Source organism: Streptomyces sp. NPDC053367 (genome assembly GCF_044545925.1).
In the GTDB taxonomy this organism is placed as follows: domain Bacteria; phylum Actinomycetota; class Actinomycetes; order Streptomycetales; family Streptomycetaceae; genus Streptomyces.
Window position 1 is genome coordinate 54,632 of the sequence record NZ_JBITYN010000004.1, and the last position, 223,221, is coordinate 277,852.

Below are 223,221 nucleotides of genomic sequence, written 5' to 3' on the forward strand. Positions count from 1 at the left end.
CCAGGGGCAGGGTGCGGGCGGCGGCCACCAGGCCCACGTCACCGCTGTCGCCGCCGCTCTCCAGCACGGCGAACGCGGCGGCGATCAGAGCGCCGTGGGTGCCGAGGTTGGTGACGAAGGCGGCCGCGGTCAGCAGGCTGTAGTTGCGCCCGGCCCATTCGGGTCTGCGCGGGCGGCGGGCGGGGCGGGGCGAGTCGGCGGCGGTGTTCACCGGCCGACTATCCCCGGCCCGGCACGCGTTTGCCAAACGGATTGCCGCGCAGGTGAGCGGCCGGGCCCCCGGAGCCCGGCCCGCGCGTCGCGGCTCCGGGAGCTCGGCCCGCGCGGCGCGGCTCCGGGAGCTCGGCGCGCCGGGAGCTCGGCGCTCCGGGAGCTCGGCGCTCCCGGCGCGGCTCCCGCGGGTCAGCTCCCCGTCGGGTCGCCGTGCAGCCGGACGGTGCTGAGGATCTTCAGGATGGTCTCCCTGGGCACCTCGCCCTTCACACCCTTGGCGCCGTAGAAGTTCCAGGCGACGAAGGCGCCGTCGGAGTTCTTGAAGCCGAAGGTCACCGCCTTGCCGTCGCTGGCGCACTTGCCCTTCTGCGGGGTGTTCGTCGACTGGGCCCAGGCGACGCTGCCCGTGATGCCGGACGTGGTGGTGTAGGGCTTGGCCTTCTTGTCGAAGGTGATGCTCTTCTTGTCGGGCTGCGTGTAGCCGCCGTAGACCCACCAGGGCACCTGGTTGACCGCGACCTCGTCGGTGCTCTTCGCGCCGTCCGCGCCCTTGGTGCCGACCGCGGCCAGGTGGGCGTCCTCGGTGCGGCCGTCCTTGTTCTCGTCCGACGAGCACCACTTCGACTTGTAGTAGGCGGGCGCCGACATCATGATCAGCGGCTTGCCGTCCTCGGACTTGTCGTCCTCGAAGCCGATCGACAGCGTGGGGGACTGCACCTCCCAGTCCGCCGGCACGTCGAAGGCGATGCCCCACTTGGGGTTCACGACGACCTTCCAGCCGTCGATGGTGGGCTTGATGGTCTCGCCGCCGCGCGGGTTGTCGTCCGAGCCGCTCTCCGAGGGGCTGGGGCCGGCGGACTCGGTCGGCGACTGGCTGACCTTGTCCTTCTTGCCGTCACCGCCCGCCGTGTCCTCCTTGTCGCCGCCCAGCACCAGGAAACCGGTCACCGCGGCGGTCAGCACCACGGCCGACGCCGCGACGATCGCCACCAGCTTGGTACGGTCCCCGCCTCCGCCGCCCCCGCCGCCGGGCTGCGTCTGCGGCATGCCCCCGGGCGGCGTCACCGGCTGGGGCGCGCCCGGCTGCTGGGGAGCCCCCCACTGCGGCTGCTGCCCGTACGGGTTCGGCTGCTGCTGGTAGCCGGGCTGCTGATACGGATTCGGCTGCTGCTGGTACCCCGGCTGCTGGTAGGGGTTGTTCGACTGCGGGTTCTGCTCGCCCCCGGGCGGCTGCTGTCCTGGCCACATGTGCCGTAACCCTAGTGCCGCCACGGACACGATTCGGTCACCGGCCCTTGTCAGGGACGTACCAACCTCCCCGAGTCCGTTGCCCGACGACTCTGGCCACGAGTCGCTACCCGTGGGTAACATCCTCGCCATGAGCGCAGATCAGATGTCCATCGGCGAGCTGCTCGCCGCCACGGTGCCGATGGTTCGCACCCTGAACCTCGAGTACCTGGAGACCACTCCGGAGAAGGCCGTCCTGGCCCTGCCGGACCAGAGCGAGTACCGCAACCACGTCGGTGGGCCGCACGCGGGCGCGATGTTCACCCTGGGCGAGTCGGCGAGCGGCGCGATCGTGCTCGCGGCCTTCGGCGACCAGCTCTCGCGGGCCGTGCCGCTTCCGGTGCACGCCGAGATCGCGTTCAAGAAGATCGCGCTCGGCCCCGTGAAGGCCACCGCCACGCTCGGCCGTCCCATCGCCGAGGTCGTCGCGGAGCTCGACGAGGGCAAGCGCCCCGAGTTCCCGGTCGCCGTGTCCATCCAGCGCGAGGACGGGGCCGTCACCACCGAGATGACCGTCGTGTGGACCCTGCGCCCCAACGGCTGAGCGCCGTCCGGGACGCGGGTGGCCGTCACACGGCCGAACAGCTCCCCGGACTCCGCGGCCGTCACGCGCCGGAACAGCCCTCGGGGTCCGGGGCCGGCACGGGCCGGTGGCTCGTCGGGCTTCGCGAGCGTCGGACCCGGCAGGGTTCGTCCAGCCGTGCGCGGGTGAGGGTCGCCCGGTTCCCCGCGTGCCTCGGAGGCCGGGGCAACCTCTCGGGCTCCGTGGCCGTCACACTCACCGGGTAGGCTTCCCCGGCGCGCGCCCGTCGCAGGGTGTGTGCCGGGAACGCAGGGCTTTGCGCGGACTTGTCGGCGCGGATCTGGGAGGAAGCGGCGTTGCACGTCCAGGAATGGCTCGAAACGGTGCCCCCGCTCGCCATCTATCTGCTGGTCGGCGTGGTCATCGGGCTGGAGAGCCTGGGCATTCCGCTGCCCGGCGAGATCATCCTGGTCTCCTCGGCGCTGCTCGCCTCCCAGCACGGCGACATCGACCCGGTGATCCTCGGCACCTGCGCCAGTGCCGGTGCGATCATCGGCGACTCCATCGGCTACGCGATCGGCCGCAAGGGGGGACGGCCCCTGCTGGCCTGGCTCGGCGCGAAGTTCCCCAGGCACTTCAGCGAGGGGCATATCGCCACCGCCGAGCGCTCCTTCCAGAAGTGGGGCATGTGGGCCGTCTTCTTCGGCCGCTTCGTCGCCCTGCTGCGCATCTTCGCCGGCCCGCTCGCGGGCGTGCTGCGCATGCCGTACTGGAAGTTCCTCATCGCCAACGTCCTCGGCGGCATCGTCTGGGCGGGCGGTACGACGGCCGTCATCTACTACGTGGGCATCGTCGCCGAGTCCTGGCTGAAGCGCTTCTCCTGGCTGGGCCTGGTGCTCGCGGTGCTGATCGGCCTGACGTCGATGCTGGTCCTGAAGCGCAAGGCGAAGAAGGCGGCGGCCGAACCGGTCGGCGTGCCCGAGTAGGACACCTTCAGGGGCGCGGGGCCGCGTTCGATCCGCGGCCACCGCTGCGCCGGGCGCGACGGGCCGCCACGACAGGCAGCCCGCGGACGGCGGTCACCCCTCGTGCACGTCCCGGTGGGCCTGTGCGAGCTCGGCATACATGACGCCGTTCAGCGTGAGGCCCTGCCGCTCCTCCTCGCTGAGGGCCCGCCTCACCTTGGCGGGCACCCCGGCGACCAGAGAACCCGGCGGCACCACCGTCCCCTGCGGCACCAACGCCTGTGCGGCGACGAGGGACCCGGCTCCGATCACGGCCCCGTTGAGCACGGTCGCGCCCATCCCGATCAGACAGTCGTCCTCCACGGTCGCCCCGTGCACCACGGCGTTGTGCCCGATGGACACCCGCTCCCCGACGGAGACGGGAAAGCCGGGGTCGGCGTGCAGGGTGCAGTTGTCCTGCACGTTGCTGGCGGCCCCGACGGAGATCCGCTCCACGTCACCCCGCAGAACGGCTCCGTACCAGACGCTCGCCCCCGCGGCCAGGGACACGTCCCCGATCACCGAAGCCGTGGGCGCCACGAACGCGCCCTCGTCCACCTTCGGCTCCCGCCCGCCGATGCCCTTGATCATCATCGCCTCCTGGTCATGTGATACCGGGCACGGTACGTCACCCGCTGGGGCGAAGATCACAGGCCCTCGACCTCACCGTCGGGCCGAACCCTCAGTACGGTGAGCCCGTGCCGAAAAGCAAGAACACGTTCTCATCCTGGCGGCGCCGCCTCGCCCAGCGTGCCGTGCACGGCGCCTGGGCCTGGGCCCAGCGGGCGGGCTCGGTGACGGCGGAGCACCCGGGGCGCTTCCGTTTCGGCGCGCTCGGCGAGGCCACCCGGCTCGCCTTCCCGCTCGGCACGGTCTTCGGCGAGCCCTGGATCCGGCTGGGCTCCCACTGCATCGTCGGCGAGCAGGTCACCCTCACCGCCGGCCTGATGCCCGACCTCGACCTCGGCCCTGACCCGATCCTGCGCATCGGCGACGGCGTGGTCCTCGGCCGCGGCAGCCATGTCATCGCCGACACCACGGTCACGATCGGCAGCGACTGCTACTTCGGCCCCTACGTCTACGTCACGTCCACGAACCACTCCTACGACGACCCGCACGAGCCCATCGGCAAGCAGTGGCCGCGCATGGAACCGGTCGAGATCGGCCCCGGCTGCTGGATCGGCACGGGCGCCGTCATCCTGCCCGGCGCGCGCATCGGCCGGAACGTCGTGGTCGCCGCGGGCGCGGTCGTACGCGGCACCGTGCCGGACCACGCGGTGGTCGCCGGGGCGCCCGCCAAGGTCGTACGGCGCTGGACGCCCGACGAGGGCTGGCAGCCGCCGCTGCGCACACCGGCACCGGTGCCGATACCGCACGGCGTCACCCCGGAGCAGCTGCGCGCACTGTCGGACCTGGACGAGGAGGCGGTGGCGCGCCTCGCCGAGCTGGACGAGGAGCCGGTGACGGGCCTCGCCGAAGTGGAGCGGGGGGCCTGAGCGCCGGGCGCGCCTCAGCCCGCCGCCAGCAACAGCGTCCCCATCAGCGCGAGCCCCGCGCCCGCGGCCTGCACTCCGCGCAGCCGTTCCCCGAGCAGACCGCGCGCGGCCAGGGCCGTCACCACCGGGTACAGCGAGGCCAGTACGGCGGCCACGGTCACCGGCCCGTGCTGCGCGGCGAGCGAGTACGTGCCGTTCGCGGCGACATCTGCCAGGCCCACGAAGGCGAGCAGCGGCAGGCTGCCCCAGACGAAGCCGCCCTCCGGCAGGGCGGGGGAGCCGCGCCGCACGCGGACGTACAGGGCGGTGCCGCCCACGACGACATTGGTCAGGCGCTGCACGAACAGGGCCAGGAACAGGCCGGTGAGCGTGGTGGACGCCTCGGCGATCAGGGCGACGCACGCGCCGAAGCCGAGCGCCCCGACGAGCGTGAGCAGCAGCGTCCGGCGCTGCACCGAGCCGCCTGCGCGCCGGGGCCCGCCCGCGAGGACCACGCCCGTCACGGCCACCGCGATGCCCGCGGCCTGCAGGAAGCCGGGACGCTCGCCCAGCATCAGTCCGACGGAGACCGGGACGGCCACGCTGACCGCGGTGAGCGGGGAGACCACGCCCATGGGGCCGCGGGCGAGGGCCTCGTAGAAGCAGAGGATGGCGACCGGGCCGACCAGGCCCGCGGCCACCGCGAACCACAGGCGCGGACCGGCCTCGGTCCAGGCCCCGGTGGCCAGCACGACCGCGCCGAGGACGCCCGCCGCGATGGTCTGCGACACCACGACGACCGTCAGTGCGGGGGTGCGCCGCGTCAGCAGTCCGCCGCCGAAGTCGGCGAGGCCCCAGAGCAGGCTGGTGGCCAGGGCGAAGAGTGCTGTCACGGGACGCCTCGCAGTACAGTTCGGTGAACGATCGGGTACACCTCACCGTAGTGCAGTCAATTGAACCCTGTCATTCAGAATATTGGACGGAATGTGGCGGACCTCGACCTGCTGACCCAGTCCCTGGCGCGCAACGTCAAGCGCTGGCGCACCGAACGCGGCTTCACCCTGGACGCGCTCGCCGGCCGCGCCGGAGTCAGCCGGGGCATGCTCATCCAGATCGAGCAGGCCCGCACCAACCCGAGCCTCGGCACCGTCGTGAAGATCGGTGACGCGCTCGGCGTCAGCATCACCACCCTGCTCGACTACGAACAGGGCCCCAAGGTCCGGGTCGTCCCCCCGGAACAGACCGTGCGGCTCTGGCACACCGACGCCGGCAGCTACAGCCGGCTGCTCGCCGGCACCGAGTCGCCCGGCCCCCTGGAACTGTGGGACTGGCGGCTCATGCCCGGCGAGTCCAGCTCCTCCGACCCGCACCCCGTCGGCACGGTCGAACTCATCCATGTCACCGCCGGCGAGCTGACCCTCACCGTGGACGGCGTCGAGTACCGCGTCCCGGCCGGCTCCAGCGCCTCCTTCGAGGCCGCCGCGCCGCACACCTACGGCAACACCGGCACCGAACCGGCGGAACTGGTCCTCGCGGTCTCCGTGCCGCCCGTGCACTGAGACGGCCGAGTCACGGGCGCGGCACGGCTGTTAGCGTGCCGGCATGCGTGCACCCATCGGAGACTTCGACAACGCCGTCCCCGCCCCCGACCGCCTCGACGAGCTCACCCGCCCGGTCGCCGACGCCGTACGCACCTGGCGCGGCAGCGTGCCCGCCGACCAGATCCTCTACGTCGACACCGACCCGCAGTGGGCCGACACCGCCGTCTTCGTGGAGCACTACGGCCGCGATCTGCTGGAGCGGTCCGCGAACTGCGTGGTCGTCGCCGCCAAGCGCGGCGGCGAGACCACACTCGCCGCCTGCGTCGTCCTGTCCACCACGCGGGCCGACGTCAACGGTGCCGTACGCCGTCGTCTCGGCGCCCGCAAGGTCTCCTTCGCGCCGATGGACACCGCGACCGGCGAGACCGGCATGGAGTACGGCGGCATCACGCCCGTCGGGCTCCCCGGGAGCTGGCCGGTGCTCGTCGACGCCGCCGTCGTCGACCTGCCGTACGTCCTCGTCGGCAGCGGCCGCCGCCGCGGCAAGCTGCTGGTGCCGGGCAAGGCCTTCGCCGAACTGCCCGGCGCCGTCGTGCTGGAGGGACTCGGACTCGGCTGAGCCGGTCAGGCCGTGGCGTGGTGGGCCAGCGGCAGATGCGGGTCCGCCTCGCCCGGAACCGGGGCCGGGTCGGCGTGCACCAGCGCCGCGGTCAGCCGGGGCACGGCGTGCAGCAGGGCGTGTTCGGCCTCCACGGCCACGACGTGCGCCGCGCGCACGGTCGCCTCGCCGTCCACGACGACCGCCACCTCCGCGCGCAGCCGGTGCCCGATCCAGCGCAGCCGCAGCTCACCGACCCCGCGCACGCCCGGCACCTCCCGCAGCGCCCGCTCGGCCCGGTCCACCAGCGCCGGGTCCACGGCGTCCATCACCCGCCGGAACACCTCCCGGGCGGCGTCCCGCAGCACCAGCGCGATCGCCGCGGTGATCGCCAGGCCGACCAGCGGGTCCGCGAGCCGCCAGCCGAGCGCGGAGCCGCCCGCGCCCAGCAGCACCGCGAGGGACGTGAAGCCGTCGGTGCGGGCGTGCAGGCCGTCGGCGACCAGCGCCGCCGAGCCGATCTCACGGCCGACCCGGATGCGGTAGCGGGCCACCCACTCGTTGCCCGCGAACCCGACGAGGGCGGCGACCGCCACGGCCGGGACGTGCGCCACCGGCCGCGGGTCCAGCAGCCGCCCGGCCGCCGTCCAGCCCGCGAAGGCCGCCGACGCCGCGATCGTCAGCACGATCGCGATCCCCGCCAGGTCCTCGGCCCGCCCGTAGCCGTAGGTGAAGCGGCGGCTGGCCGCCCGCCGGCCCAGCACGAACGCGATCCCGAGCGGTACGGCCGTCAGCGCGTCCGCCGCGTTGTGCACGGTGTCCCCGAGCAGCGCGACCGACCCCGACACCGCGACCACCACCGCCTGCGCCAGAGCCGTCGCCCCCAGCACCGCCAGCGACACCCACAGCGCCCGCATGCCCCGCGCCGACGACTCCAGCGCGGAGTCGACCTTGTCGGCGGTGTCGTGGGAGTGGGGGGTGAGGAGGTGCCCCAGGCGGTGTCCCAGCCGGTGGCGGAGGCCCGGACGGTGAGGGGTGCGGTGGCCGGGGCCGGAGTGCTCGTGACCGTGCGGCGGGTGCGGGTGGCCGTCATGGCCGTGGTCGTGGCTGTGGTGGTGGTCGTGGAGGTCGTGCCGTGACGCCTGTCCCTGCGTCCCGGGCTCGCCGAGCCCCTCGTCCGGCCGCTCGCTCACGTCGTTCCCCTTCCCGTGCGCCTTGATGGACGTACGCGGTCCCTCGGGGCCATTATGTGCGTATGAACGCACGCATGCACCTGTCACCTGCACATGATGCGCACCCGCGCATTCCGGGCGAGGAGCAGTTCGCGCTGGCGGCGGAACTGCTGGCGCTGCTCGGCGACCGGACGCGCCTGGCGTTGCTGCATGCGCTGAGCGGTGGCGAGGCGGACGTCACGACGCTGACCGAGGTGTGCGGTGCGGCCCGGCCGGCGGTGAGCCAGCACCTCGCGCGGCTTCGGCTGGCCGGGCTGGTCAGCACCCGCAAGGAGGGGCGCCGGGTGGTCTACGCGCTGCGGGACGGGCATCTGCGCCGGCTGGTGGGCGAGGCGCTCAGCGTGGCCGACCACCGTATCGCCGGGCGGCCGGCGCACGAGGACTGAACGGCGTCAGGCCTCCGTCTGCGGGGCCCCGCTGAAGCTGGGCTGGTTTGCCCGGCCGGTGCGCGCGCGGCCGGTGAAGAGGTACGCGATCCACTCCAGCACCCAGAACAGCGCGAGCCAGACGGTCAGCACCAGCGCCGGCACCGCGAGGAACGCCACCGCCGGCACGGTCACCAGGAGCCACCGCAGCCACTGGCCCGGGCCCGCCCCCGACAGCCGGCCCCCCCACCCGCACCGCGGCCCACATGATCCAGCGCCGCAGCGCGGACACCCCCAGCTCACGCAGGGCGCGGCGGAAGACGCCGTCGGCGTCGGCGCGGCTCACCGGCGCCACCCGGCACAGGAAGTCGTGCCGGATCGCCGCCTTGGTGCAGACGCCGTAGCGGGGGATGAGCGGTGTGCCGCTGGGCGCGGGCCAGCAGGTTGTCCGCGAGGCCGCGCCGCTCCAGCGCGCGCACGGCCCACTCCTCCAGGACCCCGGCCCGCGGCCGACGTTCGATGGACTCCCGGCTCCCGGCCTCCAGCACCGGGCAGTCGACGGACACCGCGCGCAGGATGTTCGCCACCGCCGGACCGGCGGGCCCGGCTCCTGACGACCACCAGCGAAGGTCCTTGGCGGGAAAGCGAGTTGGAGTCCACGCCTGGATCATGAGCGAGCATGAGGTCCGTGCCGCGGCCGGCGCGGGATGCGAGTACGGTGGGCTGCCTGGGCGGAAGCGTGACGCGGCCGGACGGGGGGTGGGCGATGGACGGCGTGGACGGCGGCGTGTGGCGTCCCGCGGACTTCTACCGGCCCGTCGACGATGGCCTCCAGTGCACCCTGTGCCCCTTCCGCTGCCGGCTGCGCGACGGCGACACCGGCGCCTGCAAGGTCCGCCGCAGGGAGGGCGACCGGGTTCTGACGGCGACCCGGGCCACCACCGTCGAGCACCTCTCGCCCGTCGAACGCAAGCCGTTCTACCACTACCGGCCCGGACTGCCCCTGCTCACCCTCGCCCCGCCCGGCTGCTCCTTCCGCTGCGACTACTGCGTCAACTTCCGGCTCTCCCAGTACGGCCGCGACCCGCAGGCCCCCGCGGCGGAGTACCGGGCCACCGACCCGGCCGCGCTGGCCCGTTCGGCGGCGGAGCGCGGGGCCGGACTGGCCCTGTCCTACTCCGAGCCCTCCCTCGCCGCCGAACTCACCCTCGAACTCGCCGCAGAGGCGACCCCCTTGGGGGTGCCGCTGGTGTGGAAGAGCAACGGCTTCCTCACCCCCGAGGCCGTCGCCCGCCTCGCCCCCGCGCTGGCCGCCGTCAACATCGACGTCAAGGCCGCCGACGAGCAGGCGCACCGCGCCCTGACCGGCGCCCCCCTCGCCCCCGTCCTGGACACGCTGCGCCGGCTGAAGGACGCCGGGGTGTGGGTCGAGGTGAGCACCCCGCTCGTGCCGGGCAGCAGCGACACCGACCGACAGCTCGGCAGCATCGCGGAGTTCGTGGCGGGGCTCGGCCGCGACACCCCCTGGCACCTGCTGCGCTTCACCCCCACCTACCGCATGGACCGGCACCGGCCCACTCCGCCCGAGCGGCTGCGGCGGGCCGTCGGCCTCGGCCGCGCGGCCGGACTGCGGTACGTCTACGTCGAACGCGCCCTCGGCGCCGAGGGCCGCGCCACCCGCTGCCCCCGCTGCGGCGGCGAGGCCGTCGCCCGGGAGCTGTGGGGGCGGGTCGACAACCGGTTGCGCGACGGGGCGTGCCGGGCGTGCGGGGAGCGGCTGGCCGGGGTGTGGGGATGACCGGCGAGCGGGAGCCGTGACCGGCGGACAGGACCCGTGACCGGCGAACAGGACCCCAGACCGGTGAGCAGGTGCCGTGACCGATCGAGCAAGACCCGTGACCGGCGAGCAGGACCCGTGACCGGCGAGCAAGACCCGTGACCGGTGAGCAGGACCCGTAATGAAAGGCCCCGTCGACGGCGAGCCCGGCGAGGGCGAGCCCCGCGAGGGCGAGGTCCGCAATGTCGCGGACCGTCGTAGGAACGAATCGAAGGGAAACGAGCATGAGCGCCGAATACCGCTTCGTACCGGACCTGCCCGACCTCATCGACCCCTCGGAGTACGACCGCCACCCCGACGGCCATCTCGTCCGCGTCCGGATCACCTGGGACGAGCAGGGCGTCGAGGTGCTCGGCGACGCCTTCCGGCCGGACGCGCTGGAGGACCTGCTGGAGCGGATGGCCCCGGATGTGGTGGAGCAGATGCTCTGCGGCTGAGGACCGCAGCGGGGCCGGGCCCTCGCTACAGCCGGCCCAGGACGGCAGTGAGCACCCGGTGCAGTTCCGCACCGCCCGGTTCCGGCGCCAGCACCCAGGTGTCGGGGCCGTCGGCCGGCACGGGATGCCGGGGGTAGTGCACGCGCAGGGTGAGGGAGCCCGGCAGCGGCAGGGGCGGCTCGTGCGGGTGGGTCAGCAGCAGGGTGCGGGGCTCGGCGGCGTCCGCGGCGGCCAGGCCCCGGGCCGCGCGGCGGGCCAGCGCGGCCGCCCGGACCGGGTCGCCGGGCTCCGGCCGTACGGGGGTCCACAGCCGGCGCAGATCCGCCGGGGCCGCCAGCCGTACGGGGGCGTCCCGGGCGTCGAGCCGTACCAGGGCGACCGAGCGCCCGGCCGTCATCAGGGCCGTGGCCAGCAGGTGCGCGCACAGCCGCAGGCAGCTGCCGACCTGGCCGTGCGCGGCGGCCGAGGTGTCGAGGACCAGCACGGCGTCCCGCTCGGTGAAGGGCAGCCGGCCCCGCCGCGTGCGGTACAGCAGCGCGTCCTGCGCCCACAGGGCGTTCGACAGCGGCGCGGGCAGCGCCATCTGGGCCGGCACCAGCCGGTCCGGGGGGCCGTGCCGCGCCCACTCGGCGGGGGCGCCCGCCGTGGCGGGGCCCGGCACGTCGTCGCCGTGCGCCACGGGCAGCCGGGGCGGCAGTCCCGTACGCCGCCCGGCCTCGGCCGCCGCGCGCGCCCAGGGCACCTCGGCGAGCCGCAGCGGCAGCGCGGGATCTTGCGCCACCGCGTCCGGGCCCAACAGGGCGAGCAGCGGCAGCAGTTCACGGTGCGTGCTCTCCAGCGCGGCGGCCAGGTCGTCGCCCGTGACCGGCGTGCGCTCCGCGGGTTCGCCGCCGCCGCGCAGGCCCCACTCCAGCGTCGCCCGCAACTCCTGCACGGGCACCCCGGGCGGCGGGGCGTACCGAGGGTCGGGGCGCAGCCGGGAGGCCACGACCGCGCCGAGCGCCGGGTGCGCGTGCCGGGGCCAGCCGAGGCCGCGCAGGGCACGGGCGGCCGGGCCCCGGTGCAGCGGTGCCCGGTGCGGCGGGGGCGCCGGGCCGAGCAGTGCCGACAGCTCCGCGAGCGCGGACAGCGGTACGGCCGCGTCCACGGCGGCCGCCATCGCCCCCGCCTCGGCGAGGTACTCAGGAGACTCCGGCAGCCGGGGCCCCGGCCGCGGGGGGCCGTCCGAGCCCAGGACGGGCCACAGCAGGGTGCGGCCGCCGGTGTACGTCGTGGCGAGCCGGCGGCCGTCCGGCGACCAGCGCACCGACCACAGCGGACCGGGCGGCGCGTCGGGCTCCAGGGTCATCGCCAGGGTGCCCCGCGCCACGTCCCACACCTGCACCACCGCCGTGCCCTCGCCCGGCCCCGGCGCCGCCAGCAGCGAGCCGTCCGGCGACCAGGCCAGCGCCGGCGCCCAGCCCCGGCCGCCGGGCGTGCCCAGCTCCCGCTGCACCCGCCAGGTGAGCGTCGACCACACCACCAGCGAGCCCTGCCCGGCGGCCGGGGCCGCGGCGAGGCGGCTGCCGTCGGGGGAGAAGGCGACCCGGGCGGCGAACCCGCCGGAGGGCAGGTCCAGACGGCGGGCCCGGCTCGGCTCCGGCATGTGCCACAGCACGACGGCGCCCAGGGTGCCGGCCCCGAGCAGCCTGCCGTCCGGCGACCAGCCGGGGCGGCCCGCGCCCTGCGGGAGGTGCAGGCTGTGCGGGGAGCCGGTGGCGCGGCCGGCCGCGTCCACCGTGTGCACGTACAGATGGGTCGGGGCCGGTCCCGGCTCCGGGACGGCCAGCAGCGCGCCGCCCCCGTGCGGCTCCGGGCACCAGGCGGGCGCCTGGCCCCCCGCCAGTACGGCGCGCAGCCGGCCGGAGTCCGCGTCCAGCAGGGTCAGCCCCGCCCGGCCGTCGCGGCTGGAGCAGGCCAGCAACGCCCAGGGCCGCGGGGCGAGTTCGAGGTCGTGGGCGCCACCCGGGCCGGTCGCCGCCGGCGCCGACCACTCGGCGCCCGCGCGGTCCGGCCGCAGCGCGCCGAGCGTGCCCGGCGCGGTCTCCAGCACGCACCGGCCGCCGTCGGCCGCCCAGGCGAACGCCGGTGCCCTGAGCGCCGTACCGCCGTCGTGCAGTCTCGACGGGGTGCCGGCGCGGGGGGCGTGGTCGCGCAGCGACGGCAGGGACCGGCCCACCGACCGGCACATCGCCGCCGCCCAGCCGCGCAGCAGCACGCCCACCCGCCGCTCCGCCGGGTACGCCGCCGCGTCCGGCAGCTCCCACAGCTCGGCGCCGCCCGGCCCGGCGAACAGCACCCGGCCCGTCGGCGACACGGCGAGGTCCCGCGGCGAGGCGAGCCGTGCGGGCAACCGGGCCACCTCCTCCAGCGCCCGGTCGAGCACCAGCACCCCTTCCCGGTCGGTGCCCACGACCAGGAAACGCCCGGTCCGGCTGAAGCCCATCCCCAACACCACTCCCGCGAAGGGAAGTTCGGCGAGCAGACGGCCCTCGGTGCGGTCGACCAGATGCACGCCGAGGGCGTCGGCGAAGGCCAGTGCGTCCCGTTCGGGCGACCAGGCGAGCGCCGTGACAGCGGTACGGCCGGTGCAGGGCGCGAAGTCCATACGGACCGGCGCGACGCTCCACAGCTGCAGCGCGGTCGCCGTCGCCAGGCACAGCTGACGGCCCTGCGGGTCCCAGGCGGGCGCCACCACCGGGTCGACTGCGGGCACGGCCACCGACCCGTGCGTGGCCCGGTGGTGCACCACGACCCCGCCGCCCGCGCACACCACCCGCAGCCCGTCCGGGGACACCGCGAGCGTGTGCGCATCCGGCGGCGCCGCGAAGCCCTCCCCGACCGGGGTGCCGGTATCGCCGTCGCGGACCACGACCCGGCCCGACCCCAGCGTGAACACCTCCCCGCCGTCCGGCCCCCAGGCCGCCGCGGCGGGCGCCGCCTCCACGGGCGCCGACCACAGCACCCGGCCGGTGTCGTCCCGGCAGCTCAGCGCCTCCTCGCCGAGCTGCACGAACGCGGTCCCGTCGTGCGAGAGACCGGTGCAGGGGCCGTCCCCGGCCAGGGCGAGCAGCCGCCGCAACCCGGGCAGCGCCCCCGTCACTCCTCCTCCGGCAGGTCCAGCGCGGCCTCCTCGAACAGCCGGGCCGCCTCCAGCAGGTCGCCCGCCACGCGGAACGCCTCCGCCGCGCCCTCCTTGTCGCCCAGTGCCCGCAGCCGCGTGGCGCGCTCCAGCGCCTCGCCCGGATCGGCGGAGGGGCTGGACCCGGCCGCCGAGGCGGGCACCGGGCCGACCAACTCGTCCAGCGCGTCCAGCAGTTCACGGCCCGCCGCCGACAGTCCGGCGGACACCTCTACGGGCCCCGGGGGAGCCCACAGCGTCCACGCGGGCACCATCGGTGCCAGCGCGAACCGGTGCCGTCCGCCCCGCGAGCACACGACCGCCGAGGAGTCGTCCACCGCGAACAGCCGTGTCCGCGCCGACGGCGGCAGCGGCGGCGCCAGCCCGTAGCCGCACTCCAGGAACAGGGCACCCGGCCCGACCCGGCGCAGCGGCACCCCGAACGGCAGATCCCGCGCGAGCCCCGCCGGCTCGAGCAGCAGATGCCACCCCGGGCCCGGCAGCAGGAACGCCGTCTCCCCGAGCGGTCTGCCCGGCAGGTAGCGGCGCAGCAACGGCAGTTCGTCGTCGTGCAGCAGCACCGCGTCGACCTCGTCGCGCGCCTCAGGGTCCGGCACCACCCGCACGGGCGTGGCCGGTGCGGCGCGGACCGCGTCAGGCAGCCGGTACGGCACCGAGGGGGGCAGAGGCTCCTCCTCCACCCCGACGAGCACGGCCGGCGCGGGCGCCGGGGCGCCCAGCGGCTCAAGGCGCAGCGGCGGCCACTCGGTGAGGTCGCCGACGAGCCACAACTCGCCCTCCGGAACCGGGGAGTACAGCACCTCGTCGTCGACCGGCGGACGCAGCCGTACGTCGATCAGCAGCCGCTCGCAGCCCGCGACCGGCCGGCACACCGAGGTGCGCGGCAGCGCGGCCAGGGCCGTGACCAGCGCGTGCGGCACGGTGTGCGGGGCGGACAGCTCCAGCAGCAGCGTCTCCCGCGCCTCCGCGTCCCCTGCGTCCAGCGGGCGGGCCCGCACCGCCCGCACGGCCACCTCCACCCCGAACGCCGCCGCCTGCCGCAGCACCGAGCCCAGCAACTGCCGTACGGTCAGCACCCGCACGCACGGCCGGCCGGCCGGCTCCGGCACGGTGAGCGGCAGTCGGGCGACCAGGCCGACCGGGTCCAGGCGCGGCCACGCGGTCACCTCGGCGAGCCGGGCGGGCCCTTCGCCGTACGGCGCGGCGAGCACCCCGTGGGGCAGCAGCGGGACGGGCTCGCCCCCGTGCAGCACGGTCAACTCGGCGGCGAGCACCGGCCCCGCCGTGCCGAGCAGCCACACGGCCGTGCCGCCCGGCTCCGCGTGGCAGGCCCACTCCCCGCCGCCCGCCCGGTGCAGCGCGCCGACCGCCGCCAGCGCCCGGTGCGTGCCGGGGAACCGGCCCGCGCTGCGCCACCGTACGGCGGGCCGGGCGTCGTACGACGGAACCGGCGGCGGTGGCTCCTCCTCCTCGGCCGGGTGGGCCGGGCGGACGCTGAAGCGGACGCCCGACTCCGGTGCGGCCGTGCGGTGCTCGGCCGGCGGGGGCGCGCTGGGCACGGAGGCCGACTGCTGCGGGGTGCGGCGGCTGGGCGGGGGCGCTCCGGAGGGCGCGGGCCGGGCCACGAACGGGGGCGGCGGGGCGGTGGCCGGCCGGGTGGCGGGGGTCTCGCCGGTCGTCTGGTCGTGCTCGGCCGTGATGCGGTTCAGCAGCCGCCGCAGCGGCCCCTCGGACGACGCCATGGGGTCACGGCCCTTCCGTCTGCGGGCCGCCGGCCGCCGGTGCCGCCGGGTCTCCTGGCAGCCACGCGGACGAGCCCAGGCGGTCCGCCGCCCAGTCGCGCCAGCGGGGGAGGACCTCGGCCGCGTCCTGGCCGTCGTAGGCGGCACGGAACAGCCGGGCGCCCCAGTCGAAGCGTTCGATCCGGTCGGCGGCCTCGACGCCCCACTCCAGCAGCAGACGGCGTTCGGTGCGGGCGGCCGGTGAGGGGAGCCGGTGCTCCACCCGGGGCAGCAGGGCGAGCAGCGGGTCGGCGGAGCCGCCGCCGAGACGGTCGGCCAGGGCGCGCGCGAGTTCCAGGCGCAGCTGCTGGGGGCCGTTGCCCACGGCGGCCCCCGGGTCGCGGGCGGCGGCGGCCAGCAGCCGCCGGGCGGCGCCGGTCTCCCCGGTGAGCAGCAGCTCCCAGGCGGCCTCCAGGCGCCGGCCCCGCTCCTGCCAGCAGCGAGCCGCGAGATCCGGCCGGCCCAGCAGCCGGTAGCAGCGGGCGGCCTGCTCCGGATGCCCGGCCAGCCGGTAGGTGTGCGCCGCGTGCTCCAGGTCTCCGGCCCGCTGATAGGCGTCCGCGGCCGACCAGCGCCAGCCCAGCAGGTCGTAGCAGCGGGCCGCCTCGGCGTGCGCCCGGACCTCGGAGTAGCAGCGCGCGGCCCGCAGCAGCAGCCGGGTGCGCCGGCTCACGAGGTCTCCCGCTCGCCCTGCCCGGGATCCTCCGTCTCCTCCGTCCGCAGGGGTGCGAGCGGTGCCCGACCGTGCCGCCACAGGGGCCGCTCGTCCACCGACGGGACCTCCTCGACGTCCGGCCGGCGCGCCAGCAGCCCGCCCAGCTCCGCGCTGATCCGGTCGTGCTCGGCGTCGTGCGCGGGGCCGGAGCCCTCACCGACGTCGTCCACCTGGAACAGCTCGACCTCTCCGGACTCGGTGTTGAACCGGAAACGCACCCGCACCCGCATCCGTCACAGCTCCAGCTCGAACTCGATGTCGATGCCGCCCTCGGACTCCTCCTCGCGGATGCCGGTGGCACCGCGCTGCCGGGCGAAGTCGAGCAGCGCCCGCCGGTAGGCGGTGGCCAGCACGCCGTTGACCGCGCGCAGCCCCTCCTGCCCGAGCCGGCCGATCCGCTCGCGGTTGCGGGCGTCCAGCTCGGCCCGCACCCGCTCGCGCTCCTCGGCGAGGCGGGCCCGCGCGTCGGCATCCGCCTGCCGCTGGAGCCGGTCCTCGGCGTCCCGCGCGGCCGCCGCCGACGCCCGGTCGGCCTGCGCCCGCAGCCGCCCGGTCAGTTCGCGGGCCCGGCGCAGCGCGTCGGCCTCCGCCTGGGCCTGGGCCTCGCCCTCGGCGACGTCGCGGGTGCGGCCGCCGAAACCGTCGGCGTAGTAGCGGCCCTCGCCCTGGCCGGTCACCTGGTCGCTGACCTGGCCCCGCAGCCGCTGCGAGGCGATGCCCTCCGCGGTGGCGACGTCCGCCAGGCGGGCGATGACGACCAGTTCACCCGTGCCGGGAAGGTAGCGGACCAGGCCGTCGTCCAAGTCATGGACGTGACCGTTTTCTTCGGCCCGCCAGCCGTCGGCCGTGGCGAGCGCCCGCTCGAAGACCTCCCGGGTGCGCGCCCCCAGCGTGCCGCCGAAGGGGTGGGTCATCTCCAGTTCGCTGACCACCGAGTCGCTCGCACCGGCGCGGCGCTCCAGTTCCAGCTCCCACGCCTCGACGACCTCCCGGGTGGCCTCGACGCGGACCCTGCGTGGATTGCACATGCAGCTGCCGTCCCCCCATGCGCGTCAGGCCCGCTCCAGCAGGGCCAGAGTGCTGTCGATGATACTCGCGACCTCCTGCTCGGCCGCCCGTTCACCGGAAGCCGATGTCCTCAACTCCCGTCGCAAGGAGTTGAGTTGACGCAAGACCCGGTCGACGGCGGCAGGAGGTGAGCCCGCCGTCACCTGACGGCCGAGCAGCCGCGCCTCGACCAGCAGCCGGTGCACCGGACGGGCGGGCTCCTCGGGGCCCTCGCCGGTGGTGCCGGCGCGCCTGCGCACGGCCTCCCGCACCACCGGCGCATGCGCCGGGTCCGACCAGAAGTGCGCCAGCGGCCACAGGTCGCCCGGCTCGGCCCGCACCCGCTCCGCGCGCAGCGCGGCCGCCGCCACCAGCCTCAGGCCCCGGATGATCCGCCGGTCCGACAACGTCACGCCCTGTCCCAGCAGTTCGCGGACCAGCTCGGTGTACTCCGGGGTCACCGCGCCCAGATCGGCGTGCGCCAGCTGGCGGCCCAGCCGGTCCAGCTCGACCGGCCCGATCCACTCGTGCTGGTCCCCTCCCGCACCCCGGGCGAGCGCCGTGCCCTTGGCCAGCAGCTCCTCCAGCCGGCCCTCGGCGACCGGCGGCACCGCGAGCCGCAGCAGGAACCGGTCCGCGAACGCCAGCAGCGACGGGTCCTGCGGCAGGTCGTTGGCCGCGCCGACCAGCGTGATCAGAGGTACCGGCGCGGCCTCACGGCCGTTGTGGAACACCCGCTCGTTCATCACCGTCAGCAGCGTGTTCAGGATCGGGCTGCCGCTCTGGAAGACCTCGTCCAGGAACGCCACGTGCGCGGCCGGCAGCATGCCCTCCGTGCGCACGCGGTACACGCCCTCGCTCTGGAACGCGGGCACGTCCACCGGCCCGAACAGCTCGGCCGGCTCGGTGAAGCGGGTCAGCAGCCGCACGAACGGCCTGCTGCCCAGCCCCGCCGCGAACCGGGTCACGAGGTCCGTCTTGCCGGTGCCGGGCGGACCCAGCAGCAGCACGTGCTCGTGCGCGAGCACCGCCACCTCCAGCAGGTCCAGCGCCGGGCGCCGGCCCACGAAGTGCTGCTCCACGCTGCGGCCGAGTGCCTTCAGCCGGCGCACGGCGTTGATGTCGGGCTCGCTCCACTGGGCGGGCGCGCTCGTCATACGCCCTCTCCCGGCCTCGTCCTCATCGCCCCTCCGAGATCATTTCCAGGCGTCCCTGCTGGAGCCGCCCCACCAGCCAGCCCAGCCGGCGGGCGTCCGGCTCGATGCCGTGCAGGTGCCTGCCGACGAAGGCGTCCCGCATCAGCGCCCGCAGCTCGTCGCCGTTGCGCCGCGCGGTCGCGTCGGCGATCAGCTCCAGCACCTCGTCCTCCAGCTCGATGTGGTACCTGCGCGCGTGATGGCGCAGGATCGCCCGCCGCGCCGCCACGTCCGGCAGGGAGATCGCGATGGAGCGGAACCGGCTCGGTCGCAGCAGCGCCTTGTCGATGATGTCGATGCGGTTGGTGGTGCCGATCACCAGCATCGGCACCTCGGGCCGGAAGCCGTCCATCTCCGTCAGGATCTGTGCGACCACGCTGTTGCCCGCCCGGCTGCCGCCGTCCGGCCGGTTGGTGCGCTCCATCGTGATCGCGTCGATCTCGTCGAACACGATCACCGCGGGCGCGCTGCGCCGGGCCGAGGCGAAGATTTCCCGCACCTTGCGCTCGCTCTCACCGACGTACATGTCGGTGACCTCGGGACCCGACACCACCTGGATGGTGGCGTTCATGCCGTTCGCGATCGCCTTCGCGAACAGCGTCTTACCCGTGCCGGGAGGGCCGTAGAAGATGATTCCGCGCGGGACGAGCTCGGAGCGGACCTCCTCCATGTCGTCCGGCAGGCTCTGCGCGCCGCTGATGATGGCGAGGGTCTGCCGGATCTCGTCCTTGACCTCGTCGTAGCCGCCGATGTCGTCGAGCGTGACGTCGGGCACCTCGAAGTGGGAGGACTGCTGCGCCTTGAAGGTCAGCAGGGTCTCGCGCAGATCCTGCAGCGTCGCCCGCCCGGGCCGGTCGCGGTGCTTCTCGTGGGCGTACCGCATGGCCTGCCGCAGCCGTACGGGGTTCATGCCGGCCACGTGCTTGTAGAACTCGCGCGGCTGAAACCCCTCGAAGGTGTCGGCCTCCTCCTGGGTCACCAACGCCCGCCCCAGCGGGGTCGGTTCGATGTCCGGTGTCCTGACCTCGGGCGGCAGGCCGCTGAGGGTGACACGGGCACTGAACCGCTCGGCCAGCACGTCCGGCAGCGGCAGGGTGGGGTCGGCGAAGGCCAGCACCAGCTGGTCGGGGAAGGCGTACAGCAGCTCCACCAGCTCCCGGGCCTCGGGGTGCCGGCCCAGGTCGTTGCTGCCCGCGAGCAGGTCGAGGTGGGTGAGGACGATGACGTCGCCCTCCTTCAGCTCCTCCAACTGGGCCCGCAGCCGCGCCAGTCGGCGCTGGCGCAGGTTCGTCGACGCCTCGGGCACACCGGCCGTCGGGTCGCGCGGGTCGCCGCCGGGGTCGTCCGCCGAGTCGTCGTCGAGGCGGATGCCGCGGCACCCGGCGAGCGTGACCATCTCCTCCCACAGATGGGTCACCACCAGCTTCTCGCTGATCACCAGCACGGGCAGCCGGCTGCGCAGCAGCGAGGCGACCCGCTCGATGTGCGGGTAGTAGGCGCGGCGCACCGCCTCCGCGTCGGTGATCCGCTCGGGATGACCCGCGCCCGCCGGCGCCGCCTCCACGGCCGGTTCCGCCTCCACCGCCGGCGGGGACTTCTCCAGCGTGGGCCGCTCCACCGAGCCCGCGCCGGGTGGCGCGAACAGCGCAGCACCCGGCGGGAGTTCGGACCGCAGCACACAGTGCGCCGCGAAGGCCGACCAGGGCAGGTCGAGCAGCTCCGGCTCCAGCGGGTCCAGGAGCCACACCTCGCAGGAGGCCAGCACCTCCCGCAGCGGGCGGTCGTCGGGCGCGGAGTACAGCGTGATCCGGCCGGCGTGGTCGGTGGTGGCCAGGCGCAGGGGTCGGGTCATCGGCCGAGCACCTCGTGCAGGTCCTCCCACGCGCGGATGCGGCCGTACACGCGCTGCAGCGTCACACCCGCCCGGTAGCCCTGGAGCATCCTGCGGCGGCGCAGCTCCTCCGGGTGCCGCCGGGCCAGCACGGCCAGCGGCTCCCACCACTCCAGCGTGGCCCGCGCCCAGCGGCCGCCCGTGTCGTCGTCCAGCAGCCGGGCCGGGCTGTCGCGCAGCAGCTCCCGCACCCGGTCGGTGTGCCGGTGGTAACTGTCGGCGTGCCGCAGCAGGGCCGTCTCGTAGACGTCGTACACGACTGCTCTCTCCCCCGGGGTGAAGCGGAACCTGCGCAGCAGCGACGCGCGCCAGCGGGCGGTGTCCGGCGACCCGGGCGGTGCCGCGAGGGCGTCGACGGCGACGCGCCGGCCCTCAGGGTGGGCCAGCAGCCGGTCCAGGAGCTGGGCGCAGCGCTCCTCGCCGCCGGGCGGCGGACGGTCGAACAGCGCGGTGAGCGGTGAGGTCCGCAGCAGCTCGGTACGCAGCGGGTCGTCGGGCGGTGCCGACGCCAGCGCGTGCCCCACCAGGCCGTGACGGGCCATCACCTCCCGTACGGAGGACGGCTCCCGGGCCCCGTCGAGCGCGGTGCGGGCGGCGTCCGGGTCCTCGCGCAGGACCACCGCGGCGGCGATCAGCAGCGGCTCCGGACCGGCCGGGCCCGGATCGCCGAGCGGCGGGTCGGACAGCCGCAGCCGGGCCGCGGTGACCCGGGCGAGGCGCTCGAGCAGCAGCACCGGGTCACCGGGGGCCGGCGGCACCGGGGCCGGGCCCTCGGCGGCCGGGTCAGTGATGGCCCAGTGAAGGGTGCGCACTACGGCGGCTGTCAGTGTCGTCATCGAGGCTCCGGATCGGACACGACGCCATCCAGTCGGCTGAGGCGGCGTAGCAGCTGAGGATCCGCCTGGTGGAGGTGAGGTTGATGAGCGCGGCCACCTGCCAGGGGCGGCGGAAGGTGTCGCGGTGCAGGTCGATGTCGGTGCGGGACAGGCCGATGGTCCGCTCGGTCTGGAACAGGTGCGTGTGGTACCAGCCGACGAGCTGCCGCTCCGGAGGGTGCTCGCCGAGGGTGCGGCTCATCGCGCGGAAGGAGTCGCCGGTGAAGGTGAAGTGCATCAGGGACGCGCCCGAGTGCTCGGCGGGCAGCACCTCGTCCACGATCACCGCGTACCGCTCGGGGTCGTCGGCCCGCCGGAAGGGCCGCCCCACCAGGAAGCCGCCCTCCTCCACCTCCTTCGACAGCTCCATGTCCATCAACCGCCGCTGCACGCCGGGGCCCAGCAGCACCGTCACCGGCTCGTCACCCTCCTCGGGCACCACCCCGTACCCGGTCAGGTCCAGCAGCGGCACCTGCGGTTCGGCCGCCGGGCGGATGCCGAACGACAGCCGCGCGGACCGGGACACGTCGATGTCGTCCGCGCCGTCCACCACCGGCGGCAGGCGCTGCGCGTCCTCCGCGGCGGGCAGCCCGGCGATCCGGAACGCCCAGTGCCGCTCCTCGGGCGCGATCTTCCGCGCCACCTGGGCGAGGACCGGGCCCACCAGGCCGTTCACCGAGTAGGGCTTCTGGTGCACCACGCGTCCCTCCACCTGGATCGCGACATGGATGTACCCGAAGTCGGGCCGCAGGTTGGTGAGTCCGGGGTCTCCCTCGTAGCCGGCGGGTCCGGGGTCGTTGCGCAGTTTGAGCACGAAGCGGGGCCGGCCCGGGTGCCCGGCCAGCTCCTCGGCGAAGGCCGGGCGCAGCAGCTCGATCAGCGGCTGGGTGCGCACCAGCCGGCGCGACTCGCCCTGGTACAGCTCGACGTCAAGTGCCATCGCCCGCCCCGTCCGTAGGCGTGATCCGCAGGGCGGTGACGCGCAGCGCGTCCCGCTCGGGGGGCGGATCGTCCACCGGGGGCTTGCCTCCGATGTCCTCGATCATGGCCCTCCCCTCGTCGGTCAGGGCCCAGGCCGCCGCGATCGGGTTGAAAGGGTCCCTGATCTCGTACGTACGATACCCAGCCATGTCCACCAGCAGCTGGCACAGTTGGCCGAAGTCGAGCGTGGGCCGGTAGGACTCGGCCAGCACGCCCAGGCACACCGCGCCCTCGGCCTGCGGGTAGGCCGGGTCCGGGCCCTTGATGTTGGGGTGGAAGACAGGGCTCAGCCAGGCCACCAGCGGCGCCACCAGCGGGAAGTGCGGGCCCAGCAGGATCAGTACGTTGTGCCGGTCCTGCCGCTCCGGGCGGGGGAAGGCGTCCGCCGGCGCGTGCTCGGGCAGCCGCAGCCCCCTGCCGGTGAAGCGGACCTCGTAGTCGGTGGGGAACTCCGGGTCGTCCATGTCGACGATCTCGAAGCCCTCATGCCCGTGCGCGTAGCGGTGCATCTCCTCGCGCACCCGGAGGATGGCCTGCATCCGCAGCTCGGCGTGGCCCGCGGTGGCCTCCGGGTACACGCTCAGGGTGTCGCCGTCGCGCACCCCGGCCGCGTGCAGCGACTGGGCCGGGTCCAGGCGGTGGAAGCTGCCGTCGGGCTGCTGGTGGTCCACGACCGTGCGCGGCCGCCGGCCCATCCGGCCCTCGTAGTGCGCGAGCACCGCTGCGGCGATGTCCCGCACGGGGGTGATCGAGGGCACGCCCGCCAGATCGTACGGCCGCTGGTCGGGGCCGTGCACCCGCAGCTCCTCCAGCAGGTAGGGACGGTGGTCGTACACCTCCTGCAGGACCTCCAGGTCCGGCTGGGCGCCCGCGGCCACCAGCCGGCGGCGCACCTCGTCGATCTGGGCCTGCGACAGCTCGAACGTCAGCGACAGCGCGATCTGGCCGACCTGGGCGCCCTCGCCCTGGCTGACGAAGAACAGCTCCGCGCGCGGGTCGAGACGGCGCACCTCCTCGATGAACGCGGCGTGATGCGTGCTGCACACGAACACCAGCGTCGGATACGAGCCGGACTCCGCGGCCTGCGGCTGAGCGGCGGGGCCCGGGGACGGGGCGGCGGCCGCGGCGGGCTCCGCGCGCGGGGGCTGCGGGGGAGCGGTCACCGGCTCCAGCGCCTCGACGGCCGCCTGGAACACCGGATTGCCCGGGTACTCGGTGTGCACCGCCCGCGCCAGCTGCGCCTCGCCGTTCACCATGACGCCGGCCTCGATGAGCCGGCGGATCTCCGTCCAGTAGTAGCGGGCGGACAGCTCCACGTTCGGCAGGTGCCCCTCGGGGAAGCCGATGGAGCGCAGGATGATCTCGCCCTCGTGCGGGTTGATGCGCCCACGCTGGAGCTCTTGGTACAGCTCTTCCCTCACCGGACACCCTCCGTCGTCGCACACCGTCCCGTGCCGCCCTCACCCGCCGGGAGGCCCCCGGCCGGCGCCAACTCCACGTAACGCAACCCCGATCCGTCCCGCCGGGCGACCGGCAGGATCTCGCGCGGGGCCACGCCCAGGTCGGCGAGACGGGCCCCGGCGGGGGCCGCCCGCAGCCGGGTGGTCACGGAACGCAGCGCCGCCCGCCCCGGCACCGGGCGGGCGAAACCGGCCCAGGTCAGCGGCTCCTCCTCGGCACCGAGACGGCCGAGCAGCTCACCGACCGTGGCCCGGACGTCCAGCGGCAGCACCGGGACCTTCGCGGGGAGCCGCTCGTGCAGCGGGCAGCCCGGATCGGGCCCGGGCGTCCACACGCCGCCGAGCGGCAGCGCCGACCCGGCCGCGTCGATCCGCAGCGGCCCCTCGGGCACCGACAGCCGCAGCAGCAGCCGTACGGCGAAATTCGCCAGCCATGCGCCGACCAGCGCGGACACGGGCGCCGAGGCACCGGCCGGGGCGAGCGGGCCGGGCGCGGCGCACGACCAGGGGTCGTCCTGCACGGCCCGCTCCGCCGGGGTCAGCCCGCAGGCCCGGCAGCGCCCGCCGGGCGGGAACCAGCAGGTCTCGCCGCCCCACGGATGCGTGCCGCCGTCCAGCAGGCCCGTCCCGGCCAGCGTGCAGCGGCCGGCCAGCGCGATCCGGGCCGCCCGGCTGTCCAGCGCGCCCACCACCAGATCGGCCTCCCGCAGTTCGGCCAGGCCCGCACCGGACACGTGCGGAGCCTCGCGCGCGTCGACGACCGTGTCCGGGGCGAGACCGGCGAGCGCCTCGGCGAGCACCCGCGCCTTGGGCCGGCCCACGTCCGCCGCGCGGAACAGCGGGGTGCGGCTGAGGTTGCCCACCTCGACCGTGTCCGGGTCGGCGACGACCAGTCGGCCCACGCCGGCCAGCGCCAGCGACTGCGCGACCGCGTTGCCCAGCGCCCCGGCACCGGCGAGCACCACCGTCGCCCCCGACAGACGGCGCTGCTCCCAGCCGGGGACGAGCGCGTGGCGGCTGTAGCGGCCCCCGGCCGTGACACCGTCTCCGGACCGTCGGGCGGTGTGCTCCCCGGCCGCTGTCATCGCGGGTCCCGCAGCGCGTTCAGCATCAGGCAGGGCACCGCGGGATGCTGGGCCTTCCAGTCGTCGTAGCAGACCAGACCGTGGTCCGGGTCGCGGTGCACCGCGCAGGCGCAGTTCGGCGAACTCGGGCTGCACGTGCAGTGGATGACCATCTCGTCGGGCCGGAAGGTGTGCCCGCACACCCAGCAGCGGTGCCGGGTGGGCGGCCCGCCGGCCGTGCCGGGGATCAGCCGGAGCAGCTGGTGGTCGCGGTGCAGCCGTACGGTGCGCAGCTGCGGGGGCGGCGGATTGGCCTCGTCGAGGCCGCGGTGGAACAGCTCGGCCGCGGCCGTGGCGCCCTGGGACGCCTCGGGATTGAGGCAGTCCAGGCGTCGGCTGTGGTGCTTGAGGACCACACCGGTTCCGGAGTCCGCGCGGTGGATCGAGATCGGCTCGCCCAGCCGGAAGGAGTGGTGGCACACCGGGCAGGTAGTCCCGGCCCGTCCCAGCTTCCGCAGCAGCTGCGAGGTGACGACGGTGACCTCCGCAGCGGGCTCGCCGTCCCCCGCCCGCTCGCCCGGCCGGGGCAGGTCGGCCTGGTCGCGGCGGCCGCCCGCCTGGCCGACCAGGAACTCGTACGCCGTCCCGCTCGGACCCTGCGCCGACGCCTCGCGCGCCTCGGCCTCCGCCCGCTCCCGCTCCCGGCTGCGGCGGCGCCGCTCGGCGACGTCCACGCCCTGCGGCACCCGGACGCCGCCCTCGCGGGGCTGCTGCGCGGTCATCCGGTGCTCACCACCCGCCGCAGACCGGGCGTGCCGCCGGGGCCGAGACCCACCGTGGCGACGCCGGAGTCGAACGCCCGCTGCCAGGACTCGCCCAGCGCGAGCGCGGAGTAGTAGCCCTGGCTGAAGGCGAGCGCGTCCCGGTCCGGCAGGCGCTCCGGCGATCCGATCACCTCGCGCGCGTACGGACTGACGACGTCCAGGTAGCGGCCCAGATGACAGGCGTTGAGCACGGCCACCGACACTCCGCCCGCCGACTTCAGCACCCCGGCGAGCCCCTCCGCGCTGACCGGCGCGACCCGGCCATCGTCCTCCTCCAGGAGCAGATAGCCGTTCGGGGAGCCATGACCCGCGAAGTGCACGATGTCCGGCCGGTGCTCGCTCAGCGCGGGCAGGACGTCGTGCCTGCGGGTCGCGGCCGACAGTTCCACCCGCAGCGTCCGCCGCCGGCCGCGCCGCGCGGCCTCCTCGATGGTGCGGTACTCCCGGCGCAGCTGTAAGTGCGAGGCCTCCCTCGGCCCGGCCAGCAGACAGAGCACGGTCAGCTCGTCCGGCGGCGCGCCGTCCGGCCGGCTCACCAGCCCGCTCAGCACCGCGTTGCCCGGGAAGTCCCGGTGCGCCGCCGCGACCAGATCCTCCAGGGTGAACGCGAACGCCCCGTTCTCGATGGTCAGACACGCCTGGAACCAGCTGGTCAGCGGCACCTGCGCACCCGCGAAGTGCGGCAGCCGCGACAGATCCGCGCCCAGGCTCTGCAACAGCGCCTGCGCGCCGACGGGGTCCGGGTACAGCGCGGCGAGCACCCGCAGCGCGCCGTCGCGGTGCAGCCCTGCCGCGGTGAGAGCCCCCATCCCCGCCTCCTGCCGTCACAAGCCGGTGGATTCCGACTGTAGCGGGACCCCGAGGACCCCGAACCTCCTTTGCGGAACAGGAGTTGATCAGACGTCGGACGACTCGTGCGACCAAGAGCACACGATCCGGCACAGTGCTCCAACTGGGCGCCCCGCGGGGCGTGTTCTGTGATAGTTGGTGTGCGGACGGGACCGGCCGGACGGGCCAGCGGTCCCCGACGGGGAGGTGGCGCGGGGGTGGCTGACACGGGGGCGGCTGACACGGGTGCGGACGAGATCCGGGAACGGCCCGGCGGGGCGGAGTGGGCCCGTGAGCGGCCGTCCGGGGCGGAGGGTTTCCGGGAGCGGGCGTCCGGGGTGGAGCAGTTTTGGGGACGACGGCCGGGGGCGGACGGCCGCGGGCCGGGGTCCTCGGGGGAGGGGGCTTCGGGTCAGGTGCCCTCGGGGCCGGGGTCTTCCGGGCCGGGGTCTTCCGGGCAGGGGTCGTCTGGGCCGGGCGCTATTGGGCCGGCGGCCTTTGGGCAGGAGCCTCTGGGGCAGGGCACCTCGGGGCAGGCATCAGGGCAGGAGCCTTCCGGGGCGGGGCGCTTAGGGAGTGCGGCCGCCGGGCCGGGGCCTTCGGCGCGGGGGTCCGCGGGCGATATGCCGTTCGGCCAGGCTGCCTGGGGGCAGAGGTCCTCGGGACAGGAGACCTCGGGGGCCGGGTTCTCCCCGCAAGGGCCCTCCCCGCAAGGGCCCTCCCCGCAAGGGCCGTCCGAGCAGCGGGCCCCTGAGCAGCGGGCCTCGGAGCAACGGGCCCCTGAGCAACGGGCCTCCGAGCAAGGGGCCTCCGAGCAGCGGGCCCCCGGCCAGGACTCCTTCGAGCTGGTCTCCTTCGGGCTCGTGGCCGAGAGTGGGGAAGGGGCCGTCTTCGACGAACCCCCTTACCGCACGCGGCGGTTGCGCCGGACGCCCGGACGGCATCCCGTCATGGTGCAGGAGGCCGTGGGGCGCGAGGCGCAGGAGCGAATGCGGCGGCACTTCGAACTGTCCGGGGTCCTGGCCGGCTTCCACGGTGCGCGGCTGCCCCGTCAGCTGGTGCAGGTCCTCGCCTACGACGACAGCTCCCCGCCGCACCGGCTGCTCATCGACCGCCGCGGCACCCGCCTCGCCGACCTCGGCTCCCCGGACCCGCTGCACGGACCCGGGCTGCGCCGGGTGGTGCAGGACCTGTTCGAGGCGGTGGCCGCCGTGCACGGGCCGCGCCTGGTGCACGGCCGGATCGGCCCCGAGCACCTGTGGTGGGACGCGGCCGACGGACTGCAGCTGTCCGGCCTGGACGGCGCCGTGCGCGCGGGTGAGCCGCTGCCCGACCGGCCCCTCACGCCCTGGGACCCGCCCGGGTTCCGGCCCGGACTGCCCGCGGGCGCCGAGCAGGACGTGCAGAGCGCGGCCCTGGTCGCCTTCTGGATCGCCACCGGCGAGACCGTCCCGCGCGGCGCCTCCCGCGAGCATCTGCACGCCCTGCTGGACCAGGGGCACGAGGACTGGCTGCGTGAGCTGGTGCGGGGCGCGTTCCCGCTCGGCCACGGGAGGTACGCGCCCGCCCGTGAACTGGCCCGGCGCCTGGCCGCGGACGGTGGGCCCGCCGGGCTGTTCGAGCGGCCGTTCGCCGAGCAGGCGCGCCGCCGGGAGGAGGCCGCCCGCGCCGAGTTCCGCGCCCTGCGCGCCCGCCGGCTGCGGGCCGGAGGGGGCCGGGCCGCCACCGCCGTACGTAGTGCTGGGGGCGCCGAGGCCCCGCCGGACTGGTGGCGGCGGCTGCGGCTGCGGCGGCACCGGGAGCCCGACCCCGGTGCCGTCCGCGGACTCGTCGTCGAGTGCCCGATGTGCCTGCGGGACCTTGCGTGGGACACCGCCGAGCGGGTCGTCCTCGACGAGGCCCGCGGCATGGTGCCCGAGCGGGAGCGCACCCCGGCGGGTGACGAGGCCCGCAACGCCCAGCTCGCCCGCACCTACGTCGTCTGCCCCGGCAACGACGACGTGCCGCAGCACGAGATCCCGTACCGCTACCCGTCGTTCGGCACCGAACCGGTCCGCGTCGGCCTCGTCGGCGCCTCCACGACCGGCAAGTCCCATCTCCTCGCCGCGATGATCGACCAGGCCCGCAAGCCCACCGTCATGGCCAGGTTCGGCCTGCGGGCCGAGGCACTGGACCCGCTGCACTACCACCGCTACCTCACCGAGACCGTCACCCCGTTCATCGACGGCCGCCAGGAACTGCGCGCCACCGTGGACCGGCCCGATCCGCGCTACTCCACCGGCATGGTCGTCACCGACGAGCACACCGGCCGCTCGCACAGCGTGATCTTCTTCGACGTGGCCGGCGGCCGGCTGGAGCGCACCGGCCGTGACATGGACTTCCTCAACCGGCTCAACGCCCTGCTGTGCGTGGTCGACCCGACCCGCGTGCCCGGTCTCACCGGACAGCGCTCCGCCGCCGGCCGCGACCCCGCCTTCGAGCACGTACGCCAGCGGCTGCGCCAGCAACTCGCCGACCCCGCAGTGCCGTTCCTGCCCGTGCCGTGCGCGCTCGTCGTCACCAAGTCCGACCTGCTGCGCTTCCGCGGCTACCGGGAGATCGACGGCTGGCTGCACGAGCAGCCGGACGCCGAGGGGGATCTGACCACCGTCGAGCGGGAGAGCGAGGACGTGCACGCCTTCCTCCAGGCGCGCGGCGGCGCCGACTGGCTCCAACTGCCCGGCGAGTGCCGCTGGTCCACCCTCCACCTGGCCTCCGCCACCGGCACGCCGCCGCGCGAACAGCCCAGCGGGCCGCGGCTGTTCGACGAGAAGGCGTTCCGCCAGCAGCGCGTCCTGCGGCCGCTGCTCGCCCTGTTCGCGATGCGCGGCGTCATGACCGGTCCGGCCGCCGACGCCGTCCTCGGCACGGGGGAGCACACCGCATGATCCGTGCCGCGCGCGCCGACCTCACCGTCTACCGCTGGTCCGAGCGCTCCCTCATCGGCCGCGGTGACGTCGGCCCCGTCACCACCTCCCTGGAGCGGGAGGCGCTGCTGCGCTGGAACAACCGCATCGAGCACCTGGTGTGGGCGGCCCAGGACGACACCGCCGACCCGGCCGACGCCTCGGCCCCCGGCTTCGTCTACCTGCGCTACGGCCACGAGGCCGCCCTGCTGCGCAAGGTGCCCGCCCGCGACCCGCACGGCCGCTCGGGGTCCACCCTCACACACGTCCTCACCGGCCCCGCCGACAGCATGGACCTGCACCTCGCGCTCGCCGCCTGCCGCAGCGACTGGGACGACTGGCTCCCGCCCCGGGCCCGCCAGGGCGCCCTCCTCGACGACCGCGGCCCGCGCGGCCCCGAGGACGAACTGCTGCCCCGTGTCCCGCTGGACCGGGTGCGCGCCCTGCTGCTGCACCGCGAGAACCTCCTCCAGGACCTCGACACCGCCGCCCTCGCCGTGCCCGAGGGACTGCTGACCCGGCTCGCCGAGGCCCTCATGGAACGCCCCGGCGCCCCGCTCACCGTGGTCGGCTCACCCGTACCGGGCGAGGTCGTGGTGCACGCCCTGGCCGAACTGCTCGGCCAGGTCGTCGCCGGGGACTGGACGTTCGCCACCCGGGAGGAGTCCGACGCGGCCCGTGAACTCCCGCAGCTCGTGTTCGTACGACCGGACGCGACGGCCGGACTGCAGGGGAGCCGGCGCCGGATCGACGCCACCGCCCCCGACGGCACCGACGGGCCCGCCGGTCCGATGCGGGCCCAGGCGGCCCTCCTCGTGCGGCTGCACCGCCGCCGCGGCCGGGACGCCCTGGGCCGGCTGCGGCCCTCGCTGCCGCTGACCTCCACCGAGCAGGTCCAGCACTGGCTCGAACAGCACAGCGTCGCCCCCGGCCTGCTCAGCGACCTCACCAGCCTGCTCGAGGCCGCCCCGCACGGCGACCTGTCGCCGACCGAGGCCGCCTATCTGCACAGCCGTGCCGCACTGCCCCGCGTACGGCTGGAACTGTCCCGCCTGCGCGACGGCCACCTGGCCGCCCTGCTGCACTCCTGGGCCGCGCGCACGCCCGCACTCGCGCCCTATCCGCAGGTGCGCGAGGAGATACTGCTCGCCGCCGTGCAGCGCTGCTTCGACGCGGCCGCCGCGCACGGGACCGGCAGCGAACTGGAGGACGTCCTGCGCGCCGCCCCGCCCGACGCGGGCCTGGTGCGCGGAGTGCTCGACGAACGGATGGAGCTGGCCGCCCGCCGGGCCGAGGCCTTCGACGTGGTGCCCCTGCTGTCCTGCGCCGCCCGCATCGGCCTGTCCTCGGCAGGTCTCGACGACTTGACGGAGGTTCTCGTGGGCCGGTTCACCACCAGCGAGCTGATCCGCGAGATCGACCGCATCAGCCGCGCCGAACCGGAACGGGCCCGCGCCCTGCTGGAACGCTGCGCCGAACACGGCCCCGCCCGCGGCCGCCGCGACGCGTACGACATGCTGCGCCGCACCGAGTTCCTCGCGGACGCCGTGGACCGCATGGCCCCGCGGAACCCCGCGCGGGCCGTCCAGCTGTACCGCCTGCTGCTGCGCTGGACCATCGGCTCCCGCCTGCTCGGCCCGCGCGCGGTGACGGCCGTCCTGGAGGCGGCGGGCCCGCGCCCGTCGCCCGCGCTGCTGTGGACGCTGCTGGACACCTGCCGGCGCGGCCGAGCCCGCCGGGCCGTCCTCGCCGCCGTCGTCGACCAGTACTTCCGCCTCCAGCTGCCCCACCCCGCCGCCCGGCGCGGGCCCCATCCGCTCGACGCCCGTGACTGAGGGAGAACCAGTGGCAGGCAAGACCAACGGCAAGCCCGCCTCACCACCGGCGCCCGAGACCTCCCACGCCCTGGCCGCCGCCGCCGACGCGCTGGCCGCCGACGCCCGGAGGCTGCCCGCCGAAAGCCCCGGCCGCTCGGTGCTGACCTGGATGGCCGCCGACGCCAGGTCCGGCGGACGCGCGCTGACCGGGGTCGACCTGCTGCGTGCCTATCCGCCCGAGGTGCTCGTGCCGGACGCGCAGCCGCGCGACGGCCGGCTCACCGCCTGGCTGTCCGCCGGGCGTGACGTCGCCGTGTTCCTGCCGATCGCGGTGACCTGGTTCTCGCTGTGGACCGCGTTCGACGACTTCGAGGACGCCCCGGCCGGCACCACGTTCCTCGAACTGTGGGCCTCCGGCTTCGGCGGCACGGCCGTGCTGATCGTGGTGCTGCTCATCACCGCCGTCATCGGCGCGACCCTGTGGCTGCAGCGCCTCGAATGGGCCGCCGGGCAGGAGGCGTCCCGCGAGGGCCTGCGGCAGCAGGTCGCCGGCCATCTCGCCGTCCTCACCATGGAGTTGTCCAAGCAGGCGGTTCTGGAGGTGGCGAACGTGCCCGCCCGGCAACTCGTCGGCGTGGCCCGCGACATCACCACCAGTACCGCCAGGCTCTCCCGCACCATGCAGAGCAGCACGGACCGCATGGCGAAGATCTTCGAGCCGGGCCCCGAAGGGAGGTTCGTCACCGCGCTGGACGCGTGGTCCCACTCGGCCCGGGAGTTGAGCGAGATGGGCCGTTCCCTCACGGTCCCGCACCAGCTCCTGCGCGACTTCGCCGCGATGCGCGAGGAACTGCGCGCCGACGAGCACGCCACCCGCGAGACACTGACCCGCCTGCTCGCCGAACTGCGCTCCGCCGCGGGCAGTTCCCAGGAGGCCAACCGGGTCCACGCGACCGTGGCCGACGAGGTCTCGGAGACCACGCGGCGGGTCGGGGAGGCGATGCTGCTGTTCGTCGACACCAGTCAGCGGCTGTACTCGTACATGGACGCGCTGGAGCGGGTGCTGGCGGTGCTGGAGACGGGTCGGGGACCCACGGCGCCCTACTCGGCGGCGATGACGAACTCGGACGGCGAGGCCGGGTACGGGGGGTCCGCCGGAGCGGAGTGGTCCGGCGGGGCCGGGTGGTCCGGTGGGGCCACCGGATCCGGGCCTGGTGGCTCCGGCGGGCCCGGTGACTCCGGCGGGCCCGGTGGCCCGGCCAACGGCCAGGGCCGGCCAGGGGGGTTCGGGGAGCCCCGGACCCCGGGTGCGCCCGGCCCGGGCGTCCCGCCCGCGGGCGGCAACGGCGCGGCCCCGCCCGCGCCGCGGCGGCCCGGTGACGAGTGGTACGGGGAGGAGCGCACGTGAGCCCGCCCCGCCAGGGCACCGTCCCCGGTGTCCCGCCCCGGCATCTCGCGGGCTGGCTCTTCGCCGACCTGTTCCTCGTGCTGTTCCTGGTGGTCGTGGGCATGGCCGCCGCGGACGGCCCGGACGCCGGCACCACCGCGGGCGCGTCGCCGTCGCCGTCCGGCTCGGCCTCCGCCTCGGAGTCCCCGCCCCGGTCCCCGGCTCCCGCGCCCTCGCGGACCCGGAAGGGCCCGGTGGGCCTGGACCCCCGCAGGCACACCTTCGCCGTGACGCTGAGCGACGGAGCCACGCGCCGCTCCGCCGGCGGCGGCACGCTGAACGCCGCGGACCGCGGGAGGATCGTGGCCGCGCTCGACAGGGAGATGCGGCACAGCGCCGACGGCCGCCGCATCGGCATGGTCATCACCTTCGGACTGGCCCCGCAGGACATGCTCGGCGCCGCGACGGACCTCGCCGAGGACGTGAACCGCGCCCTGAGGTCCGGCCGCCCGCGGGCCTTCTGCGGCGGGCAGGTGGGCACGCGCGCGTTCTGGTTCGGGGGTTCGGCGGACCGGGTGGAGGTAGAGCTGTACTACATCAACTCCTGTGCGAGCAGAGGAGGAGCGGGATGAGCGCGGACGACGAGGGTGCGCCGGAATTCGGCGCCGTGCGCATCAACGACCGGGGCGAGGCGGAGTTCTACGACGGCGCCGCCTGGAAGAGGTACGCCGATGTCGCCGTCCCCGACTGGGACGAGCTGCCCGTGGTCCGGGAGTCACCGGTGATCCGTCCCCACGCGGAGGACGGCCCCGCCGGACAGGACCCCGCCGACGGCCGGGAGCGAGGGTGACCACCCCATCGGACCCCCGGCCGCAGCTCCCCGCCGACGCCTCCCCCCTGGTGTCCGCCGCCCAGCTCGCGGTCACCGACATGCGGACGACCGCCCGCTGGACCATCGCCTCCTTCGCCGCGGTCGGCGGAGTGATGCTCGGCGGCCTGCCCCTCGCGGGCATCGGCAAGGTACGGGGCGGCGGCGACCTGGCGCTGGCGACGGCGGGTCTGGCCCTGGCCGTGCTCGGGGTGGCGTGGGCGATCTGGCACACCGGCGAGGCCCTCACCCCCCGTCTGACGACCCTGCGCGTCCTCACGGACCCGACCCCGCGCGAGCAGCGGGAGCTGCGCGACCTGCACGACGAACTGGCCGCATGCCCGCGGGCGTTCTACGGCCCCTTCGGTACGACGCCGGCCGAGCTGGACGCCGCCTGCCGGCTGCACGGCAGGGTCGCCGCCAACCTGGAGTCGCTCCTCGTCCACGAGACAGACCCCCGCCGCCGCGCCGAGGCGTCCCACGGCCTCACGCTGGCCCGCGCCAGCACCGACCAGGCCCTGCGCCGCCGCCGCGACCTCCTCGAACTCGCGCACGCCTGGCAGGTCCGCGCCGCGCTGCGCCGAGCCCGCCTGCACACCGTGCTGGGCGCGTTCGGGGTGGTCGCGGGCGCGGTGGTGTTCCTGCTGGCGGCAGGGCGCTGAGAACGGATCGGGACAGGGCGGAATCCTTTGGGGCCGGCCGTGCCTCTCATAGGTGTGCGGACGAACGCGTCCGCCTCGCACCCACCGGGAGGACCCCATGACCACAGTCGTCATCGTCGTGGCGGCAGCCGCGCTGCTGCTCTGCGTGTGCACGGTCACGCTGCGCCGCAGGAGGCGGCAGCGTGGCTGACCGCACCTGGCCCGGCGGCACCCTGGTCACCGCGGCGCAACGCGGCGACGTGGAGGCGCTCAGCGCGCTGGTGTACGGCTCCTATCCGCACGTGCACCGGTTCGCGCACTCGCTGTGCGCCACCCCCCAGGACGCCGAGGACGCCGCGCAGGAAGCGCTGATCATCCTCTACCGCAAGATCGGCATGCTGCGGGCCTCCGGGGCGCTGGCCTCGTGGATGTTCCGCATCGTCCGCAACGAGTGCCTGCGCCGCACCCGCTCCCTGGTCCACCGCGGCCCGGCCGCCGAGCCGGCCCGGCCCGGCGCCACGCGTTCCGCCGAGGAGGACGTACTGCTGCGGCTGGAGGCCGAACGTGTCGCGGCCGCCGTCGCCGCGCTGCCCGAGGACCAGCGCCAGGTGCTGGTCATGCGGGACATCCAGGGCCTGCCCGGCCGCACCGTGGCCGACCGGCTCGGGCTGAGCACCGCCGCGATGAAGTCCCGCCTGCACCGGGCCCGTTCGGCGGTCCGTGCGGCCCTGGACGACGTACCGGCCGGAACGAAGGGAACCGATGATGACGCCTGACCCGAGCACGGCGGCACCCGCCGCCGAGGCCGGCCGTGGCTTCGCCAGCGCCAGCGTCCCGCGCCATCTGGCCCGCGGAGCGGTCGGTTTCGGCGCGCTCGTGGCCTCGCTGGCCCTGCTGCCGGTCGTGGGCCCGGCGAGCCTGCTGCTCGCCCCGGTCGGCCTGGTCGCGCTGCGCGGCTGCCCGATGTGCTGGGCGATCGGCCTCATGGAGACCGTCTCGGCCGGGAGGCTGCGCCGGTCCTGCGCGAACGGGAGGTGCGAGCTGACCCGCGCCGGGCCCTCCTGACGGCAGGGCCCCGGCCCTCTAGGGCCTGTCCGACAGGCCCTGGCGCAGCCGGGGGATCTCGATCGCCGGGCAGCGGTCCATCACCATGTCGAGGCCGGCCGCGCGGGTGCGCTCGTACGCGGCCTCGTCGATGACGTCGAGCTGGAACCAGACGGCCTTCGCACCCTTGGCCACGGCCTGGTCGGCGATGTCCCCGGCGAGGTCGCTGTTGACGAACACGTCGACGACGTCCACGTCGAAGGGGATGTCCTCGAGCGAGGCGTACCCCTGCTCCCCGTGCACGGTCTCCGCCTTCGGGTGGACCGGCACGATCCGCTTGCCGAACCGCTGCAGGACCGCGGCGACGCCGTACGCGGCCCGGCCCCGGTTGGAGGACAGGCCGACCAGGGCCCAGGTGTCACCGTCCTCGGTGAGGATCTTGCGGACCGTCTCTGCGTCGCCGTACACCATGGCCTCCCTGGGCCTCGTCGTCGTACCGGGGGCGCTGCCGCCCACGGTGGCGGCAACAGAGGCGGGGCCCCCGAGATTCCCCGCCCGTGCCGCGGTCGGTGCCCCCGTGTCCCCGCCGCCGGCTCTCCGTGCGGGGGAGGGCGACCGGGCGGCGCCGTGACCGGAATGCGTACGACATGTCTGCGCCGCCCCGTCCCTCCGCCTACGCTCGCCTCGTGCTGCGCATCATCGACGCCCGTACCGGCGAGCCCGTGGAGGCCGCCCCCGTCCGCCGGGGCCTGACACGGGTCGAGGCCCGTGCGTCCGGGCCCGGCCTCACGGCACTGCGTGTGCTGCTGGTCGCCGACCTGCTGGTGCGCGCGCTGGAGCTGGGCGGCACACCGGTGTGGGCGGTGCTGAGCGGCGTACCGGAGGCGGTGGAGCTGCGGGCGGCGGCCGCGGCTCTGGGCGTACGGCCCTTCGAGGACGGCCGGGACGTGGGCACGGGCCTCGGCGAGGCGCAGGTCCTCCACGTGGTGGCGGACGGGGCCGGCGGCCCGGCTCCGCAGGGGGTGCTCATCGGTGTGGCCGCCGCCGACGGCACGTCGCCCGGCCTGGCACTTTCGGATCCCGACCGCACCGACGCCCCCGACCCCGCCGTCCTGCGCCTCGCTCTTCTCGCCCGGCCCCGCAGCGAGCCCCTGCGGCTGGACTCCGCCCTGCTGGACCGGGCGGAGGACACCCTGGGGCGCTGGCGGAGGTCCGTCGCCGCCTGGGCGCGCGAGCCCTCGCGGCCGATTCCCGCCGATGTGCGGGCGGGGCTGCGGGAGGCGTGGGAGGACGACCTGGACGTGCCCGGGGTGCTGCGGGTGCTGGAGCGGGTGGAGGCGGCCGGGCCCGAGGTGCCGGAAGGGGCGCGCTTCGAGACGTACGCGTACGCGGACCGGCTGCTCGGGCTGGAGCTCACCCGCGACCTGGGCAGAGAGGCATGAACCCCCGCGCGGGCGCGGGCCCGCTGCGCCGGCTGGTCGTCCTGCGGCACGCGAAGTCCGCGTGGCCGGAGGGGGTGGCCGACCACGGGCGTCCGCTCGGGCCGCGCGGCCGCCGGGACGCGCCCGTCGCGGGCCGGGTGCTCGCGGAGCGGGACTGGCTGCCGGACCTCGCCGTGTGCTCCACCGCCGCACGCGCGCGTGCGACGTGGGAACTGGCCTCGGCCGAGTGGGGCACGCCGCCGCGGGTGCGTTTCGACCGCCGGGTGTACGCGGCCGACGCGGCGGACCTGCTGGCCGTGGCGCGCGAGACCCCGCCCGAGGTCGGCACGCTGCTGCTGATCGGCCACAACCCCGGCCTGGAGGAGCTGGTCCTCACCCTGGCCGGCAGTGACATGGACGGCGCCCTGGACGCGGTCCACGAGAAGTTCCCGACCTCGGCGATCGCCGTCCTGACCTGGTACGGCCACACCTGGCAGGCACTGGCGCCGGGCTGCGCCCTGCTGACGGCCATGGTCGTCCCGCGCGGGAGGAAACCCTAGGGGCGGCCGGGGCGGGGCAGCGCATAGGGTGGCCGGATGCAGGACGAGTACCGCACAGTCGCCCACGCGGGCGTGCACGAGATCGAGATCAACCGCTCCCGGTTCCTGTGCGCGCTCGCCCCCGCCGCCACCGAGCGGGAGGCGCAGGACTTCGTCGCGGCCGTCCGCAAGGAGCACGCCGACGCCACCCACAACTGCTGGGCGTACGTCATCGGCGCCGACGCCTCCGTGCAGAAGGCCAGCGACGACGGGGAACCGGGCGGCACCGCGGGTGTCCCCATGCTGCAGATGCTGCTGCGCCGCGACATGCGGTACGTGGTCGCCGTCGTCACCCGCTACTACGGCGGGGTCAAGCTGGGTGCGGGCGGCCTGATCCGCGCGTACGGCGGGGCCGTCGGCGAGGCCATCGACACCCTCGGCACGATCACCCGCCGTCGCTTCCGCCTCGCCACGGTCACCGTCGACCACCAGCGCGCCGGCAAGATCCAGAACGATCTGCGCGCCACCGGCCGCGAGGTCCGCGACGTGCGCTGGGCCGAGCAGGTCACGATCGACATCGGCCTCCCCGACGCCGATGTCGACGCCTTCCGCGCCTGGCTCGCCGACGCGACGGCCGGCACCGCGGGGTTCGAGCTGGGCGGCGAGGCGTACGGGGACGCCTAGGCGCGCCAATTGGGGCGAATCGGGCATAACTTCCGTCTGTGAGATCGGTCATGACGGGCGGTACGGGAGTAACCGCCCGTGATGTCAGACCCGGCCGTTAGTCTCGGGGATCATGAGGCTCCTGCACACTTCCGACTGGCATCTCGGCCGGGCGTTCCACCGGGTGAGCATGCTCGGCGCCCAGTCCGAGTTCATCGGCCACCTCGTCGCGACCGCGCGTGAGCGCGAGGTCGACGCCGTGGTCGTGGCGGGAGACGTGTACGACCGCGCGGTGCCTCCGCTGGCCGCCGTCGAGCTGTTCGACGACGCCCTGCACCGGCTCGCCGACCTCGGCGTCCCCACGGTGATGATCTCCGGGAACCACGACTCCGCGCGGCGCCTCGGCGTGGGCGCCGGGCTGATCGGGCGGGCCGGAATCCATCTGCGGACCGACCCGGCGGCGTGCGGGACACCGGTGGTGCTGCGCGACACCTTCGGGGACGTCGCCCTCTACGGACTGCCCTATCTCGAACCGGCCCTGGTCAAGGACGAGTTCGCCGTGGACGGGCCGGGCCACGAGGCGGTGCTCGCGGCGGCCATGGACCGGGTCCGCGCCGACCTCGCCACCCGCGCGCACGGCACCCGGTCCGTCGTCCTCGCGCACGCCTTCGTCACCGGGGGCGAGGCCAGCGACAGCGAGCGCGACATCGCCGTCGGCGGCGTCGCCGCCGTCCCGGCCGGAGTCTTCGACGGCGTCGACTACGTGGCCCTCGGGCATCTGCACGGCTGCCAGACCATCACCGAGCGCGTGCGCTACTCCGGCTCCCCGCTGCCGTACTCCTTCTCCGAGGCCGGCCACCGCAAGAGCATGTGGATCGTCGACCTGGACGGGCACGGACAGGTCAGCGCCGAGCGCGTCGACTGCCCCGTGCCGCGTGCGCTGGCCCGGCTGCGCGGCACCCTGGAGGAACTGCTCGCCGACCCCGCCCTGGACCGGCACGAGCAGTCCTGGATCGAGGCCACCCTCACCGACGCGGTACGCCCCGCCGAGCCCATGGCCCGGCTCACCGAGCGCTTCCCCCACACCCTCAGCCTGGTGTTCGAACCCGAGCGCACCGCCGACGACCCCGACGTGTCGTACGCCAGGCGCCTGGCCGGACGCGGCGACGAGCAGATCGCCGAGGACTTCGTCGCCCATGTGCGCGGCACCGGGCCCGACGAGCGGGAGCGGGCCGTGCTGCGGGACGCCTTCGACGCCGTGCGCGTGGACGCGAGCGTGCGGGAGGTGGCCCGATGAGGCTGCACCGGCTCGATCTGACCGCCTTCGGCCCCTTCGGAGCCTCCCACACCGTCGACTTCGACGCCCTGTCCGCGGCCGGCCTGTTCCTGCTGCACGGACCGACCGGCGCGGGCAAGACCTCCGTCCTGGACGCCGTCTGCTACGCCCTGTACGGCTCGGTGCCCGGCGCCCGCCTCGGCACCAACCTGCGCAGCGACCACGCCGCCCCGGGCACGCGCACGTCGGTGACGCTCGAACTCACCGTCGCGGGACGCCGGTTGGAGATCACCCGGCAGCCGCCCTGGGAGCGCCCCAAGAAGCGCGGCACCGGGACGACGCTCGACAAGGCCCAGACCTGGCTGCGGGAGTACAAGGGCGGCGCCTGGAAGGACCTCAGCCGCTCCCACCAGGAGGTCGGCGAGGAGATCACCCAGCTGCTCGGCATGAGCAGGGAGCAGTTCTGCCAGGTCGTGCTGCTGCCGCAGGGCGACTTCGCGCGGTTCCTGCGGGCCGACGCCGAGGCCCGGGGCAAGCTGCTCGGCCGGCTCTTCGACACCCAGCGCTTCGCCGACGTGGAGAAGCGCCTCGCCGAGCGCCGCCGGACCACCCAGACAGGCGTCCACGAGGGCGACGCCGCCCTGCTCGCGGACGCGCACCGCATGCAGCAGGCCGCTGGCGACGCCATGGAGCTGCCGGAGCTGGCCCCGGGCGACCCCGGCCTCGCCGAGGCCGTGCTGAGCGCGGCGGCCGTCGCCCGCAGCACCGCCCGCGAGCAGCTGACCGTCGCCCGCTGCGGACTGGCCGCAGCCGAGTCCGCGCAGGCCGCCGCCGACCGCGCCCTGACCGACGTACGGGAAACCGCGCGGCTCCAGCGGCGCTTCACCGAGGCGCGGGAGCGGGCGCGGCTGCTCCAGGAGCGGTCGGACACCCACCGGGCGGCGCTGGAACGCATGGAGCGGGGCCGCAAGGCGGAGGCGGTCGCGCCCGCGCTGGAGCTGCGGGAGTCCGCCGAGGCCGAGCACCGGCGGGCGGCCGCCGCCGAGGCACACGCGCGTGCGCTGCTGCCCGACACCTTCGCCGACGCGGGCGCCGCAGGACTGGCCGCCGCCGCGCGCCGGGCCGCCGAGGAACTGGGCGGCCTGGACTCCGCCCGGCGTGCCGAACAGCGCCTGGCCGACCTCCTCGCCGAGCGCGCGGGGCTCGACCGTCAGGAGCGCGCCGACGAGGACGTCCTCGCCGAGGCCGACGCCTGGCTCGCCGAATGGGACACCAGCCGCGCCGCCCTCCAGGCCCGCATCGACGCCGCCCAGGAGGCGGCCACCCGCGCGGAGCAGCTCGCCGTGCAGCGCGAACCCGCCCGGCGGCGGCTGGAGGCGGCCGAGCGGCGCGACCGGCTAGCCACCGAGGCCGAGGCCGCACGGCAGCAGGCCCTCGCCTCCGCGGAGCGCGCGGTCCGGGCCCGTACGCACTGGCTCGACCTGAAGGAGCAGCGGCTCACCGGCATCGCCGCCGAACTCGCCGCGGGCCTCCACGACGGCGCACCCTGCGCCGTCTGCGGCGCCACCGAGCACCCCGCGCCCGCCCGCAGGGTCGCCGGGCACGTCGACCGCGAGACCGAGGAGCGCGCGCTGGCCGATTCCCAGCAGGCCGAGGAGACCCGCGCGCGGGACGAGCGCCGGCTCGGTGGACTCCGCGAGGAACTGGCCGCCGCCACCGCCGAGGCGGGCGACACCCCCACCGCCCGGCTCGCCGAGGAGGCCGAGGAGCTGGAGCGGCGCTACGCGCAGGCGCGCGGTGAGGCCTCCGGGCTGCATCCCGCGCACGAGGAGCTGCGCCGGGCCGAGGCGGAGCACCGGCGGCGCACCGACGCCCGCCAGGAGGCCGCGCTGCGGTCGGCCTCCCGCGCGGCCCGCCGCGACGCCCTCGACCGGGAACGGACCGCGCTGGAAGGCGAGTTGACCGAGGCGCGGGGCACCCTGGACAGCGTCGCCGCGCGCGCCGCCCAACTGGAGCGCCGGGCCGCGCTGCTCGACGCCGCCGCGGAGGCCGCCCGCGCCGCCGAGGACGCCGCCCAGCGGCTCAAGGACGCCGACGCCCGGCTCGCCGACGCCGCGTTCCGGGCCGGCTTCGACACCCCGCAGGCCGCCGCGGACGCCCTCCTGGACGACGCCGCCCACCGCGAACTGCAACGCCGCCTCGACGCCTGGCAGACCGAGGAGGCCGCCGTCCGGGCCGTCCTCGCCGAGGCCGACACCGCGGCCGCCGCCCAGCGCCCGCCCGCCGACCTCGCGCGCGCCGAGCAGGCCGCCGCGGAGGCGGCCCGGCGCGTGCGCGAGGCGGCGTCCGTGCGGGACGCCGCCGACCGGCGCTGCGCCGAGCTCGACCGGCTGTCCCGGCACGCGGCCGCCGGAGTGCGCCGACTCGCCCCGCTGCGCGAGGAGTACGACCGGGTGGCGCGGCTGGCCGCCCTCACCGCGGGCACCGCGGCGGACAACGAACGCAAGATGCGCCTGGAGTCCTACGTGCTGGCCGCCCGGCTGGAACAGGTGGCCGCCGCGGCGACCGTGCGCCTGAGACGGATGTCCTCCGGCCGCTACACCCTCGTCCACTCCGACGACCGTTCCGGACGCGGCCGCAGCGGCCTCGGACTGCATGTCGTGGACGCCTGGACCGGCCGCGAGCGGGACACCTCCACCCTGTCGGGCGGCGAGACCTTCTTCGCCTCGCTCGCCCTCGCCCTCGGTCTCGCGGACGTCGTCACCGACGAGACGGGCGGCGTCCGCCTGGACACCCTCTTCATCGACGAGGGCTTCGGCAGCCTCGACGACCAGACCCTGGACGAGGTCCTCGACGTGCTGGACTCACTCCGGGAGCGGGACCGCAGCGTGGGCATCGTCAGCCATGTGCCCGACCTGCGCCGCCGGATCCACGCCCAGCTGGAGGTCGTCAAGGGCAGATCCGGTTCGACGCTGCGGCAGCGAGGTCACTGACCGAGCGGGCGACGGGGGAGCGGGGAGGAGTAGACGACACTGGTCGTCACCGACCCCAGGGCGCCGATCCGGCCCGACACCTCCTCCAGGTGCTTCATCGAACGGGCGGCGACCTTGATCACGAAGCAGTCGTCGCCCGTGACGTGATGCGCCTCCAGGATCTCCGGCGTCACGGAGACCAGGTCGTGGAAGGGCTTGTAGTTGCCGTTCGGGTAGCGCAGCCGGACGAACGCCAGGATCGGCATGCCCAGCCGGTCCGGGTCCACCACCGCCGCGTAGCCCTGGATCACACCCGCCTCCTCCAGCCGGCGCACCCGCTCGGTGACCGCGCTCGCGGACATCTGCACGGCCCGGGCCAGCTCGGCGAAGCTGGCGCGGCCGTCCCGCTGGAGGACGTCGAGGATGCGCCAGTCGGTGGCGTCCGGGGAAAACGCGGTCATCCCCGATGGATAGCAGGGGAATCCCCGGCGCAGCAAGGGCCGGACCGTGGAACGGCCCTTCAGGACGACGATCCACGGCCGTAGATTTCTGGGCAACGGAGCAGTCAGTGACAGCGCGGTCAGTGACGAGCGTCAGTGAACAGCCAGCGAGAAAGGCCCCCGCGATGACCACCACCGCCCCCGCCGTCAACCCCGTCCTGCGCGTCGCCCCCGCCGCCCCGGCCGAGGCCGCCGCCTACTTCCGCGCCAGCCTCGTCTTCCACGCCGACGTGTCCGACGTGGCCGCGGCCCTCGCCGCCGGCGGCGACCCCGGCTTCGTCGTGCTGGACTCCCGCTCCACCGAGAGCTGGGATCAGGGCCATGTGCCCGGTGCCGTCCACCTGCCGACCGCGCTGATCCCCGAGCAGGCCGAGCAGCTCCTCGACAAGTCCGTACCCGTCGTGACCTACTGCTGGGGCCCCGGCTGCAACGGCGCGACCCGTGCGGCGCTGGCCCTGGCCGAACTCGGCTTCCAGGTCAAGGAGATGCTCGGCGGGTTCGAGTACTGGGTGCGGGAGGGCTTCGCCTTCGAGACCTGGGAGGGGCGTGGGCAGCGGGACGCCGACCCGCTGACGGCGCCGGTGGGGGCGGAGGACTGCGGCTGCTAGGCGCTGCCGCTGGGGCGGGGCCGAGCGCCGTAGGGGTTCCGCGAGGGTTCGGCTGACGGTTGTCGTCGGCTGGTCGCGCAGTTCCCCGCGCCCCTGGGGTGCGCCCCTCAGGGAGTCGGCAGAGAGGCGTCGGCAGAGGGGCGTCGGCAGGGGGGGGGCGGCGAGGCTCGCTGCCTCGCCGCCCCCTCCCTGGCCGGCGGGGTTTGTCAGAGCGCCGACAGCTCGTCCACCAGGTCGTCCAGGCCCAGCGAGCCCTGCGACAGGGCCGCCATGTGCCAGGACTTGAGGTCGAAGGCGTCGCCGTGGCGCTTGCGGGCGTTCTCGCGGCCCAGCAGCCACGCGCGCTCGCCGAGCTTGTAGCCGATGGCCTGGCCGGGGATCGTCAGATAGCGGGTCAGCTCGCTCTCCACGAAGTCGGCCGGGCGGCTGCTGTGCGCGCCGAAGAACTCCTGCGCCAGCTCCGGGGTCCAGCGCTCACCCGGGTGGAACGGCGAGTCCGCCGGGATCTCCAGCTCCAGGTGCATGCCGATGTCGACGATCACCCGGGCCGCGCGCATCATCTGCGCGTCCAGGTAGCCGAGCCGCTCCTCGGGGTCGGTGAGGAAGCCGAGTTCGTCCATCAGCCGCTCCGCGTACAGCGCCCAGCCCTCGGCGTTGGCGCTGACCCCGCCGATGGTGGCCTGGTAGCGCGAGAGGTCCTTCGCGACGTACTGCCACTGCGCGAGCTGGAGGTGATGGCCGGGCACGCCCTCGTGGTACCAGGTGGACACCAGGTCGTAGACCGGGAACCGGGTCTGCCCCATCGTCGGCAGCCAGGTGCGGCCCGGGCGGGAGAAGTCCTCCGACGGGGCCGTGTAGTAGGGCGCGGCCGCGCTGCCGGGCGGCGCGATGCAGGACTCCACCTTCCGCACCGGCTCGGCGAGTTCGAAGTGGGTGCCGTCCAGCGCCTCGATCGCCTGGTCCATCAGGCCCTGCAGCCACGTACGGACCTCGTCCACGCCCTCGATGTGCCGGCCGTGCTCGTCGAGGTGCGCGAGCGCCACCCACGGCGTCTCGGCGCCCGGCAGGATCTTCTCGGCCTCCTTCTTCATCTCGCCCAGCAGACGGTGGTACTCCGCCCAGCCGTAGGCGTACGCCTCGTCCAGGTCGAGGTCCGTGCCGTTGAAGTAGCGCGACCAGCGGGCGTAGCGCTCGCGGCCGGCCGTGTTCGGGGCGCCCTCGACCGCGGGGACGTACACCTCCCGCATCCACTCGCGCAGCTCCACCACGGCGGCCGTCGCCCCGCGGGCCGCCTCGTCCAGCTCGGCGCGCAGCGCCTGCGGGCCGGCCGCGGCGAAGTCCTCGAACCAGCCCCGGCCCTCGCCGTCGGTGTCCGCCCACTCGCCGAGCTGCTCCACGAACGTGGCCGTCGGCCGCGGCGCCGCGTACAGCTTGCGCTCCAGGCCCAGCGCCAGCGACTCCCGGTAGCCCGCCAGCGCGGCCGGCACCGCGCGCAGCCGCTCGGCGATCGCCGCCCAGTCCTCGTCGGTGTCGGCGGGCGTGACGGTGAAGACCTCGCGCACCGAGTGGGCGGGCGTGGCCATGTTGCCGACGGCCCGCAGGCCCTCGTCCGCCTCGTGCACCGCCAGTTCGGCGGTCAGCCGCTCCCGCAGCAGCCGCGCGCACCGGCGCTCGATGTCACTGTCCGCGCCGGGCTGCCGCTCGGCCTCGTCGAGCCGAGCGAGCGTCGCCCTCTGCAGTGCGGCGACGGCCTCCTGCCCCGCGGGCGAGAGGTCGGGCAGCCGGCTCGAACTCTCCTTCACACCCAGGTACGTACCGGTGACGGGATCGAGGGCGACGAGGTCGTCGACATAGGCGTCGGCGACCTCACGGGGCAGCGGGCTCTTGGTCTGTGACATGTTGACCATCCTCGTACGGCCGCCCGCCGCACGTCACCCCGATTGCGCCGAGGGCGAAGGCGGCAGCAGCGGCCCGCAGTCCCACCGCTGGAAGATCAAGCGCGTCTCCACCCGGGCCACCTCCCGCCGGGCCGTGAACCCGTCGAGGACCAGCCGCTGCAGATCCGCCATGTCCGCGACGGCGACATGGACGAGGTAGTCGTCCGGGCCGGTCAGATGGAACACGGTCAGCGACTCCGGCAGCGCCCGGATCCGTTCCACGAACGGCCCCACCAGTTCCCGCCGGTGCGGTCTGACCTGCACCGACAGCAGCGCCTGAAGGCCGCGGCCCAGTTTGGCCGGATCCAGCCGCAGCTGATGGCCGAGGATCACACCGGCCCGCCGCAGCCGGGTCACCCGGTCCAGGCACGTCGAGGGGGCGACGCCCACCTGGGCGGCGAGATCGCGGTAGGTGGTCCGTGCGTCGTTCTGCAGCAGGGTCAGCAGCTGAAGATCGACCGGATCCAGTACGACAGATTCGGCCACTCGCCGAACGTAGCACGGTGTTCGATTCCCGGGACCCGGCCGGTGTTCACCCTTCCGTCCATGGACACCGACATGGACACGCCCAAGGGCATTGTTGACGGCCGGCGCCCCGCATCCCGGGCCCTGGCCACCGAGGCGGTGCACGCCGGCCGCGACGACCTCGCGCGCCAGGGACTGCACGCCCCGCCGATCGACCTGTCCACCACCTACCCTTCCTACGACAGCCGCGGCGAGGCCGCCCGGATCGACGCCTTCGCCGAGACCGGCGCCGAACCGGACGGCCCGCCCGTCTACGCCCGCCTCGGCAACCCGACCGTCGCCCGGTTCGAGACCGCCCTGGCCCGTCTGGAGGGCACCGAGTCCGCCGTCGCCTTCGCCAGCGGTATGGCCGCCCTCAGTGCGGTCCTGCTGGTCCGGGCCTCCATGGGCCTGCGCCACGTCGTCGCCGTACGCCCCCTGTACGGCTGCAGCGACCACCTGCTGACCGCCGGGCTCCTCGGCTCCGAGGTCACCTGGACCGACCCGGCCGGCATCGCCGACGCGCTGCGCCCGGACACCGGCCTCGTCATGGTCGAGTCGCCCGCCAACCCGACCCTCGCCGAGGTCGACCTGCGCGCCGTCGCCCACGCCTGCGGCTCGGTCCCGCTGCTGGCCGACAACACCTTCGCCACGCCCGTGCTGCAGCGCCCCGCCGAGCAGGGGGCCCGGCTGGTGCTGCACAGCGCCACCAAGTACCTCGGCGGACACGGTGACGTCATGGCCGGTGTCGTGGCCTGCGACGAGGAGTTCGCCGGGAAGCTGCGGCAGGTCCGCTTCGCCACCGGCGGCGTCCTGCACCCGCTGGCCGGCTACCTTCTGCTGCGCGGCCTGTCCACGCTGCCGGTGCGAGTGCGCGCCGCCTCCGAGACCGCCGCCGAACTCGTCCGCCGCCTCGCCGCCGACCCGCGCGTCGCCCGCGTCCACTACCCGCGCATCGGCGGGGCGATGGTCGCCTTCGAGGTGCACGGCGAACCGCACGACGTGATCGCGGACGTCCGCCTGATCACCCCGGCGGTCAGCCTCGGCAGCGTCGACACCCTCATCCAGCACCCCGCCTCCATCAGCCACCGCATCGTGGACGCCGACGACCGCCGCGGTGCCGGCGTCTCCGACCGCCTGCTGCGGATGTCGGTGGGCCTGGAGGACGTCGAAGACCTGTGGTCCGACCTGGACCGGGCGCTGGGTACGGGGGTACCGGCGGCCGGCCGGGCCACCGCCCATGACGGGGCGGTGGCCGGCGTCTGACCCGGGGGACAGGGGCGGCCCGGCACCCAGGCGCCGGGCCGCCCCGTGTCCACGGTCCGCTCAGTCCCGTGCGCCGCCCTGCCGCGCCCGGTCGTACGGCAGTCCCCGGCCCACCGGCGCGGCGTCCAGCCGGGCCGTGATCACCAGCGTCCCCTCCTCGATCTGGTAGTCCAGCGGCAGTCCGAGGCCCCGCATCGCGGCGACCATGCCGGTGTTCGCCGCCCGCGTCACCGCGTACACGCTGTCGCAGCCCGCCTCGACCGCCATCCCCACCAGCCGGCGCAGCAGTTCACCGCCGACACCCCGCCGCTGCCACTCGTCCTCGACGAGCAGCGCCACCTCCGTCTCGTCCCCGTCCCACAGCAGATGGCCCAGCCCGACGACCCGCCCCGACGGGGTCTGCGCCGCGAGTGTCCGGCCGAAGCGGGGGCTGAGCAGGTGGTTGAGATAGCGGTCGGCGTCCTTGACCGGCCCGTGGTACCGCATGCCCAGGGTCCGCTGCGAGCACCGCTCGTGCATCGCCTTCGCGGCGGCGATGTCCCCGGTGTCGGCCCGCCGCACGGTGATGGCGTTGCCCTCCGGCAGCGTCAGCTCGTCCTGCCCGCGCGGCACCCGCGGACCGAGCCGCGCGTCCAGTTCCACCAGCGCCCGCGCCCGCGCGAACTCGGTCGGCGTGAACGGCAGATACGGCCGCTCCACCGTGATCACACCGCCCTCGGGCACCCGCAGCCGCATCACCGTGTCCTCCAGCGCACCCTCCACCGGACCGCCGTCCCCGCGCCCACCGGCCCCGTCACGCGAGGCGGGCGGCACGGCGGGCAGCGAGCGGATCGTGCAGCGGCCCAGCAACTGGCGGAGCGCCAGCGGCAGTTCCGCCGTGTCCAGGGCCGTGCGGGTGGCCAGCCCGAGCACCCGGGTCGGTGCGTCCACCAGGTCATGGGCGTCGGCCCGCTCGATCCAGGTGTCCGCACCGCCCGCCTCGGACACCGCACGGGTGATCTCCGCCGCCGAGAGCCCGCCTGGCGAGCGCAGCAGGAACTCGTCCACCGTGTCCTCACCCAGCGGATGCGTCTGCAGGGTGAGGATGTCGACCCGCCGCCCGGCCAGCGCCGTGCACAGCGCGGCCAGCGAACCGGGTGCGTCCTTCACCGTCGTCCGCATCCGCCACAGCGCGCTCGGGGCGGCCGTGTCACCGGCCGTCGGTCCCGACGGCCCGGTCTCGCCCTCCACCGAGCGCGACCGGGCACCGGTATCACTGGTCGGCGGCGCATGACCGTGGCGCCGTGCCCACCATGTGTGGAACGCCACCGTGGCCAGCAGCGCCACCGCCGAGATCAGCAGCAGCGCCGGCCCGTCGGGGCCGTGCCCGATCAGATTCGCCACCGCGTCGGCCACCGCGACGGCTGTGAACAGGGCGGCGAGTTCGACCACGTCCCGGCGCCAGTGGTGGACGGGGCGGCCGTGCCGCGCTCGCGTCACATCAGACATGTTTCGCTTCATACGCCCACTGTGGACGAGAGGTGTTGCGTGATCACGAACCCTGTGTGACCGATGGGTAAAGGACGCTTCTGCACCTATTTGTTGCTCTTTTGATGGTTGCGCGCTCTACGTCATGCGGCGGCCCCTCCCACCAGCGCCCGGTGCAGCCGACGAGCCTCCGTGACCACGCGAGACGCCCCTCGCCGTGCCGCCGTCCGCTCCAGGTACGGCAGGTCACCCTGGGCCCCGCACCGCTCGGCGCACTCCGCCGCCACGGCCAGCAGCTCCCCCAGCCCCCGCGTCGGCCTGGCCGAGACGTCTGCGGCGAGATCGCCGAGCAGCGCGGGCAGGGTGTGCCGCAGGACGCCCCACACGGTGGCGTGCGCCCCGGTGGCCGCGGCCGTCCGCACCGACTCGGCCAGCCGCGACGGCTTCACCGCCCCGCTCCGTATCAGCCGCCCGAGATCCGGGCCCAGCCGCTCCGGCACCGACTGGCCCCGCGCGGCCAGCGTCAGCAGGGCGTCCACGGCGGCCAGCCGGTCCTCCGGGTGCCGGGCCCCGAGCCCGTACGCCACCGCCAGATGCACGGCCTCGCCCGCCTCGCCGCCGGACTCCGCGAGCAACGGCAGCACCCGGCCGGGACCGCGGCTGTCGTGGACGGCGAGCGCGGCGACGTCCCACAGGATGCGCGCTGCCACGAGCTCCCGCTGCTCGGGCAGCAGCGCCAGCCAGTGCGGGCGTATCTCGTCGCTCCAGTGGTGGCAGTACGCGCGCCGCAGCGAGCCGTCGACCGGCCGGCCGAGTCCCTCGTAGGCGGCGGGGAAGCCCTCTACCAGCGCCGGGCGCGCACCGAGCTCGACCAGTACGAGATCACCCTCGGTCATGGGACCGCCCTCGGGGCGGGGCCGGTCGGCGGCCGGCTCCACGGGGACCGAGCGGAGCCACGCGGCGAGCCGTGCGCCCTCCGGCGTGGCCAGGGCCAGGGCCCGCTCGGCGGCCCGCCCGGCCGCCGCCCGGTCGGCGCGCCGCACTCGCAGCAGCGCCTGCGCGAAGTCCGCCTCGGCGATCCGCGCGCCCAGCCGCTGATAGGCGCCGAGCCGGTCCACCAGCACGTCCGGCTCCAGCAGGCCGGTGCTCCAGGTGGGCGTGGACAGCAGGAACGGCAGCGGGTCGGTGCGCAGCCGGTACGCCACCTCCCAGAGCCGGGCGTCGAACGCCCGGGCGAGTGCGCCGTGGACACACTCGGCGCTGCTCGTCCTCTCCCCCCTCTCTGCCCTCCCCGTCCTCTCCGTTCCGCGAGTCACGGCCCTGTGCAGGGCGTCCGTCCTCGCCACGCCGTGCAGCGTCGCCAGCAGCAGGTCGAAGGCGTCCGCCGCACTGAACAGACCGCGGCCGAAGGAGGTGAAGCAGTCCGCCGGGTCGTAGCCGTGGCCGGGGTCCACGTCCGACCACCAGCGCCGCTCGACCACCGGTGTCAGCGCCTCCACCACCCCGTCCCGGTCCCGATGGACCTGCCGCACCAGCCCGTCCAGCGCCCGTTCGAACGCCGTCACATCACCACCCGACACCATCACCGCGCCGATCTCCTCCGCGAGCTCGGCGGCCGACTCCAAAGGCGCCGCCAGACGCGCCGGCTCCGGCACGGGCGGGAGAACCTCCTCCTGCACCAGGGGCCCCCCGAGGGACGACCCGAGCCCAAGGAGTCGGGCCGCCCGCTCCCGCAGCGGCGGGATCAACCGCTCGGCGGCCAGAGCGAGCTCGCCCCGGACTGCGGGTGAGTCCGCCTTCCCCAGATGGCGCTCCACCAGCTTCAGCGCCCTCTCCTGAACCTCCGAGTCCTGGTGCCCGAACGCCTGCGCGGCGGCGGGCAGCAGCTCGCACGCGGAGCCCGGGTCCCGCAGCAGCACCTTGCCCAGCAGCACGAGCTGCGCGCGCACGAGCTTCTTCTCGGGCCGGAACAGCACCGCCGCCGACACGTCGGCCAGCCGGCGCGCCGTCAGCTCCCTGTCCAGGGCGAGCGATCCCAGCACGCGCTGGGCGTGGGCGGCCACCGGGGGCACCGCGTCCGAGGCCAGCGCCGTCCAGTCGGCGACCCGGGCCAGCTCCTCGGCGCGCGTCAGGACGAGGGCGTCCAGCAGACGCAGGAACACCCGCTGATCGGCCGCCGAGCCGCCGCGGAGCAGCCGGGCCACACACGCGTCCACCATCCGGGCCCGGTCCAGGACGCCCTCGTCGGCGAGCCGGGCCAGGGCGCCGGTCCAGCTGTCCGGGCCGTCGTCCTGCGACCAGTCCAGACGGCTGCCCAGGTCCTCCGTCTCGAACAGCGCGGCCACCAGCGGCACCAGATGCGGATCACGGCGCAGCCGGTCCAGCTTGGTGCCGCCGCGGTGCCACTCCAGGTCGACCTGGTCGACCCAGCCGCGCACATAGGCGTCCGTCACCGGTACCGGACAACCGGCCAGCCGCACCAGCCCCGCCATCAGCTCGAACGGCACCCGGGCGGACGCCGGACGTCCGGCCAGCCGGCGCAGCACGTCCGCGAGCCATGAGGGGTCACGGTCGCCGAGCAGATGCAGCAGCAGTCCCGGCGACGCCTGCGACCAGCGCAGGTCGGCTGCCGCGAGCCAGCTCGCCACGCCGGCCGCGCCCGTCTGGCAGGCCGCCCCCGCCGCATGCAGCGCCGGCAGGGCACGGCGGTTCGCCGCAGTCCACCGGGCCCCGCGCAACTCCTTGCGCAGCGCCTTCAGCTCCGGGAAGCAGGCCCGCCGTTCGGCGTCCGTCATCCCGTCCAGCAGGCTCACGACCTCCGCCGTACGCCCCGCCCTGACGGTCTCCAGCAGGCTCACCGGCTCATCCGCCCGCGCCACGGCGACCGCCTCCATCAGGCTCGCGGCCCCGTTCGCCCGCGCCGCCCGCACCTTTTCCCTCAGCGAATTCATCGCACACCCCCGTCGGTTCCCGCCCCTGCCGCCCGCGTCACGTCCTCGCGTCGCGCCATCCGTACCGCCAGCGCGTGTTTGCACGGCCCGCGCCCGCCCCGGTATCTCGCCCACCACGGGCAACTGCAGCTGAGCACTCCCGCCGTGTCCCGCACCCGGTGCGCATGACCGTCCTCGGCGGTGACCGTCGCCAGCGCGCCGTCCAGGGTCACCGCGCCCGCCGCCAGCAGGGAGCGCGCCGACCGCAGCCGCGGGTTGTGGCGTTCCACGCGGTCGGCGTCGTACGGCAGTTCCCGGTGGAAGTAGGAGGCCTCCGCCGCGTCGTAGCCCACGCGGCCCGAGGTGCCCAGCCGGACCAGCGCCGCGCGGACCCGGTCGGCGGTGAGCCCCGAGGCGGCTGCCAGGTCGACGACGTCGATACGCGGCTCCCACGCCAGCAGGACGGAGATCAGCTCCGCGTCCGCGGCGGCCTCGTCCGTGGCGAGCGACTCCAGGACCCCGCCCTCTCCGGAGAACCCGCGCGAGGCGTCGGGCGACAGGGTCAGGGTGAGCCGCATGCCCGGCAGCACGGCCTCCCAGGCGCCGGCCGTCGGGGCGCCCGACCCCGCCGCCGGGCCGTACACCCGCAGCGCCGTCGCATACCTGAGGACGCGCTGCAGTACGACCAGCCGCTCCGGGCCCGGCAGGCACACCGCGCCCGGCACCGGACGGGTGGTCGGCCGCAGGGTGCTGCCCGCGGGCACCATCCAGCGGGTGCCCGAGCTGCCGCCGCGCCCGGCGGTGGTGCGCGGCAGCGACCTCAGGAACCGCACCGCCTCGGCGGCGGGAAGCTCGGCCCGCTGCTCGAAGCCCGCCGAGACCACCTGTGCTTCGGCGAAGCCCCGCAGCCACCGGTCGGGCAGCGGCACCTTCTTCTCCACGACCGGTCCGTCCAGCGTGGTCACCGCCAGCTCCTCGGGACCCACCCGCAGGTGGAGCGGATCGTCGGTGCCGAGCCGGGACAGCGCCTCGCGCAGCGGGTTGTTGACGTCCACGTTCGTCGTGCCGTGCCCCACCGCGCCGCCGTCCAGGCCCGGGGCCAGCACGTCGAGGCGCGCGTACACCCCGCCGCAGCCGGAGAACGACTCGAAGCGCAGCCGGTCGCCGTTGCCGGTGACCACCGGGTCGAGGGACGCCGGGCGCTGCGGCTGGTAGTAGCGCGCCGCCGCCACGTCGGCCACCCCGAGCAGTGCCGCGGACGCCGCCTGAGGGGACGTCAGAAAGCCCGAGAAGAACCGGGGATGGTCCTCGGCGCCCGCCGGGGTCGCCCCCCTGGACGTCTCGAGTCCCAGCCGCCGTCCGCCCTTCAGGGACTCCAGCACGGAGGGTCGCCGATAGCTCACGGCCTGCAAGGATCGCGTCATGGGGAAACCGTAGAGGCCACCACTGACAACGCGATCGACCTGCGAGAACACCCTCGACGACAGGGCTTTGGCCCACCGGTCCGCCGGACGGCGCACGTGCCCCGCACCGGGGGATGACGCCGGTGCGGGGCACGTGCTGTCGAGCGTACGGCAGTTACTGGCCGACCCGGCCGGGCTGGAGCACCTTCGTGAACAGCACGCCGCCGTCCTGCTCGCGCAGCCGGACGGTCAGCTCGGCGCTGTCACCGTCGATCTCGACCTCGCCGAAGAACTGGTGGCCGCCGGCGGGGGAGACGTTGCCGACGCTCGGCGCCTTCACGAACACCCGCTCCGGACCGAACGTGCCGTCCAGGGCGCCGGCCGGGAACGCGCCCGCGTTCAGTGGCCCGGAGACGAACTCCCAGAACGGCTCGAAGTCGGTGAACGCCGCCCGCGACGGCTGGTAGTGCTGCGCCGAGGTGTGATGGACGTCGGCCGTCAGCCACACCGTGCCGGTGATCCGCCGGTGCTTGACGAACCGCAGCAGCTCGGCGATCTGCAGCTCGCGCCCGAGCGGCGCGCCGGGGTCGCCCTGCGCGACCGCCTCGAAGTGCGGCCGGCCCTCCTGGCCGTCGGGCACCACCAGGCCGATCGGCATGTCGGCGGCGAGCACCTTCCACACCGCCCGCGAGCGCGCCAGCTCCCGCTTCAGCCACTCCAACTGCTCACGGCCCAGGATGCCCTGCGGGTCCACGGCCTGGTCGTCCGGGGAGTTCGCGTTGCGGCAGGTGCGCATGTCCAGGACGAACACGTCCAGCAGCGGACCCTGCCGCAGCACCCGGTACACCCGGCCCTCCCCGGCACCCGGCCGCAGCGTCGAGACCGGGAAGTACTCGCTGAACGCCCGGCGGGCCCGCGCCGTCAGCACGTCCACGCTCTTCTCCGTGTAGCGGGTGTCCGTGTCCGCGATGACCTGCCCCGGGTACCAGTTGTTGCGCACCTCGTGGTCGTCCCACTGCACGATCACGGGGACCTGCGCGTTGAAGCGCCGCAGGTTGTCGTCCAGGAGGTTGTAGCGGAAGTTGCCGCGGTACTCGGCGAGCGTCTCCGCGACCTTCGCCTTCTCCTCGGTGGTGACGTTCCGCCAGGTGCCGCCGCCGGGCAGCGCCACGGCCGGGGCGATCGGGCCGTCGGCGTAGACGGTGTCGCCGCTGAACAGGAAGAAGTCCGGGTCGAGGCGGGCCATCGCGTCGAAGATGCGGTAGCCGCCGAGGTCGGGGTTGATGCCCCAGCCCTGGCCGGCGAGGTCGCCGGACCACAGGAACCGCATACCGTCGCGGCGGCGCACCGGCACGGTACGGAACGTCCCCAGGACCGGTTCGCTCGTACGACGAGGGTCGTCCGGGTCGGCGAGCAGCACACGGTAGTGGACCTGCCGGCCGGGCGGCAGCCCGCGCAGCCTGGTGACGCCGGTGAGGTCGGTGTCCGTGCCCAGCAGCGGGCCGTGCCATCTGCGGGGACTGCGGAACGACTCGGTCGCGGAGGTCTCCACGATCATCCGGGCCGGCCGGTCCGAACCGACCCACACCAGCGCCGAGTCGGCCGTCACGTCACCGCTCTGCACACCCCACTCCGCGCGGGGCCGCCCGGACAGGGCGAGGGCAGGTGCCGCGCCCAGGCCGGCCGGCAGGGTCAGGGCCGCCGAGGCGGCGAGGGAGCCGCGCAGTACGCCGCGGCGACCGGGGAGCGGGGGACGGTCGGACATGGTGGGGCCTCCAGTGCGGGGAGCCGGCCGGTGTGCCCTGACACACCTACTGGTGCACCGCAGCGCCCACGCGAACCCCGAGTGAACAACTGTCCCCGGAGGACGGGGACCCGACGCGCTGTCATCCCGCGTGCGCGGCCCCCGCCGTGAAGGGAGGCGCCCGCGGCCACACGCGTGTGGCCTACAGACTTTCGGCCGCGTCCCCCACGCGCGTGCGGCGCACGGCCGTCGCCCCTGCCCCACGCGCGTGCGGCGCACGGCCGTCGCCCCTGCCCCACGCTCGGGTGGAGACAAACCGGGCGCCCACCCCGCCGACCGCACCACCACGTCCCGCGCACGCCGTGCCCTGCCGCGCCACCCTGCCGAGGAACAGGCGGCACCCCTGCCGCGGCGGACCGTTCGCGCCCGGGCGGGTTCTCAGCGGCTGCCGTCGAGGATCACGCGGGCGACGAGTGCCGGGTCGTCGTTCATGGGCACGTGGCCGCAGCCGGGCAGCCGCACCAGCCGGGCCTTGGGGATGATGCCCTTGGCGCGGACGCCCTGCCGGCGCAGCAGCAGGCGGTCCTTGGTGCCCCAGGCCACGGTGACGGGGATGCCGGGGATGTCGTCCGTGAACTGGACGGTGGCGCCCGCGCGGAGGGTCTCGGTGAAGCCGGTGGCGCCGGCGAGGGCCAGGGTCTCGGCGACCACGGCCTCCGGGGACCTGCGGCCGGGCCGGGCGTAGATGGTGCTGGTCAGGACGGTCCGGCCGGCCGCCGTACGGGACAGCCGCTCGACCAGCGGCACGGGCAGGCCGCGTGCGCTCTGCCGCATCGCCATCAGCACCCCGAACGCGTAGCGCCGCTCGGCCTGCGTCCAGAAACCGGCCGGGGACAGCGCGGTGACGGACCGCACGAGCTTCTCCCGGCCCAGTTCCAGCGCCAGCAGCCCGCCGAGCGAGTTGCCCGCGACATGGGGCCGGTCCAGCTCCAGCGCCTCGCACAGGGCGCCGAGCGCGGTGTTCATGGTGGGCAGGTCGTGGACGAGGCCGTCCGGCAGCGACGGTGAGGCGCCGAAGCCCGGCAGGTCCACGGCGATCACGTCCCGCTCGGTGGCCAGGATGTCGATGACAGGCTCCCAGGCCTGCCAGTGGTGGCCGATGCCGTGCAGCAGGAGCAGGGGTTCGCCGCTGCCCACGCGCGTGTAGGAGAGGGTCACGGACCGTCGGCCCTGGGGGGAGGGGACCTCGAAGGTGACGGTGGCGGACATGAGCAGCTCCTTTGCCTGGGACGCGCCGGCGAACGCTTGGTGGACAGCTTGTCAGCAATTACTACTCATGGGTAGCCCGTCTGGACATGACGCGGCGGGCGCGGCCCCCGCCGCTCCTGACCGCCCGCCCCGCGCGGCCCCGGCCCTCTCGCCCGTGATGTCACGCGTGCGGCCCTGTACGAACGCCCCGTGAACGCTCTGCTGCGCACACCCCGCAAGCGCCACCAGGGATCGACGATTGGTCTTGACCAAGGGTGGGGGCCGCCCTATGGTCGCTGATAAGTGCAACAACCTTTAATAAACAAGGGCGCTAAAACGCCGCCGGATCACGGCGATTGCGGAGGACAGGGTGGGGACCCAGCAGCTGGAATCGGTGCCGGAACCGAAGTACTGGCACCTCAAGACCGTGCTCAGCGAGGCACTGGACTCCGAGTTCTCCGTGGGCGAGATCCTGCCCAACGAGCGCGACCTCGCCGCCCGCTTCGGCGTCGCCCGCGCCACGCTCCGCCAGGCCCTGGAGCAGCTCGAGCTGGAGGGCAGGCTGCAGCGCCGCCGCGGCGTCGGCACGACCGTGGCTCCGCCCCGGGTGGGCGTGGCCGTCGGCACCGAGCAGCACGCCTGGCCCGGCGGCCCCGAGGACGCCTGGCAGCCCGTCGACTGCGCCCTGGACGCGCCGCCCGCGTCCGTCGCCACCGCCCTGGAGACCGCCCCCGGCGAGCCGGTGCACATCGTGCGCCGCACCCGCATGACCCACGGCCAGCCCGTCGCCGCAGAGCTGCTCTACATCCCGCAGTCCTCGGTGCCGGACCTGTCCGGCATCGACGCCCCCTCGGGCGCGGCACGCGCGCGTGCGGTGCTGCGCGAACTGCAGCGCCTTTCGCCGGAGGGCCACGACAACGCCGTCGAGCTGGGCTCGGCCCGCGCGGACGACGCCAAGGAACTCGACCGGCTGCCCGGGGCGCCGGTGCTGATCGTCACCACCCGGTTCCTCGCCCAGGGCCGCACCGCCGCCGTGTCCGTCGCCACCTACCGCGCCGACACCTGCCGGCTCACCTTCGGCGACTCCGGCAACGTCGAGATCCACCAGGACCCGCAGCGCCGGGCGAGCTGAGCGACGCCCGTCCACCCGCACACGCGGCGGGCGCCGGACCCCCGGCGCCCGGCCGTCAGCGGCGTGCCGTGACCGTGCCCTCCACCGCGAAGAGCTGCTCCTCCACATGGTCGAGGGCCAGGCGCACCGCGCCCGTGGCCACAGCGGCCTCGCCCAGCAGCGACAGCGCCACCCTCGGCGGCCGCAGACAGTAGCGGGCCAGCTCGCGCCGCAGCGGTTCGAGTACGTCGTCCAGACCGGCCGCCCAGCCGCCCACCACGACGAGCTCGGGGTCCAGGGCCAGCACCAGCGCCGCCACGTCGTGCACCAGCCGCCGGATGAACCGCTCCACGGCCGCGCGGGCCCCCGCGTCACCCCGGCGCGCCCGCGCGAACACCTCGGCGACCGCCTGCTCGTCCAGCGGATGCAGCGGCTCGTCCGTCGTCGACAGCAGCGTCTCCGGTGTGACCTCGCGCCCCAGCAGATGGAGCGCGCCGATCTCCCCGGCCGCCCCGCCGAACCCGCGGTGCAGCCGGCCGCCGATCAGCGAGCCGGCCCCCGGGCTCAGCCCGGCCAGCACGAACACCACGTCGTCCGAGTCGGTCGCCGAGCCCTTCCAGTGCTCCGCCACCGCCGCCGCGTTCGCGTCGTTCTCCACCAGCACCGGGCACTTGAAGGAGCGGCTCAGCCGCTCGCCCAGCCGCAGCCCCGTCCACCCCGGCAGCGCCGTGCTCAGCCGCACGGTGCCGTCCGCCTCGACGATCCCGGGCGTGCCCACGCCCACCGCCCGCAGGGACGCCCGCGACACCCCGGACCGGCGCAGCAGCTCGGCCACGGCGCCCCGCAGCCGCTCCAGCCGCTCGTCCGCGTCGACCGTCTCGTCGACCTCCTTGGCCTGCGCCCCCAGCACCTTCCCGTCCAGGTCGGCCAGCAGCGCGGCGACCCGGTGCACGCCGATCTCCAGGCCCAGCAGATGCCCCGCCTCGGCACGGAAACGGAAACGCCGCGCGGGCCGCCCCTGCCGCCGCGCAGCGCCCTCCTCCGCCGCCTTCTCGACGACCAGACCGGCCTCGATGAGCCCTTCCACGACCCCCTCGACCGTCGGCCGGGACAGCCCGGTGACACGCGTGATCTCCGTGAGCGTCGCGCAGTCCGTGGCACGCAGCGCGTGCAGCACCACCGCGGAATTGATCCTTCGCAGCAGCGAGGGATCCCCGCCGGTCAGCCGCCCCACCGTCCGTCCTCCCAGCTCGAGCGCGTGATGGCCGGATCGTACTCGGCGCGGCGGAACCGGGCGAGTGCCGGAGTCCCCCGCTCCGCCCCACGCCGACGATCAGCCCGGCGAGACGAACCCCGACTCGTACGCGAGGATCACCGCCTGCGTGCGGTCCCGCACCCCCAGCTTCGCCAGTACGGCGCTGACGTGCGACTTCACCGTCTCCACGCCCACCGTCAGCCGGGCCGCGATCTCCGCGTTCGACAGGCCCCGCGTCATCAGCCGCAGCACCTCCGCCTCACGCTCGGTCAGCCGGGCCCGCTCCAGCGTCGCCCGGGCCGCCGGATCACCGGCTCCGGCACCGCCGTACTCGGCGGCCAACTGCCGCACCGAGGCCGGGAACAGCAGCGACTCGCCCTCGGCGGCCAGCCGTACCGCGTGCACGATCTCCGCCGGCCGTGCCCGCTTGAGCAGGAACCCGCTGGCGCCGGCGCGCAGCGCGTCGTACACGTACTCGTCGTTCTCGAACGTCGTCACCACCAGTATCTTCGGCGGCTCCGGCACCGTCCGCAGCACCGCGCGGGTCGCCTCGATGCCGTCGAGCAGCGGCATCCGCACGTCCATCGCGACCACGTCCGGCCGCAGTTGCCGCACCAGCGGGATCACCGCCGCCCCGTCCGCGGCCTCCCCGACGACCTCGATGTCGGGCTGTGCGTCCAGAACGGCCCGCAGACCCGCGCGGACCAGGGGTTCGTCGTCGACGAGCAGAACGGAGACGGGCATCCGGCCACCCTAGCCGAGCCCGTACGACGGTCCGCCGCTCGTCAGCCCCCGCGAAGGACCGCCGAGCGGTGACTCTTACGGCGGTCAGCCCAGGGGCAGTTCGACCCGCACCCGCCAGTCGCCGTCCTCGGGGCCGGTGTGCGCCCGGCCACCGAGGAGGGCCGCGCGCTCGCGTATGCCGCGCAGGCCGCTGCCCCGGCCGGGCTCGGGTATCGCGCCGGGCAGGGCGTTGCGCACCTGAAGCCGCAGCGAGCCGTCCGCGACCCGCACCTGCACCCGCACCGGGACCGCGCCCGCGTGCCGCAGCACATTGGTCAGCGCCTCCTGCAGGATGCGGTAGCCCTCCCGCGAGACCGGTCCCGGCAGGGCCTCAAGAGGACCGCTCACCTCGGCGTCGACCTTCGCCCCGGAGGCCCGCGCGGACTCCAGCAGCCGGTCGGCGTCGGCCAGCGTCGGCCGGCCGCTCACCGGCCGCTCCGCCTCGCGCAGCACGCCGAGCATCCGGTCCAGGTCCTCCAGCGCAGCCCGGCCGGTGTCCTCGATGGCGGCCAGCGCCCGGTCCGTGAACTCCGGGTCGCCCGCGGCGCGCGCCGCGCCCGCCTGCACCACCGCCACCGTCAGCGCGTGCCCGATGGAGTCGTGCAGCTCGCGCGCGATGCGGTTGCGCTCCAGCAGTTGCTCCGTACGCTCCTCAAGCGCGGCCAGCCGCTCCGCGGGGGAGGGGCCCAGCAACCGCCCGGCCAGCCAGGTGATCAGTTCACCGCCGGCCACGACCACCGCCGGCAGCACCACCAACGGCAGCGGAGAAAGAGCCAGATACCACCACTCGTCCTCGGAGACGTGCAGCAGCGCACCCTCGTCCGGACCGCCACCGCCCAGCCCCGCCCGCACCAGCGTCTCCGTGGTGATGGGCAGTTGGACCGTCAGCATCGCGACCAGACCGCCCAGCAGCAGCCGCGCCTCCAGCCACAGCACCGTCCGCGCGCGGTCGCTCCAGCTCACCGCGGGCGTGGTGACGATCTCGGGGCGGCCGCCCGGGTGCCGCCCCAGCAGCAACAGCCGGGCCTGCAGACCCTCCACCGTCCGCATCCCCGGCACCAGACCTGCGAGCCCCAACGGGAGCGCGGACAGCAGCCACCAGCTCTGGTCCACGTACATCCACATGGCCGGCCACACGACGGCCATGAACAGATGCAGCCACCGTGTATAGGTCACGGCCCTCGTGAACGGGCGCAGCAGGCGGATCATTCGCCCATCGTGGCAGCCACCACCGACAACGGGCCTCCCCCGCCAGGGGGAGACGATCTCCACCGGCGGGGGAGGCGCCGCCCCGGCGCCGGCCGCCACGCTGAGGCCATGACCAGCATCGACGTCCAAGACCTCACCAAGGAGTACGGCACCCGGCGGGCCGTGGACGCCCTGACCTTCAGCGTGCGCCCCGGCCGGGTCACCGGCTTCCTCGGCCCCAACGGCGCGGGCAAGTCCACCACCATGCGGCTCGTGCTCGGCCTCGACCGGCCGACCTCGGGCACCGCCACCGTGGGCGGCCGCGCGTACGCCGACCACGACGAACCCCTGCGGCTGGTGGGCGCCCTGCTCGACGCCCGGGCCGCCCACGGCTCCCGCACGGCCCGCGACCATCTGAGGATCCTCGCCGCGAGCAACCGCATCCCCGCACGGCGCGTGGACGAGGTGCTGCGGGAGACCGGCCTTCAGTCCGTGGCGCGGCGCCGCGTCAGGACGTACTCCCTGGGCATGCGGCAGCGCCTCGGCATCGCCGCCGCGCTGCTGGGCGACCCGCCGGTGGTGATGCTCGACGAGCCGTCCAACGGCCTGGACCCCGAGGGCATCATCTGGATCCGCACCCTGCTGCGCAGGCTCGCCGCCGAGGGCCGCAGCGTGCTGGTCTCCAGTCACCTCATGAACGAGACGGCCGAGTTCGCCGACCACCTCGTCGTCCTCGGGCGCGGGCGGCTCCTCGCCGACCTGCCCATGCGCGAGTTCATCGACGCGCGCGTGCAGCCCCGCGTGCGGATCCGCACCACGGACGCCGCGGCCCTGGAGGACGTCCTGGCCCGGCACGGCCACACCGCCGAACCCGGCGAGGACGGCGCCTGGACGGTGCACCACGCGCGCGTGGCCGACATCGGCCGGCTCGTCTCCGAGGCGGGCGTCCCGATCCTCGAACTCACCGCGCAGGAGGGCACCCTCGAACAGGCGTACCTCGACCTGACCGCGTCCGAGACCGAGTACACCGCACAGCTCCAGGAGGCCTGACCATGGCGTTCGCACCGATCCTGCACGCCGAGTGGCTGAAGATCCGCACCCTGCGTTCGCTGTACGGCGCGCTGCTCGCCCTGCCCCTCGTCTCCACGGCGTTCTCCGCCCTGTCCGGGGCGTCGGAGACCTCGGACCCCGACTTCGACCCGCTGTTCACGGCGTTCACGGGTGTCCTGCCCGGGCAGATCGCCGTCATCGCCTTCGGAGCCCTGGCGATGTCGGCGGAGTTCCAGGGCGCTGCCCTGCGGCTGTCGCTGGCCGCGGTGCCGCGGCGCGGGCGGTGGTTCGCCGCCAAGGCCGTCGCCGTCGGCGTACCGGCGCTCCTGGCCGGCCTCGTGACCGCCGCGGCCTCGCTCGCGGCCGCCCGTGCCGGACTGGGGTCCGCGGCGGACGGGCTGACCGTCGCTCAGCAGGTGCGCGGCGTGGTGGGCTGCGGGATCTACCTCGCGCTGACGGCACTCCTCGCGACCGGGCTCGCGGCACTGCTGCGCAGCGGCGTCGGCGCGCTGTCCGTGCTGATCCCCCTCGTCCTCGTGGTCTCCTTCGTCGTCGGGGACACCGCGGGTGAGGTGACCGACTTCCTGCCCGACAAGGCGGGTCAGGTGGTCCTGCACCAGACCTGGGACGGCACCCTCGGCCCTTGGGGCGGCCTCGCCGTGACCGCCGCCTGGACGGCCGCCGCGCTGGCCGCCGGGGCGTGGAGCGTGCGGCACAGGGACGCCTGACGGACAGCAGACCCGGGCCCGGGCCTGACGCCCCGCCAATTGTCAGTGGTGCCGGGTTTACTGGAGGCATGGACATCGCGCGGTACCTGGACACGATCGACCGGCTGTGCTCCCGCCCCCTCCCGGCGGAGCACGGCTGGTCGGACGTGGGCCGGGAAGGGCCGGGCTACTGGATAGCGGAGTTGGCGGCCGGGGACGGAGGCGCCGCGCGCCGGGAGCGCACGGCGGAGGACTTCGAGGCGTACCGGGAGGGCATCGCCCAGCGGCTGGACGAGCGGTGGGGAGCACAGCCCGCGTGGAGCACGCTCACGCTCCAGGTGCGCAGGGAGCGGGACGAGGAGATACCCGAGCCGTGGGGGAGTGTCGGCGAACTGCTGGACGAGGTGTCCTTGTGGCAGGCGGACGGCACCGACCGGTGGGTGGCGATAGGAGTCGCCGGGAGAGGCGAGACGGAGGAGGTCCGCCTGCTCGCCGTGGTGACGGAGGTGGACCCGCCCTGACCCGGAGCCACAACCCTGCCACCGAAGGCCCACCCCAGGCCGACCGTCCCCGACCTGGGCGCACGACGACGCCCCCTCGCCGCCGCCGAAGACCGACCCCCTCAGCAAGGCACGTGACGCCGCCCTCGGCAAGGGCCGTGACGCCGATGTGGACCGACCCGCCCTCGGCAAGGGCCGTGACGCCGACGTGGACCGACCCGCCCTCAGCAAGGCGCGTGACGCCGCCGAAGGCCCACCCACCCTGAGCAAGCCCCGCCCCCGAGGCGCCCTCTCACTCCTCCGCCGCCACCCGCAGCCGGGCGAACTCCTCCGCCATCGTCGCGGCCGTCCAGTGCGCGTTCAGCCCACTCGGGTTCGGCAGCACCCACACGCGTGTGCCGCCGATGGTCCGCGACTGCGGCCCCACCTGCGCCTTACGGTCGTCGAAAGCGGCCCGGTACGCGGTGACGCCGACCACCGCCAGCCAGCGGGGCTTCAGCCGGGCCACCTTCAACGCCAGCAGCCGGCCGCCCTCGCGGTACTCCTCGGCGGTCAGCTCGTCCGCGCGGGCGGTCGCCCGCTCCACCACGTTGGTGATGCCGAGCCCGTACGACAGCAGCTCCTGCTGCTCGGCCGGCTTCAGCAGCCGAGGGGTGAACCCGGACAGATGCAGCACGGGCCAGAACCGGTTGCCGGGGCGGGCGAAGTGATGGCCGGTGGCAGCCGTCATGAGCCCCGGGTTGATGCCGCAGAAAAGCACACGGAGACCGTCCGCGACGACGTCCGGCACGAGACGGTCGCGGGCGGCCTCCAGCTCCTGCGGGGTGAAGCGGGTCAGAGAATCGCCCCCGGGGTGTAACCCGCGGCCTCCGGGTGCTGCTTGACGATCTCGTCGATGCGGCCCACGACCACGGCGACCTGGTCGGCGGCGGCACCGGTGAAGGACAGCTTGTCGGCCATCAGGGCCCCGAGCTGCTCACGGTCGAGCGGCAGCCGCTCGTCGGCGGCCAGCTTGTCCAGCAGGTCGTTGCGCTCGGCGCCCTGCTCGCGCATCGCCAGCGCGGTGGCCACGGCGTTCTCCTTGATGGCCTCGTGCGCGATCTCCCGGCCGACACCCGCCCGCACCGCGCCCATCAGCACCTTGGTGGTGGCGAGGAACGGCAGGTAGCGGTCGAGCTCCCGGGCCACGACGGCCGGGAACGCGCCGAACTCGTCCAGCACGGTCAGGAAGGTCTCCAGCAGACCGTCCAGGGCGAAGAACGCGTCCGGCAGCGCGACCCGGCGCACCACCGAGCAGGACACGTCGCCCTCGTTCCACTGGTCGCCGGCCAGCTCACCGGTCATCGAGGCGTAGCCGCGCAGGATGACCATCAGGCCGTTGACGCGCTCGCAGGAGCGGGTGTTCATCTTGTGCGGCATCGCCGAGGAGCCGACCTGGCCCGGCTTGAAGCCCTCGGTGACCAGCTCGTGCCCGGCCATCAGCCGGATCGTCTTGGCCAGCGACGACGGCGCCGAGGCCAGCTGCACCAGCGCGGTGACGACCTCGTAGTCCAGGGAGCGCGGGTAGACCTGGCCGACCGAGGTGAAGGCCTGCGCGAAGCCCAGGTGCTGCGCGATCCGGTTCTCCAGGTCGGCGAGCTTCGCGGCGTCCCCGCCCAGCAGGTCCAGCATGTCCTGCGCGGTGCCGACCGGGCCCTTGATACCGCGCAGCGGGTAGCGGCCGAGCAGCTCCTCCAGGCGGCCGTAGGCGACGAGCAGCTCGTCGGCGGCGGTCGCGAACCGCTTGCCGAGGGTGGTGGCCTGGGCGGCGACGTTGTGGGAGCGGCCGGCCATGACCAGCTCCGCGTACTCGCCGGACAGCTTGCCGAGGCGGGCCAGCACGGCGACCGTGCGGTCGCGCATCAGCTCAAGGGAGAGCCGGATCTGGAGCTGCTCGACGTTCTCCGTCAGGTCGCGGGACGTCATGCCCTTGTGGACCTGCTCGTGCCCGGCGAGGTCGTTGAACTCCTCGATCCGCGCCTTCACGTCGTGCCGCGTGACCTTCTCGCGCTCGGCGATGGAGGCCAGGTCGACCTGGTCGAGGACACGCTCGTAGTCGGCGATCGCCGCGTCCGGCACCTCGATGCCGAGGTCCTTCTGGGCGCGCAGCACGGCGAGCCAGAGCTGACGCTCCAGCTTCACCTTCTGCTCGGGGGACCAGAGCGTGGCGAGCTCGGCGGAGGCGTACCGTCCGGCGAGAACGTTCGGGATGCGGGGCTTGGCGGGCGCTGAAGTCACGTGTCCAGATTCTACTGGCGGTTCGTGCAGGCCAGCGCCAGGGCCTCGTTCGGCGGAAGCTACGAGACGCCCGTCACTCGGTGACCTCCACCAGATACTCGGCCAGCTCGGGCCGCTTGGGCGGGCGCCCGTCGCCCGAGGACCGGCCGGTCAGGCGGCGGCCGATCCAGGGAAGCAGGTACTGGCGCGCGAACCGTACGTCCGCGACCCGGCGCGTGACCCAGCCCGGCGGCAGGGATGCCGGCGGCGGAACGTGCCACTCGGTGTCCTCGGGCTCGTAGCCCAGCGACTGCCAGACCGCCTCCGCCACGCGGCGGTGTCCCTCGGCCGTGAGGTGCAGCCGGTCCACGTCCCACAGCCGCGGGTCGCTCAGCGCGGGCGCCCCGTACAGGTCGACGACGACCGCGCCGTGCCGGGCCGCGAGCTCGTCGACATGCGCGAACAGCTCCTCCATACGCGGCCGGAACCGCTCCAGGACGGGCCCCTGCCGACCGGGGCTGCGCATCAGCACCAGCTGCTCGCAGGCCGGCGTCAGCCGCTCCACGGCCTCGGTGAGCAGCCCCTTCACCCGCTCCATGTCGCACTTGGGGCGCAGGGTGTCGTTCAGGCCGCCGACGAGGGTGATCACATCGGCGCCCATCGCGGCGGCGACGTCCACCTGCTCGTCGACGATCTGCCCGATGAGCTTGCCGCGCACGGCGAGGTTCGCGTACCGGAAGCCGGGCGTGCGCGCGGCCATCCGCGCGGCGAGAAGGTCGGCCCAGCCGCGGTAGGTGCCGTCCGGCATCAGGTCCGACATGCCCTCGGTGAAGGAGTCGCCGACCGCGACCAGGCTGCTGTGGGTGGGGTTCGTCTGCATGGCGTCAGCGATGGTAACCCGCCGGACATACCCAGCGGTCGGTCACCCCCGGCAAGGCCAGTGCCCTGAGACCACCCGTGTCCAGGCCGCGCCTTGCCCGGGACACCCCTCCCCGCGAACCACCCACCCCCGGAGCCCCCGGAGCCCCCGGAGCCCTCGGAGCCCCCGGAGCCCTCGGAGCCCCCGGAGCCCCCGGAGCCCCCGCTCACGCCGGCTGGCCGAACAGCTCCCGCAGCACGTCCTCCATGGTCACCAGGCCCGCCAGCCGCCCGTCGTCCCCGATCGCGGCGGCGAGGTGCGTACGGCTGCCCCGCATCGCGGTCAGCACGTCGTCCAGCGGTGTCGTCTCCCGTACGCGCGCGATGGGCCGCATGTCCCGCAGCCGGAAGGCGACATCCCGCGGCGAGGCGTCGAGGGCGTCCTTCACATGCAGGTAGCCCACGATGCGCCGGCCTTCGTCGACCACCGGGAACCGGGAGAACCCGGACTCGGCCGACAGCCGCTCCAGCTCCTCCGGGGTGACGCCCACGCGCGCGTAGACGACCCGCTCCAGCGGGAGCACCACGTCGCGCACCGGCCTGCGCCCCAGCTCCAGCGCGTCGTTGAGCCGTTCGCGCGTGCGGGCGTCGATCAGTTCGGCATCGCCGGAGTCGCGCACCAGACGGGCCAGCTCCGCGTCCGAGAAGGTCGCCGTGACCTCGTCCTTCGTCTCGATCCGCATCAGCTTGAGCAGGGTGTTGGCGAACGCGTTGATCGCGAAGATCACCGGCCGCAGCGCCCGCGCCAGCGTCACCAGCGGCGGCCCCAGCAGCAGCGCGCTGCGCACCGGCTCGGCCAGGGCGATGTTCTTCGGCACCATCTCGCCGAGCAGCATGTGCAGATAGGTGGCGAGGGTCAGCGCGATGACGAACGACACCACGTGCCCGGCGCCGGCCGGGACGCCGACCGCGTGGAACACCGGCTCCAGCAGATGCGCGATCGCCGGTTCGGCGACCACACCGAGCACCAGGGTGCACAGCGTGATGCCGAGCTGTGCGGCCGCCATCAGGGCGGACACGTGTTGCAGCCCCCACAGCACGCTGCGGGCGCGCCGGTCGCCGTCCTCGGCGTGCGGTTCGATCTGGGATCGGCGTACGGAGATCAGCGCGAACTCGGCGCCGACGAAGAAGGCGTTGACGACAAGGGTCGCCAGACCGATCAGCAGCTGTACGGCGACCATCACCGGCCCCTTTCCTCGTCGTGCCGGGCGCCTTCGGTGCCGGCGGTGCCGGCGGTGCCGGCGGTGCCGGCGGTGCCGGCCGTGTCGGCCGTGTCGGCCGTGTCGTCCAGGGGTGCGTGCAGCAGCACGCGCGCGGCGCGGCGTCCGCTCGCGTCGACCACGTCCAGCCGCCAGCGGCCGACCTGGAGGGTGTCGCCCTCGGCCGGGATGCGGCCGAGTTCGGTGGCGACGAGGCCGGCGAGGGTCTCGTACGGCCCCTCGGGCGGCCGCAGGCCGACGCGCGCGAGCTGGTCGATGCGGGCGGCGCCGTCCGCGGAGTACAGGGCGTGGCCGTCCTGGTCGGTGCCGGCCGGGGCGAGGTCGGGGGTCTCGTGCGGGTCGTGCTCGTCGCGGACCTCGCCGACGACCTCCTCGACGATGTCCTCCAGCGTGGCGACGCCGGCGGTGCCGCCGTACTCGTCGATGACGACGGCCATGGTCCGCTTGCCGGACAGCCGGTCCAGCAGGCGGTCCACCGTGAGCGACTCGGGCACCAGCATCGGCTCGCGCATCAGCTCGGCGACCCGCACCCGGGGACGCCGCTCGGCGGGCACGGCCAGCACGTCCTTGATGTGCGCGGTGCCCACCACGGAGTCGAGGTTGCCCCGGTAGACCGGGAACCGGGACAGGCCGGTGGCGCGGGTGGCGTTGGCGACGTCCTCGCAGGTCGCCTGGACGTCGAGGGCGACGACCTGGACGCGCGGCGTCATCACGTTCTCCGCGGTCAGGTCGGCGAGGTTCAGCGTCCGCACGAACAGCTCGGCGGTGTCCGGCTCCAGGGCGCCCTCCCGCGCGGAGTGCCGGGCGAGCGCGGCCAGCTCCTGCGGCCCGCGCGCGGAGGCCAGCTCCTCGGCGGGCTCGATGCCGAACCGGCGCACCACCCGGTTGGCCGTGTTGTTCAGGTGGGTGATGAAGGGCCGGAAGGCGCGGCTGAACCAGCGCTGGGCGTTGCCGACCGTCTTGGCCACGGCCAGCGGCGAGGAGATGGCCCAGTTCTTGGGCACGAGCTCGCCGACGACCATCAGGAACACCGTCGACAGGGCCGTGCCCAGCACGAGCGCCAGCGAGGACGCGGTGGAGCGGGACAGGCCGACCGATTCGAGGGGGCCCGCGATGAGCCGCGAGATGGACGGCTCGGCGAGCATACCGACGACCAGGTTGGTGACGGTGATGCCGAGCTGGGCGCCGGAGAGCTGGAAGGTGAGGTTGCGTACGGCCTTCAGGGCGCCGGCCGCGCCGCGTTCACCGCGCTCGGCCGCCGCCTCCAGCTCGCCGCGCTCCACCGTCGTCAGCGAGAACTCGGCGGCGACGAAGGCACCACAGGCGAGCGAGAGCAGGATCGCCACCAGCAGCAGGAGCACTTCGGTCATCGGGTCACCTCCGTCCCATGATCGGACAGGGTGGTGGACAGTGCGCGATGTCGGCTACTGGGAGGCTCGCCCATGGACGGACGCTCACACCTTTCGAAGGGAAGTGACCGCGAACGGTCGGACACGGTCCCCCAATGGTAAAGGATCGGCAAAGCGGGTCAGGGTGTGAGGGGCTTCACCCAGCGCCGCCACTTCTCCTCCGGCGCGTACCCCGCCGCGCGCCACGCATGGTGCGCCGTCTCGTTGCGGGTGAGCACCATCGCGTCCCCGCGCCGGCCCCCCAGCCGTACGAAGCGCTCCTCGGCCGCGTTGAGCAGCGCCGAGCCGATGCCGCGGCGGCGCCGCTCGGGGTGCACCGCGAGCCGGTACAGATGGCAGCGCCAGCCGTCGAAGCCGGCGATCACCGTGCCCACCAGCCCGCCGTCCAGCTCGGCCAGCAGCAGCGCCTCCGGGTCGCGCTCCACCAGCCGCGCCACCCCGGCGCGGTCGTCGCTGATGCTGGTCCCCTCGGCGGCCGCCTTCCAGAAGGCGAGCACGGCGTCGAGGTCGTCGGGCGTCGCGGCCCGTATCCGCAGGTCGGTCATCCGTTGATCACACCACGCGCGGCCCCGCCGGACGGTGAATTCCGCCATGCGGACGTCACTCGTGCGCGATCGCCGCCAGTACGTTCATCCGCGAGGCCCGCAGCGCCGGCAGCAGCGCCGCCACCACCCCGACGACCGCCGAGCCGACCACCACGGCGACGATCGTGCCCCAGGGGACCGCCAGCGCGGCCATGCCCTGCAGCGCCAGCACCTGCTGCATGCACACCCCCCACACCAGTCCGAGCCCGAGCCCCAGCACCGCGCCGAACACGGCGATGACCACCGACTCCAGCCGGATCATCCGCCGCAGCTGCCGGCGCGACAGCCCGATCGCCCGCAGCAGCCCGATCTCCCGGGTGCGCTCCACCACCGACAGCGCCAGCGTGTTGACGACCCCCAGCACCGCGATGACGATGGCCAGCCCGAGCAGGGCGTACACGAGGTACAGCAGCACGGCGATCTGGTCGTGGATCAGCTGCTTGTAGTCGGCCAGGTCCCGCACCTGCACCTGCGGATACGCCTCCAGCGTCCGCTCCAGGGCCGCGCGCAGGGCGTCGTCGTCCGTGCCCGCGCCGCCGTTGACGTAGACCGCGGAGTCCTGGCCGCCCGGTGCGTACCGGTCCAGCGTGGCGAGGGAGAAGTAGAGGCCGCCCCGGTTGCCGAAGCCCTCGGCGGTCTCCTGGTCGGTGAGCGCCCCCACGGTCAGCTCGGCGGTCCGGCCGCCGCGGAACTCCACGGGAAGCGCGCCGCCGAACCGGACGCCGTGGTCGCGCGCGAAGTCCACGTCCATCGCGAGATGCCCGCCGGCCAGCGCGCCCGCGGTGTCGCCCTGCGCGTAGGTGATGTTGGCGACCTCGTCGAGCCGCGGGTCGTAGCCGCCGGCCGTGGTGGTGACGCGGTCGCCGTCCGGCAGCGTCACGGCGACGGGGGTGAACCGCGCGCGCACGACGAGCCCGACGCCCTCCGTGTGGCGGATCTTGTCGGTGACCTCGGCCGGGAAGGGCACGAAGTTGCTGTTCTGCACGACGAAGTCGGCGCCCAGCGTCTTGTCGATCTGCTCGTCGAAGGACCGGGTCATCGACGCGCTCGCCACCGACATCCCGCCCACCAGTGCCAGGCCCACCATCAGCGCGGCCGCCGTGGCGCCGGTCCGGCGGGGGTTGCGCAGGGCGTTGCGCTGGCTCATCCGCCCGACCGGCCCGAACAGGGCGGGGAAGCCCGCGCCGAGGACCCGGATCACCGGGCGTACCAGCAGCGGGCCCGCGATCACGGTCGCCACCAGCGTCAGCACCACCCCGAGGCCCAGCAGGGACGCCGCCGTGGCCGTCCGTGACGCGGCCGCGCAGCCCGCGAGAGCCGCCGCGCCGGCCGCCCCCACGACCACGCCCACCACCGCGCGCACCTTCAGCGGCCGCCCCACCCCGGCGACCTCGGCGTCGGAGAGGGCCGCCATCGGGGAGACGGCGGCCGCGCGCCGGGCCGGGAGGTAGGCGGCGACGAAGGTGACGCCCACGCCGACGACGTACGCCACCACGGGCGTGCCCCAGCCGATCACCATCTCGGCGGCCCTGATGTGCATGCCGAGCAGGCCCATCAGCTCGATCAGCCCGACCGCGAGGCCGATCCCGGCGGCCAGCCCCAGCGTGGAGCCGACCAGTCCGAGCAGCACTGCCTCGGTGAGCACCGACCGCCGCACCTGACGCCGGTCGGCGCCGAGCGCGCGCAGCAGGCCCAGTTCGCGGGTGCGCTGGGCGATCAGCATCGAGAAGGTGTTGACGATCAGGAACACGCCCACCAGCACGGCGACACCGGCGAATCCCAGCATCACGTACTTGATGACGTCGAGGAACCCGCCCAGCTGGTCCACGTCCGACTGCGCCTGTTCCTCGGCCGTCCGCAGCTCGTAACGGTTCGCGCCGGCGCCGAGCGCGGCGGCCACCCGCTGCTTCAGCACGCTGTCGCTCACCCCTTCGACGGCGTCGACGTCGATGCCGGTGGCGGCCTTCGCGTCGCCCAGCAGCCTCGACCGGGCGGTCGGCGGGTCGAGGTAGAGCAGGGCCGAACCAGGGTTGGTGGTGGTGAAGGTGACGATGCCGACGACCTTCACGTCGAACGAGCCGGGCGCGGCGATCACGGTGAGCGTGTCGCCGATGCGGACGTCCGCGCGGTCGGCGGTCTCCGAGTCCAGCAGCGCCTGCGCGGGACCGCGCGGGGCGCGGCCCGAGGTGAGTTCCACGGGACTGCGGCCGCTGGGCTGCCAGCCGGTGCCGATGGTCGGCGCGCCGGTGGTGGGGCTCACCGACTCGTGGTCCTCGTCGGTGACGGTGATGCCGTTGACGTCGACGTCCGCGCGCGCGTCGGCCACTCCGGCCACCCGCCGTACGCGCTCGGCCAGCGCGGCCGGCAGCGTCGGGGTGAAGCCCGACGGCACGGCCTCGTCGAGCGTGTCGCCCGGACTGATCGTCACATCGGCGGCCGTGGAGGCGAAGAGCCGGTCGAACGTGCGGCTGACGGTGTCCGAGAAGATCAGGCTGCCCGCGACGAACGCGACGGACAGCACCACCGCCAGCGCGGACAGCAGCAGCCGCCCCTTGTGCGCGAGGAAGCTGCGGAGGGTCGCCTTGAGCACGGACTCAGGCCTCCCCGCCGGAGGCGCCGCCGGGAGTGCCCCCGGCGAAGAGGCGCATCCGCTCCAGCACCGCTTCCGACGTCGGCCGCTCCATCTCGTCCACGATCCGCCCGTCCGCGAGGAAGAGCACCAGGTCGGAGTGGGCGGCGGCACCCGGGTCGTGGGTCACCATCACCACGGTCTGCCCGAGGTCGTCGACCGCCTCCCGCAGAAAGCCCAGCACCTCCAGACCGGCCCGCGAGTCCAGGTTGCCGGTCGGCTCGTCGGCGAAGATCAGCTCGGGACGGGAGACCAGCGCCCGGGCGCAGGCGACGCGCTGCTGCTGGCCGCCCGACAGCTGGGCCGGCCGGTGTGCGAGCCGGGCGCGCAGCCCCAGCGTGTCGATGACCTGGTCCAGCCACGCCTGGTCCGGCTTCTGCCCGGCGATGTCCATGGGCAGGGTGATGTTCTCCAGCGCGTTCAGCGTCGGGATCAGGTTGAACGACTGGAACATGAACCCGATCCGGTCCCGGCGCAGCCGCGTCAGGTCCCGCTCGCGCAGGCCCGTGATCTCGGTGTCGCCCAGCCACACCTGCCCCGCCGAGACGGTGTCGAGCCCCGCCAGACAGTGCATCAGCGTGGACTTGCCCGACCCGGACGGCCCCATGACCGCGGTGAACCGGCCGCGCGCGACATCCACGTCCACCGCGTCCAGGGCGATCACGGCCGTCTCGCCGGAGCCGTACGCCTTGGTCAGGCCCCGGGCGCGCGCGGCGATCCCGTCGGCGGACGCCAGGCCGGGCGCGTGCTCCGCAGCAGGTGTGGACAAGGCCGCCTCCTCGCTCGGGGACATCGGGCACTCCTCGCCCGGCCGAGCCTAATGTGACCGGCGGCACACTCGGTATCCTCCTCAGGTACCTCTTGCCGGTGCTAGCACTCCGGCGCTAGCTTCGAGGTATGGCGAAGACCCAGCTGAACGTCCGCGTGGACGAGGGCACGGCCCGCGCGGCCCGCGAGCGCGCCCTGGCCCGCGGCATGAGCGTCAACCGCTACATCGAGGAGCTGGTCCGCCAGGACACCGGCGAGGTCGGCCACACCTTCGTGGAGGCCGCCGCCGACTTCATGAAGAGCTACGCGTCGGTGTTCGCCGAGGAGTTCGGCGACCCGAAGCGCGAAGACCGTCGCTGAGCCCTTGAGCCCCCTCCGCATCGACCTCGCCTGGCTGCTCATGCTCGCCGAGCAGTACACACCCGGGGACCCGCAGGTCAGCGACTGGGGCGCGCTCGTCGCCGCCGTCGCCCGCCACGAGGCCGAGATCTTCGACGTCCCCGTCTACGACAGCCCGCACGCCCGCGCCGCCGCCCTGCTCCAGCTCCTCGTCCACGTCCCGGCCCTGGAGCGCTCCAACGCCCTCTTCGCCTGCGCCGTGGCCTACGCCTACCTCGTCGCCGGCGGCCTCAAGGTCGTGACCTCACCCGAACAGGTCCGCGACCTGGCCCGCCTGGTCAAGACGGGCGAGGCCTCGGTCCACGACATCGCGGCCGAGCTGCGGCAATGGAGCACGGAGGCATAGGGCCTGTCTGACAACTCCCGTCGTCCGCCCCCTCCCGCGACGCCGACCTGATCCGGGCGACAGCCGACAGCCCTAGCCCTCCGGCCGCCAGGCCGTCCCCAGCACGCAGTACGACGTCGGAAGCACCGGGCCCTTCTCCGGCATCAGCAGGCGCCGGTACGGGCCGAGTTCGAAGCCGGCGGAGCGCAGCGCGGTCACCGGGTCGCGGGAGACGTGGCAGTTGCCGTTGACGCGGGGCCACAGCGTCAGGTCGAGGGCGCGCTGGGTGTTGGTCATGGCCCGGCCTCCGCCCCGCCCGTGTTCGAAGAAGCGCACCTCACCGCCGGGCCGCAGTACCCGCCGCACCTCGCCGAGCGCCCGCGGCACGTCCCGCACGCTGCACAGCACCAGCGACAGCACGACCGCGTCGAACGCCTCGCTCTTGACCGGCAGCGCCTCCGCCGAGCCAGGCACCACGTCCACCGGCACCCCGGCCCGCACCGCGGCGTCCACCGCGAGCCGCCGCAGGGTGCGCTCGGGTTCGATGCCGACGACCTCGGAGACGGTGCCCGGGTAGTGCGCGAAGTTCAGCCCGTTGCCCGCGCCCACCTCCAGCACCCGGCCGGACAGCCCGGCGAGCAGCCGGCCGCGGATGCGGCCCATGCCCATCCGGGTCTCGGCGGCCACACTGACCCGGGCGTAGTAGCGGGCGAACAGCGGATGGTGCACGGCATCCCGCGCCGGCTTGCCGGCAGCCGTGGAACGCAGCGGCATGGAGACCTCCTCGACGGGACGGGCCCTACGCCGATTCTGCCCCGCGCCGCCGCCGCGCAGCCACGCGCGCGTGCCTGTCTACGATCCCGCCGGCGCCGCCCACCGCGCCGTGAAGGCGTCCGCGTCCCAGGTCCCGTCCAGCCCCGGCGCGAGCCATCCCGGCGCGGCGGCCCGGAAGCGGTCCGGGGCGAGGTCGGCCGCACCGGCCGGCAGGGCGCCGAGCAGGGGAGCCGCCGCCACCTCCGGCAGGTCGGCGAGGTTGCAGCGGCAGGCGAGGTCGGCGTCCTCGGGCCAGCTGCCGATGACCACACCGGCCATGCCGAGGCCGCGGCGGCGCAGCTCACGGGCCGTCAGCTCGGTGGTGTTCAGCGTGCCCAGGCCCGCCGAGGCCACCACCAGGACCGGCGCGCCCAGCAGCTCCGCCGCGTCCGCCAGCGTGCCGCCCTCGTCGTCGAACCGCACCAGCAGCCCGCCCGCGCCCTCCACCAGCACCAGATCGTGCTCGGCGGCGAGCTTGGCGGCGGCGTCCGCGATCTCCTGGGGCCGTACCGCGGTACGCCCCGCCCGCCGCGCGGCCGTGTTCGGGGCCAGCGGCTCCGGGTAGCGGGCCAGTTCGGCCGTGGCCACCTCGCCCGCGAGCCGCGCCACCTCGTCGGCGTCCCCGCGCTCGTCCGGCCGTACGCCCGTCTGCGCGGCCTTCAGCACGGCCACCGACCGGCCGGCCGCGAGCGCCGCGGCGGCCACCGCGGCGGTCGTGACCGTCTTGCCGACCTCCGTGCCCGTGCCCGTGATCACCAGAACCGGCATGCTGTCCTTCACTCCGTTCATCCCTCGCGCGCGGCCGCGCACACGGCCCGCGCGATCCGCGCCACGTCCTCGTCCCCGGTGACGTACGGCGGCATCGTGTAGATCAGGTCCCGGAACGGGCGCAGCCACACGCCCTCGCGCACCGCGGCAGCCGTGGCCGCCGCCATGTCGACCGGGTGGTCCAGCTGGACCACACCAATCGCGCCGAGCACCCGCACGTCCCGCACCCCGGGCAGCTCCGCCGCGGGGGCGAGCCCCTCGCGCAGGCCCGCCTCGATGCGCTTGACCTCCGTGGCCCAGTCCTGTCCGAGCAGCAGGTCCAGCGAGGCGCAGGCCACCGCGGAGGCGAGCGGGTTGGCCATGAACGTCGGCCCGTGCGCCAGCACCGGCACCTCGCCCCGCGAGATCCCGTCGGCCACGCGCGGTGTGCACAGCGTCGCCGCCATGCTGAGATAACCGCCGGTCAGCGCCTTGCCCAGGCACATCACATCCGGCGTCACACCGGCGTGGTCCGCCGCGAACAGCGCGCCCGTACGCCCGAACCCGGTCGCGATCTCGTCGAACACCAGCAGCACGTCGTGCGCGTCGCACGCCTCGCGCAGCACCCGCAGATAGGCGGGGGAGTGGAAGCGCATGCCGCCCGCGCCCTGCACCACCGGCTCCACGATCACCGCGGCCAGCTCGTGCGCGTGCTCCGCGATCGCCGAGCGCAGCAGCTCGGCGTACGCCTCCTCGTAGGCGGCCGGCGGCGCGTCGACGAACACCTGCTGCGGCAGGACACCCGACCACAGCGCGTGCATCCCGCCGTCCGGGTCGCACACGGCCATCGGCTGCCAGGTGTCCCCGTGGTAGCCGCCGCGCCAGGTCAGCATCCGCCGCTTCTCCGGTCGGCCCAGCGAGCGCCAGTACTGCAGGCACATCTTCACCGCGACCTCGACCGACACCGACCCGGAGTCGCACAGGAACACATGCTCCAGGCCCTCGGGCGACATGTCGACAAGGCGCTTCGCCAGCCGTACGGCGGGCTCGTGCGTGAGCCCGCCGAACATGACGTGGCTCATCCGACCGAGCTGCTCGCCCACGGCCTCGTCGAGCACCGGGTGGCGGTAGCCGTGGATCGCCGCCCACCAGGACGACATGCCGTCGACCAGCTCGCCCGAGCCGTCCGCGAGCCGCAGCCGGACCCCGCTCGCGGACTCCACGACCAGCGGCTGCGCCTGACCGGGCATCGGGCCGTAGGGGTGCCACACATGCCGCCGGTCCAGGTCCAGCAGCTCCGGTACGCCGAGCTCAGGCATTGGGCGCGAGGTCCGTACCGGCACCGCGGCGGCGTACGGCGACCAGGTCGGGGCGCGGCTCGTTCGCCGGGGCGGCGGAGGCGGCCGTACCGCACACGCCACCGTCCGCGTGGGAGCCGCAACCGCCCGCGGCCTCGCCGCAGCCGGCGTCCTCGTGTCCACCGCAGCCCCCCGCCGCCGCGTGGGAGCCGCAGCCCCCCGCGGACGCCCGGTGCTCGGGCAGCGTCACCTCGCCTGCGCCCTCCACCTCGAAGCCGGCGTCGGCGATCATCTCCAGGTCGGCCTTGCCGGCCTGGCCCTCGCTGGTGAGGTAGTCGCCGAGGAAGATCGAGTTGGCCAGGTGCAGCGCGAGCGGCTGGAGCGTGCGCAGGTGGACCTCACGGCCGCCCGCGATACGCACCTCGACGTCCGGGCACACGAACCGGACCATCGCCAGGATGCGCAGACAGCGCTGCGGGGTGAGGTTCCACTCCTTGGCCAGCGGCGTGCCCTCGAACGGGATGAGGAAGTTCACCGGCACCGAGTCCGGGTCCAGCTCGCGCAGCGAGAACACCACGTCGACCAGGTCCTCGTCGCTCTCGCCCATACCCGCGATGAGACCCGAGCAGGCCGACAGACCCGCCGCGTGCGCCTTCTGCACGGTGTCGACGCGGTCGGCGTAGGTGTGCGTGGTCGTGATGTCCGCGTACGTCCCCTCGGACGTGTTGAGGTTGTGGTTGTAGGCGTCGGCGCCCGCCTCGCGCAGCCGCTCGGCCTGGCCGTCCGACAGCAGGCCGAGGCACGCGCACACCTCGACGTCCTCGTGCTGGTCCTTGATGGCCTTGATGGTCTCCGAGACCCGGTCCACGTCACGGTCCGTCGGACCGCGCCCGCTGGCCACCAGGCAGACCCGCTTGGCGCCGCCGGCCAGACCCGCGGCGGCCGCCTGGGACGCCTCGTCCGGCTTGAGCCACGTGTACTTGAGGATCTCGGCCTTCGACCCCAGCCGCTGGGAGCAGTAGGAGCAGTCCTCGGGGCACAGGCCCGACTTGAGGTTGACCAGGTAGTTCAGTTTCACGCGCCGCCCGAACCAGTGCCGGCGCACCTTTCCGGCCGCGGCCACGACGTCGAGCAGCTCGTCGTCCGACGTGGCCAGCACGGCGAGCGCTTCCTCGCGGGTCGGCAGCTCGCGCCGAAGCCCCTTGTCCACCAGCGTGTTCAGCAGATCCATGAGAGCCGATCCTGTCGTACGGACCCACCCGGGGCCAATGTGACTTCGCACAACGAACGGCCTTCGACGTGTGGGTATTGCCACACCGTGGGCGGGTGATCCTGCGGCTAGTGTCTGTCCGCTGCCTACAAATCCTGCGGAGGGACCCATGGCGTTCGGCTGGATCGACGAGTCGGCGGAACAGCGCCGCCGCGCCGGACTCGTACGGACGCTGCGTCCGCGCCCCGCCGAATCGCCGCTGCTGGACCTCGCAAGCAACGACTACCTGGGCCTGGCCCGTCACCCCGAGGTCGTCGCCGGGGCGCAGGAGTCCGCCGCGCTGTGGGGCGGCGGCGCGACCGGCTCCCGTCTGGTCACCGGCACCACGGAACTGCACACCGCGCTGGAGCGCGAGCTGGCCGGCTTCTGCGGCTTCGAGGCGGCCCTGGTCTTCTCCTCCGGGTACGCCGCCAACCTCGCGGCGGTCACCGCGCTGGCCCCGCACGGCTCGCTGATCGTCTCCGACGCGGGCAACCACGCCTCGCTCATCGACGGCTGCCGGCTGGCCCGGGGCACCACCCAGGTCGTCGGCCACGCCGACCCTGACGCCGTCCGCAAGGCCCTGGGCACCCACGACGGCCCCGCGGTCGCGGTGTCCGACACGGTCTTCTCCGTCGACGGCGACGCGGCCCCGCTGGCCGCCCTCGCCGAGGCCTGCCGCGAGCACGGCGCGGGCCTGGTCGTCGACGACGCGCACGGCCTGGGCGTCCTCGGTGACGGCGGGCGCGGCGCGCCGCACGCGGCCGGTCTCGCGGGCGCCGAGGACGTCGTCGTGACGGTGACCCTGTCGAAGTCGCTGGGCAGCCAGGGCGGCGCGGTCCTGGGCCCCGCGCGGGTGATCGAGCACCTGGTCAACGCTGCCCGGACGTTCATCTTCGACACCGGCCTCGCCCCGGCGGCGGCGGGCGCTGCGCTCGCCGCCCTGGAGCTGCTGCGCCGCGAGCCCGAGCGGGCGGCGCGGGCGCGGCAGGTGGCGAGGGAGCTGTACGAGCGGCTGACGGCGGCCGGCCATGAGGCGGTGCGGCCGGACGCGGCCGTGGTGTCGGTGCGCGCTCCGTCCCCGGAGCAGGCCGTGCGGTGGGCGGCGGACTGCCGCGCCGCGGGGGTGGCCGTGGGCTGCTTCCGGCCGCCGTCCGTGCCGGACGGCATCTCCCGGCTGCGGCTGACCGCCCGCGCGGACCTCTCCGGGGAACAGATCGAACGCGCTGTGCGGGTGATCGGTGAGACGCGACCGTGAGTCGGCGAAGCACGGCCGTGTTCCGGAACCGATCCCTTTTCGGAAGAGGACGATCCTGGGTCGCCCTCAGTGGAATGCGGCCGTGAAACCGGCCCAGCTCTCGGGGGAGAAGAGCAGCGCGGGTCCTTCCGGCCTCTTGGAGTCGCGCACGGCGAGACGGCCCGACCAGCGGGCCGTCTCCACGCAGTTGTTGGCTCCGGTGCTGTAGCTGCTGCGCAGCCACTTCGCGCTGTGCAGTCGGGTACTGGAGGGGACGTTCCGAGGCAGTGCAGACATGGTGCCTCCTTATGCGCCGTCAACTGTCCCGGCGATGTGATCCAGCGAGTCCTCGGGTGAAAGGGCGTGCGCCTGAAGGGTGTTGAAGGCCTCGGTGTAGGCCTCCAGGTCTTCTTTCCGTTCGAGGTAGAGGCTACTCGTCATGTGGTCGAGAACAACCACGTCCAGATCAGAAGTGCGCGGAAATGAGAAGATAACGAAAGGCCCGGTGATGCCGATATGCGCCCCGGCGGAGAACGGCAGCACCTGGATACGGACCTGCGGCAGCCGCGCCGCCTCAAGCAGCCGCCGCCGCTGGCCCTCCATCACCTCGGGCCCGCCGACCTCCCTGCGCAGCACGGCCTCGTCCAGCACGGCGCTCAGTCTGAGCGGGGGCTGCGCCCGCAGCACCTCCTGGCGGGCGAGCCGCACCTGCACCAGCGCGTCCACGCGCTCGTCCGGCTCGTCGGCCAGGCCGGCCACCGCGGCCCGGGTCACCGCGCGGGCGTACTCGGGGGTCTGCAGCAGCCCGGGCACCACCGAGGTCTCCAGTGTGCGCATCGCGCTGGCCTGCGACTCCAGGCTGATGAAGTCCCGGTAGGCGGGTGGCAGCACCCCGCGGTAGGCGTGCCACCAGTGGTGCCGGCCGATCCCGTCGTCGGAGCCCGCCAACATCATCAGCAGCTCGCGCAGTTCGGGATCCGAGACACCGTAGGCGTCCAGCAGTAACCGTACGTCCGACGGTTTCACGCCACTCGCGCCCGTCTCGATCCGGCTCACCTTCGACTGATGCCAGTCCACCAGCCGGGCCGCCTCGCCGCTGGTGAGTCCCGTGCGGGCGCGTAGCGCACGCAGCTCCGCGCCGAGTTTTCGGCGGCGCACCGCCGGTCCGTGCTGCATGGGCCCCTCCCTGCTCCTCAAGGGCCGCCCAAATACGCTCTGCCGTCGCAGAGTTCACCGCTTCGAGCGACAGATATATGCATATCTTGGTGGATCGCCACCGTTACCGGCGTACTGGTGGCAGTCTGGCGAACGAAACACCGGTCCGGGACCGTACTCGAACCATCCGATGCATGTCGGACCGCGATCCCGTGGGAAAGGGACGACGTCGCCATGGCAGACCACCTGGAAGCATCCGTCACTCTGCCGAGCGATCCCGCCTCGGTCTCCGCGGCCCGCGCCTTCGTCGTCGGCACCCTCGGGGAGTGGGGTCTGCCGGCGGACACGGACGGCGCCGACACCGTCCGGCTGATCGTCTCCGAACTGGCCACCAACGCCGTACAGCACACCTTCGGGCAGTCACCCACCTTCACGGTGGAAGTGCGTCTGGAGCGCGACGAACAGCTGCGCATCGGGGTCACCGACAGTCATCCGCGGTTCCCGAAGCGACTGCCGGCCGCGGTGCAGCAGGACAACGGCCGCGGCATGGTGATCATCCGCTGTCTCACGGCGGAGTGCGGCGGCCGGCTGCGCGTCAGACCCACCCGTGAGGGCGGGAAGACCGTCCTCATCGAGCTCCCCTGGACCGTCCCGGCCCGGCCGGTGACCACAGCGGGCCAGCAGGAGCCGTGAGCCCCCGAGAGCGCGCACCAGCGCCGCTCGGGGGCCCAGGAGAGCCGGTCCCGGGCGCCGACGGCCGGTCAGGAGGCCTCGGCGCCCGGGACCGGGTCAGCTGACGCGGCCGTACCAGACGCTGCTCGTCCAGATCTTCTGCAGCCTGACCACGTCGCCCGTCTTCGGCGCGTGCCAGATCCGGCCCTTCCCGGCGTAGATGCCCACGTGGTAGACGTTCGAGCCCGAATGGAAGAACACCAGGTCCCCCGCCCTGCGGCTCTTGGCGGAGATGTGCCGGGTCTTGTTGTACTGCTGGGCGGCCGTACGCGGCAGGGACTTGCCCGCCTTCTTGAACGAGTAGAGCGTGAGCCCGGAGCAGTCGAACCGGTACGGACCCGTGGCGCCGTACTTGTAGGGCGAACCCTTCTTCGAGGCCGCCACCTGCAGGGCCTTCGTCGCGGGCGTGGCGGCCTGGGCCTCGGCGGCGACACCGGGCACCACCAGGGAGCCGCCCACGGCGGCGAGGGTCAGGGCCGAGGCCGTACCGGCACGGGCCATGAGAGACGGGACACGATTCTGCGCGGTCATGCGCAACCCTTCGTCAGCCGCCTGTGAAGGATGACCTGTCGGATTCGGGCTGGCGAAGTGGCCCGGCCGCCCGAAGGCGGCTTCACCCCAAGGACCGCTCGGACAACTGCTCTCCGGCGGACCGTCGTGCTTGGGTCCTCCACTCCTGCCGATCCACTCCTGTCGACCGGTCATCCGGGCGGCGGCAGGACTCGGCGTCCGCCCGGATCGCCCCGCCGCGGTGGCGGGGGCTTGTCGTCAGACAGGGATCTTCACTCACAACTGTCCGAAATACCCAGTGGAACCGGGGATTTGTGTTGTTACTCACCACTCGCCCGTTCGGGTGGACAGCTTGATCGACAAGCGTCCGTCAAGACCGCCGAAAGCCCCCGGACCAGGGACGGAACGCATTGCTCCGCGGTGAAGGCGCGCGCACCGCGCAACCGTTGGGGCCCCGAGATAGGACAACCGTCTACTCCGAAAGGGGGTACGTCATCTGGTCCGTTTAACAGCGGCTCCGCGCGCTCAGCCGTCGGAGCGCGACGGCAGCGCCACCCGCGCGGTGCGGCGCTCGCCGTCCAGGACGCGCAACGCCCGCGCCAGCGTCGGCGCGTGCAGCTCCGACTCACCCCGTTGGTGCATCAGGGCGAGTGCGTCGCGCAGTTCGGCGGCCTTGCGCACCAGCGCCTGGGCGGCCCGCAGTCCGCCGTACGTGTCGCCGTGGTGCGCGGGGTTGATCCGGCCCAGCAGGTCGACCGTCTCCAGGTAACGGTCGATCAGCTCTCCCTCCGCGCGCGTCAGCGCGGGCAGCGGCGGCAGTTCGGGTGGCAGCACCGGCGCCTCACTCCCCGTCCGGCGGGGCGAGGGCAGCCGCGCGGGCGGGCACGATCCGGTCCACCAGGCCGTACTCCAGCGCCTCCTGGGCGGTGAGGACGCGGTCGTGCTCGATGTCCGCGCGCACCTGCTCCCGGCGGCGCCCGGTGTGCCGGGCCGGCATCTCCTCCAGCCCGGCCCGCGTCCGCGGCAATTCCCGGGCCCGGCCCGCCGGATCGCCGGCCTGTCCCTCCACCGGCTCGCCGAGGGCGGGCTGGCGCAGCGTGATCCGCGCACCCGGCAGCGCCAGCCGCCTTCCCGGCGTACCCGCAGCGAGCAGCACCGCCGCGGCCGTACCGGCCTGCCCCAGGCAGACCGCCTCCACGTCGCAGCCGACGGAGCGCATCGTGTCGTGGACCGCCGTCATGGCGCTGTACGAGCCGCCCGGCGAGTACAGGTGGAGCGAGATGTCCCGGTCGGGGTCCCTGTGCTCCAGATACATGAACTGCGCCGTCACGTCGTTCGCCGACGTGTCGTCGACGCGTGTGCCCAGCAGGACGATCCGTTCCTCCCGCAGCTTCGTGTACGGGTCCCCGGTCCCCGGCCCGGAACCGGTGCGCTCGGCGGGCAGGACATGGCGCGCGGACGGTGGGCTCATGACTCACGCCTCCTTCCGGATCCCCGACGGAGGGGCTCCGTGAAAAATGTACAGGACGTACATGACGTAATGTGGGGAGCATGGCCTACGAGATTCCGGTGACGCAAGCCCGCGCTGAGCTCGCCGACCTCATCAACCGCGTCGTGTACGGCGGCGAGCGCGTCGTCGTCACCCGGCACGGCAAGCCCCTGGTCGCCCTGGTCTCCGCCGCCGACCTGGAGCGACTCGACGCACTGGACGCCCCCGCCGAGGAGCAGGTGGTCAGCGCCGTCTCCGCGGTCCGCGAGGTCGCGTCCGCTCCGCGCGAACACCACCGCTTGGGCATCGCGGCGGAACGCCGGGGGCCGAGCGCGTCGTAGAAGTCTCCCCACGCCGAGTCGCCCGCGCCGGCCCGCGCCGAGGCCCCCCGCGCCTGACACGGGCCCGCCGACCCCTCCGCCCCGCTACGGCGTGAGGGCGGGCTCCCGCTCCGGTGTCGGCCCGGTCGCGCGGGGCCGGCTGATGGCGGGGCCCAGCAGGACGGCACCGAGGCCGACGACCACCCACCACGTCAGCGTCAGGGCGGGTCCGGTCGCGGCGGCGCCGTCGAAGTACGACACCGAGCGGATCAGCGTCGTCCCCGCGCCCGGCGGCAGCCACTGACCGAGGGCCCCGGCCGGCTCCGGCAGCATCTGCGGGGCCGAGGCCGCCGCGGAGAACGGATTGCCCAGCAGCATCACCAGGCCGGCCATGACGCCGATCCCGGCCGGGCCGATCAGCGCCGCGAGGCCGGCGACCGCGGAGCCGACCGCCAGCGCGGCCAGCCCCAGGGCGCCGGCCTCCGCCCACCAGTCGCCGGTGAGCACGCCCAGCCAGCTGTGCGCGAGGGCGGCCGCGACCACGCCGACCAGGGCCGCCGCGCCCATCAGGCCGGCCGCCGCGCGCACGCCCCGCAAGCCGCTCAGCGTGACCAGGGCACCCATCGCGATCCCGGCCAGGGCCAGCGGCAGCACGCTCGCGGTCAGTGCCGCCCCGCGCGGGTCCCGCTCCGGCGCGGCGGCCACGTCGACCACGCGCGGCCCGGCCCCGGCCGGGGCCTGCTCGGCCACCGCCTGCCGGAGCAGCTGGGCCACCAGCGGGCTCGCGGCGGAGGCGGTGAGCAGCTCGGGGCCGCGCTCGCCCACCACGACCGCGCCGTAGACGGACCGGTCCTCGATCGCCCGGCGGGCCGCGTCCGCGTCGGCGTACCGGTGGACGTCGAAGGCGCCCTCGTGTGCCTCCAGGCGCCGCTCCACCTGCGCGGTGGCGGCGGTGGGGCCGGCCACACCGATCGGGAGGCCGCGCGGCGCGGTCCGGGCGGCCGGCCAGGCGAAGGCCCACAGGGCGAGGGCCGCGAGGAGCGGGACGAGGACGACGACCGCGAGGAGTCGGCGGGACGCGGGCGACGGTGCTGGGGTGGACATGGGCTCTCCGGCCTCTCGGATCGAGAAGAAGGGGCGTTCGTCAGAAGGTCAAGGAAGGGCGCCAAAAAGAAGGATCGTTCGTTTTACCGCGTCTCCAAGCTGCTCCTCCGTGTCCCTCCTTGTCAAGAAGGAACGTTCGTTTTAGGTTGCGGTCATGGCTCGCGTATCCCAGGAACACCTCGACGCCCGGCGCCGGCAGATCCTCGACGGCGCCGCGCTGTGCTTCGCCCGCAACGGCTTCCACGCCACGTCCATGCAGGACGTGCTGAAGGAGGCCGAGCTGTCCGCCGGGGCCGTCTACCGCTACTTCAGCGGCAAGGAGGAGCTGATCGCCGCGATCGTCTCCGAGGTGCTGGGCGAGGTCCGCGAGGCCTTCGAGACGGCCGCCGAGCAGACCCCGCCCCCGCCGCCGGACCGCCTCGTGGCCGCCGTCCTCAGCCGCACCCTCGCCCTGCGCGAGAACCTCACGGTCGACGGACAACCCGCCTTCCCGCGCCTGGTCGTCCAGGTCTGGTCGGAGATCCCGCGCAACGACGGCCTCGCCGAGGTCCTGCGCGAGGGCTACGGCTCGGTGCGCGAGGCCTGGGCGCGGATCGTGCGGGTCTACCAGGGGTCCGGGCGCATGCGCTCGGACATCGAGCCCGACCATGTCGCTCGTACGATGATCGCCGCCGTGCTCGGATTCATCGCCCAGCAGGCGCTGTTCGGCCCCGCCCCGGTCGACGTCCTGCGCGACGGACTGCGCGCGCTGATGAGCATGACGGACGCGGAGCCGGACGCCGCCGGGTCACAGGTTGGTTAACGTCCCCGAAACGCGGCCCAACTAGCCTGCCCCACCACGCCACCAGGGACTTTGCTGGACGGCGGCGACATCGCGGACCCCGCACGGTCCGGAACGAGGATGTGAGGTGGGACGTGCAACTGACCCCGCACGAGCAGGAGAGGCTGCTGATCCATGTGGCGGCCGACGTCGCCGGGAAGCGCCGGGCCCGCGGGCTCAGACTCAACCACCCCGAAGCCGTCGCCCTGATCACCTCGCACATCCTCGAAGGCGCCCGGGACGGCCGTACGGTCGCCGAGCTGATGGCCTCCGGGCGCCGGCTGCTCACCCGGGACGACGTCATGGACGGCGTCCCGGAGATGATCCACGACGTGCAGGTCGAGGCCACTTTCCCGGACGGCACCAAACTCGTCACCGTCCACGACCCGATCGTGTGAGGGGGCGGCGATGATTCCCGGCGAGATCCTGTTCGCGGACGAGCCGATCGTCTGCAACGAGGGCCGCGAGGTCACCCGCCTGACCGTCCTCAACGCCGCTGACCGGCCCGTCCAGGTCGGCTCCCACTACCACTTCGCCGAAGCCAACCCGGGCCTGGCCTTCGACCGCGCCGCCGCCCGCGGCAAGCGGCTGAACGTCCCCGCGGGGACGGCCGTACGCTTCGAGCCCGGCATCCCCGTCGAGATCGAACTCGTCCCGCTGGCCGGTGCCCGCGTGGTGCCCGGGCTGCGCGGGGAGACCGGAGGTGCCCTCGATGCCTGAGATCTCCCGCGCCGCTTACGCGGACCTGTTCGGGCCGACGACCGGCGACCGCATCCGGCTCGCCGACACCGATCTGCTGATCGAGGTCGAGGAGGACCGCAGCGGAGGGCCCGGACGCTCCGGCGACGAGGCCGTGTTCGGCGGCGGCAAGGTCATCCGCGAGTCCATGGGGCAGGCCCGTGCCACGCGCGCGGACGGCACTCCGGACACCGTCGTCACCGGCGCGGTGATCGTCGACCACTGGGGTGTGATCAAGGCGGACGTCGGCATCCGCGACGGCCGCATCACCGGCATCGGCAAGGCCGGCAACCCCGACACCATGGACGGCGTGCACCCGGATCTGGTCATCGGGCCGGAGACCGAGGTCATCGCCGGCAACGGCCGCATCCTGACGGCCGGCGCGATCGACGCGCACGTCCACTTCATCTGCCCGCAGATCGCCGACGAGGCACTGGCGTCCGGCATCACCACGCTGGTCGGCGGCGGCACCGGACCGGCCGAGGGCTCGAAGGCCACCACCGTGACACCCGGCCCCTGGCATCTGGCCCGGATGCTGGAGGCGATGGAGGCCCACCCTCTCAACATCGGCTTTCTCGGCAAGGGCAACACGGTCTCCCACGAGGCGATGCTCTCCCAGATCCGCGGCGGCGCCCTCGGGCTGAAGCTGCACGAGGACTGGGGATCCACCCCGGCCGTCATCGACGCGGCGCTGACCGTCGCCGACCGCACCGGCATCCAGGTCGCCATCCACACGGACACGCTGAACGAGGCGGGCTTCGTCGGCGACACCCTCGCCGCGATCGCCGGACGCGGCATCCACGCGTACCACACCGAGGGCGCCGGCGGCGGACACGCGCCCGACATCATGACGGTCGTCTCCGAGCCGCATGTGCTGCCCAGCTCCACCAACCCGACCCGGCCGTTCACCGTCAACACCGCCGAGGAACACCTCGACATGCTGATGGTCTGCCACCACCTCAACCCGGCCGTCCCCGAGGACCTCGCCTTCGCCGAGTCCCGCATCCGGCCCTCGACCATCGGCGCCGAGGACATCCTGCACGACCTGGGCGCCATCTCGATCATCTCCTCCGACTCCCAGGCCATGGGCCGCGTCGGCGAGGTGATCATGCGCACCTGGCAGACCGCGCACGTGATGAAGCGGCGGCGGGGAGCGCTGCCGGGGGACGGGCGCGCCGACAACCGCCGTGTCCGCCGCTATGTCGCCAAGTACACGATCAACCCGGCCCTCGCCCAGGGCCTCGCGCGGGAGATCGGGTCGGTGGAGAGCGGCAAGCTCGCCGATCTCGTGCTGTGGGAACCGGCGTTCTTCGGCGTCAAGCCGCACCTCGTCCTCAAGGGCGGCCAGATCGCCTATGCGCAGATGGGCGACGCCAACGCCTCCATCCCCACCCCGCAGCCCGTCCTGCCGCGCCCGATGTACGGCGCGATCGGCCGCGCCCCCGCGTCCAACTCGGTCAACTTCGTCGCACCCCTGGCCGTCGAGGACGGGCTGCCCGAACGGCTCGCGCTCGGCAAGCGGTTCGTGGCCATCGAGTCGACCCGCTCGGTCACCAAGGCGGACATGCGGGAGAACGACGCCCGGCCACGCGTCGACATCGACCCCGACAGCTTCGCCGTGCACATCGACGGCGAACTCGTCGAGGCGACCCCCGCGGCCGAACTGCCCATGGCCCAGCGCTACTTCCTCTTCTGATGTCCAGGGCAGCGCTACTGGTCCTGGCCGACGGCCGCTTCCCCGCCGGAGGGCACGCCCACTCCGGCGGGGCCGAGGCGGCCGTCAAGGCCGGGCGGATCACCGACGCCGCGAGCCTGGAGGCCTTCTGCCGGGGGCGGTTGCACACGGCCGGACTGGTGTCGGCCGCGCTCGCCGCGTCGGCCGCGCTGGGGGTGGACGCGGCGGAGCTGGACACCGCCGCCGACGCCCGCACCCCGTCGCCCGCGTTGCGGGGCGCCGCACGGAAGCTGGGGCGGCAGCTGCTGCGGGCCGGGCGTGCCACGTGGCCGTCGGCCGAACTCGACGCCCTGGCAGGGCGGTTCCCCAAGGGCGCGCACCAGCCTGTCGTGCTCGGGGCCGTCGCCCGTGCGGCCGGGCTCGACGCGGCCGACGCGGCGTACTGCGCGGCGTACGAGGGGGTGAGCGGGGCGGCGACCGCTGTGGTGCGGCTGCTCGGGCTCGACCCCTTCGAAGCGACGGCCGTGCTCGCGCGGCTGGCCCCGGAGCTGGATCGCGTCGCGGACCGGGCGGTGGAGGGGGCCCGGCGGGTGGCCGAGCAGGGAGTCGACGCGCTGCCCGCGGCGTCCGCGCCGCTGCTGGAGATCTCGGCGGAGGTGCACGCGGGGTGGCCTGTGCGGCTGTTCGCGTCCTGACTTTCTCGCCCCCGCCGCCCCTTCCCGTCCGTCCCCGGGGGCTTCGCCCCCGGACCCCCCATCCGCCTGAACGGCCTCGTCCTCGAACGCCGGACGGGCTGAGATCGGAGCCCTGTTTCATGCACCTCGACCACTCCCACCACGGCCCCGCCGCACTCAGTGCCGACGCCCGTCGGCCCGACGGCTCGCGCCGGGCCCTGCGGATCGGGCTGGGAGGGCCCGTCGGATCCGGCAAGACCGCGACCGTCGCCGCCTTGTGCCGGGCGCTGCGGGAGGAGTTGTCGCTCGCCGTCGTCACCAACGACATCTACACGCGCGAGGACGCCGAGTTCCTGCTCCGCGAGGCCGTGCTGCCGCCGGAGCGGATCGCCGCCGTGGAGACCGGGGCATGTCCGCACACCGCGATCAGGGACGACATCTCCGCGAACCTGGAGGCGGTGGAGGACCTGGAGGAGGAGGTGGGACCGCTCGATCTGATCCTGGTCGAGTCCGGGGGCGACAACCTCACCGCCACCTTCTCCAAGGGCCTGGTGGACGCGCAGATCTTCGTGATCGACGTGGCCGGCGGGGACGACATCCCGCGCAAGGGCGGCCCCGGAGTGACCACGGCCGACCTGCTGGTCGTCAACAAGACCGACCTCGCGCCGTACGTCGGCTCGGACCTGGAGCGGATGGCCGCCGACGCCAAGGCGCAGCGCGCCGAACTGCCGGTCGTCCTCCAGTCGCTGCGCGGCGGCGGGGCGGGGGTCGGCGAGGTCGCCGCATGGGTGCGGGCGCAGCTCGCCGCGTGGCGGGCCCGCCCGTGAGCGGGGTACGCGCCACCGCACGGATGGCCGCTCGCGCCGACGGACGGGGCGGTACGGCCCTGCCCGTGCTGGAGAGCGAGGGGCCGCTGGCGCTGCGCCGGACCCGGGGGAGCGGCAGTGAGGCCCGTGTGCTCATCGTCGGCGCCATGAGCGGTCCCCTCGGCGGAGACCGGCTCGCGGTGCACGCGGACGTCGCCGCGGGCGCCCGGCTGCACGTCGGCTCGGCCGCCGCCACCCTCGCGCTGCCCGGACAGGCCAAGGGCGAGGCGCGTCACGACGTACGGCTCGACGTCGCCGACGGCGGTGAACTGCACTGGCTGCCCGAGCAGTTGATCTCAGCACGCGGCAGCGACCTGTACGTCACCACCCGTGCCGACCTCGCGCCCACGGCCCGCCTCGTGCTGCGCGAGGAGCAGGTGCTCGGGCGGGCGGGGGAGGAACCCGGGCGGCTCGGCAGCCGTCTCACCGTGCGGGTCGCCGGGCGTACCGTGCTCGACCAGGAACTGTCCTGCGGGCCCGGGGCGCCGGGCGGCTGGGACGGCCCCGCCGTGCTCGGCGGACACCGCGCGGTCGGCCAACTCCTGGTCGTGCGGCCGGAGTACGGTACCTGTCCGGTGCCTGCCGCGGTCCTCGGGGAGGGGGCCGTGCTGATGCCGCTCGCCGGGCCCGCCGTTCTCGTCGGCGCCGTCGCGTCCGACGCGCTGCGACTGCGGCGGACGCTGGACCGGGCTTTGACGCTGCTCGAAGACGGTCACCGCTGACCGGAAACGCCGCTCCGGTTATCGGATTGGCAAAGAAGACCGGCCGCCCCTGTTGTCAGGGACCTCTCAGCCGACAGGATCGCCCGTACTTGTCTCGAAACAATGTACGGGGAGGCTTACTTGACCGGTATGAGAGTGAAGAAGCGCACGGCCGCCATAGGTTCGGCCGGCACGCTGATCGCCGCCACGCTGCTCGCCGGGGCGGTGACCGCGCCCACGGCCAGCGCGAACACGGACTCCGGCCGCCACCGCGGCTACAGCGAGGCGCAGGGCACCGCGATCGCCGCGGCCCGCGCCGCCAAGGCGGGCATCGACTGGCAGGACTGCCCCGCCGAGTGGGGCCTCGAGAAGCCCATCCAGTGCGGCTGGGTCACCGTGCCGCTCGACTACACCAAGCCCTACGGCAAGCAGATCAAGCTCGCCGTGGACCACATCGGCAACACCGGCACCCCCGAGGAGCGCCAGGGCGCCCTCCTCTACAACCCCGGCGGCCCCGGCGGCTCCGGCCTGCGCTTCCCGCGCCGTGTCGTCACCAAGTCGCCCGTGTGGGCGAAGGCCGCCAAGGCCTACGACTTCGTCGGCTTCGACCCGCGCGGTGTCGGCAAGTCCACGCCGATCTCCTGCGTCGACCCGCAGGAGTTCGTCAAGGCGCCCAAGCTCGACCCGGTGCCCGACACCGAGGCCGACAAGCTGGCCCAGCGCAAGCTCGCCCGCGAGTACGCCGAGGGCTGCTACGAGCGCAGCGGCGAGATGCTGCCGCACATGACCACGCCGAACACCGCGCGCGACCTCGACGTGATCCGCGCCGCCCTCGGCGAGAAGAAGCTGAACTTCCTCGGCGTCTCGTACGGCACCTACCTGGGCGCCGTCTACGGCACCCTGTTCCCGACCCATGTGCGCCGCATGGTCGTCGACAGCGTGGTCAACCCCTCCCGGGAGAAGATCTGGTACCAGGCCAACCTGGACCAGGACGTCGCCTTCGAGGGCCGCTGGAAGGACTGGCAGGACTGGGTTGCCGCGAACGACGCCGCGTTCCACCTCGGCACCACCCGCGACGCCGTCCAGGCCAAGTGGCTCGAACTGCGCGCCACCGCCAAGAAGAGCCCGATCGGCGGGGTCGTCGGCCCGGCCGAGCTGATCTCCTTCTTCCAGAGCGCCCCGTACTACGACTCCTCGTGGGTGCCGGTCGCCACCGTCTTCAGCAAGTACGTCGCCGGTGACACCCAGGCCCTCGTCGACGCCGCCGCGCCCGACCTGTCCGACACCGCCGGCAACGCCGCGTCGGAGAACGGCAACGCCGTCTACACGGCCGTCGAGTGCGCCGACGCCAAGTGGCCCACCAGCTGGAAGAGGTGGAACCGCGACAACACGCTGCTGCACCGCGACCACCCGTTCATGACCTGGGCCAACGCCTGGATGAACCTGCCGTGCGCCACCTGGCCGGTCAAGCAGCAGACTCCGGTCGAGGTGCGTTCGCACAAGGGCCTGCCGCCGGTGCTGATCGTGCAGTCGGAGCGGGACGCGGCCACGCCGTACGAGGGGGCCGTGTCGCTGCACGCGCGGTTCAAGGGGTCGCGGCTCATCACCGAGAAGAACGCGGGCTCGCACGGTGTGACCAGCCTGGTCAACCCGTGCATCAACGAGCGGGTGGACGCCTACCTGCTGAACGGTTCGCTGGACTCCGCCGACGTCACCTGTGAGCCGCACGCGGTTCCCAAGCCGTGACGCGCTCCTGGGGCGCTGTCCTCAGCCAGGTGTCCTCCGCCGAGTAGTCGAAGAGGTCGCCGTACGCCGCGTACATCTTCGGATACACCTCGCGCCAGTCGCCGAGGGACAGCCGGCGGGTGATCCAGTCGATGGTCTCCGGGAGGGTGTCGGCGTACGCGGCCACCGGGCGGTAGCCCAGCTCGCGTTCGGCGGCCGACATGTCGCAGACGACCGGCGCCGGTACCGACCAGGGCGTGTCGCCCACGGTCGGTGCCGGCGGCGGGCCGTCGACGAGGACGTTCTCGGCGTCGGCGCCCATCACGGCGTCGACGGCGGCCGCGATCTCGACGACCGTAGGGGCCTCGGCGTCCGCGGCGTTCAGCACGCGCGAGCCGGGGCGGGCCGCCGCCAGGCGGATCAGCTCGGCCAGGGTGTGGACGCCGACCGGGTGGAAGCGGCTGCGGCCGCCGTAGGCGATGACCCGCCTGCGGCGGCCGTCCAGGTTCCGCTTGACGAAGTACAGCTCGCGCGGGGTGCGGCAGTGCGGGCCGTGCACCGCGCCGGCGCGCAGCAGCGTGGCCGGCAACCGCTCGCCCGCGGCGAGGAGTTCCTGCTCGACCGCCACCTTCGCCGTGCTGTACGTGGCGTCGCCGGCGGCGACCGTGGTCTGGGTCTCCGGCAGGGGCAGCGGGTAGTGCGGGAAGCCGTCAGGCTCGGACTGGGTGTCGAAGCCGCGCCCCTTGTCGTCCTGGTAGACGGCGACGCTGGAGATCACCACCGCCGAACCGATCCGGTCGGCCAGCCGGGTCAGCTGCCGGGCATGGTGTGCCCTGAAGGCGACCATGTCGACCACGAGGTCGCAGCCGTCGCCCAGCACCGACTCCAGCGCCCGGTCGTCCTCCCGGTCCAGGCGCACGGCCCGTACGTCGCCGGGCCAGTCCTCGTCACGGCCGCCGCCGCGCGAGGCGGCCGTCACCTCCCAGCCGTCACGCGCCAGTGCCGCCACCGCCGGGCGGCCGATCTGTCCCGTCGCCCCGATCACCACAGCTCGTCCCATGGAGCGACCGTAGGCGCACAACGGCCTTGTCACCCAGGGGATCTGCTGAGGGCAGAGGGCCGGTCAGGTCAGCGGATCCGCGGGAACCTGCGCTCCTTCGCGGCGGCGTCCTCGGCCTTGGCGACGGCCGCGTACGTGTCGACGTACTCCTGCTCGGACAGCGAGAGGATGGCGTACATGATCTCGTCGGTGACGGCGCGCAGGACCGTCTTCTCGTTCTCCATGCCGGCGTAGCGGGAGAAGTCCAGGGGCGCGCCGAACCGGATGGTCACCGGGCGGATCCGCGGAACGACCTTCCCGGGCGGCTGGGCCTCGAAGGTGCCGATCATGGCGCAGGGGATCACCGGGACGCCCGCCTTGAGGGCCATGACGGCGACGCCGACCTTGCCCTTGTACAGGCGCCCGTCGTGCGAGCGGGTGCCCTCGGGGTAGATGCCGAGCAGCTCGCCCTTGGACAGCACCCCGAGGCCCTCGCGGATGGCGGCCTGGCCGGCCTCCTTGCCGGAGCGGTCCACCGGGATCTGGCCCGCGCTGCGGAAGAAGTAAGCGGTCAGCCGGCCCTTGAGGCCGGGTCCGGTGAAGTACTCGGCCTTCGCCAGGAAGGTGATGCGGCGCTTGAGCACGGCCGGCATCAGGAAGTGGTCGGAGAAGGACAGGTGGTTGCCGGCGACGATGGCCGCGCCCGAGTCCGGGATGTGCTCCAGACCCTCGATGCGCGGCCGGAAGACCACCCTGAGCAGCGGTCCCAGCAGCACGTACTTGAGCACGTAGTAGAACAAGGGGTCGCTCCTCACTCCGGTGACTCGCCACAACCGCCACGTTCTCGCAGCTCAACAACGGTTCAGTGTAGGCGCGGGCGCCCCCGGCCGGAACACGACGTGACGGCCGGAGGCTCCCCGGGTGGGATCAGGCTCCCTGCACCAGCACCTTCTCCAGCGAGCCGAGCGCCGAGCGCAGTTCGTCGGCCGTGACGGTCAGCGGCGGCGCCAGCCGGATCGTGGAGCCGTGGGTGTCCTTCGCCAGGACGCCCTCGCGCATCAGGCGCTCGCTGATCTCCCGGCCGCTGCCGATGGCCGGGTCGACGTCCACGCCCGCCCACAGGCCGCGCGCGCGGAAGCCGACCACGCCCCGGCCGGCCAGCCCGGCCAGGCCCTCGCGCAGGACCACGCCCAGCTCGGCCGCCCGCGCCTGGAACTCGCCGGTCTCCAGCAGCTCGACCACGGCCGTGCCGACCGCGGCGGCGAGGGGGTTGCCGCCGAACGTGGAGCCGTGCTCGCCCGGCTTCAGCAGCCCGAGCACCTCGCGGGTGCCGACCACCGCGGACACCGGCACGATGCCGCCGCCCAGCGCCTTGCCCAGCAGCACCAGGTCCGGGACGACGCCCTCGTGCTCGACGGCGAGGGTGCGGCCGGTGCGGCCGAGCCCCGACTGGATCTCGTCCGCGATGAACAGGCAGCCCTTGCGCCGGGTCAGTTCGCGCAGCCCGGCCAGGTAGCCGTCGTCGGGGACGATGACGCCGGCCTCGCCCTGGATCGGCTCGATCAGCACGGCCGCGGTCGTCTCGTCGATCGCCGCCTCCATCGCCGCCAGGTCGTTGTAGGGCACGATCCGGAAGCCGGGCGCGAACGGGCCGAACCCGGCACGGGCCGTCTCGTCCGTGGAGAAGCCGACGATGGTCGTCGTACGGCCGTGGAAGTTGTCCGCGGCCACCACGATCGAAGCCTGCCCGTCGGGCACGCCCTTGACGTCGTACGCCCACTTGCGGGCCAGCTTGATGCCGCTCTCCACCGCCTCGGCGCCGGTGTTCATCGGCAGCACCATGTCGTGCCCGGTCAGCCGGGCGAGCCGCTCCGCGAACTCGGCGAGCCGGTCGTTGTGGAAGGCCCGCGAGGTCAGGGTCAGCCGGTCCAGCTGGAGGTGCGCGGCCTCGATCAGCGCGGGGTGGCGGTGACCGAAGTTCAGGGCCGAGTAGCCGGCCAGCATGTCCAGGTAGCGGCGGCCCTCGACGTCCTGCACCCAGGCGCCCTCGGCGCTCGCCACGACCACGGGCAGCGGGTGGTAGTTGTGGGCGAGGACCGGCTCCTCGGCGCGGATCAGCTCGGCGGAGGAGCGGGTGTGGGCGGGTGCGGTCATCAGCGGATCTCCTGGGTGCAGCACTTGATGCCGCCGCCGGCCTTGTGGAACTCGGAGAGGTCGACGGGGACGGGGACATAGCCGTGCTCGGCGAGGCGCATCGACAGCGTCTCGGCCTGCGGTGCGATGAAGACGTGGCGGCCGTCGGACACGGAGTTCAGCCCGAACGCCATCGCGTCGTCACGGGTGGCGAGCACCGCGTTCGGGTACAGCCGGGCGAGCACCTCACGGCTGCCCGGGGAGAACGCCTCCGGGTAGTAGACGATGTTGTTGCCGTCGGCGGAGTCGTCGAGGACGAACAGCGCCGTGTCCAGGTGGTAGAAGTACGGGTCCACCAGCGTCAGGCTGACCACCGGCCGGCCGAAGAACTCCTGGGCCTCGCGGTGCGCCTCCCGCGTGGTGCGGAAGCCGTGCCCGGCCAGGACGTAGCGGCCCGTCCACACCAGGTCGCCCTCGCCCTCGCACACCGACTCCGGGCGGTGGACGTCGTAGCCGGCCTGCTTGAACCAGGTGTCGTAGTGCAGGGACTCCGGGCGCCGCTCGGGCGCGTGGAAGAGGGAGCCGAAGACCCGGCCGTCGACGACGGCGGCGGAGTTCGCGGCGAAGACCATGTCCGGGAGCCCGGCCACCGGCTCCACGGCGTCGATGTCGTGCCCGTGCGTGCGGTAGGCGCTGATCAGCGACTGCCACTGCTCCTGGGCGAGATCGACGTCGACCCGGACGTCGGGATGCATCCAGGGATTGATCGCGTACTGCACGGCGAAGTGTCTGGGCTCGCACACGAGGAAACGCCGCCGGCGCGGCACACGGCTGTCGGTCACAGAGGGGTTCCTCCGCTTCCTGCGGTGATCGGTCAGGGGTGAGACCAAGGTAGGAACTGACGGAGATGGCGGACAAGAAACGAAAGCTGCGTGTCCGCGCAGGATTGCTGCGTCTTGATCAGGGCAGACGCACGTCTGCTGCGCCCTCCGGTGCGGGATGTGACGCACCCGCCTCAGGACTCTCAGGCAGCAGATGGGACAGCACCATCACACTGATCGTCTTGCGGATGAACGGCTCCGCACGAATGCGCTCCAGCACCTCCTCGAAGTGCTCCACGTCCCGCGCCCGCACGTGCAGCAGCGCGTCCGCGCCGCCCGTCACGGTCATCGCCGCGGTGATCTCCGGATGGTTGCGCACCACCTCCGCCAGCCGCCGCGGCGGCGCCGCGCCCTCGCAGTACACCTCGACATACGCCTCCGTGCGCCAGCCCAGCGCCGAGGGCCGCACGGTCGCCGTGAACCCGGTGATCACCCCGGTGTCCCGCATCCGGTCCACCCGCCGCTTGACCGCCGTCGCCGACAGCCCGATCGTCGCGCCGATCTCGGCGAAACTGGTCCGCGCGTTCGCCATCAGGGCGGTGATGATCTTCCGGTCGAGCTCGTCGAACGGGCTGGTCCTGCTGTTCATGGCCGCACCCTATCCAGCGGGAACGCCGCGACACCGGCACGTGTTCAGGTGTGCGGTTTGCTCCTACACTCCACCTTCATGCTGCGCGCCCTCGCCGTCGACGACGAACGCCCCTCGCTGGAGGAACTGCTCTACCTCCTCCAGGCCGACCCCCGCATCGGCAGCGTGGAGGGCGCCGGCGACGCCACCGAGGCCCTGCGCCGCATCAACCGCGCCCTGGAGTCCGGACCCGGCGGGCCCGACGCGATCGACGTCGTCTTCCTCGACATCCAGATGCCCGGCCTGGACGGACTCGACCTCGCCCGGCTGCTGACCGGGTTCGCCCACCCGCCGCTGGTCGTGTTCGTCACCGCCCACGAGGACTTCGCCGTGCAGGCCTTCGACCTCAAGGCCGTCGACTACGTCCTCAAACCCGTGCGCCGGGAGCGCCTCGCCGAGGCCGTCCGCCGCACCGCCGACCTGCTCGGTACGGCCGCCCCGCGCATCCCCGTGCACGAACCCGACCCGGACCACATAGCCGTCGAGCTCGGCGGAGTGACCCGGTTCGTCGCGGTCGCCGACATCACCCATGTCGAGGCCCGCGGCGACTACGCCCGGCTGCACACGCCCCAGGGCAGCCATCTGGTGCGCATCCCGCTGTCCACCCTGGAGGAGCGCTGGCGCGCCCGCGGCTTCGTCCGCATCCACCGCCGCCACCTGGTCGCCCTGCGCCACATCGGCGAGCTCCGCCTGGACGCCGGCGCCGTCAGCGTCATGGTCGGCGCACAGGAGCTCCAGGTCAGCCGCCGTCACGCGCGCGAGCTGCGGGACCTGCTGATGAGGAGGCCCTGAGATGCCGCAGGAGCCCGCCGAGACCCGCATAGTGGTCACCGGCCCGCCCCGGCGCACCCGGCGCGCCCCCGGCTACTACCGCCCGCGCACCGAGATCGACGAGCAGACCACCCTGGGTCACACCTACGTCCGCTCCCTCATGCGCACCCAGCTGCGCGCCGGCCTCACCGCCTTCGCCGTGCTCGTCCTGCTCGTCGGCCCGCTGCCCCTGCTCTTCGCCGCCATGCCCGCCGCCCGCCGCCTCGAGTGGGGCGTCCTCGGCTTCGGCCTGTACGCGCCGCTGGTGCTGCTGGCCCGCTGGTACGTGCGGCGGGCCGAGCGCAACGAGCGCGACTTCGTGCGCCTGGTCGAGGACCGATGAACCCCAGCTACGCCATACCCGCGGTAGCCCTGGTGGTCGTCGCGACCGTCCTCGTCGGCGCCTTCGGCCTGCGCATCTCCCGCACCACCTCCGACTTCTACGTGGCCTCCCGCACGGTCGGCCCCCGCCTGAACGCCGCCGCCATCAGCGGCGAGTACCTCTCGGCCGCGTCCTTCCTCGGCATCGCCGGACTGGTACTCGTCCAGGGCCCCGACATGCTCTGGTACCCGGTCGGCTACACCGCCGGCTACCTGGTCCTGCTGCTCTTCGTCGCCGCCCCGCTGCGCCGCTCCGGCGCCTACACGCTGCCCGACTTCGCCGAGGCCCGCCTCGCCTCCCCTGCGGTACGCCGGCTCGCGGGCGCCTTCGTCGTCGGCGTCGGCTGGCTCTATCTGCTGCCCCAGCTCCAGGGCGCGGGCCTCACCCTCACCGTCCTGACCGGCGCCCCGGACTGGCTCGGCGGCGTGATCGTGGCCGTCGTCGTGACGGTGACCGTCGCCGCGGGCGGCATGCGCAGCATCACCTTCGTGCAGGCGTTCCAGTACTGGCTCAAGCTCACCGCCCTGCTGGTCCCGGCGCTCTTCCTGGTCCTGGCCTGGCAGCACGACGGTGCCCCGAACCGCGCCTTCGAGGAACCGGCGGCCTTCCGCGAGCAGCGCACGGTCCAGGTCGACGACACCCTCGCCCTGCGGCTGGAGCGGCCCCTGACGGCCACGGTCACCGGCACGGTCGACGGCCGCGACCACGACGCCGACGAGACCACCCTGCGCCCCGGCGTCCACCGCATCGAGGCCGGCACCCGCCTCACCTTCGCCCCCGGCACGGCCGTGCCCGCCGCCGAGCGCGGCAGCAACGGCGGCATGTCCACCTCGCTGGCCGCCTCCCGCGCCGAACGCCCGCTGTACGCCACGTACGGGCTGATCCTCGCCACCTTCCTCGGCACCATGGGCCTGCCCCATGTCGTGGTCCGCTTCTACACCAGCCCGCACGGCGTCGCGGCCCGCCGCACCACGGTCGCGGTCCTCGCCCTGGTCGGCGGCTTCTACCTGCTCCCACCGGTCTACGGCGCCCTCGGCCGGCTCTACGCCCCCGAGCTGACCCTCACCGGCGACGCGGACGCGGCCGTCCTGCTGCTGCCCGGCCGCATGATCGGCGGGGTGGGCGGGGACCTGCTCGGCGCGCTGCTCGCCGGAGGCGCGTTCGCGGCGTTCCTGTCGACGGCGTCGGGCCTGACCATGGCGGTCGCGGGCGTCCTCGCCCAGGACGTGCTGCCCGCCCGCGGCGTACGGCACTTCCGGCTCGGCACCGGTCTCGCCATGCTGGTGCCGCTCGCGGCGAGCGCCCTGGCCGGCGGGCTGCCGGTCGCCGACGCGGTCGGACTGGCCTTCGCCGTGTCGGCGTCGTCCTTCTGCCCGCTGCTGGTCCTCGGCATCTGGTGGCGCCGGCTCACCCCGCCGGGCGCGGCCGCGGGGATGCTGGCCGGCGGGGGAGCGGCGTTCCTCGCCGTCGCCGCGACGATGTCCGGCTTCCCGGGCGCCGGCGGCCTGCACGCCCTGCTCGCCTGGCCCGCCCTGTGGTCCGTCCCGCTGGGCTTCCTCACCATGATCCTGGTGTCCCTGGCGACCCCCGGCCGGGTCCCGCCGGGCACCGGGGCGATCCTGGCCCGCTTCCACCTGCCGGAGGACCTCACCAGGGCGGAGGCCAGGACATGACCGGGTTCGTCGCGGGCCTGTGCGTGGCCGTCCTGCCGCTGCTCGCGCTCGGCTTCTGGCTGGGCCGCCGCACCGCGCGCCCCGAGCGCCGGGGCGGTGGCCTCGGCACGCCCGTCGAGCACGCCACCTTCGAGACCCTGCACACCGCGTCGCTGGCCGCGCCCCCGCTGCGGGCGGGCCTCACCGAGGAGACCGCCCGCAAGTCGGCCCGCAGGCTGCGCTCGCTGCTCGGCACGGACGCGCTGTGCCTGACCGACGAGGAACGCGTCCTGGTGTGGGACGGGGTCGGCGCCCACCACCGTACCGAGATCATGGAGCGGCTCGCGGGCCCGCTGGACAGCGGCCGGGGCGAGGCGTTCCCGCTGACCTGCGACACCCCCGACTGCCCGGTCCGCTGGGCCGTGGTCGCCCCGCTCACCGTCGACGACCGGGTGCACGGCACGCTGGTGGCCTGCGCGCCCCGAGAGTCTGCCGTGCTCGTCCGGGCCGCGGGCGAGGTCGCCCGCTGGGTTTCCGTCCAGCTGGAGCTGGCCGACCTGGACCAGTCCCGCACCCGGCTGATCGAGGCCGAGATCAAGGCCCTGCGCGCGCAGATCTCCCCGCACTTCATCTTCAACTCGCTCGCGGTGATCGCGTCCTTCGTGCGGACCGATCCCGAGCGGGCCCGGGAGCTGCTGCTGGAGTTCGCCGACTTCACCCGCTACTCGTTCCGCCGGCACGGCGACTTCACCACCCTCGCCGACGAGCTGCACGCCATCGACCACTACCTCGCCCTGGTCAGGGCGCGCTTCGGCGACCGCCTCTCGGTCACCCTGCAGATCGCCCCCGAGGTGCTGCCGGTGGCGCTGCCGTTCCTGTGCCTCCAGCCGCTCGTGGAGAACGCGGTCAAGCACGGCCTGGAGGGCAAGACCGACAAGTGCCACATCCGGATCACCGCGCAGGACGCGGGCGCCGAGGCCCTGGTCGTCATCGAGGACGACGGCGCCGGCATGGACCCCGCCCTGCTGCGCCGCATCCTCGCCGGCGAGGGCAGCCCCTCGGGCGGCATCGGCCTGTGCAACGTCGACGACCGGCTCCGCCAGGTCTACGGCGACGACCACGGCCTCGTCATCGAGACCGCGGTGGGCGCGGGCATGAAGGTCACCGCCCGGCTGCCGAAGTACCAGCCGGGCGTGCACTCGGGGGCCCGGCTCGGCCGGGACTGAGGCTCAGGTGCTGCGCGTGGCCACCATGCCGAGGGTGATCAGCCCGAGCACGACCCAGCCGAACCACAGCCAGCCGTTGCTGCCGAGCGCCGCCGTGTAGGCCGTCACCACGACGAGCCCGCCGACGGTGAGCACCCCCATGGTCTTCGTGGAGCTGTCCGTGGAACCGGGCATCGCGACACCCTCCTCGTCCGTCCGTCCCTCCATGGTGCCCCCGATCCATGGATTCCGGCCGGCTTTTCCCGGACCGGCCCCTTTTCAGCTGCTCCCGCGCGCGTTCAGGGAGGCCAGGTAGGCGTTGTACGCCGCCAGCTCCTTGTCGCCGTCCCGGTCGGCGGCCCGGTCCTGCCGCTTGGCCTGCCGCTGCTCGGAGCCGTACCACTGGAACAGCAGGGCGATCAGCACCAGCACGGACGGGATCTCGCTGAACGCCCAGGCGATGCCGCCGGCCGCGTTCTGGTCGGCGAGCGCGTCGATACCGAGCGAGGCGGGCGGGTTCTTGTACGTCTCCACCATGGGGGTCGTGCCCATCATCAGCGCGATCCCGAAGAACGCGTGGAACGGCATGCCCGCGAACAGCTCCAGCATCCGCATCAGATAGCCCGGCCGGTGCGGGCCGGGGTCCACGCCCATGATCGGCCAGAAGAAGACCAGCCCGACCGCCAGGAAGTGCACCATCATCCCGGCGTGGCCCACCTTGGAGCCCATCAGGGTGTCGAACAGCGGGGTGAAGTACAGCGCGTACAGGCTCGCGATGAACATCGGGATCGTGAACGCCGGATGCGTGACCACCCGCATGTACCGGCTGTGCAGCAGGGCCAGCAGCAGCTCACGCGGCCCCTTGCGCCCCCGCCCCGCCGGCGGCAGCGCCCGCAGCGCCAGCGTCACCGGCGCGCCCAGCAGGATCAGGATCGGCGACAGCATGCTGATCACCATGTGCTGCACCATGTGCACGCTGAACATGACCATGCCGTAGTCGTTGAGCTTGGTGCACATCACCAGCCCGATGGTCAGCACGCCCGAGACGAAGGCGAGCGTACGACCCGTCGACCAGGCGTCCCCGCGCCGCCGCAGCCGCACGACACCCCAGACGTAGAGCGCGATCCCGGCCAGGCAGGCGACGAGGAAGAACCCGTCAGGCGACCACTGAAGACCCCGCCCCAGCGTGAACGGCGGCAGATCCATGGTCATGCCGTGCCCGCTGTGATCCATGCGCCGGCTCCTGTTTCATGGGGGTTGTACGAAAACGTCCGGCACCAAGACTAAAGCGGCCCCCGGCGACAGAAGTCACCGGGGGCACAGGTACCTCAGGGGCGCGGGGAACCATCCACGACCCGCAGCCGCCGGGCGGCTACAGCACGCACTCGGCCTCGGCGTACCGCTCGGCCGGCACGGTCTTCAGCGTCTCCACGGCCTCGGCCAGCGACACCATCACGATGTCCGTCCCCCGAAGCGCGGTCATCATCCCGAACTCGCCCCGGTGCACGGCCTCCACCGCATGCCAGCCGAACCGGGTCGCGAGCACCCGGTCGTAGGCGGTCGGGGTGCCGCCGCGCTGCACATGGCCGAGGATGACCGGCCGGGCCTCCTTGCCGAGCCGCCGCTCCAGCTCGACCGACAGCTGCCGCGCTATCCCCGCGAACCGCTCGTGCCCGTAGACGTCCTTGCCGCCCTCGTCGAACTCCATGGACCCGGGCCGCGGCTTGGCCCCCTCCGCGGCCACGACGATCGCGAAGCGCTTGCCGGCCTCGAACCGCTCGCCGACCACCGCGGTGAGCTCGTCGATGTCGAAGGGCCGCTCGGGCACCACGATCGCGTGGGCGCCCGCGGCCATGCCGGAGTGCAGCGCGATCCAGCCGGTGTGGCGGCCCATGACCTCCACCACGAGCACCCGCTGGTGGGACTCGGCGGTGGTCTTGAGCCGGTCCAGCGCCTCGGTCGCCACGCCGACGGCCGTGTCGAAGCCGAAGGTGACGTCCGTGACGGCGATGTCGTTGTCGATCGTCTTCGGTACGCCGACGATGGGCAGCCCGTTGTCGGACATCAGCCGGGCCGCCTTGAGGGTGCCCTCGCCGCCGATCGGGATGATCGCGTCGAGACCGAGGTCGGCCACGTGCCCCTTGGCCCGCTCGACGCCGTCCCGCAGATGCGACGGCTGGACGCGGGAGGAGCCGAGGATCGTGCCGCCGCGGGCGAGGATGCCGCCCACCGCGTCGAGGTCGAGCTTGAGGTAGTCGCACTCCAGGAGGCCTTTCCAGCCGTCCCGGAAACCGATGACCTCGTCGCCGTGGTCGGCGACGGCACGGTGCACGACGGACCGGATGACGGCGTTCAGGCCGGGGCAGTCGCCGCCGGACGTGAGGACACCAATGCGCATAGCCCGAAATACCTTTGCAACGTGGGCCGGGGACCGGACCACGTTGTCCGGCGAGATCCAGGTCACCCTACCGGCGTGAGGGGGTGCCACCGCACCGGGCGTCCGCCTGCTGGACATACCTGCACATATGAGCAGACGATCCGTCAGGCGGGCCCGGACAAAAGCCGCCCGGAGTCACAGAACTCCGGGCGGCTTCGGGTGCCGAGGATCAGGCGGGCTGCTGCGCGGCCGCGATGCGCTCGTTGCGCAGGGCCTCGTACCAGCGGTCGTCGGTCGGCGGCAGCGCGTTCACGTCGAGCGCCAGCTTCAGCAGCAGGTCGGCGATCAGCGGGTTGCGCGCGAGGACCGGGCCGTGCATGTAGGTGCCGAAGACAGTGTCGTTGTAGGCACCCTCCGTGCCGTCGCCCGTGCCGTTGCCGTTGCCGAGGCGGACATTGGCGAAGGGACGGGCCGTCGGGCCGAGGTGGGTCACGCCCTGGTGGTTCTCGAAGCCGGTCAGCGGGGGCAGGCCGAGCCGCGGGTCGATGTCGGCGAGCACGTCACCGACGCACCGCTCGCCCTCGCCGCGCACCGAGACCACGTCCAGCAGACCGAGGCCAGGCTCGCGCTGGCCGAGGTCGTTGATGAACTCGTGGCCGAGGATCTGGTAGCCGGCGCACACGGAGAACACGATCGCGCCGTTCTCCACCGCCCGGTACAGGCCCCCGTCGCGGCGCAGCCGCTCGGCCGCGAGCCGCTGCGGCCGGTCCTCGCCGCCGCCGATGAGGTAGATGTCGCCGGAGGTGGGGATCGGCTGGTCGCTGCGCACGTCGAGCCGCGCCACGTCCAGGCCCCGCTGCCGCGCCCGGCGCTCCACGACGAGGACGTTGCCCTGGTCGCCGTAGGTGCTCAGCAGGTCCGGGTAGATCCAGACGACCCGCAGTTGGTTGTCGCTCACGAAAGTCCCCTGATGGTCAGTTGCCGACGCGGCGGCGCAGGTCCTGGAAGGCGGTGTAGTTGGCGATGACCTCGATCCGGCCGGGCGGGCACATCTGCACCGCCTGGTCGAGGTTCTCGCACACCTGGAAGTGCTGGTCGGCGACCTCCAGGCGCACCGCGAGGTCGAGCTTGCGGTCGCCGATCACGAAGATCGGGTGCCCGGTCAGCCGGGTGTAGTCGACGTCCCACAGCCAGGACGTGTCCGTGCCGTCGGCGCCGCGCGCGTTCACGGACAGGATGACCGGGGCCGGCGGCGGGTCGATGAGCGAGAACGTCTCCAGCCAGCCGGCCGGGTTCTTCGCCAGCAGCAGCCTGAGGTCACGGCCCTCGAACTGGACGACGTCGTAGCGTCCGGCGACGGCCTGCACCTGGTACATCCGCTCCAGCGCGACCTGCGGCGGCACCCCGAACACGGCGGCGACGGCCGCGGAGGACGTGGCGTTGGCCTTGTTGGCACGACCCGGCAGCTGGAGGTGGATCGGCCAGGCCGAGCCGTGCGGGTCGAGCACGTGGTCGCCGGACAGCGCCCAGGTCGGGGTGGGCCGGCGGAAGCCGCAGTCGCCGCAGAACCAGTCGTCGCCGGGGCGCTGCATCACACCGCCGCAGGACGGGCAGGACCAGGCGTCGTCCTTCCACATCTGCCCGGCCGCGACCCAGATCACGTTCGGGGAGGAGGACGCGGCCCACACGACGAGCGGGTCGTCGGCGTTGGCGACGACGACGGCCTTGGAGCCGGCCAGCCCCTCGCGCCAGTTCTCGGCGAGCATCCGGGTCTCGGCGGCACGGTCGAGCTGGTCGCGCGAGAGGTTCAGCAGGGCGATGCACTTGGGGTCGGTGTCCCGGGCGACGCCCGCGAGGTACTTCTCGTCGACCTCGATCACGCCGAACTTCGCGTCCGAGCCGCCCGCGAGCGCCGAGGTGATACCCGCCGGCATGTTGGCGCCGAGCGCGTTCGACACGACCGGGCCGGCCGCGCGCAGCGCCTCTGCGATGAGCCGTGTGGTGGTGGTCTTGCCGTTGGTGGCGGAGACCAGGACCACGTCCAGGTTCTGCGCGAGCCGGGCGAGCAGGTCGGGGTCGAGCTTGAGGGCCACCCGTCCGCCGATCACCGAACCGCTGCCGCGTCCCGCGGCACGGGATGCCGCCGCGACCGCCTTGCCCGCGGTCACGGCGAGCTTGGCCCGCGGCGTGAGCGGGTCCGAGTTGCCTGCCATCAGTCCTCGATCCTCCTTGCGTACGCGCCGCGCCGACATCCTTACGGCCACGTGGTGTGGCCTCAGCCTATCGAGATCCACTCACCTGCCCGAATCGCGGCACCGTCACGATCCGGGCACGCACCGGACGTGACCTGCCAGACCGTACCCTTGCGGGCATGCGAAACGGCTCGATCCCGGGCGCCCGCGGGCGCGTCCGGCCCCTCACCCTGCTCGGCGACCCGGCCCTGCACACCCCCTGCGCCGACGTCACCGACTTCGGCCCGGAACTTGCGGCGCTCGTGGAGGACTTGTTCGCCACGATGTACGCCGCGAACGGGGTCGGCCTGGCCGCCAACCAGGTGGGCGAGCCGCTGCGGGTGTTCGTCTTCGACTGTCCCGACGACGAGGATGTACGGCATCTCGGACATGTGGTCAACCCCCGTCTGGTGGAGGCCGACGGTCTGGAGATCCGCGGCCCGGAGGGCTGTCTGTCCCTGCCGGGCCTGGAAGCGGGCACGGTCCGCTACGACCACGCGGTGGTCGAGGGCCTGACGATGACGGGCGATCCGGTCACGATCCACGGCACGGGCTGGTTCGCCCGATGCCTCCAGCACGAGTGCGACCACTTGGACGGAACCGTCTATGCCGACCGTGTGACCGGCTGGCGTCACCGCAGACTGATGCGACAGGTCTCGAAGGCGCCTTGGAGTGCGGGCGGCTAGGGGCGCGGGGAACCGCGCGAGCACCCCCCACGGCCCGCAGACGGCATCAGAACCCGGGCCCACCCGCTCGGTCCCCGGCGGCAGCAAGCCGCCCCCAGAGCAGGTCGGCGAGACCGCGCACCAACTCACCCCGCGAACAGGGCCGTTCCCCCAGCCACCAGTCCCCGGCGGCGTGCATCATCCCGACGATGCCATGCCCCCACACCCTGGCCAGCTGCTGGGACCCCGGTCCGAGGTCGACCCGCTCCTCGATGACCTGCGCCAGCTCCTCGCCCATCCTCCGCAGCACCGGAGCCGAGTGCTTGCCCACGTCGAACCCCTGGTCCCCGGCATGGCCGCCCTCCGCGGGGTGCATCAGGAACCGGTACACCTGGGGTCGCGCCTCGATGGCGGCGAGATAGGTGTCCAAGGTGGACTCCACGCGCTCCCGGCGCTCGGCGGGAGCGTCCAGCGCGGCCCGCAGCGAGGCGAGCAGCGCGTCCGTGTGCCGCTTGGCGAGGGCCGCGTACAGGCCGCCCTTGTCACCGAAGTGCCGGTAGAGGATCGGCTTCGTGATGCCGGCCTCCGCCGCGATCGCGTTCATCGACGCCTGCGGGCCGTCCCGAAGCACCACCCTGTCCGCGGCCTCCAGCAGCTCGCGCCGTCGGCGGTCGGCGGACCGCTGCTGCTCGGTCCGCTGCGTGGTGTCCATGATCTCTCCCCACCCGTGCTGAATCGGTGACGCCAGCGCAAACTAACACTCAACCCGTTCCGGGCATCGAACGGGCTGCCGACCCGGTCTGACGAGTTGACTTTTCCTACCCGTCGGTAACAGACTGCGGTTACCGCAAGTAACACGCAGGTGCCGCCGCTGGAGGGGACATGGCCGAGTTCACCATGGAGCTCAACGACGAACAGAAGGAGGTCCGGGACTGGCTGCACGGCTTCGCCGCCGACGTCATCCGGCCCGCGGCCGCCGAATGGGACGAGCGTGAGGAGACTCCCTGGCCGGTCATCCAGGAGGCCGCGAAGGTCGGCATCTACTCCCTCGACTTCTACGCCCAGCAGTACTTCGACCCGACCGGCCTCGGCATCCCGATGGTCATGGAGGAGCTGTTCTGGGGCGATGCCGGCATCGGCCTGTCCATCGTCGGCACCGGTCTCGCCGCCGTAGGCGTCCTCGCCAACGGCACGGACGAGCAGATCGGCACCTGGATCCCCCAGATGTACGGCGACGCGAACGACGTGAAGGTCGCCGCGTTCTGCTCCTCCGAGCCCGACGCCGGCTCCGACGTCGCCTCGATGCGCACGCGCGCCGTGTACGACGAGGCCAAGGACGAGTGGGTGCTCAACGGCACCAAGACCTGGGCGACCAACGGCGGCATCGCCAACGTCCATGTCGTCGTCGCGGTCGTCGACCCGGAACTCGGCTCCAAGGGTCACGCCTCCTTCATCGTCCCGCCGGACACGCCCGGCCTGTCCCAGGGCCAGAAGTTCAAGAAGCACGGCATCCGCGCCTCGCACACCGCCGAGGTCGTCCTGGAGGACGTGCGTGTCCCCGGCTCCTGCCTCCTCGGCGGCAAGGAGAAGCTGGACGAGCGCCTCGCACGGGCCCGTGAGAAGGCCAAGGCCGGCGGCGAGCGGGTGAAGAACGCGGCGATGGCGACCTTCGAGGCCAGCCGCCCCGCGGTGGGTGCGATGGCGGTCGGCACGGCGCGGGCCGCGTACGAGGTCGCCCTCGACTACGCGAGGACCCGCGAGCAGTTCGGCCGCCCGATCATCGACAACCAGGGCGTGGCCTTCAAACTTGCCGACATGCGCACCCAGATCGACGCCGCCCGGCTGCTCGTCTGGCGCGCCTCCTGGATGGCCGTCAACGGCAAGCCGTTCACCGCAGCCGAGGGGTCCATGTCCAAGCTGTTCGCCTCGGAGACCGCGAAGAAGGTCACCGCCGAGGCGATCCAGATCCTCGGCGGCAACGGCTACACGCGGGAATACCCGGTGGAGCGCATGCACCGGGACGCGGCGATCTACACCATCTTCGAGGGCACGAGCGAGATCCAGCGGCTGGTGATCGCCCGCACCCTCGCCGGGATGCCCATTCGCTGATGCCGTCCGCGGGCCGTCCACGGCCGCTCGCGCAGTTCCCCGCACCCCCGGGTCGGCCGATCCTCGGCGGGGTCAACTGCCCGACCGGTCGGGGACGGCCCCCGGCGCGCTCTCAGCTCTGCCCGCTGCTGTGCGCGATGCACGCCACGTCGATCCGGTCGGCGAGCTTCGCCAGCTCGATCGTCAGCGCGGCGACCGTGTCCTCGTCCAGCCCCTCCTGCCCGGCCTCGACAAGGTGCACCCACCGCGCCCCCACCGTACGCAGCAGCTTGCTCACATCGGCCGCGGACACCTGCAAGGCGCCACGGTCGTCGACAATCAGAGGCAGAGTCACTTCGCGCACACCGGCGATCGTAGCCGCGCGGCGGTCACGCACCGTGCCAAACCGTGGTGATGTTGCAGAACTCCCGGATTCCGTGCCCGGACAGCTCACGCCCGTACCCCGATCGCTTCACGCCGCCGAACGGGAACGCCGGATGCGAGGCGGTCATGCCGTTGACGTACACACCGCCGGCCTCCAGATCCCGTACGAAACGCTCGACCTCGGACTCGTCGCGCGTCCATACGTTCGAACTCAGCCCGAACGGCGAGTCGTTCGCGATGAGCACCGCCTCGTCCAGGTCCCCGGCCCGGTACAGCGTGGCGACCGGACCGAACGCCTCCTCGCGGTGGATGCGCATCTCACGGGTGACCCCGGCGAGCACGGTCGGCGGGTAGTACCAGCCGGGCAGCTCCGGCCGGCGCAGCCGATGGCCGCCGCACAGCGCCTTCGCCCCGCTGCGCGTGGCGTCCTCGACCAGCTCCTCCAGGTCGTCGCGGCCCTGCTCGGTGGCGAGCGGCCCGATCTCGGTGTCCTCCTCCATCGGATCGCCGATCTTCAGCGCCTTCATCCCGGCCACGAACCGCTCGGCGAAGGCGTCGTAGACGTCCGTGTGCACGATGAACCGCTTGGCGGCGATGCACGACTGCCCGTTGTTCTGCACGCGCGCGGTCACCGCGACCTCGGCGGCCCGGTCGAGGTCGGCCGACGGCATCACGACGTACGGGTCGCTGCCGCCCAGCTCCAGGACCGTCCTCTTGATCATCTCCCCGGCGGTGGAGGCGACGGCCCGCCCCGCGGGCTCGCTTCCGGTGAGGGTCGCGGCCTTGACGCGTTCGTCGCGCAGGACGTCGTCGACCTGGGCCGAGCCGATCAGCAGGGTCTGGAAGCAGCCCTCCGGGTAGCCCGCCCGGTGGAACAGGTCCTCCAGGTACAGCGCGGTCTGCGGCACGTTCGAGGCGTGCTTGAGCAGGCCCACGTTGCCCGCCATCAGCGCGGGCGCGGCGAACCGCATCACCTGCCACAGCGGGAAGTTCCACGGCATCACCGCGAGGACCGGGCCGAGCGGACGGTAGCGCACCCGCACCCGCGAGGCGCCGGAGTCGCGCACGTCGGCCGCGTCGGGCTCCTCGTCGGCGAGCAGCGCCTCGGCGTGCTCGGCGTACCAGCGCATGGCCTTGGCGCACTTGGCGGCCTCGGCACGGGCCTGCTTGAGCGGCTTGCCCATCTCGGTGGTCATCACCCGGGCGATGTCCTGCTGGTCCTCGTCGAGGAGCTCGGCGGCCCGGGTCAGCAGGCGGGCGCGGTCGGCGAAGCCGCTCGTGCGGTACGTACGGAAGGTGGCCTCGGCGAGCTGGAGCCGACGGTCGAGTTCCTCCTCGTCCATGGCCTCGTACGTCTTGAGCGTCTCGCCGTTCGCCGGGTTCACCGTCGCGATGGGCATGACCGGACCTCCCTGGGTGCGGGCTGTGCTTCGACCTTCGCGCGCCGCGGCCCGCGCCGCAACGCGTACGCGTCTGCTCAGGGCTCGGACTTCGGGGCGGAGCGCCCGAGGGCCGGGCCCAGGCTCAGGACGAGTGCTCCGCCAGCCGGTCGAGAAACGCGGCCTGCGCGGTGACGATCACCTCGCGCGCCCGGTCCAGGCCGTACCAGGCGACCCGGTCCAGCTCGGGGAACTCCTGGAAGCGGCCCGACCTCGGCGGCCACTCCATGGTGAAGGTGCCGGGGTCGACGCCGGCCGGGTCGAGGTCGGCCTCGACGGCCCAGACCGTGACGACCTTGCCGCCGGACTGCCGGACCTCGCCCAGCGCGACCGCCTCGCCGTCGGGCGGCTCCACGCCGAGCTCCTCGCGGAACTCGCGCCGGGCCGCCTCCCAGGCGGGCTCGTCCGGCTCGTACTCGCCCTTCGGGACGGTCCACGCCCCGGCGTCCTTCCTGGTGAAGAACGGGCCTCCCATATGCCCCAGCAACACCTCCAAGCCGTCGGCGGTGTGCCGGAACAACAGCAGTCCGGCGCTGCGCCTCACGGCCGCACCTCCGGGTGCGCGGCCAGCAGCGCCGCCACGGTGTCCGCGTCCTCGGGCCGCTTGTCCTCGCGGTAGCGGACCACGCGCGCGAACCGCAGGGTGACACCGGCCGGGTAGCGGGAGGAGCGCTGCAGACCGTCGTAGGCGATCTCGACGACGAGTTCGGGCCGTACGGTGACCCCCCAGCCGTGCTCCCGCACGGCGAGCTCCCGCAGCCGCCCGGTCTGCCAGGCCAGCATCGCGTCGGTCATGCCCTTGAAGGTCTTGCCGAGCATGGCGTACGACCCGTCGTCCTGCCGCGCCCCCAGGTGCAGGTTGGACAGCTTGCCGGTACGGCGCCCGTGGCCCCACTCGGCGGCGAGGACCACCAGGTCGAGCGTGTGCACGGGCTTCACCTTCAGCCAGGACGCGCCGCGCCGGCCCGCGCTGTAGGGCGCGTCGAGGGCCTTGACGACCACGCCCTCGTGGCCGCGGTGCAGCGTCTCGGCGAGGAAGGCATCGGCCGCGGGGATGTCGTCGGCGCCGTGCGCGAGGGCGCGCCGCACCCGCATCGGCTCGGGGACCAGCCGGGCCAGCTCGGTGTGCCGTTCGGCGAACGGCAGGTCGAGCAGGTCACGGCCGTCCACGGACAGCACGTCGAAGAAGACGGGGGAGACGGGCACCGCCTCCGCGGCCGTCGCCACGTCCACCCGTGAGCCGACCCGCCCGGCGGTCTCCTGGAAGGAGCGCGGCCGCCCCGACGGATCGAAGGAGATCACCTCGCCGTCCAGGACGAACCGCTCCCCGGCCAGCCCCAGCGCCGCCGCGGTCACCTCCGGCAGCCGGTCGGTGATGTCGTCCAGGGTGCGCGTGTACAGCCGTACCGCGTCGCCGTCGCGGTGCACCTGGACGCGGATGCCGTCCAGCTTCTCCTCCACCGCGCACGCCCCCAGCTTCTCCACGGCCTCGGCCACCGAGGACGCGCTGTGCGCCAGCATCGGCAGGACGGGGCGGCCGACGGTGAGCCGGAAGCGGCCCAGGGCGTCGGGGCCGTCCGCGAGCAGGGCCTCGGCCACGGCCTGGAGCGACCCGGCGAGCATCACCGCCCGCCGCACGTCCGCGGGCGGCGCGCCGGTGGCCTGGGCGAGCCCCTCCACGGCGACCGCGTCCAGCGCGCCCTGCCGGACCTCGCCGGTGATCAGGCCCAGCAGGAAGCGCTGCTCGTCCGCCGTCGCCGCACCCATCAACTCGCCGACCAGCCGGGTGCGTTCGGCCTGCGAGCCGGTGCCGGAGACCCCGGCGAGGGCGGTGAGCCGGGCGTCCACCTCCCGCACGGTCAGGCTGGGTCCGGCGGCCGGCGCGACCTCGCGGCCGAGCACCTTCCAGCCGACGCCGAGCCGCCCCTGCGGCAGCCGGCCGGCCAGATAGGGGATGACGATCGGCACGTCCTCGGTCTCCGCCTCCCGGAACAGCTCGGCGAGCAGGGCGATCTTGCGGGACCTCGCCGACGTGGCGGCGACCTCCCGGGACACGTCGGCGAGCCGGGTCAGCAGCATGCAGCCATGGTGCAACGCGCCGCCGCCGACTACACCCCGGCCGCCGAGTCGAGGTCGCTCATCAGCAGCTCGCCGTTGATCGCGGCCCCCGCCCGGTAACCGCGGCTCGCCGCGTTCACCACCTGCTCGGCGAACCCGGAGGCGTTGCCCGCCGCCCACAGTCCGGGCACGCTCGTCAGGCCCCGCTCGTCGACGACGGGGTAGCCGCCGAAGGGCGTCTCGGTCATCTCCGCGCCCAGCTTCACGAACCACTCCGTCCGCGGCACCGCCCGCGGCGCGACGAACAGCACCTCACGCCCGTACGCCGTCCCGTCCACGAGCCGTACGCCGGTCAGCCGGTCCTCCTCGACGACCAGCCCCGCCACCTCGCCGGACACGACCCGCACCCCGGCCGCCTTCAGACGCCGGACGTCCTGGTCGGTCAGCTCCGACTCGGCGACCCGGTGCAGGAAGAGGGTCACGTCCTTGGACCACTGGGACACCATCAGTGCCTGGTGCACGCTCAGCGCGGTGGTGGCCAGCACGCCGAAGGCCCGGTCGCGGACCTCCCAGCCGTGGCAGTACGGGCAGTGCAGCACATCCCGGCCGAACCGCTCGGCGACCCCGTCCACGGGCGGCAGCTCGTCCTTCAGCCCGGTCGCGACGACGAGCCGCCGGGCGCGTACGGTCCCGCCGCTCGCCAGGGCGACGGTGAAGTCCTCGTCGCGGCTCACGTCCACCACCCGGTCCTGGACCAGCTCCACCCCGTACCGGGCGATCTCCTCCCGGCCGGTCGCCAGGAACTCGGCCGGCGGCATCCCGTCCCGGGACAGGTACCCCTGCATGTGCGCCGAGGGCGCGTTGCGCGGCTCGCCCGCGTCGACCACGAGGGTGCGCCGGCGGGCGCGGCCCAGCACCAGGGCGGCGGACAGCCCCGCCGCGCCGCCACCGACGACGATCACTTCATAGGTCTCGGTCATGACGACCACCTCCTGTCGGGTGTTGTGTGGGGTCTCCCTGTGGACCATCGCCCCCGGGTGGCGGGATTGACAAACGTTGTTGCCGAACCTGCAATACGGCCATGACGACCGACGACGTTCTGGCGGGTGTCGGCCCCCGCCTGCGAAGGCTGCGCAAGGAACGCGAGGTGACGCTCGCGGCGCTGTCCGAGACGACCGGCATCTCCGTCAGCACCCTCTCCCGGCTGGAGTCCGGCCTGCGCAAACCCTCGCTGGAGCTGCTGCTGCCGATCGCCCGGGCCCACCAGGTGCCGCTGGACGAGCTGGTCGGCGCGCCGCCGGTCGGCGATCCGCGGGTGCGCGCCAAGCCGATCCAGCGCCATGGCCGGACGCTGTATCCACTGACCCGGCAGCCGGGCGGGCTGCAGGCCTACAAGATGGTCGAGCCCGCCCGGTCGGTGGAGCCGGATCCCCGGACCCACGAGGGCTACGAGTGGCTCTATGTCCTCTCCGGCAGGCTGCGCCTGGTGCTGGGCGAGCACGACGTGGTGCTCACCGCGGGTGAGGCCGCCGAGTTCGACACGCGCGTGCCGCACTGGTTCGGGTCGACGGGGGAGGGGCCGGTGGAGTTCCTCAGTCTGTTCGGGCCGCAGGGGGAGCGGATGCACGTACGGGCCCGGCCGAAGGGGGCGTGACCTCCCTCGCCGCCGTCCGTGAGGGACGTCCGTGAGGGGTGACCTCTCCCGCCGCCCTTCCCTGGGGGCAAGCGACCGCTTAGTATGCGATCGACCCGGACGGACGAAGCAGTCGGTGGAGGCTCCGCATGCAGGCATGGCGAGTGCACGAGAACGGCGAGCCGGGCGAGGTGATGCGGCTCGAGGAGGTCGAGCGGCCCACGCCCGGCGACGGCCAGGTCCTGCTGAAGGTCCGTGCCGCGAACATCAACTTCCCGGACGCCCTGCTGTGCCGGGGCCAGTACCAGGTCCGGCCGCCGCTGCCCTTCACGCCGGGCGTGGAGATCTGCGGCGAGACCCAGGACGGCCGCCGGGTGATCGCCAACCCGGTGCTGCCGCACGGCGGACTCGCCGAGTACACCGTCGCGGACGCCGCCGCCCTGCTGCCCGCGCCCGAGGCGCTGGACGACGCCGAGGCCGCCGCCCTGCACATCGGCTACCAGACGGGCTGGTTCGGACTGCACCGCCGGGCCGGTCTGGAGGCGGGCGAGACGCTGCTCGTGCACGCCGCCGCGGGCGGGGTCGGCAGCGCCGCCGTCCAGCTCGGCAAGGCCGCCGGCGCCACGGTCATCGGCGTGGTCGGGGGAGCGGAAAAGGCCGCCGTCGCCCGGGAGCTGGGCTGTGACGTGGTGATCGACCGGCACGCCGAGGACGTCGTCGCCGCGGTGAAGGAGGCGACCGGCGGGCGCGGCGCCGACGTGATCTACGACCCCGTCGGCGGCCAGGCCTACGCCCAGTCCGCCAAGGTCGTCGCCTTCGAGGGCCGCATCCTGGTCGTCGGCTTCGCCAGCGGCGCCATCCCGAGCCCGGCACTCAACCACGCCCTGGTGAAGAACTACTCGATCGTCGGCCTGCACTGGGGCCTGTACAACACCAAGAACCCGAAGCTGGTCCAGCACTGCCACGAGCAGCTCACCGAACTCGCCGCCCGCGGTGCGATCAAGCCGCTGGTCAGCGAGCGGGTGGCGCTCGGCGAGGCGGCGGCGGCCGTGCAGCGCGTCGCCGACGGTGTGACGACCGGCCGGATCGCCGTCGTGACGGAGGGAGCCGCATGACCGGCGCAGCCGAACTGAGGCGCCTTGCGGCCGAGTTCCTGGCCGCCCACCCGCCCGCCTCCACCGACCGCCTGGACTTCCTGCGCGCCCGCTTCGACGCCGGCCTCGCCTGGGTCCACTACCCCGAGGGCCTCGGCGGTCTCGGCGCCCCGCGCTCCCTCCAGGGCGTCGTGGACGCCGAGCTGGCCGCCGCGGGCGCCCCCGACAACGACCCGCGCCGCAACGGCATCGGCCTCGGCATGGCCGCGCCGACGATCCTCAAGTACGGCACCGACGAGCAGAAGCAGCGCTTCCTCAAGCCCCTGTGGACCGGCGAGGAGGTCTGGTGCCAGCTGTTCAGCGAGCCCGGCGCCGGCTCCGACCTGGCCGCGCTCGGCACCCGGGCCGTCCGTGACGGTGACGACTGGGTCGTCAACGGGCAGAAGGTGTGGACGTCCGGCGCGCACAACGCCCGCTGGGCCATCCTCATCGCCCGCACCGACCCGGACGTCCCCAAGCACGCGGGCATCACCTACTTCGCCTGCGACATGACCGACCCCGGCGTCGACGTCCGGCCGCTGCGCCAGATCACCGGCGAGGCGGAGTTCAACGAGGTCTTCCTCACCGACGTCCGCATCCCCGACGCCCACCGCCTCGGAGAGGTCGGTGACGGCTGGCGGGTCGCGCAGACCACCCTCAACAACGAGCGCGTGGCCATCGGCGGCATGGCCCTGCCCCGCGAGGGCGGCATGATCGGCAAGATCGCGCAGACCTGGCGCGAACGCCCCGACCTGCGCACCCACGACCTCCACCAGCGCCTGCTGAAGCTGTGGGTCGACGCCGAGGTCGCCCGCCTCACCGGCGAGCGCCTGCGCCAGCAGCTCGCCCAGGGCCAGCCCGGACCCGAGGGCGCCGGCATAAAGCTCGGCTTCGCCCGCCTGAACCAGGAGATCAGCGGGCTGGAGGTGGAACTCCTCGGCGAGGAGGGCCTGTTGTACGACGACTGGACCATGCGGCGCCCGGAATCGGTCGACTTCACCGGCCGGGAGGCCGGCTACCGCTATCTGCGCTCCAAGGGCAACAGCATCGAGGGCGGGACCAGCGAGGTCCTGCTGAACATCGTCGCCGAGCGCGTGCTGGGCCTGCCCGCCGAGCCGCGCACCGACAAGGACGTCGCCTGGAAGGACCTGGCCCGATGAGCGCACAGCCCGACCTGTTGTACTCGGAGGAGGAAGAGGCGCTCCGCTCCGCCGTACGGGACCTGCTCGGCGACCACTGCGACCCGGCCGGTGTCATCGCCCGCACCGAGACGGACGCCCCGCACGACCTCGCGCTGTGGAAGTCCCTCGCCGACGGCATGGGCCTGGCCGGACTGCTGGTGCCGGAGGACCGGGGCGGACAGGGTGCCTCGCACCGCGAAGCCGCCGTCGTGCTGGAGGAGTTGGGGCGGGCCGTCGCGCCGGTGCCCTATCTGAGCAGTGCGGTCGTGGCGACGGAGGCCCTGCTGGAGTGCGGCGACGAGCAGCTCCTCGGCGAACTGGCCTCCGGCCGCAGGATCGGCGCCCTCGCGGTCGGCCTGCACCTGGCGCCCGACGCCGGCTTCACCGCCGTACGCGTCACGGACGGCCTGCTGCACGGCGAGCTCACCGGGATCGCGGACGCGACGGCCGCGGACGTGCTGCTGGTGCCGGCCGACGACGGCGGGCTCTACGCGGTCGACGCGGACGCCGCCGAGATCACGCGCCAGACGTCCTTCGACCTGACCCGGCCGGTGGCGACCGTACGGCTGGACGCCGCGCCTGGCCGCCGCCTCGGCGAGGCCGAACCCGCCGTACGGCGTGCGCTGCGGGCCGGTGCCGGGCTGCTGGCGTCCGAGCAACTCGGCGTCGCCGACTGGGCGTTGACGGAGACCGTGCGCCACCTGAAGGAGCGCAAGCAGTTCAACCGGCCCGTCGGCGGCTTCCAGGCGCTCAAGCACCGGCTGGCCCAGCTGTGGCTGGAGGTCGTGAACCTGCGGGCGGCGGCCCGCAACGCTGCCGACGCGCTCGCCCGCGGCGCCGACGCAGATGTGGCGGTGGCTGTCGCTCAGGCCTACGCCGCGCCGGCAGCCGTACGGGCCACCGAGGAGGCGGTACAGCTGCACGGCGGCATCGGCATGACGTGGGAGCACCCCGCGCACCTGTACCTGAAGCGGGCCAAGGCCGACTCGATCGCGTACGGCACGGCGGGCGCGCATCGCGCGGCGCTGGCCGAGTCGGTCGACCTGCGGGCTCCCTGAGGTCCGCCCGGCGCGTCCACACGGCTGTGAGAAGCCCGTCCCCGATCGGGGGCGGGCTTCGCTCGTGGTGCGCCCGCCGGCGCCGCACCGGGTGAACGAGCGACGGCGGTCAGGCCAACTCCCGTACGAGCAAGCCTCCTTGAGGCGTCCACGCCCCATACTCGCTGGGGACCGACACCACACAAGGAGGCAGCGCATGGCCCTCACCACCCGCCGCAGAGCCCTCACCGCCTTCGGCGCCGCGCTGACGGGCGCGTTCGCCCAGCCGGGCGCCGACGCCTTCGCGGCGACGAACGTGCGGCCAGGCGCCGGCGCTTTCGGGGCGACGAGCGTACGGCCGGGCGCCGGCGCTTTCGGGGCCGCCGTCCCGGCCGAGCGCGGGAAGGCGCCGCTGTGGCGGGCCCACGCGCACAACGACTACGAGCACCCGCGCCCGCTCCTCGACGCCCTCGACCACCGCTTCGGCAGCGTGGAGGCGGACATCCACCTGGTCGGCGGTCAACTGCTGGTCGCACACGACCCCGAGGACCTGGACCCGGCCCGCACCCTGGAGTCCCTCTACCTCGACCCCCTCGTCGCCCGGGTGCGCACCCACCACGGCTGGGTGTACCGGGGGCACCACCGGCCACTGCAACTGCTCATCGACATCAAGACCGAGGGCGCCGCGACCTACCTCGAACTGGACCGCCGGCTGCGCCGCTACAAGCACCTGTTCACCACGTACGCCCACGGCCGTGTCTTCCCCGGCCCGGTCACCGCGGTCGTCTCCGGCGACCGCGCGGCCCGTGTGCCGATGGAGGCGCAGACCGTGCGCCACGCCTTCTACGACGGCCGCCTGAGCGACCTCGGCAGCCCCGCGCCCGCCTCCTTCGTGCCGCTGATCAGCGACAACTGGACCCGCACCTTCACATGGCTGGGCGCGGGCCCGTTCCCCGACGCCGAGCGGCAGCGGCTGCACGCCATCACCGGGGCCGCGCATGAGCGGGGCCAGACCGTCCGCTTCTGGGCCACCCCGGACCTGTCCGGGCCGGAGCGGGACGCGCTGTGGGCCGAGCTGCTCGCCGCCGGCGTCGACCACCTCAACACGGACGACCTCGCGGGCCTGGAGGCGTTCCTCGACGCCCACGGGAGCTGACGGTCACAGCCGGACACCACACGTTCGGAGGACACGTCAGCCGCCCGGACGAACCCTCTGTTACGCCACACTTGCGGCCGAACGCCGTGAACCGGACGTGACCGGCGTGGCGGAGGAGGTTGACGATGGCCGTTTCCATCTCTGTGGTGCTACTGCTGTTCATCCTGGCGGTGATCTTCCTGCGCAACGGGGGACTCAAGGTCTCCCATGCGCTGGTGTGCGCGCTGCTCGGCTTCTACCTCGCGAGCACGAGCATGGCACCCACCATCCACAGCGGCCTCACGGCGACCGCGGACATCGTGGGCAGTCTGCGGCCGTGACCCTCACGGGCCCGTGAACACCCCGATGCCGTTCGGCACGGGCCGTTCGGCGCCGGCGCTCGGGTGGTTGAGCGGGGCGACGACACCGTCCGCGGTGCGTGCCACCAGGGTCGTGGAGCCGCCGCCGTCCAGGTTGAAGGCGTCCTCGGCCCCCAAGTCCCGCACGATCCGGGCCAGTTCGGCGACGGTCAGGCCCGTCCGGTACTCGGGGGAGCCGTCCAGGGCGAGCAGCAGCACCCGGCGTCCGCCGTCGGCGATACCCGCCGCCGTGCGGACCGCGGCGGTGCGGTCGTCCAGGCCGGGCAGCGGCTGTCCGTCGTGGAGGACGGGATAGCCGCCGACGGCGAGCGCGAGCGGGACCGGCGAGGCCGTGGTGCGCAGCCGGTGGCTGATCCGGACCGGCTCGCCGATGTGGAACTTCCTCAGTTGCTGCGCGCCCGCCTCCCGGCCGACCAGGACGGTCGTGCCCGGGGAGATCGGCCCGCTGCCCGGGACGTCGGCCATGGCGACGACCCTGCCGTGATCGACCGTCACCTCGTAGGTGTCCGTGCTGCACGGCGCCGCCCGTTCGGTGTCCGTCCCGCAGGTCGCACGCAGCCGGGAGACGCTGCCCCACTCCTCGGTGAACGCCCCGACCGAGCCGACGGGGAGGGCGTACTGGTTGAGGCCGCCGAGCGGCAGCCGGCCCTCGGGAGTGGTGACCGAGCCGTCCAGGGTCAGCCGGTCCGGGCGGGCCCGGCGGTCGCGCCCCACGCCGATGACGTCCTCGGTGGTGGTGCCCGGCGGCAGGGCCGGCCCGAACCGCTGGCCGTTCGGCACCGCCGCCTTCAGCGCCCGGCCGCTCGCGACCGCCGGGCCGACGCTCGCGCCGGTGGCCTGGACGCCGGGGTGCTGGGCCTCGGTGATGTTGAAGAAGTCGCCGTTGACGCCCGCGATCGCACCCTGGGCCGTGGCGAGTGCGGAGACGGTGGCCCGCGCGGCCACCGCCCCCGGGTACAGCAGGCCCAGGCGCACCCGGGGATCGGCGAGGTCGATGTCGAGCACATGGGCGCGGGCGGGGCCGTTCGCGCCCTGGAGGTCGAGCTGCCGGTAGTCGACGCCGGGGGCGAGGGCCGTGACCGGCCCGGCGCCGGTGATCCCGGCAGGGGCCGTTCCGGCTGGAGCGGCTCCGGCTGGTGGGTCGGCGAGGGCGGCTCCGGCCGGTGCGGCTCCGGCCGGCGGGGCCCCGGTGAGAGCCGCGCCGGCCAGCAGACCGCATACCGTGAGAACCGTCAGTGATCTGCGCCGACCCGCCACGGGACCCCCTGAGGTATCTGATTTACCATCAAGTCTCGCGGCGCTCACGGGCCTTGCGCCAGAGGGGCGCACCCGTCCGGGTGGCTACGGACCGACGACCCGGGAACGGGTCAGGAAACGCACCCCCTCCGGCGCCTCCAGCGAGAACCCGCTGCCGCGGCCCTCCACCACGTCCACGATCAGCCGGGTGTGGCTCCAGACGGCGTACTGGCTGCGCGACATCCAGAACGTCACCGGCTCCTCGACGCCGTCCACCGTCAGCTCGGCCAGCAGCACGTCCGAGTCGCCGGTGCGGAACTCGCCCTCCGGGTAGCACATGGGCGCGCTGCCGTCGCAGCAGCCGCCGGACTGGTGGAACATCAGCGGCCCGTGCTCGGCCCGCAGCCGGCGCAGCAGGGCGGCGGCCGCGGGGGTGAGCTCGACGCGCGGAATCTCCTCGGGCATGACCGGCCTTCCCTAGAAGAAGCCCAGCTTGCGCGGGGAGTAGGAGACCAGCAGGTTCTTGGTCTGCTGGTAGTGCTCCAGCATCATCTTGTGCGTCTCGCGCCCGATGCCGGACTGCTTGTAGCCGCCGAACGCCGCGTGCGCCGGATAGGCGTGGTAGCAGTTGGTCCACACACGCCCCGCCTGGATGGCGCGGCCCGCCCGGTACGCCGTGTTCATGTCCCGCGTCCACACACCCGCGCCGAGCCCGTACAGCGTGTCGTTGGCCGTCTTGATCGCGTCGTCGAAGTCGTCGAACGACGTCACCGAGACCACCGGTCCGAAGATCTCCTCCTGGAAGATCCGCATACGGTTGTCGCCCTCGAAGATGGTCGGCTGCACGTAATAGCCGCCCTTCAACTCGCCGTCATGCTCGACGCGTTCGCCGCCGGTGAGGACCCGGGCGCCCTCCTGCCGGCCGATGTCGATGTAGGACAGGATCTTCTCCAGCTGGTCGTTGGAGGCCTGCGCGCCGATCATCGTGTCCGTGTCGAGCGGGTGCCCCGGCCGGATCAGCTCGGTCCGGGCGACGGCCGCCCGCAGGAACTCCGCGTAGTGGCCGCGCTGGATCAGCGCCCGCGACGGACAGGTGCACACCTCGCCCTGGTTCAGGGCGAACATGGTGAAGCCCTCCAGCGCCTTGTCCCGGAAGTCGTCGTCCTGCGCCCACACGTCGTCGAAGAAGATGTTCGGCGACTTGCCGCCCAGCTCCAGGGTGACCGGCTTGATGTTCTCCGAGGCGTACTGCATGATCAGCCGCCCCGTCGTGGTCTCACCCGTGAACGCCACCTTCGCCACGCGCGGGCTGGACGCCAGCGGCTTGCCGGCCTCCACCCCGAAGCCGTTGACGATGTTCAGCACGCCCGGCGGCAGCAGGTCGGCCACGAGGCTCAGCCAGTAGTGGATCGACGCGGGCGTCTGCTCGGCCGGCTTGAGCACGACCGCGTTGCCCGCCGCGAGCGCCGGCGCCAGCTTCCAGGCCGCCATCAGGATCGGGAAGTTCCACGGGATGATCTGCGCGACCACGCCCAGCGGCTCGTGGAAGTGGTAGGCCACCGTGTCGTCGTCGACCTCGCCGAGCGAGCCCTCCTGCGCCCGGATCGCGCCCGCGAAGTAGCGGAAGTGGTCGATGGCCAGCGGGATGTCCGCCGCCAGCGTCTCCCGTACCGGCTTGCCGTTCTCCCAGCTCTCCGCCACCGCCAGCGGCTCCAGATACGCCTCCATGCGGTCGGCGATCTTCCGCAGGACGTCGGCCCGCTCGGTCACCGACGTGCGCGCCCAGCCCGGCGCCGCCGCGTGCGCCGCGTCCAGCGCCCGCTCCACGTCCTCCGCGGTGCCTCGCGCCACCTCGGTGAACGGCTGCCCGTTCACCGGACTCGGGTTCTCGAAGTACCCCCCACGCAGCGGCGGCACGTACTCCCCGCCGATGAAGTGGTCGTACCGCGCCTGGTAGGAGACGATCGCGCCCTCGCTGCCGGGCGCCGCGTAACGGGTCATGCTGCTCTGCCTCCCCATGAACCGCCACCCTCCCTCGGGCGGCTTCCGACGGGAGGCTAGGAGGGCGGAGGTTGCGAGGAGGTTGCGTACGAGGTGGGGGCGGGGCCTCGGGAGTGGGGCGGGCCCTCGGGAGGAGGTGGCAGGTCGGCTCAGGGTTGAGGTGGCAGGTCGGCTCGAAGTGGGGAGGCGGGCGGTGGCCGGGGTGGGGCGCGGCCAAGGGGTGTGGTGTGGCCAGGGCGGGTGCGCAGCGACTGGCTGGCGGCTAGTGCCTGGGCCGCGGTCGGGGTACGCCGGGGAGGCGGTCGGCCCTGCGCGGTGAGCGGGCGGGATCCGCAGGCCCCGTCGGCTCCAACGGTCCTGTCGGTCCCCTCAGCCCTGTCGGCCCGACTGGTTCCTTCGGCCCTGCCGGTTCCGTGGCGCGGGGGCCGGTGGCCGCCCTGTGTCCGGTCGGCCGGGGACCTCGGCCGACAGGTGGTGCGGCCGGGCGGACCGGTGGGGATGACAGCTCGGCCTCCAGCGTGGCCAGTCGGCTGTGCACCGCGGCGGTGGGGCGTACCGCGGCCAGTGCCCGCCACACCTCCAGGTCGTCCTCGCCCCACGGCGCGTACGCCCAGTCCGCCAGCAGGTCCGGGTCACCGCGTTCGATCAGCGCGCCGCGCAGCCCGTCGGCGATCCGTTGCCGCAGCCGTACCACCGCCGGTGCCTGGGAGGCGGGCAGCAGCGGACCGGTGTACGCCTTCGCGGCCGCGGTGACCGCCCCGGCCGCGAGCCGCCGCTCCACCACGGCCACGTCCGACTCCACCGGCACGGTCAGCCGGTACGGCCGCGAGACCAGCAGCCCAGGCCCCAGCACACCGCGCAGCCTGGCGAGTTCGGCGCGCAGCGTCACCGGGGTGACCGACTCGTCCTCGTACAGCGCGCACAGCAGCTCGTCCCCGGTCATCCCCTCCGGGTGACAGGCGAGCAGCACCACGATCTCGCTGTGCCGGCGCCCGAGCCGGACACTCCGTCCACCGGCGCGCACCCGCACCGCGTCCCGGCCGAGCGCGCTCAGCTCCAGCAGCTCCCCGTCCGCGGGCGCCCGCTCGGGAGTGAGCAACGCCAGCTGGGCCTCGGCCGCCCGCGCCACCGCCTGCACGAAGGCCAGGCTGTGCGGATGCGCCAACCCGTCCCCGCCGGTGATGTCCACCGCCCCCAGCACCCGCCCGGTGCGCGGGTCGTGCACCGGGGCCGCCGCGCACGTCCACGGCTGCACCGGCCGGCTGAAGTGCTCTGCCGCGAACACCTGCACCGGCCGGTCCACCGCGACCGCCGTCCCCGGCGCGTTCGTCCCCATGGCGCTCTCCGCCCACCGCGCACCCGGCACGAAGTTCATCCGGCCCGCCTGCCGCCGCGTCGCCGGGTGGCCCTCCACCCACAGCAGCCGTCCGTGCGCGTCGCACACCGCGAGCAGATGCTCGCCGTCCACCGCGAAGGTCCCCATCAACTCGCGGAACAGCGGCATCACCCGGGACAGCGGATGCTCGGCCCGATACGCCCCGAGGTCACCGTCCGCCAGCTCCACACTCGCCGTGCCGTCCGGCCCGACCCCGGCCCGTGCCGAACGCCGCCACGACTCGGCCACCACGGACCGCACCGGACGGGTCACCTCTCCGGCCTCGGTGAACGTCTCGTGCGCGAGCCGCAGCATACGCGCGTGCTCCACGGGGTCGGCCCCTGGCGCCAGGGCCACCCAGGAATCGGTCAACTCGGCCTCCCGGAGGGCGATGCGGACGGGACATCGTCACATCGTCACTCCGGGTGTCCACGCCGACAACCGTTTCGACGACGGTCACCCGATCGAGGCCGGGAATCGATGCGGGAATGCGGAGCTGCGGAGCCGGGGAGAGGGGAGGGGCGGCCCGACGCCCGGGGTGCAGCGGTATCGAGGCGCCGCATTCCCGCGCGCAGTTCCCCCACGGCGACGAGTCAGCCGCGCTCGACGAGTCTCATGTAGCGCTCCCAGTTCCAGTGCGGCCCCGGGTCGGTGTGGTCGCTGCCCGGCACCTCGTAGTGGGCGATGACGTGGGAACGGTCCCGGGGAATGCCGTACTTGGCGCAGATCGTCGCCGTGAGCCGGGCCGATCTCTCGTACAGGGCGTCGGTGAAGTAGTCGGGCCGGTCGACCCAGCCCTCGTGCTCGATGCCGATGCTGCGGGTGTTGTAGTCCCAGTTCCCCGCGTGCCAGGCGACGTCGGCCTCGGGGACGCACTGCGCGACATGTCCGTCCGCCGAGCGCACGAGGTAGTGGGCGGACACCTTCTTCTTCGGGTTCTGGAAGACGCCGAGAGCGGTTCCGTACGTGGTCTGGGTGACATGGATGACGACGAAGTCGACCGGGTACTGGATGGGGCGGTTCGCGCGGGTGTAGTTGGCGGAGTTCGCCGGTTCCCAGCTGGCCGGCGCGTAGTCGCGGCCCTGAGCTCGCGCGTCCGCCCGGGTCTCGGGGAGCAGCGCGTACGGAACTGCCGCCAGGGCGGCGCCCTTCAGCAGGCGTCGCCTGCCGTGGCCGGACGCCGGGGGCGGGAGCGGTGTTGCCCGTTCCATGAGGTTGCCTTTCGGAGCCTTGAGGCCTCGAAGCCTGGCCGGCCCATCGGGGAAGTGTCGGGAGAGGAGCCGGGAAGCGTCGGGGAAGCGTGATGAGAGGAGTCGGGAAGCGTCGGGAGAAGGGGCGGTAGGAGAGGCGGTAGGAGAGGCGGTAGAGGGGCCTCGGGAAGAGTTGGGAATTTTCGGGGCCGCGACCGGTCGAGTCAGTGGCGCAGCGTCGCCGCCGACTCACGCAGGCGCGCGTGCACTCCGCGGTGTGTCTCGCGCGGTGGCAGCCAGTCCTTGCGGATCTTCGCCACGCACGTGTAGTTCGTGTCGCACACATTGGCCAACGGCGACTCGACCGCCTGGGTTGCGAACTGGTACGCGTCCGGCTCACTGAAGCCGTAGTCGCGGACGAGCCAGCGCACCACGTCCAGCTGCGATATCCGGAACGCGTCCTCCAACGGGCGTGCCGAGCCGGTCGAGATGATGTGGCTGTCGGACTCGATGCGCGGCCAGGGCGTGCTGATCCCTTTGAGGAGTTCGACGACGACCACGGTGTGCATCGCGCACTCGACGGCGACCCCGCAGGTCTCGCCCTCGCCCTGCCGGGCGTGTCCGTCACCGAGACTGAACAGCGCCCCTTCCACGTTCACCCCGAGGTAGCAGGTGACGCCGGCCCGCATCTCCGGGGTGTCCATGTTGCCGCCGTGGGCGTCCGGCACCAGGGCCGAGCGGACCTCCAGGTTGGCGGGTGCCACGCCGACCGTGCCGTGCATCGGATCCATGGGCAGCTCCAGTTCCAGATCGCTGTCACGGGCCCGGAAGAGCGCTGTGCGTCGGGTGCGGTCGAGCTGCCAGATCCAGACGGTCTCCGGGAGCGGCGGCTGGAGGGTGGCCGTGGTGTGGGTGGAGGTGAGCGCGCCGAAGAGGGGGACCGTGGTGGACGCGGCCCAGTCGCGGGCGGGTTCGATGGACACGAAGTGCACGGCGAGGGTGTCCCCGGGCTCGGCGCCCTCCACATGGAAGGGGCCGGTCTGCGGATTGAGGAACGGGAACTCGCACACCTCGGACACGAGATCCTTCTCCGAGCGGACCCGGCCGGCGAAGCAGTCCTCCGTGTACAGGTCGAGGACGGTGCCGGGCGTGATCCGCGCGACGGGTGGCACGCCGCCGAACGTCCAGGCGTATTCGCCCGGTCGGGGGCGCACGGTCAGGATGCGCGGGTCGCTCATCGCTGCACAGCTCCGTTCTGCGGACGGTCCGCGGCAGGCCGGTGGTCGGGTTGGACACGTGTGCGGCACGGCCGGGCTCGTCGGTCACATGGCCTGCCGCGTCTCACGTGAATCACCGTACGGCGGCCGGAGGTTCGGCAGAAGGAGGAGATCGCGTCCGGTGGACGGTGGCCCACTTGTGGACAACTCGCTCACTCGTAAGGGTGATTGTGCGCGGCTCAGTGCGCGGATTTCCCCGGGGGCGCCGGCGCTGCCCCCGACGTCCGGGCTTCTTCCTCAGCCGCCGGCCTCGCACAAAGCTCCGTGGGGCCCGGCTGGGCCGCGCTGGGCGGACGCGGAGCCGCCGCTCACCGCCGCTCGGCGACCCCCGCGGGATCGTCCAGAACCCCGCGCACCACCCAGTGCGCCGCCCCCAGCAACGGCCCCTCGGGCCCCAGCCTCGACACGGACACCGGGCAGGCCGGGCCCGCGGTCCGCCGGGCCAGCTCGGCCTCCAGCGAGGGCAGCAGCCAGGGCGCGAGACCGGCCAGCGCGCCGCCCAGGACCACTCCGCGAGGGTCCAGCAGATTGACGGCCCCGGTCAGGGCGATGCCGAGCGCCTCACCCGCGTCGTGCAGGGCGCGGCGCACGTCGGTGTCCCCGGCAGCCGCCCGCCCGGCGAGCATGCCGACCCGGTCCTCGCCCGGCTCCAGCCCGGCCGCACGCAGCACGGCCTCCTCACCGGCGTACTGCTCCAGGCAGCCGCGCCCGCCGCAGCCGCACTCCGGTCCGTCGGGCCGTACCGGGACATGGCCCAGCTCGCCCGCGAAACCCCGTGTCCCCCGCAGCAGTTGCCCGTCCACGACCACTGCGGAACCGATGCCGATCTCGGCCGAGACGTGCAGGAAGTCGTGCGGTGTGTCCTCGCCGAGCCAGAGTTCGGCGAGTCCGCCGAAGTTGGCCTCGTTGTCCACTGTCAGCGGGTACTCCGCCGGCAGCAGGGCGCCGAGGTCCACGTCGTGCCATTCGAGGTTGGGCGCCCGTACGACCGTACGGCCGTCCCGGGACACCAGGCCCGGAACGGCCACGGCGAGACCGGCCGGCCACAGTCCCGAACCGTCCGCCTCGGCGACCACCTGCCGTATCAGCTCGGTGAGTTCGGCGACGACCGGCTCGGGGGCGCGGCCGCGGTTGGTGCCGTGTCGTACCGCCCGGGCCCGCACCACTCCGCGCAGGTCCACCGCGCACACCGCGAGATGGTCGACGCCGATCTCCGCTCCGATGCCCGCGGGGCCCTGGCCGCTGACGGCGAGGGCGGATCCCGGCCGGCCCACCCGGCCGGGCCGCTCCGGTCCCAGCTCCTCCAGCAGACCGGTGCGGATCAGCTCGTCGACCAGCGTCGACACGGCCGCACGGGTCAGCCCGATACGGGAGGCGACCGCGGCGCGCGACAGCGGTCCCTCGGCGCGCACGGCGTGCATCACCCGCGCCAGATTGCGGCGGCGCATGCCCTGCTGGGTGTCGGGCAGCGCGCGCCCGGGACCGTCGGGACGGGCTTCGTGCGGCGATGCGGTCATGCCTCCGTCAGTCCTCAGTCCTCGGTCTGTGCCGACGCCGGCCGCGGCGGCAGGGCCGCGCGTGGTGTCAGTCGGTGCGGGTGCCCCGCCCCAGCAGCGGGTTCGCGTCGGAGAGTACCCCGGCGATCCTGGCGAGCGTCGCCTCGTCCCGCTCCACGGCGTCCAGGACGGGCCCGCTCGCGGTGTTCCAGCGCCGGGCGACGGCGGCCGGGTCCTCGCCGGTGAGCACGCCCGCGGCCTGAGCGGCGGCGCCGAGTGCGACCAGTTCCCGGGCCTGGGGGATCTGGACGGGGCGGCCGGACAGACGTCGTACGGTCTGCTGCCATGCGGTGCCGCGCGCACCGCCGCCGATCAGCAGCAGCGGGGTGGAGCGGTCGGCGTCCTCGTCGAGGACCAGGTCGAGCGCGCCCAGCAGGGAGTGGACGGCGCCGTCGTAGGCGGCCTGGAGCAGCTGGCCCGCGGTGGTGTCGTGGCGCAGGCCGTGCAGCAGCCCGGAGGCGTTCGGCAGGTCGGGGGTGCGTTCGCCGTCCAGGTAGGGCAGGAGCGTCACCGACGTACCCGGTTCGACGGCCTCACGGTCCAGGCCCAGCAGCGCGGCGATCCGGTCGACGGCGAGGGTGCAGTTGAGGGTGCAGGCCAGCGGCAGCCAGTCGCCGCGCGCGTCTGCGAAACCCGCGACGGTGCCGCTCGGGTCGGCGGGGCGGTGCGTCGAGACGGCGTAGACCGTGCCGGAGGTGCCCAGGCTCAGCACCGGTGTGCCCGGACGCAGTCCGAGGCCGAGTGCGGCGGCGGCGTTGTCGCCGGTGCCCGGTGCGACCAGGGTGCCCTTGGAGAACGGCAGGTCAGGATGGTCGCGTACGGTGCCGACCACCTCACCGGGCCGGGCGACGCGGGGCAGCAGCGCCGGGTCCAGCCCCACGTGGGCGAGGATCTCCTCGTCGTACGCCTCGGTCCCGGACGCCCACCAGCCGGTGCCGGAGGCGTCACCGCGGTCGGTGGTGGCCAGGCCCGTGAGGCGTTCGGTGAGGTAGTCGTGGGGGAGGCGCACGGCCTTCGTGGCGCGGATCGCGTCCGGCTCGTGCTCGGCGAGCCAGGCCCACTTGGTGACCGTGAAGGAGGCGCCGGGCACACTGCCGGTGCGCTGCGCCCAGGCCTTCGCCCCGCCCAGCTCCTCGACCAGCCGGCGGGCCTGGGCGGCGGAACGGACGTCGTTCCACAGCAGGGCCGGGCGGACCGGCTCGCCGTGCTCGTCCAGGGTCACCAGACCGTGCTGCTGACCGCCGACGGAGACGGCCGCCGCCTCGTGCGCGGCGTCCCCGCACTGGCGCAACGCCTCGCACAGCGCGTCCCACCACTGGCGCGGATCACTCTCCCGGCCCGCACCCGACGACACGGTGTGCGGGGCCTGCCCGCTGGCCACCACCTCGCCGGTCGCCACGTCGACGACCAGTGCCTTCGTGGACTGGGTGGACGTGTCCACGCCGACGACGAGCGGACCTTCGGCTGCTGACATCGGGCTCTCCTTGTGATGCGGCTCTGCGGGATCTGACCTGCTGTTCTTTCATGGATTCCAGGGTGCGGCGACCGGGAGGCCGCGGCTCGTGGACTCCCCGTCCCTTCCCAGGAACGCGTTGGCATACTAATTTGTAAACCGCCATGACGAAATAGTCGGAGCAAGCAAGGAGCCGTGGCATGAGCTACCAGCCCACCCCCGAGGACAGGTTCACCTTCGGACTGTGGACCGTCGGCTGGCAGGGAAGGGACCCCTTCGGCGACGCCACGCGGCGTGCCCTGGATCCCGTCGAGACCGTGCAGCGCCTGGCCGAGCTGGGCGCGTACGGCGTGACCTTCCACGACGACGACCTGATCCCGTTCGGGTCCTCGGACACCGAGCGCGAGTCGCACATCAAGCGCTTCCGCCAGGCCCTCGACACGACCGGCCTGGCCGTGCCGATGGCCACCACCGACCTGTTCAAGCACCCGGTCTTCAAGGACGGTGCCTTCACCGCCAACGACCGCGACGTACGCCGCTACGCGCTGCGCAAGACCATCCGCAACATCGACCTCGCCGCCGAGCTGGGCGCCGAGGTCTATGTCGCCTGGGGCGGCCGTGAGGGCGCCGAGTCCGGCGCGGCGAAGGACGTGCGCGTGGCACTGGACCGCATGAAGGAGGCCTTCGACCTCCTCGGCGAATACGTCACCGAGCAGGGCTACGACCTGCGCTTCGCCATCGAGCCCAAGCCGAACGAGCCGCGCGGCGACATCCTGCTTCCGACCGTCGGCCACGCGCTGGCCTTCATCGAGCGCCTGGAGCGGCCGGAGCTGTACGGCGTGAACCCCGAGGTCGGCCACGAGCAGATGGCCGGGCTCAACTTCCCCCACGGCATCGCCCAGGCGCTGTGGGCGGGCAAGCTGTTCCACATCGACCTCAACGGCCAGTCCGGCATCAAGTACGACCAGGACCTGCGCTTCGGCGCCGGTGACCTGCGTGCCGCCTTCTGGCTCGTCGACCTGCTGGAGAGCGCCGGCTACACCGGGCCCCGGCACTTCGACTTCAAGCCGCCGCGCACCGAGGACCTCGACGGGGTGTGGGCCTCCGCCGCGGGCTGCATGCGCAACTACCTCATCCTCAAGGAGCGCGCCGCCGCCTTCCGCGCCGACCCCGAGGTCCAGGACGCCCTGCGCGCCTCGCGGCTCGACGAGCTGGCCCAGCCGACCGCCGGCGACGGCCTTCAGGCCCTCCTCGCCGACCGCACCGCCTTCGAGGACTTCGACGCGGACGCGGCCGCCGCGCGCGGGATGGCCTTCGAGCGCCTCGACCAGCTGGCCATGGACCACCTGCTCGGCGCGCGCGGCTGAGCGCCCCGGCGGTGACCGGCCTCCCCGGGGGCGACTCGCCTCAGGGCCGGCCGGTCACCGCACCACGACGTCGGCAACAGGCACCGACCACACCTCTCGGCCCAAGTGCCTGTCGCCGGCCGTACGGTCAGATGCCGCGCGGCAACCGCACGTAGAGGACGTGGGTCTCCACACCACTGTCCAGCAGGCGGCCCTGGGCGTCGAAGGCGCCCGCGCCGTCCGTCATGCCGAAGTCGTTGTCGTTGACGACGGCGATCGTGTCGTCGGCCACGCGCGCGACACCCTCGATCTTCCCCGGCACACCCGGCACCGTCCCCAGGTCGACGAGGAGCCGCTTGGCGAGCACGGGGACACCGGCCGCCGCCGGGTCCTCCAGCTGCTCCAGCGACGGCGACGCGGCCGCGTCGTCCCAGCGCCCGCCGAGGATGTTCGCGGCCGGACTGAGGCGTACGAGGTGCAGCCGGGCGGCCTTGTCCGTGCGCTCCTGCACCACCAGCCGTTCCCGGCCCACCGCGACCACCGAGGAGATCTTCAGCTCGGAGGTGTCGTCCTCGCCCGGATCGACCACGCCTACCGGGTCGAAGCGGTAGGCGTACTCGGCCGGAGAGGCAGCCCCGCCGCGAAGGAACGGGGAACAGGGCGCCGGCCGGCGGCGTAGGGGAACATCGGGCCTCCTGGGAACGAGTTCGCTGTCAGCGGCCAGATTCGATCCCTGCGGGGAGAACATCGCGGCACACGCGCGTGAACGCGTGGTGGCGGCTTCCGGTCGGGCCGCCTGCCGACCTCTCGGGGAGGAGGGTCGGGCCGCCTGCCGATCTCTGGGGGAGGAGGGTCGGGCCGCCTGCCGATCTCTGGGGGAGGAGGGTCGGGCCGCCCGCCGATCTCTCGGGGAGGAGTAGGGGACCGGCCTCAGGGTTGAGTCAGGGTCGCCGTCCGGAACCGCGCCGGGCACGGGTCCGTTCTCACCACAGAGAGCGGCAGTGGCCGCGAAGGAGGCGACACAGATGTCGAAGAACGCGAAGATCGCCGCGGGAGGTGTGGCGGTCGGGCTCATCCTGCTGATCTGGCTGCCCTGGTGGGCCGCACTGTTGATCGTGCTGGGCGTCCCGGCCGCCGCCTACCTCACGCTCGACCCGTCACAGCGGCGCCGGCTGCGCCGCACATCCCGCAAGGAGCTGGGCCGCTGAGACGCTAGCGCCCGCCGGCGGCGGCATCGTCCAAGGGGCAGGAGTCGACCACGTCGCCGTCCGCGGACCGGCCCACGGCCCGGTCGGCGGGCGGAGGCGTGCCCCGCTCCACCCAGGCCACCAGCGCGTCGAACGCCGAGCGGTAGCAGGGCAGGATCGGCCGCAGCCGGTCCGGGTAGGTGTCGTACAGGCCGTCGACGTGCGTGCCGCCGAGGACCGTGTAGTAGCGGTGCAGTCCGCCCCGGCCGCGCTTGTCGACCATCCGCGCGTACACATCGGAGTCCGCCGCCTTCGGCAGCAGCGCGTCCAGATCGCCGTGCAGGGTGATCATCGGCCGCCCGATGCGCCCGGTGAGTGCCACCCGTGCCACCGCCCGCCGCACGGAGTCGGGCCGCGAGGCGTAGTCGTAGGTCGCGTCGGAGGCGCACGGCGCGAGGATCTCCTCCAGCGTGCCGCCCGCCGACGGGCCCGGACAGCCCGGGTCGTACGACGGATCGAACTCGGCGCGGTAGATCTTCTGGGTCAGCCCCCAGTACGCCTTCTCGTGATACGGCCAGAGGAACTCCGAGCCACGCGCGAACCCGGCCGCGTACAGGTTCTCGTCCCGCGCGGAACCGGCCGCCCGCGCCACCGTGACCGGCAGGGAGGTGAGCAGGTTCGGGCCGTCGGCGGTCCACAGCGCCCCCTCCCAGTCCACGCCGCCGTCGTACAGCTCGGGGTGGTTCTCCAACTGCCAGCGGGTGAGATAGCCGCCGTTGGACATGCCGGTGACGTAGGTGCGCCGCGGGGCGTGCCCGTAGCGCTGCGCGACGGCGCGCCGGGCCGCCCGGGTGAGCTGGGTGGTGCGCTCGTTCCACTCGGCCACCGCGTCCCCGGGGCGGGAGCCGTCGCGGTAGAAGTCGGCGCCGTTGTTGCCCTTGTCGGTGGCGGCGTAGGCGTAGCCCAGCGCGAGCACCCGGTCCGAGATCGCCCGGTCCGTCGCGTACTGCCTGCGGGTGCCAGGGGCGCCGGTGACGACGAGGCCGCCGTTCCAGCGGTCGGGCAGGCGGATGACGAACTGGGCGTCGTGACGCCATCCGTGCGTGGCGTTGAACGTGGAGGTGTCGGGGAAGTAGCCGTCCACCTGGACGCCCGGCACGCCGGACGGGCTGCGGGTGTCCTTCGCCGTCAGCCCCGCCTGGTCGGCGGTGTCGGTGTACGGCGTGCCCGCGAGCCCCGTCGTGGTGAGGTCGGCCAGGCACGCACTCCGCTGGAACTCCGCCCCCGGCACCCGCACCCGCTCCTGTCGGGCGCAGTGGCCGTCATCGGCCGCCCCCGCGGCGGGAGCGGGACCGGTGACGGTCACCGCCAGCAGTGCGGCGGCGAGGGGGACACCTCGGGACAGACGCATGAACGGCCTCCAGGGCGGGGTGACGGTGGGACCGCGCGGCGATCGAGCGCGCGAGTGGCCCCATCGTGTGGCCGCACCTGTTCACCGGCCATGGGTTGGCACCACATGCCAAGAGCCCTGCGTCTGGGGGCTCCTCACACGCCAGCGCCGTCACTGACGCAGTGGTACCGACGGCTTGTCGTGGCTCGTGACGCCTTGTCCGTGCGGCGGGCACCTCGCCGAGCGTGCCTCCGGCCGCTCAGCTGGGCCGTACGGCCATCTTGTCCAGCGCCTCCAGCAGGCCCGGCAGCTCAGGGCCCCGCCCCACCGGCAGCACCTCTCCCGGCGCCTCGTCGAGCAGCACGAAGGCGATGTCGTCCGTCCTGGCCACCAGCGACCAGCCGGGGCCGTCCGCCCGCAGCGTCCGTGCGTCCCCCGGCGCGAAGGAGGACCGGACCCGGCCCAGTGGCGGGGGCGTGTCCACGTACGCCCTCGCCTCCGTCAGCACCCGCCGTACGCCGCTGCGCGGGCCCGCGGACTCCTGCCCCGTGTCCGCGCCCTCGGTCCGCGCCTGCGCGCCGGCGTTCCGAGGGGCAGCGCCGGCCTCTTCGGAGGTCTCGCCCGCGTCCCCGGACGCCTCGCCCGCGGTGGCGAACTCGGAGTCGTCGATCTGCTCGCGCCACAACGCCCACTGCAACGCGACCTCGTCCGCGCCCATGCGGCGCTGCGCCGGCCCCCACCCGGAGGTGTCCGGCGGGGCCAGCGGGGGACGGTCGGCGAGCGCGGGGTCGGGATCGTGCGGGGCGGGTATCCCGGGAGCCGCGACGGCGACCGCGAGCGGCCAGCCCGGCAGCGCCGCCACGACCGTGTCCTCGGCGGGCGACAGGTCGTACTCCATACCGCAGTCCCAGGAGGCGATGGCCACGGCCACCAAGGAGACGTCGTCGGTCGCGATGGTCCACCGCGCGCCCTCGCCGTCCTGGCCGAGCACCAGGCCGTACCCGTCGGCGAGGGGCGCCAGCCCCAGCGCGGCGCAGGCCTCGGGGTAGTCGTCGCCGAGCACGCTCGGGAACTGCGCGGGCGTCAGCAGCACCGCCGTGAGCACGTACAGCGCGTCGTCCGCGGCGGTGACGGCTTCTTCGTCCGTCCCGGCCATGCCAGCCTCCCAGGGGTTCGTCCAACCGCGCGCACCCTAATGCGCACCCGGCGCGCTTGTCACGACTCCCCAGAACGCCCGGAACTGCGGTTTCCGACGTGACGGGACGAATCGACCCGCTGTGTTCCGGTCTCTCAGGCCGCCGGCAGGCCCAGCAGTGAGCGGGCCACGGTCCCCGGCGACTCGTCGCGCTCCCGGGCGAGCGCTATCACCGCGCGGCACGCCAGCTCGTTCACGCCGAACGACAGCGCCTCCGGCGACACCCACCCGGCCGCCTCGTCGATCCGGTCCTGGTCGTCCTCGGCGCAGGCCGCCACATACACCGCGGCCGCCTCGAAGAGGTTGTGCGCGCGCCTGTCCCGCTCACCCTGCCGCTCGGTGCGCGGCGCACCGATCAGTCTGTGCCAGACCTTGCGAACCTTGTCGAACATGCCGACCGCCTTCCCTGCCTCGGTTCCCCCGTGTGAGGGACTTACCCTCCCACTGATCGTTCATCTGCTGTTGCGCACCGTAGAGTTGGAGTTTCGACGGCAGAAGGGGCGGCACGGTGAAGCGTTACGCGCGGCTCGAACAGATCCGGCGGATGGACCCGTACGAGGAAGCCTCCGAGATCTACCGGCTCAGCTCGGCCTACGAGTTCCCCTGGGACTACGCCCGAGCCCTGGAACTGGCCCTGTACCGCACCTACGCCGTCCCCTCGATCGGCCGCCTGCTGGCCGAGACCGCGGAGCTGACCGACCGCACCCAGAAGCGCTACGACGACACCTCGCTGCTCCTCGACGCCGTCGTGGAGCACGGCTTCGACAGCGAGCAGGGCCGCACCGCGATCCGCCGCATCAACCAGATGCACCGCAGCTACGACATCAGCAACGACGACATGCGCTACGTGCTCAGTACGTTCGTCGTGATGCCCAAGCGGTGGATCGACGCCTACGGCTGGCGCAGGCTGTCCCGCCACGAGACCGTGGCCGCCGCCCTCCACTACCGCATGCTGGGCCGGCGGATGGGCATCAAGGACATCCCCGAGACGTACGAGGAGTTCGAGACCTGCCTCGACGACTACGAGGCAGCCCACTTCGCCTGGGACGAGGGCGCAAGCCGGGTCTCCGACGCCACGCTCGGCCTGATGGTCTCCTGGTATCCGCGCCCCCTGGCACCGCTGCTGCGCACCGCCACGCTCGCCCTGCTCGACGACTCGCTGCTGCGGGCCTTCCGCTACGCACCCCCCTCCGCCGCCGCAAGGACGCTCGTGCGCCGGGCGGTGCGGCTGCGCGGGCGTGCCGTCCGGCTGCTGCCCCCTCGCCGCGCGCCCCACTTCGCGCGGCAGAACTGGGAGATCAAGGGCTATCCCGACGGCTACGAGGTGAACGAACTGGGCACCTGGCCGGTTCCCGGGGTGCGCGGCTGCCCGGTCCGCCAGCTGGACACGTCGGGTACGCGACAGACCCCGGCAGCGGAGGCTTCGGGTGCGCCGGAGGCTCCGGCGGCGGGTGCCTCGGGCGCTGTGGGCACGTCAGCCGCCGAGTGACCCGAGGGTGGCGCGCAGCCAGTCGAGTTCGGCCCGGGAGGTGGCGCGCGCGATGGTGAGGACGCCGCGCCGGAACGGGTCGTCCAGATCCTCGGCGGGCAGCGGCCGGTCACCGTCGTAGAAGAAACTCGCGGGCTCCTCCAGGAAGCCGAGCCTGCGCCGCAGTACGGCCGCCTGGGCGGCCGGGTCGTCCAGGTGCCGCAGGAAGGCGAGCACCGTGAACCAGCGGTTCTCGTCGGTGATGTCGAGCCGGTCCGGCTCGGCCAGCCGGTGGCGCAGGTCCGCCCGGCCCGCCTCGGTCAGGGACAGGACGTGCCGCGGCGCCGCTCCCGCACCGGGCTCCGTCGTGCGCTCCAGGAGCCCCGCCTTCTCCAGGCGCTTGATCGCCGGATAGAGCGTGCTCTCCGCGACGGGCCGGACGTGCCCGGTCAGTGCCGTGATCCGCTTGCGCAGCTCGTAGCCGTGCAGCGGGGCGTCGTACAGGAATCCGAGGATGGCGAGCTCCAGCATGCCCGCATTCTCGCATTCCGCTGTACATCGGCGTAGCAATAACCCCCTCCCGTAATACATCGGTGGCGAAGTATTCCGTCACCGATGTATGGTCCAGGGCGTGCCGGAAGCGAGCCGGCCACCGGGAGAGGAGCACGGGATGCGTCAGGCGGAGTTCGACGACAGGGGCAGCTGCGTCCGGTGGACGGAGGTGCCGGGTGAGGAACCCGCGCGTGTGTATGTGCACGGGCTGGGCTCGATGTCCTCGGTGTACCACGCCCATGTCGCTGCCCGGCCCGAACTCGCCGGGCGGCGGAGCCTGTTCGTCGACCTGCCGGGGCACGGCATCAGCGACCGGCCCGAGCACTTCTCCTACAGCCTGGAGGCCCACGCCGACGCCCTCGCGGCCGTCCTGGACGCGGCGGGCCTGAGCGGCGCGGAGCTGATCGCGCACAGCATGGGTGGCGCGGTGGCGATCGTCCTCGCCCACCGCCGGCCCGACCTCGTGTCCCGGCTGGTGCTCACCGAGGCCAACCTCGACGCCCACCCGCCCCTCACCGCGGCGAGCAGCGGCATCACCACCTGGGAGGAGGAGGCTTTCGTGGACCATGGCCACACGCGTGTGCTGGAGAAGGTCGGTCCCGCGTGGGCGGCGACGATGCGTCTGGCGGACCCGCGCGCGCTGCATCGCACCGCGGTCGGCCTCGTCGGCGGATCCACACCCGTCATGCGCACCATGCTGGAGGCGGTCCCGGTCGACCGCGTCTACCTCCAGGGCGAACTGAGCGGCGAACTCGAGGGCAGGCAGACGCTGGAGGCGGCCGGTGTGCGGGTGGTGACGGTGCCCGGCGCGGGGCACAACGTCATGTTCGACGACCCGGAGGCCTTCGCGGCCGCCGTAGCCGGACGTCTGTGAAGCTCAGTCCGTTCGAACGGCCAAGGCGAGGAAGCGGGTGTCCTCGTCGACGTACGACGTCATGCGCCAGCCCGAACGCCCGAGGAGCGGGCGGAGGTTGGGCTCGGCACGCAGATCGTCCGGGGTGATCTGCCTGCCGTGCCGGGCCGCCAGGGCCGCCCGCCCGATGGGGTGGAACAGCGCCAGGATGCCGCCGGGGCGCACCACCCGCGCCAACTCGCGGAGGTTCTACTCCGGTTCGGGCAGATGCGAGATGAGTCCCGCTCCGAACACGGCGTCGAGCGACTGCGAGCGCAGCGGCAGCTCGGCGACGTCCGCGAGCAGCAACCGCCCGTACCTGTCCCGTCCGGCCGCTGTGGCGGCCTCCAGCATGGCCGGGGTGAGATCGGCCCCGAGGACCACTCCCGAGGGCCCCACGGCCGCCCGCAGCGGCGGCAGGGCCCGTCCGGTGCCGCAGCCCGCGTCGAGCACCCGGTCGCCTTCGCGCAGGCCGAGCCCGGCGACGGCGGCCGCGTAGGCGGGACCGTCGTCGGGGAAACGACTGTCCCAGTCGGCCGCGCGGGCCGTGAAGAACTCCTGGACGTGTGTGCGGTCGTCGCTCATGCTCCGCATGATCCCTCACCGACACGGATGACGCCCCGGTGCACACGTTCGAGCGTGACCCGATCGTTCCGGAACATCTAGACGTCATATTCCAGCAGCTTTCGAAATGCGCCCCCATTGTGCGCCCGTGCCCCCGTTAGCGTCCCGGGGCCATGGGACACCTGGACCACGCCACCTTCGGCTGGCTGACCCCCGTGCTGTCGTACGTCATGGCCTGCACGGGCGCGGCGCTCGGGCTGCGATGCACCGTGCGCGCCCTCGGCGCCACCGGACGCTCGCGCCGCAACTGGCTCTTGACCGCCGCCTCCGCCATCGGCACGGGCATCTGGACCATGCACTTCGTGGCCATGCTCGGCTTCGGCGTCCACGGCACCGACATCCGCTACGACGTGCCGTTGACCATCCTCAGTCTGCTCGTCGCCATGCTCGTCGTCAGCGCCGGCGTCTTCGCCGTCGGCTACGGCCGCGAACGGGGCCGCTCTCTCCTCGTCGGCGGCCTGACCACCGGCCTCGGCGTGGCGAGCATGCACTACCTGGGCATGGCGGCGGTGCGGCTGCACGGCGACGTGACGTACGACCCGGTCAAGGTCGCCCTCTCCGTGGTGATCGCCGTCGTCGCGGCGACGGCGGCCCTGTGGGCGGCCCTGAACATCAAGTCGCCCCTCGCGGTCACCGTCGCCTCCCTCGTCATGGGGGCGGCGGTGAGCAGCATGCACTACACCGCCATGTTCGCGGTGGACGTGCGGGTCACGCCCTCCGGGGAGGTGCTGCCCGGGGCCACGGCGATGCAGTTCATCTTCCCCCTCGCCGTCGGCCTCGGGTCCTACCTCTTCCTGACCTCGGCCTTCGTCGCCCTGTCGCCGACGACGGGGGAGCGCGAGGCGACCGCTTCGGCCCAGCGGCCGGTGGAAGTCGCTCGCTGACCGGTCACCGCCCGGCGCTCACGGTCGCGGCACACCGCCCGACGCCCCACGCCCACGGCAGCCGCGTCAGCAGGCCCATCCGGGGCGGCCGCCGCAACGGCCCCGTCCGGGTCCACCGTCCCAACGGTCCCGTTCGCGGCCACCGCGCCGACGGCCCCGTCGCGGCCCACCGCCCCGCGGCCGACGACACGCCCACGAACCCCTTCCGAGCGAGGAGGCCATGCGTACACCACGCAGCACCCCGACAGGCGCCCAGTCGCCGCCCCCACCACCGCGCGGCCGCCGCGCCCACGCCGGACTCCCGGCCGACGAGAACCCCGCCGACCCCGCGGGCGGCGGCCCGGACACCGCGCCCACGCGCGCGGGACGCCGGTGGACCCGACCGCGCACGGTGCGCGCACGGATCGTCTGCCTGCTGATGGTGCCGGTGGTGTCGCTGCTGGCCCTGTGGGCGTACGCGACCGTGACGACCGCCCAGGACGTATCCCGGCTGCGGCAGTTGCAGCGCGTGGACGCCGAGGTCCGGGCGCCCGTCGCGGCCGCGGTGGCGGCCCTTCAGGCCGAGCGCGCCGCGGCGGTGCGCCGGGCGACCGACCCGTCAGCCGGCCGCGGCGACGACCTCGACCGGCTGACCCGCGCCACGGACCGCGCGGTGGCCCGGCTGCGGCTCGGCGAACACAACACGGTCGCCGACAGCCAGGAACTGCCGCACGGAGTCGCCCAGCGCCTGGAGGCCTTCGTCACCGGCGCCGAGCAACTGCGTGGACTGCGCGCCCAACTGGAGGACGGACGCGCCGACTGGCGGCGGACGTACGAGCGCTACACCCGCACCATCGCGGACGCCTTCGCCGTGGACGGCGCCCTCAGCGGCATCCAGGACGCCGAACTCGGCTCCGACACGCGCGTGCTGCTGGAGTTCTCCCGCGCGGGTGAGGCGCTGGCCCGGGAGGACGTGCTGCTGACCGGCGGACGCCCGGCCAAGGGCCTGACCGGCGAGCGGCTGCGGCTGTTCACCGGGGCCGTCTTCACCCGCCGCGCCCTCACCGAGTCCGCCGTCCCCGATCTGGGCGGCCCGGAACGCGCCGCCTGGCGCGAGCTCGCAGACAGCGACGCCTACGCCACCGTCACCGCACTGGAGGACGAGGCCCTCGACGGTGAACCCGCCGGTGGCGCCTGGGACAGCGCCCACGCGCGCGTGCAGAGCGAGATGCGCGCCGTCGAGCAGGACGCGGCCCGTGACGTGGCCGGCCGGGCCGACCCGCTGACCCACGGACTGCTCACCCCGGCCGGCGCAGCCGTGCTGTTCGGGCTTGCCGCCGTCGCCGCCTCGCTGGTGATCTCGGTGCGCATCGGCCGTGGCCTCGTCGTGGAACTGGTCAGCCTGCGCAACAGTGCGCTGGAGATCGCCCGGCGCAAGCTCCCCGACGCCATGCGCAAGCTCCGCGCGGGCGAGGAGATCGACATCCGCGCGGAGGCGCCCCCGGGGCCGCCCGCGGAGGACGAGACCGGTCAGGTCGCCGAAGCCCTCGGCACCGTGCACCGGGCAGCCCTGCGGGCCGCCGTGGAGCGTGCCGAACTCGCCAGCGGCATCTCGGGCGTCTTCGTCAACCTCGCCCGGCGCAGCCAGGTCCTCGTCCACCGTCAGCTCAGCCTGCTCGACAGCATGGAACGCCGCTCGGACGACCCCAACGAGCTCAGCGACCTCTTCCGCCTGGACCACCTCACCACGCGCATGAGGCGCCACGCCGAGAGCCTGATCATCCTCTCCGGTGCCGCCCCCGGCCGGGCCTGGCGCATGCCGGTCTCGCTGACCGACGTCGTGCGCGCCGCCGTCTCCGAGGTCGAGGACTACGCGCGCGTGGAGGTACGGCAACTCCCCGAGGCGTCCGTCGTCGGCGCGGCCGTCGCCGACCTCACCCACCTGCTGGCCGAGCTCATCGAGAACGCCGCCCAGTTCTCACCACCCCACACGCGTGTGCGCGTCACCGGCGAACCCGTCGGCAACGGCTACGCCGTCGAGGTCGAGGACCGGGGCCTGGGCATGGGCAAGGAGACCCTCACCGAGGCCAACCGGCGTATCGCGCAGTCCGAGGCCCTCGATCTGTTCGACAGCGACCGGCTCGGACTGTTCGTGGTGAGCCGCCTCGCCGCCAGGCACAGCATCAAGGTCCACCTGAGGCCCTCGCCCTACGGCGGTACGACCGCGGTCGTCCTGCTGCCCGTGGCACTGCTGCACGGCGAGGCGACGGAACGATCCGGCAGCGAGGACGCCGAGACGCCCCGGCCCGCCGAACGCGACTACGCGCGTGTGCCCGCGGGACCCGCTCTGCAGGAGACCGTCCATCAGGCGGCCGGCCGTCCGGTGCTCGCCGCCCCCGCCCCGACCCTGTCCGACACTCCGCCGCCGGGGGTGACCGCCTTGCGCCCGCACCGCACCCCGGACGACGCCGAGACGTCCGACGACCTGCCCCGCCGGGTCCGCCAGGCGTCCCTCGCCCCCCAATTGCGTCAAGGCCGCCCCGAGGAACCCGCCCGGCCGTCCGGGCCTTCCCCCGACGACCGGCGCACCCCCGAACTCGTACGGGACCGAATGGCCGCCTACCGCGACGGCTGGGCGCGCGGCGGCGGCAGACGACCCGGCCGCGGCCCGGCCGGCGACAGCAGCGAAGGAGACCCCGCATGATCGACCCGGGCAGAAGAAGCGCGCAGCGGTCCGGCGAACTCGACTGGCTGCTCGACGATCTGGTGCTGCGCGTGCGCGAGGTGCGGCACGCCGTGGTGCTGTCCGACGACGGGCTCGCCGTGGGCGCCTCCAGCGACCTCGAGCGAGAGGACGCCGAGCACCTCGCCGCGGTCTCCTCCGGCTTCAACAGCCTCGCCAAGGGCACGGGCCGGCACTTCGGCGCGGGAGGCGTACGCCAGACCATGGTGGAGATGGACGACGGCTTCCTGTTCGTGGCGGCCGCGGGCGACGGCTCCTGCCTCGCCCTCCTCACCGCCGTGAACGCCGACATCGGCCTCGTGGCGTACGAGATGGCACGTCTGGTCAAACGCGTCGGCGAGCACCTCTACACGCCGCCCCGCGTCACCGCGCGGCCGCCCGCCGCGGGCTGACCGAGAAGGCGGTCCACGACGATGACCGACGACCTGCGGGGCGCTCCCCGCGAACCGGGCAGCCAGTGGTACGACGGCGAGGCCGGCCCGCTCGTCCGCCCCTACGCCATGACCGGCGGCCGGACCCGGCCCGGGCCCACCGGGGTCCGCTTCGACCTGATCGCCCTGGTCACCCTCGACCCCGCGGGCCCTGGGGCCGAGGACGACGCCACGCTGGGTCCCGAGCACCGCGCGCTGGTGGACCTGTGCCGCACGGAGACCCAGTCCGTCGCCGAACTCGCCGCCGGCGCCGATCTGCCGCTCGGCGTGGTCCGGGTGCTCCTCGGTGACCTCCTGGAACTGGGCCGGGTCACCGTCACCCGTCCCGTACCGCCCGCGCAGCTCCCCGACGAACGGATCCTGCGCGAGGTCATCGACGGGCTGCGGGCGCTGTGAGGACCCCGCGCGCATCAGTGGCCCGCCGAGAGACGCGTCGGCACCTTCCCGCCGCGCCCCCCACCCCCCACGTCGACCGATTCCGGCACTCCCGAGAGAAGTGATCCATGGTCTCCGAGCACTCCGACGCCCCGGACGACGAGACGGCCGCGCTGGCGTTGAAGATTCTGGTCGCCGGCGGTTTCGGCGTGGGCAAGACGACCCTGGTGGGCGCGGTCAGCGAGATCAGGCCGCTGCGCACCGAGGAACTGCTCAGCCAGGCGGGCCAGTCGGTGGACGACACCGACGGCGTGGACCAGAAGGTCACCACCACCGTGGCCATGGACTTCGGGCGGATCACCATCCGGTCCGGGCTGTCCCTCTACCTGTTCGGCACCCCCGGCCAGGACCGATTCTGGTTCCTGTGGGACGAGTTGGCGCAAGGCGCGCTCGGCGCCGTCGTCCTCGCCGACACCCGTCGCCTCGAGGACTGCTTCCCGGCGGTCGACTACTTCGAGCACCGGCACATCCCGTTCGTGGTCGCAGTCAACTGCTTCGCCGGCGCCCGTGGCCACGCGGTGGACGATGTGCTGCGCGCGCTCGACCTCGACCAGGGCACACCGGTCGTGCTCTGCGACGCCCGCGACCGGGACTCCGGCAAGGAAGTGCTGATCCGTCTCGTGGAGTACGCCGGGCGCATGCACACCGCCCGGCTCCTCGACTCCGTCCGTTGAAGTCCGTGACCGGGCTCAGCCGGAGACGGCCTTCTCGGAGACGACCTTGTCGATCGACACCCGGACGAGCAACTCGCCCGGCACGGCGTTGCGCGCGCCGAACTCCTCGGCGCGCTCCTCGCCCATGTACCGCGCACCCAGCCGAGTCGCCCAGTGACGCAACTCCGCCTGGTCCTCCGAGACCCGGGCACGGCCCTGCACCACCACGAAGTCGAACGGCGGCCGGTCGTCGTCCACGCACAGCGCGACCCGTCCGTCCCGCCTCAGGTTCCGGCCCTTGACGGTGTCCTTGCCGGTCGTGAACACGATGTCCTCGCCGTCGAGCAGGAACCAGACCGGCGCCACATGCGGGCTGCCGTCGGCGCGGACGGTGGACAGCTTGCCGGTGCGGGTGCCGTGGGAGACGAACGCACGCCATTCGTCGTCGGTCATCTTGTGTGCCATGTCCACATCCTCCTTGCCCGCGCGCCGCTCGTGGGGAAGGCTGCGAAGAGTTCCCCCGACACGGGGGAGACGTCACACGGGGAGAACACGGGGAGACCTGAACATGGCGCAGAACCAGGGACTCGGCTGGCTCCTGGACGACTTGACCGAGCGCGTCGACCAGGTGCGGCATGTGCTGGTGCTGTCCAACGACGGACTGGTCACCGGCGCGAGCACCGGACTGCGGCGCGAGGACGCCGACCACCTCGCCGCCGTCGCGTCCGGACTGCACAGCCTCGCCAAGGGCTCGGGACGCCACTTCGGCGCCGGACAAGTACGTCAGACCATGGTCGAGTTCGACGACGCGGTGCTGTTCGTGACCGCCGCGGGCACCGGAAGCTGTCTGTGCGTCCTCAGCGGCGCCGACGCCGACATCGGGCAGATCGCCTACGAGATGACGCTGCTCGTCAACCGGGTGGGCGAGCACCTCGCCGTGGACTCCCGGCACCCCGAGCGAACCCAGTCCATGGATCTCTGACCATCCACAGCTCTCTGACCTGCGCTTTCGTCCTCCTTCCGTCCTTCGTCGGAAAGTTGTCCACAGGCTCGCCACGAGATCGGCCGCGGTCGCTACGGTCTTTCCACCGGCCGTCGCGACCAGCGACAGCCACCGACTCCACGGGGGAGACCCACCATGTCAGGCGACACCATCACCCGATCCGGCCACCTCACCTGCACGCCGAGCCGCGCCGCCCGCGAACTGGGCCTCAAGCGCAGCGAGTTCGACCTGGCCGTGCACCTCGGGCGGATCCGCACCGTGCCCGACGAGGGCGGCGGGGGCCGCCGCGTCCCGCAATCCGAACTCGACCGACTGCGTGCCGAACCGGGCTTCCCGGAGGCATTCCGGAACAGCGTGCGCGTCGTGGGCACCAGCGAGGGAGCGGCCCTCATGAAGGTGCCCCCCACCCGGTTCACCAAGCTCGCCCGCCTCGGCCTGGTGGCGCCGGCGCGCTTCTACCTCAACCGCTACCGGGCCGTCGTCTGGCTGTACCTCGCCGACGAACTCCGACAGTTCGCCGCGGACAAGCACAACGCCCCACTGCTGTCGGGCCGCATGCCCGAAGGGCTGCGCGGCCAGATCGACAGCGGTCTCGACCTGCGGGCCCGGAACTGGCGCGGACGCCACCTCGGCTTCCTGCTCCGCCAGGCCGACGACCCCTGGCAGCGCGCGGGAGCGGTCGCGGCCCTGCTCGCGCCCGTCGAGATCGCCCGAGTGGTGCCGGACCCCTACGAGCGCGCCCATGTGAACCGCTTCCGCCCCGGACTGCCCGGCAACGGTTCGCCGGGCTCGCCGTCCACTCACATCGCCGAGCGGATCATGACGGCGGACGACCCGGACGAGATCGCCTGGCTCAGGTCCGAGCTGACCGCGGCCCTGGAGGAGGCGCGCCGGCACCGGGCAGCACCGCGTCCGACGCCCCGCCAGGCGCCCGCGGCCCCTGCCGAGCCCCGCAGCAGCGAGGTCGTCGCCATCCCCGAGCAAGCCTGCGGGTCCGCGCCCAGGACGGGCCTGCTGGGCCGGCTCCGCCGCGGGAGGGTGCGTGTGCGGCGCGCGAAACCCGCACCGCAGCACGCCTGACCAGGTCACAGGGCCCGGAACAGACCTTCCTGGACGACGGAGACGAGCAGCCGCCCCTCCAGGTCGTAGATCCGCCCGCGGGCCAGTCCTCGCCCGCCCGTGGCGATCGGTGACTCCTGGTCGTACAGGAACCACTCATCGGCGCGGAACGGCCGGTGGAACCACATCGCGTGGTCCAGCGACGCCATGTCGAAACCACGCGGTCCCCACAGCGGCTCCACCGGGATGCGCACGGCGTCCAGGAGGGTCATGTCACTGGCGTACGTCAGCGCGCAGGTGTGCACGAGCGGGTCGTCGCCCAGCGGCCCCACCGCGCGCATCCACACCGCGCTGCGCGGATCGGAGCCCTGGACCTCTTCCTTGGTCCAACGCAACCGGTCCACATACCGGATGTCGAAGGGCTGACGCCGCGCCATCCGCTCCAACTGCTCGGGCAGCGCGCCCAGATGCTCCCGGATCTCGTCCGTGACCGTCGGCAGGGACTCCGGGTCCGGGACCTTGCGGGCCGGCGGCAGCTGGTGCTCGAAGCTCCCTTCCTCAGGCTTGTGAAAGGAGGCGGTCAGATTGAAGATCGTGCGGCCCTGCTGCACCGCGGTGACCCGGCGGGTCGTGAACGACCGCCCGTCCCGCACCCGTTCCACCTGGTACACGATCGGCACGCCGGGCCGGCCCGGCCGCAGGAAGTACGCGTGCAGCGAGTGCACCGGACGGTCGCCCTCGGTGGTGCGCCCCGCGGCGACCAGCGCCTGGCCCGCCACCTGTCCGCCGAAGACCCGCTGCAGCGACTCCTCGGGGCTGCGACCACGGAAGATGTTGACCTCGATCTGCTCCAGGTCGAGCAGGTCGACGAGCCTCTCGGCCGGGTTCGTCATGGGCGTGCCTCTCCTGTGCTCACAGCTGACCGACGTCCGTCACGCGGACGACCGCGCGTCCCTCCGCGTCCGAGGCCGTCAGGTCGATCTCCGCGCTGATACCCCAGTCATGATCCCCGTTCGGGTCGTCGAAGATCTGCCGGACCCGCCACAGGCGGTTCTGCGGCTCCTCCTCGATGACGAGCAGCTTGGGGCCACGGGCGTTCGGTCCGGTGCCGAGGTCGTCGTACTCGTCCCAGTACTTGTCCATCGCCTCGCCCCAGGCGTCCGCGTCCCAGCCGGACTCGGCGTCCATCTCGCCCAGTTCCCCGACCTGGTCCAGGGCGGCGAGCTCCACCCGCCGGAACATGGCGTTGCGCACCAGGACCCGGAAGGCACGCGCGTTGGCGGTGACCGGCTTGACCTCGTCGGCCTTCTCCTGGGCCTCCTCGGCGGTCATCTCCTCCGGGTTGGCGAGCTGCTCCCACTCGTCCAGCAGGCTGGAGTCGACCTGGCGGACCATCTCGCCGAGCCACTCGATGAGGTCTTCGAGGTCCTCGGACTTCAGGTCGTCGGGGATGTTGTGGTCGAGAGCCTTGTAGGCACTGGCCAGGTAGCGCAGCACGATGCCCTCGGTACGGGCCAGTTCGTAGTGCGAGACCAGTTCGGTGAAGGACATGGCCCGCTCGTACATGTCCCGGATCACGGACTTCGGCGACAGCGGGTGGTCGCCGACCCAGGGGTGGCTCTTGCGGTACGTGTTGTACGCGTGGAAGAGCAGCTCCTCCAGCGGCTTGGGGTAGGTGACGTCCTGGAGGCGCTCCATGCGCTCCTCGTACTCGACACCGTCCGCCTTCATCGCGGCCACGGCCTCGCCGCGCGCCTTGTTCTGCTGGGCGGCGAGGATCTGACGCGGGTCGTCCAGGGTGGACTCCACGACCGACACCATGTCCAGCGCGTACGACGGCGACTCGGGGTCGAGCAGCTCGAACGCGGCCAGCGCGAAGGTGGACAGCGGCTGGTTGAGCGCGAAGTCCTGCTGAAGGTCGACCGTGAGCCGGACGATACGGCCCTCGGCGTCGGGCTCGTCGAGCTTCTCGACGATGCCGCCGTCCAGCAGCGAGCGGTAGATGGCGATGGCCCGGCGAATGTGCCGCAGCTGCTGCTTGCGCGGCTCGTGGTTGTCCTCCAGCAGGTGCCGCATCGCCTGGAAGGCGTTGCCGGGACGGGCGATGACCGACAGCAGCATCGTGTGCGTGACACGGAAGCGGGAGGTGAGCGGCTCCGGCTCGGACGCGATCAGCTTCTCGAAGGTGTCCTCGCTCCACGCCACAAAGCCCTCGGGCGCCTTCTTGCGCACCACCTTGCGCCGTTTCTTCGGGTCGTCGCCCGCCTTGGCGAGTGCCTTCTCGTTCTCGATGACGTGCTCCGGAGCCTGCGCCACGACAAAGCCCGCCGTGTCGAAACCGGCCCGGCCGGCGCGGCCCGCGATCTGGTGGAACTCCCGGGCGCGCAGCGTGCGCACACGGCTGCCGTCGTACTTGGTCAGCGCGGTGAACAGCACCGTGCGGATGGGCACGTTGACGCCCACGCCGAGCGTGTCGGTGCCGCAGATGACCTTCAACAGGCCCGCCTGCGCGAGCTTCTCCACCAGACGCCGGTACTTCGGCAGCATGCCCGCGTGGTGCACACCGATGCCGTGCCGCACGTAACGGGACAGGTTGCGGCCGAACTTGGTGGTGAAGCGGAAGTTGCCGATCAGCTCGGCGATCTGCTCCTTCTCGTCCTTGGAGCACATGTTGATGCTCATCAGCGCCTGCGCCCGCTCCACGGCCTGCGCCTGGGTGAAGTGCACGATGTACACGGGCGCCTGCTGCGTCTGGAGCAGCTCGGTGAGCGTCTCCGTGAGCGGGGTGCGGCGGTACTCGTAGGACAGCGGCACCGGGCGGGTCGCGGAGCGGACCACCGAGGTGGGGCGGCCGGTGCGCCGGGTGAGGTCCTTCTCGAACATCGAGACGTCACCGAGCGTGGCCGACATCAGGATGAACTGCGCCTGCGGCAGCTCCAGGATCGGGATCTGCCAGGCCCAGCCGCGGTCCGGCTCGGCGTAGAAGTGGAACTCGTCCATGACGACCTGGCCGACGTCGGCGTTCTTGCCGTCCCGCAGCGCGATCGACGCGAGCACCTCGGCGGTGCAGCAGATGACGGGGGCGTCCGCGTTCACGGAGGCGTCGCCGGTGAGCATGCCGACGTTCTCGGTGCCGAAGATCTTGCACAGCTCGAAGAACTTCTCCGACACCAGCGCCTTGATCGGAGCCGTGTAGAAGGTGACCTCGTCACGGGCGAGCGCGGCGAAGTGGGCGCCGGCGGCGATCATGCTCTTGCCGGAGCCGGTGGGTGTCGACACGATCACGTTCGCGCCGGACACCACCTCGATCAGCGCCTCCTCCTGATGGGGGTAGAGCGTGAGACCCCGCTCCTGGGCCCACGACTCGAAGGCTTCGTAGAGGGCGTCGGGGTCTGCGGTCGGCGGGAGCTGATCGATGAGGGTCACGCCCCCATCTTGCCTGGCCCGAGCCCCGATGCGGGAATCGGATGCCCGCCCGAAGATCACGACCGCTACGCTGTGTCGCCGACGTGGCGTCAGTCCACGCGGCCAACTGGAAAGCGGCACACGAGGAACGGGGCGGGCAGCGGCGATGATGGGACCAGCACACTCACTGTCGGGCGCCGCCGCCTGGCTCGGCGTCGGAGCGGCCGCCGCCGCGGCGGGGCACACGATGCCCTGGCCGGTCCTCCTGGTCGGTTCCCTGCTGTGCGCAGGAGCGGCGCTCGCCCCGGACCTGGACCACAAAGCGGCCACCATCTCGCGCGCGTTCGGTCCGCTGTCGCGCGGTTTGTGCGAGATCGTGGACAAACTCTCCTACGCCGTCTACAAGGCCACCCGCAAGCAGGGCGACGCGCGCCGCTCGGGCGGCCACCGCACGCTGACGCACACCTGGCTGTGGGCGGTGCTGATCGGGGCGGGCACCTCGGTGCTGGCGATCACCGGCGGCCGCTGGGCGGTCCTGGCGATCCTCTTCGTGCACATGGTGCTGGCGATCGAAGGGCTGCTGTGGCGGGCCACCCGCGGGGCGAGCAGCGATGTGCTGGTCTGGCTGCTGGCCGCGACCAGCGCCTGGATCCTGGCCGGGGTACTGGACAAGCCGGGCAACGGGGCGGACTGGCTGTTCACGGCACCGGGCCAGGAGTACCTCTGGCTGGGCCTGCCGGTCGTGCTCGGCGCCCTGGTGCACGACATCGGGGACGCGCTGACCGTCTCCGGATGCCCGATCCTGTGGCCGATCCCGGTGGGCCGCAAGCGCTGGTACCCCATAGGCCCGCCCAAGGCCATGCGGTTCCGGGCGGGCAGCTGGGTGGAGCTGAAGGTGCTGATGCCGGCGTTCATGGTGCTCGGGGGAGTGGGCGGCGCGGCCGCGCTCAACTTCATCTGAGCGACCCGCGCCGCGCCCCCGACCGCCGGCGTCTTCGGTGCCTGTGCTCAGGCCTTCCCGCCGGACTGCCCACCGCCGTAGCGCCGCTCGAAGGCGGCGACGCGGCCCTCGGTGTCGATCGTGCGGGCCTTGCCCGTGTAGAAGGGGTGGCTCTCGGAGGAGATCTCCACGTCGACGACCGGGTAGGTCTCGCCGTCGTCCCACTCGATGGTCTGGTCGCTGTTCGCGGTGGACCGGGTGAGGAAGGCGTATCCGGCGGCCCGGTCGCGGAAGACGACGGGGTGGTAGTCGGGGTGCTTGTCCTGCTGCATACGTGCTCCTGGTGCGGCGTGGAAAGAGGGTCGGGCGGAAGGCCGGGTGCGAGGTCAGCCGTACAGGGCCTCCTCGTCGACGATGTGCATGGCCGCCTCCTCGGCGGAGGCCGCCGCACCGTCGATGCCGACGTCCGTGGCGACGAGCGCCGCCTCGTCGTCCTCGTGGGCTCCCTCGTCGGGAGCCACGAGACGGCCCGAGCGGACCGCGCCGACCTCGTTGTCCAGGAGCTCGCCGTCGGTGTCGTGGTCGCCGAGTCCGTCCCCGTCGGGTGCGCCCACGTCAGGCACCTCCTCGGCCAGGCGTTGGTCCAGGGTCTCGCCCTGCCACCGCTCGGCGGCCGTCACACCGTCGTGCTCCACGGCCAAGGGCCTCTCCGGAGGGGACCAGCCCCGGTCGAGGGGGTCGCCGACACCGTCGTACTCGAGGGTGTCCTCCGCGTCGAGCAGCCCGGTGTCCTCGCGCTGGTCGGACGCGTCGGGCTGGTAGACGTCGTCTCCCCATCCGTCGGCGCTGTTCACGGGTACCTCCAGGTGGTGGGGACGGTGCCGTCGCGGCCTCGGGCGGCTGGATGTCGTCCCCGCGCGGGGCGCGGGCCGTCACGGCATCGGCGGGCCGTCGGGTGGTCCCGCGGCCGGTGCCGCTTTCCAGAGTTCCACCCTTCTTCGGAACCGCGCAACGGCACGAGACGGGGCCCTGCCGGGGGCCGGACCCTTCCCCGCGAGCCCATGCCCCGCCGCAGGTGGGCCCGCCGGCGGCGTGGCCTGCGGCAGCAGCGCTGCGGCACCTGCGCGGAGCCTGCCGGGAGGCGGGTCCCGGACCGGTGGAGGCTTTCTGATGTTGGTCGGCGGGAGTGGGCCTGGTGGCTGGGACGAACACGTCAGGGGGACGGGGAGGGGCGGCTGTCGGCGGGGCCCGTGCAGCGGTATCCGGCCCGAGATGCCCTGGGATCCGGGCGGGGGGCCGCCGCGGGATGCCGTTCGGGATGCGTTCCCGGCTTCCTGGCCTCCGAGCTTCCCGGCGTCCCGGTCCCCCCGAGCTTTCCGGCGTCCCGGCTTCCCCCCGGAGCTTCCCGGCGTCCCGGCCTCCCCGCGTCCCCGCCTCCCCGAGCTTCTCGGGCACCCCGGCCCCTTCGGACTCCCCGGCCCCCGCCCATGGCCCCGCACCGCCTTGGGTGCATTCGCAGGTGCGCGTCGAGGCCCCCGACCCGGCGAGCACCCCGGCTCCGCCCGGCCTCACGCCGGCTCCGCCCGGCCTCACGCCGGCTCCGCCCGGCCTCACGCCGGCTCCGCCCGGCCGCGGGCCGGTCACGTCACCCGTGCCCGGCCCCGCCCGGCCGCAGGCCGGTCGCGTCACCCGTGCCAGGACCGCCACAACGCCGCGTAAGCCCCCTCCGCCGCGACCAGCTCCTCATGGCTGCCGAGCTCGGTGATGCGGCCGTTCTCGACGACGGCGATGACGTCGGCGTCATGGGCCGTGTGGAGGCGGTGGGCGATGGCGACGACGGTGCGGCCGTGCAGGACGCGGGCGAGGGACCGTTCGAGGTGCCGGGCCGCGCGCGGATCGAGCAGCGAGGTCGCCTCGTCCAGGACGAGGGTGTGGGGATCGGCCAGCACCAGCCGGGCGAGGGCGATCTGCTGGGCCTGGGCTGGAGTCAGGACGAAGCCGCCCGAGCCGACCTCCGTGTCCAGCCCTTCCTCGAGCGCACGGGCCCACCCGTCGGCGTCGACCGCGGCGAGGGCCTGCCACAGCTCGGCGTCCATGGAGTCGGCGGAGGAGGTTCCCTCGGCGGACGCCTGCACAGGGTCCGCCCTGCCGGAGGCACTCTTCGCGAAGGAGTCAGGCGCGCCACCCTGAGCAGGCACCATCGCGCGCGCCTCGCAGGTACCGCGCCGCGATTGCGGGACAGCCAGCAGCAGGTTGTCCCGCAGGGTGCCCACGAAGACGTGGTGCTCCTGGTTCACGAGGGCCACGTGGGACCGGATGCGTTCCGCCGGCATCCGGGACAGCTCGGCACCGCCCAGGGTGATGCGGCCGGCCCGGGGCGCGTAGATCCCGGCGAGCAGCCGGCCCAGCGTCGACTTGCCCGCGCCGGAGGGGCCGACGAGGGCCAGCCTGGTACCGGGGGAGACCGAGAGGGACACCTCGCGGAGCACGTCCACGCCCCGGCGGTAGCCGAAGTGCACCTGGTCGGCGTGCACGTCCCGCCCCACCGGGGCCAGGGCCGCGTCGCCCGCCTCAGGCTCGATGTCCCGCACACCGACGAGCCGCGCGAGGGACACCTGGGCCACCTGCAGCTCGTCGTACCAGCGCAGGATCAGACCCACCGGGTCGACCAGCATCTGCGCGATGAGCGCGCCGGTGGTGAGCTGGCCGACGTCGATCCAGCCCTGGAGGACGAACACCCCGCCGAGCATGAGGACCGAGCCCAGCACCGTCACATGCGTGATGTCGACGACGGGGATCAGCACCGACCGCAGCCAGAGCGTGTAGCGCTCCCAGGCGGTCCATTCCTTGATCCGCCGGTCGGACAGGGCGACCCGGCGTGCGCCCAGCCGGTGCGCCTCGACGGTGTGCCCGGCGTCCACGGTCTCGGCGAGCGCGGCGGCCACGGCGGCGTACCCGGCGGCCTCCGAGCGGTAGGCGGCGGGTGCCCGCTTGAAGTACCAGCGGCATCCGAGGACCAGCAGCGGCACGGCCGCCAGCACCGCGGCGCCGAGCGGCGGGGCCGTGACGACCAGACCGCCCAGCAGCAGCGCCGCCCAGACCACGGCGATCGCCAGCTGGGGGACGGCCTCGCGCATGGCGTTGGCGAGCCGGTCGATGTCGGTCGTGATTCGGGACAGCAGGTCACCGGTCCCGGCCCGCTCCAGGACGCCGGGCGGCAGCCCGACCGACCGCACCAGGAAGTCCTCGCGCAGGTCGGCCAGCATGCGCTCGCCCAGCATGGCCCCGCGCAGCCTGAGCTCGCGCACGAAGACGGCCTGGACGAGCAGCGCGGCCACGAACAGCGCGGCCGTCAGCCCGAGACGGAGTTCGCGGGCCCCCTCCGAGATCCGTTCCACCAGGTCGCCCAGGAGGTACGGCCCGACCATCGAGGTGACCACGGCGACGGTGTTGACCCCGACGAGCAGGAGAAAGGCGCGGCGGTGCCGCTGGAACAGCTCCTTCACGTACGCGCGTACGGTCGCGGGGGCGCCGACGGGGAGGGTGCTCGCCGTCGTCGGGGCCGCCGGGTCGTACGCCGGAGGCGCCACGCCGATCATGCTGTCTCCTCGATCTCTTCCAGTGCGTCGGTGTCGTCCGGAGCATCCGCCCGAGCGGCGTCCGCGGCGTCCGCGGCGTCCGCGGCCTCCTCGCCGGTGTCGCGCGTGTCGTGCGTGTCGCGCGTGACCACTGCCCGGTACCGGGGTTCCGTCCGCAGGAGTTCGCGGTGCGGGCCCACCGCCACGACCTCGCCGTCGTGGACGAGGACGACCCGGTCGGCGCGGTCCAGCAGCAGCGGGGAGGAGGTGAAGATCACCGTGGTGCGTCCGTCGCGCAGCTCCCGCAGGCCCTGGGCGATCCGCGCCTCGGTGTGCGAGTCGACGGCGGAGGTCGGCTCGTCCAGGACGAGCACCTCGGGGTCGGTCACCAGGGAACGGGCGAGGGCGAGGCGCTGGCGCTGGCCGCCGGACAGCGAGCGCCCGCGCTCGGTGATCTGGGCGTCCATCGGGTCCTCGGCGTCGAGCGAGCCCTGCGCGAGCGCGGCCAGCACGTCCTCGCACTGCGCCGCGGCCAGCGCGTCGCCTGCGTCGACCTCACCGGAGGCCGGCACGTCCAGCAGTTCGCGCAGCGTGCCCGACAGCAGCACGGGGTCCTTGTCCTGCACGAGCACGGCCGTCCGGGCGGAGACGAGCGGCAGATCGTCCAGCGGCACCCCGCCCAGCAGCACGGAGGTGCCCGGCTCGCTCGGGTGGCCGCCCAGCCGCTCCGCGAGCCGGCCCGCCGCGTCCGGGTCACCGCACACGACGGCGGTGAGCCGCCCCGCCGGTGCGAGGAGGCCGGTCGTAGGGTCGTACAGATCGCCGGTCGGGGCCCGGCCCGCGAGGGAACCATCGCTGTCGGTGGCCCGTTCCAGGGACAGCACCCGGGCGGCCCGGCGCGCGGAGGGCCGGGAGAAGGAGTACGCCATCGCGATCTCCTCGAAGTGCCGCAGCGGATAGGTCAGGATCAGCACGGAGCTGTAGACGGTGACGAGTTCACCGACCGTGATCCGGCCCTCGCGTGCCAGATGGACGCCGTAGCAGACGACGACGATCAGCAGCAGCCCTGGCAGCAGGACCTGGATCGCCGCGATGAGCGACCACATGCGGGCACTGCGGACGGCCGCGTGCCGCACCTCCTGGGAAGCACGGCGGTAGCGTTCGAGGAACAGTTCCTCGCCGCCGATGCCGCGCAGCACGCGCAGCCCGGCCACCGTGTCCGAGGCCAGCTCGGTGGCGCGCCCCGCCTTCTCGCGCTGCTGGTCGGCCCGCCGGGTGGCCCGTGGCAGCAGCGGCAGCACGGCCAGCGCCAGGACGGGCAGGCCGGCCGCGACGACGACGCCCAGCGCCGGCTGGTAGACGACGAGTCCGGCGCACACCACCACGACGGTCAGTGCGGCGGCCGTGAACCGGGACATCGCCTCGACGAACCAGCCGATCTTCTCCACGTCGCCCGTGGACACGGCCACCACTTCTCCGGCGGCCACCCGCCGGGTGAGCGCCGAGCCGAGCTGGGCGGCCTTGCGGGCGAGGAGTTGCTGGACACGTGCGGCGGCGGTGATCCAGTTGGTGACGGCGGCGCGGTGCAGGGCGGTCGAGCCGATGGCGTTGCCCGCGCAGGCGAGCGCCATCAGTCCGCCGGCGGCGGCGAGGCGGGTGCCGGAGCGGTCGATCACCGCCTCCACCGCCAGGCCGACGCAGAAGGGCAGCGTCGAGACGGACAGGAAGTGCAGCAGTCCCCAGGCCAGGGACTTCAGCTGCCCTCCCAGCTGGTTCCGGCCGAGCCACCACAGGAATCTGGGACCCGACGTTGCGTCGGGAACGCCCGGGTCGGGATACGGAAGGTCTTGGATCTGCATGATGTCCCAGTGGCTCGTGTCAGGAGTGCGGGACCGCCCACCGGCGGCAGCAAACCGTGAAAGGTTCGCGTCATCGCGTAGCCGGTGGCAAGCGCTTTTCCTCAGGCCCGTAAGGCGTCGGCCACTTGAGGACGCCTTGCGGAACGCCTCATTGCCACGGCGCCCGACTCCCCGTAGAACACCGGGCATGAGAAACCGGATCATCATGTCCATGCTCACAGGGGCGACCCTCCTGGCGAGCACCCTCCTCGCAGCCGGCCCAGCCCGATCGGCGGACATTCCGGCCGAGTTCGGCAGCGACTGGCACGACCCGGTCACCGCCGCCCCACCCGTCGGCAAGCCGGCCGGGAAGTCCTGCCGAGTGACGCTCGCCGAGGCGCAGTTCCGCGACTTCACGCCGTACACAGGCGGATACACCCCGCCCGAGGGCTGCGGCGACCGCTGGAGCAAGGTCGTGCTGCGGCTCGACGGCAAGGTCAAGGGGCGGCAGTACGACCGCCTCGGATACGTCCATGTCGGAGGCGTCGAGATCCTGCGGACGTCCACCCCGCAGCCCTCGCCGGACGGCATCGAGTGGTCCGTGGAGAAGGATGTCACCCGCTACAGCGACACCTTCCGGGCCGCCGGGGACGTGGAGATGTTGATCGGGAACGTCGTCACGGACACCTACACCGGCGTCATCGACGTCAAGGTCACCCTCACCTTCTACGCGGGACGCCCCGCGGCCCACCGCACCCCCGACCGGGTGCTCACCCTCACGGACGGCACCACCCTCACCGCCCCGGGCAACAGCGAACGCATCCTCGCCGAGGTGTACGCCACCGGATCGGGGGGCGGGTGTGAGGAGTACTGGTACCTGACCGTGCCCGGCTCCGCCCCCTATTCGTGCCCGGCCGACGACGGCCCGTACCGCGAGGTGCAGATCCGGGTGGACGGCCGACTGGCCGGAATCGCCGCCCCGTTCCCGACGGTCTGGACGGGCGGATGGTCGAACCCCTTCCTCTGGTACGTCGTTCCGGGGCCGCGCGCCTTCGACATCAAGCCGATCGAGTACGACCTGACGCCGTTCGCCGGGGTCCTCAACGACGGCCGGCCGCACCGGGTCGAGGTGTCCGTCGCCGGTGTCCCCGCGGGGCGGAGCGGCTGGAGCACCCCGGTGAACGTGCTGGTCTGGCAGGACGCCGGCCGCGCCCACGTCCCCGGCGCGCTCACCTCGGCCGAGGCCACCGACCTGGTGAACGACTCTTCCTACACGCCCGGTTCGGAGCACCGTGTGGACACCGAGGGGCGGCACGCGCTGACCGTCGCCGGGTACGTCGACACCTCGCACGGCCGGGTAAGGACCACGGTCACCCGCACGCTGGCCCACACCTCGGTGCACCGCTGGACCGACGGCGAGACGGTGGACGCGCTCGACGCCACCTGGACGGACGCGGAGACGCGGACCGTCGACGGGCCGGGCCCGGCGCGGACGACCCGTACGCACCGGACGTACACGATGGACGGCACCACCACGCTCGGCGCCGCCGACCGGCTGCGCACCGCGCTGACCCTGGGCGACCGGGCCGCGACCACCGAAACGCGGGGCGGCGTCCGCGCCGCCTGGTCACGGCTCGACGACACCCACACGGGCGACGCCACCTTCACGATCAACGTGCCGCGTGACCAGCGGCACGCGGTCGGCACGACGAGCGAGCGCTACCGGCTGCGCGGCTCGGCGGGCTGCTACGACCGCACGCTGACGACGGTTCAGGGGGTGCTGACGGAGGACCGTCTGACCTGCTGAGTGCGGAACGGGGGAGTGGGGCAGGGTGCGTCCAGACGTCCCTGCCCCTGCCCCGGCCCCTGCCCCGGCCCCTGCCCGGAAAGGTTTCAGCAGCGCTCGCCGACCTGGCCGTGCTCGCCCACTCGGCCGACCTGGCCGTGCTCGCCGCCGCGGCCGACCTCCCCCACCTGGCCGTGGCCGAGCTCGACACCGTGGCCGTGCTCCGCGAGCGGGCCGTCCCCGTCGATCAGCGTGTCCAGCAGTCCCTGCAGCAGCGCCCGCTCCGCCGGGGACAGCGGGGCGAGGATCTCCTCCGCGGCCGACCGCCGTGCCTCGCGCAGTTCGCGCAGGGCCTCGCGCCCCTCCTCGGTGACCTCGATACGGATCACCCTCCGGTTGGCCGGGTCGGGCACCCGCCGCACCCTGCCGCTCGCCTCCAGGCCGTCGACCAGCGTCGTGACGGCACGGGGCACCACCTCCAGGCGCTCGGCGAGGTCGGCCATCCGGGGCGGTGAGCCGAAGTGCGCCAGGGTGCGCAGCAGCCGGGACTGGGCTGGAGTGATGCCCAGGTCCCGATGTTCCAGATGCCGTTTCTGGATGCGGTGCACCCGGCGGGTGAGCCGCAGAAGTTGCTCGGCGAGCAGGCCCTCGGAATCTGGGGTGGTCATGCGGGAACAATATCAGGACCCCGTTCATTGTGAGTATAGGTAACAATGAGCTACGATCCGTCGGCCACCGGCCCCGTCCCACCCCGTAGGAGCCCATGCACCCCGACAGCACACCCACCTGGACCCCGCCCGCCGATGCGGGCGAGCAACCGCGGCAGGTGCGCCGCATCCTGGCGCTGTTCCGCCCCTACCGCGGCCGGCTGGCCGTCGTCGGCCTGCTGGTCGGCGCGTCCTCGCTGGTCTCGGTCGCCACGCCGTTCCTGTTGAGGGCGATCCTCGACGAGGCGATCCCCGAGCGGCGCACCGGCCTGCTCACCCTGCTGGCCCTCGGCATGATCCTCAGTGCCGTGCTCACCAGCGTCTTCGGCGTGCTGCAGACCCTGATCTCCACCACGGTCGGCCAGCGCGTCATGCACGACCTGCGCACCGCCGTGTACGGCCGGCTCCAGCGCATGTCGCTGGCCTTCTTCACGCGCACGCGTACCGGCGAGGTGCAGTCCCGCATCGCCAACGACATCGGCGGCATGCAGGCGACGGTCACCTCCACGGCCACCTCGCTGGTCTCCAACCTCACCGGCGTCATAGCGACGGTCGCCGCGATGCTGGCCCTGGACTGGCGGCTCACGGTCGTCTCGCTGCTCCTGCTGCCGGTGTTCGTGTGGATCAGCCGCAGAGTGGGCAACGAACGCAAGCGGATCACCACCCAGCGCCAGAAACAGATGGCCGCGATGGCCGCCACGGTCACCGAGTCGCTCTCGGTCAGCGGCATCCTTCTGGGCCGCACGATGGGGCGCGCCGAGTCGCTCACGAAGTCCTTCGCGCAGGAGTCCGAGCGCCTGGTCGAGCTGGAGGTCCGCTCGAACATGGCGGGCCGCTGGCGGATGGCCGTCATCACGATCGTCATGGCCGCCATGCCCGCCGTCATCTACTGGACCGCCGGCCTCGCCCTCCATCTGGGCGGCCCGGACGTCTCGCTCGGCACCATCGTGGCGTTCGTCTCGCTCCAGCAGGGCCTGTTCCGGCCCACGGTCAGCCTGCTCGGCACCGGTGTGCAGATCCAGACCTCGCTCGCGCTCTTCCAGCGCATCTTCGAGTACCTGGACCTGCCGATAGACATCACCGAGCGGGAGCGGCCGGTGCGGCTGGACCGGATCAAGGGCGAGGTCCGCTTCGAGGAGGTCCGGTTCGGCTACGACGCCGAGGACGGCCCGATCCTCGACGGCATCGACATCACCGTCCCGGCGGGCGGCAGCCTCGCGGTGGTCGGACCCACCGGCGCGGGCAAGTCCACGCTCGGCTATCTGGTGCCGCGGCTGTACGACGTGACGGGCGGCCGGGTCACCCTCGACGGGGTCGACGTGCGCGACCTCGACTTCGACACCCTGGCCCGCGCGGTCGGCGTCGTCTCCCAGGAGACGTACCTGTTCCACGCCTCGGTCGCGGACAACCTCCGCTTCGCCAAGCCCGACGCCACCGACGAGGAGCTGCACGCGGCGGCGAAGGCGGCGCAGATCCACGACCACATCGCGGCGCTGCCCGACGGCTACGACACGGTCGTGGGCGAACGCGGCCACCGCTTCTCCGGCGGGGAGAAGCAACGCCTGGCCATCGCCCGCACGATCCTGCGCGACCCGCCGGTGCTGATCCTCGACGAGGCGACCAGCGCGCTGGACACCCGCACCGAGAGTGCCGTCCAGCAGGCGATCGACGCGCTGTCGGCCAACCGGACCACGCTCACCATCGCGCACCGGCTGTCCACCGTCCGGAGTGCCGACCAGATCGTGGTCCTCGACGCCGGCCGGGTGGCCGAACGGGGGACGCACGAAGAGCTCTTGGGGCTCGACGGACGGTACGCGGCCCTGGTGCGCCGGGACGCCCGACTGGAGCCGACAAGATGACGATATGCCGGTTTTGTGAGGGTATGCGGGTTACCGTGCCCGCATGCAGATGAACACTCCGCCACGGAGCTCGATCCGACTGACGCGCCGGGGCCGTATCGTCCTCATCGCGACCGGGGCCGTCGTGGCCGGCACCGCCGTGGCGGTGCCGCTGCTGACCCTGGGCGGCGAGGAGGAGACGAAGCCCACCGCACTGGTGATCCCCGAGGGCTGGCGCGCCGCCCAGGTCTACTCGGCTGTCGACAAGGCCCTCGAACTGCCGCCGGGCGCCACCAGGAAATCGCTGGCCAAAGCCCACCTCAAGCTGCCCAACGACGCCGAGGGCAACCCGGAGGGCTACCTCTTCCCGGCGACCTATCCGCTCCCGGAGAAGGCGACGCCCGAGTCGCTGCTGGCGTACATGGTCGACACCGCGAACAAGAAGTTCAACGGCGCGCCCATCGCGGCCGGTGCCCAGCGCAACGCGATGAACGTCTATCAGGCCGTCACCATCGCCAGCATCGTCCAGGCCGAGGCGGCCACCAAGGCGGACATGGGCAAAGTGGCCCGGGTGATCTTCAACCGGCTGGAGCGAGGCATGCCGCTGCAGATGGACTCCACCATCAACTACGCGCTCGGCCGCTCCACGCTGACGACCTCGCTGGACGACACCCGCCTGGACAGCCCGTACAACTCCTACCAGCGCATGGGCCTGCCGCCCACACCGATCGCCAACCCCGGCGAGGAGGCCCTGCGCGCGGCGATCAACCCGACGCCGGGCGACTGGCTGTACTTCGTCACCGTCAAGCCGGGCGACACGCGCTTCACCGCCGACTACGCCGAACACCAGCGCAACGTGGCGGAGTTCAACGCCCAGCAGAAGAGGAGCGCGCAGCCCGGAAAGTGACCCGGTGGCCCGTCACGCGGCGACCGGCTCCCCGGACAGCAGGCGTCTGATGTCCCGCACGGCGGCGCGCCCGGCGCGGTTGGCGCCGATGGTGCTGGCCGAGGGGCCGTAGCCGACGAGGTGCACACGGGGATCGGCGACCGCGCGTGTGCCGTCGAGCCGGATGCCGCCGCCCGGTTCGCGCAGCCGCAGCGGGGCGAGGTGGTCGATCGCCGCGCGGAAGCCGGTCGCCCACAGGATGACGTCCGCCGCGACGTGCCGGCCGTCGTTCCAGGCGACTCCGTCGGGTGTGATGCGGTCGAACATCGGCTGCCGGTCCAGGACGCCGTCCCGCAGCCCCCGCCGGATCGCGTCGTTCAGCGGCAGGCCCGTCACCGACACCACGCTCCGCGGCGGCAGCCCCTCGCGCACCCGCTCCTCGACGAGGGCGACCGCGGCGCGGCCCGCCTCCTCGTCGAAGGGGCCTTCGCGGAAGACGGGCGGCCGCCGGGTGACCCAGGTGGTCGAGGCGGCGTGCGGGGCGATCTCCAGCAGGTGCTGCGTCCCGGAGGCGCCGCCGCCGACCACCACGACCCGCTGCCCGGCGAACTCCTGCGGCCCCGGGTACTGCGCGGTGTGCAACTGGCGTCCGCGGAAGGTCTCCTGACCGGGGTAGCGCGGCCAGAACGGCCGGTCCCAGGTGCCGGTGGCGTTGATCAGCGCCCGGGTCGCCCAGGTGCCGGCCGAGGTCTCCACCAGCAGCCGCCCGTCCGTGCCCTCGCGGACCGCGTGGACGTCGACGGGGCGGCGTACGCGCAGGTCGAAGGTCTGCTCATAGGTGGCGAAGTACTCGGAGATCACCTCCGCGGAGGGCCGTTCGGGGTCGGCGCCCATGAGCTCCATGCCGGGCAGCGCGTGCATGCCGTGCACCTTGCCGTAGGTGAGCGAGGGCCACCGGAACTGCCAGGCGCCGCCCGGACCGGGGGAGTGGTCGAGGACCACGAAGTCGCGCTCGGGCTCGTAGCCGGTGCGGCGCAGGTGATAGGCGCCGGCCAGACCCGCCTGCCCGGCGCCTATGACGACGACCTCGACCTCTTGCATGTTGTTCACGTTTCTACCAACCATGGGGGCCTGGTAGATCTTCCCGGCCCCATCCCGGCGGCCGATCCTTCGGCACATCCCCTGGGGCCACACCTCCGGAGCGGTGCGGTTCTCCCGCCCAACCTTCCCGATCTCCGGTCGGTCCGCCTTGCCGTCGACGGCCCGCGGGACACCAGGAGGGAGCGTCATGCGATGGCACCGACCGTCCATGGGCCAGGATGGAGGGCATGGCAGATGCGTTCACCACCCGAGTGCTGCAGGTCTCGTCCGGCTCCAGCGAGCGGATCGTCGACCTCACGGCCGACTGCGAGGCCTTCCTCAGGGACGTGGCGGACGGCCGTGACGGCCTCCTCAACGTCTTCGTCCCCCACGCCACCGCCGGCATCGCCCTCATCGAGACCGGCGCGGGCAGCGACCACGACCTGCTCGCCGCCCTGCACACCCTGCTCCCCGCCGACGACCGCTGGCAGCACCGCCACGGCAGCCCCGGCCACGGCCGCGACCACGTGCTGCCCGCCATCGTGCCCCCGCACGCCACCCTCCCGGTGATCGGCGGCCGGCTGGAACTCGGCACCTGGCAGTCGGTGTGCCTGGTGGACACCAACAAGGACAACCCCGACCGCCAGGTGCGGCTGAGCTTCCTCGGCTGACGGAGGCGGCCCGGAGGTCACGGGCCGGCGAAGTCGTCGGCGAAGATAGGGGCGTCACCTGTTCCCGAGCGCGCGAGGAGCCGCGGAGATGCCCACGTCCGGCGCCGGCCCCCGACCACCGACGATCGCCGATGTCGCCGGTGCCGCCGGAGTCTCGCGCACCACGGTGTCGCACGCCCTCAACGGGATCGGAAAGGTCGACCCCCGCACCCGCGAGCGCATCAAACAGGTCGCCGCCGAGCTGGGTTACCGCCCCAACCTGCGGGCCCAGCGGCTGCGGCGCGGCCAGGCCAAGGCCATCGCGCTCGCCTCGACCATGCCGGTGGCGGTGGCCGCGGGGCCCTCCCGGCTCGGCTTCTACATGGAGATCGCCGCTGCCGCCGCCGAGAGCGCCCTGCTGCACGGGTACGCGCTCGTGCTCGTACCGCCCGTGCGGTCCGGGACCGATCTGCACTCCGTCGACGTCGACGGGGCGATCGTCGTGGAGCCGGACGCGAACGACGTGGCCGCGGCCCAGCTGAGGGAGCGCGGGCTGCCGTACGTGGCGCTCGGCAGGCCCGTATCACCCGACGAGCCGGCGCCGTACATCGACCTGCGCGGCGAACTGGTCGCCGAGAAGCTGCTCGCCCATCTGCGCGAGCAGGGCGCCCGACGGCCGGCCCTGATCATCGGCTCCGGGCAACGGCACGCCGCGGTCGACGCACGCACCGCGTACGAGCGGGTCTGCGCGGAGTACGGCTGGGAGCCGGTGGTCGCGACCGCCCCCGAGACGGGCGGCGAACAGGCCGGCTACGACTGCTGCGCGGAACTGCTCGCCCGGCACCCCGGGACCGACGCCGTGTGCGCACTGGTGGACGCCTTCGCCGTGGGGGCGGTGCGGGCGATCAAGGACGGCGGGCGCGCCGTGCCCGACGACGTCATGGTCGTCACCCGGTACGACGGTCTGCGCGCCCGGACCTGCGAGCCGCCGCTCACGGCCGTCGACCTTCATCTGGACCGGGCGGCGTCCGACGCGGTGGAGCTGCTGCTGGCACGACTGCGCGGCGACGTGACCACCGGCATGGTGGTCACGTCGCCGGAGCCGCGGGTGATCCCGCGCGCGTCGTCGCTGCGGGTCACAGCCCGAGCATGAGGACCAGCCCGGAGACCAGCGCGAACACGAGCACGAACAGCCGCAGCCGGGCCGCGTCCACCCGATGGCGCACCAGACGGCTCGCCCACGCGCCCACGGCGATCGCCGGCAGCAGGGCCGACGCCCAGCCGAGATCCTCCAGGTGCCCCTGCCCCGTGGCGAACAGCAGGGCCAGCGAGGCGAGTTCACCGATCAGGAAGCAGACGGCGACGGTGGAGCGCAGCTCGGCCGGCGGCCGGTGCTGGTAGACCAGGGCGAGCGGCGGCCCCCCGACGCCCGTCGCGGTCTCCGTCAGTCCGGTCACCGCGCCCGCGCCGAGGTAGGCGGCCCGGCCGGGCGCGAACGCGGGCGCGGCGAGACTCACGACCACGGCCAGGACGGTGGCGACGCCCACGAAGAGCCCCAGGCTCCGCTCCGGGATCAGCCAGAGCAGCGCCAGCCCGCCGGGGGTGGCGGCGAGCCGCGCGACGGTGATCCAGCCGGCCCCGCGCAGATCGAGCGAGGCCCGCTCGCGCCAGGCGACGTGCAGGTTGAGCGGGATCATCGCCGCCAGCACGAACCCGGGCAGCAGACCGGGCGACAGGATCCCCGCCACGGGCGCGACGATCAGGGCGAAGCCGAGGCCGCTGCTGCCCTGCACGAACGCGGCGACGGCCACGGTGAGGGCGAGGACGACAAGTGTCTCGGTGCTCACCCGGTGCTCCGGCCACGTGCCGCGGCGGAGGTGGGGTGGGCGCGGGTGATGGGCGCTCGTTCCACGCAGGCACGGGCCAGTTCGGCCGCCCGGCGGACGAGCGTCGGACCGTCCCAGGTGGTGGGCATGCCGCGCCACAGGCGCATCCGGCCGCCGACGAACACGGCGGTGATCTGGTCCCGGTTGCCGCGGCGGACCAGCTCCCAGGGCACGTCCCAGGACAGCGCCAGTTCCGGGTTGGTGACATCGACGACCAGGAAGTCGGCCGCCGCCCCTTCCGTGACGGCACCGGTCCGCCCCCGCAGGCCGACGGCGTCGGCGCCGCCGCGGGTGGCGTGCTCAAGCCAGGTCCAGCCGGCGCCGCACGACGAGTCGCCGCCGGCGATGCCGTACGCGATGCGCTGGGCGAACTCGGCCGCCTCGGCGAGGCGGAACCCGTCGCCGCGGGTGCCGTCGGTGCCGAGGCCGAAACGGATGCCGCGCTCGGCCATGGCCAGGGCGGGGGCGACGGCGTTGCCCTTCCAGGCGCTGGCCACCGGGTTGTAGCTGACGGCGGTTCCGGTGTCGGCGAGCAGGGTCAGTTCGCGGGGCGTGAGGAGGGTGGCGTGCGCGGCCAGCAGGTGGGGGCCCAACGCCCCTATGTGGTGGAGGTGTTCGAGTGGGCGCAGGCCGTGTCGCAGCAGGGAGCGTTCAACGCCCGCCAGGTGCTCGTTGACGTGGATCTGGAGGGTGGCTCCCGCGTCCGCGGCGATCCGGGCGACCTCACGCAGGGTCGTCTCCCTGGCCGCCTCGGGTACGGAGACGGCCAGGGAGGGGTGGATCAGCGGATCGCCGGCGTACCGGGCGAGGTGCTTGTCCGCGCGGTCGAGGACGGCGGGGTCGGTGCCACCACCCCCGGCCGCCTCGGCGTCGTTGCAGACGAGGCCGAGAACGCAGCGGATGCCCGCGTCCCGTGCGGCGGAGGCGACGACGTCGACGTCCACATCGGCGCGTGTGCCCGCGTCGGCGACGGTCGTGAAGCCGCCGCGCAGCGCCTCCAGGGCCGCCAACTTGGCCGAAACGTACGCCGATTCCTCGTCGAGGGCGCCCTCCAGCGGTACCCAGACCCGTCGGTAGATCTCCGACGGCTCCCCGAAGGCGAGCGCGGCGCCGAAGCTCTGCGTGAGGTGGTGGTGGGCGTCGACGAACCCCGGCATCAGCAGATGACCGGGCAGCCGTACGCCCTCCAGGTGCGGGTGGGCGCGCCGGAGCTCCTCCGAGGGGCCCACGGAGTGGAACAGACCGTCGTCGACGACGACCGCGCATCCGTCGGCGAGGCCCTCCGGGAGCAGGACGGCGTCCGGGATCAGCAGCAACGGGCCGGGGCTGTCGAGGAGTGCAGGGATGAGGTGGGTCATCGGCCGGTCTCCGTACGGCTGGTGGCCGGACGGGCGGCGATGCCCGGCCTGATGTGGTGGAAGAGGAGGTTGAGCACGGCGGCGACGAACGCGCCGACGGCCACGCCGCTTTCCAGGAGGATCCGCAGGTTCGGCGGGAAGCCCGCGTAGACGCCCGGGACGAGGATGGGCAGCAACCCCAGCGCGAGGGCGACGGCGCAGATGAACGTGTTGCTGTGCCGGTCGAGGTCGCAGCGGCCGAGCAACTGCACGCCGAGGACGGTGATGACCGCGAAGACCACCATGGCGGTGCCTCCGATGACGGCCGGCGGGATGACGCTGATCGCGCGGGTCACCGGGGCGAGGAAACCGATGGCGATGAGGACCGCACCGGCCGCCGCGGTGACGAAACGGCTGCGCACGCCGGTGACCCGGACGATGCCGATGTTCTCCCCGCTGGTCACCATCAGCGGCAGTCCGAGGAACCCGCCCATGAGGGAGGTGAGCGCGTCACCGCGGATGGTCTTCGGGACGGCGGTGTGCCGGTCGATCTCCTTGCCCACGGCCTCGGCGTTGATGACGGTCTGACCGGTGGCCTCCGCCATCGAGGCGAGGCTGTAGAGCATCAGCGGCAGCGCCGCGAGGAGGTTGAACTGCGGTGAGCCGAAAGGCATCAGCTGCGGCAGCCCGACCAGACCGCCCTCGGCGGCGCGGCCGAGGTCCAGACGGCCGAGGACGGCGGCCAGCGCGGTCCCCGCGACGAGCCCCAGCATGACGGCCAGTTGCCGCAGGACGCCGGTGAACAGCAGATAGAAGACGACGGTGAAGCCGATCGTCGCCATGCCCAGGGCGAGATTCGTGGTGTCGGCGAATCCCGGAGTGCCGGGGCGCCCGGTGACGAGCACCGCGCCGACCTTCACCAGATTGACGCCGACGATGACGATCATCGTGCCGATGACGAGGGCCGGGAAGAAGGTCAGCAACCGCGAGAAGAGGGGCAGCACGACGAAGGTGAACGCCGCGGTGAGGAGCACCGCGCCGGTCGCCGTGGGCAGACCGTGCTGCTCGGCGATGGCGAGGAAGAGGACGAGCGGCGCGCCCCCGGGCAGCATCACGAACGGCAGCCGCGGCCCGAACCTCCAGGGGCCGAGCGACTGGATCAGCGAGCCCACCCCGGAGAGCACGAAGGCGGCGGAGAGCAGGCTGACGGTCAGACCGGCGTCGAGGCGCAGGGTCGCGCTCATCAGGAAGATCGCCGAGATCGGGGTGGCGGCCATGACGAGGACGTGCTGGATCCCGAAGAGGACGATGCGGCCCAGGGGCCGGGCCTCGTCGACAGGATGGACGGCCGCCGGGGCGGAGGACTGCGGGGCGGGGGGCTGCCCGGCCGCGGACCCCGTTACGGGGGCTACCGGGGCGGGGAGCTCCGGTGCGGGGGTCACCGGGGCGGGGAACGTCGGGGTGGGGGTGACCGGGGCGGGGGAATCCTCGGTCGCGGACTCCTGGGCGGCGGAGCCGGAGCCGGAGGCTCCGGACGCCGGCGCGGGGACCTTTCGAGCAGGGAATTCCGCATCGGCGGGCACCGGGGAGGTGGGCTCCACGGCGGAGGGCGCGGAGGTGGACTCCACGGCGGGCATCGGGGAGGTGGATTCCACGGCGGAGGGCGCGGAGGTGGACCCCACGGCGGGCGCCGAGGCGGTGCACTCCGTTTCGGCGGGCCCCGGCGCGGGAGGCTGGCCCGTACCGGGAAGGGGCTGGCGGGGACTGGACACGTTCGAGCTCCGATCGGCGTTCGACACGCACTGGTTCAGCCGCGATCCGGCCCTGGACGGGGAGCCAAATCGATTTGGCCAAATCGATTTGGCCGCCAGTATGTGAGGCGACGACAGGGCCGTCAAGGCCTCGGAGTGAAGCCTCGGGCAAACCCAGGCCATGCCTCGGACAATGCTGCGGGCGAGCCCAGGGCGAGCCACCTGGCGAGCCACCTGGCAAGCCCGCGGGCAAGGCTTCGGGCGGCCGAGAGCGTCCGCCGGTCAGCGCGATGATCGACTGGTGACGCCCGGAGGGCGGGCGTAGCGTCGGACAGGTGGACCAGCGGTGGACGCACCCGTCCGTCCACCGACCCCCCTCGCCCCGAGGGTGTGACGCGCATGGGCAGCCATCCGCAGCCGACCCCAGCAGCACGCACCGCCACCCCGGAACCGGGTGGCGGCGGCAACGCGATGGCCCTGTTGGTCATCGCGTCCTGCCAGTTGATGGTGGTGCTGGACATCACCATCGTGAATATCGCGCTGCCGGACATCCAGCGCTCGCTGGAGTTCTCCACCACCAGCCTGTCCTGGGTGGTCAACGCCTACACCCTCACCTTCGGCGGCCTGCTGCTGCTCGGCGGCCGGGCCGGCGACATCCTCGGCAGGCGGCGGGTGTTCGTGTTCGGCGTGCTGCTGTTCGTGCTCGCCTCGCTGCTCGGCGGACTCTCGCAGAACGCCGGTCAACTGCTCGCGGCACGCGCCTTGCAGGGAGTCGGCGGCGCCATCGCCTCGCCCACCTCGCTTGCGCTGATCAGCACCACCTTCCGCGAGGGTCCCGAACGCAACCGGGCGTTCGGCGTGTTCGCCGCGGTCTCCGCGGGCGGCGGCGCCATCGGCCTGCTCATGGGCGGCATCCTGGTCGAGTGGCTGGACTGGCGGTGGGTGCTGTTCGTCAACGTGCCCATCGGTCTGCTGATCGTGCTCGCCACCCCGCGCTGGATCAAGGAGTCCGAGCGGCACCCCGGTCACTTCGACATCGCCGGTGCGCTGACCTCGACCGCGGGCATGGTCCTGCTGGTGTACGGCTTCATCCGGGCCGCGCAGGAAGGCTGGCGGGACCCCTGGACGCTGGCGTCGTTCGGCACGGCCGTGGTCGTGCTGGCGGCGTTCATCCTCATCGAACGCCGGTCCAGGCAGCCCATCACCCCGCTGCACATGTTCGCCGACCGCAACCGCGCGGGCACGTACGGCATCATGCTGTGCCTGGCAGCGGCGATCTTCGGGATGTTCTTCTTCCTCACGCTCTTCGTGCAGAACGTCCTGGACTTCAGCCCGCTCGCGGCCGGGTTCGCGTTCCTGCCGGTCAGCGCGGTCATCGCCGTCGGCGCCGGACTGGCCTCGCGGTTCCTGCCCGTCTACGGGCCCAAGCCCTTCATGGTGCTCGGCGCGATCCTGGCGGCCGTCGGCCTGGCCTGGCTGACCCTGACCGACGTGCACTCCACCTACGCCGGCAGCGTCCTGGGCCCGATGCTCGTGTTCAGCCTCGGCATGGGCATGGAGTTCGTGTCGCTGACGCTGATGGCACTGTCCAACGTCGAGGTCCGCGAGACGGGCGCCGCGTCCGGCCTGCTGAACGCCACCCAGCAGGTGGGCGGCTCGCTGGGCCTGTCCATCCTGGTCACCATGTACGGCACCGCCAGCGGCAACGAGGCCGACAAGCAGGTCCCCCTCTTCCTCCAGCAGGCGACCCCGGCCGAGCGGCTCCGCTTCGAGAAGACGGGCCAGCTGCCACCGCCGTATGCCGACGAGATCCTCACCGCCGGGGTGTCCAGCGCGTTCATCATGGCGGCGATCTTCACCGCGCTCGCCGCGCTGATCGCGGTCGTCGTCATCCAGGTCCGCCCCTCCGACCTGGAGCGTCTCCAGGGCGGCGGTCTGGGCCCCGGCCCCGGCTGAGACCGGCGCCAGGGAGCGGATGCCTGCCGGCTTTAGCGGCCGGAGAGGCCGGAGGACAGCGCCGTATGCCGGTGACCTGTGGCGCTGTCAGGAGAACAGCAGCTTCCAGGTCAGCGGCCCGGGGAAGCCGTCGGCGTCGCCGCGCAGCTCGGGGCGGGACTTCTGGAAGTCACGCACGTTGAGCCGGTCGGCCTCGCTCCAGTTCCGGCCCGGCCCGACCTTGTAGTGGTCGCCGAAGCCCCGCTTGACCAGCTGCTTGCCGAGCTTCAGGACATGGTCGTTGACCGCGCCGTCGCGGAAGAACTTACGGCCCGGGAACGCCGGGATCTTCGGCCGGCCCGGGCGGCCCGGCGTCGTGTCGGCCGGCGGTTCCTCCAGGTCCAGGTCCGCCTTGGCGCGCCGCAGGATCTCGGCGAAGTCGATCGCGCCCGGGTCGCCGTGGTCGTTCTCGGGGACGTGCATATGGCCGCACACCCCCTCGAACTTGCCCCACTTCGAAGCGGTCATCCGCTGCTTGCGGCCGTTTCCGAACGACTGGGGGAAGGCCGGCCACGACTTGGGTCCGGTGAGCGGCACGCCGTGCTCCTCGTGCATCCAGGACAGGAACCGTGCGACGCCCTCGAGCGCCCACTCGGGGGCCTCCGGCCAGAAGACGTGCCGCTGACCCGCCTTGTCCCACTTGCGGTGGGTCTTGGGGTCGCAGGTGCCGACCAGTTCGACCTGGCAGACGTTGAGCGTGTTCGTCTCGACGCCGCCCTTGAGGTTCTGCAGGGCGCGGGAGGAGACCTCGATGTCGAAGTGCTGGAACCAGCGCAGCCGCTTCGCGTGGAAGTCGGGCACCGCGGTGAGGTTCGGCGCGGAGCCACCGCCGCCGTAGCCCGGCAGCGACGGGCCCTCCGTGGTGTGCAGCACCACGACGTTGACCTCCATCGGGTCGCCGGGGAAGTCGTCCTGGTACCAGTTCGCGCGGCTGGAGCCCGGGTAGCGCTGGGGACCGGTTTTCACGCTCATGCGCAGCCTTTCCGAGTCATGGGGTTCCCCGGGGCCTGGCGCGGCCCGGGGGCACGCCTGATGATGGCTCAGTTGGCTGGCCACATGCTGAAGTTGACGGAACGCGACACGTTTCGGGTATGCGCCGTGACAATTCGGGCCCAGTCGTGACGAAGCGGCTTCCGGGCGGTGACGCCCGGGTTCCGGCGCCGGTCCTGAGCTTCGGAACGGTGCGGTGATCGGCGCCGATCCCGTCGTTCGGCGATGCGACCGCGCGGCGGATCCCGCAGTCCAGGCGAGGCGACCGCGCGGCCGGTCCCGCAGTTCAGGCGAAGCGGCCGCTCGGGACCGGGCCGCTGGACCGCAGGGCCGTGCGCTCGCCCTGCAGCCAGGTGTCGTGCACCGCCGTGACGAAGGCGGAGAACGCCTCGTCGGGGTCGTCCGGTGTCTCGCCGTCGCCCTCGTCCGGTGCCGGGTCGGCGGCCAGGATGTCCTCGGCGATCCGGTCCGCGGGCCGTCCGTCGGCCGGTTCCCGGCCCACCTCGCCGTCTTCGCCGACCCGCAGCCGCTCTCCCCAGGGCGCTGCCGCCGACTGGTGCAGCAGCGCCACGCTGTCCGCGGCGACCACCGGGGCGTCCGTCCAGCAGCTCGCGTGCTCGTGCAGCACCTCACCCCGAGCCCGCTCGTGCAGTTGCTCCAGCAGTCCGGGGCCCTCGGGCGTGTCGAGCAGCCCGTTCAGGTCGTAGGCGATGACGACGGTGTCCTCGCGCCCCACCTCGAAGGGCTCCGCCGGGAGGCCCAGCAGCGCGGCCGCGGCCAGGCCGAGTACCTCGCTGTCGCGGTCGGGCAGCAGGGACACGGACCGCGGCCGCAGATCGGCGGCCTCCAGCAGTGTCCTCAGCCGCAGCAGCCCCCGCAGACACAGCTCCGGCGTGTCCTGGAGCCACGCGAACCGGCCGTTCATCCCGGCCCCGAACCCGTACGGGGAGATCGTGCCGAGGACGCTCCCGCCGATCACGTACTGCCACCCGCGCAGGTCCGACAGGTCCAGCGGGCTCGTCGGCGCGACGGCCGCGGCGCGCTGGAGCATCCGGTCCTGCCGTCGGCGCGCGGGCAGCCACTGCGGGTCCTCGGGGTCGGGGAGCAGCGTGCGCTGGCGCCGGGCCAGTTCCAGGTCGCCCGCCATCAGCGCGTTGTAGACCAGCAGATAGCGGTCCGGCCAGGGCGCGAGCGAGCCCTCGTACCGGCCGAGCAGCTCGACCGCCTCCGCGTGCCGGCCCTCCCGCTCGTACGCCGACACCAGCTCACGTACGACACCGCCCGCGTCCGGGTGGGTGCGCAGCACCTCGCGCAGCGCGGGGACCGCCAGATAGGACACGCCGCGCTCCACGCAGGCGTACCCGAAGTCGTACAGCGCCTTCGCGTCGTCCGGCCGGGCGGCGAGCGCCTCGGCCGCCTGCCGCAGGTCGTCGAAACCGGCACTCTCCGCGGCCCGCGCCGCCACCAGGGCGACTTCACCCAGGGGCAGGCCGTCGGTGCCGGAGCGCAGTCGCCGCAGCGCGCCGGGTACGTCACCGGAGTCCAGCAGTTCCCAGGCTTCGAGGACGACGGGGGACTTCGGGCGGCGGCGATTCCTGCGCGAGAACATGCCGGTGATCATCACCGAGGGCGGCGCCCGCCCTCAAACGGATTTCCCGCCGACCGTGTCAGTGCTGCGGCTTCTGCTGCGCGCGCTCCGCGTCACGCTTCTTCAGCCGCGCGCCCTCCTTGCGGACCTCCGCCTGAGTCGCCCGCTCCTTCTGCAGCCACTCGGGCATCTCGGCCTTCAGTGCCTCGATCTGCTCGGTGGTGAGCGCGTCGGTCACGCCGCCGCGGGCCAGGCCCGCGATGGACACACCGAGCTTCGCCGCGACCACGGGACGCGGGTGCGGGCCGTTCTCCCGCAGCTCGCTCAGCCACGCGGGCGGGTTCGCCTGCATCTCGTTCAGCTCGGCGCGCGTGACGACCCCCTCCTGGAACTCGGCGGGGGTGGCGGGCAGGTACACACCCAGCTTCTTCGCCGCGGTGGCGGGCTTCATCGACTGGGTGGTCTGGTGCGACTTCATGCAGACCAGACTATCCGCCGGGTGCGCGGCCGCCGACCACGGCACGGTTCGCGGGGCGCGGTTCCGCGACCACGGCACGGTTCGCGGGGCGCGGTTCCGCGACCACGGCACGGTTCGCGGGGCGCGGTTCCGCGACCACGGCACGATTCGCGGGGCGGGGTCCCGCGACCACAGCACGGTCCGCCGAATACGGCTCGGCCAGTCGCAGCGCGGTCCGCGGGTACGGGTCGGCCGACCGCCGTGCGGTCCACCGGCGCTGGTCGATCCCGGCACGGTCCGCCGGATACGGCTCGGCCAGTCGCAGCGCGGTCCCCGGGTACGGGTCGGCCGACCGCCGCGCGGTCCACCGACGCTGGTCGATCACGGCACGGTCCGCTGGTCGATCCCGGGACGGTCCGCAGGCCGATCCCGGGACGGTCCGCAGGCCGATCCCGGCGCGGTCCGCCGAGGGCGCTGCCCGACCCCCGACGGCTCCGGGCCCCCGCTCCACGCCGACCCGGCCGCCTCCGGGCCCCCGGCTCCACCCCGACCCCCACCGGCTCCGGGTCGGGCCGGCCGGGCGGGAGCCGGTAGCCTGGCGGGGTGACAGGCCCCGAAAATCCCCCCTCGTTCCGGCTCGCGTACGTCCCCGGGGCCACCCCCGGAAAGTGGGTGCGGATCTGGGAGGAACGCCTGCCCGACGTGCCGCTGTCCCTCCTCCCCGTGGCCGCCGCGGAGGCCCCCGACGTGCTGCGCGCGGGAGAGGCCGACGCGGGCATCGTGCGGCTGCCCGTGGACCGTACGGTCTTCAGCGCGATCCCCCTCTACACGGAGACGTCGGTCGTCGTGGTGCCCAAGGACCACCTGCTGACCGCCGCCGACGAGGTCACGGTCGAGGACCTCGCCGACGACGTCGTCTTCCACCCTCTGGACGACGTCCTCGACTGGGAGCGGCCGCCCGGAAAGCCAGCCGTCGAGCGCCCGGCGACCACCGCGGACGCCATCGAGCTGGTCGCGGCGGGTGTCGGCGTCCTGGTCGTCCCGCAGTCCCTGGCCCGGCTGCACCACCGCAAGGACCTCACCTACCGCACGGTCACCGACGCCCCCCAGTCGGGCGTCGCCCTGTCCTGGCCGGAGGACGCCCACACCGACCTCGTCGAGGACTTCATCGGCATCGTGCGCGGCCGTACGGCCAACAGCACGCGCGGGCGGCGGACCGAGGACCGGGCGGAGGCCGGCAAGCAGAAGCAGGCCGCGGCCCGCCGCAAGCCGGCCCCGTCCAAGGCGGCCTCCGCGAAGGGCGGTCGCCCCCGCACGGGCGGTGGCGCCAAGGGCACAGGCAAGGGTGGCGGTACCCGCGGCAAGCCCCGCCGCCGCTCCTGAACGGCGCAGGTCACCGCCGGTAGGGCGCCCCTCCGCGGTCCGTACGGAAGGCCCGGCCGGCCGCCGCGGCGGTGGTCCCGGGGACCGTGGCGGCGAGCAGCGCGCTGCCGATCAGGGTGCGTCGGGACAGGGGCGGGGCCATGTGCCCCTCCACGGGCGATCGGGGACGGTCGCTCTGTTCGATAGGGAGAACCTCGTACGTGGCACCGGACGGTCCACCAGGCGCTGGAGGGGAGGTGAGGGGGCGTCGACGGTACTGGCAGGTTCGGTGGTCGAGGCGGTGGCCCGGTACCGTCACCCCTCATGGGGGAGACGACGACCGACCTGGACCTCGAGGCGTACCGCGCCGAACTCACCGGATACTGCTACCGGATGCTGGGCTCGGCCTTCGAGGCCGAGGACGCGGTGCAGGAGGCGCTGCTGCGGGCCTGGAAGCACGTTGACCGCTTCGAACAGCGCGCGTCGGTGCGCACCTGGCTCTACCGCATCACCACCAACGTGTGCCTGGACGCCCTCGCCGCTCGCGGCCGGCGCGCTCTGCCGATGGACCTCACCGCCCCGTCCGCCGGTGCCACGTCACCGGGCGCGCCGCTCGACGCCGGGACGTGGGTCGAGCCCTGCCCGGACAGCGACCCCGCGCGGGCGGCGACCGCCGACGAGTCCGTGCGCCTCGCCTTCGTCGCCGCGCTCCAGTACCTCGCGCCCAAGCAGCGCGCCACGCTCCTGCTGCGCGAGGTCATGGGTTTCTCCGCCAAGGAGGTCGCCGAACTGCACGAATGCAGCGTGGCCTCGGTCAACAGCGCGCTCCAGCGGGCCCGCGCCACCCTCGCCGCGCGCCGCGCGTCCGACGGGGAGACCGCCGCCGAGCCGGCCGGCACCGTCCGCTCGGCCCTCGCCCGCCGCTACGCCGCCGCGTTCTCCCGCTTCGACATGGAGGAGCTCGGCATGCTGCTCCACGTAGACGCCACGCTCTCCCTGCCGCCCTACACCGTATGGATACGCGGCGCCTCCGACATCCGGGCCTGGTGGACCGGGCCGGCGGTCGGCTGCCGAGGGTCCCGGCTGGTGCCGGTCACGGCGAACGGGTCACCGGCCTTCGGTCAGTACCGGCCCGCGGGCGAGACGTACGAGCCCTGGGCGCTCCAGGTCCTGGATCTGCGCGGCGACCGGATCGCCGCCATCCACGCCTACCGGGACACCGAACGGCTGTTCCCGCTGTTCGGGCTGCCGGAGAGCATCCCCGCCTAGCCGGGCCGGCCGGCCGCCCGGCCGATCGACTCCACCAGGGGCAGCAGCCGGTGCGGGACGCGTTCGCGCAGCGCGACCTCGGTGCGGGTGCGGACGACGCCGGGCAGGCTGATGAGCTTCTGGATGACGTCCTCCAGGTGGGCGTTGTCGCGGGCCACCACCCGGGTGAGCAGGTCGCCCCCGCCCGTGATGGAGAACGCCTCGACGATCTCCGGCACGGACGCCAGCGCGTCGCCCACGTCGTCGAGGTGCCCCTGCGTGACCTCGATGTGCACGAACGCCAGCACCGGATGGCCGAGCGCGGCGGGGGAGAGGGCGGGGCCCGTGCCCGTGATCACGCCGTCCCGCTCCAGCCGGTCCAGGCGGGCCTGGAGCGTGCCGCGGGCCACGCCGAGGATGCGGGCGTACTCGCGGACACTGGTGCGGGGCTGCTCCAGGAGCAGTCGCAGAATGCGGGTGTCCAGTTCGTCCACGGACATGGCGGACGGCCTCCTCGTCGCCTGTCGATCTTCACCGACTGTACCAATGGCCCATCGCCGCGCACCCCGGCTGGTCCACGGTCGGTGGTCCGTTGGCCCTCCTCTGGCCGACACCGGAGCGCTGCTGGTGGGCCATTGGCTCACTGCTTGCGGGTCGACTTGAGCCAGTGGCGGCCGGGATGCTCTCATGGAGTCGTCGATGGCGCTGCGGATCCCGCGGCGCCTTTTTCATGCCGGTCGTCATGAGGGGGCGGTACACAGTGCTGAAGAGGGTGTTCGTGGCTCCGGACCCGGGGTGGACGCGGCTGCGTTTCGCCACGCGGGCCGTCCTCGGCATCGGGCTCGCCGTCGTCGTCTGCGGGCTGGCGGGGCACTCCCTCGTCGGCGCCGTCATCGGCGGTCTCGCCGCTCTCCTCGCCCTGTTCACGGTCACCGACACCACGATTCGCGGCCAGGCAGTCACCACCGTCCTGCTGCCGGCCGTCGGTCTGCCGGTGCTCGCCCTCGCGGCCGAGCTGCACGACCACCCCGTCGCCCGCGACCTCGTCTTCCTCGCCGTCGTCGGCGCCGGCGTGTACGCCCGCCGCTGGGGGCCGCGCGGCCACAGCCTCGGCGTGTTCGCGTTCATGACGTACTTCATCGCCCAGTTCCTGCGCGCCACCCCGGACCGCCTGCCCGAGCTGTACGCCGCCGTCCTGCTGTCGGTGCTGTCCGCGGCGGCGGTGCGCTTCGGGCTGTGGTGCTACGAGCGCCGGCTGCCCCCGCCGCCCGCGGTCGCCCCGCCGGGCGGCACCGGGCTGGCCCGGATCACCACGCGGCAGGCCGTGCAGGCCACCGCGGGCGCGGGGTTCGCCCTCGTCGTCGGGCAGCTGGTGTCGGGGCAGCGCTGGTACTGGGCCGTCGGCGCCACCTGGTGGATCTTCGTCAACACCACCTCGCGCGGCGAGACCCTGGTCCGCGGCTTCCGCCGGGTCCTCGGCACGGTGATCGGCATCGGCCTCGGGCTGCTCGTCGCGGTCCCCGTGGCCGGTGATCCCGTGGTCAGCTGCGTCCTCCTCGCCGCCTGCGTCTTCGGGATCTTCTACACGGCCGCCGTGTCCTACACCTGGATGATGCTCTGCGTGACGCTGCTCGCGTCGCTGCTCTACGGCCTGCTGGACCTGCTCGACCCGGCCCTGCTCGCGCTGCGGCTGGCCGAGACGGGAGTGGGGGCGCTCGGGGCGGTCCTTGCCGTGCTGTTCGTCCTTCCCGTCACCACCCACGCCGTCACCGACGCCTGGATCCAGCGCGCCCTGACCTGCGTCCGGGCCGCCACCACCGAGGCCGCCGCACGGATGGCGGGTGTCCCGGACGCCGACCCGGCGCCGCGCGTGGCCGAACTGGAGCAGCTCCTCGGCCGGGTACGGCTCGCGGTCGCGCCGCTCGTGCACCCGCTGAACCCGATGGTCGTCCGCAAGCGGCGCGCCCGCCAGGTCCTGGCCCTGCTCGACGACTGCGCCCGCGAGATCCGCGGCCTGGTCGCCGTCGCCGCCGACCCCGAGGCCTCCCACGACGCCCGCCTCGCCACCGCCTGCCGGCGCGTCGAGGCCACCGTCCAGGCCCTCATCGACAGCCCGGCGAGCAAGGGCGCTCCCGGCCCGGCGCCGGCCGCCCCGCTGCCGGCCGCCGAGCCCGCGCTGGCCCACCTCCACGGCCTCGAACGCGCCCTCGCGGAACTGGCGACCCCTTTGCGGGCGCCTTCCGGGTCCCCGCTCGTGGGGGCGTGAAGAGGGGCGGGCCCGGCACACCGTACCTCGCCGCCCCCTTGGTCTAGACCGCAGCTGCTACCGTCGCCTCCACGGGCAGTCGACCGAAAGGGGACAGCGGTGGCAGACGGCGGCATGCGGCGGGTGCGGGCGTTCGTCGGGTCGTTCACGGCGGCGGGAGGTCCTGGGGTGCTGATGGCGGCCGTCGAGCCCGCTGACGGCTCACTGGCCGTGCTGGGCGGCGTCGACGGCCTCCCCGACCCCTCCTACCTGGCGCTCTCACCCGACGGCGGCACGCTGTACGCCGTCAGTGAGACGGCCGACGGAGCGGTCGCCGCGTACCGGGTCGAAGGCGACGCGCCCGAACCCGTGGGCAGGCCGGTCCCCGTCGGCTCCGGGCCGACCCACCTCAGCGTCTTCGCCGGGCACCTGCTGACCGCCGACTACGGCTCCGGCAGCGTCTCGGTCGTGCCGCTGCGCCCCGACGGCACGCCGGAGGCCGCCGCCTCCGACGTGCTGCAGCACACCGGCTCGGGCCCGCACACCCCGCGCCAGCAGGGCCCGCACGCCCACCAGGTGCAGCCCGACCCGAGCGGCCGCTGGGCCGTCAGCGTCGACCTCGGCACCGATTCGGTGCGGGTGTGCACGCTGACGGACGGGAAGCTGAAGCTGCACCGCGAGACCGCCCTGCGCCCCGGCTCCGGCCCCCGCCACCTGGCCTTCCACCCCGACGGGGACCGCGCCTACGTCGTCAACGAGCTCACCCCGACCGTCACCGTCTGCCACTGGGACGCCGCCGACGGCACCCTCAAGCCGCTCACCGAGACCCCGGTGCTGCCCGGTGCGCCCGACGGGGACGCCTACCCGTCGGGGATCGTGGTCTCGCCCGACGGCCGGTTCGTGTGGACCGCGGTCCGCGGCGAGGACGTCCTGTGCGTGCTCACCGTCGACGGCGACGAACTGCGCCTGGTCGCCACCGTCCCCTGCGGCGGTCACTGGCCGCGCGCCCTCACCGCCTTCGGCGGCCACCTCTACGTCGCCAACGAACGCTCCGGCGACGTCACCTGGTTCCACCTCGACCCCGCCACCGGCCTGCCGCGGCGCACCGGCTCGCTGCGGGTGCCCGCAGCGTCCTGCGTCGTCGTCGGCTGACAGCGCGAAGGGCCCGCTCCCCGGCCGGGAGAGCGGGCCCTTCGGTCGTACGGCGTCCAGGGCCGGCCCGGGTCAGCGGACCGGCGCGCCCTGCGCGGCCTGGGGTGCGATGCCCAGGGCCGTGGTGTACTGCGCCAGCGCGAGCTTGCCGATCGCCGGGTAGGGGCCGAGCGCCTCGGCGGCGGGGCAGCCCGCCTCCTGCGCGGCCGCCTCGATCAGCGAGGCGTCGATCTCCGGGCCGATCAGGTACGGCGCCAGCGCCAGCTGCTGCGAGCCGGAGGAACGCAGCTGATCGGCGACGGACGCGATCGAACCCTCCTGGTCGAGCGCCGCGGCCATCACCGGCACGGCCAGCCGCGCGGCGAGCAGCATGCCGGTGATCCCGGCCGCCTGCACGGCCTCCTCGCCGCCCACGGACGCCAGGATGATGCCGTCCGCCGCAGTGGCCACGGTGAACAGCCGGGCACGGTCGGCGCGGGCCAGACCGGCCTCCGACAGCCGCACGTGCAGCGCCTCGGCGAGCAGCGGGTGCGGGCCGAGCACGTCGGTCAGCTCGGCGGCGACCCGGCTGTCCATGACGGCCTGGCGGACCTGGCGCAGCAGCGCGCCGTCCGGGCCGGCCAGCAGCGGCACGACGACCGCGACGGGGCCCTCGGGCTCCTTGGCCTCTAGGCCGGCGGCCAGCGTCTGCTCGTAGCGGGCGGTGCGCTCGTCTGCCGCGTGCGCGAGCACGGTCTGCAGCGACGGGAACTCCACGTCGTTCCCGTCCAGATACCCGATCCGGGCATCGAGGCCGGGGAGCTCGGAGCGGGCGATGCTCACGATCTCCTCGGCGAGGCCGCGGGTGGCGGCGCTGGGCGTGCCCGGAACCGCGAGGACGAGCGCGGGCGCGCCCTCGGGAGCCGCCAGCGGCTCGGGTCGGCGGTGCCGCCCGGGCTGGCGGGGGCGCGGCATTCGTACAGGCAGGCCGGACGCGGGCCCAGTGGGGGAGCTCATGGCGCCGCATGTTACTGGTTTCCTGGGCTCCCCTGTTCGGGGAGGGGGCAGGTGAGCGGTATCCGTCCGGTTTTGTCTGATGAGTTCTGATGAGTTACGGGTGGATCGGCCACGATCCGTCCACAACTCGGCCCCTCTCGGCGCCCGTCACCCTTGTGACCGCTCTTATGGCCGATCGTCACCCCTCAAGGGCCATGACCTGCAGCATTCGCTCGTCGCCGGGCAGCGCGAGCCGCCCCTGCGCGAGGGCCGTCGCCACGCGCACCGCGCCCAGCAGCGGATCGCCCTCCGCCTCCACCTGCCGCGCCCGGGGCAGCCGCCGGACCAACTCCTCGCCCAGCGGCTCCAGCAGCGGCGCACCCATGCGGAACAGCCCGCCCGTGAGCGCGATCACCGCATCCTCCTCGCCGGGGCAGACCGCGGCCGCGGACTCGGCGATGTGCCGAGCCGCGGTCGCCAGGATCCGCCCGGCGACCGGGTCCTCGTCCGCGCAGGCGGCCACCTGCGGCGCGAACGAGGCCAGCACGGCGGGCCGGTCGGGCCGCGGGTACAGCTTGCCGGGCAGCCCCGGCATCGGCCCGAAGGCCTCCTCGGCGCGCGAGAGCAGCAGCGCGGAGCCGCCGTCGCGGCCGTCGTGGGCGCGCAGCGCCGCCTCCAGGCCGGCCCGGCCGATCCAGGCACCGCTGCCGCAGTCGCCCAGCAGATGCCCCCAGCCGTCCGCCCGGCGCCAGCGCTCCAGGTCCGTACCGACCGCGATCATGCCGGTGCCGGCCGCCACCACGGCACCCGGCCGCGCACCGAGGGCGCCCAGGTACGCGGTGACCGCGTCGGCGGCGAGCGCGACCGTCCCGACGCCGAACTCCCGCCGCAGCGCGCCCGGCAGTTCGGCGCGCAGCGCGTCCCCCAGCGTGCTCAGCCCGGCCGCGCCGACAGCGGCGGCGCGCAGTTCGGCGATCCCCGTCTCCGCTGTCAGGGAGCGGACCAGCGGGGCCAGTTGGGCCATGAGGTGGTCGGCGTCGATGCCCCGCGGCCCGGTCCGTACCGGCACCGCCGACTCGCGCCGCGCCGACACGGCACCGTCCGCCGTACCGACGACGACCCGTATGCCGGAGCCCCCCGAGTCCACGGCGAGGAACCCGGCACGTCGGTCCCCGGGGCCGGCGCAGAACGCCGGCGTCGGCAGCGGCCGGGCTCCGGTCACGGCAGGCGCCAGTCCACGGGCTGGCCGCCCTGCTGGATCAGCAGGTCGTTGGCCCGGCTGAACGGCCGCGATCCGAAGAAGCCGCGGTCGGCGGACATGGGGGAGGGGTGCGCCGACTCCACCGAGGGCAGGCTGCCCAGCAGCGGCCGCAGATTGCGGGCGTCGCGGCCCCACAGGATCGACACCAGCGGCTTCCCGCGTGCGGCCAGCGCGCGTATCGCCTGCTCGGTGACCTCCTCCCAGCCCTTGCCGCGGTGCGCACCCGGCTTGCGCGGAGCCGTGGTGAGCGCCCTGTTGAGCAACAGCACGCCCTGCTGGGTCCAGGACGTCAGATCGCCGTTGGACGGCTGGGGGAGACCGAGGTCGGAGTGCAGCTCCCGGAAGATGTTGATCAGGCTGCCGGGCAGCGGCCGTACCTCGGGCGCCACCGAGAACGACAGCCCTACCGCGTGCCCCGGAGTGGGATACGGGTCCTGCCCGACGATGAGGACGCGGACCTCGTCGAAGGGCTGCTGGAAGGCCCACAGGACGTTCGCCCCCGCGGGGAGGTAGGTGCGCCCCGCGGCGATCTCCCCCCGGAGGAAGTCGCCCATCTCGGCGATCCGCCCGGCCACGGGTTCCAGGGCCTTCGCCCAGCCGGCTTCGACGATTTCATGCAACGGTCGTGGTGCCACGGCGTCACCCTACTGCCGTACGGGGCAAGGCGATCAACCGGTGGCCCACGACGGAACTTAAGGCCCTCATGAGACCACCGCGGCCCGCACGCACAGCACGTCCGGCAGATGCGAGGCCAACTGCCGCCAGCTGTCGCCGTGATCGGACGAGGCGAACACCTCTCCGTTGCGGTTGCCGAAGTACACCCCCGCCGGGTCGGCGTCGTCGGTGCACAGGGCGTCGCGCAGCACGGTGCCGTAGTGGTCCTCCTGCGGCAGGCCGGCCGTGAGCGGCTCCCAGGACTTGCCGGCGTCCTCCGTGCGGTAGACCCGGCAGCGGCGGTCGGCCGGGACCCGGTCGGAGTCGGCGTTGATCGGGAACACGTACGCGGTGTCGCCGCGCTGCGGATGGGTCGCCACCGCGAAACCGAACGTCGAGGGCAGACCGGCCCCGATGTCCGTCCAGTGCGCCCCGGCGTCGTCGCTGCGGTACACGCCCCAGTGGTTCTGCAGGTACAGCCGGTCCAGGGCCACCGCGTCCCGCGCGACCTTGTGCACGCACTGCCCGAACTCCGGGTTCGGGTCCGGCAGGAACACCGCGGAGACACCGGAGTTGGAGGGCGCCCAGCTCGCGCCGCCGTCGGACGTGCGGAACACCCCGGCCGTGGACACCGCGACCGTGATCTCCCGGGGGTCGCGCCGGTCGGTGAGGACGGTGTGCAGGCCCTCGCCGCCCCCGCCGGGCACCCACTGCGAGCGCGTCGGGTGCTCCCACAGGGGGCGCACCAGGTCGAAGCTCTCGCCGCGGTCCTCCGAGCGGTACAGCGCGGCCGGTTCCGTGCCCGCGTACACCACGTCCGGCTCGGCGGCCGCCGGGTGCAGCTGCCACACCCGCTCCAGCGAAGCGCCCGTGTCGGGCGGGAACTTGACGGCCGGACTGGCCGGTTCGGTCCAGGTCCGGCCCAGGTCGTCGGAGTGGAACACGGACGGGCCCCAGTGGGCGCTGTCCCCTCCGGCCAGCAGACGCGGGGTGTCGGTCCGGGTGTCGATCGCGACCGAGTACACGGCCTGCGCGTTGAAGTACGGGCTCTCGTCGAACTCCCATGTGCCCCCGCGCCGGCGCCCGAGGAACAGGCCCTTCCGCGTGCCCACGGCCAGCAGTACGTCGGCCATGCCGATCACCTCCGCAGTGCTTTGACGTCTTCGTCCAAGACACCGGCCAGTCTGCACCCCACCACTGACAGTCACCCCTGGAAGCCGCGTCGCCGCAGGTCAGCGCGTGTCGACGGGCGGCGGGGCACGTCCGTGGACGCCGCAGCGGGAGCACATCTCGGCCACCGTCGGGGGACTTTTCACGAAGTCGCCCGCACGGTCGCCCGGCCCGTGGCACCTTCATGGCCGGGCTCCCCCTGAGCATCGGCGGGCCGCCGCCCGTATGGGAGGCCGGTGGGGTGCTCGTGTGCCGGTGAGGAGGCGGGCTTCGATGGGCCTGCGGGGTGTGAGGGGTCGACGCGTGCGGTGCGTTCCGGGTGGGCGGCGTGTGCGCAGGGTCTGGCTGTGGCGCTGGCGGCGCAATCCGCTCAGGCGCCGCTGCGACGCGGTCGAGGCGTGGGTGCTGCTCGGGGCGTGGGCGCTGACCGTGCTGTGCGGGGTGCTCGCCGGAGCGGGCGTCGCCGGGGCAGTGGAGCGGGGGATGGCCCGCGAGCGTGTGGAGTGGCGCCCCGCCACGGCCCGGCTCACCGAGCGCGCGGCCGGTACGTCCGCCCTGCCGGCCGCGGCGAACGGCTCCCAGGTGTGGGCGAAGGTCGGCTGGACCGCACCGGACGGCTCCCCGCGCGCCGGGCAGGCGCGGGTCCGCCCCGGCACCGCCGAGGGCACGCCGGTGACCGTGTGGATCGACCGCACCGGACGCCTCGTCACCCGGCCCGCCACCGCCGCCCAGGCCCGTGTCCGCGCCGCCCTCGTCGGCACCCTCGCCGGCCTCGGCGCGGCCACCGTCCCCCTGGCCTGCTGCCGGGCCGTCCGCGGGCGCCTGGAAGCCCGCCGCCTCGACCAGTGGGCCACCGACTGGGCCCGCTTCGACCCGCTGTGGGGCCACCGCACGGGGTAGGAACCGCCCGTCGAGCCCGGTCGACGGGCGGGGGGAGGCACGCGGGCCGGCTCCCGGGCCGCCGCTGCACAGCACCCCTCCCACCGCGACGACTCCCCGGGCCGGGGGCAGGGGACCCTCCGGGCGCCCGATGCCTCAGTGCCCGGACCCGAGCGCCCACTCAGGAACCTCCGGCCGCCGGATGCCTCAGTGACCGAACCCCAGCGCCCGCCCGAGGATGCCCTCCAGGTCCGCCGAGTCCGGCAGGGTGCCGAAGGCGTGGCCCCAGTCGCCGGCGAGGCGCGTGGCGCAGAACGCGTCGGCGACGGCGGGCGGGGCGTGCCGGACGAGGAGGGAGGCCTGCAGCGCGAGGGCCATGGCCTCCACCAGACGGCGGGCGCTCGACTCGGACGCCGTGGCGAGACCGTCCTTCAGCCGGGCCACCGCCGCGTCCAGCCGCGCGTCCGCCCCCTGGGCGAGGGCGAGTTCGGCGAAGAGCGCCTCGGCCGTGCGCGCGTCGCGGGTCAACGCCCGCAGGACGTCGAGGGCGTTGACGTTCCCGGAGCCCTCCCAGACGGACAGCAGGGGCGCCTCCCGGTAGTGCCGGGGCATGCCCGAGTCCTCGACGTAGCCGTTGCCGCCCAGGCACTCCAGGGCCTCGGCGGTGAAGGCGGGACCCCGCTTGGTGACCCAGTACTTGCCGACGGCCGTGGCGATCCGGCGGAACGCGCGCTCGCCCTCGTCCCCGCGCACGGCGCGGTCGGCCGCCCCCGCCAGCCGCAGCGTGAGCGTCGTCGCGGCCTCCGACTCCAGCGCCAGGTCGGCCAGCACATTGCGCATCAGCGGCTGGTCGGCGAGGCGCGCGCCGAACGCGCTGCGGTGCCGCGCGTGATGGCCCGCCTCGACGAGGGTGCGGCGCATCAGGGTCGCCGACGCCATCACACAGTCCAGCCGGGTGCAGTTGACCATCTCGATGATCGTCTTGACGCCCTGCCCCTCGGGCCCGACCAGCCAGGCCACCGTCCCGTCGAACTCGGGCTCGGAGGAGGCGTTGGAGCGGTTGCCCAGCTTGTCCTTCAGCCGCTGGATGCGGAAGGCGTTGCGGGTGCCGTCCGGCAGCACGCGCGGCACGAGGAAGCAGGACAGCCCGCCGGGCGCCTGGGCCAGCACCAGGAACACGTCGCACATCGGTGCCGAGGTGAACCACTTGTGCCCGCGCAGCGTGTAGACGCCGGGCTCCGAAGTCGGCGCCGCGACCGTCGTGTTGGTGCGGACGTCCGAGCCGCCCTGCTTCTCGGTCATCCCCATGCCGGCCAAAAGGCCGCGCTTCTGCGTCGGCACCCGCAGCCCGGGGTCGTACTCCCGGCTGGTCAGCAGTGGTTCGTAGACCTTGGCCAGCTCCGGCTCCCGGCGCAGCGCCGGGACCGCCGCGTACGTCATCGAGGTGGGGCAGCCGTGCCCGGCCTCGCTGTGCCCCCAGACCAGCCCGCCGGCCGTCCGCGCGACGTGCGCGCCCGGCCGGCCGTCCGCCCAGGGCGCCCCGGCCAGGCCCTCGGCGACCGCCACGCGCATGAGGCGGTGCCAGCTCGGGTGGAACTCCACCTCGTCGACGCGGTTGCCCCACCGGTCGTGGGTGCGCAGCTCCGGCTCGTGCCGGTTGGCCTGCTCGCCCCACTCCTGCGCCTCGGCCCCGCCCGCCAGCAGCCCGAGCCGGCGCAGGTCCGGCTCCGCCCAGCCCGCGCCCTCGCGCCGCAGCCCCTCCAGCAGGGCCACGTCCTCGGAGGCGTCGTAGGGGGCCAGCGGCGGGGCCTGGTTGGTGACGTCGTGCGTCGTGGACGGCAGGGGTGCGGGTGTCGAGACCATGGCGCGAGTGTTGCATTGCCGCTGCGGTCGCAGCAATAGTGCAACAGTCGTATGCCGCACGTACAGTACGAGGCCATGCGCAGCCACCACACGAGGTCGCCCCGATGACCGCCCCGGACGCCCTGGACCTTCGTCCGCTGTCCGCGCGGTCCGTCGTCCTCAGCCTGCTGCTGGGCGCGGACCCGCCCGAGATGGCGGCGAAGGACCTCGCCCGCGCGGTGGCCCCGTTCGACGTCGGAGGGTCGACCCTGCGGGCCGCGCTCAGCCGGATGACGGCCGCCGGCGACCTGTGCCGCACCAGCAGCGGCTACCGCATCGGCGAGCGGCTGCTGGAGCGCCGCCGCCGTCAGGACGACGCCGTCCGGCCCCGCACGCGCGCGTGGGGCGGCGACTGGGAGATGGTCGTCGTCACGGCGACCGGCCGCGAGCCCGCCGAACGCGCCGAGCTGCGCACCCGGCTCTCCGGTCTGCGGCTCGCCGAACTCCGCGAGGGCGTGTGGCTGCGCCCCGCGAACCTCGCCCGGGAACTGCCCGACGACCTCGGGCAGGTGGCCCAGCGGTACACCTCCCGCCCGGCCCGGCCCCCACGCGAACTGGCAGCGAGCCTCTGGCCCCTTTGGACCTGGGGGGACACGGCCGAAGCCCTGCTGGCCCATGTCGCGCGCGTGGAGCGTCCGGCCGACCGGCTCACCGCCTACGCGGCCGTCGTACGGCACCTGCTGGCCGACCCGGTCCTGCCCGACGAACTGCTGCCCGCCGACTGGCCGGGCACCGCCCTGCGCGGCGCCTACGCGTCCTACCGGCGCGAACTGGAGGTGCAGGTGCACCGTACTCCTGGCACGGGATCACCTTGCGCGAGGCGCCGTTGTGGATCGTGATGTCGGATCGCGCAGGGTGGCCACCTCGTTGCGGTGACGTGGATGCCTGTCGTGGGGGTCCGCGGGCCGACTCGGTCATGGTGTTGAACGGAAGGTAGAGGGAAGCGCTTACTGGCCAAGAGGGCGTGGGAGCGCTTCCACGACGGGCGTGTCCATGCCACCATGCCTGTCGGGACGTCTCTCTCACGAAGGGGCAGTCGATGTCGACTCCACGTATGTGTACGTACGTCAGCGGGCTGATCGACCGCACCGGCAGAACCCCCGGCAGAACCCGCGTCCTGCTGAGCACCCTCGCCGCACTCCTGCCCCTGCTGCTGGCCCTGCTCACCGCGCCCCCGGCCGCCGCGCGCCCCGCCGAGGCCCCGGCGGCCGCGCCGGCCGCCGCGCTGACCGAGGTCACCGGCTTCGGCGCCAACCCCAGCAATCTGCAGATGTACCTGTACGTGCCGGACAGCGTCACCGACCACCCGGCCGTCGTGGTCGCCGTGCACTACTGCACCGGCTCCGGGCCGGCGATGTACAGCAACACCGAGTACGCCTCACTGGCCGACCGGTACGGCTTCATCGTCGTCTACCCGTCCGTCACCCGCGCCAGCAAGTGCTTCGACGTCGCCTCCCCGCAGGCCCTGCGGCGCGACGGCGGCAGCGACCCGGTGGGCATCAAGTCGATGGTCGACTGGGTGGTGCGCACCTACGCCGCCGACACCCGGCGCATCTTCGCCACCGGTATCTCCTCGGGCGCGATGATGACCAACGTCCTGCTCGGCGACTACCCGGACGTCTTCGCCGCGGGCGCCGCCTTCTCCGGGGTCCCCTTCGCCTGCTTCGCCACCACCAACGGCTCCGAGTGGAACAGCGACTGCGCGAACGGCAGGGTCATCCGCACCCCGCAGGCCTGGGGCGACCTCGTCCGCGGGGCCTACCCCGGCTACACCGGGCCCCGGCCCCGGATGCAGCTGTGGCACGGCACCGAGGACGACGTGCTGCGCTACCCCAACTTCGGCGAGGAGATCAAGCAGTGGACGAACGTCCACGGCCTCGCCCAGACGCCCACCACCACCGACAGCCCCGCCCCCGGCTGGACCCGCACCCGCTACGGCGGCACCGGTGACCGGGCCCCCGTGGAGGCCATCAGCCTCCAGGGCGTCGGCCACAACCTCTACGCCTCCGGCATGGGTGCCCGGGCCATCACCTTCTTCGGCCTCGACACCACCGGCCCGGCCCCGCAGCCCCAGCCCGGCGGATGCCGGGTCACGGTCACCACCAACGCCTGGAACACCGGCCTGACGGCCTCCGTGACGATCACCAACACCGGCAGCACGGCGGTCGACGGCTGGAAGCTGGGCTTCACCCTGCCGGCCGGCCAGAGCATCACCAGCGGCTGGGGCGCCGCCTACGCCCCCGCCGCCGGCACGGTGACCGCCACCAATGTGTCGTACAACGGCACGATCGCGCCGAACGCCGGCGTCGGCATCGGCTACCAGGCGACCCACACCGGCAACAGCGCGGCGCCCGCCGCCTTCACCCTCAACGGTGCCCCCTGCACCACCGGCTGACCCGGCCCTCGTCAGGCGGCCCCGGACGCCGACCCGGGGCCGCCTGCACGTCCGCCTCCGTCCCGGACGGGTGAGCGGCCGGATCTTGGGCACTCGGCGGTGCGCAGAGGCCGATCACCGACCGGGAGGCGAGTAGAGCCATGCCACGCGAGACCTCGCCCGCCGGCCCTTCCCGGCAGCCACGCCGCGCGCCCGCGGCCGGAAGGGCGAGCCATGCCGCCGAGAGCGCGCCGAGCGCGGTCCGGGCCGGGGCGCCGGGCGCCCGCCGGACCGCCGCGTACGCGGGCGCCGGAGTCCTCGGTGCCTCCGCAGGGGCGGAACGGCCCGTCGCGCCGTCCGTCGTCCGGCTCACCCGGCCGAAGCCCGGCGTGCGATCGGGCACGGGGAAGGCGACGGCGTCCTCCCCCTCCCCGTCCCACGCCCGGGGCGCGACCGCCGCCGGCCGGCCGAACGCTCCCGCGGGGACCGCCCCGCGCACACCGTCGCACCCGGGACACACCGGGTCACATCACAGCCGTACCACCGAAGGCGACTGAGGAGGCGGGCCGCAGATGGGGCTGATCACCGCAACCACGGGGGCGGTACTCGCGGGACCACGGCTGCTCGCGCGCGGTGCCGTGCCCGCCGCCGGAGCGGCCGCCGGCGCGGCGGCGGGGGCCGCGCGAGCCGGAGTGCGCGGCGCCGACAGCGCGGCGCGGGTCGCCCGCGTCGCACGCAACGCCCTGCCCGGCGGGGAGCGGTCCTGGCGCTCCGGGCGGCGGGCCCACCTGGCACTGCAGACCACCGCACCCGCGCGGGTGCAACGCGCGGGCGGCACCCAGCACGCCCTGCGCAAGACCGCCGCGGCGCTCGCCGAGCGCCCCGACGTCGCCTACGCCTACTGGGACGGGGGCCTGCGCCGGCTGGTGGTGGCCGCCGTCGACGACGCCGTCGCGGACCGCGTGGTCGAGCGGGCCACGGCCCTCGCCGCCCGGCACGGCCTCGGTCTGGCGGGCGGCGGTGTGGAGGAGTTCGCCCACCCCGGCGACCCGAGCGGGGTGCGGTTCGCCGCGGCCGCGCTGGCCGCCGACGTGGCCGGCGCCGCCGTCGCGGTCACCGCCCGCGCCCTGCGGCTGCCCCCGGCGCCCCGGATGGTCACCGCCACGGTGTCGGTGCTGCGCGAGAACCCCGCCTTCCGCGGCCTGCTGCGCTCGCGCCTCGGCCGCTCCCGCTCGGACCTGCTGCTGGCCGCCGTGCACGCCGCCGCGCGCGGGGCGGGCCAGTCCTCCACCTCCCTGCTGCTCGCGGCCTCGCTGCGGGCCCTCCAGCTCGCCGAGACGGTGGCCCGCGCGGCCGCCTTCGACGCCGACCACGACCGGCTGTGCGTGCCCGGCGTCGAGGACGTCGCCGCCGACCGCTGGCCCAGGCCACCGCTGCGCAGCACCCCCGCCGAGGACTACGCCGGCTCCGCGTCGACCGGGCGGCTCCTCGGCGCCGCCGCCGCGCTGCTCGTCAAACGCGACATGAACGAGGCCGCCGAGGCGGCACTCGCCGGTTCGCCCAAGGCCGCCCGCTACGGGCCCGCGGCCTTCCACGCCGTCCTCGGCTGCGCGCTCGCCCGCACCGGGGTCCTCGTCCGCGACACCGACCGGCTGCGGCAGCTGGAGACGGCCGGGACGCTGCTGCTGCACCCCAGCGCGCTGTGCCGGCCGGGCGAGTCGGGCGACGACGTCTGCGACCCCTGGGGCGAGGCCGTGCTCGACGTGGCACGGCGGGCCGGGATGCGGATCGTCGTGGTGGACGACCCACTGGCCGGCGAACTCACCGCCCTCGCCGACCAGGTGGTGGAACCCGGACGGCCGCTCGCCGACGTCGTCGCCGACCTGCGCGGGTCCGGCGGCACGGTCGTCACCGTCGCGCGGCCGCGGTCCGCCGACGACGAGGACGTGCTGTCCGGCCTGCTGGCCGGCGACCTCGCGATCGCCCTCACCGACCCCGGTGCCGCCGTCGCCTGGGGAGCCGACGTCCTCGCCGTGCACGGCATGGTCGACGTGTGGCGGCTGCTGGCCGCCGTCCCGGCCGCCCGCCGCGTCGGCAACCACGCTCAGGTGCTGGCCAAGTCCGGTGCCGCGCTGTCCGGGCTGCTCGTCGCGATCGGCGAGTCCCCGCACGGCGAGCGGCGCAGGGGACTGGCCGCACTGCGGGACGTCCCGGTCGAGACGGCCGCCGCCGCCTCGCTCCTCAGCGGGGTGCGCGCCGCCCTCGGCGTGGCCGTCACCAGGGCGCCGCGCCCGCGGCCGCGCGTGGCCTGGCACGCCCTGGAACCGGACGCCGTGCTGTCCCGGCTGGAACAGGATCCCGGCGCACGGCCCGAGGGGCTGGCCCGTACCGCGGACCTGGTGCGCTCCCGTGCCCGGGCCGTCGGACGGACGCCCGTGCTGGCGCCGGCCCGCTGGACCCTGAGCCTCGCCCGGGCGGTGCGCGGCGAGCTGGACGACCCGCTCACCCCGATCCTCGCCGTCGGCTCCGCCGCCGAGGCCGTCCTCGGCTCCGCCGTCGACGCCCTCCTCGTCCTCGGCGCCCTCGACCTCAACGCGCTGGTCGGGGGCGCCCAGCGGCTGCGGGCCGAGCGCGCGCTGTCCAAGCTGGTGGCCGAGCAGAAGCGGAAGGCACGGCTCGCTCCGCGGGAGCGGGCCGACGCCGGCGAGGACACCGCGACCTCACCGTCGTACGGCACGACCGCCGCCGGCGAATCCGCCGGCGAATCCGTCGGCGAATCCGCCGGCGAATCTGTCGGCGACGAGCCCGCCGACGGCCTCCGTACGGTGGACGCCGCCCGCCTCGCCCCCGGCGACGTGATCGACCTGCGCTCCGACGACGTGGTGCCCGCCGACGCCCGGCTGCTGTGGCAGGACGGCCTGGAGGTGGACGAGTCCGCGCTGACCGGTGAGTCGCTGCCCGCGGACAAGCAGCTGGACGCCACCCCGCAGGCGGCGGTCGCCGACCGGCACTGCATGGTGTTCGAGGGCACGACCGTGGTCGCGGGCCGGGCCCGTGCCGTGGTCGTCGACACCGGCGACCACACCGAGGCGCACCGGGCCGTCGCCCTGGCCGCGCGGACGCCCCCGTCGGCCGGTGTGCAGGCGCGGCTGCGCGAACTCACCGAGAAGGCACTGCCGTTGACCCTCGCGGGCGGCGCGGCCGTCTCGGGCCTCGCCCTGCTGCGCGGTACGCCGATCAGGGAGGCGGTCAGCGGCGGCGTCGCCGTCGCCGTCGCCGCCGTACCCGAGGGCCTGCCGCTCGTGGCCACGGTCGCCCAGCTGACGTCGGCGCGCAGGCTCAGCCGCCGCGGCGTCCTGGTGCGCACCCCGCGCACCCTGGAGGCGCTGGGCCGGATGGACACCCTCTGCTTCGACAAGACCGGCACCCTCACCGAGAACCGGCTGCGCCTGATCCGCGTCTCCGACGCCGCCGGAGCGCTGCACCGGCCAGGCGAGGACGGCGCCGACCCCGCCCTGCGCGCGGCGGCACGGGCCTGCCCGCGTCTGAACGGCGGTGACGAGCGCCCCGCCCACGCCACCGACGAGGCCGTGCTGGACGCGGCCGGCCCCGACCCCGACTGGGAGCAGAGCGAGGGCCGGCCCTTCGAGGCGGCCCGCGGGTACGCCGCCGCTGTGGGCCACGCGGCGGACGGCACCCCGGTGCTGGTGGTCAAGGGCGCCCCCGAGACGGTCCTGCCCGCCTGCCGCGACCTGCCCCACGACGCGTCGGACCGGGCCCACGGGCTGGCCGCCGACGGACTGCGGGTCCTCGCCGTGGCCCAACGGACCCTCGGCGCGGGGGAGTCGGCGGCGGAAGTCCTCGAAGAGCCCCTCCAGGAACTGGAGTTCGCCGGCCTGCTGGGCCTCGCCGACGCACCCCGCGAGACGTCCACGGCCCTGGTCGAAGGGCTGCGCGGGGCGGGCGTACGACCGGTGATGCTGACCGGCGACCACCCGCAGACGGCCCGCGCCATCGCGGCCGAACTGGGCTGGCCGCAGGACACGGTGGTGGTGACGGGCGAGGAACTGGCCGCCGCGGACCGCTCCGTGCGGGCCCGGCTGCTGCGCGATGCCGGAGTCGTCGCGCGGGTCGCGCCCGAGCAGAAGCTCCAGGTGATCGAGGCGCTGCGGGACGCGGGCCTGGTGGTCGGCATGGTCGGCGACGGCGCGAACGACGCCGCGGCGATCCGCGCCGCCGATGTCGGTGTCGGCATCCAGGCGCGCGGTTCGGCGGCCGCCCGCAACGCCGCCGACATCGTGCTCACCGGCGACGACCTGACGGTGCTCATCGAGGCCGTGGGGGAGGGGCGGGCCCTGTGGCACGGGGTCGCCGACGCCGTCGCCATCCTGATCGGCGGCAACGCGGGCGAGGTCGGCTTCGGCATCCTCGGCACGCTGCTCTCGGGCGCCGCGCCGCTGTCCACCCGGCAGATGCTGCTCGTGAACCTGTTCACCGACCTGTTCCCGGCGATGGCGGTCGCCGTGACGCCGAAGGGCACGCAGGGAAGCGCGGAGGACGGCGTGCCCGAACCGGGTCCGCAGCCCCTCGGCACCTCGCTCCTCGGCGCCCCGCTGATCCGGCAGATCCGGCACCGCGCCCTGACGACCTGCCTCGGCGCCTGCGCGGCCTGGCTGCTCGGCCGCTTCACGCCCGGCACCCGGCGCCGCTCCACCACGATGGCCCTGTGCGCCCTGGTCGGCACCCAGCTCGCCCAGACCCTCGCCGACCGCCGCGGCAGCCCCCTCGTCCGTGCCACCGCGATAGGCTCCGCGGCCGCGCTGTTCCTCCTGGTCGAGACCCCGGGCGCCAGCCAGTTCTTCGGCTGCACCCCGCTGGGCCCCTTCGCCTGGGCGGGCGTCGCCGCCGCGATCACCCTGGCGATCACGGGCCAGCGGGCCCTGCCCCGCCTGGAGCGGACGGTGTCACGGCTGGCCGGGTGAGACCCGCCGGGGGTGGGCTCGGGGGAGCGGCCGGCCATGCTGGGGCTGTCCGGGGCCGGGCTTGGAGGTCGTCTGGCCGGCCCCCCGGCGCCGTCGCGGTCGGGGCTCGGGGAAGCGGCCGGCCCGGTGGGGCGCCGGGCCAGGCTCGGGGAGCGGCTGACGCCCGGGGCCACCGGGGCCGGGACTGGCGGAGTGGCCGGGCCGCGGGGCCACCGGCGGCCGGGCTCGGGGAGCGGCAGGCCCGGCGGGGCAACGGAGGCCCGGCCCTGGGAGCCGTCGGCCCCCTGAGGCACCGCGGGCGGGCTCTGGGAGCCTCCGGCCCGCAGCGCCACCCGGGGGCAGGCCCGGGGAAGCGGCCGGCCAGGCCGGGGCACGCCGGAGGCGGGATGCCGTCAGCTCGCGCGGGCGTACTGGTTCGGCACTCGCACCTCGGCGCCCAGCTCGCGGGCCGCGCGCCGGGCCCAGTAGGGGTCGCGCAGGAGCTCACGGCCGAGCAGGACCGCGTCGGCCTCGGCGTTGGCGAGGATCTTCTCGGCCTGCTCGGGGTCGGTGATGAGGCCGACCGCGGCGACCGGGAGCGTGGTCTCGGCCTTGACCCGGGCGGCGAAGGGCACCTGGTAGCCGGGGCCGGCGGGGATGCGGGCCTCGGCGACGTTGCCGCCGGTGGAGACGTCGAGCAGGTCGACGCCGTGCGCCTGGAGGTCGCGGGCGAAGCGGACGGTGTCGTCGGCGCTCCAGCCGCCCTCGTCCAGCCAGTCGGTCGCCGAGATGCGGAAGAACACCGGCTTGTCATCGGGCCACACCGCGCGCACCGCGTCGACGACCTCCAGGGGGAAGCGGGTGCGGTTCTCGTACGAGCCGCCGTAGGCGTCGGTGCGGTGGTTGGAGTACGGGGAGAGGAACTCGTTGATGAGGTAGCCGTGGGCGCCGTGGACCTCCACGACCTCGAAGCCCGCGGCGAGCGCCCGCCGGGCCGCGTCGGCGAACTGGCCGACGATCTCCCGTATCTGGTCCACCGTCAGTTCCTCGGGGACGACGTGGCCCTCCTTGAACGGCACCGCGCTCGGCGCGAGAGGCGTCCAGCCGTGCGCGTCCGCGCCGACCGGCCCGCCGCCCTTCCAGGGCTGGGCCGTCGAGGCCTTGCGGCCCGCGTGGGCGAGCTGCACGCCCGGGACGGTGCCCTGGGCGGCGAGGAACCGGGTGATCCGGCGGAATGCCTCCACCTGGGTGTCGTTCCACAGGCCCAGGTCGTAGGGGGAGATGCGGCCCTCGGGGCTCACCGCGGTCGCCTCGGTGAGGATCAGCCCGGTACCGCCGGCCGCGCGGGCGGCGTAGTGAGCGAAGTGCCAGTCGTGCGGGGCGCCGGCGTCCGGGCCGTCCGGCGCGGCCGAGTACTGGCACATCGGGGCCATCCACACGCGGTTCGGGATGGTCAGATCACGCAGGGTGTAGGGATCGAAGAGCGCGCTCACAGCGCCTCCATTCGTCACGGGCCGGCCGATTGCGTTCGTACGATACCCATCGTAGTACGGCGGATGTCAAACTACGAGGGTCTTCGTACAATGGCGTCATGAACACCACCGCACCCGCCGGCAGCCGCGACCTCCCGCACCCGAGCCGCGAGGAGATCCGGCTGGAGGGCGTGCTGCACGCCCTCTCCGACCCGATGCGGCTGCAGATCGTGCAGGAGCTCGCCGCGGCCGGCGGCGACGAGCTCACCTGCTCGCAGTTCGCCCTGCCCGTCACCAAGTCCACGACCACGCACCACTTCCGGGTGCTGCGCGAGAACGGCGTGATCCAGCAGATCTACCGGGGCACCGCCAAGATGAACGGCCTGCGCAAGCGCGACCTGGACGACCTCTTCCCCGGCCTCCTGGACGCCCTCCTGGCCGCCGCCGCCCGCCAGTCCGCCCGGCAGAACTAGGCCCCCGGCAGAGCGAGGCCCAGGGCAGAGCTAGGCCCCCGACTCCGCCCCCTGTGCCGCGGTCAGCAGCGACTGCCAGTCGGGGAGCTTCACCACGCCCCGGCCCAGTGACGCGCCGAGCTCCGCCTCCGCGCGTTCGATGGCCCGCCATCCCGTCCACTCGACCGGGGTGAGGCTGAGGGCGCGCAGGGCGGGCAGCGGATCGTCCGGTACGGCGGCGAGCGCCAGCACCGGCGCGTCCTGGAGCAGCGAGGCCACCGTCTCCTTCGCGCAGGGCCGGTTGCTGCCGATGACCCCCGTCGGCCCTCGCTTGATCCAGCCCGCCACGTACACGCCGGGCGCGACCCGGCCCGCGTCGTTCGGGACCGTACCGGTGGCCTCGTCGAAGGGGAGACCCTCCACCGGCACCCCGCGGTAGCCGACCGAGCGCAGCACCAACTGGGCCTCGATGTCCTCGAACCGGCCTGTCCCGGTGACCCCGCCCCGCCCGTCCGGGACGGTCCGCTCGAAGCGCGCGGCGCCCACCCGGCCGCCGTCCGGGAGAAGTGCGACGGGGCGCAGGAAGAACCGCAGCCGGATGCGGCGCGGCGCCTCGCCCGGCGGCAGCCCGGCCCAGCCGCGCAGCACCTCCACATTGCGGTGCTGCACGGCGGGCAGTGCCGACGGGTCGGTGTACGCCGGGTCCAGTGCCAGCTCCGCCGGATCGACGCGGACCTCGACGCCGGGCAGGGTCCCCAGCTCGCGCAGCTCCTTGGTGGTGAAGCGGGCCTGGGACGGTCCGCGCCGGCCCACCATGTGCACATCGGTCACCTCGCTCGCGGCCAGCGCGGTCAGCGCCGCCTGCGGCATGTCCGTCGCGCTGAGCTCGGCCGCGCCGCGCGCCAGGATGCGGGTGACGTCCACCGCCACATTGCCCACGCCGATCACGACGGCCGACCGCGCGCCGCGGACGAACCCGGCGTCGACGGCGTCCGGATGGGCGCTGTACCAGGACACGAACCGCGTCGCCGACCAGCTGCCCGGCAGATCCTCGCCCGGAATGCCGAGACGCCGGTCCGTGGCGGCGCCCACGCAGTACACCACCGCGTGGTACAGCTCCCGCAGCCGGGCCGCCGGTACGCCCCGGGCACCCACATGGACGCCGCCGAGGAAGCGGATCCGCTCGTGCTCCAGCACCGTGCGCAGGGTGCTCTGCAGGGACTTGATCTTCTCGTGGTCGGGAGCCACGCCGTAGCGCACCAGGCCGTACGGGCAGGGCAGCCGGTCCAGGACGTCGACCAGCACCGCGGGGTCCTGCTGGACCAGGGTCTGGGCGGTGTAGACCCCGCTGGGCCCGCTGCCGACGACGGCGACACGCAGCACGGCTGACCTCCCTGTCCGGCGGTGTCGCAGGAGATCGCTGCTGAATCCAGCATCGCACCGGCCCGCCCCCGAAGGGAGGGGCCCGGCTCTGCGCCGTCGGAGTGCCCGGCGTGCGTGTCCCGTCGGTCCTTTCGTATGGAATGTGATGATGCGGTTACGTTGCGTGTGTGCTAGAAGCATCCTTTCTTAATCTTTCTGCTCGCCGTTTCGAGGACGGCGCGGTGTCCGTGTGGCCCGCCTGGGAAGTGAAGGAGAGCGGCGGGGCCGCGGCGCACTGGTTCCAGGTGCGGCTCGCCTTCGCCGACGGCGCCCGTGTCGACGCGCTGGCCGTGGTGAGTGCCGGATGCCTCTCCGTCGAGGACGTCCGGTCTCAGCCCGCGCTCTCCCTCGCCGACCTCACCGTCCTCGCCGACTGGATCGAGAGCCCGCTGTCCGAGGCGTGCGGGATCGGCCTCGGCGAGCAGGGGCCGGACGCGGACGAGCAGCGCGGGGAGGGCGCCTGCGGCGTCCAGCAGCAGGGGGAGGGCACGTACGGCATTCAGCCCGAGGCTGAGGCGTACGGCATCGAGGAGCAGGAGGAGGGCGCGTACGCCGAGGAGGCCGGGGCCGGCACGGTCCCGCGGGCCGGCCTCCCCCCGGCGGAACCGGCCCTTCATCGGGCGCGTCCCTCCTGGCCGCGCGGCGTCGAGGGCCGTCGGCTGGTCGCCCAGGAGTACCGGGCGGCACAGGAGGAGGGCCTCGACCCCGTCCTCGCGGTGATGTGCGCGACGGGCCACAGCCGCCGCAGGTCCCTCAGGCTGATCGCGCAGGCACGTGACGCGGGCTTCCTGACACCGCGTCACGCCCGCCGCTGAACGGCGTCGCAGCCGTCACGTCATGTCGCGCATCCGCGTGATCTCACTGGTCTGCTGGGCCACCACATCGTCGGCCATCTCCTCGACCTGGATGTTGTTGCCCTGCGCCTTCACGTCCGTGGCCATGGTGATCGCCCCCTCGTGATGGGCGATCATCAGCCGCAGGAACAGCGCGTCGAACGCCTCGCCCCGCGCGGCCCGCAACTCGGTCAGCTGGGCCTCGGTCGCCATCCCGGGCATCGCGGCATGGTCGTGACCCGCGGCCTCCTCGCTCTGCCCGTGCGTCTCCAGCCAGCCCCTCATCGCGCCGATCTCCGGACCCTGCGCGGCCGTGATGCGCTCGGCGAGCCGCTTCACCCGGTCCGACCGGGCCTGCCGCGGGGCGAGTTCGGCCATCTTCAGGGCCTGCTGGTGGTGCCGGATCATCATGCGCACGTACGACACGTCGGCCGAGTTGGGCGTGTCGTCCTCGGCCTGCTGCGCCGCGGCCTCCTCGGCCGACAGGGTCCGGTTCTCCTCGCCCGGCAGGCCCGGCACCAGCACCGAGGGCCCGGTCCCCGCAGGCGACTTGGCGCCGCCCGCCGCGTCCGTGTCCGAGTCGCAGCCGGCGAGCGCGAACGCGGCCGAAGCGGCCAGCGACACCGTCGCGAGGGATGCGCGCAGCGCGGGGCGGAAGTGCACAACGGCCTCCTGTGGCAGGGCGGATGAGCGGGCACACCTTGTGAGTGTTGGTGACTGTCCTAGCACTGTTCCGTGCACGACTGATCAGAATCCTGGATTACATCTGCGTTTCACCCCTGTTGATCTGTGCATGATGAAGACGATACTTCGGGGGTCCGTGAACCGTTCCACCGCGAACGGAACAAGGGAGGAAGCAGTGACCCTGTCCCACGACCCCCGAACGCGGCGCAGACGCCTGGGAGTTGCCACCGCCGCGGCCGGACTCCTGGCCGCGCTGCTCACGGCCCACCCGGCGATCGCGACCCCCGACCCCGGGGACGCCCCCACGACCCAGAAGGAAGTGTCCCGCGGCGACCGGGCCGAGGTGCGGGAGGCCATCGCCGACGGCGCGATACCCGGCCAGGACGAGATCGTCCACTCGGCCAACATCGAACACCTGGCGAACGTCCCCAAGGACCTGGTCAAGGGCACCAACTCCGACCTGGCCTTCCAGGGGAAGTACGCCTTCGCCGGCAACTACGACGGCTTCCGCATCTTCGACATCAGCGACCCGAGCGCCCCGAGGACGGTCGCCCAGGTGCTGTGTCCCGGCTCGCAGAACGACATCTCGGTCTCCGGGAACCTGCTGTTCCTCTCCACCGACTCCTCGCGCAGCGACAGCAGTTGCAACAGCACCACGCAGCCCGCGACCGAGAAGTCCTCCTGGGAGGGCATGAAGGTCTTCGACATCAGCGACAAGGCGAACCCGAAGTACGTCGCCGCCGTCGAGACCGCCTGCGGCTCGCACACCCACACGCTGGTGCCCGAGCGCCGCAACGTCTACATCTACGTCTCCTCGTACTCGCCGAACGCGTCCTATCCGGACTGCCAGCCCCCGCACGACGGCATCTCCGTGATCAAGGTGCCGCGCAGCGCCCCCGAGAAGGCGGCGGTCGTCGGCTTCCCGGTGCTGTTCCCGGGTGAGGGCCCCGACGGCGGCGGCAACCCGGGCGGTCCCACCAACCCGGGCGTCAGCAAGACCACCGGCTGCCACGACATCACCGTGCTGCCCTCCAAGGACCTCGCGGCGGGCGCCTGCATGGGCGACGGCATCCTGTTCTCCATCGAGGACCCCGAGCATCCGAAGGTCATCGACCGGGTCCAGGACAACGTCAACTTCGCCTTCTGGCACTCCGCGACCTTCAACCAGAAGGCGAACAAGGTCGTCTTCACCGACGAGCTGGGCGGCGGCGTCGGCGCCACCTGCAACACGGCCACCGGCCCCACCCGCGGCGCCGACGGCATCTACGACATCACCGGCCGCGGCGACCACCGCAAGCTGGTCTTCCGCAGCTACTTCAAGATCCCGCGCCTCCAGGCCGACACCGAGAACTGCGTCGCCCACAACGGCTCGCTCATCCCGGTCAAGGGCAAGGACCTGATGGTCCAGGCGTGGTACCAGGGCGGCGTGTCCGTCTGGGACTTCACCGACTCCTCGAACCCCAGGGAGATCGCGTACTTCGAGCGCGGCCCCCTGACCACCGACAAGCTCACCGTCGGCGGCTCGTGGTCGGCGTACTACTACAACGGCCACATCTACTCCAACGACATGGCCAAGGGCTTCGACGTGCTGAAGATCAGCGACCGGCTGACCGACCCGGCGGGCAAGGTCCGGATCGGTGAGCTGAACGTCCAGACGCAGCCGGACTACTTCGACTGATCCTCGTCCCCCACGGGCCGCCTGCCCGTGGCGAAGAACCGCGACAGATCCTGGTCGCACGTCCCGCCGGGCGCCTCGGTGTCCGGCGGGACACCCATGTCCCAGTCCAGTCCGTAGCGCCGGAACAGCTCCGCGCGCAGCGGCGCGACCGGCATGCCCACGTTGGGCAGCACCATCGCGTACACCGCGCCCATCAACTGCGCCCGCAGCATCGGGTAGTCGACGTCCGGGTCGCAGGACCCGTGCCGGGAGACCGTGTCCAGCAGCAGCTGCGCGAGGCGCTGTTGCTCCGGGCACCGCACGAAACCCTCCGCCTGCAGCAGACCCGCCATGTGCTGGCGCATGAGGACCGGCCGGTCCCGGGCCAGGCCCAGGATCGCGTCGATGGCCCGCGCCATGCGCTCGCGGCCGTCGTCCGTGCGCGGCTCGCGCTCCAGGCCCTCCTCCAGCGTGCGGTGCATCAGCCGGTGCACCGCGGACTGCACCAGCTGGCGCTTGCCGGGGAAGTAGTACGACACCAGACCGCGCGCCGAGCCGGCCCGGTCCGCGATGTCGCCGAGGGTCGTGGCGTCGTAACCGTGCTCGTTGACCAGCTCGACCGCCGCCTGCAGAAGCCGCTCCCGGGAACGCCGCCGCAACTCTTCATTGACCTGGGCGCTGCGCGGGGACATCCTGGACTCCTGCGTTGACTGGCTGCCAGCCAACTATACTCAGCGCAGAGGGATCCGCCGCTGGACCGGCGTGGTTCCGTTTGCCGTCCGCCCTGGGCGACGCGGGGGATCGTCCAGGGTGGGCGTCTTCCCTCGCACATAAAGTCGCCTCAGGCGACTTCGCGGGTGTCAGCCGACCAGCTCCAGCACCGGCCGCAGCCCGTCCGGGCGCCGCTCCGCCGGCAGTGGGTCCACGAAGTGCACCGGGCAGCCGAGCGCGGCCGCGCCGCCGTCCGCCCCCCGGTCGTCTCCCACCATCAGCACCTGTCGCGGCTCCGCGCCGAGCGCCTCGCACGCCGTGCGGAACAGCCGCGGATCGGGCTTGCGGATCCCGTGCTCGTACGACAGGACGTACGCGTCGACCAGGGCGTCCAGCCCGTGGGCGCGGAACACCGGGCGCAGATCCCAGCCGATGTTGCTGACCACGGCCACCTTGATTCCGCGCTCGCGCAGCCCGCCGAGCACCTCGGCGGCGTCCGGGTACGCCGTCCACGCCGCGGGCGTGCGGTGGCGCTCGTACAGCGCGTCGTGCAGCCCCGGATCGGGCAGCGCGACCTGCCGGGACAGGCCCGTGTAGGCGGCCCGGTGCCGCTCGGCGCTCTCGTCGCGGGTCTCCCACAGCTCGGCCAGCCCCTCGGGCACCCGCAGCGGCGGCGCACCACCCGGCAGCGCCCCGGCCGCCTCCAGCGCCCGCGCGGTGTCGGCCAACTCCCGCCCGGCGACCGTGATCCCCGCGTCGGCGAGCACCGAACCGAGCCAGGACTCGGCGGACTCGATACGGAAGAGGGTGCCGGAGAAATCGAACATCACAGCGGTCATGGGCGGAGTGTAGGTGCCCTACGGCGCCGAGCCGGGCGCCCGGCTCGGCGCCTTAGGGCACCACCGCTGGTGCGCCGCCACCGCCAGGGCGACCAGCGTCGCACCCAGCAGCCAGCCGCCGAGCACGTCCGTGAACCAGTGCACGCCCAGCCAGACACGCGTCAGCCCCACGCCCACGACGGAGACCACGGCCACCGCCAGCAGGCTCCGGAACAGGGTCCGCCCCGCGCCGAGGCCGTGCAGCAGCCACAGCAGCAGACCGCACACCACGGTGGCCGTCATGGCGTGCCCGGACGGGAAGGCGGCGTAGTGCGCCGAGTCGACCGGGTCGGGCCACACCGGGCGCTCCCGGCCGACCGCCGTCTTCAGGCCCTGCTGCACGAGCGTGCCGAGGGCGACGGTGAGCGCCAGCCAGGAGGCCGTCCACCAGGCCGCTCTGCGCCACACCAGCCACACGATGACCAGCACGCACATCAGGCGCATCGTGGTCGGGTCCCAGACCCAGTCCGTCAGGATGCGGAAGGCGTGGGTGAGCGTCGGCTCGTCCACGGCCCAGCGGTGGGTGGTGCGGGCGACCTCGCGGTCGGCGGAGATCAGCGGGTGCCAGGTGGCCGCGACCAGCACCAGCAGCACGAGGGAACAGCCGGCCAGGGCGCCGGCGAGGCGCAGGGCGCTCCGCTGGGGGGCGCGGATCGGTGAGGCGGTGCGCATGGTGCGATCCTCGCGGAAGGGGGCCTTCCGGTGCCAATTCCCACGGGGTTTCGTCAGGCGTCCTTCCCGTTCGTGGCCGGGTGCCGGCGGGCCGGGGTGGCTCGCGCAGTTCCCCGCGCCCCCTCGGGGCTCGCTATCCCAGCGCGCGCAGTCCGGGTACGAAGGCCACCAGCAGGGGCACCACGGGGACGAGCGCGGCCACTGCCGTCAGGCGGAGGCGGTGGGCCGTGGTGAGGCGCGCCGGTGGGGTGAGGAGGCGGTGGACGCGCTCGGGGACGTGGGCGTGGGCCGCGGGGGAGGGGCCGAAGACACCACGGCACTCGTTGAGTTCCACCAGGGCCAGCGCGGTGGTCAGCCGCCCGAAGCGGCGGGAGGCCATGTCGTCGGCGGCCAGCTCGACCAGCCGGTGCATCTCGTCGCGGAACGCCGCGAAGACCGGGACCTGCGGGAAACCGTAGGCCAGCGCGGCCGAGCAGTGCAGCAGCCAGTCGTGGCGGGCCTGCGCGTGGCCCTGCTCGTGGGCGACGACCGCGTCGAGCTGGCGGCCCTTCAGCCGGCGCAGCGCCGCTGTCGTGATCACCAGGCGCGGTGCCGAGCCCGACAGCCACCAGGCGTCCGGCCGCTCGCCCTCCAGCACCACCAGCGGCCCGCCGGGCTCCTCACCGGGCAACAGCGGGGCCCTGAGAAGCAGTTCGGCCCGCCGCCTGCTGTGCCGGGCCCTCGCCCGGACGACCTCGCGCACCAGCATCGCCCCGCTCCACACCCCGGCGAGCGCCAGGGCCACCGCCGTGGCCGCCGCCCAGGGGCCGCCGGCCGCACCGAGGGCGTACGCCTCGACCACGGGGCGCGGGGCCGGGGCGAACAGATGCCCGCGCACCGCCTGCCAGGCGGCCGCCGCGCTCAAGGTCATCGACAGCGCGCAGCACAGCAGCACGGCCGCGACCACGCACTGCCACGCCCACAGCGCGACCACCGGCTCACGGTCGGGCCAGTCGGCCCGGGCCAGCAGGCGGGGCGCGACGAACGCGGTCAGGGCGCCGAGCAGCAGCAGTGCCACGGGGACCATCATGTCCGCCACCCTAAGAGCCCCGGCTACCCGGCGGTACGGCCCGCGACGGCAAGTGACGCAGACCACGGCTTCGTGCGGCCGTGGCTCACAGCCCGCTGGTGCGGCCGGAGTTCACAGCGTCAGCAGCATCGCCACCATCGCGATTGCCATCGACAGCCGGCAGGCCCGCGACAGCTCGGGCCGGTCCCCCCACGCGACGGCCCCGCCCGGCACGGCCGGGACGCCGGCCACGGGCACGAGCCGGACCCCGGACAGCAGCACGTAGCCGGTGAAGTACAGCAGGAGTACGCCGGTCAGCGCGGGCACACCGGAGCCGCCGTGGGCGTGGCCGCCGGGCGAGGCGGCCATCGCCAGAGCCATGTACACCATGGCCGCGTCGCCGACCAGGTGATGCAGATGGCGCGCGTCCGCCCGCGCGGCCCACAGCGCGCGCAGCGCGGCCGCGCCGAACACCGCCGCGTAGCCGGCCGCGGCCCACGGCGGCGGTGTGAACACCGCGGCGGGCACCGCCATCGCGGCCATCCCGAACCCCATGAGCGCCTCGGTGCCCGCGCTGCGGCGCTGCTCCTCGACGCGGCTGCGCAGGCGCAGCAGGCAGTACGCGCCGGTCGCTGCGCACAGCGCGACGAGCAGCCAGCCGGGCGACGCCGGTCCGTGCACACGCACCCCCTCGCTCGAAGGTCGCTCCAGCGAAAGCGATGCCCGAGCCGTGCGGGGTGTACGCGAGCGCAAGGGTGTACAGGGGGAGCACGCGGGGGAGCGAGGCCGCCTCAGATGCCGGGACGAAAGCGCAGCGGGTGCTCGGCCGGGATCTCCACCAGCACGATCTCGGTGCCGTCCGGGTCGGCGATCCACATCTCGATCAGCCCCCACGGCTCGGTGACCGGGGGGCGCAGGACGGGGACACCCTTGGCGCGCAGCTCCTCGTGCGCCGCCGCCACGTCCTCGACCTGGAGCCACAGCCGCAAGGCCGGCGACGGCCCCTCCTCGGCCCGCCCCGACACCTCCAGGAATCCGCCCCCGAGGAAGTAGACGGTCCCGCGCTCCGGCCCCGTGCCGAACTCGCGGTGGACGGCGAGGCCGAGATCGCCTCCGTAGAAGGCCCGTGAGCGCTCGGGGTCGCGGGGGCGCAGGAGGATGCGGCTGCTCAGTACGTGCACCATGCCGGCGAGCGTAGCGGCGGGGTTAGGCTCGTCCTGCCCCAGCCGCGCCACTGATCGGAGTCGCCCGCCATGGAATCCGCCGTCACCGCCACCGGACTGACCTTCCGCGACGCCACCGACGCCGACGTGGACGTCCTCGTCGCGCTGATCGAGTCGGCGTACCGGGGCGACGCCAGCCGGGCGGGGTGGACGACCGAGGCGGACATCCTCGAAGGGCAGCGCACCGACCCCGAGGGCGTGCTCGCGGTGATCAAGTCGCCGGACAGCAGGCTGCTGACGGTCGAGCGGGCAGGTGAGGTCGTCGCCTGCTGCCAGCTCGAACACCGCGGTGAGCACGCCTACTTCGGCATGTTCGCGGTCAGCCCCCGGCTGCAGGGCGCGGGCCTGGGCAAGGCGATCATCGCGGAGGCCGAGCGGCAGGCGCGCGAGACCTGGGGCGTGACCGAGATGCACATGACCGTGATCTCCGTGCGCGAGGACCTGATCGCCTGGTACGAGCGCCGCGGCTACCGCCGTACGGGCCGGATGACCCCGTTCCCGTACGGCGACGAGCGCTTCGGCATCCCGCAGCGCGACGACCTGCGGTTCGAGCTGCTGGTCAAGCCGCTGGGCTGAGACTCACGTCCGCGCGCCCGCACGCCCGCACGTCCTCACGCCCGCACGCCGCTCACGCGGTGAAGCGGCCGGTGCGTTTGATGTCCGGGTGGTCGGTGGTCGCGCCGTCCAGCTCCAGGGCGCGTACCAGCCGCAGGTGTTCCTGCGTGTTGACCACCCAGCCGAGGATCCGCAGGTCGGCCTCGCGCGCCCGCTCCACGACCTCCAGGGTGATCCTGCGGATGTTCAGGCAGAGCGTGGGGGCGCCGACCGCCAGCGCGCGGTCCACGATGTCGGTGCTGTAGCGGCTGCCGATGAGGGCCGTCCGCACGCCGGGCACCAGGCGTGCGATCTCGGCGACCGCCTCGTCGTGGAAGGAGGACACCTCCACCCGGTCCACCAGGTCACGCTCGTGCATCAGCTGCGCCAGCGCCCGCGCCGCCGCCACGTTCTTGATCTCGGCCTGGAGCGGTGAGCGCACCGCGTCCAGGACCTCCTCGAAGACCGGGATGCGCTCGCCGCGCCCGGCGTCCAGGGCGCGCAGCTCGGCGAGCGTCTTGTCGGCCACGGCGCCGGAGCCGTCCGTGGTGCGGTCCACGTCCTCGTCGTGGATGATGACGAGTGCCCCGTCCTTGCTCAGATGCAGATCCAGCTCGATGACGTCGAGGCCGGCGTGCTCGGCTGCGACGAAGGACCTCAGGGTGTTCTCGGGCTCGACGCCCATGACTCCGCGGTGACCGATGGTGAGGAAGTTCAAGGCAGACCTCGCTTCCGTCGACGGCAGTCGGGGCCGCAGCCTAACCGCCCGCGCGCGTAGTGCACCCCGACGTGCACGAGAGCGCGGAAGCATCCCTTCCCGGCCCGTCATGCAGTAAAACCTACGGTGAAGAAGGGGGGTCGGCAGAAGAATTTCCCGAGACCCCTCTTGCTGGAGGTAACCACCTGCGCATACGGTGTCCATACGCGAGGTTCTCCTGTGGAGGATGGGACATGACGGAAATTCTTGTGCAGGCGGCGACGGGGGAGCAGGTTTCTCCCATGGCCAGGGTGGTGGAGCACCCGGCATGGCCGGTGCTCAAGGATGCCGTGGAGCAGATCCGGCCGTGGCAGTCCAAGGACGGCTCGATCGACTTCGAGGCCGAGGGCGCCCCCGCACGGGCCGACGCCGAGGCCGCGGTGCGCCGGGTCACCGACGCCGTCGAGGTGCTCTCCCCGCTGCTCCCGCACGACGCCGATTACCACAAGGCTCTGGTCGCGGACCTGAGCCGGTGGGCCGCCGAGGGCTTCCAGGTGCCGGACTTCCTGGACTCGCTGCTGGCCTTCCACCCCGCGGCGACCCGTGCGGACGGCCTCCAGCACCTGGTCGTCTTCCCGATGTACACGCAGAACGGCAACCCGGACCGCAACCTCGAAGCGGTCGTGCTGCGCATGGTCTGGCCCGACTGGCTGGCCGAGCTGGAGCGCACCCGCTACGACAACCCGCTGTTCTGCGGCATCAAGTTCGAGGACTTCACGGCCGGCTACGACACCAACTCCGCCGTGCTCTTCCCGGAGACCATCGCCGTGCGCGAGGCGCCGGAACGATTCACCTGGGGCGGCATCTTCTGCGACCGCGAGGCCGCCCGCTTCCGCCGCGTCACCGACGCCGCCGTGGACATCCTGGGCCTGGAGCTGCCCGAGGACATCGCCGCGATGGTCCACGACCAGAAGCGCTGCGAGGAGGCCTTCGTCCTGTGGGACATGGTCCACGACCGCACCCACAGCCACGGCGACCTGCCGTTCGACCCCTTCATGATCAAGCAGCGCCAGCCGTTCTGGATGTACGGCCTGGAGGAGCTGCGCTGCGACCTCACCGCCTTCAAGGAGGCCGTGAAGCTGGAGGCCGACGGCGTCCCGCAGGCCCGTGACGTGCAGTACGCCGTCCTCTTCGACCGGATGTTCCGCTTCCCGGTCACCGGCGACCGCAACCGCAACTACGACGGCCTCGGCGGCCAGCTGCTCTTCGCCTACCTGCACAAGCACGACGTGGTGCGGTGGACCGACAACAAGCTGTTCATCGACTGGCAGCGCGCCCCGCAGGTCACCAACGAGCTGTGCGCCGAGATCGAGAAGCTCTACCGCGACGGCATCGACCGCCCGAAGCTCGTCCACTGGTTCGCAGGCTACGAGCTGGTCTCCACCTACCTCGCCCCGCACCCGGGATCCAAGTGGGCCAAGGGTCCGGACGCCCTGGACCTGACCCAGCCGCCGCGCAAGCTCGTCGATGACGTGCTTCCGGACGAGTTTCCGCTGAGCATGTTCTATGAGGCACTGTCCAAGAAGCTGAAGAACGTGATCGCCTCCACCAAGGGCATCACGGCGGACGGCGCCGAGCGGGTCGCCGCGTGAGCGACCGCCTCCAGAACACTGCTCTTAAGGGGAAGAACATGGGGAACGGGGCTCTCGACGGTGCGGTGATCGCGGTGGCCGGTGCGGGCGGACCCGCCGGCCGGGCGGCACTGCTCCGGCTCGCCGAGGCCGGCGCCACGGTCATCGGCGCGGACAACGACCCGGAGCGGCTCGCCGAGGCCGTGGACGCCGCCCGCTACGCCTCCGGCGGCGCCACCGTCACCGGCGAGACGGTCGACCTGCTCGACCTGCAGTCCACCCGTGACTGGGCCGCCCGGACCGAGAAGGAGTTCGGTCACGTAGACGGGCTGGTCCACCTGGTGGGCGGCTGGCGCGGCAGCGAGACCTTCACCAAGACCAGCCTCGACGACTGGGACTTCCTGGAGCTGCTGCTGGTACGCACCGTGCAGCACACCTCCCTCGCCTTCCACGAGGCGCTCCAGCGCAGCGACCGCGGCCGTTACGTCCTGATCAGCGCGGCCGGGGCCACCAAGCCGACCGCGGGCAATGCCGCGTACGCCGCGGGCAAGGCCGCCGCGGAGGCCTGGACGCTCGCCATGGCCGACTACTTCCGCAAGGCCGGGGGCGAGCAGGGGCCGACGTCCGCTGCTGCGATCCTTGTGGTGAAGGCGTTGGTCCACGACGCGATGCGTGCCGACCGGCCCAACGCGAAGTTCGCGGGCTTCACCGACGTCAAGGACCTCGCCGAGGCCATCGTGGGCGTCTGGGACAAGCCCGCCGCGGAAGTGAACGGAAACCGTCTGTGGCTCACCGAGAAGCCGTGAACCCCCCGAAGACCGACGCGCGTCGCCACCATGACCCGGAGGTCCGCGGTTTCGCCAGCGACAACTACGCCGGGGCGCACCCGGAGGTGATGGCCGCCCTGGCGCTGGCCAACGGCGGCCATCAGGTCGCGTACGGCGAGGACGACTACACCGAGAACCTCCAGGGGATCATCCGCAGCCACTTCGGGCCCACGGCGGAGGCGTTCCCGGTCTTCAACGGCACCGGCGCGAACGTCGTCGCGCTCCAGGCGGTCACCGACCGCTGGGGCGCGGTGATCTGCGCCGAGAGCGCGCACATCAACGTCGACGAGGGCGGCGCCCCCGAGCGGATGGGCGGTCTGAAGCTGCTCACCGTGCCCACCCCGGACGGCAAGCTCACCCCTGAGCTGATCGACCGGCAGGCCTGGGGCTGGGAGGACGAGCACCGCGCGATGCCGCAGGTCGTCTCGATCACCCAGAGCACCGAGCTCGGCACCCTCTACACGCCCGACGAGATCCGCGCGATCTGCGAGCACGCCCACGCCCACGGCATGAGGGTCCACCTGGACGGCTCCCGCATAGCCAACGCCGCCGCGTCCCTGAACGTGCCGATGCGCACCTTCACCAACGCGGTCGGCGTCGACATCCTCTCCCTCGGCGGCACCAAGAACGGCGCCCTGTTCGGCGAGGCGGTCGTCGTCATCAATCAGGACGCCGTGCGGAAGATGAAGCACTTGCGCAAGCTGTCCATGCAGCTCGCCTCGAAGATGCGCTTCGTCTCCGTGCAGCTGGAGGCGTTGCTCGCCAAGGACCTCTGGCTGCGCAACGCCCGCCACTCCAACGAGATGGCCCAGCGCCTCGCCGAGGGTGTCCGTGCGGTGCACGGCGTGGAGATCCTCTACCCCGTGCAGGCCAACGGCGTCTTCGCCAAGCTCCCGCACGACGTGAGCGAGCGGCTGCAGAAGAAGTTCCGGTTCTACTTCTGGGACGAGGCCGAGGGCGTCGTGCGCTGGATGTGCTCCTTCGACACCACCGAGGAGGACGTGGACGCCTTCGTCGCGGCCCTCAAGGAGGAGATGGCCCGCTGAGCCGGGTGCGCAGAGATGCATAGGTATGCGGTCATCTGAAAAGTCATTGACTGCCGGGTGATCGCATTCCTATGCTCTGCGACCATGGAGCTGATCCAGGAAACCCCCGACCTGTCCGCCTACTTGGCCGCTGACGAGGTCATCGACCATGAACACCCACTGGTCCGCGAGACGGCCGCGCATCTCGCCCAAAACGCCAACGACTCGTATGACTATGCACGGGCCGCCTTCGAGTTCGTCCGCGACACCATCCCGCACTCCGCCGACACCGGCGATCTCCGCGTGACCTGGCGCGCCTCGGACGTCCTGGAGCAGCGGACCGGCATCTGCTACGCCAAGGCCCACGCCCTCGCCGCGCTCCTGCGCGCAGAGGACATCCCGACGGCCCTGTGCTACCAGAAGTTCGAGGCGGTCCACGGACTGGTGGCGGTACGGTTCGACGGGGCCTGGCACCGGATGGACCCGCGCGGCGGACAGCCGGGGGCGAGAGCCCGCTTCTCCCTCACCGGGCAAGGGCTGGCCTTCACCCCGGACACCGACGCCGGAGAGGCCGACCACCCGGTCCTGTACGCCGCGCCCCATCCCGCCGTCCTCAACGCCCTCAAGGCCGCCCCCGACCGGCCGCACCTGTCCAGGACACTCCCCACCGCACTGTGAGCCGAAGGGGAGGTGAGCGGCCGCCGATCGTCGCGGACCGCGTACCAGGCCCCCCGGCTCACGGCCGAGAACCCCAGCCGCGCTAGGGTCCACCGCATGAACGACGGGGGAGCGACGCAGGACGCGGTGACGGACGACGAACAGGGCGGCCGGTGGGCCTGGTTCAGAAGGCACCGGCTGACGGCCTCGGCCATCGCCCTCGCCCTCGTCGCCGGCGGCACCACCGCGACGATCGGGCTCGCCTCGGGCGAGGACACCCCGCCCTGCCGGAACATCCCCGCGTCCACCCGCGCCCTCGCCGCCGACCCCGCGGCGGCGACCCGCGCACTGGACCCCGGCGACGACCTCTCCCGCTTCGACGCCGTACGCGACCTCCTTCGTCACGACAACCCGTGCGGGGACGGGGCGAAGGTGCTCGGCGCGGTCGTCGAGGCCGCCACCCGGGCACCCGGCCCCCGCACTGCGCACACCCTGGCCCAGGCCCGCGCCGCCTTCGGCGTCGCCGCCGCGCTGGACGGCGCCGAACTGCCCGAGGGCATGGCCCCCGCGGTCGCCCGAATGCTCGCCGACTACGTCGTGGACGAGGCCCGCTACCTCATGCACGACGACGAGTCCGGCGGCCCCGCGGTGTCCGCCGAGGCCGCCGCGCCGGACCGGTTCGGCTGGACGCCGTACGGCCGGTTCCTCGCCCCCGGCGAGGCCCACACGGACTTCGAGTACGAGCAGCCCTACGGGCCCGCCGAGGCCGACCCGGAGCAGCTCGTGGCCGAACTGGCCGAGGACCCCGAGGCGTTGGCGATCCTCTACGACGCCGAGCGCGCCTACTTCGCGCACTACCTGGAGCGCCTGACCACCCAGGGCGGCGACCCCGCCTTCCGGCCCGACCCCAAGGAGAAGAGCGACTACGCCACGACCTCGACGACCTGGCCGGACAACGACCTCGAGGACATCGCCGAACGCGTCGGCAACCTGATGAAGCACCGGGCCGCCCTGGCCCGGGAGGGCACGACCGACGACCTCGCCGCGTACGACGACGCCGTACGCCGGCATCTGCGCGGCACCTACCGGGCCGCCCCGCGCCAGGTCACGACCCGGCCGCCGATGGCCGCCATCGCCGCGCGGCCGGTCGACGGGCCGGTCGACGGCGACCCCATGGACGGCCGGCACCAGCTGTTCACCGTGTTCGACGCCTGGGCGCGCGACCGCGGCGTACCGGCCGGGCGGGCCGCCGCCATGCGGCAGATCATCGACGACGCCTACGTCCGGGGCCTGTGGCTGAGGTTCTGACCCGGCCCCGCCCCATGCGCCGGACTCAGCCCGTCACCCGCAGGCCCGTGCAGTCCCGCTCCCGCACCTGATCCGCCGCGAAGGCCTCCAGCAGCTCCCGCTGCCGGACCTTGCCGACGCCCGGGATGTCCTCGGACGCGGACAGGGCGAAGCTCGCGGTCTCGCCGTCGCAGCGGGCGGTCGCCGTCATGCTGCGCGGCACGCCTTCATAGGTGACCAGGCGCCCGCTCCAGTCGCCGTACCAGGCGGCGAACGTCATCCCCAGCGCGCCGTCGCCGTTCTCGTCGTCCTCACCGGTGACCAGCTCGCAACGGCCCGTCGGCGCGGCCGCGTTGAGGCCGTCGGCCACCCGCCACTCGGACGGCCGCGGCAGTACGCCCTTCAGCGCCCGGACGCACGCGCTGTCGCCGGCCCGGGTGAAGGGCACCGTGCGCAGGTCGTCCTCGGGGTCCGGCGGCGCGGCGTCCCCCTCGGGCGCGTCGAGCCGCTCGGCGCCGCAGCCGAGCCGGTCGGAGGCGGCGGCCACCAGCGCGACGGCGGTCTCGTACGCGGCGTGCTGCCCGGCGGCGGCTTCCCGGCCGAACACCGTGTGCACCAGCATGCGGCGCTGCCGCCCGTCGTCGTCGCGGCCCAACCCGGGGCAGGGCACGAGGAACTGGAGGCTGCCGAAACGGTCGACGAAGCCCGGCAGCCCGTCGGGCAGGGCCGCGTACGGCGTGAAGCCCTCGTCCTCGAAGAGGCTCATGAACTCGCGGTCCTGGTCGTCCCGCCGGGTGTACGCCTGAGCCTTCAGCAGCAGTTCGCTGTCGCCGTCCTCGTCCTCGAAGGACACCGAGCAGCCGAAGGAGCCCAGCCGCTCGTGCGTGGCCGACTCGGCCTCGGTGAAGTGCGAGCCGTGCGCGGCCAGTTCGCGGACCGCGCCGGAGGGCAGCGCGCCCGCACAGGCGCTGCGGAGCAGCATCCAGTCCTGGACGTACGGCTCGGCGATCCAGCCGCCGATCCCCAGGACGGCCAACGCCGCCACCGCCACCTTGACCCAACGCCGCATCGAAGCGCCCCCGTCAGCCGCCGACCGTCCGCCTTACCGCGGGGACCCTACCCGCCGTGCCGCGGGAGGGGGGACGCGGGGTCGGGGCCACTCGCTCATGGGGCGGCCGGGCGGGCGCGGCTCGGTGGGGCTTCGCCACGCCGCGCGGCCAGGGGGCGAGATGCGCTGAAAGAGGTGCGGGGCGTACGGCTGTCGGGCGGACGGCGTGGGCAAGGGGCCCGAGGGGGGCTTGCGGAGCACATGGTCCCGCAGGCTCGGCCCGTGGGGGCTCGCGGAACACATGGCCCCGGCAGGCTCGATGTCGGCGGCACACCGGGTGAACGCGGCGCACCGGGTGAACGCGGTGCGCCGGCCCCGTACTTCGGCCCTCGCGGGCCGGTGCCCTATACCTGGCCCCCGAGGACTCGGCGCCTCGGCGGCGACCGGGTCTGCCCCGGCGGCCCCCGCCCGCGGACGCGGTCAGCGGGCCTCTGCCGCGCGGACCTCTTCCGGCGTCGGCGCGGTGCCGCCCAGGTGGGCCGGGAGCCACCAGCTGTCCTCGGGGCCCTTGGGGCGGCCCGGGTAGGCGCGCTGGGCGGCGTCCAGCAGCTCCTGCACGCGCTCGCGCACCTGGCGGGTGATCGCGCCGGCGTACTTGTCCTTGGACGCCTCGATCGCCTCGCCCACGCGGATGGTGATCGGGGTGTGGCTGCGCCGGAAGTTGCGGGGGTGCCCCTTGGTCCACAGCCGCTGGGTGCCCCACACGGCCATCGGGATCAGCGGGACCCCCGCCTCCTGGGCCATGCGCGCGGCGCCGGACTTGAAGCTCTTGAGGGTGAACGACTGCGAGATCGTGGCCTCGGGGAACACGCCGACCACCTCGCCGGAGCGCAGCGAGCGCAGTGCGTGCTCGTAGGCCGCCTCGCCCGAATTGCGGTCCACCGGGATGTGCTTCATGCCGCGCATCAGCGGGCCGGAGATCCTGTGCCGGAACACCGACTCCTTGGCCATGAAGCGCACGAGCCGCTTCTGCGGCAGCGCCGCCAGGCCGTTGAAGACGAAGTCCAGGTAGCTGATGTGGTTGCTCACCAGCACGGCGCCGCCCGACCGCGGGATGTTCTCGGAACCCTCGCAGTCGATCTTGAGGTCCCAGACCTTGAACAGCGTCTGGGCGAACCCGATGACGGGGCGGTACACGAGCTCAGCCATAGGTGGGACGGGCCCTTTCTGCTCAGCCTGGGAAAGGGGAGCTCCCGGCGGGAAAGTTACGCGGCCGTAGGTTTTACGGCACGTCGCAGATCGTGCCCCAAGAACGCCTGGCTAGCCAGCCCGGGTGCCCGTCCACGGCGAGATCCTCGTCACGTCGCCCCTTGATCCACCTCGGTGTTTTAACCGCCCTTTACTCCGGGCGTACCGTCAGCCTCCGGAGCAGCAGGTACATCTCGCACCCCAGGCAGTAGCCGAAGACCGCGTTGAGGAAGGCCGCCGCGAGCGCCGCCCCGGTCGCGGCGATTCCCAGCCACTCGGCGCCCACCGCGTAACCGGCGAGCCCCACACCCGCGAAGACCAGCCCCACCGCCTGCGCGAACCGCGGCGGCTCCGGCGCCTCGAAGTCGGTGGGTGGCCCGAGCCGCGGCCGCACCAGCGTGCGGAACGCCCAGCCGTACGGCGACCGGCCGACCCCGCCCGCCGCGCCGAGCGCGAACGCCAGCGTCTGCCAGGCCAGCAGCCAGACGCTCCCGCCGACCAGGACGACCGCCAGCACCACGGCCGTCACCGCCGCGCCGAACCGCGGTCCCCTCACGTCGATGTCCATGAAGCAAGCATTCCGTATGCACGACCGTGCGCGGGGGGCCGGGAATCTTTGCAGTCGCGTGAACGCTGCACCCGAGGATGACCGGACTTGTGGTGTGCGTGGTGGTGCTCGCGGCGGCGAGCGCCTTCGGAGTGCTGCATCGGCGGCGGAACGGGAGAGTACGGGTGCGCGGGCGCGACGAGGGCAAGCTGCTCGGACCGGCCGAACTGGGCGAGGAGCTGGGCGAGCGCGCCACCCTGGTGCAGTTCTCCAGCGCCTTCTGCGCACCGTGCCGGGCCACCCGCCGGGTGCTCGGCGAGGTCGCCGCGCTGGTGCCCGGTGTCACCCATGTGGAGATCGACGCGGAGGCCCGCCTGGAGCTGGTCCGCGCCCTGGACATCCTCAAGACGCCGACCGTGCTCGTCCTCGACGCGCGCGGCCGCGTGGTCCGGCGGGCCGCCGGTCAGCCCCGCAAGGCGGATGTGATCGCGGCTCTCGGGGAGGCGGTCGGGGCCCGGTGAGGCGGCCCGGTGCGGGTGAGCGGCGCGCGGTGACGCCCGGCGGTGCCGCCGGGCCGGTCCGAGTGAGGCCGCTCCCACATCCCGGGACCTACTTGACTGGGCGTACCACATATCGCCAGCCTGGCCGGTATGCCTTCGGAACTCCTTCTCCACGGCCGGGTGCACATCGACCTGGTCCGCACCGCGAGCGCACGCTGTCCGGGTTGCTGAGTACCCGCGACCCGCTCGTCCCCTCCAGCAGAAGGACAACTCCATGACGGCCACGTCCGACCTCGGCACCGTCCAGCTCGCCTCTCCCGACCTGTTGCGCTCCGTCTTCCGGCGGCACGCCGCGGGTGTCGCGGTGATCACCGCGCGCGGTGCCGCGGGCCCCGTGGGCTTCACCGCGACCTCCCTCACCTCGGTCTCCGCCGAGCCCCCGCTGATCTCCTTCGGCATCGGCACCGGTGCCTCCAGCTGGCCGACGATCGCCGAGGCCGATCACGTGGGCGTGCACATACTCGGCGAGCACCAGCAGGAGCTCGCCGCCACCTTCGCCCGCAGCGGCGCCGACCGCTTCGGGCCCGCCACCGCCTGGCGCGAGGGCCCCGAGGGCGTGCCCGTCCTCGACGACGTGCCGGCCTGGCTGGTCGGCCGGGTCGTGAGCCGCGTACCCGCGGGCGACCACCGGATCGTGCTGGCCGAGGTCGTCCTCGGCGACCCCTCGGGCGCGGGCCGCCCGCTCCTCTACCACCAGGGCCGCTTCACCGCTCTGCGGGATTGATCACGCCCGGCCTCTTCTGCGGAGCCGTCCGATTCCGGTTACGCTGCGTTGCGAAGGTCACAGTTCAAAGCGCTTGCTTAGCGGGCAGGAACTGGGTGTACTGACGAGTAATATTTCGGTCCGGAGCGAGGGGTCGCCCCGACCGGGATCGGCCACTTGAGGCGCCTATGCTGCCTGCAAGAGGCAGCCGAGAAATGACGATTGCAGTAGGAGAGCCGGCGTGAGCTTGAGGATCGTTGTCACTGTGAAGTACGTGCCCGACGCCACTGGCGACCGGCACTTCGCCGATGACCTGACCGTCGACCGTGACGATGTGGACGGTCTGCTCTCCGAACTGGACGAGTACGCGGTCGAGCAGGCGCTGCAGATCGCCGAGAACTCGGACGACGACGTCGAGGTCACCGTCCTGACGGTCGGCCCCGAGGACGCCAAGGACGCCCTGCGCAAGGCGCTGTCCATGGGCGCCGACAAGGCGATCCACGTCGAGGACGAGGACATCGAGGGCACCGACGCCATCGGCACCTCCCTGGTGCTGGCCAAGGCCATCGAGAAGGCCGGCTACGACCTGGTCGTCTCCGGCATGGCCTCCACCGACGGCACCATGGGCGTCGTCCCGGCCCTGCTCGCCGAGCGCCTCGGCGTCCCGCAGGTCACCCTGCTCTCCGAGGTCTCCGTCGAGGACGGCACCGTCAAGGGCCGCCGTGACGGCGACGCCGCCTCCGAGCAGCTCGAGGCGTCCCTGCCTGCCGTCGTGTCGGTCACCGACCAGTCCGGCGAGGCCCGCTACCCCTCCTTCAAGGGCATCATGGCGGCCAAGAAGAAGCCGGTGGAGTCCTGGGACCTGTCCGACCTGGACATCGACTCCGACGAGGTCGGCCTCGAGAACGCCTACACCGTCGTCGAGTCCGCGGAGCCGCGCCCGGCCCGCACGGCCGGCACCATCGTCAAGGACGAGGGCGAGGGCGGCAAGCAGCTCGCTGAGTTCCTCGCGGGCCAGAAGTTCATCTAAGGCCCCGCAGCCGCACGCTGACCGCCCCTCAACTTCGTTACGCAGGAGAGCAATCCCATGGCTGAAGTCCTCGTCTACGTCGACCACGTGGACGGTGCCGTCCGCAAGCCGACCCTCGAGCTGCTGACCCTGGCCCGCCGCATCGGCGAGCCCGTCGCCGTCGCGCTGGGCAACGGCGCCGCCGACACCGCCGCCGCCCTCGCCGAGCACGGCGCGGTGAAGGTCCTCACCCACGACGCGTCCGAGTACGCCGACTACCTGGTCGTGCCGAAGGTCGACGCCCTGCAGGCCGCCGTCGAGGCCGTCTCCCCGGCCGCCGTGCTGGTCCCGTCCTCCGCCGAGGGCAAGGAGATCGCCGCCCGTCTGGCGCTGCGCATCGGCTCCGGCATCATCACCGACGCCGTCGACCTGGAGGCCGGCGACGAGGGCCCGGTGGCCACCCAGTCGGTGTTCGCCGCGTCCTTCACCACCAAGTCCCGTGTCTCCAAGGGCACCCCGGTCATCACGGTCAAGCCGAACTCGGCCGCCGTCGAGGCCGCCCCGGCCGCAGGCGGCGTCGAGGCCCTGAACGTGACCTTCTCCGACAAGGCCACCGGCACCAAGGTCACCGGCCGTACGCCGCGTGAGTCGACGGGCCGCCCGGAGCTGACCGAGGCCGCGATCGTCGTCTCCGGCGGCCGTGGCGTCAACGGCGCGGAGAACTTCGCGATCATCGAGGCCCTCGCCGACTCCCTCGGCGCGGCCGTCGGCGCCTCCCGCGCCGCGGTGGACGCGGGCTGGTACCCGCACACCAACCAGGTCGGCCAGACCGGCAAGTCGGTCTCCCCGCAGCTGTACATCGCCTCCGGCATCTCCGGCGCGATCCAGCACCGCGCGGGCATGCAGACCTCGAAGACCATCGTGGCCATCAACAAGGACCCCGAGGCCCCGATCTTCGACCTGGTCGACTACGGCGTCGTCGGCGACCTGTTCGACGTCGTGCCGCAGCTCACCGACGAGATCAAGACCCGCAAGGGCTGATCGCCGCCAGGCTGAACGAGGCCCCCGTGACCCGCACCGGTCACGGGGGCCTCGGCGTTGCCGTGGTGCTGTACTGAGGGTGTTGACCAGCCGGAGGTCCCCCGATAACTTTCATTCAACGGATTGTTGATTCCGTAAAGCGGAAAACAGGAGGGTGTGGGATGGGTCAGGGCCAGCACGAGAAGGTGGCGACGAGCCTCGCGGGCACCGTCAGCGAGGAGATCAGCGCCTCCCTCGCCGAGGTCGACGCCGAACTGGAGCGCGTCTACCCCGGAGACCCCGGCACCCGCCAGCCCGTCCACACGGTCTACGTCCCCGGCGACGTCTTCGCCGCCGACACCGTCCGCAGCTGGGGCGACCAGGCCCTCGCCGCCCTCGGCGAACACGCCCCGGACGCCGCCTCCTTCGCCGCCGTCCTGGGCCTGGCGGACGAACTGGCCGAGCCGGTGTACTCCCGCGTCCGCGCCAAACTTGAGCGCGAGCCGATAGAAGACCTGCGCGTCGACTTCGAGGACGGCTACAAGGGCCAGGACGAGGACCAGGACGCCGCCCGTGCCGCCCGCCTGATCGCCGAGGCCTACGACAAGGGCACGGCCGCCCCGTACATGGGCATCCGCATGAAGTGCATGGAGGCCCCGGTCCGCGACCGCGGCATCCGCACCCTGGACATCTTCCTCACCGGCCTGATGGAGGCGGGCGGCCTGCCCGACGGGCTCGTCCTCACCCTCCCGAAGGTGACCTACCCCGAGCAGGTCACCGCCATGGTCCGGCTCCTGGAGTCCTTCGAGAAGGCGCACGCCCTGGCGCCCGGCCGGATCGGCTTCGAGATCCAGATCGAGACCAGCCAGTCCATCCTCGCCGCCGACGGCACGGCGACGGTCGCCCGGATGATCCAGGCCGCGGACGGCCGCGCCACGGGCCTGCACTACGGCACCTTCGACTACAGCGCCTGCCTCGGTGTCTCCGCCGCCTACCAGGCCAGCGACCACCCCGCCGCCGACCACGCCAAGGCGATCATGCAGGTCGCCGCCGCGGGCACCGGCGTACGGGTGTCGGACGGCTCGACCAACGTCCTGCCGGTCGGCTCCACCGAGAAGGTCCACGACGCGTGGCGCCTGCACTACGGCCTCACCCGCCGCGCCCTGGCCCGCGCCTACTACCAGGGCTGGGACATGCACCCCGGCCACATCCCCACCCGCTACGCCGCCGTCTTCGCCTTCTACCGCGAGGGCTTCGAGCAGGCCGCCGGCCGTCTCGCCCGCTACGCCGCCCACACCGACGGCGACGTCATGGACGAGCCCGCCACCGCCAAGGCCCTCGGCGGCTACCTCCTGCGCGGCCTGGACTGCGGCGCCCTCGACATCGCCGAGGTCGCCCGCCTCACCGGCCTCACCCGCGCCGACCTGGAGGGCTTCGCGGCGCCCAGGCGTGGCGACCTGACGGCGTCGGCGACGTAGCGGAATCGTCACAGCACCCACCGGCGACCGCCGCTGTCACCCCGCCCCGTAGTCTGTACGGCACTCATAGAACGTGTCACAGGAACGGGGCAGCGGTGTCTTCGGGGGAGTACGGACAGCTGGACGGGACCGGCAGAGTGCTGGCCGGGCGCTACCGGATCGAGGCCCGGCTGGGGCGGGGCGGCATGGGTGTCGTCTGGCGGGCCGTGGACGAGGTCCTCGGCCGTGAGGTCGCCGTCAAGGAACTGCGCACCTACACCGACTCCGGCGGACCCGAACTGTCCGACCTGCGCCTGCGCATGCAGCGCGAGGCCCGAGCGGCGGCCCGGGTGCGCCACCCCGGCGTGGTCGCCGTGCACGACATCGCGGAGGTCGACGGACGCCCGCTGATCGTCATGGAGCTGGTGGACGGCCCCTCCCTGGACGACGTGCTGCGCGAGCGCGGCACCCTCGACCCGCGCGAGGTGGCCGGGATCGGCGCCAAGGTGATGGACGCGCTGGCCGCCGCCCACCGCGTCGGCGTCCTGCACCGCGACGTCAAACCCGGCAACATCCTCCTCGACCGCTCCGGCCGCGTCGTCCTCACCGACTTCGGCATCGCCGCCATGGACGACCCCGGCGACGGCTCCGCCACCCACCTGACCCGCAGCGGCGAGATCATCGGCTCCCTGGACTACCTGGCCCCCGAGCGTGCCCAGGGCGGCGACCCCGGTCCCGCCTCCGACATCTGGGCCCTCGGCGCCACCCTCTACGCGGCCGTCGAGGGCGTCTCGCCGTTCCGCCGTACGTCGACGTACTCGACCCTGACGGCGATCGTCGCCGAGCCGCTCCCCGAGCCCCGCAGGGCAGGCCCGCTCGGCCCCGTCCTGACGGCCCTCATGGCCAAGCACCCCGACGCCCGCCCCGACGCCGACCGGGCCCGCGAGCAACTGGAGTCGGTGGCCTCGGGCGCAGCGGCGGACGCCCCTGCGGCATCCCTGCGCGACACGCCGACCTCCGCCCGGACGGAGACGGAACTGAGCGTGCCGTCGGTACCGCAGGGGTTCGGCCCGGCGCAGCCCTGGCCGGGGGCGGGACCGGCCACCGGACCGGGCCAGGGCCCGGGGACGTCCGCGGAGTACGGGCCCGGCTCGCACGGTGCGGCAGCCGGGTACGGCGCGGCGGCCGGACATCGGTCCGGCCCCCACCAGGCCGGCGCGCACGGGGCCGCTTCCGCCGCCCCGGCCCCGACGCCCGGCCCCGGCACCCACGGCTTCGGCCCTGCCGCCCCGCACGGCACCACCCCCCCCACGCCCTCCACCGCGGTCACCTCCCGGCCCCGCCGGACGCGCGGCCGCGCCCTGCTCGCCGCCGCGGCCGTCACCGTCGTACTCGCCGCGGCCGGGATCACGGTGGCCCTGCTGGACGGGCCGGGCGACGCGGAGACGGGTGCCGCGCCGGGCACGTCGGCCGCGGCGATCAGCGGGTCGGCGTCGGTGCCCGGCTCGCAGCCGGCGAGCGCGCGGGCCACCGGGGCGAGCGACTCCGAGGCGCCCGAGAAGGGCGCCAAGGCATCACCGAGCGCGTCGCGGGAGGAGAAGGACCAGAAGGGCGAGGAGGGCGAGAAGGGCGGGAGCACCCCGACCGGCCGGGTCACGACCGCGGCCCCGTCCAGGACACCGGCCGGCGGAGCGGGCGGCGGCGCGGAGCCGGCGGGCGACAGCGGCGGCGCCACCACCGAGGCCCCCACGCCCGTGTGCCACCCGATCGGCGACGGCAAGTACAACTGCCAGGTCTGGCGCACCGCCATGTCCTACACGGCGTCCGGTGCCGAGGCCGGCGTCCTCAAGGCCGGCACCAACTACTTCTACTGCCAGCAGAACCTGGGCCGCCGGGAGACGTACGGCGAGTGGACGAACGTGTGGTGGGCCAGAACGGACGACGACAGCGGCAACACGGACGTGTACGTCAGCGACGTCTACATCCAGGGCGGCGACAACGACGCCCCGGTGCCGGGGCTGCCCGTCTGCTGAGGCCGGACGTACGCATCGAGGCCGGACGCCGTCACCAGCTTCTCCTCGGCGAACAGCAGCGTTCCGGCCTCGCACAGCGCCGCGTCGGCACGCGCCCGGGTGACGAACTCCTCGGGTGTCATCCCGAACAGCTCCCGCAACCGCGGTACGGCGACGAGGAGTCCGGTGATCGGCGCCCGCCGGCCCGGGTGCGAGCGCGGGGCGCCGGTGCCGTTGTGCAGGACGCCGCGCCGGTTGACGTACGAGTACACACCCGGCAGGGTCTGCCCGTCCTCCAGCTCCACCCGCACCACGGGGCCGGGCAGGCAGGCCCGACGGTAGTTGCCGGCCGGCAGCGGCACGCCCTCGCCGGCGTCGACCACCGCGAGCTGCTCGGCGTCCAGCCACGTCACGAACAACTCCCGTACCCGGCCCGGCGCGTGGACCGGCGAGGCGGAGACGTACCCCATGCGGCTGACGTGCGCGGAGACCCACCGCGAGGCCGGTGACGCGCCTTCACCATCGGCAGGGGCGTGCGGACACCGGACACGGCCATTTTGCGGCGCAGTCGTGCGGGGGAGGCGTTGGAGTCGACGGCGAGCACGGGCGTGCGATCGGGGTGGACCAGGCGGTCCAGCGGTGACGGCCGGTCCCCGTCGAGGAGTCCGGAGCGCGAGGGCCACACGCCCGGACAGCTCAGCGGGTCGTCCCGCGGCGCGCCGGCCAGCCCCAGCGCCTCCGGACTGTGCGCGTCCGGACTGTGCGCGTCCCCGTCCGCCAGGGCCGCTCAGTCCGCGGGCGGGAGCTCGCCGGAGCCGCGGGTGACGAGCCGGGTGGGAAGTTCGATCCGCTCGGGCGTGACCAGGGTGCCGTCCAGCTGGCGGAAGAGCCGCTCGGCGGCGGTACGGCCGAGCGCCGCCGCGTCCTGCGCGACCACGGTCAGACCGGGCTCCAGCAGGTCGGCGAGCTCGATGTCGTCGAAGCCGACCAGGGCGACCCGCCGGGCGTGCTCGGCTAGCACCCGCACGACGGTGACGGTCACCCGGTTGTTGCCGGTGAAGATCGCGGTCACCGCGTCCGGGCCGGACAGCATCTCCTCGGCCGCCCGCCGCACCCGCACCGGGTCCGTGACGCCCAGGGACATCCAGGAGTCCGCCACCGCTGTCCCCGCGTCCTCCATGGCGGCGCGGTAGCCGCGCAACCGCTCTGCCGCGGTGTGGATGCGGGGCATGTCGCCGATGAACCCGATCCGGCGGTGCCCGTGCGCGATGAGGTGGGCGACGCCGTCGCGGGCCCCGCCGTAGTTGTCCGACAGCACCACGTCCGCGTCGATCCGGCCGGCCGGCCGGTCCACGAACACCGTGGCCACGCCCGCCCGGATCTCCGGCTCCAGATAGCGGTGGTCGTCGCCGGCCGGGATCACCACGAGCCCGTCCACCCGCCGCGCGCACAGGGCCAGCGCCAGCTCCTGCTCGCGGTCCGGGTCCTCGGCGCTGGAGCCGTTGATCAGCAGCGCGCCATGGGCCCGGGCCACCTCCTCGACCGCGCGGCTGAGCGGGCCGTAGAAGGGGTCGGCGAGATCCTCCAGGACCAGGCCGATGCTGGCGGTGCGGCCCTTGCGCAGCACGCGTGCGCTGTCGTTGCGCCGGAAACCGAGCGCCTCGATGGCGTCCTGCACCCGCCGTTCGGTGTCGGGCGTGACCCCCGGCTCGCCGTTGACGACCCGGGAGACCGTCTTCAGGCCGACGCCGGCCCGCGCCGCCACGTCCTTCATCGTCGGGCGGTTCCCGTAGCGGGCGGCGGTGAGTCCGTCTGCTCGGCGGATGGCATCGGCCACGGTGCGGTGTCCTGTCCTGTGATCCACGGCGATCACGTCGATCTCTGGCGTGCGTCGGCGATCACGTTGATCCCGGGCGGGCGTCGACCCGGAGATTGTATGAGGATGTGGCGTCGAGCATAGAGCCTGGACAACGTTGTCATGCGAGGGGGAGACTGTCCACCGCACTCGTCGGACCCGCGCGCCCCACCGTCGGACGGGCCCGCACCTTTCCTGCCCTTGCCCAGGTTGACGGGGAGAACAGACCTTGACGCACACCCCCCTCGTGGCCGCGCTCGACATCGGCGGCACCAAGATCGCCGGTGCCCTGGTGGACGCCGACGGCCGCCTCCTGGCACGAGCCCGGCGCCCGACGCCCGCCCGCGAGGACGGCGACACGGTGATGGGCGCCGTGCGGGAGGTGCTGCGCGACCTGGGCGCCTCACCCCTGTGGGGCCGCGTCGACGCCGTCGGCATCGGCAGCGCCGGCCCGGTGGACGCCTCCACCGGCACGGTCAGCCCGGTGAACGTGCCCGGCTGGCGCGACTACCCGCTGGTCGCGCGGGTCCGGGAGGCGACCGGGGGACTGCCGGTCGAACTGATCGGCGACGGCGTCGCCATCACGGCAGCCGAGCACTGGCAGGGCGCGGCCCGCGGCCACGACAACGCCCTGTGCATGGTCGTCTCCACCGGCGTCGGCGGCGGACTGGTCCTCGGCGGCCGCCTGCACCCCGGCCCGACCGGCAACGCCGGGCACATCGGCCACATCAGCGTCGACCTCGACGGCGACCCCTGCCCCTGCGGCGCGCGCGGCTGCGTCGAACGCATCGCCAGCGGCCCCAACATCGCCCGCCGCGCCCTGGCTGCGGGCTGGCGGCCCGGCCCCGACGGCGACGCCTCCGCCGCCGCGGTGGCCGCCGCCGCCCGCTGCGGCGACCCCGTCGCCCGCGCCTCCTTCGAGCGCGCCGCCCAGGCCCTCGCCGCCGGCATCGCCGCCACCGCCGCCCTCGTCGAGATCGACGTCGCGGTCGTCGGCGGCGGTGTCGGCAAGGCGGGCGAGGTCCTCTTCACCCCCCTGCGCAAGGCCCTCGCCGACTACGCCACCCTCTCCTTCGTGCGGCGCCTCACGGTCGTCCCCGCCCGCATGGGCACGGACGCCGGCCTGGTGGGCGCCGCGGCCGCCGCCCTCACGGGCCGCACGGCGGGCGTCTGACGCTCCCCGTTTCTGCTTGCGGCCCGATCACCGCGCCCGCTGAGGTGGGCCTCGCGGGCGGAGTGGCCCTGAAGGGGTCTCGACGGCCCTGGGCCGCCGTCGGGGTCGGTCGTCGAGCGGGTCGTGAGGGCCGTCGGTCATGGGCGGGGTCAGCCCACGGGGGCCGGGGCCCCGGCGGGACTGGTCTCGTGGCCGGGGCCCTCCGCTGCGGCCTGCCGGCCCGGTGCCTCGGCGTTGATGAGGACGCCCGCCACCAGCGCGGCCAGCAGCATGATGCCCGCGGAGATCCAGGTGGCCACGGAGAAGCCGTGCACGGTGGCCTCCGCCAGGGCCGCCCTCACCTGCGGCGTCTGCCCGGCGGGGGCGACCCGGTGCTCGGTCAGCCAGTCCGCGGTGGCGCCGGCCGCGATGGTGTTCAGCAGCGCGGTGCCGACCGAACCGCCCACCTGCTGCATGGTGTTCAGCGTCGCCGAGGCCGCCCCCTGCTCCTGCGGGGCCACGCGGCCGGTGGCCGTGGAGATGGCCGCCATGAAGGTGACGCCCAGGCCGAGCCCCATCATGCAGATCCCGGGCAGCACCCGGCCGGCGTAGGGGGCGTCGACGTCGATCGAGGCCAGGACGGCCAGGCCCCCGGCGGCCAGTGTCAGGCCGGGCACGATCAGCGTGCGGGCGGGCACCTTCCCCAGCAGCCGCGCCGAGATCTGCGTCGACCCGACGATCATGGACGCGGTCATCGGCAGGTACGCCACTCCGGTCCTCAGCGGCGACCAGCCCTTGATGCCCTGCAGATAGAAGGTCAGGAACAGGAAGACGCCGAACATGGAGACGGTGACCAGGGCCATCGTCAGACAGGCGCCCGCCCGCTGCCGGTCCTTGACGATGTGCAGCGGCAGCAGCGGCGTCCGCGCCCGGGTCTGCCACAGCGCGAACAGCCCGAGGACCGCCACGCCGCCGATCAGCAGCGTCAGCACCAGGCCGTCGTCCCAGTCACGGGACTCGGCCTCGCTGAAGCCGTAGACGATTGCCAGCACACCGGCCGTGCCCAGCAGGGCTCCCGCGAAGTCCAGCCGGGCACCGGCCCGCCGGCCCGGGTCCTCGAGCAGCACGAGCGCACCCGTCACCGCGACGGCGGCCACCGGCGCGTTGACGTACAGGCACCACCGCCAGTCCAGGTACTCGGTCAGGGCGCCGCCCACCAGCATGCCGATGGCACCGCCGGCCCCCGCGATCGCGCCGAACACGCCGAATGCCTTGCCGCGTTCGCGCGGGTCGGTGAACGTCGTGGTCAGCAGGGACAGCGCCGCCGGGGCCAGCAGAGCGGCGAAGACACCCTGCAGCGCCCGGGCCGCGAACAGCATGCCGGGCCCGGTGGCGGCGCCGCCGAGCGCGGACGCCACGGCGAAGCCGATCAGCCCGGCGACGAAACTGCGCTTGCGTCCGAACAGGTCACCGAGGCGGCCGCCGAGCAGCAGCAGGCCGCCGAAGGCGAGCGTGTACGCCGTGACGGCCCACTGCCGGTTGCCGTCGGTCATACCGAGATCCCGCTGCGCGGACGGCAGGGCGATGTTCACGATGGTCATGTCCAGCACCACGATCAGCTGGGCCAGCGCGATGACCACCAGGGCCCACCAGCGGCGGGGATCGGGGGCGGGCGGGGAGGAGGTGCCCGTGCTCATGTCGGTGCTCATGTCCATGCTCCTGTCCGTGCCTTTCGTGCAGCGTCGTGACGACCACGAGACGGCGGCCGCGCCGCTCCTGTGACACCCGCGCAATGTGACGTGGGCCACCCGCAACCGCTGTCACAAAAGGACCGCCACCGACGTCTTGTGCCCTCAGCGACGGCGGCGGCGTCAAGCGCGCCATGCTGCGGCCGGTCACGGAGCCGAGAGGGTGGCCCGTCTGCCGGCCACCGGCTGGTACCGGCGCCACGCCGACAGGTCCTTCGAGCCCGTGCGGTCAACGGCAGTCCGGTGCTGCTGGTCCGCCTCGGCGGCGTGCCGGCCCTCCGCGTCGACCACGGCCGCGTCACCGGCCTCGAACACGTACGCAACCCCGAGAAGCTGTCCGGCGTGGAACGCGAGACGCACGTGACCCGGTGAGAACCGCGGCCCTGCCGTGCGGGCACGACCGGCGGTGACGGCCGCCGCCCGGGGACGTGGGGGAGGGCGCGGCCGTCGGCGGGCGCCGTTCGCGAGCTCAGGGCGTCTGGCGGGGCCCGGCCGTGGCGGGGGTCGGCCGCGAGCCCGGGCGTGACCATCGCCGGCCGGGCGCCGTTGGAACGGGCATGAAGAAGCGCAGCATGCTCGCCATCGCCTCCCTCGCCACCGGGTTCGTCGTCGCGGCGATCACCCCGTCGCACGGCCTCGCCGACTCCGCGCTCGGCGACCTCGACGTGCAGGACACGCTCAGCACCCTCGACAGCACGCTCGCCAGCGAGAGCCTCTCGGGCGTCGACCGGTCCGCCTTCGGCGGACAGCCCTCCGAGAACGGCTGACCGCCCCGACACCGCCCCGACACCGCGCCGACAGGGTGCCGGACCTCGCGACAGGGGCCCGGCACCCTGTCGTGCGTGCGCCCTCAACTGCGCCTGGTTTCCGTGGCAGGGTGGAGCGGGCAAGCCACAGGGGGCCAACAGAAGAGGGGGCAACGTGACCGTCGTCTGGATCAACGGCGCGTTCGGTGCGGGAAAGACGACCACCGCACGGGAACTGATCGACCTGATCCCGAACAGCACGCTCTTCGACCCCGAACTCGTCGGCGGGGCACTCACCCAGCTGCTCCCGGCCAAACGCCTGGCCGAGGTGACCGACGTCCAGGACCTCCCGATCTGGCGCAGACTCGTGATCGACACGGCGGCCGCGCTGGTCGCCGAGCTCGGCGGCACCCTCGTGATCCCCATGACCCTGCTGCGCCAGGAGTACCGCGACGAGATCTTCGGCGGACTCGCCGCCCGCCGGATCGCCGTACGCCATCTCGTGCTCACCCCGGCGGAAACGATCCTGCGGGAGCGGATGGCCCGGCGCGAGGTCCCCT

General features: G+C 73.7%; 212 protein-coding genes, 6 pseudogenes and 1 riboswitch (2 of these 219 only partly in view). Of the genes and pseudogenes, 98 read left to right on the forward strand and 120 right to left on the reverse strand.

Annotated features, from left to right (window positions below; genetic code table 11):
* Both ACIGXJ_RS12935 and ACIGXJ_RS12940 read right to left on the reverse strand, forming a co-directional pair.
* Positions 1–211 carry the 5' portion of an MFS transporter gene (locus ACIGXJ_RS12935; RefSeq protein ID WP_399643841.1) on the reverse strand. The gene continues 1,106 nt to the left of window position 1, outside the view, so the window shows 211 of its 1,317 coding nt (coding positions 1–211); the start codon lies at positions 209–211; its stop codon lies off the left edge, out of view.
* Between the two features lie 191 nt (positions 212–402).
* Entirely contained in the window at positions 403–1,461 is a 1,059-nt protein-coding gene (locus ACIGXJ_RS12940; RefSeq protein WP_399643844.1) for a hypothetical protein, read from the reverse strand.
* Between the two features lie 145 nt (positions 1,462–1,606).
* Between ACIGXJ_RS12940 and ACIGXJ_RS12945 the strand changes: the two genes are divergently transcribed.
* Both ACIGXJ_RS12945 and ACIGXJ_RS12950 read left to right on the forward strand, forming a co-directional pair.
* Complete coding sequence (locus tag ACIGXJ_RS12945) at positions 1,607–2,044, forward strand: DUF4442 domain-containing protein (protein WP_399644833.1); 438 nt, start codon at positions 1,607–1,609, stop codon at positions 2,042–2,044.
* A 335-nt stretch (positions 2,045–2,379) separates the two neighbouring features.
* A complete protein-coding gene (locus ACIGXJ_RS12950; protein WP_399643847.1) occupies positions 2,380–3,009 on the forward strand; it encodes a DedA family protein in 630 nt (209 codons plus the stop codon).
* A gap of 93 nt (positions 3,010–3,102) precedes the next feature.
* Here the strand turns inward: ACIGXJ_RS12950 and ACIGXJ_RS12955 are convergent, their stop codons facing one another.
* Positions 3,103–3,621 (reverse strand): gamma carbonic anhydrase family protein, encoded by a 519-nt coding sequence (locus tag ACIGXJ_RS12955; RefSeq protein WP_399643850.1) that lies wholly within the window; start codon positions 3,619–3,621, stop codon positions 3,103–3,105.
* Positions 3,622–3,725: 104 nt separating this feature from the next.
* On the opposite strand from ACIGXJ_RS12955, the gene ACIGXJ_RS12960 reads away from it, so the two are divergent.
* Positions 3,726–4,523 (forward strand): acyltransferase, encoded by a 798-nt coding sequence (locus ACIGXJ_RS12960; RefSeq protein ID WP_399643852.1) that lies wholly within the window; start codon positions 3,726–3,728, stop codon positions 4,521–4,523.
* A 14-nt stretch (positions 4,524–4,537) separates the two neighbouring features.
* Here the strand turns inward: ACIGXJ_RS12960 and ACIGXJ_RS12965 are convergent, their stop codons facing one another.
* A complete protein-coding gene (locus tag ACIGXJ_RS12965) occupies positions 4,538–5,395 on the reverse strand; it encodes a DMT family transporter (protein WP_399643855.1) in 858 nt (285 codons plus the stop codon).
* 93 nt (positions 5,396–5,488) lie between these two features.
* On the opposite strand from ACIGXJ_RS12965, the gene ACIGXJ_RS12970 reads away from it, so the two are divergent.
* Together ACIGXJ_RS12970 and ACIGXJ_RS12975 are read left to right on the forward strand one after the other, a co-directional pair.
* On the forward strand, positions 5,489–6,061 hold the full coding sequence (locus tag ACIGXJ_RS12970) for a helix-turn-helix domain-containing protein (protein ID WP_399643857.1): 573 nt from the start codon (positions 5,489–5,491) through the stop codon (positions 6,059–6,061).
* A 43-nt stretch (positions 6,062–6,104) separates the two neighbouring features.
* Entirely contained in the window at positions 6,105–6,662 is a 558-nt protein-coding gene (locus ACIGXJ_RS12975; protein WP_399643860.1) for a YbaK/EbsC family protein, read from the forward strand.
* A gap of 5 nt (positions 6,663–6,667) precedes the next feature.
* On the opposite strand, the gene ACIGXJ_RS12980 is transcribed toward ACIGXJ_RS12975, so the two are convergent.
* On the reverse strand, positions 6,668–7,834 hold the full coding sequence (locus tag ACIGXJ_RS12980; RefSeq protein WP_399643862.1) for a cation diffusion facilitator family transporter: 1,167 nt from the start codon (positions 7,832–7,834) through the stop codon (positions 6,668–6,670).
* 62 nt (positions 7,835–7,896) lie between these two features.
* Here ACIGXJ_RS12980 and ACIGXJ_RS12985 point away from each other — a divergent pair, with 62 nt between their 5' ends.
* On the forward strand, positions 7,897–8,259 hold the full coding sequence (locus ACIGXJ_RS12985; protein ID WP_399643865.1) for an ArsR/SmtB family transcription factor: 363 nt from the start codon (positions 7,897–7,899) through the stop codon (positions 8,257–8,259).
* A 6-nt stretch (positions 8,260–8,265) separates the two neighbouring features.
* Here ACIGXJ_RS12985 and ACIGXJ_RS12990 read toward each other — a convergent pair whose 3' ends face one another.
* From ACIGXJ_RS12990 to ACIGXJ_RS13000, 3 genes and pseudogenes are all read right to left on the reverse strand, one after another.
* Positions 8,266–8,433, reverse strand: coding sequence for a hypothetical protein (locus ACIGXJ_RS12990; protein ID WP_399643867.1), 168 nt, complete (start codon positions 8,431–8,433; stop codon positions 8,266–8,268).
* Positions 8,434–8,551: 118 nt separating this feature from the next.
* Positions 8,552–8,650, reverse strand: a pseudogene (locus tag ACIGXJ_RS12995) (DUF1353 domain-containing protein); the annotation flags it as partial.
* A 4-nt stretch (positions 8,651–8,654) separates the two neighbouring features.
* Positions 8,655–8,909 (reverse strand): annotated as a pseudogene (locus ACIGXJ_RS13000) (FAD-dependent monooxygenase); the annotation flags it as partial.
* Positions 8,910–9,004: 95 nt separating this feature from the next.
* Here ACIGXJ_RS13000 and amrS point away from each other — a divergent pair.
* Together amrS and ACIGXJ_RS13010 are read left to right on the forward strand one after the other, a co-directional pair.
* Positions 9,005–10,036: an AmmeMemoRadiSam system radical SAM enzyme gene (gene amrS / locus ACIGXJ_RS13005; RefSeq protein ID WP_399643869.1), complete on the forward strand. Its 1,032-nt coding sequence runs from the start codon at positions 9,005–9,007 to the stop codon at positions 10,034–10,036.
* A 263-nt stretch (positions 10,037–10,299) separates the two neighbouring features.
* Positions 10,300–10,512 carry a radical SAM-modified peptide, FtsH ternary system-associated gene (locus ACIGXJ_RS13010; protein WP_399643872.1) on the forward strand — a complete coding sequence of 71 codons (213 nt, stop codon included), beginning with the start codon at positions 10,300–10,302 and terminating at the stop codon, positions 10,510–10,512.
* A 25-nt stretch (positions 10,513–10,537) separates the two neighbouring features.
* Here the strand turns inward: ACIGXJ_RS13010 and ACIGXJ_RS13015 are convergent, their stop codons facing one another.
* Genes ACIGXJ_RS13015 through ACIGXJ_RS13075 form a run of 13 tightly spaced genes read right to left on the reverse strand, consistent with a single transcriptional unit; the run spans position 10,538 to position 26,336 of the window.
* Entirely contained in the window at positions 10,538–13,654 is a 3,117-nt protein-coding gene (locus ACIGXJ_RS13015) for a hypothetical protein (RefSeq protein WP_399643874.1), read from the reverse strand.
* The gene (locus ACIGXJ_RS13020) at positions 13,651–15,435 is read right to left on the reverse strand and encodes a hypothetical protein (RefSeq protein ID WP_399643876.1); all 1,785 of its coding nucleotides are present in this window, start codon (positions 15,433–15,435) and stop codon (positions 13,651–13,653) included. The genes ACIGXJ_RS13015 and ACIGXJ_RS13020 overlap by 4 nt, the downstream gene beginning before the upstream one ends.
* 4 nt (positions 15,436–15,439) lie before the next feature.
* Positions 15,440–16,147: a hypothetical protein gene (locus ACIGXJ_RS13025; protein ID WP_399643878.1), complete on the reverse strand. Its 708-nt coding sequence runs from the start codon at positions 16,145–16,147 to the stop codon at positions 15,440–15,442.
* Complete coding sequence (locus ACIGXJ_RS13030) at positions 16,144–16,419, reverse strand: hypothetical protein (protein ID WP_399643880.1); 276 nt, start codon at positions 16,417–16,419, stop codon at positions 16,144–16,146. The genes ACIGXJ_RS13025 and ACIGXJ_RS13030 overlap by 4 nt, the downstream gene beginning before the upstream one ends.
* 3 nt (positions 16,420–16,422) lie before the next feature.
* On the reverse strand, positions 16,423–17,217 hold the full coding sequence (locus ACIGXJ_RS13035) for a hypothetical protein (protein ID WP_399643882.1): 795 nt from the start codon (positions 17,215–17,217) through the stop codon (positions 16,423–16,425).
* 24 nt (positions 17,218–17,241) lie between these two features.
* On the reverse strand, positions 17,242–18,393 hold the full coding sequence (locus ACIGXJ_RS13040) for an AAA family ATPase (protein WP_399643884.1): 1,152 nt from the start codon (positions 18,391–18,393) through the stop codon (positions 17,242–17,244).
* 22 nt (positions 18,394–18,415) lie between these two features.
* Complete coding sequence (locus ACIGXJ_RS13045) at positions 18,416–20,284, reverse strand: ATP-binding protein (protein ID WP_399643886.1); 1,869 nt, start codon at positions 20,282–20,284, stop codon at positions 18,416–18,418.
* Positions 20,281–21,159: a hypothetical protein gene (locus ACIGXJ_RS13050; protein WP_399643888.1), complete on the reverse strand. Its 879-nt coding sequence runs from the start codon at positions 21,157–21,159 to the stop codon at positions 20,281–20,283. The genes ACIGXJ_RS13045 and ACIGXJ_RS13050 overlap by 4 nt, the downstream gene beginning before the upstream one ends.
* A complete protein-coding gene (locus ACIGXJ_RS13055) occupies positions 21,107–22,138 on the reverse strand; it encodes a JAB N-terminal domain-containing protein (protein WP_399643891.1) in 1,032 nt (343 codons plus the stop codon). The genes ACIGXJ_RS13050 and ACIGXJ_RS13055 overlap by 53 nt, the downstream gene beginning before the upstream one ends.
* Positions 22,128–23,600 (reverse strand): effector-associated domain EAD1-containing protein, encoded by a 1,473-nt coding sequence (locus ACIGXJ_RS13060; RefSeq protein WP_399643893.1) that lies wholly within the window; start codon positions 23,598–23,600, stop codon positions 22,128–22,130. The genes ACIGXJ_RS13055 and ACIGXJ_RS13060 overlap by 11 nt, the downstream gene beginning before the upstream one ends.
* Positions 23,597–24,724: a HesA/MoeB/ThiF family protein gene (locus tag ACIGXJ_RS13065; RefSeq protein WP_399643895.1), complete on the reverse strand. Its 1,128-nt coding sequence runs from the start codon at positions 24,722–24,724 to the stop codon at positions 23,597–23,599. Before ACIGXJ_RS13065 ends, ACIGXJ_RS13060 begins: the two co-directional genes overlap by 4 nt.
* The gene (locus ACIGXJ_RS13070; protein WP_399643897.1) at positions 24,721–25,485 is read right to left on the reverse strand and encodes a hypothetical protein; all 765 of its coding nucleotides are present in this window, start codon (positions 25,483–25,485) and stop codon (positions 24,721–24,723) included. Before ACIGXJ_RS13070 ends, ACIGXJ_RS13065 begins: the two co-directional genes overlap by 4 nt.
* Positions 25,482–26,336 (reverse strand): effector-associated domain EAD1-containing protein, encoded by an 855-nt coding sequence (locus ACIGXJ_RS13075; protein ID WP_399643899.1) that lies wholly within the window; start codon positions 26,334–26,336, stop codon positions 25,482–25,484. The genes ACIGXJ_RS13070 and ACIGXJ_RS13075 overlap by 4 nt, the downstream gene beginning before the upstream one ends.
* Before the next feature lie 882 nt (positions 26,337–27,218).
* Between ACIGXJ_RS13075 and ACIGXJ_RS13080 the strand changes: the two genes are divergently transcribed.
* From ACIGXJ_RS13080 to ACIGXJ_RS13115, 8 genes are all read left to right on the forward strand, one after another.
* On the forward strand, positions 27,219–29,282 hold the full coding sequence (locus ACIGXJ_RS13080; RefSeq protein WP_399643901.1) for a hypothetical protein: 2,064 nt from the start codon (positions 27,219–27,221) through the stop codon (positions 29,280–29,282).
* Positions 29,279–31,135, forward strand: coding sequence for a hypothetical protein (locus ACIGXJ_RS13085; RefSeq protein WP_399643903.1), 1,857 nt, complete (start codon positions 29,279–29,281; stop codon positions 31,133–31,135). Before ACIGXJ_RS13080 ends, ACIGXJ_RS13085 begins: the two co-directional genes overlap by 4 nt.
* Before the next feature lie 10 nt (positions 31,136–31,145).
* Positions 31,146–32,525 (forward strand): hypothetical protein, encoded by a 1,380-nt coding sequence (locus ACIGXJ_RS13090; protein ID WP_399643905.1) that lies wholly within the window; start codon positions 31,146–31,148, stop codon positions 32,523–32,525.
* Positions 32,522–33,136 (forward strand): hypothetical protein, encoded by a 615-nt coding sequence (locus ACIGXJ_RS13095; RefSeq protein WP_399643907.1) that lies wholly within the window; start codon positions 32,522–32,524, stop codon positions 33,134–33,136. The genes ACIGXJ_RS13090 and ACIGXJ_RS13095 overlap by 4 nt, the downstream gene beginning before the upstream one ends.
* A complete protein-coding gene (locus ACIGXJ_RS13100; RefSeq protein WP_399643910.1) occupies positions 33,133–33,354 on the forward strand; it encodes a hypothetical protein in 222 nt (73 codons plus the stop codon). Before ACIGXJ_RS13095 ends, ACIGXJ_RS13100 begins: the two co-directional genes overlap by 4 nt.
* The gene (locus ACIGXJ_RS13105; RefSeq protein WP_399643912.1) at positions 33,351–34,034 is read left to right on the forward strand and encodes a hypothetical protein; all 684 of its coding nucleotides are present in this window, start codon (positions 33,351–33,353) and stop codon (positions 34,032–34,034) included. The genes ACIGXJ_RS13100 and ACIGXJ_RS13105 overlap by 4 nt, the downstream gene beginning before the upstream one ends.
* A gap of 182 nt (positions 34,035–34,216) precedes the next feature.
* Entirely contained in the window at positions 34,217–34,789 is a 573-nt protein-coding gene (locus ACIGXJ_RS13110) for an RNA polymerase sigma factor (RefSeq protein WP_399643914.1), read from the forward strand.
* A complete protein-coding gene (locus ACIGXJ_RS13115; protein WP_399643916.1) occupies positions 34,779–35,078 on the forward strand; it encodes a hypothetical protein in 300 nt (99 codons plus the stop codon). Before ACIGXJ_RS13110 ends, ACIGXJ_RS13115 begins: the two co-directional genes overlap by 11 nt.
* A gap of 18 nt (positions 35,079–35,096) precedes the next feature.
* On the opposite strand, the gene ACIGXJ_RS13120 is transcribed toward ACIGXJ_RS13115, so the two are convergent.
* Positions 35,097–35,525: a CoA-binding protein gene (locus tag ACIGXJ_RS13120; RefSeq protein WP_399644835.1), complete on the reverse strand. Its 429-nt coding sequence runs from the start codon at positions 35,523–35,525 to the stop codon at positions 35,097–35,099.
* A gap of 179 nt (positions 35,526–35,704) precedes the next feature.
* Between ACIGXJ_RS13120 and ACIGXJ_RS13125 the strand changes: the two genes are divergently transcribed.
* The 5 genes from ACIGXJ_RS13125 to ACIGXJ_RS13145 all read left to right on the forward strand — a co-directional run bounded on the left by ACIGXJ_RS13125 (position 35,705) and on the right by ACIGXJ_RS13145 (position 41,949).
* Complete coding sequence (locus tag ACIGXJ_RS13125; protein WP_399643918.1) at positions 35,705–36,499, forward strand: hypothetical protein; 795 nt, start codon at positions 35,705–35,707, stop codon at positions 36,497–36,499.
* Positions 36,496–37,038 carry a SixA phosphatase family protein gene (locus ACIGXJ_RS13130; protein WP_399643920.1) on the forward strand — a complete coding sequence of 181 codons (543 nt, stop codon included), beginning with the start codon at positions 36,496–36,498 and terminating at the stop codon, positions 37,036–37,038. The genes ACIGXJ_RS13125 and ACIGXJ_RS13130 overlap by 4 nt, the downstream gene beginning before the upstream one ends.
* A gap of 36 nt (positions 37,039–37,074) precedes the next feature.
* On the forward strand, positions 37,075–37,701 hold the full coding sequence (locus ACIGXJ_RS13135; RefSeq protein ID WP_399643923.1) for a YigZ family protein: 627 nt from the start codon (positions 37,075–37,077) through the stop codon (positions 37,699–37,701).
* Between the two features lie 112 nt (positions 37,702–37,813).
* Positions 37,814–38,977 carry an exonuclease SbcCD subunit D gene (locus ACIGXJ_RS13140; RefSeq protein WP_399643925.1) on the forward strand — a complete coding sequence of 388 codons (1,164 nt, stop codon included), beginning with the start codon at positions 37,814–37,816 and terminating at the stop codon, positions 38,975–38,977.
* Positions 38,974–41,949, forward strand: coding sequence for an AAA family ATPase (locus ACIGXJ_RS13145; RefSeq protein ID WP_399643927.1), 2,976 nt, complete (start codon positions 38,974–38,976; stop codon positions 41,947–41,949). The genes ACIGXJ_RS13140 and ACIGXJ_RS13145 overlap by 4 nt, the downstream gene beginning before the upstream one ends.
* On the opposite strand, the gene ACIGXJ_RS13150 is transcribed toward ACIGXJ_RS13145, so the two are convergent.
* Entirely contained in the window at positions 41,943–42,389 is a 447-nt protein-coding gene (locus tag ACIGXJ_RS13150) for an Lrp/AsnC family transcriptional regulator (protein ID WP_399643930.1), read from the reverse strand. The genes ACIGXJ_RS13145 and ACIGXJ_RS13150 overlap by 7 nt on opposite strands.
* Before the next feature lie 164 nt (positions 42,390–42,553).
* Between ACIGXJ_RS13150 and ACIGXJ_RS13155 the strand changes: the two genes are divergently transcribed.
* On the forward strand, positions 42,554–43,036 hold the full coding sequence (locus ACIGXJ_RS13155; protein ID WP_399643933.1) for a rhodanese-like domain-containing protein: 483 nt from the start codon (positions 42,554–42,556) through the stop codon (positions 43,034–43,036).
* Between the two features lie 206 nt (positions 43,037–43,242).
* Here the strand turns inward: ACIGXJ_RS13155 and ACIGXJ_RS13160 are convergent, their stop codons facing one another.
* The gene (locus tag ACIGXJ_RS13160; protein ID WP_399643936.1) at positions 43,243–44,934 is read right to left on the reverse strand and encodes a DUF885 domain-containing protein; all 1,692 of its coding nucleotides are present in this window, start codon (positions 44,932–44,934) and stop codon (positions 43,243–43,245) included.
* 33 nt (positions 44,935–44,967) lie between these two features.
* Positions 44,968–45,459 carry an Lrp/AsnC family transcriptional regulator gene (locus ACIGXJ_RS13165; protein ID WP_399643938.1) on the reverse strand — a complete coding sequence of 164 codons (492 nt, stop codon included), beginning with the start codon at positions 45,457–45,459 and terminating at the stop codon, positions 44,968–44,970.
* A 60-nt stretch (positions 45,460–45,519) separates the two neighbouring features.
* On the opposite strand from ACIGXJ_RS13165, the gene ACIGXJ_RS13170 reads away from it, so the two are divergent.
* Positions 45,520–46,743 (forward strand): trans-sulfuration enzyme family protein, encoded by a 1,224-nt coding sequence (locus ACIGXJ_RS13170; protein ID WP_399643940.1) that lies wholly within the window; start codon positions 45,520–45,522, stop codon positions 46,741–46,743.
* Positions 46,744–46,803: 60 nt separating this feature from the next.
* On the opposite strand, the gene ACIGXJ_RS13175 is transcribed toward ACIGXJ_RS13170, so the two are convergent.
* The 5 genes from ACIGXJ_RS13175 to ACIGXJ_RS13195 form a co-directional block, all read right to left on the reverse strand.
* Positions 46,804–48,231 (reverse strand): GNAT family N-acetyltransferase, encoded by a 1,428-nt coding sequence (locus ACIGXJ_RS13175; RefSeq protein WP_399643942.1) that lies wholly within the window; start codon positions 48,229–48,231, stop codon positions 46,804–46,806.
* 122 nt (positions 48,232–48,353) lie between these two features.
* The gene (locus ACIGXJ_RS13180) at positions 48,354–51,104 is read right to left on the reverse strand and encodes a DUF6493 family protein (RefSeq protein WP_399644837.1); all 2,751 of its coding nucleotides are present in this window, start codon (positions 51,102–51,104) and stop codon (positions 48,354–48,356) included.
* A 53-nt stretch (positions 51,105–51,157) separates the two neighbouring features.
* Positions 51,158–52,564, reverse strand: coding sequence for an SWIM zinc finger family protein (locus ACIGXJ_RS13185; protein ID WP_399643944.1), 1,407 nt, complete (start codon positions 52,562–52,564; stop codon positions 51,158–51,160).
* Positions 52,565–52,718: 154 nt separating this feature from the next.
* The gene (locus tag ACIGXJ_RS13190) at positions 52,719–54,308 is read right to left on the reverse strand and encodes an alkaline phosphatase D family protein (protein WP_399643946.1); all 1,590 of its coding nucleotides are present in this window, start codon (positions 54,306–54,308) and stop codon (positions 52,719–52,721) included.
* A 417-nt stretch (positions 54,309–54,725) separates the two neighbouring features.
* A complete protein-coding gene (locus ACIGXJ_RS13195; protein ID WP_399643948.1) occupies positions 54,726–55,556 on the reverse strand; it encodes an alpha/beta fold hydrolase in 831 nt (276 codons plus the stop codon).
* Between the two features lie 349 nt (positions 55,557–55,905).
* Between ACIGXJ_RS13195 and ACIGXJ_RS13200 the strand changes: the two genes are divergently transcribed.
* Positions 55,906–56,667 carry a GntR family transcriptional regulator gene (locus ACIGXJ_RS13200; protein WP_399643950.1) on the forward strand — a complete coding sequence of 254 codons (762 nt, stop codon included), beginning with the start codon at positions 55,906–55,908 and terminating at the stop codon, positions 56,665–56,667.
* A 55-nt stretch (positions 56,668–56,722) separates the two neighbouring features.
* Here the strand turns inward: ACIGXJ_RS13200 and ACIGXJ_RS13205 are convergent, their stop codons facing one another.
* From ACIGXJ_RS13205 to ACIGXJ_RS13215, 3 genes are all read right to left on the reverse strand, one after another.
* Positions 56,723–57,880, reverse strand: coding sequence for an ROK family transcriptional regulator (locus ACIGXJ_RS13205; RefSeq protein ID WP_399643952.1), 1,158 nt, complete (start codon positions 57,878–57,880; stop codon positions 56,723–56,725).
* Positions 57,881–57,979: 99 nt separating this feature from the next.
* Positions 57,980–58,645 carry a response regulator gene (locus tag ACIGXJ_RS13210; protein ID WP_399643954.1) on the reverse strand — a complete coding sequence of 222 codons (666 nt, stop codon included), beginning with the start codon at positions 58,643–58,645 and terminating at the stop codon, positions 57,980–57,982.
* A gap of 84 nt (positions 58,646–58,729) precedes the next feature.
* Positions 58,730–59,893 (reverse strand): sensor histidine kinase, encoded by a 1,164-nt coding sequence (locus tag ACIGXJ_RS13215; RefSeq protein ID WP_399643957.1) that lies wholly within the window; start codon positions 59,891–59,893, stop codon positions 58,730–58,732.
* A gap of 108 nt (positions 59,894–60,001) precedes the next feature.
* Here ACIGXJ_RS13215 and ACIGXJ_RS13220 point away from each other — a divergent pair, with 108 nt between their 5' ends.
* The 3 genes from ACIGXJ_RS13220 to ACIGXJ_RS13230 all read left to right on the forward strand — a co-directional run bounded on the left by ACIGXJ_RS13220 (position 60,002) and on the right by ACIGXJ_RS13230 (position 62,150).
* Positions 60,002–60,922, forward strand: coding sequence for an ATP-binding cassette domain-containing protein (locus ACIGXJ_RS13220; protein WP_399643960.1), 921 nt, complete (start codon positions 60,002–60,004; stop codon positions 60,920–60,922).
* A 2-nt stretch (positions 60,923–60,924) separates the two neighbouring features.
* A complete protein-coding gene (locus ACIGXJ_RS13225) occupies positions 60,925–61,650 on the forward strand; it encodes an ABC transporter permease (protein ID WP_399643962.1) in 726 nt (241 codons plus the stop codon).
* 68 nt (positions 61,651–61,718) lie between these two features.
* Positions 61,719–62,150 carry a hypothetical protein gene (locus tag ACIGXJ_RS13230; protein ID WP_399643965.1) on the forward strand — a complete coding sequence of 144 codons (432 nt, stop codon included), beginning with the start codon at positions 61,719–61,721 and terminating at the stop codon, positions 62,148–62,150.
* Positions 62,151–62,421: 271 nt separating this feature from the next.
* On the opposite strand, the gene mug is transcribed toward ACIGXJ_RS13230, so the two are convergent.
* The 8 genes from mug to ACIGXJ_RS13270 form a co-directional block, all read right to left on the reverse strand.
* Entirely contained in the window at positions 62,422–62,967 is a 546-nt protein-coding gene (gene mug / locus ACIGXJ_RS13235) for a G/U mismatch-specific DNA glycosylase (RefSeq protein WP_399644839.1), read from the reverse strand.
* The gene (gene purB, locus ACIGXJ_RS13240) at positions 62,964–64,406 is read right to left on the reverse strand and encodes an adenylosuccinate lyase (protein WP_399643967.1); all 1,443 of its coding nucleotides are present in this window, start codon (positions 64,404–64,406) and stop codon (positions 62,964–62,966) included. The genes mug and purB overlap by 4 nt, the downstream gene beginning before the upstream one ends.
* Before the next feature lie 73 nt (positions 64,407–64,479).
* Positions 64,480–65,265, reverse strand: coding sequence for an SGNH/GDSL hydrolase family protein (locus ACIGXJ_RS13245; protein WP_399643969.1), 786 nt, complete (start codon positions 65,263–65,265; stop codon positions 64,480–64,482).
* A gap of 205 nt (positions 65,266–65,470) precedes the next feature.
* Positions 65,471–66,484 carry a hemolysin family protein gene (locus ACIGXJ_RS13250; RefSeq protein ID WP_399643971.1) on the reverse strand — a complete coding sequence of 338 codons (1,014 nt, stop codon included), beginning with the start codon at positions 66,482–66,484 and terminating at the stop codon, positions 65,471–65,473.
* Positions 66,484–67,893 carry a hemolysin family protein gene (locus tag ACIGXJ_RS13255; protein WP_399643972.1) on the reverse strand — a complete coding sequence of 470 codons (1,410 nt, stop codon included), beginning with the start codon at positions 67,891–67,893 and terminating at the stop codon, positions 66,484–66,486. The genes ACIGXJ_RS13250 and ACIGXJ_RS13255 overlap by 1 nt, the downstream gene beginning before the upstream one ends.
* Positions 67,894–68,051: 158 nt before the next feature.
* A complete protein-coding gene (locus ACIGXJ_RS13260; protein ID WP_399643974.1) occupies positions 68,052–68,525 on the reverse strand; it encodes a GNAT family N-acetyltransferase in 474 nt (157 codons plus the stop codon).
* 7 nt (positions 68,526–68,532) lie between these two features.
* Positions 68,533–71,106 (reverse strand): ABC transporter permease, encoded by a 2,574-nt coding sequence (locus tag ACIGXJ_RS13265; protein ID WP_399643976.1) that lies wholly within the window; start codon positions 71,104–71,106, stop codon positions 68,533–68,535.
* A gap of 4 nt (positions 71,107–71,110) precedes the next feature.
* Complete coding sequence (locus tag ACIGXJ_RS13270) at positions 71,111–71,914, reverse strand: ABC transporter ATP-binding protein (RefSeq protein WP_399643979.1); 804 nt, start codon at positions 71,912–71,914, stop codon at positions 71,111–71,113.
* A 128-nt stretch (positions 71,915–72,042) separates the two neighbouring features.
* Between ACIGXJ_RS13270 and ACIGXJ_RS13275 the strand changes: the two genes are divergently transcribed.
* Together ACIGXJ_RS13275 and ACIGXJ_RS13280 are read left to right on the forward strand one after the other, a co-directional pair.
* A complete protein-coding gene (locus ACIGXJ_RS13275) occupies positions 72,043–72,273 on the forward strand; it encodes an antitoxin (protein ID WP_399643981.1) in 231 nt (76 codons plus the stop codon).
* A 4-nt stretch (positions 72,274–72,277) separates the two neighbouring features.
* Positions 72,278–72,658: a fic family toxin-antitoxin system, toxin component gene (locus ACIGXJ_RS13280; protein ID WP_399643983.1), complete on the forward strand. Its 381-nt coding sequence runs from the start codon at positions 72,278–72,280 to the stop codon at positions 72,656–72,658.
* Positions 72,659–72,730: 72 nt separating this feature from the next.
* Here ACIGXJ_RS13280 and ACIGXJ_RS13285 read toward each other — a convergent pair whose 3' ends face one another.
* The 4 genes from ACIGXJ_RS13285 to bioB form a co-directional block, all read right to left on the reverse strand.
* A complete protein-coding gene (locus ACIGXJ_RS13285; protein ID WP_399643985.1) occupies positions 72,731–73,411 on the reverse strand; it encodes a class I SAM-dependent methyltransferase in 681 nt (226 codons plus the stop codon).
* Positions 73,412–73,489: 78 nt separating this feature from the next.
* Positions 73,490–74,218, reverse strand: a complete 729-nt coding sequence (gene bioD, locus ACIGXJ_RS13290) for a dethiobiotin synthase (RefSeq protein ID WP_399643987.1) — start codon at positions 74,216–74,218, stop codon at positions 73,490–73,492.
* 17 nt (positions 74,219–74,235) lie between these two features.
* Positions 74,236–75,516 (reverse strand): adenosylmethionine--8-amino-7-oxononanoate transaminase, encoded by a 1,281-nt coding sequence (locus tag ACIGXJ_RS13295; RefSeq protein ID WP_399643989.1) that lies wholly within the window; start codon positions 75,514–75,516, stop codon positions 74,236–74,238.
* Positions 75,509–76,726 (reverse strand): biotin synthase BioB, encoded by a 1,218-nt coding sequence (gene bioB / locus ACIGXJ_RS13300; protein WP_399643991.1) that lies wholly within the window; start codon positions 76,724–76,726, stop codon positions 75,509–75,511. Before bioB ends, ACIGXJ_RS13295 begins: the two co-directional genes overlap by 8 nt.
* A gap of 148 nt (positions 76,727–76,874) precedes the next feature.
* On the opposite strand from bioB, the gene ACIGXJ_RS13305 reads away from it, so the two are divergent.
* A complete protein-coding gene (locus ACIGXJ_RS13305; protein WP_399643993.1) occupies positions 76,875–78,002 on the forward strand; it encodes an 8-amino-7-oxononanoate synthase in 1,128 nt (375 codons plus the stop codon).
* 66 nt (positions 78,003–78,068) lie between these two features.
* Here the strand turns inward: ACIGXJ_RS13305 and ACIGXJ_RS13310 are convergent, their stop codons facing one another.
* Complete coding sequence (locus ACIGXJ_RS13310) at positions 78,069–78,278, reverse strand: DUF397 domain-containing protein (protein ID WP_399643995.1); 210 nt, start codon at positions 78,276–78,278, stop codon at positions 78,069–78,071.
* Between the two features lie 9 nt (positions 78,279–78,287).
* The gene (locus ACIGXJ_RS13315) at positions 78,288–79,157 is read right to left on the reverse strand and encodes a helix-turn-helix domain-containing protein (RefSeq protein ID WP_399643997.1); all 870 of its coding nucleotides are present in this window, start codon (positions 79,155–79,157) and stop codon (positions 78,288–78,290) included.
* Positions 79,158–79,370: 213 nt separating this feature from the next.
* On the opposite strand from ACIGXJ_RS13315, the gene ACIGXJ_RS13320 reads away from it, so the two are divergent.
* Positions 79,371–79,829 (forward strand): ATP-binding protein, encoded by a 459-nt coding sequence (locus ACIGXJ_RS13320; RefSeq protein WP_399643999.1) that lies wholly within the window; start codon positions 79,371–79,373, stop codon positions 79,827–79,829.
* Between the two features lie 96 nt (positions 79,830–79,925).
* On the opposite strand, the gene ACIGXJ_RS13325 is transcribed toward ACIGXJ_RS13320, so the two are convergent.
* The 3 genes from ACIGXJ_RS13325 to ACIGXJ_RS13335 all read right to left on the reverse strand — a co-directional run bounded on the left by ACIGXJ_RS13325 (position 79,926) and on the right by ACIGXJ_RS13335 (position 81,849).
* Positions 79,926–80,399: a C40 family peptidase gene (locus ACIGXJ_RS13325; protein WP_399644001.1), complete on the reverse strand. Its 474-nt coding sequence runs from the start codon at positions 80,397–80,399 to the stop codon at positions 79,926–79,928.
* Positions 80,400–80,402: 3 nt separating this feature from the next.
* A riboswitch (cyclic di-AMP (ydaO/yuaA leader) is annotated at positions 80,403–80,606 on the reverse strand.
* 297 nt (positions 80,607–80,903) lie between these two features.
* A complete protein-coding gene (locus ACIGXJ_RS13330; RefSeq protein WP_399644003.1) occupies positions 80,904–81,212 on the reverse strand; it encodes a hypothetical protein in 309 nt (102 codons plus the stop codon).
* A 7-nt stretch (positions 81,213–81,219) separates the two neighbouring features.
* The gene (locus tag ACIGXJ_RS13335) at positions 81,220–81,849 is read right to left on the reverse strand and encodes an ATP-dependent Clp protease proteolytic subunit (RefSeq protein ID WP_399644006.1); all 630 of its coding nucleotides are present in this window, start codon (positions 81,847–81,849) and stop codon (positions 81,220–81,222) included.
* A gap of 80 nt (positions 81,850–81,929) precedes the next feature.
* On the opposite strand from ACIGXJ_RS13335, the gene ACIGXJ_RS13340 reads away from it, so the two are divergent.
* On the forward strand, positions 81,930–82,208 hold the full coding sequence (locus ACIGXJ_RS13340) for a type II toxin-antitoxin system Phd/YefM family antitoxin (RefSeq protein WP_399644008.1): 279 nt from the start codon (positions 81,930–81,932) through the stop codon (positions 82,206–82,208).
* A gap of 84 nt (positions 82,209–82,292) precedes the next feature.
* Here the strand turns inward: ACIGXJ_RS13340 and ACIGXJ_RS13345 are convergent, their stop codons facing one another.
* Positions 82,293–83,291 carry an ABC transporter permease gene (locus ACIGXJ_RS13345; protein ID WP_399644010.1) on the reverse strand — a complete coding sequence of 333 codons (999 nt, stop codon included), beginning with the start codon at positions 83,289–83,291 and terminating at the stop codon, positions 82,293–82,295.
* 154 nt (positions 83,292–83,445) lie between these two features.
* Here ACIGXJ_RS13345 and ACIGXJ_RS13350 point away from each other — a divergent pair, with 154 nt between their 5' ends.
* From ACIGXJ_RS13350 to ACIGXJ_RS13385, 8 genes are all read left to right on the forward strand, one after another.
* Positions 83,446–84,093, forward strand: a complete 648-nt coding sequence (locus ACIGXJ_RS13350; protein ID WP_399644011.1) for a TetR/AcrR family transcriptional regulator — start codon at positions 83,446–83,448, stop codon at positions 84,091–84,093.
* A gap of 113 nt (positions 84,094–84,206) precedes the next feature.
* Positions 84,207–84,509 carry an urease subunit gamma gene (locus ACIGXJ_RS13355; RefSeq protein ID WP_399644013.1) on the forward strand — a complete coding sequence of 101 codons (303 nt, stop codon included), beginning with the start codon at positions 84,207–84,209 and terminating at the stop codon, positions 84,507–84,509.
* Between the two features lie 10 nt (positions 84,510–84,519).
* Positions 84,520–84,831, forward strand: a complete 312-nt coding sequence (locus ACIGXJ_RS13360) for an urease subunit beta (protein ID WP_399644016.1) — start codon at positions 84,520–84,522, stop codon at positions 84,829–84,831.
* On the forward strand, positions 84,824–86,545 hold the full coding sequence (locus tag ACIGXJ_RS13365) for an urease subunit alpha (RefSeq protein ID WP_399644018.1): 1,722 nt from the start codon (positions 84,824–84,826) through the stop codon (positions 86,543–86,545). Before ACIGXJ_RS13360 ends, ACIGXJ_RS13365 begins: the two co-directional genes overlap by 8 nt.
* Positions 86,545–87,219 (forward strand): urease accessory protein UreF, encoded by a 675-nt coding sequence (locus ACIGXJ_RS13370; RefSeq protein WP_399644020.1) that lies wholly within the window; start codon positions 86,545–86,547, stop codon positions 87,217–87,219. Before ACIGXJ_RS13365 ends, ACIGXJ_RS13370 begins: the two co-directional genes overlap by 1 nt.
* A 119-nt stretch (positions 87,220–87,338) precedes the next feature.
* A complete protein-coding gene (gene ureG, locus ACIGXJ_RS13375) occupies positions 87,339–88,025 on the forward strand; it encodes an urease accessory protein UreG (RefSeq protein ID WP_399644022.1) in 687 nt (228 codons plus the stop codon).
* Positions 87,983–88,786, forward strand: a complete 804-nt coding sequence (locus ACIGXJ_RS13380) for an urease accessory protein UreD (protein ID WP_399644025.1) — start codon at positions 87,983–87,985, stop codon at positions 88,784–88,786. Before ureG ends, ACIGXJ_RS13380 begins: the two co-directional genes overlap by 43 nt.
* A gap of 129 nt (positions 88,787–88,915) precedes the next feature.
* Entirely contained in the window at positions 88,916–90,511 is a 1,596-nt protein-coding gene (locus ACIGXJ_RS13385) for an alpha/beta hydrolase (protein ID WP_399644841.1), read from the forward strand.
* Here the strand turns inward: ACIGXJ_RS13385 and ACIGXJ_RS13390 are convergent.
* The 5 genes from ACIGXJ_RS13390 to ACIGXJ_RS13410 form a co-directional block, all read right to left on the reverse strand.
* Entirely contained in the window at positions 90,477–91,550 is a 1,074-nt protein-coding gene (locus tag ACIGXJ_RS13390; RefSeq protein ID WP_399644027.1) for an NAD-dependent epimerase/dehydratase family protein, read from the reverse strand. The genes ACIGXJ_RS13385 and ACIGXJ_RS13390 overlap by 35 nt on opposite strands.
* Before the next feature lie 68 nt (positions 91,551–91,618).
* Complete coding sequence (locus ACIGXJ_RS13395; RefSeq protein WP_399644029.1) at positions 91,619–92,329, reverse strand: lysophospholipid acyltransferase family protein; 711 nt, start codon at positions 92,327–92,329, stop codon at positions 91,619–91,621.
* Between the two features lie 127 nt (positions 92,330–92,456).
* Positions 92,457–93,683 (reverse strand): ornithine--oxo-acid transaminase, encoded by a 1,227-nt coding sequence (gene rocD / locus ACIGXJ_RS13400; protein ID WP_399644031.1) that lies wholly within the window; start codon positions 93,681–93,683, stop codon positions 92,457–92,459.
* A complete protein-coding gene (ddaH, locus tag ACIGXJ_RS13405) occupies positions 93,683–94,504 on the reverse strand; it encodes a dimethylargininase (protein ID WP_399644033.1) in 822 nt (273 codons plus the stop codon). The genes rocD and ddaH overlap by 1 nt, the downstream gene beginning before the upstream one ends.
* A gap of 118 nt (positions 94,505–94,622) precedes the next feature.
* Complete coding sequence (locus ACIGXJ_RS13410) at positions 94,623–95,132, reverse strand: Lrp/AsnC family transcriptional regulator (protein ID WP_399644036.1); 510 nt, start codon at positions 95,130–95,132, stop codon at positions 94,623–94,625.
* A gap of 78 nt (positions 95,133–95,210) precedes the next feature.
* Here ACIGXJ_RS13410 and ACIGXJ_RS13415 point away from each other — a divergent pair, with 78 nt between their 5' ends.
* The 4 genes from ACIGXJ_RS13415 to ACIGXJ_RS13430 are packed head-to-tail and all read left to right on the forward strand — an operon-like array spanning position 95,211 to position 99,241.
* Positions 95,211–95,963 (forward strand): LytR/AlgR family response regulator transcription factor, encoded by a 753-nt coding sequence (locus ACIGXJ_RS13415; protein ID WP_399644038.1) that lies wholly within the window; start codon positions 95,211–95,213, stop codon positions 95,961–95,963.
* A 1-nt stretch (position 95,964) separates the two neighbouring features.
* Positions 95,965–96,324 (forward strand): hypothetical protein, encoded by a 360-nt coding sequence (locus ACIGXJ_RS13420; protein ID WP_399644040.1) that lies wholly within the window; start codon positions 95,965–95,967, stop codon positions 96,322–96,324.
* Complete coding sequence (locus ACIGXJ_RS13425; RefSeq protein ID WP_399644042.1) at positions 96,321–98,036, forward strand: cation acetate symporter; 1,716 nt, start codon at positions 96,321–96,323, stop codon at positions 98,034–98,036. The genes ACIGXJ_RS13420 and ACIGXJ_RS13425 overlap by 4 nt, the downstream gene beginning before the upstream one ends.
* Entirely contained in the window at positions 98,033–99,241 is a 1,209-nt protein-coding gene (locus ACIGXJ_RS13430) for a sensor histidine kinase (RefSeq protein WP_399644045.1), read from the forward strand. The genes ACIGXJ_RS13425 and ACIGXJ_RS13430 overlap by 4 nt, the downstream gene beginning before the upstream one ends.
* A gap of 3 nt (positions 99,242–99,244) precedes the next feature.
* Here the strand turns inward: ACIGXJ_RS13430 and ACIGXJ_RS13435 are convergent, their stop codons facing one another.
* The 5 genes from ACIGXJ_RS13435 to ACIGXJ_RS13455 form a co-directional block, all read right to left on the reverse strand.
* The gene (locus tag ACIGXJ_RS13435) at positions 99,245–99,448 is read right to left on the reverse strand and encodes a hypothetical protein (RefSeq protein WP_399644873.1); all 204 of its coding nucleotides are present in this window, start codon (positions 99,446–99,448) and stop codon (positions 99,245–99,247) included.
* 51 nt (positions 99,449–99,499) lie between these two features.
* On the reverse strand, positions 99,500–100,453 hold the full coding sequence (locus ACIGXJ_RS13440) for a cytochrome c oxidase assembly protein (RefSeq protein WP_399644047.1): 954 nt from the start codon (positions 100,451–100,453) through the stop codon (positions 99,500–99,502).
* 139 nt (positions 100,454–100,592) lie between these two features.
* Entirely contained in the window at positions 100,593–101,618 is a 1,026-nt protein-coding gene (locus ACIGXJ_RS13445; RefSeq protein WP_399644049.1) for a 6-phosphofructokinase, read from the reverse strand.
* A gap of 208 nt (positions 101,619–101,826) precedes the next feature.
* Complete coding sequence (locus ACIGXJ_RS13450; RefSeq protein ID WP_399644051.1) at positions 101,827–102,555, reverse strand: type 1 glutamine amidotransferase; 729 nt, start codon at positions 102,553–102,555, stop codon at positions 101,827–101,829.
* 16 nt (positions 102,556–102,571) lie between these two features.
* Positions 102,572–103,810 (reverse strand): MurT ligase domain-containing protein, encoded by a 1,239-nt coding sequence (locus ACIGXJ_RS13455; RefSeq protein ID WP_399644053.1) that lies wholly within the window; start codon positions 103,808–103,810, stop codon positions 102,572–102,574.
* A 158-nt stretch (positions 103,811–103,968) separates the two neighbouring features.
* Between ACIGXJ_RS13455 and def the strand changes: the two genes are divergently transcribed.
* The gene (gene def / locus ACIGXJ_RS13460) at positions 103,969–104,514 is read left to right on the forward strand and encodes a peptide deformylase (RefSeq protein WP_399644055.1); all 546 of its coding nucleotides are present in this window, start codon (positions 103,969–103,971) and stop codon (positions 104,512–104,514) included.
* Between the two features lie 46 nt (positions 104,515–104,560).
* Here the strand turns inward: def and ACIGXJ_RS13465 are convergent, their stop codons facing one another.
* Positions 104,561–105,205, reverse strand: coding sequence for a TetR family transcriptional regulator (locus ACIGXJ_RS13465; protein ID WP_399644057.1), 645 nt, complete (start codon positions 105,203–105,205; stop codon positions 104,561–104,563).
* Between the two features lie 170 nt (positions 105,206–105,375).
* Between ACIGXJ_RS13465 and ACIGXJ_RS13470 the strand changes: the two genes are divergently transcribed.
* The gene (locus ACIGXJ_RS13470) at positions 105,376–106,602 is read left to right on the forward strand and encodes an acyl-CoA dehydrogenase family protein (protein WP_399644060.1); all 1,227 of its coding nucleotides are present in this window, start codon (positions 105,376–105,378) and stop codon (positions 106,600–106,602) included.
* A 112-nt stretch (positions 106,603–106,714) separates the two neighbouring features.
* Here the strand turns inward: ACIGXJ_RS13470 and ACIGXJ_RS13475 are convergent, their stop codons facing one another.
* The 5 genes from ACIGXJ_RS13475 to ACIGXJ_RS13495 form a co-directional block, all read right to left on the reverse strand.
* The gene (locus ACIGXJ_RS13475) at positions 106,715–106,945 is read right to left on the reverse strand and encodes a DUF6213 family protein (RefSeq protein WP_399644061.1); all 231 of its coding nucleotides are present in this window, start codon (positions 106,943–106,945) and stop codon (positions 106,715–106,717) included.
* A gap of 25 nt (positions 106,946–106,970) precedes the next feature.
* Positions 106,971–108,365, reverse strand: a complete 1,395-nt coding sequence (locus ACIGXJ_RS13480; protein WP_399644064.1) for an NADP-dependent succinic semialdehyde dehydrogenase — start codon at positions 108,363–108,365, stop codon at positions 106,971–106,973.
* A 124-nt stretch (positions 108,366–108,489) separates the two neighbouring features.
* Positions 108,490–108,948: an NUDIX domain-containing protein gene (locus tag ACIGXJ_RS13485; protein WP_399644066.1), complete on the reverse strand. Its 459-nt coding sequence runs from the start codon at positions 108,946–108,948 to the stop codon at positions 108,490–108,492.
* A complete protein-coding gene (locus ACIGXJ_RS13490) occupies positions 108,945–110,483 on the reverse strand; it encodes an ATP-dependent DNA ligase (protein ID WP_399644068.1) in 1,539 nt (512 codons plus the stop codon). The genes ACIGXJ_RS13485 and ACIGXJ_RS13490 overlap by 4 nt, the downstream gene beginning before the upstream one ends.
* 29 nt (positions 110,484–110,512) lie before the next feature.
* Positions 110,513–111,442, reverse strand: a complete 930-nt coding sequence (locus tag ACIGXJ_RS13495; RefSeq protein ID WP_399644070.1) for an NAD(P)/FAD-dependent oxidoreductase — start codon at positions 111,440–111,442, stop codon at positions 110,513–110,515.
* Positions 111,443–111,543: 101 nt separating this feature from the next.
* Here ACIGXJ_RS13495 and ACIGXJ_RS13500 point away from each other — a divergent pair, with 101 nt between their 5' ends.
* The 6 genes from ACIGXJ_RS13500 to ACIGXJ_RS13525 all read left to right on the forward strand — a co-directional run bounded on the left by ACIGXJ_RS13500 (position 111,544) and on the right by ACIGXJ_RS13525 (position 116,922).
* The gene (locus ACIGXJ_RS13500) at positions 111,544–112,116 is read left to right on the forward strand and encodes a helix-turn-helix domain-containing protein (protein ID WP_399644073.1); all 573 of its coding nucleotides are present in this window, start codon (positions 111,544–111,546) and stop codon (positions 112,114–112,116) included.
* A gap of 128 nt (positions 112,117–112,244) precedes the next feature.
* Positions 112,245–113,210 carry an NADPH:quinone oxidoreductase family protein gene (locus tag ACIGXJ_RS13505; protein ID WP_399644074.1) on the forward strand — a complete coding sequence of 322 codons (966 nt, stop codon included), beginning with the start codon at positions 112,245–112,247 and terminating at the stop codon, positions 113,208–113,210.
* Positions 113,207–114,388 carry an acyl-CoA dehydrogenase family protein gene (locus ACIGXJ_RS13510; RefSeq protein ID WP_399644077.1) on the forward strand — a complete coding sequence of 394 codons (1,182 nt, stop codon included), beginning with the start codon at positions 113,207–113,209 and terminating at the stop codon, positions 114,386–114,388. Before ACIGXJ_RS13505 ends, ACIGXJ_RS13510 begins: the two co-directional genes overlap by 4 nt.
* The gene (locus tag ACIGXJ_RS13515) at positions 114,385–115,467 is read left to right on the forward strand and encodes an acyl-CoA dehydrogenase family protein (protein WP_399644080.1); all 1,083 of its coding nucleotides are present in this window, start codon (positions 114,385–114,387) and stop codon (positions 115,465–115,467) included. Before ACIGXJ_RS13510 ends, ACIGXJ_RS13515 begins: the two co-directional genes overlap by 4 nt.
* 196 nt (positions 115,468–115,663) lie before the next feature.
* Positions 115,664–116,602: a phosphatidylinositol-specific phospholipase C/glycerophosphodiester phosphodiesterase family protein gene (locus ACIGXJ_RS13520; protein WP_399644081.1), complete on the forward strand. Its 939-nt coding sequence runs from the start codon at positions 115,664–115,666 to the stop codon at positions 116,600–116,602.
* 125 nt (positions 116,603–116,727) lie between these two features.
* The gene (locus tag ACIGXJ_RS13525) at positions 116,728–116,922 is read left to right on the forward strand and encodes a hypothetical protein (RefSeq protein WP_399644084.1); all 195 of its coding nucleotides are present in this window, start codon (positions 116,728–116,730) and stop codon (positions 116,920–116,922) included.
* Between the two features lie 3 nt (positions 116,923–116,925).
* Here ACIGXJ_RS13525 and ACIGXJ_RS13530 read toward each other — a convergent pair whose 3' ends face one another.
* The 8 genes and pseudogenes from ACIGXJ_RS13530 to xylB all read right to left on the reverse strand — a co-directional run bounded on the left by ACIGXJ_RS13530 (position 116,926) and on the right by xylB (position 127,070).
* Positions 116,926–118,059, reverse strand: coding sequence for a phosphodiester glycosidase family protein (locus ACIGXJ_RS13530; protein ID WP_399644844.1), 1,134 nt, complete (start codon positions 118,057–118,059; stop codon positions 116,926–116,928).
* Positions 118,060–118,302: 243 nt separating this feature from the next.
* On the reverse strand, positions 118,303–118,662 hold the full coding sequence (locus ACIGXJ_RS13535; RefSeq protein WP_399644086.1) for a DUF779 domain-containing protein: 360 nt from the start codon (positions 118,660–118,662) through the stop codon (positions 118,303–118,305).
* A 12-nt stretch (positions 118,663–118,674) separates the two neighbouring features.
* Positions 118,675–120,198: an aldehyde dehydrogenase family protein gene (locus ACIGXJ_RS13540; RefSeq protein WP_399644088.1), complete on the reverse strand. Its 1,524-nt coding sequence runs from the start codon at positions 120,196–120,198 to the stop codon at positions 118,675–118,677.
* Between the two features lie 493 nt (positions 120,199–120,691).
* Positions 120,692–121,945 (reverse strand): annotated as a pseudogene (locus ACIGXJ_RS13545) (GAF domain-containing protein); the annotation flags it as partial.
* 221 nt (positions 121,946–122,166) lie between these two features.
* Complete coding sequence (locus ACIGXJ_RS13550; RefSeq protein WP_399644091.1) at positions 122,167–122,784, reverse strand: N-acetylmuramoyl-L-alanine amidase; 618 nt, start codon at positions 122,782–122,784, stop codon at positions 122,167–122,169.
* Positions 122,785–122,987: 203 nt separating this feature from the next.
* Positions 122,988–124,001, reverse strand: a complete 1,014-nt coding sequence (locus ACIGXJ_RS13555; protein ID WP_399644094.1) for an acetamidase/formamidase family protein — start codon at positions 123,999–124,001, stop codon at positions 122,988–122,990.
* Positions 124,002–124,348: 347 nt separating this feature from the next.
* A complete protein-coding gene (locus ACIGXJ_RS13560) occupies positions 124,349–125,557 on the reverse strand; it encodes an ROK family protein (RefSeq protein ID WP_399644097.1) in 1,209 nt (402 codons plus the stop codon).
* 67 nt (positions 125,558–125,624) lie between these two features.
* Positions 125,625–127,070, reverse strand: coding sequence for a xylulokinase (gene xylB / locus ACIGXJ_RS13565; RefSeq protein WP_399644099.1), 1,446 nt, complete (start codon positions 127,068–127,070; stop codon positions 125,625–125,627).
* Between the two features lie 179 nt (positions 127,071–127,249).
* On the opposite strand from xylB, the gene xylA reads away from it, so the two are divergent.
* On the forward strand, positions 127,250–128,416 hold the full coding sequence (gene xylA, locus ACIGXJ_RS13570; protein ID WP_399644101.1) for a xylose isomerase: 1,167 nt from the start codon (positions 127,250–127,252) through the stop codon (positions 128,414–128,416).
* 127 nt (positions 128,417–128,543) lie between these two features.
* Here xylA and ACIGXJ_RS13575 read toward each other — a convergent pair whose 3' ends face one another.
* Complete coding sequence (locus ACIGXJ_RS13575) at positions 128,544–129,470, reverse strand: esterase-like activity of phytase family protein (RefSeq protein ID WP_399644105.1); 927 nt, start codon at positions 129,468–129,470, stop codon at positions 128,544–128,546.
* Here ACIGXJ_RS13575 and ACIGXJ_RS13580 point away from each other — a divergent pair.
* Positions 129,421–129,603, forward strand: a complete 183-nt coding sequence (locus ACIGXJ_RS13580; protein WP_399644107.1) for a hypothetical protein — start codon at positions 129,421–129,423, stop codon at positions 129,601–129,603. The genes ACIGXJ_RS13575 and ACIGXJ_RS13580 overlap by 50 nt on opposite strands.
* A 4-nt stretch (positions 129,604–129,607) precedes the next feature.
* On the opposite strand, the gene ACIGXJ_RS13585 is transcribed toward ACIGXJ_RS13580, so the two are convergent.
* The 3 genes from ACIGXJ_RS13585 to ACIGXJ_RS13595 all read right to left on the reverse strand — a co-directional run bounded on the left by ACIGXJ_RS13585 (position 129,608) and on the right by ACIGXJ_RS13595 (position 132,559).
* The gene (locus tag ACIGXJ_RS13585) at positions 129,608–130,993 is read right to left on the reverse strand and encodes a tannase/feruloyl esterase family alpha/beta hydrolase (protein ID WP_399644109.1); all 1,386 of its coding nucleotides are present in this window, start codon (positions 130,991–130,993) and stop codon (positions 129,608–129,610) included.
* A 238-nt stretch (positions 130,994–131,231) separates the two neighbouring features.
* Complete coding sequence (locus ACIGXJ_RS13590) at positions 131,232–132,128, reverse strand: hypothetical protein (RefSeq protein ID WP_399644111.1); 897 nt, start codon at positions 132,126–132,128, stop codon at positions 131,232–131,234.
* 134 nt (positions 132,129–132,262) lie between these two features.
* A complete protein-coding gene (locus ACIGXJ_RS13595; RefSeq protein ID WP_399644113.1) occupies positions 132,263–132,559 on the reverse strand; it encodes a hypothetical protein in 297 nt (98 codons plus the stop codon).
* Positions 132,560–132,675: 116 nt separating this feature from the next.
* On the opposite strand from ACIGXJ_RS13595, the gene ACIGXJ_RS13600 reads away from it, so the two are divergent.
* Positions 132,676–133,656, forward strand: a complete 981-nt coding sequence (locus tag ACIGXJ_RS13600) for an oxygenase MpaB family protein (protein ID WP_399644115.1) — start codon at positions 132,676–132,678, stop codon at positions 133,654–133,656.
* Here the strand turns inward: ACIGXJ_RS13600 and ACIGXJ_RS13605 are convergent.
* Positions 133,642–134,166 (reverse strand): PadR family transcriptional regulator, encoded by a 525-nt coding sequence (locus ACIGXJ_RS13605; protein ID WP_399644117.1) that lies wholly within the window; start codon positions 134,164–134,166, stop codon positions 133,642–133,644. The two genes, ACIGXJ_RS13600 and ACIGXJ_RS13605, sit on opposite strands and share 15 nt — an antisense overlap.
* A 139-nt stretch (positions 134,167–134,305) precedes the next feature.
* Here ACIGXJ_RS13605 and ACIGXJ_RS13610 point away from each other — a divergent pair, with 139 nt between their 5' ends.
* Positions 134,306–135,061: an alpha/beta fold hydrolase gene (locus ACIGXJ_RS13610; RefSeq protein WP_399644119.1), complete on the forward strand. Its 756-nt coding sequence runs from the start codon at positions 134,306–134,308 to the stop codon at positions 135,059–135,061.
* A gap of 3 nt (positions 135,062–135,064) precedes the next feature.
* Here the strand turns inward: ACIGXJ_RS13610 and ACIGXJ_RS13615 are convergent.
* A pseudogene (locus ACIGXJ_RS13615) lies at positions 135,065–135,664 on the reverse strand (class I SAM-dependent methyltransferase).
* A gap of 152 nt (positions 135,665–135,816) precedes the next feature.
* Here ACIGXJ_RS13615 and ACIGXJ_RS13620 point away from each other — a divergent pair.
* From ACIGXJ_RS13620 to ACIGXJ_RS13640, 5 genes are all read left to right on the forward strand, one after another.
* Entirely contained in the window at positions 135,817–136,587 is a 771-nt protein-coding gene (locus ACIGXJ_RS13620) for an MHYT domain-containing protein (protein ID WP_399644122.1), read from the forward strand.
* A 220-nt stretch (positions 136,588–136,807) separates the two neighbouring features.
* Positions 136,808–139,270 carry a nitrate- and nitrite sensing domain-containing protein gene (locus tag ACIGXJ_RS13625; RefSeq protein ID WP_399644124.1) on the forward strand — a complete coding sequence of 821 codons (2,463 nt, stop codon included), beginning with the start codon at positions 136,808–136,810 and terminating at the stop codon, positions 139,268–139,270.
* Positions 139,267–139,701, forward strand: coding sequence for a roadblock/LC7 domain-containing protein (locus ACIGXJ_RS13630; protein WP_399644127.1), 435 nt, complete (start codon positions 139,267–139,269; stop codon positions 139,699–139,701). The genes ACIGXJ_RS13625 and ACIGXJ_RS13630 overlap by 4 nt, the downstream gene beginning before the upstream one ends.
* A gap of 21 nt (positions 139,702–139,722) precedes the next feature.
* Positions 139,723–140,136, forward strand: coding sequence for a DUF742 domain-containing protein (locus ACIGXJ_RS13635; protein ID WP_399644129.1), 414 nt, complete (start codon positions 139,723–139,725; stop codon positions 140,134–140,136).
* A gap of 107 nt (positions 140,137–140,243) precedes the next feature.
* Positions 140,244–140,849: a GTP-binding protein gene (locus ACIGXJ_RS13640; RefSeq protein ID WP_399644130.1), complete on the forward strand. Its 606-nt coding sequence runs from the start codon at positions 140,244–140,246 to the stop codon at positions 140,847–140,849.
* Positions 140,850–140,864: 15 nt separating this feature from the next.
* Here the strand turns inward: ACIGXJ_RS13640 and ACIGXJ_RS13645 are convergent, their stop codons facing one another.
* Positions 140,865–141,293 carry a PPOX class F420-dependent oxidoreductase gene (locus tag ACIGXJ_RS13645; protein ID WP_399644132.1) on the reverse strand — a complete coding sequence of 143 codons (429 nt, stop codon included), beginning with the start codon at positions 141,291–141,293 and terminating at the stop codon, positions 140,865–140,867.
* A gap of 103 nt (positions 141,294–141,396) precedes the next feature.
* Between ACIGXJ_RS13645 and ACIGXJ_RS13650 the strand changes: the two genes are divergently transcribed.
* The gene (locus ACIGXJ_RS13650; protein WP_399644134.1) at positions 141,397–141,810 is read left to right on the forward strand and encodes a roadblock/LC7 domain-containing protein; all 414 of its coding nucleotides are present in this window, start codon (positions 141,397–141,399) and stop codon (positions 141,808–141,810) included.
* 156 nt (positions 141,811–141,966) lie between these two features.
* Positions 141,967–142,911: a DUF6397 family protein gene (locus ACIGXJ_RS13655; protein ID WP_399644136.1), complete on the forward strand. Its 945-nt coding sequence runs from the start codon at positions 141,967–141,969 to the stop codon at positions 142,909–142,911.
* Between the two features lie 5 nt (positions 142,912–142,916).
* Here the strand turns inward: ACIGXJ_RS13655 and ACIGXJ_RS13660 are convergent, their stop codons facing one another.
* The gene (locus ACIGXJ_RS13660) at positions 142,917–143,783 is read right to left on the reverse strand and encodes an acyl-CoA thioesterase (RefSeq protein ID WP_399644138.1); all 867 of its coding nucleotides are present in this window, start codon (positions 143,781–143,783) and stop codon (positions 142,917–142,919) included.
* A gap of 19 nt (positions 143,784–143,802) precedes the next feature.
* On the reverse strand, positions 143,803–146,316 hold the full coding sequence (locus ACIGXJ_RS13665) for a DEAD/DEAH box helicase (protein WP_399644140.1): 2,514 nt from the start codon (positions 146,314–146,316) through the stop codon (positions 143,803–143,805).
* Positions 146,317–146,461: 145 nt separating this feature from the next.
* On the opposite strand from ACIGXJ_RS13665, the gene ACIGXJ_RS13670 reads away from it, so the two are divergent.
* Positions 146,462–147,256 (forward strand): metal-dependent hydrolase, encoded by a 795-nt coding sequence (locus ACIGXJ_RS13670; protein ID WP_399644143.1) that lies wholly within the window; start codon positions 146,462–146,464, stop codon positions 147,254–147,256.
* Positions 147,257–147,303: 47 nt separating this feature from the next.
* On the opposite strand, the gene ACIGXJ_RS13675 is transcribed toward ACIGXJ_RS13670, so the two are convergent.
* The 4 genes from ACIGXJ_RS13675 to ACIGXJ_RS13690 all read right to left on the reverse strand — a co-directional run bounded on the left by ACIGXJ_RS13675 (position 147,304) and on the right by ACIGXJ_RS13690 (position 152,672).
* On the reverse strand, positions 147,304–147,567 hold the full coding sequence (locus ACIGXJ_RS13675) for a type B 50S ribosomal protein L31 (protein ID WP_399644146.1): 264 nt from the start codon (positions 147,565–147,567) through the stop codon (positions 147,304–147,306).
* Between the two features lie 54 nt (positions 147,568–147,621).
* Positions 147,622–148,089, reverse strand: coding sequence for a DUF5709 domain-containing protein (locus tag ACIGXJ_RS13680; RefSeq protein ID WP_399644148.1), 468 nt, complete (start codon positions 148,087–148,089; stop codon positions 147,622–147,624).
* 831 nt (positions 148,090–148,920) lie between these two features.
* On the reverse strand, positions 148,921–150,834 hold the full coding sequence (locus tag ACIGXJ_RS13685; protein ID WP_399644151.1) for an ABC transporter ATP-binding protein: 1,914 nt from the start codon (positions 150,832–150,834) through the stop codon (positions 148,921–148,923).
* On the reverse strand, positions 150,831–152,672 hold the full coding sequence (locus ACIGXJ_RS13690; RefSeq protein ID WP_399644153.1) for an ABC transporter transmembrane domain-containing protein: 1,842 nt from the start codon (positions 152,670–152,672) through the stop codon (positions 150,831–150,833). Before ACIGXJ_RS13690 ends, ACIGXJ_RS13685 begins: the two co-directional genes overlap by 4 nt.
* A gap of 187 nt (positions 152,673–152,859) precedes the next feature.
* Between ACIGXJ_RS13690 and ACIGXJ_RS13695 the strand changes: the two genes are divergently transcribed.
* Positions 152,860–154,458 carry a peptide-N4-asparagine amidase gene (locus ACIGXJ_RS13695; RefSeq protein ID WP_399644155.1) on the forward strand — a complete coding sequence of 533 codons (1,599 nt, stop codon included), beginning with the start codon at positions 152,860–152,862 and terminating at the stop codon, positions 154,456–154,458.
* Positions 154,459–154,676: 218 nt separating this feature from the next.
* Here the strand turns inward: ACIGXJ_RS13695 and ACIGXJ_RS13700 are convergent.
* Positions 154,677–155,105: pseudogene (locus ACIGXJ_RS13700) on the reverse strand (MarR family winged helix-turn-helix transcriptional regulator); the annotation flags it as partial.
* 95 nt (positions 155,106–155,200) lie between these two features.
* On the opposite strand from ACIGXJ_RS13700, the gene ACIGXJ_RS13705 reads away from it, so the two are divergent.
* On the forward strand, positions 155,201–157,003 hold the full coding sequence (locus ACIGXJ_RS13705; RefSeq protein ID WP_399644157.1) for an ABC transporter ATP-binding protein: 1,803 nt from the start codon (positions 155,201–155,203) through the stop codon (positions 157,001–157,003).
* A 43-nt stretch (positions 157,004–157,046) separates the two neighbouring features.
* Positions 157,047–157,889 (forward strand): endolytic transglycosylase MltG, encoded by an 843-nt coding sequence (mltG, locus tag ACIGXJ_RS13710; RefSeq protein ID WP_399644159.1) that lies wholly within the window; start codon positions 157,047–157,049, stop codon positions 157,887–157,889.
* 12 nt (positions 157,890–157,901) lie between these two features.
* Here mltG and ACIGXJ_RS13715 read toward each other — a convergent pair whose 3' ends face one another.
* A complete protein-coding gene (locus ACIGXJ_RS13715; RefSeq protein ID WP_399644161.1) occupies positions 157,902–158,978 on the reverse strand; it encodes an NAD(P)-binding domain-containing protein in 1,077 nt (358 codons plus the stop codon).
* A gap of 218 nt (positions 158,979–159,196) precedes the next feature.
* Between ACIGXJ_RS13715 and ACIGXJ_RS13720 the strand changes: the two genes are divergently transcribed.
* The gene (locus ACIGXJ_RS13720; protein ID WP_399644163.1) at positions 159,197–159,619 is read left to right on the forward strand and encodes a secondary thiamine-phosphate synthase enzyme YjbQ; all 423 of its coding nucleotides are present in this window, start codon (positions 159,197–159,199) and stop codon (positions 159,617–159,619) included.
* Positions 159,620–159,707: 88 nt separating this feature from the next.
* Positions 159,708–160,751, forward strand: a complete 1,044-nt coding sequence (locus tag ACIGXJ_RS13725; protein ID WP_399644166.1) for a LacI family DNA-binding transcriptional regulator — start codon at positions 159,708–159,710, stop codon at positions 160,749–160,751.
* Here ACIGXJ_RS13725 and ACIGXJ_RS13730 read toward each other — a convergent pair.
* From ACIGXJ_RS13730 to ACIGXJ_RS13740, 3 genes are read right to left on the reverse strand one after another with little or no spacing between them, the layout of a single operon-like run.
* Positions 160,735–161,445 carry a TSUP family transporter gene (locus tag ACIGXJ_RS13730; RefSeq protein WP_399644169.1) on the reverse strand — a complete coding sequence of 237 codons (711 nt, stop codon included), beginning with the start codon at positions 161,443–161,445 and terminating at the stop codon, positions 160,735–160,737. The two genes, ACIGXJ_RS13725 and ACIGXJ_RS13730, sit on opposite strands and share 17 nt — an antisense overlap.
* A complete protein-coding gene (locus tag ACIGXJ_RS13735) occupies positions 161,442–162,842 on the reverse strand; it encodes an amidohydrolase family protein (RefSeq protein ID WP_399644171.1) in 1,401 nt (466 codons plus the stop codon). Before ACIGXJ_RS13735 ends, ACIGXJ_RS13730 begins: the two co-directional genes overlap by 4 nt.
* Positions 162,839–164,458, reverse strand: a complete 1,620-nt coding sequence (locus tag ACIGXJ_RS13740; protein WP_399644173.1) for a solute carrier family 23 protein — start codon at positions 164,456–164,458, stop codon at positions 162,839–162,841. Before ACIGXJ_RS13740 ends, ACIGXJ_RS13735 begins: the two co-directional genes overlap by 4 nt.
* A 585-nt stretch (positions 164,459–165,043) precedes the next feature.
* Between ACIGXJ_RS13740 and ACIGXJ_RS13745 the strand changes: the two genes are divergently transcribed.
* Positions 165,044–166,528 carry an MFS transporter gene (locus ACIGXJ_RS13745; protein ID WP_399644846.1) on the forward strand — a complete coding sequence of 495 codons (1,485 nt, stop codon included), beginning with the start codon at positions 165,044–165,046 and terminating at the stop codon, positions 166,526–166,528.
* 87 nt (positions 166,529–166,615) lie between these two features.
* On the opposite strand, the gene ACIGXJ_RS13750 is transcribed toward ACIGXJ_RS13745, so the two are convergent.
* From ACIGXJ_RS13750 to ACIGXJ_RS13765, 4 genes are all read right to left on the reverse strand, one after another.
* Positions 166,616–167,539 (reverse strand): peptidoglycan-binding protein, encoded by a 924-nt coding sequence (locus ACIGXJ_RS13750; protein ID WP_399644175.1) that lies wholly within the window; start codon positions 167,537–167,539, stop codon positions 166,616–166,618.
* Positions 167,540–167,843: 304 nt separating this feature from the next.
* Positions 167,844–169,166 (reverse strand): hypothetical protein, encoded by a 1,323-nt coding sequence (locus tag ACIGXJ_RS13755; protein WP_399644177.1) that lies wholly within the window; start codon positions 169,164–169,166, stop codon positions 167,844–167,846.
* A gap of 58 nt (positions 169,167–169,224) precedes the next feature.
* Positions 169,225–169,623 (reverse strand): DUF5997 family protein, encoded by a 399-nt coding sequence (locus tag ACIGXJ_RS13760; RefSeq protein WP_399644179.1) that lies wholly within the window; start codon positions 169,621–169,623, stop codon positions 169,225–169,227.
* A 10-nt stretch (positions 169,624–169,633) separates the two neighbouring features.
* Positions 169,634–169,987 (reverse strand): hypothetical protein, encoded by a 354-nt coding sequence (locus tag ACIGXJ_RS13765; RefSeq protein WP_399644181.1) that lies wholly within the window; start codon positions 169,985–169,987, stop codon positions 169,634–169,636.
* Positions 169,988–170,205: 218 nt separating this feature from the next.
* Here ACIGXJ_RS13765 and ACIGXJ_RS13770 point away from each other — a divergent pair, with 218 nt between their 5' ends.
* Positions 170,206–170,985, forward strand: a complete 780-nt coding sequence (locus ACIGXJ_RS13770) for a LysR substrate-binding domain-containing protein (RefSeq protein ID WP_399644184.1) — start codon at positions 170,206–170,208, stop codon at positions 170,983–170,985.
* A 10-nt stretch (positions 170,986–170,995) separates the two neighbouring features.
* On the opposite strand, the gene ACIGXJ_RS13775 is transcribed toward ACIGXJ_RS13770, so the two are convergent.
* A complete protein-coding gene (locus tag ACIGXJ_RS13775; protein ID WP_399644186.1) occupies positions 170,996–171,127 on the reverse strand; it encodes a hypothetical protein in 132 nt (43 codons plus the stop codon).
* A 161-nt stretch (positions 171,128–171,288) separates the two neighbouring features.
* Here ACIGXJ_RS13775 and ACIGXJ_RS13780 point away from each other — a divergent pair, with 161 nt between their 5' ends.
* Positions 171,289–172,233, forward strand: coding sequence for a sigma-70 family RNA polymerase sigma factor (locus ACIGXJ_RS13780; protein ID WP_399644188.1), 945 nt, complete (start codon positions 171,289–171,291; stop codon positions 172,231–172,233).
* Here ACIGXJ_RS13780 and ACIGXJ_RS13785 read toward each other — a convergent pair.
* Entirely contained in the window at positions 172,230–172,712 is a 483-nt protein-coding gene (locus ACIGXJ_RS13785) for an Lrp/AsnC family transcriptional regulator (RefSeq protein ID WP_399644191.1), read from the reverse strand. The genes ACIGXJ_RS13780 and ACIGXJ_RS13785 overlap by 4 nt on opposite strands.
* A 260-nt stretch (positions 172,713–172,972) precedes the next feature.
* On the opposite strand from ACIGXJ_RS13785, the gene ACIGXJ_RS13790 reads away from it, so the two are divergent.
* Entirely contained in the window at positions 172,973–174,478 is a 1,506-nt protein-coding gene (locus tag ACIGXJ_RS13790; protein ID WP_399644193.1) for an FUSC family protein, read from the forward strand.
* A gap of 99 nt (positions 174,479–174,577) precedes the next feature.
* The gene (locus ACIGXJ_RS13795; protein ID WP_399644195.1) at positions 174,578–175,609 is read left to right on the forward strand and encodes a lactonase family protein; all 1,032 of its coding nucleotides are present in this window, start codon (positions 174,578–174,580) and stop codon (positions 175,607–175,609) included.
* Between the two features lie 72 nt (positions 175,610–175,681).
* Here the strand turns inward: ACIGXJ_RS13795 and ACIGXJ_RS13800 are convergent, their stop codons facing one another.
* From ACIGXJ_RS13800 to ACIGXJ_RS13815, 4 genes are all read right to left on the reverse strand, one after another.
* On the reverse strand, positions 175,682–176,605 hold the full coding sequence (locus ACIGXJ_RS13800; RefSeq protein ID WP_399644197.1) for a sirohydrochlorin chelatase: 924 nt from the start codon (positions 176,603–176,605) through the stop codon (positions 175,682–175,684).
* Between the two features lie 178 nt (positions 176,606–176,783).
* Positions 176,784–177,806: an N-acetylglucosamine kinase gene (locus tag ACIGXJ_RS13805; protein ID WP_399644200.1), complete on the reverse strand. Its 1,023-nt coding sequence runs from the start codon at positions 177,804–177,806 to the stop codon at positions 176,784–176,786.
* Positions 177,803–178,480, reverse strand: a complete 678-nt coding sequence (locus ACIGXJ_RS13810; RefSeq protein ID WP_399644202.1) for a uracil-DNA glycosylase — start codon at positions 178,478–178,480, stop codon at positions 177,803–177,805. Before ACIGXJ_RS13810 ends, ACIGXJ_RS13805 begins: the two co-directional genes overlap by 4 nt.
* A gap of 66 nt (positions 178,481–178,546) precedes the next feature.
* The gene (locus ACIGXJ_RS13815) at positions 178,547–179,632 is read right to left on the reverse strand and encodes a WD40/YVTN/BNR-like repeat-containing protein (protein ID WP_399644204.1); all 1,086 of its coding nucleotides are present in this window, start codon (positions 179,630–179,632) and stop codon (positions 178,547–178,549) included.
* A 367-nt stretch (positions 179,633–179,999) separates the two neighbouring features.
* Here ACIGXJ_RS13815 and ACIGXJ_RS13820 point away from each other — a divergent pair, with 367 nt between their 5' ends.
* Complete coding sequence (locus tag ACIGXJ_RS13820) at positions 180,000–180,569, forward strand: hypothetical protein (RefSeq protein ID WP_399644206.1); 570 nt, start codon at positions 180,000–180,002, stop codon at positions 180,567–180,569.
* A gap of 186 nt (positions 180,570–180,755) precedes the next feature.
* On the opposite strand, the gene ACIGXJ_RS13825 is transcribed toward ACIGXJ_RS13820, so the two are convergent.
* Entirely contained in the window at positions 180,756–182,411 is a 1,656-nt protein-coding gene (locus tag ACIGXJ_RS13825) for a DNA alkylation response protein (RefSeq protein WP_399644208.1), read from the reverse strand.
* A gap of 104 nt (positions 182,412–182,515) precedes the next feature.
* On the opposite strand from ACIGXJ_RS13825, the gene ACIGXJ_RS13830 reads away from it, so the two are divergent.
* From ACIGXJ_RS13830 to ACIGXJ_RS13840, 3 genes are all read left to right on the forward strand, one after another.
* Positions 182,516–183,289, forward strand: coding sequence for a PaaX family transcriptional regulator C-terminal domain-containing protein (locus ACIGXJ_RS13830; RefSeq protein WP_399644210.1), 774 nt, complete (start codon positions 182,516–182,518; stop codon positions 183,287–183,289).
* Positions 183,290–183,489: 200 nt separating this feature from the next.
* Positions 183,490–184,845, forward strand: coding sequence for a PHB depolymerase family esterase (locus ACIGXJ_RS13835; RefSeq protein ID WP_399644212.1), 1,356 nt, complete (start codon positions 183,490–183,492; stop codon positions 184,843–184,845).
* A gap of 551 nt (positions 184,846–185,396) precedes the next feature.
* A complete protein-coding gene (locus ACIGXJ_RS13840) occupies positions 185,397–189,806 on the forward strand; it encodes an HAD-IC family P-type ATPase (protein ID WP_399644214.1) in 4,410 nt (1,469 codons plus the stop codon).
* A gap of 392 nt (positions 189,807–190,198) precedes the next feature.
* Here the strand turns inward: ACIGXJ_RS13840 and ACIGXJ_RS13845 are convergent, their stop codons facing one another.
* Positions 190,199–191,278 (reverse strand): NADH:flavin oxidoreductase/NADH oxidase, encoded by a 1,080-nt coding sequence (locus ACIGXJ_RS13845; protein WP_399644216.1) that lies wholly within the window; start codon positions 191,276–191,278, stop codon positions 190,199–190,201.
* A 98-nt stretch (positions 191,279–191,376) separates the two neighbouring features.
* On the opposite strand from ACIGXJ_RS13845, the gene ACIGXJ_RS13850 reads away from it, so the two are divergent.
* Entirely contained in the window at positions 191,377–191,730 is a 354-nt protein-coding gene (locus ACIGXJ_RS13850) for an ArsR/SmtB family transcription factor (protein WP_399644218.1), read from the forward strand.
* Between the two features lie 30 nt (positions 191,731–191,760).
* On the opposite strand, the gene ACIGXJ_RS13855 is transcribed toward ACIGXJ_RS13850, so the two are convergent.
* Positions 191,761–193,092, reverse strand: coding sequence for an FAD-dependent oxidoreductase (locus tag ACIGXJ_RS13855; protein ID WP_399644221.1), 1,332 nt, complete (start codon positions 193,090–193,092; stop codon positions 191,761–191,763).
* Between the two features lie 221 nt (positions 193,093–193,313).
* Between ACIGXJ_RS13855 and ACIGXJ_RS13860 the strand changes: the two genes are divergently transcribed.
* Complete coding sequence (locus tag ACIGXJ_RS13860) at positions 193,314–193,946, forward strand: DUF6214 family protein (RefSeq protein ID WP_399644223.1); 633 nt, start codon at positions 193,314–193,316, stop codon at positions 193,944–193,946.
* Positions 193,947–193,961: 15 nt separating this feature from the next.
* Here ACIGXJ_RS13860 and ACIGXJ_RS13865 read toward each other — a convergent pair whose 3' ends face one another.
* A complete protein-coding gene (locus ACIGXJ_RS13865) occupies positions 193,962–194,627 on the reverse strand; it encodes a DUF305 domain-containing protein (RefSeq protein ID WP_399644225.1) in 666 nt (221 codons plus the stop codon).
* A gap of 196 nt (positions 194,628–194,823) precedes the next feature.
* Between ACIGXJ_RS13865 and ACIGXJ_RS13870 the strand changes: the two genes are divergently transcribed.
* Complete coding sequence (locus ACIGXJ_RS13870) at positions 194,824–196,326, forward strand: LVIVD repeat-containing protein (RefSeq protein WP_399644228.1); 1,503 nt, start codon at positions 194,824–194,826, stop codon at positions 196,324–196,326.
* Here the strand turns inward: ACIGXJ_RS13870 and ACIGXJ_RS13875 are convergent.
* The 6 genes from ACIGXJ_RS13875 to ACIGXJ_RS13900 all read right to left on the reverse strand — a co-directional run bounded on the left by ACIGXJ_RS13875 (position 196,314) and on the right by ACIGXJ_RS13900 (position 200,798).
* A complete protein-coding gene (locus tag ACIGXJ_RS13875; RefSeq protein WP_399644230.1) occupies positions 196,314–196,997 on the reverse strand; it encodes a TetR/AcrR family transcriptional regulator in 684 nt (227 codons plus the stop codon). The two genes, ACIGXJ_RS13870 and ACIGXJ_RS13875, sit on opposite strands and share 13 nt — an antisense overlap.
* A gap of 168 nt (positions 196,998–197,165) precedes the next feature.
* Positions 197,166–197,855: an HAD family hydrolase gene (locus ACIGXJ_RS13880; RefSeq protein ID WP_399644232.1), complete on the reverse strand. Its 690-nt coding sequence runs from the start codon at positions 197,853–197,855 to the stop codon at positions 197,166–197,168.
* 18 nt (positions 197,856–197,873) lie between these two features.
* On the reverse strand, positions 197,874–198,566 hold the full coding sequence (locus ACIGXJ_RS13885) for a phosphatase PAP2 family protein (protein ID WP_399644234.1): 693 nt from the start codon (positions 198,564–198,566) through the stop codon (positions 197,874–197,876).
* A 133-nt stretch (positions 198,567–198,699) separates the two neighbouring features.
* Positions 198,700–199,635, reverse strand: a complete 936-nt coding sequence (locus ACIGXJ_RS13890; RefSeq protein WP_399644237.1) for a M56 family metallopeptidase — start codon at positions 199,633–199,635, stop codon at positions 198,700–198,702.
* Positions 199,636–199,746: 111 nt separating this feature from the next.
* Complete coding sequence (locus ACIGXJ_RS13895) at positions 199,747–200,295, reverse strand: DUF5134 domain-containing protein (protein WP_399644239.1); 549 nt, start codon at positions 200,293–200,295, stop codon at positions 199,747–199,749.
* Between the two features lie 110 nt (positions 200,296–200,405).
* The gene (locus tag ACIGXJ_RS13900; RefSeq protein ID WP_399644243.1) at positions 200,406–200,798 is read right to left on the reverse strand and encodes a VOC family protein; all 393 of its coding nucleotides are present in this window, start codon (positions 200,796–200,798) and stop codon (positions 200,406–200,408) included.
* Positions 200,799–200,867: 69 nt separating this feature from the next.
* Between ACIGXJ_RS13900 and ACIGXJ_RS13905 the strand changes: the two genes are divergently transcribed.
* A complete protein-coding gene (locus tag ACIGXJ_RS13905) occupies positions 200,868–201,413 on the forward strand; it encodes a GNAT family N-acetyltransferase (RefSeq protein ID WP_399644246.1) in 546 nt (181 codons plus the stop codon).
* A 52-nt stretch (positions 201,414–201,465) separates the two neighbouring features.
* Here the strand turns inward: ACIGXJ_RS13905 and ACIGXJ_RS13910 are convergent, their stop codons facing one another.
* Complete coding sequence (locus tag ACIGXJ_RS13910; protein WP_399644248.1) at positions 201,466–202,149, reverse strand: glycerophosphodiester phosphodiesterase; 684 nt, start codon at positions 202,147–202,149, stop codon at positions 201,466–201,468.
* A gap of 233 nt (positions 202,150–202,382) precedes the next feature.
* Between ACIGXJ_RS13910 and ACIGXJ_RS13915 the strand changes: the two genes are divergently transcribed.
* From ACIGXJ_RS13915 to ACIGXJ_RS13935, 5 genes are all read left to right on the forward strand, one after another.
* Positions 202,383–203,780, forward strand: coding sequence for a DUF6421 family protein (locus ACIGXJ_RS13915; protein WP_399644250.1), 1,398 nt, complete (start codon positions 202,383–202,385; stop codon positions 203,778–203,780).
* Between the two features lie 38 nt (positions 203,781–203,818).
* A complete protein-coding gene (locus ACIGXJ_RS13920) occupies positions 203,819–204,565 on the forward strand; it encodes an SDR family NAD(P)-dependent oxidoreductase (RefSeq protein WP_399644252.1) in 747 nt (248 codons plus the stop codon).
* Complete coding sequence (locus ACIGXJ_RS13925) at positions 204,562–205,632, forward strand: threonine aldolase family protein (protein ID WP_399644255.1); 1,071 nt, start codon at positions 204,562–204,564, stop codon at positions 205,630–205,632. Before ACIGXJ_RS13920 ends, ACIGXJ_RS13925 begins: the two co-directional genes overlap by 4 nt.
* Positions 205,633–205,716: 84 nt before the next feature.
* The gene (locus tag ACIGXJ_RS13930) at positions 205,717–206,289 is read left to right on the forward strand and encodes a transglutaminase domain-containing protein (protein ID WP_399644257.1); all 573 of its coding nucleotides are present in this window, start codon (positions 205,717–205,719) and stop codon (positions 206,287–206,289) included.
* 96 nt (positions 206,290–206,385) lie between these two features.
* Positions 206,386–207,576, forward strand: coding sequence for a hypothetical protein (locus ACIGXJ_RS13935; protein ID WP_399644259.1), 1,191 nt, complete (start codon positions 206,386–206,388; stop codon positions 207,574–207,576).
* A gap of 25 nt (positions 207,577–207,601) precedes the next feature.
* On the opposite strand, the gene ACIGXJ_RS13940 is transcribed toward ACIGXJ_RS13935, so the two are convergent.
* The 3 genes from ACIGXJ_RS13940 to ACIGXJ_RS13950 all read right to left on the reverse strand — a co-directional run bounded on the left by ACIGXJ_RS13940 (position 207,602) and on the right by ACIGXJ_RS13950 (position 210,419).
* Positions 207,602–208,624, reverse strand: a complete 1,023-nt coding sequence (locus tag ACIGXJ_RS13940; protein ID WP_399644261.1) for a hypothetical protein — start codon at positions 208,622–208,624, stop codon at positions 207,602–207,604.
* A gap of 459 nt (positions 208,625–209,083) precedes the next feature.
* Complete coding sequence (locus ACIGXJ_RS13945; protein WP_399644263.1) at positions 209,084–209,812, reverse strand: lysophospholipid acyltransferase family protein; 729 nt, start codon at positions 209,810–209,812, stop codon at positions 209,084–209,086.
* A 190-nt stretch (positions 209,813–210,002) separates the two neighbouring features.
* Positions 210,003–210,419: a DUF4395 domain-containing protein gene (locus ACIGXJ_RS13950; RefSeq protein WP_399644265.1), complete on the reverse strand. Its 417-nt coding sequence runs from the start codon at positions 210,417–210,419 to the stop codon at positions 210,003–210,005.
* Between the two features lie 77 nt (positions 210,420–210,496).
* Here ACIGXJ_RS13950 and ACIGXJ_RS13955 point away from each other — a divergent pair, with 77 nt between their 5' ends.
* The 7 genes from ACIGXJ_RS13955 to ACIGXJ_RS13985 all read left to right on the forward strand — a co-directional run bounded on the left by ACIGXJ_RS13955 (position 210,497) and on the right by ACIGXJ_RS13985 (position 217,180).
* Positions 210,497–210,919 (forward strand): TlpA family protein disulfide reductase, encoded by a 423-nt coding sequence (locus tag ACIGXJ_RS13955; protein WP_399644267.1) that lies wholly within the window; start codon positions 210,497–210,499, stop codon positions 210,917–210,919.
* Between the two features lie 129 nt (positions 210,920–211,048).
* The gene (locus ACIGXJ_RS13960) at positions 211,049–211,129 is read left to right on the forward strand and encodes a putative leader peptide (protein WP_399644847.1); all 81 of its coding nucleotides are present in this window, start codon (positions 211,049–211,051) and stop codon (positions 211,127–211,129) included.
* Positions 211,130–211,172: 43 nt separating this feature from the next.
* Positions 211,173–211,682 (forward strand): flavin reductase family protein, encoded by a 510-nt coding sequence (locus ACIGXJ_RS13965; protein WP_399644269.1) that lies wholly within the window; start codon positions 211,173–211,175, stop codon positions 211,680–211,682.
* Positions 211,683–211,902: 220 nt separating this feature from the next.
* Positions 211,903–212,691, forward strand: coding sequence for an electron transfer flavoprotein subunit beta/FixA family protein (locus ACIGXJ_RS13970; RefSeq protein WP_399644271.1), 789 nt, complete (start codon positions 211,903–211,905; stop codon positions 212,689–212,691).
* 57 nt (positions 212,692–212,748) lie between these two features.
* Complete coding sequence (locus ACIGXJ_RS13975) at positions 212,749–213,711, forward strand: electron transfer flavoprotein subunit alpha/FixB family protein (protein ID WP_399644274.1); 963 nt, start codon at positions 212,749–212,751, stop codon at positions 213,709–213,711.
* A 161-nt stretch (positions 213,712–213,872) separates the two neighbouring features.
* The gene (locus tag ACIGXJ_RS13980) at positions 213,873–215,168 is read left to right on the forward strand and encodes a DUF6986 family protein (RefSeq protein WP_399644276.1); all 1,296 of its coding nucleotides are present in this window, start codon (positions 213,873–213,875) and stop codon (positions 215,166–215,168) included.
* 95 nt (positions 215,169–215,263) lie between these two features.
* Positions 215,264–217,180 (forward strand): protein kinase, encoded by a 1,917-nt coding sequence (locus ACIGXJ_RS13985; protein WP_399644278.1) that lies wholly within the window; start codon positions 215,264–215,266, stop codon positions 217,178–217,180.
* Here ACIGXJ_RS13985 and ACIGXJ_RS13990 read toward each other — a convergent pair.
* Together ACIGXJ_RS13990 and ACIGXJ_RS13995 are read right to left on the reverse strand one after the other, a co-directional pair.
* A pseudogene (locus tag ACIGXJ_RS13990) lies at positions 217,126–217,892 on the reverse strand (hypothetical protein). The gene ACIGXJ_RS13985 and the pseudogene ACIGXJ_RS13990 sit on opposite strands and share 55 nt — an antisense overlap.
* Before the next feature lie 54 nt (positions 217,893–217,946).
* A complete protein-coding gene (locus ACIGXJ_RS13995) occupies positions 217,947–219,023 on the reverse strand; it encodes a LacI family DNA-binding transcriptional regulator (protein ID WP_399644281.1) in 1,077 nt (358 codons plus the stop codon).
* A gap of 220 nt (positions 219,024–219,243) precedes the next feature.
* On the opposite strand from ACIGXJ_RS13995, the gene ACIGXJ_RS14000 reads away from it, so the two are divergent.
* Positions 219,244–220,188: an ROK family protein gene (locus ACIGXJ_RS14000; RefSeq protein WP_399644283.1), complete on the forward strand. Its 945-nt coding sequence runs from the start codon at positions 219,244–219,246 to the stop codon at positions 220,186–220,188.
* 149 nt (positions 220,189–220,337) lie between these two features.
* Here ACIGXJ_RS14000 and ACIGXJ_RS14005 read toward each other — a convergent pair whose 3' ends face one another.
* Positions 220,338–221,876, reverse strand: coding sequence for an MFS transporter (locus ACIGXJ_RS14005; protein WP_399644286.1), 1,539 nt, complete (start codon positions 221,874–221,876; stop codon positions 220,338–220,340).
* Between the two features lie 282 nt (positions 221,877–222,158).
* Here ACIGXJ_RS14005 and ACIGXJ_RS14010 point away from each other — a divergent pair, with 282 nt between their 5' ends.
* The 3 genes from ACIGXJ_RS14010 to ACIGXJ_RS14020 all read left to right on the forward strand — a co-directional run.
* Entirely contained in the window at positions 222,159–222,287 is a 129-nt protein-coding gene (locus tag ACIGXJ_RS14010) for a hypothetical protein (RefSeq protein WP_399644288.1), read from the forward strand.
* Between the two features lie 185 nt (positions 222,288–222,472).
* The gene (locus tag ACIGXJ_RS14015) at positions 222,473–222,682 is read left to right on the forward strand and encodes a hypothetical protein (RefSeq protein WP_399644290.1); all 210 of its coding nucleotides are present in this window, start codon (positions 222,473–222,475) and stop codon (positions 222,680–222,682) included.
* Between the two features lie 154 nt (positions 222,683–222,836).
* Positions 222,837–223,221 carry the start of an NUDIX domain-containing protein gene (locus tag ACIGXJ_RS14020; protein WP_399644292.1) on the forward strand. Its footprint extends 656 nt past the window's final position, so only the first 385 of its 1,041 coding nucleotides appear in the window; it begins with the start codon at positions 222,837–222,839; the stop codon falls past the right edge of the window.

Coding starts and splice junctions, on each gene's coding strand:
- ACIGXJ_RS12940 (WP_399643844.1), bottom strand. CDS start 1,461: ATGTGGCCAGGACAGCAGCCGCCCGGGGGCGAGCAGAACCCGCAGTCG.
- ACIGXJ_RS12945 (WP_399644833.1), top strand. CDS start 1,607: ATGTCCATCGGCGAGCTGCTCGCCGCCACGGTGCCGATGGTTCGCACC.
- ACIGXJ_RS12955 (WP_399643850.1), bottom strand. CDS start 3,621: ATGATGATCAAGGGCATCGGCGGGCGGGAGCCGAAGGTGGACGAGGGC.
- ACIGXJ_RS12975 (WP_399643860.1), top strand. CDS start 6,105: ATGCGTGCACCCATCGGAGACTTCGACAACGCCGTCCCCGCCCCCGAC.
- ACIGXJ_RS12985 (WP_399643865.1), top strand. CDS start 7,897: ATGAACGCACGCATGCACCTGTCACCTGCACATGATGCGCACCCGCGC.
- amrS (WP_399643869.1), top strand. CDS start 9,005: ATGGACGGCGTGGACGGCGGCGTGTGGCGTCCCGCGGACTTCTACCGG.
- ACIGXJ_RS13010 (WP_399643872.1), top strand. CDS start 10,300: ATGAGCGCCGAATACCGCTTCGTACCGGACCTGCCCGACCTCATCGAC.
- ACIGXJ_RS13020 (WP_399643876.1), bottom strand. CDS start 15,435: ATGGCGTCGTCCGAGGGGCCGCTGCGGCGGCTGCTGAACCGCATCACG.
- ACIGXJ_RS13030 (WP_399643880.1), bottom strand. CDS start 16,419: ATGCGGGTGCGGGTGCGTTTCCGGTTCAACACCGAGTCCGGAGAGGTC.
- ACIGXJ_RS13035 (WP_399643882.1), bottom strand. CDS start 17,217: ATGTGCAATCCACGCAGGGTCCGCGTCGAGGCCACCCGGGAGGTCGTC.
- ACIGXJ_RS13040 (WP_399643884.1), bottom strand. CDS start 18,393: ATGACGAGCGCGCCCGCCCAGTGGAGCGAGCCCGACATCAACGCCGTG.
- ACIGXJ_RS13045 (WP_399643886.1), bottom strand. CDS start 20,284: ATGACCCGACCCCTGCGCCTGGCCACCACCGACCACGCCGGCCGGATC.
- ACIGXJ_RS13050 (WP_399643888.1), bottom strand. CDS start 21,159: ATGACGACACTGACAGCCGCCGTAGTGCGCACCCTTCACTGGGCCATC.
- ACIGXJ_RS13055 (WP_399643891.1), bottom strand. CDS start 22,138: ATGGCACTTGACGTCGAGCTGTACCAGGGCGAGTCGCGCCGGCTGGTG.
- ACIGXJ_RS13065 (WP_399643895.1), bottom strand. CDS start 24,724: ATGACAGCGGCCGGGGAGCACACCGCCCGACGGTCCGGAGACGGTGTC.
- ACIGXJ_RS13070 (WP_399643897.1), bottom strand. CDS start 25,485: ATGACCGCGCAGCAGCCCCGCGAGGGCGGCGTCCGGGTGCCGCAGGGC.
- ACIGXJ_RS13075 (WP_399643899.1), bottom strand. CDS start 26,336: ATGGGGGCTCTCACCGCGGCAGGGCTGCACCGCGACGGCGCGCTGCGG.
- ACIGXJ_RS13085 (WP_399643903.1), top strand. CDS start 29,279: ATGATCCGTGCCGCGCGCGCCGACCTCACCGTCTACCGCTGGTCCGAG.
- ACIGXJ_RS13100 (WP_399643910.1), top strand. CDS start 33,133: ATGAGCGCGGACGACGAGGGTGCGCCGGAATTCGGCGCCGTGCGCATC.
- ACIGXJ_RS13115 (WP_399643916.1), top strand. CDS start 34,779: ATGACGCCTGACCCGAGCACGGCGGCACCCGCCGCCGAGGCCGGCCGT.
- ACIGXJ_RS13125 (WP_399643918.1), top strand. CDS start 35,705: ATGTCTGCGCCGCCCCGTCCCTCCGCCTACGCTCGCCTCGTGCTGCGC.
- ACIGXJ_RS13130 (WP_399643920.1), top strand. CDS start 36,496: ATGAACCCCCGCGCGGGCGCGGGCCCGCTGCGCCGGCTGGTCGTCCTG.
- ACIGXJ_RS13135 (WP_399643923.1), top strand. CDS start 37,075: ATGCAGGACGAGTACCGCACAGTCGCCCACGCGGGCGTGCACGAGATC.
- ACIGXJ_RS13140 (WP_399643925.1), top strand. CDS start 37,814: ATGAGGCTCCTGCACACTTCCGACTGGCATCTCGGCCGGGCGTTCCAC.
- ACIGXJ_RS13145 (WP_399643927.1), top strand. CDS start 38,974: ATGAGGCTGCACCGGCTCGATCTGACCGCCTTCGGCCCCTTCGGAGCC.
- ACIGXJ_RS13150 (WP_399643930.1), bottom strand. CDS start 42,389: ATGACCGCGTTTTCCCCGGACGCCACCGACTGGCGCATCCTCGACGTC.
- ACIGXJ_RS13155 (WP_399643933.1), top strand. CDS start 42,554: ATGACCACCACCGCCCCCGCCGTCAACCCCGTCCTGCGCGTCGCCCCC.
- ACIGXJ_RS13160 (WP_399643936.1), bottom strand. CDS start 44,934: ATGTCACAGACCAAGAGCCCGCTGCCCCGTGAGGTCGCCGACGCCTAT.
- ACIGXJ_RS13170 (WP_399643940.1), top strand. CDS start 45,520: ATGGACACCGACATGGACACGCCCAAGGGCATTGTTGACGGCCGGCGC.
- ACIGXJ_RS13175 (WP_399643942.1), bottom strand. CDS start 48,231: ATGTCTGATGTGACGCGAGCGCGGCACGGCCGCCCCGTCCACCACTGG.
- ACIGXJ_RS13180 (WP_399644837.1), bottom strand. CDS start 51,104: ATGGAGGCGGTCGCCGTGGCGCGGGCGGATGAGCCGGTGAGCCTGCTG.
- ACIGXJ_RS13185 (WP_399643944.1), bottom strand. CDS start 52,564: ATGACGCGATCCTTGCAGGCCGTGAGCTATCGGCGACCCTCCGTGCTG.
- ACIGXJ_RS13190 (WP_399643946.1), bottom strand. CDS start 54,308: ATGTCCGACCGTCCCCCGCTCCCCGGTCGCCGCGGCGTACTGCGCGGC.
- ACIGXJ_RS13195 (WP_399643948.1), bottom strand. CDS start 55,556: ATGTCCGCCACCGTCACCTTCGAGGTCCCCTCCCCCCAGGGCCGACGG.
- ACIGXJ_RS13210 (WP_399643954.1), bottom strand. CDS start 58,645: ATGCCCGTCTCCGTTCTGCTCGTCGACGACGAACCCCTGGTCCGCGCG.
- ACIGXJ_RS13215 (WP_399643957.1), bottom strand. CDS start 59,893: ATGATCCGCCTGCTGCGCCCGTTCACGAGGGCCGTGACCTATACACGG.
- ACIGXJ_RS13220 (WP_399643960.1), top strand. CDS start 60,002: ATGACCAGCATCGACGTCCAAGACCTCACCAAGGAGTACGGCACCCGG.
- ACIGXJ_RS13225 (WP_399643962.1), top strand. CDS start 60,925: ATGGCGTTCGCACCGATCCTGCACGCCGAGTGGCTGAAGATCCGCACC.
- ACIGXJ_RS13230 (WP_399643965.1), top strand. CDS start 61,719: ATGGACATCGCGCGGTACCTGGACACGATCGACCGGCTGTGCTCCCGC.
- ACIGXJ_RS13245 (WP_399643969.1), bottom strand. CDS start 65,265: ATGCAGACGAACCCCACCCACAGCAGCCTGGTCGCGGTCGGCGACTCC.
- ACIGXJ_RS13250 (WP_399643971.1), bottom strand. CDS start 66,484: ATGGTCGCCGTACAGCTGCTGATCGGTCTGGCGACCCTTGTCGTCAAC.
- ACIGXJ_RS13255 (WP_399643972.1), bottom strand. CDS start 67,893: ATGACCGAAGTGCTCCTGCTGCTGGTGGCGATCCTGCTCTCGCTCGCC.
- ACIGXJ_RS13260 (WP_399643974.1), bottom strand. CDS start 68,525: ATGGCGGAATTCACCGTCCGGCGGGGCCGCGCGTGGTGTGATCAACGG.
- ACIGXJ_RS13275 (WP_399643981.1), top strand. CDS start 72,043: ATGGCGAAGACCCAGCTGAACGTCCGCGTGGACGAGGGCACGGCCCGC.
- ACIGXJ_RS13285 (WP_399643985.1), bottom strand. CDS start 73,411: ATGCCGCTGCGTTCCACGGCTGCCGGCAAGCCGGCGCGGGATGCCGTG.
- bioD (WP_399643987.1), bottom strand. CDS start 74,218: ATGCCGGTTCTGGTGATCACGGGCACGGGCACGGAGGTCGGCAAGACG.
- ACIGXJ_RS13295 (WP_399643989.1), bottom strand. CDS start 75,516: ATGCCTGAGCTCGGCGTACCGGAGCTGCTGGACCTGGACCGGCGGCAT.
- bioB (WP_399643991.1), bottom strand. CDS start 76,726: ATGGATCTGCTGAACACGCTGGTGGACAAGGGGCTTCGGCGCGAGCTG.
- ACIGXJ_RS13305 (WP_399643993.1), top strand. CDS start 76,875: ATGGCGTTCGGCTGGATCGACGAGTCGGCGGAACAGCGCCGCCGCGCC.
- ACIGXJ_RS13310 (WP_399643995.1), bottom strand. CDS start 78,278: ATGTCTGCACTGCCTCGGAACGTCCCCTCCAGTACCCGACTGCACAGC.
- ACIGXJ_RS13315 (WP_399643997.1), bottom strand. CDS start 79,157: ATGCAGCACGGACCGGCGGTGCGCCGCCGAAAACTCGGCGCGGAGCTG.
- ACIGXJ_RS13320 (WP_399643999.1), top strand. CDS start 79,371: ATGGCAGACCACCTGGAAGCATCCGTCACTCTGCCGAGCGATCCCGCC.
- ACIGXJ_RS13325 (WP_399644001.1), bottom strand. CDS start 80,399: ATGACCGCGCAGAATCGTGTCCCGTCTCTCATGGCCCGTGCCGGTACG.
- ACIGXJ_RS13335 (WP_399644006.1), bottom strand. CDS start 81,849: ATGAGCCCACCGTCCGCGCGCCATGTCCTGCCCGCCGAGCGCACCGGT.
- ACIGXJ_RS13340 (WP_399644008.1), top strand. CDS start 81,930: ATGGCCTACGAGATTCCGGTGACGCAAGCCCGCGCTGAGCTCGCCGAC.
- ACIGXJ_RS13345 (WP_399644010.1), bottom strand. CDS start 83,291: ATGTCCACCCCAGCACCGTCGCCCGCGTCCCGCCGACTCCTCGCGGTC.
- ACIGXJ_RS13350 (WP_399644011.1), top strand. CDS start 83,446: ATGGCTCGCGTATCCCAGGAACACCTCGACGCCCGGCGCCGGCAGATC.
- ACIGXJ_RS13360 (WP_399644016.1), top strand. CDS start 84,520: ATGATTCCCGGCGAGATCCTGTTCGCGGACGAGCCGATCGTCTGCAAC.
- ACIGXJ_RS13365 (WP_399644018.1), top strand. CDS start 84,824: ATGCCTGAGATCTCCCGCGCCGCTTACGCGGACCTGTTCGGGCCGACG.
- ACIGXJ_RS13370 (WP_399644020.1), top strand. CDS start 86,545: ATGTCCAGGGCAGCGCTACTGGTCCTGGCCGACGGCCGCTTCCCCGCC.
- ureG (WP_399644022.1), top strand. CDS start 87,339: ATGCACCTCGACCACTCCCACCACGGCCCCGCCGCACTCAGTGCCGAC.
- ACIGXJ_RS13380 (WP_399644025.1), top strand. CDS start 87,983: ATGGGTGCGGGCGCAGCTCGCCGCGTGGCGGGCCCGCCCGTGAGCGGG.
- ACIGXJ_RS13385 (WP_399644841.1), top strand. CDS start 88,916: ATGAGAGTGAAGAAGCGCACGGCCGCCATAGGTTCGGCCGGCACGCTG.
- ACIGXJ_RS13390 (WP_399644027.1), bottom strand. CDS start 91,550: ATGGGACGAGCTGTGGTGATCGGGGCGACGGGACAGATCGGCCGCCCG.
- rocD (WP_399644031.1), bottom strand. CDS start 93,683: ATGACCGCACCCGCCCACACCCGCTCCTCCGCCGAGCTGATCCGCGCC.
- ACIGXJ_RS13410 (WP_399644036.1), bottom strand. CDS start 95,132: ATGAACAGCAGGACCAGCCCGTTCGACGAGCTCGACCGGAAGATCATC.
- ACIGXJ_RS13415 (WP_399644038.1), top strand. CDS start 95,211: ATGCTGCGCGCCCTCGCCGTCGACGACGAACGCCCCTCGCTGGAGGAA.
- ACIGXJ_RS13420 (WP_399644040.1), top strand. CDS start 95,965: ATGCCGCAGGAGCCCGCCGAGACCCGCATAGTGGTCACCGGCCCGCCC.
- ACIGXJ_RS13425 (WP_399644042.1), top strand. CDS start 96,321: ATGAACCCCAGCTACGCCATACCCGCGGTAGCCCTGGTGGTCGTCGCG.
- ACIGXJ_RS13430 (WP_399644045.1), top strand. CDS start 98,033: ATGACCGGGTTCGTCGCGGGCCTGTGCGTGGCCGTCCTGCCGCTGCTC.
- ACIGXJ_RS13435 (WP_399644873.1), bottom strand. CDS start 99,448: ATGGAGGGACGGACGGACGAGGAGGGTGTCGCGATGCCCGGTTCCACG.
- ACIGXJ_RS13440 (WP_399644047.1), bottom strand. CDS start 100,453: ATGGATCACAGCGGGCACGGCATGACCATGGATCTGCCGCCGTTCACG.
- ACIGXJ_RS13445 (WP_399644049.1), bottom strand. CDS start 101,618: ATGCGCATTGGTGTCCTCACGTCCGGCGGCGACTGCCCCGGCCTGAAC.
- ACIGXJ_RS13455 (WP_399644053.1), bottom strand. CDS start 103,810: ATGGCAGGCAACTCGGACCCGCTCACGCCGCGGGCCAAGCTCGCCGTG.
- def (WP_399644055.1), top strand. CDS start 103,969: ATGCGAAACGGCTCGATCCCGGGCGCCCGCGGGCGCGTCCGGCCCCTC.
- ACIGXJ_RS13465 (WP_399644057.1), bottom strand. CDS start 105,205: ATGGACACCACGCAGCGGACCGAGCAGCAGCGGTCCGCCGACCGCCGA.
- ACIGXJ_RS13470 (WP_399644060.1), top strand. CDS start 105,376: ATGGCCGAGTTCACCATGGAGCTCAACGACGAACAGAAGGAGGTCCGG.
- ACIGXJ_RS13480 (WP_399644064.1), bottom strand. CDS start 108,365: ATGCCCATCGCGACGGTGAACCCGGCGAACGGCGAGACGCTCAAGACG.
- ACIGXJ_RS13490 (WP_399644068.1), bottom strand. CDS start 110,483: ATGCTGCTGACCCGGCTCGCCGACGTGTCCCGGGAGGTCGCCGCCACG.
- ACIGXJ_RS13495 (WP_399644070.1), bottom strand. CDS start 111,442: ATGACCGAGACCTATGAAGTGATCGTCGTCGGTGGCGGCGCGGCGGGG.
- ACIGXJ_RS13500 (WP_399644073.1), top strand. CDS start 111,544: ATGACGACCGACGACGTTCTGGCGGGTGTCGGCCCCCGCCTGCGAAGG.
- ACIGXJ_RS13505 (WP_399644074.1), top strand. CDS start 112,245: ATGCAGGCATGGCGAGTGCACGAGAACGGCGAGCCGGGCGAGGTGATG.
- ACIGXJ_RS13510 (WP_399644077.1), top strand. CDS start 113,207: ATGACCGGCGCAGCCGAACTGAGGCGCCTTGCGGCCGAGTTCCTGGCC.
- ACIGXJ_RS13515 (WP_399644080.1), top strand. CDS start 114,385: ATGAGCGCACAGCCCGACCTGTTGTACTCGGAGGAGGAAGAGGCGCTC.
- ACIGXJ_RS13520 (WP_399644081.1), top strand. CDS start 115,664: ATGGCCCTCACCACCCGCCGCAGAGCCCTCACCGCCTTCGGCGCCGCG.
- ACIGXJ_RS13525 (WP_399644084.1), top strand. CDS start 116,728: ATGGCCGTTTCCATCTCTGTGGTGCTACTGCTGTTCATCCTGGCGGTG.
- ACIGXJ_RS13535 (WP_399644086.1), bottom strand. CDS start 118,662: ATGCCCGAGGAGATTCCGCGCGTCGAGCTCACCCCCGCGGCCGCCGCC.
- ACIGXJ_RS13540 (WP_399644088.1), bottom strand. CDS start 120,198: ATGACCCGTTACGCGGCGCCCGGCAGCGAGGGCGCGATCGTCTCCTAC.
- ACIGXJ_RS13550 (WP_399644091.1), bottom strand. CDS start 122,784: ATGGAACGGGCAACACCGCTCCCGCCCCCGGCGTCCGGCCACGGCAGG.
- ACIGXJ_RS13555 (WP_399644094.1), bottom strand. CDS start 124,001: ATGAGCGACCCGCGCATCCTGACCGTGCGCCCCCGACCGGGCGAATAC.
- ACIGXJ_RS13560 (WP_399644097.1), bottom strand. CDS start 125,557: ATGACCGCATCGCCGCACGAAGCCCGTCCCGACGGTCCCGGGCGCGCG.
- xylB (WP_399644099.1), bottom strand. CDS start 127,070: ATGTCAGCAGCCGAAGGTCCGCTCGTCGTCGGCGTGGACACGTCCACC.
- xylA (WP_399644101.1), top strand. CDS start 127,250: ATGAGCTACCAGCCCACCCCCGAGGACAGGTTCACCTTCGGACTGTGG.
- ACIGXJ_RS13580 (WP_399644107.1), top strand. CDS start 129,421: ATGTCGAAGAACGCGAAGATCGCCGCGGGAGGTGTGGCGGTCGGGCTC.
- ACIGXJ_RS13575 (WP_399644105.1), bottom strand. CDS start 129,470: ATGAGCCCGACCGCCACACCTCCCGCGGCGATCTTCGCGTTCTTCGAC.
- ACIGXJ_RS13585 (WP_399644109.1), bottom strand. CDS start 130,993: ATGCGTCTGTCCCGAGGTGTCCCCCTCGCCGCCGCACTGCTGGCGGTG.
- ACIGXJ_RS13590 (WP_399644111.1), bottom strand. CDS start 132,128: ATGGCCGGGACGGACGAAGAAGCCGTCACCGCCGCGGACGACGCGCTG.
- ACIGXJ_RS13595 (WP_399644113.1), bottom strand. CDS start 132,559: ATGTTCGACAAGGTTCGCAAGGTCTGGCACAGACTGATCGGTGCGCCG.
- ACIGXJ_RS13605 (WP_399644117.1), bottom strand. CDS start 134,166: ATGCTGGAGCTCGCCATCCTCGGATTCCTGTACGACGCCCCGCTGCAC.
- ACIGXJ_RS13610 (WP_399644119.1), top strand. CDS start 134,306: ATGCGTCAGGCGGAGTTCGACGACAGGGGCAGCTGCGTCCGGTGGACG.
- ACIGXJ_RS13620 (WP_399644122.1), top strand. CDS start 135,817: ATGGGACACCTGGACCACGCCACCTTCGGCTGGCTGACCCCCGTGCTG.
- ACIGXJ_RS13625 (WP_399644124.1), top strand. CDS start 136,808: ATGCGTACACCACGCAGCACCCCGACAGGCGCCCAGTCGCCGCCCCCA.
- ACIGXJ_RS13630 (WP_399644127.1), top strand. CDS start 139,267: ATGATCGACCCGGGCAGAAGAAGCGCGCAGCGGTCCGGCGAACTCGAC.
- ACIGXJ_RS13635 (WP_399644129.1), top strand. CDS start 139,723: ATGACCGACGACCTGCGGGGCGCTCCCCGCGAACCGGGCAGCCAGTGG.
- ACIGXJ_RS13640 (WP_399644130.1), top strand. CDS start 140,244: ATGGTCTCCGAGCACTCCGACGCCCCGGACGACGAGACGGCCGCGCTG.
- ACIGXJ_RS13645 (WP_399644132.1), bottom strand. CDS start 141,293: ATGGCACACAAGATGACCGACGACGAATGGCGTGCGTTCGTCTCCCAC.
- ACIGXJ_RS13650 (WP_399644134.1), top strand. CDS start 141,397: ATGGCGCAGAACCAGGGACTCGGCTGGCTCCTGGACGACTTGACCGAG.
- ACIGXJ_RS13655 (WP_399644136.1), top strand. CDS start 141,967: ATGTCAGGCGACACCATCACCCGATCCGGCCACCTCACCTGCACGCCG.
- ACIGXJ_RS13660 (WP_399644138.1), bottom strand. CDS start 143,783: ATGACGAACCCGGCCGAGAGGCTCGTCGACCTGCTCGACCTGGAGCAG.
- ACIGXJ_RS13670 (WP_399644143.1), top strand. CDS start 146,462: ATGATGGGACCAGCACACTCACTGTCGGGCGCCGCCGCCTGGCTCGGC.
- ACIGXJ_RS13675 (WP_399644146.1), bottom strand. CDS start 147,567: ATGCAGCAGGACAAGCACCCCGACTACCACCCCGTCGTCTTCCGCGAC.
- ACIGXJ_RS13685 (WP_399644151.1), bottom strand. CDS start 150,834: ATGATCGGCGTGGCGCCTCCGGCGTACGACCCGGCGGCCCCGACGACG.
- ACIGXJ_RS13690 (WP_399644153.1), bottom strand. CDS start 152,672: ATGCAGATCCAAGACCTTCCGTATCCCGACCCGGGCGTTCCCGACGCA.
- ACIGXJ_RS13695 (WP_399644155.1), top strand. CDS start 152,860: ATGAGAAACCGGATCATCATGTCCATGCTCACAGGGGCGACCCTCCTG.
- ACIGXJ_RS13705 (WP_399644157.1), top strand. CDS start 155,201: ATGCACCCCGACAGCACACCCACCTGGACCCCGCCCGCCGATGCGGGC.
- mltG (WP_399644159.1), top strand. CDS start 157,047: ATGCAGATGAACACTCCGCCACGGAGCTCGATCCGACTGACGCGCCGG.
- ACIGXJ_RS13720 (WP_399644163.1), top strand. CDS start 159,197: ATGGCAGATGCGTTCACCACCCGAGTGCTGCAGGTCTCGTCCGGCTCC.
- ACIGXJ_RS13725 (WP_399644166.1), top strand. CDS start 159,708: ATGCCCACGTCCGGCGCCGGCCCCCGACCACCGACGATCGCCGATGTC.
- ACIGXJ_RS13735 (WP_399644171.1), bottom strand. CDS start 162,842: ATGACCCACCTCATCCCTGCACTCCTCGACAGCCCCGGCCCGTTGCTG.
- ACIGXJ_RS13740 (WP_399644173.1), bottom strand. CDS start 164,458: ATGCCCGCCGTGGAGTCCACCTCCGCGCCCTCCGCCGTGGAGCCCACC.
- ACIGXJ_RS13745 (WP_399644846.1), top strand. CDS start 165,044: ATGGCCCTGTTGGTCATCGCGTCCTGCCAGTTGATGGTGGTGCTGGAC.
- ACIGXJ_RS13750 (WP_399644175.1), bottom strand. CDS start 167,539: ATGAGCGTGAAAACCGGTCCCCAGCGCTACCCGGGCTCCAGCCGCGCG.
- ACIGXJ_RS13755 (WP_399644177.1), bottom strand. CDS start 169,166: ATGTTCTCGCGCAGGAATCGCCGCCGCCCGAAGTCCCCCGTCGTCCTC.
- ACIGXJ_RS13760 (WP_399644179.1), bottom strand. CDS start 169,623: ATGAAGTCGCACCAGACCACCCAGTCGATGAAGCCCGCCACCGCGGCG.
- ACIGXJ_RS13775 (WP_399644186.1), bottom strand. CDS start 171,127: ATGGCCCCGCCCCTGTCCCGACGCACCCTGATCGGCAGCGCGCTGCTC.
- ACIGXJ_RS13780 (WP_399644188.1), top strand. CDS start 171,289: ATGGGGGAGACGACGACCGACCTGGACCTCGAGGCGTACCGCGCCGAA.
- ACIGXJ_RS13785 (WP_399644191.1), bottom strand. CDS start 172,712: ATGTCCGTGGACGAACTGGACACCCGCATTCTGCGACTGCTCCTGGAG.
- ACIGXJ_RS13800 (WP_399644197.1), bottom strand. CDS start 176,605: ATGAGCTCCCCCACTGGGCCCGCGTCCGGCCTGCCTGTACGAATGCCG.
- ACIGXJ_RS13815 (WP_399644204.1), bottom strand. CDS start 179,632: ATGGCCGACGTACTGCTGGCCGTGGGCACGCGGAAGGGCCTGTTCCTC.
- ACIGXJ_RS13825 (WP_399644208.1), bottom strand. CDS start 182,411: ATGGTCTCGACACCCGCACCCCTGCCGTCCACGACGCACGACGTCACC.
- ACIGXJ_RS13830 (WP_399644210.1), top strand. CDS start 182,516: ATGACCGCCCCGGACGCCCTGGACCTTCGTCCGCTGTCCGCGCGGTCC.
- ACIGXJ_RS13835 (WP_399644212.1), top strand. CDS start 183,490: ATGTCGACTCCACGTATGTGTACGTACGTCAGCGGGCTGATCGACCGC.
- ACIGXJ_RS13840 (WP_399644214.1), top strand. CDS start 185,397: ATGGGGCTGATCACCGCAACCACGGGGGCGGTACTCGCGGGACCACGG.
- ACIGXJ_RS13850 (WP_399644218.1), top strand. CDS start 191,377: ATGAACACCACCGCACCCGCCGGCAGCCGCGACCTCCCGCACCCGAGC.
- ACIGXJ_RS13875 (WP_399644230.1), bottom strand. CDS start 196,997: ATGTCCCCGCGCAGCGCCCAGGTCAATGAAGAGTTGCGGCGGCGTTCC.
- ACIGXJ_RS13880 (WP_399644232.1), bottom strand. CDS start 197,855: ATGACCGCTGTGATGTTCGATTTCTCCGGCACCCTCTTCCGTATCGAG.
- ACIGXJ_RS13885 (WP_399644234.1), bottom strand. CDS start 198,566: ATGCGCACCGCCTCACCGATCCGCGCCCCCCAGCGGAGCGCCCTGCGC.
- ACIGXJ_RS13890 (WP_399644237.1), bottom strand. CDS start 199,635: ATGATGGTCCCCGTGGCACTGCTGCTGCTCGGCGCCCTGACCGCGTTC.
- ACIGXJ_RS13900 (WP_399644243.1), bottom strand. CDS start 200,798: ATGGTGCACGTACTGAGCAGCCGCATCCTCCTGCGCCCCCGCGACCCC.
- ACIGXJ_RS13905 (WP_399644246.1), top strand. CDS start 200,868: ATGGAATCCGCCGTCACCGCCACCGGACTGACCTTCCGCGACGCCACC.
- ACIGXJ_RS13915 (WP_399644250.1), top strand. CDS start 202,383: ATGACGGAAATTCTTGTGCAGGCGGCGACGGGGGAGCAGGTTTCTCCC.
- ACIGXJ_RS13920 (WP_399644252.1), top strand. CDS start 203,819: ATGGGGAACGGGGCTCTCGACGGTGCGGTGATCGCGGTGGCCGGTGCG.
- ACIGXJ_RS13930 (WP_399644257.1), top strand. CDS start 205,717: ATGGAGCTGATCCAGGAAACCCCCGACCTGTCCGCCTACTTGGCCGCT.
- ACIGXJ_RS13935 (WP_399644259.1), top strand. CDS start 206,386: ATGAACGACGGGGGAGCGACGCAGGACGCGGTGACGGACGACGAACAG.
- ACIGXJ_RS13940 (WP_399644261.1), bottom strand. CDS start 208,624: ATGCGGCGTTGGGTCAAGGTGGCGGTGGCGGCGTTGGCCGTCCTGGGG.
- ACIGXJ_RS13945 (WP_399644263.1), bottom strand. CDS start 209,812: ATGGCTGAGCTCGTGTACCGCCCCGTCATCGGGTTCGCCCAGACGCTG.
- ACIGXJ_RS13950 (WP_399644265.1), bottom strand. CDS start 210,419: ATGGACATCGACGTGAGGGGACCGCGGTTCGGCGCGGCGGTGACGGCC.
- ACIGXJ_RS13955 (WP_399644267.1), top strand. CDS start 210,497: ATGACCGGACTTGTGGTGTGCGTGGTGGTGCTCGCGGCGGCGAGCGCC.
- ACIGXJ_RS13960 (WP_399644847.1), top strand. CDS start 211,049: ATGCCTTCGGAACTCCTTCTCCACGGCCGGGTGCACATCGACCTGGTC.
- ACIGXJ_RS13965 (WP_399644269.1), top strand. CDS start 211,173: ATGACGGCCACGTCCGACCTCGGCACCGTCCAGCTCGCCTCTCCCGAC.
- ACIGXJ_RS13975 (WP_399644274.1), top strand. CDS start 212,749: ATGGCTGAAGTCCTCGTCTACGTCGACCACGTGGACGGTGCCGTCCGC.
- ACIGXJ_RS13980 (WP_399644276.1), top strand. CDS start 213,873: ATGGGTCAGGGCCAGCACGAGAAGGTGGCGACGAGCCTCGCGGGCACC.
- ACIGXJ_RS14005 (WP_399644286.1), bottom strand. CDS start 221,876: ATGAGCACCGACATGAGCACGGGCACCTCCTCCCCGCCCGCCCCCGAT.
- ACIGXJ_RS14015 (WP_399644290.1), top strand. CDS start 222,473: ATGAAGAAGCGCAGCATGCTCGCCATCGCCTCCCTCGCCACCGGGTTC.